The 230,686-nt window shown below is 62.3% G+C and carries 178 protein-coding genes, 4 pseudogenes and 2 riboswitches (2 of these 184 cut by a window edge); of the genes and pseudogenes, 84 read left to right on the top strand and 98 right to left on the bottom strand.

Going from position 1 to position 230,686, the window contains the following annotated elements; genetic code table 11:
* Both NIBR502773_RS28770 and NIBR502773_RS28765 read right to left on the bottom strand, forming a co-directional pair.
* Positions 1-511, bottom strand: the 5' portion of a protein-coding gene (locus tag NIBR502773_RS28770) for an SDR family oxidoreductase (RefSeq protein WP_141157573.1). It extends 236 nt beyond the left edge of the window; the window shows 511 of its 747 coding nt (coding positions 1-511); the start codon lies at positions 509-511; the stop codon falls past the left edge of the window.
* Positions 512-565: 54 nt separating this feature from the next.
* Positions 566-2,662: a bifunctional diguanylate cyclase/phosphodiesterase gene (locus tag NIBR502773_RS28765; protein WP_115486188.1), complete on the bottom strand. Its 2,097-nt coding sequence runs from the start codon at positions 2,660-2,662 to the stop codon at positions 566-568.
* A 252-nt stretch (positions 2,663-2,914) separates the two neighbouring features.
* On the opposite strand from NIBR502773_RS28765, the gene NIBR502773_RS28760 reads away from it, so the two are divergent.
* A complete protein-coding gene (locus tag NIBR502773_RS28760) occupies positions 2,915-3,838 on the top strand; it encodes an NAD synthetase (protein WP_141157572.1) in 924 nt (307 codons plus the stop codon).
* Positions 3,831-4,298: a hypothetical protein gene (locus tag NIBR502773_RS28755; RefSeq protein ID WP_115486190.1), complete on the top strand. Its 468-nt coding sequence runs from the start codon at positions 3,831-3,833 to the stop codon at positions 4,296-4,298. Before NIBR502773_RS28760 ends, NIBR502773_RS28755 begins: the two co-directional genes overlap by 8 nt.
* A gap of 7 nt (positions 4,299-4,305) precedes the next feature.
* Here the strand turns inward: NIBR502773_RS28755 and NIBR502773_RS28750 are convergent, their stop codons facing one another.
* From NIBR502773_RS28750 to tpx, 5 genes and pseudogenes are all read right to left on the bottom strand, one after another.
* Positions 4,306-5,775, bottom strand: coding sequence for an efflux transporter outer membrane subunit (locus tag NIBR502773_RS28750; RefSeq protein ID WP_141157571.1), 1,470 nt, complete (start codon positions 5,773-5,775; stop codon positions 4,306-4,308).
* Positions 5,772-8,878, bottom strand: a pseudogene (locus NIBR502773_RS28745) (efflux RND transporter permease subunit). The gene NIBR502773_RS28750 and the pseudogene NIBR502773_RS28745 overlap by 4 nt, the downstream one beginning before the upstream one ends.
* Positions 8,875-11,976, bottom strand: coding sequence for an MdtB/MuxB family multidrug efflux RND transporter permease subunit (locus NIBR502773_RS28740; protein WP_065927846.1), 3,102 nt, complete (start codon positions 11,974-11,976; stop codon positions 8,875-8,877). The pseudogene NIBR502773_RS28745 and the gene NIBR502773_RS28740 overlap by 4 nt, the downstream one beginning before the upstream one ends.
* Complete coding sequence (locus NIBR502773_RS28735) at positions 11,973-13,271, bottom strand: MdtA/MuxA family multidrug efflux RND transporter periplasmic adaptor subunit (protein WP_027606396.1); 1,299 nt, start codon at positions 13,269-13,271, stop codon at positions 11,973-11,975. Before NIBR502773_RS28735 ends, NIBR502773_RS28740 begins: the two co-directional genes overlap by 4 nt.
* Positions 13,272-13,503: 232 nt before the next feature.
* Complete coding sequence (gene tpx / locus NIBR502773_RS28730; RefSeq protein ID WP_065927848.1) at positions 13,504-14,004, bottom strand: thiol peroxidase; 501 nt, start codon at positions 14,002-14,004, stop codon at positions 13,504-13,506.
* A gap of 159 nt (positions 14,005-14,163) precedes the next feature.
* Here tpx and NIBR502773_RS28725 point away from each other — a divergent pair, with 159 nt between their 5' ends.
* From NIBR502773_RS28725 to NIBR502773_RS28680, 10 genes are all read left to right on the top strand, one after another.
* On the top strand, positions 14,164-15,453 hold the full coding sequence (locus NIBR502773_RS28725; RefSeq protein WP_141157570.1) for a glycosyltransferase: 1,290 nt from the start codon (positions 14,164-14,166) through the stop codon (positions 15,451-15,453).
* A gap of 72 nt (positions 15,454-15,525) precedes the next feature.
* Positions 15,526-16,431, top strand: a complete 906-nt coding sequence (locus tag NIBR502773_RS28720) for an AraC family transcriptional regulator (protein ID WP_065941271.1) — start codon at positions 15,526-15,528, stop codon at positions 16,429-16,431.
* A gap of 193 nt (positions 16,432-16,624) precedes the next feature.
* The gene (locus tag NIBR502773_RS28715; RefSeq protein ID WP_141157569.1) at positions 16,625-17,935 is read left to right on the top strand and encodes a sugar ABC transporter substrate-binding protein; all 1,311 of its coding nucleotides are present in this window, start codon (positions 16,625-16,627) and stop codon (positions 17,933-17,935) included.
* 134 nt (positions 17,936-18,069) lie between these two features.
* The gene (locus tag NIBR502773_RS28710) at positions 18,070-18,960 is read left to right on the top strand and encodes a carbohydrate ABC transporter permease (protein WP_051429369.1); all 891 of its coding nucleotides are present in this window, start codon (positions 18,070-18,072) and stop codon (positions 18,958-18,960) included.
* A gap of 10 nt (positions 18,961-18,970) precedes the next feature.
* Positions 18,971-19,801: a carbohydrate ABC transporter permease gene (locus NIBR502773_RS28705; RefSeq protein ID WP_115486197.1), complete on the top strand. Its 831-nt coding sequence runs from the start codon at positions 18,971-18,973 to the stop codon at positions 19,799-19,801.
* A 23-nt stretch (positions 19,802-19,824) separates the two neighbouring features.
* Entirely contained in the window at positions 19,825-20,928 is a 1,104-nt protein-coding gene (locus NIBR502773_RS28700) for an ABC transporter ATP-binding protein (RefSeq protein ID WP_141157568.1), read from the top strand.
* 15 nt (positions 20,929-20,943) lie between these two features.
* Positions 20,944-22,425: a mannitol dehydrogenase family protein gene (locus NIBR502773_RS28695; RefSeq protein WP_141157567.1), complete on the top strand. Its 1,482-nt coding sequence runs from the start codon at positions 20,944-20,946 to the stop codon at positions 22,423-22,425.
* 173 nt (positions 22,426-22,598) lie between these two features.
* Positions 22,599-24,080 carry a xylulokinase gene (gene xylB, locus NIBR502773_RS28690; protein WP_027606406.1) on the top strand — a complete coding sequence of 494 codons (1,482 nt, stop codon included), beginning with the start codon at positions 22,599-22,601 and terminating at the stop codon, positions 24,078-24,080.
* 12 nt (positions 24,081-24,092) lie between these two features.
* A complete protein-coding gene (locus NIBR502773_RS28685) occupies positions 24,093-25,031 on the top strand; it encodes a carbohydrate kinase (protein WP_141157566.1) in 939 nt (312 codons plus the stop codon).
* 84 nt (positions 25,032-25,115) lie between these two features.
* On the top strand, positions 25,116-25,385 hold the full coding sequence (locus NIBR502773_RS28680) for a DUF2790 domain-containing protein (protein WP_115486201.1): 270 nt from the start codon (positions 25,116-25,118) through the stop codon (positions 25,383-25,385).
* Positions 25,386-25,446: 61 nt separating this feature from the next.
* Here NIBR502773_RS28680 and NIBR502773_RS28675 read toward each other — a convergent pair whose 3' ends face one another.
* A complete protein-coding gene (locus tag NIBR502773_RS28675) occupies positions 25,447-25,716 on the bottom strand; it encodes a DUF1652 domain-containing protein (protein ID WP_141157565.1) in 270 nt (89 codons plus the stop codon).
* A gap of 233 nt (positions 25,717-25,949) precedes the next feature.
* Complete coding sequence (ilvA, locus tag NIBR502773_RS28670) at positions 25,950-26,972, bottom strand: threonine ammonia-lyase, biosynthetic (protein ID WP_141157564.1); 1,023 nt, start codon at positions 26,970-26,972, stop codon at positions 25,950-25,952.
* Positions 26,973-27,221: 249 nt separating this feature from the next.
* Here ilvA and NIBR502773_RS28665 point away from each other — a divergent pair, with 249 nt between their 5' ends.
* Both NIBR502773_RS28665 and map read left to right on the top strand, forming a co-directional pair.
* Entirely contained in the window at positions 27,222-27,425 is a 204-nt protein-coding gene (locus tag NIBR502773_RS28665) for a ParD-like family protein (protein ID WP_065941264.1), read from the top strand.
* A complete protein-coding gene (gene map, locus NIBR502773_RS28660) occupies positions 27,422-28,177 on the top strand; it encodes a type I methionyl aminopeptidase (protein WP_141157563.1) in 756 nt (251 codons plus the stop codon). Before NIBR502773_RS28665 ends, map begins: the two co-directional genes overlap by 4 nt.
* A 32-nt stretch (positions 28,178-28,209) precedes the next feature.
* Here the strand turns inward: map and NIBR502773_RS28655 are convergent, their stop codons facing one another.
* Complete coding sequence (locus NIBR502773_RS28655) at positions 28,210-29,796, bottom strand: RimK family protein (protein ID WP_141157562.1); 1,587 nt, start codon at positions 29,794-29,796, stop codon at positions 28,210-28,212.
* Between the two features lie 94 nt (positions 29,797-29,890).
* On the opposite strand from NIBR502773_RS28655, the pseudogene NIBR502773_RS28650 reads away from it, so the two are divergent.
* Positions 29,891-30,340, top strand: a pseudogene (locus NIBR502773_RS28650) (GNAT family N-acetyltransferase); the annotation flags it as partial.
* On the opposite strand, the gene sfnG reads toward NIBR502773_RS28650, so the two are convergent.
* Positions 30,336-31,421 (bottom strand): dimethylsulfone monooxygenase SfnG, encoded by a 1,086-nt coding sequence (sfnG, locus tag NIBR502773_RS28645; RefSeq protein ID WP_141157560.1) that lies wholly within the window; start codon positions 31,419-31,421, stop codon positions 30,336-30,338. The pseudogene NIBR502773_RS28650 and the gene sfnG overlap by 5 nt on opposite strands.
* A gap of 267 nt (positions 31,422-31,688) precedes the next feature.
* Here sfnG and NIBR502773_RS28640 point away from each other — a divergent pair, with 267 nt between their 5' ends.
* Positions 31,689-32,927: an acyl-CoA dehydrogenase family protein gene (locus tag NIBR502773_RS28640; RefSeq protein WP_141157559.1), complete on the top strand. Its 1,239-nt coding sequence runs from the start codon at positions 31,689-31,691 to the stop codon at positions 32,925-32,927.
* A gap of 307 nt (positions 32,928-33,234) precedes the next feature.
* Here the strand turns inward: NIBR502773_RS28640 and NIBR502773_RS28635 are convergent, their stop codons facing one another.
* The 4 genes from NIBR502773_RS28635 to NIBR502773_RS28620 form a co-directional block, all read right to left on the bottom strand.
* Positions 33,235-34,020 (bottom strand): sulfite exporter TauE/SafE family protein, encoded by a 786-nt coding sequence (locus NIBR502773_RS28635; RefSeq protein ID WP_027606416.1) that lies wholly within the window; start codon positions 34,018-34,020, stop codon positions 33,235-33,237.
* 91 nt (positions 34,021-34,111) lie between these two features.
* The gene (locus tag NIBR502773_RS28630; RefSeq protein ID WP_141157558.1) at positions 34,112-34,882 is read right to left on the bottom strand and encodes a class I SAM-dependent methyltransferase; all 771 of its coding nucleotides are present in this window, start codon (positions 34,880-34,882) and stop codon (positions 34,112-34,114) included.
* A 58-nt stretch (positions 34,883-34,940) separates the two neighbouring features.
* Complete coding sequence (locus NIBR502773_RS28625) at positions 34,941-36,245, bottom strand: ATP-binding protein (protein ID WP_141157557.1); 1,305 nt, start codon at positions 36,243-36,245, stop codon at positions 34,941-34,943.
* A gap of 3 nt (positions 36,246-36,248) precedes the next feature.
* A complete protein-coding gene (locus NIBR502773_RS28620) occupies positions 36,249-36,950 on the bottom strand; it encodes a response regulator transcription factor (RefSeq protein WP_065906561.1) in 702 nt (233 codons plus the stop codon).
* A 171-nt stretch (positions 36,951-37,121) separates the two neighbouring features.
* Between NIBR502773_RS28620 and NIBR502773_RS28615 the strand changes: the two genes are divergently transcribed.
* From NIBR502773_RS28615 to NIBR502773_RS28595, 5 genes are all read left to right on the top strand, one after another.
* On the top strand, positions 37,122-38,279 hold the full coding sequence (locus NIBR502773_RS28615) for an efflux RND transporter periplasmic adaptor subunit (RefSeq protein ID WP_141157556.1): 1,158 nt from the start codon (positions 37,122-37,124) through the stop codon (positions 38,277-38,279).
* A 12-nt stretch (positions 38,280-38,291) separates the two neighbouring features.
* Positions 38,292-41,381: an efflux RND transporter permease subunit gene (locus NIBR502773_RS28610; RefSeq protein WP_141157555.1), complete on the top strand. Its 3,090-nt coding sequence runs from the start codon at positions 38,292-38,294 to the stop codon at positions 41,379-41,381.
* Positions 41,382-41,472: 91 nt separating this feature from the next.
* Positions 41,473-42,114 carry a DUF1345 domain-containing protein gene (locus tag NIBR502773_RS28605; RefSeq protein ID WP_092488619.1) on the top strand — a complete coding sequence of 214 codons (642 nt, stop codon included), beginning with the start codon at positions 41,473-41,475 and terminating at the stop codon, positions 42,112-42,114.
* A gap of 71 nt (positions 42,115-42,185) precedes the next feature.
* Complete coding sequence (locus tag NIBR502773_RS28600; RefSeq protein ID WP_141157554.1) at positions 42,186-43,040, top strand: AraC family transcriptional regulator; 855 nt, start codon at positions 42,186-42,188, stop codon at positions 43,038-43,040.
* A gap of 39 nt (positions 43,041-43,079) precedes the next feature.
* On the top strand, positions 43,080-43,679 hold the full coding sequence (locus NIBR502773_RS28595; RefSeq protein ID WP_141157553.1) for a LysE family translocator: 600 nt from the start codon (positions 43,080-43,082) through the stop codon (positions 43,677-43,679).
* A gap of 53 nt (positions 43,680-43,732) precedes the next feature.
* Here the strand turns inward: NIBR502773_RS28595 and NIBR502773_RS28590 are convergent, their stop codons facing one another.
* From NIBR502773_RS28590 to NIBR502773_RS28575, 4 genes are all read right to left on the bottom strand, one after another.
* Positions 43,733-46,006, bottom strand: a complete 2,274-nt coding sequence (locus NIBR502773_RS28590) for an autotransporter outer membrane beta-barrel domain-containing protein (RefSeq protein ID WP_141157552.1) — start codon at positions 46,004-46,006, stop codon at positions 43,733-43,735.
* Positions 46,007-46,220: 214 nt separating this feature from the next.
* Complete coding sequence (locus NIBR502773_RS28585) at positions 46,221-47,123, bottom strand: hypothetical protein (protein WP_168209021.1); 903 nt, start codon at positions 47,121-47,123, stop codon at positions 46,221-46,223.
* A 5-nt stretch (positions 47,124-47,128) separates the two neighbouring features.
* Positions 47,129-48,223 carry a hypothetical protein gene (locus NIBR502773_RS28580; protein ID WP_141157550.1) on the bottom strand — a complete coding sequence of 365 codons (1,095 nt, stop codon included), beginning with the start codon at positions 48,221-48,223 and terminating at the stop codon, positions 47,129-47,131.
* Positions 48,224-48,432: 209 nt separating this feature from the next.
* Positions 48,433-50,412 (bottom strand): hypothetical protein, encoded by a 1,980-nt coding sequence (locus NIBR502773_RS28575; RefSeq protein WP_141157549.1) that lies wholly within the window; start codon positions 50,410-50,412, stop codon positions 48,433-48,435.
* Between the two features lie 235 nt (positions 50,413-50,647).
* Here NIBR502773_RS28575 and NIBR502773_RS28570 point away from each other — a divergent pair, with 235 nt between their 5' ends.
* The 5 genes from NIBR502773_RS28570 to NIBR502773_RS28550 are packed head-to-tail and all read left to right on the top strand — an operon-like array spanning position 50,648 to position 55,762.
* Positions 50,648-51,667 (top strand): LacI family DNA-binding transcriptional regulator, encoded by a 1,020-nt coding sequence (locus NIBR502773_RS28570; protein WP_141157548.1) that lies wholly within the window; start codon positions 50,648-50,650, stop codon positions 51,665-51,667.
* A 60-nt stretch (positions 51,668-51,727) separates the two neighbouring features.
* Positions 51,728-52,510, top strand: a complete 783-nt coding sequence (locus NIBR502773_RS28565) for a sugar phosphate isomerase/epimerase (RefSeq protein ID WP_065941251.1) — start codon at positions 51,728-51,730, stop codon at positions 52,508-52,510.
* Positions 52,503-53,444 (top strand): sugar kinase, encoded by a 942-nt coding sequence (locus tag NIBR502773_RS28560; RefSeq protein ID WP_141157547.1) that lies wholly within the window; start codon positions 52,503-52,505, stop codon positions 53,442-53,444. Before NIBR502773_RS28565 ends, NIBR502773_RS28560 begins: the two co-directional genes overlap by 8 nt.
* Before the next feature lie 45 nt (positions 53,445-53,489).
* Positions 53,490-54,788, top strand: a complete 1,299-nt coding sequence (locus NIBR502773_RS28555; RefSeq protein ID WP_141157546.1) for an MFS transporter — start codon at positions 53,490-53,492, stop codon at positions 54,786-54,788.
* Complete coding sequence (locus tag NIBR502773_RS28550) at positions 54,785-55,762, top strand: NAD(P)-dependent oxidoreductase (RefSeq protein WP_141157545.1); 978 nt, start codon at positions 54,785-54,787, stop codon at positions 55,760-55,762. The genes NIBR502773_RS28555 and NIBR502773_RS28550 overlap by 4 nt, the downstream gene beginning before the upstream one ends.
* 136 nt (positions 55,763-55,898) lie before the next feature.
* Here NIBR502773_RS28550 and NIBR502773_RS28545 read toward each other — a convergent pair whose 3' ends face one another.
* A complete protein-coding gene (locus tag NIBR502773_RS28545) occupies positions 55,899-57,524 on the bottom strand; it encodes a methyl-accepting chemotaxis protein (protein ID WP_141157544.1) in 1,626 nt (541 codons plus the stop codon).
* Positions 57,525-57,757: 233 nt separating this feature from the next.
* Here NIBR502773_RS28545 and NIBR502773_RS28540 point away from each other — a divergent pair, with 233 nt between their 5' ends.
* Genes NIBR502773_RS28540 through NIBR502773_RS28530 form a run of 3 tightly spaced genes read left to right on the top strand, consistent with a single transcriptional unit; the run spans position 57,758 to position 60,219 of the window.
* A complete protein-coding gene (locus NIBR502773_RS28540; RefSeq protein ID WP_027606435.1) occupies positions 57,758-59,185 on the top strand; it encodes a nucleobase:cation symporter-2 family protein in 1,428 nt (475 codons plus the stop codon).
* A gap of 13 nt (positions 59,186-59,198) precedes the next feature.
* Positions 59,199-59,660, top strand: coding sequence for an LEA type 2 family protein (locus NIBR502773_RS28535; RefSeq protein WP_065927877.1), 462 nt, complete (start codon positions 59,199-59,201; stop codon positions 59,658-59,660).
* 7 nt (positions 59,661-59,667) lie between these two features.
* A complete protein-coding gene (locus NIBR502773_RS28530; RefSeq protein ID WP_141157543.1) occupies positions 59,668-60,219 on the top strand; it encodes a GNAT family N-acetyltransferase in 552 nt (183 codons plus the stop codon).
* Positions 60,220-60,331: 112 nt separating this feature from the next.
* Here the strand turns inward: NIBR502773_RS28530 and NIBR502773_RS28525 are convergent, their stop codons facing one another.
* Positions 60,332-61,258 (bottom strand): carbon-nitrogen hydrolase family protein, encoded by a 927-nt coding sequence (locus tag NIBR502773_RS28525; protein ID WP_141157542.1) that lies wholly within the window; start codon positions 61,256-61,258, stop codon positions 60,332-60,334.
* Positions 61,259-61,349: 91 nt separating this feature from the next.
* Here NIBR502773_RS28525 and NIBR502773_RS28520 point away from each other — a divergent pair, with 91 nt between their 5' ends.
* Positions 61,350-62,270, top strand: a complete 921-nt coding sequence (locus NIBR502773_RS28520; protein ID WP_115486219.1) for a LysR family transcriptional regulator — start codon at positions 61,350-61,352, stop codon at positions 62,268-62,270.
* Here NIBR502773_RS28520 and NIBR502773_RS28515 read toward each other — a convergent pair.
* Complete coding sequence (locus NIBR502773_RS28515) at positions 62,242-62,496, bottom strand: hypothetical protein (RefSeq protein WP_003190904.1); 255 nt, start codon at positions 62,494-62,496, stop codon at positions 62,242-62,244. The two genes, NIBR502773_RS28520 and NIBR502773_RS28515, sit on opposite strands and share 29 nt — an antisense overlap.
* Before the next feature lie 165 nt (positions 62,497-62,661).
* Between NIBR502773_RS28515 and NIBR502773_RS28510 the strand changes: the two genes are divergently transcribed.
* A complete protein-coding gene (locus tag NIBR502773_RS28510; RefSeq protein ID WP_032887039.1) occupies positions 62,662-62,982 on the top strand; it encodes a YqjD family protein in 321 nt (106 codons plus the stop codon).
* Between the two features lie 40 nt (positions 62,983-63,022).
* On the opposite strand, the gene NIBR502773_RS28505 is transcribed toward NIBR502773_RS28510, so the two are convergent.
* Positions 63,023-64,057: an Ldh family oxidoreductase gene (locus NIBR502773_RS28505; RefSeq protein ID WP_065941243.1), complete on the bottom strand. Its 1,035-nt coding sequence runs from the start codon at positions 64,055-64,057 to the stop codon at positions 63,023-63,025.
* A gap of 180 nt (positions 64,058-64,237) precedes the next feature.
* On the opposite strand from NIBR502773_RS28505, the gene NIBR502773_RS28500 reads away from it, so the two are divergent.
* Positions 64,238-69,397 carry a dermonecrotic toxin domain-containing protein gene (locus NIBR502773_RS28500; RefSeq protein ID WP_141157541.1) on the top strand — a complete coding sequence of 1,720 codons (5,160 nt, stop codon included), beginning with the start codon at positions 64,238-64,240 and terminating at the stop codon, positions 69,395-69,397.
* Between the two features lie 20 nt (positions 69,398-69,417).
* Here the strand turns inward: NIBR502773_RS28500 and NIBR502773_RS28495 are convergent, their stop codons facing one another.
* Positions 69,418-69,687 (bottom strand): PepSY domain-containing protein, encoded by a 270-nt coding sequence (locus tag NIBR502773_RS28495; RefSeq protein WP_027606443.1) that lies wholly within the window; start codon positions 69,685-69,687, stop codon positions 69,418-69,420.
* A 142-nt stretch (positions 69,688-69,829) separates the two neighbouring features.
* Here NIBR502773_RS28495 and NIBR502773_RS28490 point away from each other — a divergent pair, with 142 nt between their 5' ends.
* From NIBR502773_RS28490 to NIBR502773_RS28460, 7 genes are all read left to right on the top strand, one after another.
* Positions 69,830-70,825: a FecR family protein gene (locus NIBR502773_RS28490; RefSeq protein WP_141157540.1), complete on the top strand. Its 996-nt coding sequence runs from the start codon at positions 69,830-69,832 to the stop codon at positions 70,823-70,825.
* A gap of 326 nt (positions 70,826-71,151) precedes the next feature.
* Positions 71,152-71,601 (top strand): hypothetical protein, encoded by a 450-nt coding sequence (locus NIBR502773_RS28485; RefSeq protein ID WP_065927885.1) that lies wholly within the window; start codon positions 71,152-71,154, stop codon positions 71,599-71,601.
* Positions 71,601-72,152, top strand: a complete 552-nt coding sequence (locus tag NIBR502773_RS28480) for an adhesin (RefSeq protein ID WP_092488639.1) — start codon at positions 71,601-71,603, stop codon at positions 72,150-72,152. Before NIBR502773_RS28485 ends, NIBR502773_RS28480 begins: the two co-directional genes overlap by 1 nt.
* A gap of 67 nt (positions 72,153-72,219) precedes the next feature.
* Positions 72,220-72,963 (top strand): hypothetical protein, encoded by a 744-nt coding sequence (locus tag NIBR502773_RS28475; RefSeq protein WP_141157539.1) that lies wholly within the window; start codon positions 72,220-72,222, stop codon positions 72,961-72,963.
* 61 nt (positions 72,964-73,024) lie between these two features.
* Positions 73,025-73,705 (top strand): C39 family peptidase, encoded by a 681-nt coding sequence (locus NIBR502773_RS28470; protein WP_065941237.1) that lies wholly within the window; start codon positions 73,025-73,027, stop codon positions 73,703-73,705.
* Positions 73,706-73,743: 38 nt separating this feature from the next.
* Positions 73,744-74,487: a hypothetical protein gene (locus NIBR502773_RS28465; RefSeq protein ID WP_141157538.1), complete on the top strand. Its 744-nt coding sequence runs from the start codon at positions 73,744-73,746 to the stop codon at positions 74,485-74,487.
* 49 nt (positions 74,488-74,536) lie between these two features.
* A complete protein-coding gene (locus NIBR502773_RS28460; protein ID WP_065941235.1) occupies positions 74,537-75,841 on the top strand; it encodes a hypothetical protein in 1,305 nt (434 codons plus the stop codon).
* Between the two features lie 81 nt (positions 75,842-75,922).
* On the opposite strand, the gene NIBR502773_RS28455 is transcribed toward NIBR502773_RS28460, so the two are convergent.
* A complete protein-coding gene (locus tag NIBR502773_RS28455; RefSeq protein ID WP_115486227.1) occupies positions 75,923-77,248 on the bottom strand; it encodes a sigma-54 dependent transcriptional regulator in 1,326 nt (441 codons plus the stop codon).
* A gap of 343 nt (positions 77,249-77,591) precedes the next feature.
* Here NIBR502773_RS28455 and NIBR502773_RS28450 point away from each other — a divergent pair, with 343 nt between their 5' ends.
* Positions 77,592-77,852, top strand: coding sequence for a hypothetical protein (locus tag NIBR502773_RS28450; RefSeq protein ID WP_032887053.1), 261 nt, complete (start codon positions 77,592-77,594; stop codon positions 77,850-77,852).
* A 65-nt stretch (positions 77,853-77,917) separates the two neighbouring features.
* On the opposite strand, the gene NIBR502773_RS28445 is transcribed toward NIBR502773_RS28450, so the two are convergent.
* The 3 genes from NIBR502773_RS28445 to gnd are packed head-to-tail and all read right to left on the bottom strand — an operon-like array spanning position 77,918 to position 81,242.
* A complete protein-coding gene (locus NIBR502773_RS28445) occupies positions 77,918-78,742 on the bottom strand; it encodes an HAD family hydrolase (protein WP_141157537.1) in 825 nt (274 codons plus the stop codon).
* A complete protein-coding gene (gene zwf, locus NIBR502773_RS28440) occupies positions 78,739-80,262 on the bottom strand; it encodes a glucose-6-phosphate dehydrogenase (RefSeq protein WP_141157536.1) in 1,524 nt (507 codons plus the stop codon). The genes NIBR502773_RS28445 and zwf overlap by 4 nt, the downstream gene beginning before the upstream one ends.
* Positions 80,259-81,242 carry a phosphogluconate dehydrogenase (NAD(+)-dependent, decarboxylating) gene (gnd, locus tag NIBR502773_RS28435; protein WP_027606455.1) on the bottom strand — a complete coding sequence of 328 codons (984 nt, stop codon included), beginning with the start codon at positions 81,240-81,242 and terminating at the stop codon, positions 80,259-80,261. Before gnd ends, zwf begins: the two co-directional genes overlap by 4 nt.
* A gap of 286 nt (positions 81,243-81,528) precedes the next feature.
* On the opposite strand from gnd, the gene NIBR502773_RS30685 reads away from it, so the two are divergent.
* The 4 genes from NIBR502773_RS30685 to NIBR502773_RS28420 all read left to right on the top strand — a co-directional run bounded on the left by NIBR502773_RS30685 (position 81,529) and on the right by NIBR502773_RS28420 (position 86,305).
* Entirely contained in the window at positions 81,529-81,693 is a 165-nt protein-coding gene (locus NIBR502773_RS30685; protein ID WP_162844261.1) for a DUF6026 family protein, read from the top strand.
* A gap of 160 nt (positions 81,694-81,853) precedes the next feature.
* Entirely contained in the window at positions 81,854-83,611 is a 1,758-nt protein-coding gene (locus tag NIBR502773_RS28430; protein ID WP_115486229.1) for a phosphoethanolamine transferase CptA, read from the top strand.
* A 114-nt stretch (positions 83,612-83,725) separates the two neighbouring features.
* Positions 83,726-85,951: a TonB-dependent siderophore receptor gene (locus tag NIBR502773_RS28425; protein WP_141157535.1), complete on the top strand. Its 2,226-nt coding sequence runs from the start codon at positions 83,726-83,728 to the stop codon at positions 85,949-85,951.
* Positions 85,952-86,095: 144 nt separating this feature from the next.
* Positions 86,096-86,305 carry a hypothetical protein gene (locus tag NIBR502773_RS28420; RefSeq protein WP_141157534.1) on the top strand — a complete coding sequence of 70 codons (210 nt, stop codon included), beginning with the start codon at positions 86,096-86,098 and terminating at the stop codon, positions 86,303-86,305.
* Positions 86,306-86,407: 102 nt separating this feature from the next.
* Here NIBR502773_RS28420 and NIBR502773_RS28415 read toward each other — a convergent pair whose 3' ends face one another.
* The 10 genes from NIBR502773_RS28415 to NIBR502773_RS28370 all read right to left on the bottom strand — a co-directional run bounded on the left by NIBR502773_RS28415 (position 86,408) and on the right by NIBR502773_RS28370 (position 95,943).
* Positions 86,408-86,899: a GNAT family N-acetyltransferase gene (locus NIBR502773_RS28415; RefSeq protein WP_027606459.1), complete on the bottom strand. Its 492-nt coding sequence runs from the start codon at positions 86,897-86,899 to the stop codon at positions 86,408-86,410.
* A gap of 173 nt (positions 86,900-87,072) precedes the next feature.
* Positions 87,073-88,176, bottom strand: a complete 1,104-nt coding sequence (gene zapE / locus NIBR502773_RS28410) for a cell division protein ZapE (protein WP_141157533.1) — start codon at positions 88,174-88,176, stop codon at positions 87,073-87,075.
* A gap of 15 nt (positions 88,177-88,191) precedes the next feature.
* Positions 88,192-88,527, bottom strand: coding sequence for a nuclear transport factor 2 family protein (locus NIBR502773_RS28405; protein WP_065927894.1), 336 nt, complete (start codon positions 88,525-88,527; stop codon positions 88,192-88,194).
* 51 nt (positions 88,528-88,578) lie between these two features.
* Positions 88,579-89,295 (bottom strand): YafY family protein, encoded by a 717-nt coding sequence (locus NIBR502773_RS28400; protein WP_098479700.1) that lies wholly within the window; start codon positions 89,293-89,295, stop codon positions 88,579-88,581.
* A 147-nt stretch (positions 89,296-89,442) separates the two neighbouring features.
* On the bottom strand, positions 89,443-92,100 hold the full coding sequence (pepN, locus tag NIBR502773_RS28395) for an aminopeptidase N (protein ID WP_141157532.1): 2,658 nt from the start codon (positions 92,098-92,100) through the stop codon (positions 89,443-89,445).
* Between the two features lie 13 nt (positions 92,101-92,113).
* Entirely contained in the window at positions 92,114-92,944 is an 831-nt protein-coding gene (locus NIBR502773_RS28390; RefSeq protein ID WP_141157531.1) for a DUF2797 domain-containing protein, read from the bottom strand.
* Positions 92,941-93,201: a YeaC family protein gene (locus NIBR502773_RS28385; protein ID WP_027606465.1), complete on the bottom strand. Its 261-nt coding sequence runs from the start codon at positions 93,199-93,201 to the stop codon at positions 92,941-92,943. The genes NIBR502773_RS28390 and NIBR502773_RS28385 overlap by 4 nt, the downstream gene beginning before the upstream one ends.
* A 14-nt stretch (positions 93,202-93,215) precedes the next feature.
* The gene (locus NIBR502773_RS28380; protein ID WP_141157530.1) at positions 93,216-94,085 is read right to left on the bottom strand and encodes a rhomboid family intramembrane serine protease; all 870 of its coding nucleotides are present in this window, start codon (positions 94,083-94,085) and stop codon (positions 93,216-93,218) included.
* A complete protein-coding gene (locus tag NIBR502773_RS28375; RefSeq protein ID WP_168166846.1) occupies positions 94,082-95,056 on the bottom strand; it encodes a metallophosphoesterase in 975 nt (324 codons plus the stop codon). Before NIBR502773_RS28375 ends, NIBR502773_RS28380 begins: the two co-directional genes overlap by 4 nt.
* Positions 95,053-95,943, bottom strand: a complete 891-nt coding sequence (locus NIBR502773_RS28370) for an NAD(+) kinase (RefSeq protein ID WP_003217892.1) — start codon at positions 95,941-95,943, stop codon at positions 95,053-95,055. The genes NIBR502773_RS28375 and NIBR502773_RS28370 overlap by 4 nt, the downstream gene beginning before the upstream one ends.
* 146 nt (positions 95,944-96,089) lie before the next feature.
* Here NIBR502773_RS28370 and NIBR502773_RS28365 point away from each other — a divergent pair, with 146 nt between their 5' ends.
* Positions 96,090-97,037 (top strand): DUF1853 family protein, encoded by a 948-nt coding sequence (locus tag NIBR502773_RS28365; protein WP_141157529.1) that lies wholly within the window; start codon positions 96,090-96,092, stop codon positions 97,035-97,037.
* 126 nt (positions 97,038-97,163) lie between these two features.
* Here NIBR502773_RS28365 and NIBR502773_RS28360 read toward each other — a convergent pair whose 3' ends face one another.
* The 4 genes from NIBR502773_RS28360 to cobW form a co-directional block, all read right to left on the bottom strand.
* Positions 97,164-97,766 (bottom strand): VWA domain-containing protein, encoded by a 603-nt coding sequence (locus NIBR502773_RS28360; RefSeq protein ID WP_065941749.1) that lies wholly within the window; start codon positions 97,764-97,766, stop codon positions 97,164-97,166.
* Between the two features lie 53 nt (positions 97,767-97,819).
* The gene (locus tag NIBR502773_RS28355; protein WP_141157528.1) at positions 97,820-98,818 is read right to left on the bottom strand and encodes an ATP-binding protein; all 999 of its coding nucleotides are present in this window, start codon (positions 98,816-98,818) and stop codon (positions 97,820-97,822) included.
* 166 nt (positions 98,819-98,984) lie between these two features.
* Positions 98,985-102,746, bottom strand: a complete 3,762-nt coding sequence (gene cobN / locus NIBR502773_RS28350; RefSeq protein WP_141157527.1) for a cobaltochelatase subunit CobN — start codon at positions 102,744-102,746, stop codon at positions 98,985-98,987.
* A 3-nt stretch (positions 102,747-102,749) separates the two neighbouring features.
* Complete coding sequence (gene cobW / locus NIBR502773_RS28345; protein ID WP_027606474.1) at positions 102,750-103,811, bottom strand: cobalamin biosynthesis protein CobW; 1,062 nt, start codon at positions 103,809-103,811, stop codon at positions 102,750-102,752.
* 92 nt (positions 103,812-103,903) lie between these two features.
* A riboswitch (cobalamin riboswitch) is annotated at positions 103,904-104,104 on the bottom strand.
* Between the two features lie 331 nt (positions 104,105-104,435).
* Between cobW and NIBR502773_RS28340 the strand changes: the two genes are divergently transcribed.
* The 5 genes from NIBR502773_RS28340 (at position 104,436) to cobM (ending at position 107,661) form a co-directional block, all read left to right on the top strand.
* Positions 104,436-105,170 (top strand): hypothetical protein, encoded by a 735-nt coding sequence (locus tag NIBR502773_RS28340; RefSeq protein WP_141157526.1) that lies wholly within the window; start codon positions 104,436-104,438, stop codon positions 105,168-105,170.
* Between the two features lie 78 nt (positions 105,171-105,248).
* A riboswitch (cobalamin riboswitch) is annotated at positions 105,249-105,454 on the top strand.
* A 96-nt stretch (positions 105,455-105,550) separates the two neighbouring features.
* Positions 105,551-105,739: a CbtB-domain containing protein gene (locus NIBR502773_RS28335; RefSeq protein WP_027606475.1), complete on the top strand. Its 189-nt coding sequence runs from the start codon at positions 105,551-105,553 to the stop codon at positions 105,737-105,739.
* Positions 105,740-105,750: 11 nt separating this feature from the next.
* Entirely contained in the window at positions 105,751-106,455 is a 705-nt protein-coding gene (locus NIBR502773_RS28330) for a CbtA family protein (protein ID WP_141157525.1), read from the top strand.
* Positions 106,452-106,844, top strand: coding sequence for a cobalamin biosynthesis protein (locus NIBR502773_RS28325; RefSeq protein WP_141157524.1), 393 nt, complete (start codon positions 106,452-106,454; stop codon positions 106,842-106,844). The genes NIBR502773_RS28330 and NIBR502773_RS28325 overlap by 4 nt, the downstream gene beginning before the upstream one ends.
* A 70-nt stretch (positions 106,845-106,914) precedes the next feature.
* Complete coding sequence (gene cobM, locus NIBR502773_RS28320; protein WP_065941215.1) at positions 106,915-107,661, top strand: precorrin-4 C(11)-methyltransferase; 747 nt, start codon at positions 106,915-106,917, stop codon at positions 107,659-107,661.
* Between the two features lie 247 nt (positions 107,662-107,908).
* Here cobM and nfuA read toward each other — a convergent pair whose 3' ends face one another.
* Positions 107,909-108,493, bottom strand: coding sequence for a Fe-S biogenesis protein NfuA (gene nfuA / locus NIBR502773_RS28315; protein ID WP_027606479.1), 585 nt, complete (start codon positions 108,491-108,493; stop codon positions 107,909-107,911).
* Positions 108,494-108,586: 93 nt separating this feature from the next.
* Complete coding sequence (locus NIBR502773_RS28310) at positions 108,587-110,878, bottom strand: fatty acid cis/trans isomerase (RefSeq protein ID WP_115486244.1); 2,292 nt, start codon at positions 110,876-110,878, stop codon at positions 108,587-108,589.
* Positions 110,879-111,043: 165 nt separating this feature from the next.
* On the opposite strand from NIBR502773_RS28310, the gene metH reads away from it, so the two are divergent.
* Complete coding sequence (gene metH / locus NIBR502773_RS28305; RefSeq protein ID WP_141157523.1) at positions 111,044-114,754, top strand: methionine synthase; 3,711 nt, start codon at positions 111,044-111,046, stop codon at positions 114,752-114,754.
* A gap of 52 nt (positions 114,755-114,806) precedes the next feature.
* A complete protein-coding gene (locus tag NIBR502773_RS28300; RefSeq protein WP_027606482.1) occupies positions 114,807-115,025 on the top strand; it encodes a DUF2970 domain-containing protein in 219 nt (72 codons plus the stop codon).
* On the opposite strand, the gene NIBR502773_RS28295 is transcribed toward NIBR502773_RS28300, so the two are convergent.
* Positions 115,022-116,089, bottom strand: coding sequence for an ABC transporter substrate-binding protein (locus NIBR502773_RS28295; RefSeq protein WP_141157522.1), 1,068 nt, complete (start codon positions 116,087-116,089; stop codon positions 115,022-115,024). The genes NIBR502773_RS28300 and NIBR502773_RS28295 overlap by 4 nt on opposite strands.
* 422 nt (positions 116,090-116,511) lie before the next feature.
* Between NIBR502773_RS28295 and NIBR502773_RS28290 the strand changes: the two genes are divergently transcribed.
* Together NIBR502773_RS28290 and NIBR502773_RS28285 are read left to right on the top strand one after the other, a co-directional pair.
* Positions 116,512-118,170 carry a nitrite/sulfite reductase gene (locus NIBR502773_RS28290; RefSeq protein ID WP_141157521.1) on the top strand — a complete coding sequence of 553 codons (1,659 nt, stop codon included), beginning with the start codon at positions 116,512-116,514 and terminating at the stop codon, positions 118,168-118,170.
* Positions 118,154-118,648, top strand: a complete 495-nt coding sequence (locus NIBR502773_RS28285; RefSeq protein ID WP_003235539.1) for a DUF934 domain-containing protein — start codon at positions 118,154-118,156, stop codon at positions 118,646-118,648. Before NIBR502773_RS28290 ends, NIBR502773_RS28285 begins: the two co-directional genes overlap by 17 nt.
* A 40-nt stretch (positions 118,649-118,688) precedes the next feature.
* Here the strand turns inward: NIBR502773_RS28285 and NIBR502773_RS28280 are convergent, their stop codons facing one another.
* Positions 118,689-119,093, bottom strand: a complete 405-nt coding sequence (locus NIBR502773_RS28280) for a MerR family transcriptional regulator (RefSeq protein WP_092488660.1) — start codon at positions 119,091-119,093, stop codon at positions 118,689-118,691.
* A 71-nt stretch (positions 119,094-119,164) separates the two neighbouring features.
* On the opposite strand from NIBR502773_RS28280, the gene NIBR502773_RS28275 reads away from it, so the two are divergent.
* Positions 119,165-120,397 (top strand): NADH:flavin oxidoreductase/NADH oxidase family protein, encoded by a 1,233-nt coding sequence (locus tag NIBR502773_RS28275; RefSeq protein WP_141157520.1) that lies wholly within the window; start codon positions 119,165-119,167, stop codon positions 120,395-120,397.
* A gap of 77 nt (positions 120,398-120,474) precedes the next feature.
* On the top strand, positions 120,475-122,199 hold the full coding sequence (gene poxB, locus NIBR502773_RS28270; RefSeq protein WP_141157519.1) for a ubiquinone-dependent pyruvate dehydrogenase: 1,725 nt from the start codon (positions 120,475-120,477) through the stop codon (positions 122,197-122,199).
* A gap of 292 nt (positions 122,200-122,491) precedes the next feature.
* Here the strand turns inward: poxB and NIBR502773_RS28265 are convergent, their stop codons facing one another.
* Positions 122,492-123,049 carry an NADPH-dependent FMN reductase gene (locus tag NIBR502773_RS28265; protein WP_092488663.1) on the bottom strand — a complete coding sequence of 186 codons (558 nt, stop codon included), beginning with the start codon at positions 123,047-123,049 and terminating at the stop codon, positions 122,492-122,494.
* Between the two features lie 226 nt (positions 123,050-123,275).
* Between NIBR502773_RS28265 and NIBR502773_RS28260 the strand changes: the two genes are divergently transcribed.
* On the top strand, positions 123,276-123,512 hold the full coding sequence (locus tag NIBR502773_RS28260; protein WP_065927911.1) for a hypothetical protein: 237 nt from the start codon (positions 123,276-123,278) through the stop codon (positions 123,510-123,512).
* A gap of 63 nt (positions 123,513-123,575) precedes the next feature.
* On the opposite strand, the gene NIBR502773_RS28255 is transcribed toward NIBR502773_RS28260, so the two are convergent.
* Positions 123,576-123,920: a hypothetical protein gene (locus tag NIBR502773_RS28255; RefSeq protein WP_141157518.1), complete on the bottom strand. Its 345-nt coding sequence runs from the start codon at positions 123,918-123,920 to the stop codon at positions 123,576-123,578.
* Positions 123,921-124,101: 181 nt separating this feature from the next.
* On the opposite strand from NIBR502773_RS28255, the gene NIBR502773_RS28250 reads away from it, so the two are divergent.
* Positions 124,102-124,995, top strand: coding sequence for a LysR substrate-binding domain-containing protein (locus tag NIBR502773_RS28250; protein ID WP_115486251.1), 894 nt, complete (start codon positions 124,102-124,104; stop codon positions 124,993-124,995).
* Here NIBR502773_RS28250 and NIBR502773_RS28245 read toward each other — a convergent pair.
* The 5 genes from NIBR502773_RS28245 to NIBR502773_RS28220 all read right to left on the bottom strand — a co-directional run bounded on the left by NIBR502773_RS28245 (position 124,992) and on the right by NIBR502773_RS28220 (position 130,673).
* Entirely contained in the window at positions 124,992-125,561 is a 570-nt protein-coding gene (locus tag NIBR502773_RS28245; RefSeq protein WP_027606492.1) for a GNAT family N-acetyltransferase, read from the bottom strand. The two genes, NIBR502773_RS28250 and NIBR502773_RS28245, sit on opposite strands and share 4 nt — an antisense overlap.
* Positions 125,562-125,581: 20 nt before the next feature.
* Positions 125,582-127,837, bottom strand: coding sequence for an Orn/Lys/Arg decarboxylase N-terminal domain-containing protein (locus tag NIBR502773_RS28240; protein WP_141157517.1), 2,256 nt, complete (start codon positions 127,835-127,837; stop codon positions 125,582-125,584).
* Positions 127,838-128,594: 757 nt separating this feature from the next.
* Positions 128,595-129,335 (bottom strand): DNA polymerase III subunit epsilon, encoded by a 741-nt coding sequence (gene dnaQ / locus NIBR502773_RS28230; protein ID WP_168209049.1) that lies wholly within the window; start codon positions 129,333-129,335, stop codon positions 128,595-128,597.
* 82 nt (positions 129,336-129,417) lie between these two features.
* Positions 129,418-129,870 (bottom strand): ribonuclease HI, encoded by a 453-nt coding sequence (gene rnhA, locus NIBR502773_RS28225; RefSeq protein ID WP_003173571.1) that lies wholly within the window; start codon positions 129,868-129,870, stop codon positions 129,418-129,420.
* Between the two features lie 44 nt (positions 129,871-129,914).
* The gene (locus tag NIBR502773_RS28220) at positions 129,915-130,673 is read right to left on the bottom strand and encodes a class I SAM-dependent methyltransferase (protein WP_053134936.1); all 759 of its coding nucleotides are present in this window, start codon (positions 130,671-130,673) and stop codon (positions 129,915-129,917) included.
* A 65-nt stretch (positions 130,674-130,738) separates the two neighbouring features.
* On the opposite strand from NIBR502773_RS28220, the gene gloB reads away from it, so the two are divergent.
* The gene (gloB, locus tag NIBR502773_RS28215) at positions 130,739-131,506 is read left to right on the top strand and encodes a hydroxyacylglutathione hydrolase (RefSeq protein ID WP_065941202.1); all 768 of its coding nucleotides are present in this window, start codon (positions 130,739-130,741) and stop codon (positions 131,504-131,506) included.
* 98 nt (positions 131,507-131,604) lie between these two features.
* Positions 131,605-133,020, top strand: a complete 1,416-nt coding sequence (locus tag NIBR502773_RS28210; protein ID WP_027606497.1) for a lytic transglycosylase domain-containing protein — start codon at positions 131,605-131,607, stop codon at positions 133,018-133,020.
* A gap of 143 nt (positions 133,021-133,163) precedes the next feature.
* Here the strand turns inward: NIBR502773_RS28210 and NIBR502773_RS28205 are convergent, their stop codons facing one another.
* On the bottom strand, positions 133,164-134,312 hold the full coding sequence (locus NIBR502773_RS28205) for an integrase core domain-containing protein (RefSeq protein ID WP_141156085.1): 1,149 nt from the start codon (positions 134,310-134,312) through the stop codon (positions 133,164-133,166).
* A gap of 199 nt (positions 134,313-134,511) precedes the next feature.
* Here NIBR502773_RS28205 and NIBR502773_RS28200 point away from each other — a divergent pair, with 199 nt between their 5' ends.
* The 7 genes and pseudogenes from NIBR502773_RS28200 to NIBR502773_RS28170 all read left to right on the top strand — a co-directional run bounded on the left by NIBR502773_RS28200 (position 134,512) and on the right by NIBR502773_RS28170 (position 146,479).
* On the top strand, positions 134,512-136,341 hold the full coding sequence (locus NIBR502773_RS28200) for an extracellular solute-binding protein (protein ID WP_115486255.1): 1,830 nt from the start codon (positions 134,512-134,514) through the stop codon (positions 136,339-136,341).
* On the top strand, positions 136,338-138,182 hold the full coding sequence (locus NIBR502773_RS28195; protein WP_141157515.1) for an extracellular solute-binding protein: 1,845 nt from the start codon (positions 136,338-136,340) through the stop codon (positions 138,180-138,182). Before NIBR502773_RS28200 ends, NIBR502773_RS28195 begins: the two co-directional genes overlap by 4 nt.
* The gene (locus NIBR502773_RS28190; protein WP_027606500.1) at positions 138,183-139,259 is read left to right on the top strand and encodes a microcin C ABC transporter permease YejB; all 1,077 of its coding nucleotides are present in this window, start codon (positions 138,183-138,185) and stop codon (positions 139,257-139,259) included.
* A 12-nt stretch (positions 139,260-139,271) separates the two neighbouring features.
* Positions 139,272-140,279 (top strand): annotated as a pseudogene (locus NIBR502773_RS28185) (ABC transporter permease); the annotation flags it as partial.
* Between the two features lies 1 nt (position 140,280).
* The gene (locus NIBR502773_RS28180; RefSeq protein WP_141157514.1) at positions 140,281-141,894 is read left to right on the top strand and encodes an ABC transporter ATP-binding protein; all 1,614 of its coding nucleotides are present in this window, start codon (positions 140,281-140,283) and stop codon (positions 141,892-141,894) included.
* Positions 141,895-142,071: 177 nt separating this feature from the next.
* Positions 142,072-145,518 (top strand): hypothetical protein, encoded by a 3,447-nt coding sequence (locus NIBR502773_RS28175; RefSeq protein WP_141157513.1) that lies wholly within the window; start codon positions 142,072-142,074, stop codon positions 145,516-145,518.
* Between the two features lie 73 nt (positions 145,519-145,591).
* Positions 145,592-146,479 carry an AraC family transcriptional regulator gene (locus NIBR502773_RS28170; protein ID WP_141157512.1) on the top strand — a complete coding sequence of 296 codons (888 nt, stop codon included), beginning with the start codon at positions 145,592-145,594 and terminating at the stop codon, positions 146,477-146,479.
* On the opposite strand, the gene NIBR502773_RS28165 is transcribed toward NIBR502773_RS28170, so the two are convergent.
* The 3 genes from NIBR502773_RS28165 to NIBR502773_RS28155 all read right to left on the bottom strand — a co-directional run bounded on the left by NIBR502773_RS28165 (position 146,421) and on the right by NIBR502773_RS28155 (position 148,823).
* The gene (locus NIBR502773_RS28165; protein WP_065941195.1) at positions 146,421-147,008 is read right to left on the bottom strand and encodes a LysE family translocator; all 588 of its coding nucleotides are present in this window, start codon (positions 147,006-147,008) and stop codon (positions 146,421-146,423) included. The two genes, NIBR502773_RS28170 and NIBR502773_RS28165, sit on opposite strands and share 59 nt — an antisense overlap.
* Before the next feature lie 185 nt (positions 147,009-147,193).
* Positions 147,194-147,823 (bottom strand): ribonuclease T2, encoded by a 630-nt coding sequence (locus NIBR502773_RS28160; RefSeq protein WP_065941194.1) that lies wholly within the window; start codon positions 147,821-147,823, stop codon positions 147,194-147,196.
* A gap of 19 nt (positions 147,824-147,842) precedes the next feature.
* Entirely contained in the window at positions 147,843-148,823 is a 981-nt protein-coding gene (locus NIBR502773_RS28155; protein ID WP_141157511.1) for a Gfo/Idh/MocA family protein, read from the bottom strand.
* A 127-nt stretch (positions 148,824-148,950) separates the two neighbouring features.
* Here NIBR502773_RS28155 and NIBR502773_RS28150 point away from each other — a divergent pair, with 127 nt between their 5' ends.
* On the top strand, positions 148,951-149,313 hold the full coding sequence (locus NIBR502773_RS28150) for an NUDIX hydrolase (protein WP_065941192.1): 363 nt from the start codon (positions 148,951-148,953) through the stop codon (positions 149,311-149,313).
* Between the two features lie 100 nt (positions 149,314-149,413).
* On the opposite strand, the gene NIBR502773_RS30680 is transcribed toward NIBR502773_RS28150, so the two are convergent.
* From NIBR502773_RS30680 to NIBR502773_RS28130, 5 genes are all read right to left on the bottom strand, one after another.
* Entirely contained in the window at positions 149,414-149,590 is a 177-nt protein-coding gene (locus NIBR502773_RS30680; protein ID WP_168166840.1) for a hypothetical protein, read from the bottom strand.
* Positions 149,591-149,706: 116 nt separating this feature from the next.
* Complete coding sequence (locus tag NIBR502773_RS28145; protein ID WP_141157510.1) at positions 149,707-150,198, bottom strand: periplasmic heavy metal sensor; 492 nt, start codon at positions 150,196-150,198, stop codon at positions 149,707-149,709.
* The gene (locus tag NIBR502773_RS28140) at positions 150,195-150,620 is read right to left on the bottom strand and encodes a hypothetical protein (protein ID WP_065941190.1); all 426 of its coding nucleotides are present in this window, start codon (positions 150,618-150,620) and stop codon (positions 150,195-150,197) included. The genes NIBR502773_RS28145 and NIBR502773_RS28140 overlap by 4 nt, the downstream gene beginning before the upstream one ends.
* The gene (locus NIBR502773_RS28135) at positions 150,617-151,195 is read right to left on the bottom strand and encodes an RNA polymerase sigma factor (RefSeq protein ID WP_141157509.1); all 579 of its coding nucleotides are present in this window, start codon (positions 151,193-151,195) and stop codon (positions 150,617-150,619) included. The genes NIBR502773_RS28140 and NIBR502773_RS28135 overlap by 4 nt, the downstream gene beginning before the upstream one ends.
* Before the next feature lie 31 nt (positions 151,196-151,226).
* Complete coding sequence (locus NIBR502773_RS28130) at positions 151,227-151,538, bottom strand: YXWGXW repeat-containing protein (RefSeq protein WP_141157508.1); 312 nt, start codon at positions 151,536-151,538, stop codon at positions 151,227-151,229.
* Between the two features lie 222 nt (positions 151,539-151,760).
* Between NIBR502773_RS28130 and NIBR502773_RS30675 the strand changes: the two genes are divergently transcribed.
* The gene (locus NIBR502773_RS30675) at positions 151,761-151,901 is read left to right on the top strand and encodes a hypothetical protein (protein WP_166655323.1); all 141 of its coding nucleotides are present in this window, start codon (positions 151,761-151,763) and stop codon (positions 151,899-151,901) included.
* 116 nt (positions 151,902-152,017) lie between these two features.
* Positions 152,018-152,962 (top strand): GGDEF domain-containing protein, encoded by a 945-nt coding sequence (locus NIBR502773_RS28125; protein WP_141157507.1) that lies wholly within the window; start codon positions 152,018-152,020, stop codon positions 152,960-152,962.
* A gap of 267 nt (positions 152,963-153,229) precedes the next feature.
* Here NIBR502773_RS28125 and NIBR502773_RS28120 read toward each other — a convergent pair whose 3' ends face one another.
* The 4 genes from NIBR502773_RS28120 to NIBR502773_RS28105 all read right to left on the bottom strand — a co-directional run bounded on the left by NIBR502773_RS28120 (position 153,230) and on the right by NIBR502773_RS28105 (position 157,145).
* Positions 153,230-153,490, bottom strand: coding sequence for a hypothetical protein (locus NIBR502773_RS28120; RefSeq protein WP_115486310.1), 261 nt, complete (start codon positions 153,488-153,490; stop codon positions 153,230-153,232).
* Positions 153,491-153,668: 178 nt separating this feature from the next.
* On the bottom strand, positions 153,669-153,998 hold the full coding sequence (locus NIBR502773_RS28115) for a hypothetical protein (protein WP_065941186.1): 330 nt from the start codon (positions 153,996-153,998) through the stop codon (positions 153,669-153,671).
* A gap of 91 nt (positions 153,999-154,089) precedes the next feature.
* The gene (locus NIBR502773_RS28110; RefSeq protein ID WP_141157506.1) at positions 154,090-156,591 is read right to left on the bottom strand and encodes a TonB-dependent siderophore receptor; all 2,502 of its coding nucleotides are present in this window, start codon (positions 156,589-156,591) and stop codon (positions 154,090-154,092) included.
* Positions 156,592-156,707: 116 nt separating this feature from the next.
* Positions 156,708-157,145, bottom strand: coding sequence for a DUF3995 domain-containing protein (locus NIBR502773_RS28105; protein ID WP_065927938.1), 438 nt, complete (start codon positions 157,143-157,145; stop codon positions 156,708-156,710).
* Positions 157,146-157,237: 92 nt separating this feature from the next.
* Here NIBR502773_RS28105 and NIBR502773_RS28100 point away from each other — a divergent pair, with 92 nt between their 5' ends.
* Entirely contained in the window at positions 157,238-157,627 is a 390-nt protein-coding gene (locus NIBR502773_RS28100; RefSeq protein WP_141157505.1) for a DUF2946 domain-containing protein, read from the top strand.
* 95 nt (positions 157,628-157,722) lie between these two features.
* Complete coding sequence (locus NIBR502773_RS28095) at positions 157,723-159,849, top strand: TonB-dependent siderophore receptor (protein ID WP_141157504.1); 2,127 nt, start codon at positions 157,723-157,725, stop codon at positions 159,847-159,849.
* Between the two features lie 83 nt (positions 159,850-159,932).
* Here NIBR502773_RS28095 and NIBR502773_RS28090 read toward each other — a convergent pair whose 3' ends face one another.
* A complete protein-coding gene (locus tag NIBR502773_RS28090; protein ID WP_141157503.1) occupies positions 159,933-160,949 on the bottom strand; it encodes an ABC transporter substrate-binding protein in 1,017 nt (338 codons plus the stop codon).
* 133 nt (positions 160,950-161,082) lie between these two features.
* Positions 161,083-161,532, bottom strand: coding sequence for a hypothetical protein (locus NIBR502773_RS28085; RefSeq protein WP_065941180.1), 450 nt, complete (start codon positions 161,530-161,532; stop codon positions 161,083-161,085).
* A gap of 416 nt (positions 161,533-161,948) precedes the next feature.
* On the opposite strand from NIBR502773_RS28085, the gene NIBR502773_RS28080 reads away from it, so the two are divergent.
* The 3 genes from NIBR502773_RS28080 (at position 161,949) to NIBR502773_RS28070 (ending at position 162,870) form a co-directional block, all read left to right on the top strand.
* Positions 161,949-162,215 carry a hypothetical protein gene (locus NIBR502773_RS28080; RefSeq protein WP_115486272.1) on the top strand — a complete coding sequence of 89 codons (267 nt, stop codon included), beginning with the start codon at positions 161,949-161,951 and terminating at the stop codon, positions 162,213-162,215.
* Between the two features lie 115 nt (positions 162,216-162,330).
* The gene (locus tag NIBR502773_RS28075; protein ID WP_065927941.1) at positions 162,331-162,561 is read left to right on the top strand and encodes a hypothetical protein; all 231 of its coding nucleotides are present in this window, start codon (positions 162,331-162,333) and stop codon (positions 162,559-162,561) included.
* 72 nt (positions 162,562-162,633) lie between these two features.
* A complete protein-coding gene (locus NIBR502773_RS28070) occupies positions 162,634-162,870 on the top strand; it encodes a DUF2789 domain-containing protein (RefSeq protein WP_027606523.1) in 237 nt (78 codons plus the stop codon).
* A gap of 81 nt (positions 162,871-162,951) precedes the next feature.
* On the opposite strand, the gene NIBR502773_RS28065 is transcribed toward NIBR502773_RS28070, so the two are convergent.
* The 13 genes from NIBR502773_RS28065 to iolC all read right to left on the bottom strand — a co-directional run bounded on the left by NIBR502773_RS28065 (position 162,952) and on the right by iolC (position 178,155).
* A complete protein-coding gene (locus tag NIBR502773_RS28065) occupies positions 162,952-164,184 on the bottom strand; it encodes a methyl-accepting chemotaxis protein (protein WP_373682401.1) in 1,233 nt (410 codons plus the stop codon).
* A 546-nt stretch (positions 164,185-164,730) separates the two neighbouring features.
* Positions 164,731-165,135: a TraR/DksA C4-type zinc finger protein gene (locus NIBR502773_RS28060; RefSeq protein WP_003191666.1), complete on the bottom strand. Its 405-nt coding sequence runs from the start codon at positions 165,133-165,135 to the stop codon at positions 164,731-164,733.
* Between the two features lie 325 nt (positions 165,136-165,460).
* The gene (locus NIBR502773_RS28055) at positions 165,461-166,483 is read right to left on the bottom strand and encodes an ABC transporter permease (protein ID WP_024076018.1); all 1,023 of its coding nucleotides are present in this window, start codon (positions 166,481-166,483) and stop codon (positions 165,461-165,463) included.
* 58 nt (positions 166,484-166,541) lie between these two features.
* Entirely contained in the window at positions 166,542-168,095 is a 1,554-nt protein-coding gene (locus tag NIBR502773_RS28050) for a sugar ABC transporter ATP-binding protein (protein WP_065941178.1), read from the bottom strand.
* Positions 168,096-168,160: 65 nt separating this feature from the next.
* Positions 168,161-169,096 carry a sugar ABC transporter substrate-binding protein gene (locus NIBR502773_RS28045; protein ID WP_027606526.1) on the bottom strand — a complete coding sequence of 312 codons (936 nt, stop codon included), beginning with the start codon at positions 169,094-169,096 and terminating at the stop codon, positions 168,161-168,163.
* Positions 169,097-169,144: 48 nt separating this feature from the next.
* Positions 169,145-169,321 carry a hypothetical protein gene (locus tag NIBR502773_RS30670; protein WP_162844258.1) on the bottom strand — a complete coding sequence of 59 codons (177 nt, stop codon included), beginning with the start codon at positions 169,319-169,321 and terminating at the stop codon, positions 169,145-169,147.
* Between the two features lie 127 nt (positions 169,322-169,448).
* On the bottom strand, positions 169,449-170,477 hold the full coding sequence (locus tag NIBR502773_RS28040) for a Gfo/Idh/MocA family oxidoreductase (protein WP_141157501.1): 1,029 nt from the start codon (positions 170,475-170,477) through the stop codon (positions 169,449-169,451).
* Positions 170,478-170,626: 149 nt separating this feature from the next.
* The gene (locus NIBR502773_RS28035; protein WP_027606528.1) at positions 170,627-171,637 is read right to left on the bottom strand and encodes a Gfo/Idh/MocA family protein; all 1,011 of its coding nucleotides are present in this window, start codon (positions 171,635-171,637) and stop codon (positions 170,627-170,629) included.
* 19 nt (positions 171,638-171,656) lie between these two features.
* On the bottom strand, positions 171,657-173,588 hold the full coding sequence (iolD, locus tag NIBR502773_RS28030) for a 3D-(3,5/4)-trihydroxycyclohexane-1,2-dione acylhydrolase (decyclizing) (RefSeq protein ID WP_141157500.1): 1,932 nt from the start codon (positions 173,586-173,588) through the stop codon (positions 171,657-171,659).
* 10 nt (positions 173,589-173,598) lie between these two features.
* Positions 173,599-174,414 (bottom strand): TIM barrel protein, encoded by an 816-nt coding sequence (locus tag NIBR502773_RS28025; protein WP_141157499.1) that lies wholly within the window; start codon positions 174,412-174,414, stop codon positions 173,599-173,601.
* 23 nt (positions 174,415-174,437) lie between these two features.
* Positions 174,438-175,226: a 5-deoxy-glucuronate isomerase gene (gene iolB / locus NIBR502773_RS28020; RefSeq protein ID WP_141157498.1), complete on the bottom strand. Its 789-nt coding sequence runs from the start codon at positions 175,224-175,226 to the stop codon at positions 174,438-174,440.
* Positions 175,223-176,116 carry a myo-inosose-2 dehydratase gene (iolE, locus tag NIBR502773_RS28015; RefSeq protein ID WP_141157497.1) on the bottom strand — a complete coding sequence of 298 codons (894 nt, stop codon included), beginning with the start codon at positions 176,114-176,116 and terminating at the stop codon, positions 175,223-175,225. Before iolE ends, iolB begins: the two co-directional genes overlap by 4 nt.
* A 101-nt stretch (positions 176,117-176,217) precedes the next feature.
* Positions 176,218-178,155 carry a 5-dehydro-2-deoxygluconokinase gene (iolC, locus tag NIBR502773_RS28010; RefSeq protein WP_141157496.1) on the bottom strand — a complete coding sequence of 646 codons (1,938 nt, stop codon included), beginning with the start codon at positions 178,153-178,155 and terminating at the stop codon, positions 176,218-176,220.
* Between the two features lie 284 nt (positions 178,156-178,439).
* Here iolC and NIBR502773_RS28005 point away from each other — a divergent pair, with 284 nt between their 5' ends.
* Complete coding sequence (locus NIBR502773_RS28005; protein ID WP_010211026.1) at positions 178,440-179,348, top strand: MurR/RpiR family transcriptional regulator; 909 nt, start codon at positions 178,440-178,442, stop codon at positions 179,346-179,348.
* Here NIBR502773_RS28005 and NIBR502773_RS28000 read toward each other — a convergent pair.
* Positions 179,278-180,762: a PLP-dependent aminotransferase family protein gene (locus NIBR502773_RS28000; RefSeq protein ID WP_141157495.1), complete on the bottom strand. Its 1,485-nt coding sequence runs from the start codon at positions 180,760-180,762 to the stop codon at positions 179,278-179,280. The genes NIBR502773_RS28005 and NIBR502773_RS28000 overlap by 71 nt on opposite strands.
* A 91-nt stretch (positions 180,763-180,853) precedes the next feature.
* Between NIBR502773_RS28000 and NIBR502773_RS27995 the strand changes: the two genes are divergently transcribed.
* Positions 180,854-182,077, top strand: coding sequence for a multidrug effflux MFS transporter (locus NIBR502773_RS27995; RefSeq protein WP_141157494.1), 1,224 nt, complete (start codon positions 180,854-180,856; stop codon positions 182,075-182,077).
* Positions 182,078-182,175: 98 nt separating this feature from the next.
* Here the strand turns inward: NIBR502773_RS27995 and NIBR502773_RS27990 are convergent.
* Positions 182,176-183,080 (bottom strand): annotated as a pseudogene (locus tag NIBR502773_RS27990) (hypothetical protein).
* A gap of 324 nt (positions 183,081-183,404) precedes the next feature.
* On the opposite strand from NIBR502773_RS27990, the gene NIBR502773_RS27985 reads away from it, so the two are divergent.
* Positions 183,405-184,088 (top strand): response regulator transcription factor, encoded by a 684-nt coding sequence (locus NIBR502773_RS27985; RefSeq protein WP_027606536.1) that lies wholly within the window; start codon positions 183,405-183,407, stop codon positions 184,086-184,088.
* The gene (locus NIBR502773_RS27980) at positions 184,066-185,460 is read left to right on the top strand and encodes a HAMP domain-containing sensor histidine kinase (protein ID WP_115486281.1); all 1,395 of its coding nucleotides are present in this window, start codon (positions 184,066-184,068) and stop codon (positions 185,458-185,460) included. Before NIBR502773_RS27985 ends, NIBR502773_RS27980 begins: the two co-directional genes overlap by 23 nt.
* A gap of 187 nt (positions 185,461-185,647) precedes the next feature.
* On the opposite strand, the gene NIBR502773_RS27975 is transcribed toward NIBR502773_RS27980, so the two are convergent.
* From NIBR502773_RS27975 to NIBR502773_RS27960, 4 genes are read right to left on the bottom strand one after another with little or no spacing between them, the layout of a single operon-like run.
* Entirely contained in the window at positions 185,648-186,064 is a 417-nt protein-coding gene (locus NIBR502773_RS27975) for an SRPBCC family protein (protein ID WP_115486282.1), read from the bottom strand.
* A 57-nt stretch (positions 186,065-186,121) separates the two neighbouring features.
* A complete protein-coding gene (locus tag NIBR502773_RS27970; protein WP_141157493.1) occupies positions 186,122-187,417 on the bottom strand; it encodes an FAD-binding oxidoreductase in 1,296 nt (431 codons plus the stop codon).
* Positions 187,414-188,502, bottom strand: coding sequence for a polyamine ABC transporter substrate-binding protein (locus NIBR502773_RS27965; protein WP_141157492.1), 1,089 nt, complete (start codon positions 188,500-188,502; stop codon positions 187,414-187,416). The genes NIBR502773_RS27970 and NIBR502773_RS27965 overlap by 4 nt, the downstream gene beginning before the upstream one ends.
* Positions 188,503-188,524: 22 nt before the next feature.
* On the bottom strand, positions 188,525-189,883 hold the full coding sequence (locus NIBR502773_RS27960; protein ID WP_141157491.1) for a glutamine synthetase family protein: 1,359 nt from the start codon (positions 189,881-189,883) through the stop codon (positions 188,525-188,527).
* A gap of 138 nt (positions 189,884-190,021) precedes the next feature.
* On the opposite strand from NIBR502773_RS27960, the gene NIBR502773_RS27955 reads away from it, so the two are divergent.
* Positions 190,022-190,909, top strand: coding sequence for a helix-turn-helix domain-containing protein (locus tag NIBR502773_RS27955; protein WP_141157490.1), 888 nt, complete (start codon positions 190,022-190,024; stop codon positions 190,907-190,909).
* Between the two features lie 115 nt (positions 190,910-191,024).
* Here NIBR502773_RS27955 and NIBR502773_RS27950 read toward each other — a convergent pair whose 3' ends face one another.
* From NIBR502773_RS27950 to NIBR502773_RS27940, 3 genes are read right to left on the bottom strand one after another with little or no spacing between them, the layout of a single operon-like run.
* A complete protein-coding gene (locus NIBR502773_RS27950; RefSeq protein ID WP_141157489.1) occupies positions 191,025-192,128 on the bottom strand; it encodes an acetoin dehydrogenase dihydrolipoyllysine-residue acetyltransferase subunit in 1,104 nt (367 codons plus the stop codon).
* Positions 192,125-193,144: an alpha-ketoacid dehydrogenase subunit beta gene (locus tag NIBR502773_RS27945; RefSeq protein WP_027606544.1), complete on the bottom strand. Its 1,020-nt coding sequence runs from the start codon at positions 193,142-193,144 to the stop codon at positions 192,125-192,127. The genes NIBR502773_RS27950 and NIBR502773_RS27945 overlap by 4 nt, the downstream gene beginning before the upstream one ends.
* Positions 193,145-193,170: 26 nt before the next feature.
* Positions 193,171-194,148 (bottom strand): thiamine pyrophosphate-dependent dehydrogenase E1 component subunit alpha, encoded by a 978-nt coding sequence (locus NIBR502773_RS27940; RefSeq protein WP_027606545.1) that lies wholly within the window; start codon positions 194,146-194,148, stop codon positions 193,171-193,173.
* 309 nt (positions 194,149-194,457) lie between these two features.
* Between NIBR502773_RS27940 and NIBR502773_RS27935 the strand changes: the two genes are divergently transcribed.
* Entirely contained in the window at positions 194,458-196,317 is a 1,860-nt protein-coding gene (locus NIBR502773_RS27935; RefSeq protein ID WP_141157488.1) for a sigma-54-dependent Fis family transcriptional regulator, read from the top strand.
* 68 nt (positions 196,318-196,385) lie between these two features.
* Here NIBR502773_RS27935 and NIBR502773_RS27930 read toward each other — a convergent pair whose 3' ends face one another.
* Positions 196,386-197,165, bottom strand: coding sequence for an acetoin reductase (locus NIBR502773_RS27930; protein ID WP_065941160.1), 780 nt, complete (start codon positions 197,163-197,165; stop codon positions 196,386-196,388).
* A gap of 170 nt (positions 197,166-197,335) precedes the next feature.
* Between NIBR502773_RS27930 and NIBR502773_RS27925 the strand changes: the two genes are divergently transcribed.
* Positions 197,336-199,483, top strand: coding sequence for a TonB-dependent siderophore receptor (locus tag NIBR502773_RS27925; RefSeq protein ID WP_141157487.1), 2,148 nt, complete (start codon positions 197,336-197,338; stop codon positions 199,481-199,483).
* Between the two features lie 180 nt (positions 199,484-199,663).
* On the opposite strand, the gene NIBR502773_RS27920 is transcribed toward NIBR502773_RS27925, so the two are convergent.
* Positions 199,664-200,101, bottom strand: coding sequence for a carboxymuconolactone decarboxylase family protein (locus NIBR502773_RS27920; RefSeq protein ID WP_065941158.1), 438 nt, complete (start codon positions 200,099-200,101; stop codon positions 199,664-199,666).
* 100 nt (positions 200,102-200,201) lie between these two features.
* Complete coding sequence (locus NIBR502773_RS27915) at positions 200,202-200,672, bottom strand: Lrp/AsnC family transcriptional regulator (protein ID WP_065947715.1); 471 nt, start codon at positions 200,670-200,672, stop codon at positions 200,202-200,204.
* A gap of 123 nt (positions 200,673-200,795) precedes the next feature.
* On the opposite strand from NIBR502773_RS27915, the gene NIBR502773_RS27910 reads away from it, so the two are divergent.
* Both NIBR502773_RS27910 and NIBR502773_RS27905 read left to right on the top strand, forming a co-directional pair.
* Positions 200,796-202,040, top strand: a complete 1,245-nt coding sequence (locus NIBR502773_RS27910) for a methionine gamma-lyase (RefSeq protein WP_141157486.1) — start codon at positions 200,796-200,798, stop codon at positions 202,038-202,040.
* A 155-nt stretch (positions 202,041-202,195) separates the two neighbouring features.
* Positions 202,196-202,864 carry a helix-turn-helix transcriptional regulator gene (locus tag NIBR502773_RS27905; protein ID WP_174557009.1) on the top strand — a complete coding sequence of 223 codons (669 nt, stop codon included), beginning with the start codon at positions 202,196-202,198 and terminating at the stop codon, positions 202,862-202,864.
* A gap of 48 nt (positions 202,865-202,912) precedes the next feature.
* On the opposite strand, the gene NIBR502773_RS27900 is transcribed toward NIBR502773_RS27905, so the two are convergent.
* The 5 genes from NIBR502773_RS27900 to NIBR502773_RS27880 all read right to left on the bottom strand — a co-directional run.
* Positions 202,913-204,871 carry a MacB family efflux pump subunit gene (locus NIBR502773_RS27900; RefSeq protein ID WP_065941155.1) on the bottom strand — a complete coding sequence of 653 codons (1,959 nt, stop codon included), beginning with the start codon at positions 204,869-204,871 and terminating at the stop codon, positions 202,913-202,915.
* Between the two features lie 3 nt (positions 204,872-204,874).
* Positions 204,875-206,026 (bottom strand): macrolide transporter subunit MacA, encoded by a 1,152-nt coding sequence (gene macA / locus NIBR502773_RS27895; RefSeq protein WP_141157485.1) that lies wholly within the window; start codon positions 206,024-206,026, stop codon positions 204,875-204,877.
* Positions 206,027-206,092: 66 nt separating this feature from the next.
* Positions 206,093-217,417: a non-ribosomal peptide synthetase gene (locus NIBR502773_RS27890; protein ID WP_141157484.1), complete on the bottom strand. Its 11,325-nt coding sequence runs from the start codon at positions 217,415-217,417 to the stop codon at positions 206,093-206,095.
* Positions 217,414-230,319, bottom strand: a complete 12,906-nt coding sequence (locus tag NIBR502773_RS27885) for a non-ribosomal peptide synthetase (RefSeq protein ID WP_141157483.1) — start codon at positions 230,317-230,319, stop codon at positions 217,414-217,416. Before NIBR502773_RS27885 ends, NIBR502773_RS27890 begins: the two co-directional genes overlap by 4 nt.
* Before the next feature lie 256 nt (positions 230,320-230,575).
* Positions 230,576-230,686, bottom strand: the 3' portion of a protein-coding gene (locus NIBR502773_RS27880) for a PvdJ/PvdD/PvdP-like protein (protein ID WP_141157482.1). 1,515 nt of this gene lie beyond the right edge of the window; 111 of the gene's 1,626 nt are visible here — the last part of the coding sequence; its start codon lies off the right edge, out of view — the gene reads right to left on this strand; its stop codon occupies positions 230,576-230,578.

The following is a 230,686-nucleotide window of genomic DNA, read 5'->3' as shown; positions in this document are numbered from 1 at the left end:
GGCCAAGGGTGAAGGTGTCGAGTGCGCCCTTGGATGCGGCGTAGTCGACGTATTCACCCGGCGAACCCAGGCGTGCGGCCACCGACGACACATTGACGATACTGCCGCCCTGCCCGCCATGCTTGGGCGACATCCGCAGCAGCGCGTGCTTGGCGCACAGGATCGGACCGAGCACATTGGTCTTGAGAATGTTCAGGATGCGGAACTCGGACATCTCATCCACCCGCGACTTGTGCCCCGCGGTGCCGGCATTGTTCACCAACGCGGTGACCCGGCCCAGTTCGGCGTCCACACGATGAAACAGCGCAATTACTTCATCTTCGATACTGACATCCGCGCGCACCGCAATCGCCTGGGCACCGAGGCCGCGAACCTGCTCGAGGACGCTGTGGGCGGCTTTTTCATCGGAGTGATAGTTGATGCAGAGGCGATAGCCCTCGCGGGCAGCCAGCAATGCCGTCTCGGCGCCGATACCACGGCTGCCCCCGGTGATGATGAGGACTTTGTCCATGCGTGCGGTCTCCTGATCCAACCTGGTGTTTAGGGTTGGATCCGATACTAACCGTCACGCACGGCTTTTGTCAGGCGCCGCTGCGTCTTCACCGCGCTGGATATGGTCCATGAAACCGTCCGCCGGCAACGGGTGGCCGAGCAGGTAGCCTTGCAGGGAGTTACACCCCAACCGTGTGAGAAAACTCTGCTGCACATCGGTTTCCACACCTTCAGCGACGATTCGCAGCCCCAGCGCCTGGCCCAAGGCAACAATGGCAGACACGATGGCGGCGTCGTCGCTGTCATGCTCCAGGTCACGCACAAAACCACGGTCGATCTTCAACTCGTTGGCCGGCAGGCGCTTGAGGTACATCAGGCTGGAGTAGCCGGTACCGAAATCGTCGATGGACAGGTCCACGCCCATGTCCGACAGCTGCTGCAACACCGTCATGCTCGCATCGGCATCGCTCATCGCGGTGGTCTCGGTGATTTCCAGGGTCAGGCTGTTGGCCGGCAACCGGTGCCGCGCCAGGGCGCCGGCCACGCTGTTGACCAGCCCGGCGTGGCAAAACTGCAACGCCGACAAGTTCACCGCGATGCGCCAGTGCTCATAACCCTGGGCGTACCACAGGCTCATTTGGCGACAGGCTTCATTGAGCACCCATTCGCCGATGGGAATGATCAGGCCGGTTTTTTCCGCCAGTTCGATAAAGGTCGCCGGCAACAACAAGCCTTGTTGCGGATGCTCCCAGCGCACCAGCGCTTCGGCGCCCACCGGGATCCCACTGATCGCATCAAACTTGGGCTGGTAATACAGCCGGAACTGCTCGTGCTCAAGGGCATTGCGCAGGTCTTGCAGCAGCTGCAATTGCTTGCGCGCATTGGTGTTCATCGACACATCAAAAAAGCTGTAGCCGTTCTTGCCCATGCCCTTGGCATGGTACATGGCGGCGTCGGCGTTCATCAGCAGTTCCTGGGGGGTATTGCCATTGCCCGGAAACATGGCGATGCCGACGCTGGCGGAAATCTTCAGCTCATGCTCGGCCACCTGGAACGCGCGGTTGATCAGCACCACCTGGCGTTCGGCAAGGCCGAGGGCATCGTCGGGCTGGGTCAACTGCACCAGCAATACAAACTCATCGCCGCCGATGCGCGCCAGGGTGTCGTGACTGCGCAGGTCTTCGCGCAGGCGCAGGCCGACTTCGCGCAACAACTGGTCGCCCATGTGATGGCCAAAGGCATCGTTGACCGGCTTGAAGCCATCCAGGTCGATGAACATCAGGGCGAAGCAACCGCCCTGCTCCTTTACCGCCTCGATGGCCTGTTGAATACGATCGGCCAGCAAGGTGCGATTGGGCAGGCCGGTGAGCATATCGTGCAGGGCCAGGTGGGTCAGTTCCTGGTTGGCTTGGGTCAGTGAGTCGGCAAGCACCGCAGTGCGGGCTTCCAGGCGCGCGTCGAGCAACGACGTCAGCAACGCGATGGCCAGTACCGCCAGGGTCGTCACCAACACCAGGTTATCCAGGCCCTTGCCGCTCAAGCCGTCCAGCACGGCGGCGCAGTAACTCTCGTCGGCAAAGCGTGCGGCCGCCATGCCGGTGTAATGCATGCCGACGATTGCAAAGCCCATCACCACCGCCGCACCACCACGGGCCAGGCGTACGTAGGGCGTGTTGCGGCGCAGGTTGAAGGCAATCAACAGCGCGGCGCCGGACGCCACCACCGCGATCAGCAACGACAGGCCAAATAGCGTGGGGTCATAGTCGATGCCCGGCGTCATGCGCATCGCGGCCATGCCGGTGTAGTGCATGCTGGCAATACCGCTGCCCATGACCAGCGCGCCAAACGCCAGTTGCCAGGCAGGCAAACGCGCTTGGCTGACCAGCCATAATGCAAAGCCGCAGGACAATACCGCGATCAACAACGACAGCGCGGTGATACCGATATCAAAGCCCAAGGCAAACGGCAGGCGCAACGCCAGCATGCCGATAAAGTGCATGGACCAGACGCCTACCCCCATCGCCATGGCCCCGCCGGCTATCCATAAATACACAGCGCGCCCCTTGGCGGTCGCGATGCGGCCGGTGAGGTCCAGGGCGGTGTAGGAAGCGAGGATCGCGACAAACAGCGAGATCGCGACCAGCGAAGGGGAATAGCTACCGATAAGCATGGGACTTCTCGTGGGCAACGGACCCGAAACGCCCGTGCCAAGTGGCAAAGCGGGCGATTGTAGCGAGAATAATTCTTGGACAGTTGATTAATTATCAGAGGGCCATTAGTGGCAATTTGACGTCAATTCGCCGACTCAAAAGCATCAGATAACTGGCAGGCATGATCCTACAAAACATAGCGAACAGCCTGACATAAAAACCGGGAACTATTCCCCAGGCTCTTTCACCTCTATCGACTCACCGGTGAAAGGATGCCAAGCGATTTCCTGCGTAGCGGTATGCCGGATGCACACTCCACCACCCGTCAACGACTCATGAGTCTGTTGGACCTGCCCGAACTCTATCGAACCATCGACGCCGACCCCGGCATCGTTGGTGCTGGAGTGGTGCATATCGGAAGCGACTATCAGGTAACAGTGTTACGCGAGTTTGTGCCGCTGTGCAGTATCAAGCCCAAACGGGTGATTTTGCGCGAGGCGGCCGGGCCTATTAAGACTGCCGACGAATATGCAGAACTGGCGGCAAGTTCCCCGCGTGAATCACAGCTATGGAAGGAGGCATCGGGGATGGCGATTTCCTGCGGCGGAGCTGTGATTAGCTACATCGTGGCGAAAACGGGTATTGCGGCAGCGCCATTTACCCTAGGTGCGAGCCTAGTATTGACCTACATCGCTTTTGTCGGGACAGCGGCCAGTGGGGCACAGTGGTTGAACAGTTTATGGAGGACCCGAAACGAGTTAATCAATCCCGCCCAGAATGATCACTACGACACGTTAAGGTGGTATCAGGCAACGACGCTTGCCTTAGACGGCATCTCACTTGTGGGAGCAGGCTCCAGCAGCTTCGCAGTGGTCAAATCAGTGTTGGCCATACGGCGTTCGACGGGGCGCCACATGACGGACATCCTGCGGGCCATGAGCCGTCAGGAACGGGCAGCGTTAACGGACGAAATCCTGCGGCTTAAAAATCCCCGCCACCCATTCGAAATCGTCCGGCTGAAACAGCTGGCCGGGGAGTTACCCAAACGGTATAGCAATCCACAATTACGCCAGGACATCCTCACTCAAATCAAAGATCAAATCGGAGCGACCCTATCGGTTACTGGCAGCGCGCTGTCAGGGAATATCAGCCACATGATTATTGCCCTGTATGAGGAGTTCGACAGCCATGACTGATGACACCGACCCTCTGCGCGAGTACCGGATATGGCGCCGTTACGCCTATCGATTCTTGCCGTCGTTCGGCGGTGCTCTTTTGCTTAGTCTCAACAATATCGCCGCCAACATGTCACTTAGCCTGGCGTACTACGCAGAAAGCCATCACTTGCCCAATGAATATGCGTTTGCGACCGGCATGACGCTTTGCCTAGTTTTTAACGCTGGGCAAATAATGCTATGCCAAGGGTTTCGTTATGCGCCCCGAGTACTCATGCTCGTGGCAATCGTGAATATTCTATTGGCGACCGGTTATCTCGCCAGTCACCCACCTACGCTGCTCAACCTATCCACGCTCATCTCGGCCTTGATCTATGTCCTGGTCCTCAACTCAAAAAACCACCGCCGCTACACCGGCCTGTTGCGGGTCAAGCGTCGGCGCAAGCTCAAGGTCCGCAGCCAGGTCAAGGCCCCCACTTGAAGCGTAATCAATCCTTCTCGGCAATCGGCGTCTGCCCATCCCAGCCACCGCCCAGCGCGGCGATCAGTTGCACGCTGGCCACCAGGCGGCTCTGCAACAGGGTCAACACGGTGCGCTCGTTACTCAGCGCCGTGGCCTGGACCGTCACCACATCCAAATAGGCAATCAGCCCGGCCTTGTACTGGTTCTGGGTCAAGCGCAGCGATTCTCGGGCGGCCTCGAGGGCTTCGTTGCTGACCACCGCCTCGTCTTCCAGCACCTTGAGCTGGACCATGTAGTTTTCCACTTCACGGAAGCCGTCGAGCACGGTCTGGCGGTACTTGGCCACGGTTTCGTCGTAGGACGCCACGGTGCGATCGACTTCCGCCGAGCGTTGGCCGCCGTCGAACAGGGTCATGGCCAGTTTCGGCCCTACCGACCAGAAGCGGTTCGGCAGGCTGATCCAGTCGGCATAGGTGCTGCTGGAATAGCCACCGGCCAGGCTCAGCGTCAGGTCCGGGTAATAGGCGGCCTTGGCTACGCCGATATTGGCGTTGGCGGCGATCACCGAGCGTTCGGCCGAGGCGATGTCCGGGCGCCGTTCAAGCAATTGCGACGGCAGGCTGACCGGAATCTGCGGCAGGGCCGGGATGTCCTTGCTCACCGCCAGGTTGAAGTTGGCCGGTGCCTCGCCGATCAACACGGCGATGGCGTTTTCCAGTTGAGCGCGTTGCCAGATCAGGTCGATCAGGCTGGCCTGGGTGGTCTTGAGCTGGGTTTGCGCCTGGGCCACCGCGTCCTTGCCGGATACACCGGCGCGGTACTGGTTTTCGGTCATTTGCAGGGAGCGCTGGTAGGTGTCCAGCGTGGCTTGCAGCAGGCGGGTCTGCTCGTCCATGACCCGCAGTTGCAGGTAGCTTTGCACCAGTTCCGACTGTTGGCTCAGGCGCATCGCGGCCAAATCCGCCGAGCTGGCTTCGGCACTGGCCTCGTTGGCCTCCAGGCCACGGCGCAACTTGCCCCAGATATCGGCTTCCCAGCTCACGCCGAGCTGCGCATTGAGGGTGTCACGGATCCCGCTGCTGGAACTGCTGAGGCTGGCGCTGCTGCTGCCGGTGCCCTGGCTGGCGCGGGTTTTGCCGGCGCTCAGGTCGACGGTGGGGTAAAACGCCCCGCGTGAGCTGCGCACCAGGGCCTGGGCCTGGCGAAAACGCGCTTCGGCCTGGGCCACGGTCTGGTTGGAATTATTCAGGCGCAGCACCAGGTCGTTGAGTTGGCGATCGCCGTACAGCTCCCACCAGGCGCCACGGGCCAGGGAATCACTCGGCGCGGCCTGGCGCCAGCCCTGGGCCTCCTTGAACTGCGCGGATTCAGTGACTTCCGGGCGATGGTAATCGGGGCCGACGGCGCAAGCGCTGAGCAGTGCGCCGCAAAGCACCAGGCTCGCAACACGGGAACCCCGGGTCATGGCCAATTTGGCAAAGGTTGAATCGGTCATAGCGCAGTGTCCAGGGCAGCATCGGTACGCACGCCGCGCCAGGCATTGAAGCGGTGGCGCGCGCGGTCGAGATAGAGGTAAACCACCGGGGTGGTGTAGAGGGTCAGGACCTGGCTGAAAATCAGGCCGCCAATGATGGTCAGGCCCAGGGGATGGCGCATTTCCGCGCCATCGCCGGTGCCCAGCAGCAGCGGCAAGGCGCCGAGGATGGCCGCCAGGGTGGTCATCAGGATCGGCCGCAGACGCAACAGGCAGGCGCTGCGAATCGATTCCAGCGGGCCCAGGCCGTCGTTGCGCTCCAGCTGCAACGCCAGGTCGATCATCAGGATCGCGTTCTTCTTCACCACCCCGATCAACAGGAACAGGCCGAGCAGGGAAATCAGGCTGAACTCCCCTCCCGTGAGGTAGATGGCAAGCATCGCGCCGACGCCGGCCGACGGCAGGGTCGAGAGGATCGTCAGCGGATGAATATAGCTCTCATACAGAATGCCCAGCACCAGGTACACCGCCACCAGCGCGCCGAGGATCATGAACGGCTGGCCCTTCTGCGTGGCCGCAAAGGCATCGGCGGTGCCGGCCATCTTGGCGATCACATCTTCCGGCAGGCCGACCTTGGCAATCGCCCGCTCGATGGCCGCCGTGCCCTGCTCCACCGTGACCCCGGGGGCCATGTCGAAGGCGATGTTCTCCGAGGCGAACTGGCCTTCATGGCTGACGCGGTCGTCCGCCAGGCTGTTCTCGTAATGGGCAATGGTCGACAACGGCACCCGCGCGCCGCTGGAGGTGATCACCTGCATCTGGTTGAGGGTGATCGGGTCCTGGGCATATTTGGGGTTGACCTCCATCACCACCTGGTACTGGTTGAGGCTGTCGTAGATGGTGGAAATCTGCCGCTGGCTGTAGGCGTTGTTGAGCACCGCGGTGACCATGTCCATGTCGATGCCCAGGCGCTTGGCCTGGTCACGGTCGACAATCAGCGTGACCTGGGCCGCGCCCCGGCCTTCGCGGGCGTCGATGGCGGTCAGCTCCGGCAGCTCACGCAGCGCCGCGACCACTTTCGGGTACCACAGGCGCAGCGCGGCCAGGTCGCCGCTTTGCAGGATGTAGGAATACTGCGCGCTGGTCTGGTCACGGCTGCCGCCGAACTGCAGGTCCTGGTCGGCCATCAGGAACAGACGCCCGCCCGGCACCAGCGGCACATCCTTGCGCAGGCGCTCGATCACCGCCTGGGCGGACACCTTGCGTTCGCTTATGGGCTTGAGGCGAACCAGCATCACCGCGTTGTTGGTACCGTTGTTGCCGCCGATAAAGCCGGCCACGCTGAGCACCGCCGGGTCGTTGAGCACCGCCTTGCGGAAGATCTCCATCTTCGGCTGCATGACACTGAACGACAGGCCGTCATCCCCGCGCACAAAGCCGATCAATTGGCCGGTGTCCTGTTGCGGCATAAAGGTCTTCGGGACCACCACGTAGAGCGCCACGTTCACGCCAATAGTCAGCAGCAGGCTGAGCAGGGTCAGGCGGCGATGGCGCAGCACCCAGTCCAGGCTGGTGGCGTAGCCGGCCACCATGCGGTCGTTGATCTTCTGGCTCCAGCGCTGCAGGCCGGTCATCTGCCCTTTCACGTGGGGCTTGAGCCAACGGGCGCAGAGCATCGGCGTCAACGTCAGCGACACGATCAGCGACACGATGATCGCCGCCGACAAGGTGATGGAAAACTCGCGGAACAGGTTGGTGACGATCCCGCCCATGAACAGGATCGAGAGGAACACCGCCACCAGCGATACGTTCATCGACAGCAAGGTAAAACCGACTTCCTCGGCGCCCAGGTAAGCGGCCTTCATCGGCGGCACGCCCGCGTCGATATGCCGGGAAATGTTCTCCAGCACCACAATGGCATCGTCCACCACCAGGCCGGTGGCCAGGATCAGCGCCATCAGCGAGAAGTTGTTCAGTGAGAACCCGTACAGGTACATGATCGCGAACGTGCCCACCAGCGACACCGGCACCGCCAGGGTTGGAATCAGCGAGGCGCGGAAGTTGCCGAGGAACAGGTACACCACCAGGATCACCAGGCCCACCGCAATCAGCAGGGTCATCTCGGCTTCATGCAGGGTCGCGGTGATCACCGGCGAGCGGTCCATGGCCAGGCTGAGCTTGACGCTGGACGGCAGCACCGCCTGCAACGCCGGCAGTTGCGCCTTGATCTGCCTGACGGTCTCGATGATGTTGGCGCCGGACTGGCGGTTGATCACCAGCAGCACCGCCGAATCGTTGTTGAAGAAGCCACTGTTGTAGCGGTCTTCGACGCCGTCGCTGATCTTCGCCACATCCTTGAGGCGCAGTGCGGCGCCGTCCTGGTAGCGAATCAGCAGCGGCTCGTAGTCCTTGGCCTTTTCCAACTGGTCGTTGGCCTGGATCTGCCAGTTGCGCTCACTGTCTTCCAGGGAGCCCTTGGGCCGGCGCTGGTTGGCATTGGCGATGGTGTTGCGCACGTCGTCCAGGGCCACGCCGTACTGGTCGAGGGCCTTGGGTTCCAGCTCGATACGCACCGCCGGCAGGGAGCTGCCGCCGATCTGCACTTCGCCCACCCCGGCACCTGGGACAGGCTTTGGGAGAGGATGGTCGAGGCCAGGTCGTACAGCTGGCCCTTCTGCAACACGTCCGAGGTCAGCGACAGCACCATGATCGGCGCCTGGGACGGGTTGATCTTCTTGTAGGTGGGCATGCTGCGCATGCCGCTGGGCAGCAGGTTGCGCGAGGCATTGATAGCCGCCTGCACTTCCCGCGCGGCGCCGTTGATATCACGGTCGGAGTCGAACGCCAGGATCACCCGGGTGGAACCCTGGCTCGACGAACTGCTCATGGTGGTGATGCCGGCAATCGCGCCGAAGGAACGCTCCAGCGGCGTGGCCACCGTGGAGGCCATCACCTCGGGGCTGGCGCCGGGCAGGCTGGCCGAGACCACGATCACCGGGAAATCGATCTGGGGCAGCGGCGACACCGGCAGCAGGTTGAAGCTGACCCCGCCCAGCAACATGATCGCCAGGCTCAGCAGCAGGGTCGCTACCGGCCGGCGAATGAAAGGTCCGGACAGGTTCATGACTCAACCGGCTCCAGGCTTTGCGGCTCTTTGCGCCAGCGGCGGCCGAGGCGATCGAAATACAGGTAGATCACCGGCGTGGTGAACAGCGTCAACACCTGGCTCACCAGCAGGCCGCCGACCATCACCAGGCCCAGGGGCTGGCGAAGTTCGGCACCGGAGCCGGTGGCCAGCATCAATGGCACTGCACCGAACAGGGCGGCCAGGGTGGTCATCAGGATCGGCCTGAAGCGCAGCAGCGCCGCCTGGTAGATCGCGGTCTGCGGGTCCAGGCCCTGGTTGCGTTCGGCATCGAGGGCGAAGTCGATCATCATGATCGCGTTCTTCTTGACGATACCGATCAGCAGGATGATGCCGATTATCGCGATCATGCCCAGGTCATTGCCACTGAGCAGCAAGGCCAGCAAGGCCCCCACCGCGGCCGAGGGCAAGGTCGAGAGAATGGTGATCGGGTGGATATAGCTCTCGTAGAGCACACCCAGCACGATGTACATGGTGACCACCGCCGCAAGGATCAGCAGCAAGGTGCTCGACAGCGACGCTTCGAACGCCTGGGCCGCGCCCTGGAACTGGGTCTGCACGCCCACCGGCATGCCGATGTCCTTCTGCGCCTGGTTGATCAGCTCCACACCTTTGCCCAGGGCAACGCCGGGGGCCAGGTTGAACGACATCATCACCGCCGGGAACTGGCCGATATGCGCAATCGCCAACTGCGCCTGGCGCTGTTCCACATGGGCCAGGCTGGACAGGCGCACCTGGCCGCCGTCGGTGGTCTTCACATGGATCTGGTTCAGCGCCGCCGGGCCCAGGGTTTCCCCCGACTGGGCCTGCAAGACCACGCGGTACTGGCTGGCCTGGGTGTAGATGGTGGAAATCTGCCGCTGGCCGAACGCGTCATACAGGGCATCGGTGATGGTCGACACACTGACGCCCAGGCGCGAGGCCGCATCGCGGTCGATCACCAGGTACACCTGCAGGCCCTTGTCCTGCAGGTCGCTGGCGACGTCGGTGAGTTCCGGCATCTGGCTCAGTGCGTGCACCAGCTTGCCGCTCCACAGGGCCAGCAGGTCGGCGTCCGGCGAGGACATGCTGAACTGGTACTGGGTGCGGCTGACACGGTCTTCGATGGTCAGGTCCTGCACCGGCTGCATGAACAGGCGGATGCCCACCAGCTTGTCGATCTGCGGTTGCAGGCGCGTGATCACCTGGGCCGCGCTCAAGTCGCGCTGGCCGTGGGGCTTGAGGTTGATCAGCAAGCGGCCGCTGTTGAGGGTGGCGTTATCGCCATCCACGCCGATATAGGACGACAGGCTTTCCACCGCCGGGTCGGTGAGGATGATCTGCGCCAGTTCCTGCTGGCGCTGGCTCATGGCGGCGAATGAAATCGACTGCGGCGCTTCGGAAATACCCTGGATCACCCCGGTGTCCTGCACCGGGAAAAAGCCCTTGGGCACCACCAGGTACAGCACCACCGTAAGGCCCAGGGTCGCAATGGCCACCAACAGGGTCAGCGGCTGGTGCCTGAGCACCCATTGCAACTTGCGCCCGTAGGCTTCGATCAGCCAATCGATCCAGGCGCCGCTGGCCTTGTAGAACCGGCTCTGTTCTTCTTCCTTGGGCTCGCGCTTGAGCAAACGCGCGCACATCATCGGCGTGAGCGTCAGGGACACCACCAGGGAAATCAGGATCGCCACCGCCAGGGTGATGGCAAATTCGCGGAACAGCCGTCCCACCACGTCAGCCATGAACAGCAGCGGGATCAATACGGCGATCAGTGACAGGGTCAGGGAAATCAGGGTGAAGCCGATCTGCCTGGCGCCCTTGAGCGCAGCGGCCAGCGGCGTCTCGCCTTCCTCGATGTAGCGGGAAATGTTCTCCAGCATCACGATGGCATCGTCCACCACGAAACCGGTGGCAATGGTCAGGGCCATCAGCGTCAGGTTATTGATGGAGAACCCGGCCAGGTACATCACCCCGAAGGTGCCCACCAGCGACAGCGGCACGGCAATCGACGGAATGATCGTGGCGCTGACCCGCCGCAGGAACAGGAACGTCACCATCACCACCAGGGCGATGGCGATCAGCAATTCGTGCTGCACATCGGTGACCGAGGCGCGGATGGTCTGGGTGCGATCGGTCAGCACCGTCACGTCGAGGCCGGCCGGCAGGTTGTCGGTGATGCTCGGCAGCAGCGCCTTGATGCGGTCGACCACCTCGATCACGTTGGCGCCCGGCTGGCGCTGGATATTGAGGAGTACGGCCTGGTTTTCATTGGCCCAGGCGGCAAGGCGTTCGTTTTCGGCGCCGTCGACGATCTGCGCCACATCCTTGAGGCGCAGAGGCGCGCCATTGTTGTAGGCCAGGATCAGCTCGGCGTATTGCTGGGGCGACACCAACTGGTCGTTGGCATCGAGCATCGACACCCGCGTGGGGCCGTCGAAGTTGCCCTTGGGCTGGTTGACGTTGGACGCGGCGATCAGGGTGCGCACATCGGAGAGGTTCAAGCCGTTGGCCGCCAGGGCTTCGGGGTTGACCTTGATACGCACGGCCTGGCGCTGGCCACCGGCGATGCTGACCATGCCGACGCCGCTGATCTGCGCGATCTTCTGCGCCATGCGCGTGTCGACCAGGTCATTGAGCTTGGGCAGCAGCATGGTCTTGGAGGTAATGGCCAGGGTCAGCACCGGGGTATCCGCTGGGTTGACCTTGTTGTACACCGGCGGCGCCGGCAAATCCTTGGGCAGCAGGTTGGTGGCGGCGTTGATCGCGGCCTGCACCTGTTGCTCGGCGACATCCATATTGATGTCGAGGTTGAAACGCAGGGTCAGCACCGAGGCGCCGCCGGAACTGGTGGACGCCATCTGGGTCAGGCCGGGCATCTGCCCGAACTGGCGCTCAAGGGGCGCGGTGACCGCGCTGGTCATCACATCGGGGCTGGCGCCGGGGTACAGGGTCATCACCCGGATCGTCGGGTAATCCACCTGGGGCAGCGCCGAGACCGGCAACAAGCGGTAGGAAATAATGCCGGCCAAAACAATCGCCAGCATGCTCAGCGTGGTGGCGACCGGGCGAAGAATAAACAGCCGCGACAGGTTCATGAACCGACCTTTTGCGCCTTGCCGGCGGTGGTGCCGGTCTCCCCTTTAGCCGCAGGCTTGCCTTGCAGGTGTTCGGTGGGCGTCGTCGGCACTTCGCTGCTGTCGTTGACCACTTCGATCTCGCTGCCGTCCTTGAGGCGGTCGGTGCCTTCCAGCACCACGCGGTCGCCGGCGACCAGGCCTTCCTTGATCACGGTGTTGTCGCCATCGGTGTCACCCACCACCAGCGGCTGGACCTTGACCTTCTTGTCGCCATCGAGCTTGTAGACAAAGGTGCCGGTGTTGCCGAACTGAATCGCGGCGGATGGCGCCAGCACCACGTTGTGCAAGGTATCGGCGAGCAGATGCACATTGACGAACTGGTTGGGGAACAGCGCCTGGTCCTTGTTATCGAAACGCGCCTTGAATTTCAGGGTGCCGGTGGTGACGTCGATCTGGTTGTCCAGGCTTTGCAGCACACCGGTGGCCTGCCGCTTGACGTCGCCACGGTCCCAGGCTTCCACGGGCAGCTTGTTACCGGCGTGATAACGGGCGAGCACGGTTTCCAGGGTGTTTTCCGGCAGGGTGAAGGCTACGCTGATCGGTTGGGTCTGGGTGATCACCGCGAGGAAGGTGGTGTCATTGGCGGCCACCAGGTTGCCCACGTCGACCTGGCGCAGGCCTACACGGCCACTGATCGGTGCGCGGATCTTGGTGAATTCGAGGTTGAGCTTGGCGTCGTCTACCGCGCCCTGGTTGGTCTTGACCGTGCCCTGGTATTGCAGGACCAGCGCTTCGGCGGTGTCCAGGGTCTGCTTGGCGATACTGTCCTGGGCGTACAGGTCGCGATAACGCTGCACGTCGACCTGGGCGTTTTTCAACTGGGCCTGGTTCTGCATCAGCGTGCCCTGGGCCTGGAGCAAGGCATTCTGGTAGCTGCGCGGGTCGATCTCGGCCAGCAGGTCGCCGGCCTTGACCATCTGCCCTTCTTCAAAGGCGATCTTGACCAGCTCGCCCCCCACCCGGCTGCGCACATTGATGGTATTGAGCGCGGTGACCGTGCCCAAGGCCTTGTAGTACACCGGGAACTCCCCCAGCACCGCCGGCGCTACACGCACCGGTACCGGGCCGGTGGACCCGCCGAACCCCGGGCGCGCCATGCCGGTTTTACCGGTATGCCCGGCCGGTGCGTCTTTGTGGGCGGCGCCGCCTGGCCAGAATTTCCAGCACAGGCCGGCGATAACCAGCAGCACGAGCAGGCCGAACAGCCAGCGGCGGGAGTTGCGGGGGGAGGATTGCATGGAGTGATCAACCATTGGGCGCGAGAGCTTCTTCTTCGGGAGGCTGAAAGATAAGCACTGGAGCGCGTTAAGAAAAGCGCCTTTACCGGCTATTTACCTTGGGCTTACAACTTTTAACTTCTGCGGCTTAGTCTGCAGGCTATTTCGCTAAACGTCTGAGCCACAAATGAAAACGGCCTGGACTAGGCCAGGCCGCAATCATGTCTTACGGGTGTTACTGCAAAACGACAGTAACGCGCCGCAACAGTTACTTCAAAACAGCCAGGGCCGCTTCGTAGTTCGGCTCCTGGCCGATTTCCGAAACCAGTTCGCTGTGCAGCACGGTGTTGTTTTCGTCCAGCACCACGACCGCACGGGCGGTCAGGCCCTTGAGCGGGCCATCGGTAATCGCTACGCCGTAATCGACGGCGAAACCAGGGTCACGGAAGTCCGACAGGTTCTTCACGTTTTCCAGGCCTTCGGCGCCGCAGAAACGCGCCTGGGCGAACGGCAGGTCGGTGGAGATGCACAGTACGACGGCGTTGTTCAGCTCGTTGGCCTGGGCGTTGAACTTGCGTACCGACGTGGCGCAGGTCGGGGTGTCGACGCTTGGGAAGATGTTCAGCACTTTGCGCTTGCCGGCAAAGGTAGCCAGGGTTGCATCCGACAGGTCGCCGGCGGTCAGGGTGAAGTCTGCTGCTTCAGAGCCGACTTTCGGCAATTCGCCTTCAACCTGGACAGGGTTACCGCGAAGAGTGACTTGAGCCATGAACAGAATCCTTATGCTGGGTTTTGGTTAAACGAATTCGAGAGGCGGAAGTTAACCACAAAGTACCGTGGCTACCTACCGCCAGACACAAATTGTCATGCCACACGGTTGTGGTTTAATTGCGCGCTTTGCGCCTGCCCTCCAAGGAAACCGTTGTCGATGAATCAGCCCGCCACCAAAGTCCTGGTCATTGGTTATGTCTGGCCGGAGCCCCGTTCCTCGGCCGCGGGCGGGCACATGATGCAGATTCTCGAAACTTTTCTTACGCAAGGTTGGGATATTACCTTCAGCAGCCCGGCTGCACTGGGCGAGCACAAGGCCGACCTGCTGGCGCTGGGCATCGCCGAATGCGCGATCGAGCTCAATAACAGCAGCTTTGACGATTTTGTCCGCGAGTTGGCCCCGGATATCGTGCTGTTCGACCGTTTCATGATGGAGGAACAGTTTGGCTGGCGCGTGGAGAAGTGTTGCCCCGACGCCCTGCGTGTGCTGGAAACCTCCGACCTGCAAAGCCTGCGCGACGCCCGTCAGCAGCGCCTCAAGGCGCACCTCAAGGCCCACCCGGGCAGCGACGACTTCAGCGCGCTGTTCGCCCCGGCCCTGGAGGAGGAATTCCAACTGATGGCCGACACCGACCTGGCCAAGCGCGAAATCGCCGCGATTTACCGCTGCGACATCAGCCTGATGATCTCCGACGTGGAAATCCGCCTGCTCACCGAACAGTTCAAGCTGCCCGCCGCCCTGCTCCACTGGTGCCCGCTGATGATGACGCCGCCAACCGAGGCCTTCGTACCGTTCGAAGAGCGTGCGCACTTCCTCAGCATCGGTAACTTCCGCCATGCGCCGAACTGGGACGCCGTACTGTGGATGAAGAACAGCGTCTGGCCATTGATTCGCCAGCAATTGCCCGGTGCCCAGCTGCATATCTACGGCGCCTACACCCCGCCCAAGGCCACCGCCCTGCACAACCCGGCGCAGGGCTTTCATGTGATGAACTGGGCCGAAGATGCCCTGCAAGTGATGAGCGCCGCGCGCATCTGCCTGGCGCCCCTGCGCTTTGGCGCGGGTATCAAGGGCAAGCTGGCCGATGCGATGCTCTGCGGCACCCCCAATATCACCACCCCCATCGGCGCCGAGGCCATGGGCGATGAGCGGCCATGGCCCGGCGCCATCGAGCAATGCGCCGAAGCCCTGGCAGCGGCGGCCGTGGCGCTTTATCAGGATCGCGAACGCTGGACCCAGGCCCAGCAGGATGGGCGCCAACTGATTGCCGGCCGATATGACCGCACTGTCCACGGGCCTGCACTGGTGGAGTGCCTGCAACACTGCCGCAACCACCTCGCCGCCCATCGCCGCAGCAACTTCACCGGCAGCATGCTGCGCCACCATGCGCATAAAAGTACGCAGTACATGTCCCAGTGGATCGAGGCGAAAAACCGTAGCCTGTAAACCGCGGCGCTGGCGAGGTCGTGCGTGAGGGGGCATTATCCCAAGCAGCAACCACAATAAAGCGACGGCAGCATGACCCGAGCAACGCGAATCACCGACCCTTCCTACGAACTGATGGACGATCACAACGGTCTGTCCATCATCTATCGCCAGCATGGTTTCCCCTGCCCGCTGGTGCGCTGGCATTTCCACAAGGAATACGAACTGCACCTGATCGTCGCCAGTTCCGGCAAGGTGTTTATTGGCGACTATATCGGCAACTTCTATCCGGAAAGCCTGTTCCTCACAGGGCCCAACCTGCCCCACAACTGGATCAGCCAGGTGGAGGAAGACGAAGTGGTGCCCAAGCGCGACATGCTGGTGAACTTCACCGATGAGCTGTTCGAGCAGGGCAGCCACATTTTTACCGAACTGAAAATGCTGGCACCGTTGCTGGAGCGCGCGCAGTCCGGCATCGAGTTCCGCTGCAAAAAAACCATCGCCCAGGCCATGACCCTGATGCAACGTATCGAAGACGCCCAGGGTATGGCGCGCCTGGGGCATTTCTTTATCCTGCTGGAAGTGTTGAGCAGCTGTGAGGACTACCAGCTGCTGTCCGGCGTCACCACGCCGCAATTGGCGGATGAACACAGCATCGACCGCACCAACCGCGCGGTGGACTACATTTTTGCCCACTACGCGCGCGAGTTGCCCCTGGAGGAAGTGGCGGAACACCTGGGGATGAAGCCGACGTACTTTTCCCGGGTGTTCAAGCAGGCGACCGGGCGCACGTTTATCGAATTCGTCAATCGGCTGCGCATCAGCAAATCCTGCGAATTGCTGGCTGACGGTGATAAAGCCGTGACGGACGTGTGTTTCGAGTCGGGCTTCAACAACATCTCCAACTTCAACCGGCGCTTTCAGCAACTCAAGGGTATGACCCCCTCTCACTACCGCCGCCTGGCGGTACAACGCTTGACCGAGCAGAACCTGGCCTAATGGAGATCGTTCCCAGGTAAGCATGGGCACGATCATCGAGTGCAAAAAAGTATCAGTCCAAGTGTTCCCAAGGATTTGTCACAACCCCATTTGAAGGCTGTAATCAACGCACACTCTTCCTGACTCCCTGTAGGAAGACACAACAACAATAACTGTCCTTCCGTAGCCCCTGGGCGCGGAAATGGAGTGCGCGATGAAGTTCACAGCAAAAGCTCTGCTTGCCTGTACCTGTATGACCCTCAGCGCCGTCAGCCTTGGCGCGCAAACCCTGACCATTGCCACCGTCAACAACAGCGACATGATCCGCATGCAGAAGCTCTCGAAAACCTTCGAGGCCGAGCATCCGGAGATCAAGCTGAACTGGGTGGTGCTGGAAGAAAACGTGCTGCGCCAACGCCTCACTACCGACATCGCCACCCAGGGCGGGCAGTTCGATGTGTTGACCATCGGCATGTACGAAGCCGCACTCTGGGGCGCCAAGGGTTGGCTGGAGCCGATGAAGGACCTGCCGGCGTCCTACGACCTCGACGACGTATTCCCTTCCGTGCGTGACGGTCTGTCCGTCAAGGGTTCGCTGTACGCCCTGCCGTTCTATGCGGAAAGCTCGATCACCTACTACCGCACCGACCTGTTCAAGGACGCCGGGCTGAGCATGCCCGAGCATCCGACCTGGAGCCAGATCGGCGAATTCGCGTCCAAACTCACCGACAAGAGCAAAGAGCAGTACGGCCTGTGCCTGCGCGGCAAAGCCGGTTGGGGCGAGAACATGGCGCTGATCACCACCCTGGCCAACGGCTACGGTGCGCGCTGGTTCGATGAAAAGTGGCAGCCTGAATTCAACGGCCCCGAGTGGAAGGACGCGCTGAACTTCTACGTCGACAACATGAAGAAATCCGGCCCGCCGGGTGCTTCCAGCAACGGTTTCAACGAAAACCTGGCGCTGTTCAACAGCGGCAAGTGCGCGATCTGGGTCGATGCCAGCGTCGCCGGCTCGTTCGTCACCGACAAGACCCAAAGCAAAGTGGCCGACCATGTGGGCTTCACCTTTGCCCCCCACGAAAAAACCGACAAGGGCACGTCGTGGCTGTACTCCTGGAGCCTGGCGATCCCGACCAGCTCCAAGGCCAAGGACGCCGCCAAGGTGTTCACCAGTTGGGCCACGTCCAAGGAATATGGCGCATTGGTCGCCAAGACCGACGGTGTTGCCAACGTGCCGCCAGGTACGCGCAAGTCGACCTACAGCGACGAGTACATGAAGGCCGCGCCGTTCGCCAAGGTGACCCTGGAATCGCTGAAAGTCGCCGACCCGACCAAGCCGACCCTCAAGCCGGTGCCGTATATCGGTATCCAGTTGGTGACCATTCCCGAGTTCCAGGCGATTGGCACCCAGGTCGGCAAGTTCTTCTCGGGTGCGCTGACCGGTCAGCAGACGGTCGATGCGGCATTGACTGCGGCGCAGACCACCACCGAGCGGGAAATGAAGCGGGCCGGTTACCCCAAGTAACCCCCGATCCTGTAGGAGCGAGCTTGCTCGCGAAAAAGGTACATCCGACGCCGCAATGCGCCTGAAATACCTTCGCGAGCAAGCTCGCTCCTACAGGGGTTTTGCGCACCTGTACCTGACTGGCCTTGATTATCATGAATACATCCGCCAAAAACCGCCTGGCCAACCCCGGCTGGTTCCTCGTCACGCCCTCGGTCGCCCTGCTGCTGCTGTGGATGATCGTGCCGCTGGGCATGACCCTGTACTTTTCACTGATCCGCTACAACCTGCTCTACCCCGGCGAGAACCAATTCGTGGGGCTGGAGAACTTCACCTACTTCATCACCGACTCGGGCTTCCTGCCCGGCGCCACCAATACATTGCTGCTGGTGGGCAGCGTGCTGCTGATCAGCGTGGTGTTCGGTGTGTTGATCAGTGCGCTGCTGGAGGCCAGTGAGTTTCTGGGGCGTGGCATCGTCCGGGTGCTGTTGATTTCGCCGTTCTTCATCATGCCCACCGTCGGTGCGCTGATCTGGAAGAACCTGATTTTCCACCCGGTGTCGGGGATTCTCGCCGCCGTGTGGAAGTTCTTCGGCGCCGAGCCGGTGGACTGGCTGGCGCACTATCCGCTGCTGTCGATCATCATCATTGTCTCGTGGCAATGGCTGCCGTTCGCCATCCTGCTGCTGATGACCGCCATGCAGTCCCTCGACCAGGAACAAAAGGAAGCTGCGCGCCTGGACGGTGCCGGCGCCATCGCGATTTTCTGGCACCTGACCCTGCCCCACCTGGCCCGCCCGATTGCCGTGGTGGTGATGATCGAAACGATCTTCCTGCTCTCGGTGTTCGCCGAAATCTTCACCACCACCAACGGTGGCCCCGGCTACGCCTCGACCAACCTCGCCTACCTGATCTACAACCAGGCATTGGTGCAGTTCGACGTGGGCATGGCCTCGGCCGGCGGCTTGATTGCCGTGGTCATCGCCAATATCGCGGCGATCATCCTGGTGCGGATGATCGGCAAAAACCTGACTGACAAGCCTTGAGGGCCGCGCCATGACGCTTCAACAATCCCGCCGCCTGCAAAGCCTGTTGCTCGGCACCCTGGCCTGGGCCATCGCGATCCTGATTTTCTTCCCGATCTTCTGGATGGTGCTGACCAGCTTCAAGACCGAAATCGACGCGTTCGCCACGCCGCCGCAGTTCATCTTCACGCCGACCCTGGAGAACTACCTGCACATCAACGAGCGCAGCAACTACTTCAGCTACGCGTGGAACTCGGTGCTGATTTCATTCAGCGCCACCGCCCTGTGCCTGCTGATTTCGGTGCCGGCCGCCTACTCCATGGCGTTCTACGAAACCAAACGCACCAAGAGCACGCTGCTGTGGATGCTCTCCACCAAGATGCTGCCGCCCGTGGGCGTGCTGATGCCGATCTACCTGCTGGCCAAGAGCTTTGGCCTGCTGGATACGCGCATCGCGCTGATCATCATCTACACCCTGATCAACCTGCCGATCGTGGTCTGGATGGTTTACACCTATTTCAAGGACATCCCCAAGGACATCCTCGAAGCCGCGCGCCTGGACGGCGCCACGCTGTGGCAGGAAATGGTCCGGGTGCTGCTGCCGATCGCCAAAGGCGGCCTCGCCTCCACGGTGCTGCTGTCGCTGATCCTGTGCTGGAACGAGGCCTTCTGGTCGCTGAACCTGACCTCGTCCACCGCAGCGCCCTTGACCGCGCTGATCGCCTCCTACTCCAGCCCCGAAGGCTTGTTCTGGGCCAAATTGTCTGCCGTCTCGACCCTGGCCTGTGCGCCGATCCTGATCTTTGGCTGGATCAGCCAGAAACAGCTGGTGCGCGGTTTGTCCTTCGGCGCAGTTAAATAATAATTTCTAGCGGAGGGCCCATCATGGCCAACCTCAAAATCAAGAATCTGCAAAAAGGCTTCGAAGGTTTCTCGATCATCAAAGGCATCGACCTGGAAGTGAACGACAAGGAATTCGTGGTGTTCGTCGGCCCGTCGGGCTGCGGTAAGTCCACCCTGCTGCGCCTGATCGCCGGCCTGGAAGAAGTCAGCGAAGGCACCATCGAACTCGATGGCCGCGACATCACCGAAGTCACCCCGGCCAAACGCGACCTGGCCATGGTGTTCCAGACCTACGCCCTGTACCCGCACATGAGCGTGCGCAAAAACATGTCGTTTGCCCTGGACCTGGCCGGCGTCGACAAGCAGCTGGTGGAGAGCAAGGTCAACGAAGCGGCGCGCATTCTTGAACTGGGCCCGCTGCTGGAGCGCAAGCCCAAGCAACTCTCCGGAGGCCAGCGCCAGCGCGTGGCGATCGGCCGCGCCATCGTGCGCAACCCGAAGATCTTCCTGTTCGACGAACCGCTGTCCAACCTCGACGCCGCCCTGCGCGTGCAGATGCGCCTGGAACTGGCGCGCCTGCACAAAGAGCTGCAAGCGACCATGATCTACGTGACCCATGACCAGGTCGAAGCCATGACCCTGGCCGACAAGGTGGTCGTGTTGAACAGCGGGCGTATCGAGCAGGTCGGCTCGCCGCTGGAGCTCTACCACCAACCGGCCAACCTGTTTGTGGCGGGTTTTCTCGGCACGCCGAAAATGGGCTTCCTCAAGGGCAAGGTCACCCGCGTCGACGGCCAGGGCTGTGAGGTGCAACTGGACGCCGGCACCCTGGTCAGCCTGCCGTTGAGCGGCGCCAGCTTGAGCGTGGGCAGCGCGGTGACCCTGGGCATTCGTCCGGAGCACCTGGAAATCGCGTCACCTGGGCAAACCACCCTGACCGTCACCGCCGACGTCGGCGAGCGCCTGGGCAGCGACACCTTCTGCCACGTCATCACCTCGAACGGCGAGCCGCTGACCATGCGGATTCGCGGCGATATGGCCAGCCAGTATGGCGAGACGCTGCACCTGCACCTGGACCCGGCGCACTGCCATCTGTTCGACACCGACGGCGTGGCTGTGGCCCGTCCACTGCGCGCTGCCGCCTGATTTGCGAGATTTGCGATGAAACTGAATAAACAGAACCTCACCCAACTGGCGCCGGAAATCAAACTGCCGGCCTACGCCATTGCGAGTACCTCCCAGGGTATCGCCCATATCGGCGTCGGCGGCTTCCACCGCGCGCACCAGGCCTATTACACCGACGCACTGATGAACACCGGCGAGGGCCTGGACTGGAGCATCTGCGGCATTGGCCTGCGCAGCGAGGACCGCAAGGCCCGCGACGACCTGGCCGGCCAGGACTACCTGTTCACCCTGTACGAACTGGGCGACACCGACGACACCGAAGTGCGCGTGATCGGCTCGATCAGCGACATGCTGCTGGCCGAAGACAGCGCCCGGGCATTGATCGATAAACTCGCCAGCCCCGAGATTCGCATCGTCTCGCTGACCATCACCGAAGGCGGCTACTGCATCGACGACAGCAACGGCGAATTCATGGCCCACCTGCCGCAGATCCAGCATGACCTGGCTCATCCGTCGTCGCCAAAAACCGTGTTCGGCTTTATCTGCGCGGCATTGACCCAGCGCCGCGCGGCCGGCATTCCGGCGTTTACCGTGATGTCCTGCGATAACCTGCCCCACAATGGCGCCGTCACGCGCAAGGCACTGCTGGCGTTCGCCGCCCTGCACGATGCCGAGCTGCATGACTGGATCAAGGCCCATGTGAGCTTCCCGAACGCCATGGTCGACCGCATCACGCCGATGACCAGCACCGCCCACCGCCTGCAACTGCACGATGAACACGGCATCGACGATGCCTGGCCGGTGGTCTGCGAACCCTTTGTACAGTGGGTGCTGGAGGACAGGTTCGTCAACGGCCGCCCGGCGTGGGAAAAGGTCGGCGTGCAGTTCACCGACGATGTGACGCCCTATGAAGAGATGAAGATCGGCCTGCTCAACGGCAGCCACCTGGCCCTGACCTACCTGGGGTTTCTCAAGGGTTATCGGTTTGTGCACGAGACCATGAACGACCCGCTGTTCGTGGCCTACATGCGCGCCTACATGGACCTCGACGTCACGCCGAACCTGGCGCCGGTACCGGGCATCGACCTGACCGACTACAAGCAGACCCTGGTGGACCGCTTCTCCAACCAGGCGATTGCCGACCAGTTGGAACGGGTGTGTTCGGACGGCTCGTCGAAGTTTCCCAAGTTCACCGTGCCGACCATCAACCGCCTGATTGCCGACGGGCGCGAGACCGAGCGTGCGGCACTGGTGGTCGCGGCCTGGGCCTTGTATTTGAAGGGCGTGGATGAGAATGGCGTGAGCTACACGATCCCAGATCCGCGCGCCGAGTTCTGCCAGGGGCTGGTGAGTGACGATGCACTGATCAGCCAGCGGTTGCTGGGGGTGGAAGAGATTTTTGGCACGGCTATTCCCAACTCGCCTGAGTTTGTGGCAGCGTTCGAGCGGTGCTATGGGAGCCTGCGTGATAACGGCGTCACCGAAACCCTACAGAACCTCCTGAAGAAACTGGCTTAAATGTGGGAGGGGGCTTGCTGTGGTGAGCGGGCTTGCCCCGCGCCAGGCTGCGAAGCAGCCCACAAATCTGTGGTGAACCCGTCGGGGGACAAGCCCCACTCACCACAGCAAGCCCCCTCCCACATGTTGAATGTATTACCAATCCGAAAAATAAGACTGCTGAGCACTCCATCATGACCCAGCAAAACCTGTTCCTCGGCATCGACTGCGGCACCCAAGGCACCAAAGCCATCGTCCTCGACGCGTCCAGCGGCAAGGTGCTGGGCCTGGGCGCCGCCGCGCACACCCTGATCAGCGGCGCCAATGGCCGTCGCGAGCAGCACACCCAGGAATGGCTGGACGCCTTTACCGAAGCCACCCACCGCGCCTTGCAACAGGCCGGCGTGGACGGCCAGGACATCCTCGGCATCGGCGTATCCGGCCAGCAGCACGGTCTGGTGTTGCTCGATGACAGCGGCCAGGTGCTGCGCCCGGCCAAGCTGTGGTGCGACACCGAAACCGCGCCGGAGAACGAGCGCCTGCTGGCCTACCTGGGCGGCGAAAGCGGCTCGCTGGAACGCCTGGGCGTGGCGATTGCGCCGGGCTACACCGTGTCGAAACTGCTGTGGACCCGCGAGCAGCACCCGGATGTGTTCGCGCGCATCGCCCATGTGCTGCTGCCCCACGACTACCTCAACTACTGGCTCACCGGCCGCGCGGTCGCGGAATACGGCGATGCCTCGGGCACCGGTTACTTCAACGTGCGCACCCGCACCTGGGATATGGCGCTGCTCAAGCACATCGACCCCAGCGGCCGTCTCGAAGCTGCGCTGCCGACATTGATCGAAGCCGATCAAAGCGTAGGCACGATCCTGCCGGCCATCGCCGAACGCCTGGGCATCAACCCCAATGCCAGGGTGTCCAGCGGCGGCGGCGACAACATGATGGGCGCCATCGGCACGGGCAATATCGCCCCCGGCGTGATCACCATGAGCCTGGGCTCATCCGGCACCGTGTATGCCTTCGCCGACCAGCCCAACGTGAGCCCGCAGGCGTCGGTCGCCACCTTCTGCTCGTCCAGCGGCGGTTGGCTGCCGTTGATCTGCACGATGAACCTGACCAACGCTACCGGGGTGATTCGCGAGTTGTTCGAGCTGGACCTCAACGCTTTCAACGCATTGGTCGAGCAAGCCCCGATTGGCGCCGATGGCGTCAGCATGCTGCCGTTCCTCAACGGCGAACGCGTACCCGCCCTGCCCCACGCCACCGGCAGCCTGCATGGGCTGACCATGACCAACCTGACCCGTGCCAACCTGTGCCGCGCGGTGGTCGAAGGCACCACGTTCGGCCTGCGCTACGGCCTCGATCTGCTACGCCACACCGGCCTGCAAAGCCAGAGCATCCGCCTGATCGGCGGTGGTTCGAAAAGCCCGGTGTGGCGGCAGATGGTCGCCGATATCATGAACACCGAAGTGATCTGCACCGAACAAAGCGAAGCCGCCGCCCTGGGCGCGGCGATCCAGGCGGCGTGGAGCCAGTCCGGCGAGTCCCTGGCCAGCCTGTGCGACAAATGCGTGAGCGTCGACCCGGCCAGCCGTACCCTGCCGGTGGCGGCCAATGTCAGCGCCTACCAACTGGCTTACGAACGCTATCAACAGCACGTGGCAACCCTTTAAGAGCGAACGACTATGTATCTGGTGTGTGGTGAAGCGCTGTTTGATTTTTTCAGCGAGGAAGATGCCAGCGGGCAGGCCTCCAAGGTCACTTACAAGGCGATTGCCGGTGGCTCACCGTTCAACGTCGCGGTGGGTTTGCGCCGCCTGGGCATCGAGGCCGGGTTGTTCGGCGGCCTGTCCAGCGACTTCCTCGGGCGTCGCCTGTTGCAGGTGCTCAAGGATGAAGGCGTCAGCGAGCAGTTCCTGCTGGAGTTTGCCGCGCCGACCACCTTGTCGATGGTCGCGGTGGGCGCCGATGGTTCACCGCAGTACAACTTCCGGGGTGAAGGCTGCGCCGACCGACTGCTGGAAGTCGCGCATTTGCCGGTCCTCGGCGATGAGGTGCGCGGCCTGCATGTCGGCTCGTTCTCCCTGGTGGTGCAACCGATCGGCGACACTCTGCTGAACCTGGTCCAGCGCGAAAGCGGCAAGCGCCTGATCAGCCTCGACCCCAACGTGCGTCTTAATCCGCAGCCGGATATCCAGCTGTGGCGCGACCGTGTCGCTGAGTTGGCCCAGCATGCCGACCTGATCAAGGTCAGCGACGAAGACCTGCACCTGCTCTACCCCGGCCAGTCGCCGGAAAGCGTGCTGCAGGGCTGGCTGCAACACCGTTGCCAGCTGGTGTTCCTCACCCGTGGCGGCGATGGCGCCAGTGTGTTCAGCCGTCAGCATGGCACCTGGTCGCAACCGGCACAGCGCGTGGTGATGGCGGATACCGTGGGTGCCGGGGATACCTTCCAGGCCGCGTTGATTGCCTGGCTGACCGAGCACGAGTTGGACTCGGTGCAAGGCCTGCAACAACTGACCCGCGCGCAGATCGACGCCATGCTCGGCTTCGCCATCCGCGCTGCGGCACTGACGTGCGGCAAGACCGGGCCGGACTTGCCGTATCGCCAGCAGCTTGGATGAAGGTTTTGTCAGCCAGGGCAAAATTAATCGATGGTTAATCCCGCAAGTCGAGAGTGAAATTCCACTCACTTGCGGAGCACCACCATGAAACTGCACACCTTAATGCTCGGCGGCGCCCTGGCGCTGGCGGCAGTATCGGGCCTGGCCCAGGCTGACGATCAAACCCAGGCGGTCAAACCCGTGCCTTATCATTACGGCATGCCGATGAACATTGCCAAGGTCCTGGCCATGAACGAAACCCCGACCAGCGACTGCAAAGTCATCAACGCGGATATCAAGTTCCTGGACAAGGCGGGCAAAGTGGAAGACGTGAGCTACCGGAAAATGTCCGAAGCCTGCGACTTCCAGAATTGATGGGCAAATATAAACAGCATTGGGCCTGGCATTTACCAGGCCCACCGTTCATGACCAACGATCAGTAGTAACTGCGCCCTCCAGCCCGCTGCTGGACAGGTGCATGGCTGTGCTTGAGGTCTTCACGCAACCCGGTGATCAGGTTGCAAATAGCTCGACTGCTGTCGAGTTTGTCGGCGTTTATACCTTTGACTTCCAAATCCACCCGGTCACGGTCGCGGTCGTCGTAGACCTTGATCGTCAGCGAAGCATCTTCGGCTTTGGTGCATTCGCACCGTTTAGGCAGGAAACTTCCTTCAATAATGCTGCGAAGTTCTAATTCCGAAAGCATGGCCAACCTCTCCTTTTTTGAGACTTGCCAATCGATTGTTATAAGTCTGCAGGCGCGTGCCTGCCACGTCTCGCCAGCCCTGGAAGACGCTTACCTTTACAAGCCTACTCGGCAAATTCCGTTTTTGTTGTAACTTTTCTTCATAAGCAATGTAGGAATTTATATAGCTTAGGTCACCTCAGTTAAATCATCGTCGAACCGCTTCGATTAATCGTTTAACCCCACGCTTCGAATTAAACTGCAGCTTGTGCCGCCACTCTTTCAGCAACATATCGCAAACTATCAAAGTTGATATTTGCACCTGAGTTAACCGCGACCAAGGTCTGTCCACTCACCCCACGACTGGCCACGTACTTGCGAACCCCCGCCACCGCCAGCGCACCGGAAGGTTCGGTGATGGAACGTGTATCGTCATAGATCAACTTCATCGCGCTGCACAGTTCGTCATTGCTGACGGTGATCACTTCGTCGACCCAATCGCGGCAGATCTCAAAGCCATAGGCGCCGATCTGCGCGACCGCGGTGCCATCGGCGAACCCGTCGACACTCGGCAACACCACCCGCTCCCCGGCCTGCAGTGCGGCGAGCAGGCAACTGGAGCCTTCGGGTTCGACCCCGATGATGCGCACCTCGGGCCGCAGGTATTTGACGTAGGCCGCAATGCCGGCGATCAGGCCACCGCCGCCCACGGGCACGAAGATCGCGTCCAACGGACCTTGTTGCTGGCGCAGGATTTCCATGGCCACCGTGCCCTGGCCGGCGATCACCTCCGGGTCATCGAAGGGCGAAACGAAGGTGCAGCCGGACATCTCGGCCAGTTGCAGCGCATGGGCCAGGGCAAACGGGAAGCTCTCGCCGTGCAGCACCGCTTCGGCGCCCCGGGAGCGCACGCCCAGCACCTTCAATTCCGGCGTGCTGCACGGCATCACGATCCGCGCCTGGAGCCCCAGCGTCTTCGCCGCCAGTGCCACGCCTTGCGCATGGTTACCCGCCGACGCCGTCACCACACCGCGCGCTTTCTGCGCGCCGGTAAGCTGCACCAGCTTGTTGTAGGCACCGCGAATCTTGAAGGAAAAGGTCGGTTGCAGGTCTTCACGCTTGAGCAGCACCTGGTTGCGGAGCATTGCCGAGAGTGCCGGTGCGGCTTGCAGGGGCGTGCGCACCGCGAGGTCATAGACCGGCGCGGCGAGGATCTTTTTCACATAGTGTTCAAGCAATGCCATATCAGCGGTAGACGGGGCGGGGCACGTGCTCATGGGGTGTCTCCTGGTTTTTAAAGGCCCTGGAGACGGAACAAACAAAACCCGCCTCTAAGGCGGGTTGGGGTGCAGCCGTGTGCTATCCCGCCAAATGAGGAATGGCGGTAATAATGCTTGGCTGGCTGCGGAAGGCTGGATAGGTCATGCCTGGAAATTAACCGGCCATCCGGATCAAGTCAACATCATGTTTACTGACAACATACGAAACATATACGATTCGTATATCCAGCCACTACAGTGAACCTCATGGGCATCGTCAAGATCAGCGACCAACTGCACGAACAACTCCGCTTGGCCAGTGCGGCCATGGACCGTTCCATCAACGCCCAGGCCGAATTCTGGATCAAGGTCGGCCTGCTCGCCGAGTTGAACCCCAGCCTGCCCTACCACGACTTGATCAACAAACTGCTGCTGGACAAGCCCGACCTGATCCGGGGGCGCAGCCAATGATCAAGACCACCGCCCAACTGGCTGTAATGCGTGAATCCGGACGCCTGCTGGCCCAGGTATTCGACATGCTCGACGGGTTTGTCGCCGCCGGCCGTTCCACCCTGGAACTGGACAGCGCCGTCGAAGCCTTTATCCGCAACGAATTGAAAGCCCGCCCCGCCAGCCTCGGGCAATACGACTACCCCTTCTCCATCAACACCTCGATCAACGAGGTGGTGTGCCATGGCATGCCCAGCGCCGAGGAAATCCTCAAGGACGGCGACATCATCAACATCGACATCACCCTGGAGAAAGGCGGTTTTATCGCCGACTCCAGCAAGATGTACATGATCGGCACCGTCGCGCCCAAGGCGCGGCGCCTGGTGGACATGACCTTCGAGGCGATGTGGGCCGGGATCCGCCAGGTCAAGCCCGGCGCGCGCCTGGGTGATATCGGCCATGCGATCCAGAGCCATGCACAGGCCAATGGCTACAGCGTGGTGCGTGAATACTGCGGTCACGGCATCGGCAAGCAGATGCATGAAGAACCGCAGATCCTGCACTTCGGCCGCCCTGGCACCGGGTTGGAACTGCGTGAAGGCATGGTGTTCACCATCGAACCGATGCTCAACCAGGGCGGCGCCAAGGTGCGCAGCCTGAAAGATGGCTGGACGGTGGTGACCAAGGACAACAGCCTGTCGGCGCAGTGGGAACATACCGTGGCGGTGACGGCGGATGGCTTTGAAGTGCTGACCTTGCAAACCCGCCCTTGATTCACCCACCGCCGTAGATACTGCCTTGAACCTCACCAGACCTGGCCCTGGCGTTTCAACTCCAGGCGTCGCACGAACTCTTCCAGCACCAGGCTGTACAGGTCGTCCTGCAAGTAGGCATCTTCGATGCCGGCATCGAGGTTGGGGTTGTCGTTGACCTCGATCACCACCACCTTGTCGCCGGACTGCTTGAGGTCCACACCGTAGAGGCCGTCGCCGATCAGGTTGGCGGTCTTCACCGCCAGTTCCACCACCGCCCGGGGCGCTTCATGCACGGCCAGGGTGCGGCATTCGCCGTTGATGGCATGGCCGATGGCCTTGTGGTTATAGATCTGCCAATGGCCCTTGGACATGAAGTACTGGCAGGCAAAGATCGGTTTGCGGTTGAGTACGCCGATGCGCCAGTCGTACTCGGTGTAGAAGAATTCCTGGGCCAGCAGCAGCACCGAATGCTCGAACAACTCGGCGGTGGCCTTGAGCAAGGCCTGCTGGCTTTCGACCTTGATCACGCCCCGGGAGAAACACCCGTCGGGAATCTTCAACACCAGCGGAAACCCAAGGCGCTCGCCGACCCGTTCGAAGTCCTGCGGTCGTTCCTTGTAGAGAATCTCGGTGGCAGGCATACCTAACTGATGGCTGTTGAGCAGGTCGGTAAGGTAGACCTTGTTGGTACAACGCAGGATCGACGCCGGGTCGTCCATCACCACCAGGCCTTCGCTTTCGGCTTTTTTGGCAAAGCGGTAGGTATGGTTGTCGACACTGGTGGTCTCGCGGATCAGCAAGGCGTCGTATTCGGCCAGGCGCGCGTAGTCCTTGCGCTCGATCAGTTCCACATCGATGCCCAGGCCCTTGCCGACGCGGATGAAGTTATCCAAAGCCTTGGCATTGGACGGCGGCAATTGCTCCTGGGGGTCATGGAGGATCGCCAGGTCATAACGGGCCAGACGCCGTGAACGGGGTTGGCGCCAGATCCTGCGGCTGAAGTTATCGAGGGCGTGGGCGAATTGATCTTCCTGGTCGTCGCGTAACTTGTGCAATACGCCGGACTTGACCCCTACGATATGCCAACCGTTATGTTTTCTGAACTCAACTAACAAGATCGGACATGGGAATTTTTCAAATAACTGGCGGGCTAATTCCTGCAGCGGTTCTATAGTGGTCCGGCCAAAATAAAGTGTCAGGGTAAACCCTTCGGTATTACTGTAGAGGTGATGACTCAAGGCTTTATCAAGGGTTTTATCCAAGTCGTCCAGCGCCAGGCCGTACAGCGACTTCCTGGTCAGCTCACTGATGGTGCGCACCGAAGGAATCACCTTGTGTCCGCGCGCTTCGGCCAGCAAAGAGCAGTAGTAGCCGTGCCCCAGGTACTTGTAGCTGCGGCACAGATTGATCACCTGCACCCGCTTGCCTGATTCGTTCTGCCGGGTTTGCTCCAGGTACTCCTGGGCGGTGACGATGTCTTCGCTGGGAAAGTAGGAGGCCCAATCTTCCTTACGTTCAACAATGATCACCACTTGACTGTTACTTCGAGGCGGCGCCGAAAAAAAGCCCTTCGATGTTATTGTCGCCGCGACGATTTGCTCGGATACTTCACGCCAATGACCTTGTACCGCCGACATAATATTTGATCCGCTTTAGAGAACTCGACCTTTTCTATTAAGCACGATCTTTTAGGGAAGTCCCGTTTCGTTACGCAACTTTTACGGCGGTTATATGGCTCTTTTCTCTCGCGTTGCATTACCCGGTGATATACCGGCATTAGTCGCATTGGAACACCAGTGTTTCAGCAGCGACCGGCTCTCATCGCGCAGTTTTCACTGGATGATCAGCCGCGCCCACGGCCAATTGCGGGTGGCGGAACAGGATGGGCAGTTGCTCGGTTATGCGCTGGTGCTGTTTCGTCGTGGCAGCGTGTTCGCGCGCCTGTATTCCATCGCCATTGCCGAGCACGCACGCGGCCTCGGGCTGGGCAAGCAGTTGCTCAGCCATGCCGAGGCCGGCGCGGTGACGCACGGTTGCACCCACCTGCGCATGGAGGTACGCACCGACAACCCCGGCGCCCTGGCGCTGTATGAACGCAACGGCTACCGGCGCTTCGCCGTGGTCAACGACTACTACGCAGACCACACCCCGGCCCTGCGCCTGGAGAAAACCCTGGTCAGGCCACCTGCTTGATCCCGGCCTTGGCTTCCAGCTCGCGCACCAGCGGCAATACACGTTTTCCGAAGTACTCCACTTCTTCCTGGAAGTGCAGGAAGCCCGCCAGCACCAGGTCCACCCCCACGGCCTTGAGCGCGACGATGCGCTCGGCAATCTGCTGCGGGGTACCGATCAGGTTGGTCTTGAAGCCATCGTTGTACTGCACCAGGTCTTCAAAGCTCGACTTGGCCCAGTTGCCCTCGCCTTCGGGTGATGCCTTGCCGGCCTGCCTGGCGGCGTCGCCAAAGGCATTCACGGCTTCCGGGTCGGCCTTGTCGATGATCTCCGCGAGCACGGCGCGGGCTTCTTCCTCGGTGTCGCGGGCGATGATGAACGCATTCACACCGACCTTGACCGAATGGTGGTTGGCGGCGGCCTTGGCGCGAATGTCATCGACCTGGGCCTTGATGCCTTCCGGGGTGTTGCCGTTGGTGAAATACCAGTCCGACACACGCGCGGCCATGTCTCGCGCGGCCCGCGAGCTGCCGCCCTGGAACACTTCCGGCTGGCCCAGGGGCTTGGGCTTGAGGGTGTAGTTGTTGAAACGGTAGAAGTCGCCCTTGAAGGTAAAGTCGTCCTGGGTCCAGATGCCTTTGAGGGCGCGGATAAACTCCTCGGAACGGCGATAGCGCTCGTCATGCTCCAGCCAGTGTTCGCCGATGGCCTGGAACTCGCCCTTGAACCAGCCACTGACGATGTTCACCGCAATGCGGCCATTGGTCAGCTGGTCGATGGTCGCCAGTTGCTTAGCCGCCAGCGCCGGTTGCCACGGGCCGGGCAGGATCGCGGCGATGACTTTGAGCGTGGTGGTCGCGGCCAGCAAGGCGTGGCTGAACGCCACGGACTCATGCTGGTTCTCGGCGCCATAGCCGGCGGTGAAGCGGATCTGGGTCAGGCCGTATTCGAAGCCGGCTTCCTCGGCCAATTGCGCCAGTTTGCGGTTGTAGTCGATGCCCCAGTGGGTGCGTTGTTCGATCTTGCTGACCACCAGCCCACCGCTGACGTTGGGCACCCAATAGGCAAATTTCACGGCTTGCTGACTCATCGAACGGTACCTCGCATAAAGGAATGTACCGTGGTGTGGAGCAGCAAGCGTGCCAGGCGGGGGCAAACGCCCGCGCCACAAGGGGTGCGGCGTGGATTCGGGGCTGGGAGGCTTGGAATGTCAATGTCAGGGATTGCAACGGTTTGTCGGTTTGCTGTTGCTGGAGCAACAGCAAACAGCGTGCATCCCCCATAAACATTGGCCCTGGGACCCGGCACGGACTGTGCAATCACTCCCGGCACCGATCACTGCCCCGGAGCCTTGCTCATGACCGAACACCACGTTATCAACCCGCTGTCTGTCGGCGTCGACTACCCCACGCTGGCGGCGCGCTTTCGTCCGATTTTCCAGCGCATCGCCGCTGGCGCGGTGGAACGCGAACAAACCCGCGCCCTGCCCCATGAGCCGATCCAGTGGCTCAAGGAGGCCGGCTTCGGCGCGGTGCGGGTGCCGGTAGAATATGGCGGTGGCGGTGCGTCGCTACCGCAACTGTTCGAACTGCTGATCGAACTGGCCGAGGCCGACTCCAACGTGCCCCAGGCCCTGCGCGGGCATTTCGCCTTTGCCGAAGACCGCCTGAATGCGCCGCCCAGTGCCGGCCGCGACCTGTGGTTCAAACGCTTTGTCGACGGCGACATCGTCGGCTGCGCCTGGACCGAAATCGGCACCGTGGCCATCGGCGAGGTTGTCACCAAGGTCAGCCCGGACGGCGATCGGTGGAAACTCAACGGTGAAAAGTTCTACAGCACCGGCAGTATTTTCTCCGACTGGATCGACGTGTACGCCCAGCGCAGCGACACCGGCGGTGATGTGATCGCCGCCACCCGCGCACGCCAACCCGGCGTGGAGCACAGCGATGACTGGGACGGCTTTGGCCAGCGCACCACCGGCAGCGGCACCTCGCGCTTTACCGATGCGGTGGTGGAGGCGGAAAACGTCATCGATTTCGCGACCCGCTTCAAATACCAGACCGCGTTCTACCAACTTGTCCTGCTGGCCAGCCTCGCCGGTATCGGCCGTGCCGCGTTGCGCGATGTGGCCCACCAGGTGCGCAGCCGCAAGCGCATCTACAGCCACGGCAATGCCCAGCACGTCAGCCAGGATGCCCAGATCCAGCAGGTGGTGGGCGAAGTCGCCGCGTGGGTCTACGCCGCCGAAGCCAGCGCGCTGAAAGCCGCCGTGCCGGCGCAGCGGGCGTACCTGGCGCGGTTCGGTGGGGATGAAGTCGCCGAGCGCGAAGCCAACGTCGCGGCCGAAATCGAGTCAGCCACCGCGCAAGTGGTGGTGTCGGAGCTGATCCAGCGCGCCACCAGTGAGTTGTTCAACGCCCTGGGGGCGTCGGATGTGCGCCAGGGCAAGTCCCTCGACCGCCATTGGCGCAATGCGCGGACCGTGTCGTCGCACAACCCGGTGATCTACAAGGCGCGGATCGTGGGGGACTGGGTGATCAATGGCACCGAGCCGCCGTTTGTGTGGCAGATCGGCAATGGCCCGGCGAAAGTCTGAGGCTGAGCGGGGTCAAAACTGTGGGAGGGGGCTATGCCGATCAGTTAAGAGATAGAACGGGCAAACAGTAACCTGTGGCGAGCGGGCTTGCCGAATCGTCGCACCGCCCGCGTTGGGCTGCGCAGCAGCCCCAAAACACAGCCCCGGACCTGCCTGGCACACAGCAGCGCTCTTATTGGGGCTGCTGCGCAGCCCAACGCGGGGCAAGCCCGCTCACCACAGTTACAGTGTTCCTCCTTAACTGACTGGCATTAGGGCTTGCCCCCTCCCACATTTGGCCCCTGTGTATTTGAATCCTGTGTACACCTCAAAAGGCCAATTTGTAGCCGATGGTCATCAACATGATCGCCAGGCACGGGCGCAGTACGCCGTCCGGGACCTTGCCGGTCATGTGGCTGCCGAAGTAAATGCCCGGCAGCGACCCCATCAGCAGAAAGCCCAGCAGGTGCCAGTCCATATTGCCCATGCCGGCATGGCCCAGGCCCGCCACCAGGGTCAGGGGCACGGCGTGGGCGATCTCGGTGCCGACCAGGCGGCGCGTGGCCAGGAACGGATAGAGGATAAACAGCGCGACCGTACCGAGGGCGCCGGCGCCGATGGAGGTGAGCGCAACCATGGTCCCCAGCACCGCCCCGGTCACCACGGTCAGGGCATTCAGGTTGCGCGGGTTCATATGGTAGTGATCGCCCGCATGGCGCTGGGCGAACGCCAGCAGGCGTTGCTTGAACAGGATCGCCAGGGCGGTGAGCAGCAGCACCACGCCGAGGGCCTGCTTGATCACTGCGTTCATGGCGCTGGGGTCGGTGTGCAGGCTGGCGAGGAACCACAGGGTCAGCAACACCGCAGGCACGCTGCCCAGGGTCAGCCAGCCGGTGATGGTCCAGTCGATGTTCTTGTTCTTGCTGTGGACCAGTACGCCACCGGATTTGGTGATGGCCGCGTACAGTAGGTCAGTGCCCACGGCCGTGGCTGGGTTGATGCCGAACCACAACAGGATCGGGGTCATCAAGGAGCCCCCGCCGACACCGGTCATGCCGACGATAAAACCAACGATCAGGCCCGCAATTACAAAACCAAAGTTACCCACTTCCATCAACGCTACCCGCGGCCTTATAAATTTCTGGCCGCAGGATAGCGATTTTTCTTATAACGACTTATATCAATATGATCTGACTTTATGCCTTTTATGGCAGTCGACGACAGACATACGCCTGGGTCTGATAAGGAAACGCCACCGTGTCGCGGCCCTTCAGGGCCGGATGGCTGGCGATCAAGCCACGCAACTGCTCGCTCACGAGGGCTTTTTCAGCCTCGGGCAACGCAGCAATAAAGCTCACGGAGAGGAAGCGATCCATGATCACTTCCTGGGGGCTGCCGACGTGGCTATAGGGGAAACAGGTCATTTCGGGGTCGGAGAAGTACTTGCCGTCGAAGGCTTCGCGCCAGCGTCCGGAGTGAAAACGCGGGGTGTCACCCTCGTAGGGCGTAATGATCGCAGTGATCGCCGCCACCCAGTCCACCGACTCATCGCGCACATTCCACACCAGCCCGAGGCGCCCTTCGGGCTTGAGCACGCGGTGGATTTCCGCCAGCGCGGCCTGGGTGGAGAACCAGTGAAAGGCTTGCGCGCAGACCACGGCGTCGGCGCTGGCGGTTTCCAGGGGGATGGCTTCGGCGGTGCCGTTGACCAGGCGCACATCCGGCAACAGCCGGGTCAACTGCGCACCCATGGCCTGCACCGGTTCGACGGCGATCAACGCGGGTGCCAGGGTGCTGAGCAGGCGCGTGAACTTGCCGGTGCCGGCGCCCAGGTCGATCACCCGTGAGTGCCCATCGACGCCGAGTACATCCGTGAGCCATCCCGTGAGTTGCCTGGGATAATTCGGCCGGCCCTGGGCGTAGGTGGCGGCCTGGGTAGAGAAACCTTGTTGAGCAGACGTGTGGACACCAGTCATTGCCAATCTCTCCTCGGGTAAAGCGGGGGCACAGTGTGCGCCTTCCCCGGGAGATTTTCTAATCGGCAGCCGTGGGCAACCACACCCGGAACCGTGCGCCGCCCAACGGCGAGGCCAGTGCGGTCAGGGCGCCACCTTGGGCCTCGAGGGCTCGCCGGCTGATGGCCAGGCCCAGGCCAAAGCCACCGGTGGCGCGGTCGCGGCTGCGGTCGAGGCGGTAAAAAGGCTCGAAGATACGCTCGCGCTGGTCCAGCGGAATGCCGATGCCATCGTCATCTACCCAGATTTCACAGCCTTTGGCGCAGACCTTGACGCCCACCTGAATGCGTTTGTCGCAGTAACGCGTGGCATTGCGCAGCAGGTTCTGCAGGGCACGGGCGGTGAGGCGCGGGTCGAGGCTGAAGCGTTCCACAGCGCAGTCGAGCGCCACATCGATGACAATCTCGGGGTTTTCCAGTTCGTCATCGACACTGCCCAGCACGCTGTCGATAAACTCATCGAGCACCACCTCCACACGCTCCGGCAATTGCGCCGGGTTTTGCAGGCGGCTGTAGGACAACAACTCCAGCACCAATTCATCCAGCTCGCGAATATGCGCAACCAGGCCATGCAAGCGCTCGCGACTGGCCTCCGGCAAGTCTTCCGACAGCGCCAGGGCCAGGCCGAAATCCAGGCGTGTGAGCGGTGTGCGCAGTTCATGGGAGACCGCGTTGAGCAGGTCGCGCTGTTGGTTGAGCAGGTGTTCGATGTCGTCGGCCATGGTGTCGAACACCGCCGCCAGGCTGCCGATATTGGAGCTGGGCGGAATGTGCGTGCGCTCGGCCAGGTTGCCCTTGCCCAGTTGCGTGGCGGTGCTTTTCAGGCGTTCGAGATCGCGCCAGTGCGGGCGCAGCCAGAACAGCAGGCAGGCCAGCAACGCGGCGCCGATCAGCACATTCATCGACCAGTACAACAGGTTCATGTCCAGCGGGTCCGGGGGAACGGTCAGCTTGACCACGAACTGCTCGTTGAGCGGCGAGCTGATGTCCTCCATCCAGCCCCACTCCCCCAGGTGAATCACGGGTTTACCCTGCTCCAGCAGTTTGGCTTCCTGTGCGGTGTAGCTGGCGTCCTGGCGCAACAGCAATTGCACTTTGAGGGGCGCGAAGTCACTGCCCAGTTGCTCGGTCACCTGGGACCAGCGCTCCACCGGCGCGCGCAGGTACTGCTTGACGATCAGCTTCTGCATGCCCCGGGACTGCTCGACGTTGTAGTCCAGGTAGCGGTGCTCGAACAGTTGGATCACCAACTTGGGAATCAGGAAGATCGCCGCGCTGTAGGTGATGATGGTGATCAGGTAGAGACGTAGCAGTACACGAAACATCGGTCAGCATTCCCACTCGGAACGGCTGAACAGGTAGCCTTTGCCCCATACGGTCTTGATCTTGCGCGCTTCACCGGCGTGGTCGTCGAACTTGCGCCGCAGCTTGGAAATGGCCACGTCCACCGAGCGGTCGGTGCCGTTGAACTCGATACCGCGCAGGCGTTGCAGGATCTGGTCGCGGCTGAGCACCTCGCCGGCATGCCGGGCCAGCACCACCAGCAGGTTGTATTCGCCGCTGGACAACTCCACCGCCTGCTCGCGCCAGGTCACCGTGCGTTCCGACAGGTCGATGCACAGGTTGCCCATCAGGATCTGGTCATTGGCCACCTGGGGCTCGGACAGACTGCTGCGCCGCAGCAAGGTGCGCACCCGCGCCAGCAGCACACGCGGCTCGCAGGGTTTGGTGACATAGTCGTCGGCGCCCATTTCCAGGCCCAGCACCTGGTCGTGGCTGTCGTCGCGGGCGGTGAGCATCAGGATCGGCAGGCCCGCCGAATCGGCGCGCAGCAGGCGGCACACTTGCAGGCCGTCGAGGCCGGGCAGCATCAGGTCGAGGATCACCAGGTCCGGCGGGTTGAGGCGCGCGCGCTCGCGGACGTGGTCGCCACGACTGAGCACACTGACGTGGTAGCCGTTGCGTTCCAGGTAGCTGGCAATCAGCTCGGAGAGTGCGGCGTCGTCTTCCACCAGGAGGATGTTGGGCATGGTGTTTCCAAATAATGCGGTTTGTTGGTGTGTTGCAGGATTGTGCAAGGATATACGCCCTCGGCTCCCCGCGCGCCGCACCTTACATTTCTTCACAGACGACCTACACAGCTTCACAGCACCACGGCGCAGGTGCCCTTAGGATGCGCCAGTCAATATTGGGATAAGAGCATGTCGAAGAATCTGTTTGCGCCATTTTGCCTGTTGGCCCTGACGCTGGCCCTGAGTGCCTGTGACCAATCGGCCGACGAGGCGCCGCAAATGCCCCTGGCCAAAGTGCGCATCGAAACCCTTGAGGCCAGGCCCCTCTCCATCACCAGCGAATTGAGCGGACGCATCGCCGCGCCACGCATCGCCGAAGTGCGCGCACGGGTGGCCGGGGTGGTGATGCAACGGGTGTTCAAGGAAGGCCATGACGTCAAACAGGGCGACGTGTTGTTTCGCATCGATCCGGCACCGTTCAAGGCTGACCTGGACAGCGCCCAGGCCAACCTGAGCAAGGCCGAGGCCAATGCGTTCCAGGCGCGCCTGCAGGAGCAGCGCTACAGCCAACTGGTGGAAGGCAATGCCATCAGCGGCCAGGACTACGACAACGCCCGCGCCAACCTGCGCCAGACCAACGCCGAAGTCGCCGCCAACAAGGCCGCCGTCGAGCGCGCCAGGTTGAACCTGGGCTACGCCACCGTGACCGCGCCGATTTCCGGGCGCATCGGCCGCGCCCTGGTGACCGAAGGGGCACTGGTGGGCCAGAACGAAGCCACGCCCCTGGCGATCATCCAGCAACTGGACCCGATCCACGCCGACCTCACCCAGTCCACCCGCGAGCTCAACGACCTGCGCCGCGCCTTCCGCGCCGGCAGCTTGAAGCAGGTCGGCCAGGACCAGGCCAAGGCCACGTTGATCCAGGACGATGGCAGCCTCTACCCGCTGCCGGGCAAGTTGTTGTTCGCCGAGATCAGCGTCGACCCGGGCACCGGGCAGATCATCCTGCGCAGCGAGTTCCCCAACCCGGACCTCGACCTGTTGCCCGGCAGCTTCGTGCGGGTACGCCTGGAGCAGGCTGTCGACAAACAAGGCATCAGCGTGCCGCAACGCGCCATCACCCGCGACAGCGCCGGCATCCCCATGGTGCTGCTGCTCGACGCCGAGCAGACCGTCAGCCAGCAGCCGGTGGAACTGGGTGCGGTGATCGCTGACCGCTGGGTGGTCAGCCATGGCCTCAAGCCCGGCGACCGTATCGTCGTCGAAGGCCTGCAGCACGCGCGCCCCGGTGAAAAAGTCGAGGTCGATGACAGCCCCACACCCGTTGCCCAGGCTTCCGGCCAATAAGGATCTTTGACAATGCCGCAGTTCTTTATTGACCGCCCGATCTTCGCCTGGGTGGTCGCCCTGTTTATCCTGCTGGCCGGCTTGCTGGCCATCCCGCAGTTGCCGGTGGCCCAGTACCCCAACGTCGCGCCGCCGAAGGTGGAAATCTACGCGGTGTACCCGGGCGCCTCGGCCCAGACCCTGGATGAAAGCGTGGTCAGCCTGATCGAGCAGGAGCTCAACGGCGCCGATCACCTGCTGTATTTCGAATCCCAGAGCAGCCTCGGCTCGGCAACGATTACCGCCACGTTCCAGCCCGGCACCAACCCGGAAATGGCCCAGGTCGATGTGCAAAACCGCCTCAAGGCGGTGGAGCCGCGCCTGCCCCAGGCCGTCACCCAGCAAGGTTTGCAGGTGGAGAAAGTCTCCGCCGGGTTCCTGCTGCTGGTGACCCTCACCTCCAACGACGGCAAGCTCGACGATGTGGCGCTCAGCGATTACCTGGCGCGCAACGTGATGAACGAGCTCAAGCGCCTGGACGGGGTCGGCAAGGCCCAGCTGTACGGTGCCGAACGCGCCATGCGCATCTGGATCGACCCGCAGAAACTGATCGGCTTCAACCTCACGCCGGCCGACGTGAATGCCGCGATCAGCGCACAGAACGCCCAGGTCTCGGCCGGCAGCATCGGTGACTTGCCGGGTACCAGGACCCAGGAAATCACCGCCGCGATCCTGGTCAAGGGCCAGCTGTCCACGCCGGCGGAATTCGCCGATATCGTGCTCAAGGCCAACCCGGACGGCTCCACCGTGCGCATCGGCGATGTGGCGCGGGTAGAAGTGGGCAGTCAGGAATACCAGTTTTCCACGCGCCTGAACGGCAAGCCGTCCACCGCCGTCAGCGTGCAACTGGCGCCGGGGGCCAATGCGCTGAACACCGCGACCCTGGTGCGGGCGAAGATGGACGAGCTGTCGCGCTATTTCCCGGCCAACGTGGAATACAAGATCCCGTACGACACCTCGCCGTTCGTCAAGGTCTCGATCACCAAGGTGGTCTATACCCTGCTCGAAGCCATGGCCCTGGTGTTCGCGGTGATGTTCCTGTTCCTGCAGAACGTGCGCTACACCCTGATCCCGACGCTGGTGGTGCCGATCGCGCTGATGGGCACCTTCGCCACCATGCTGTTGCTGGGCTTCTCGATCAACGTGCTGACCATGTTCGGCATGGTGCTGGCCATCGGCATCCTGGTGGATGACGCCATCGTGGTGGTGGAGAACGTCGAGCGGATCATGGCCACCGAGGGCCTGTCGCCCAAGGACGCGACGAAGAAAGCCATGGGCCAGATCACCGGCGCCATCGTCGGCATTACCCTGGTGCTGGTGGCGGTGTTCCTGCCGATGGCCTTCATGGCCGGCTCGGTGGGGGTGATCTACCAGCAGTTCTCGCTGTCGATGGCCACCTCGATCCTGTTCTCGGCCTTCCTCGCCCTGACCCTGACCCCAGCCCTGTGCGCCACGTTGCTCAAACCGATTGCCAAGGGCGAGCACCATGCCAAGGGTGGGTTCTTCGGCTGGTTCAACAAGCGCTTCGAGCAGCTCACCGACCGCTACGAAGGTTGGGTCGCCTATGCCCTCAAGCGCAGCGGCCGTTACCTGCTGATCTACCTGGTACTGCTGGTGGGCCTGGGGCTGATGTTCAGCCGCCTGCCCTCCTCGTTTCTGCCGGTGGAAGACCAGGGCTATACCATCACCGATATCCAGCTGCCGCCGGGTGCGAGCAAGAACCGCACGGTGCAGGTGGCCGAACAGATCGAGGCGCACAACGCCGGCGAGCCTGGGGTGGGCGATACCACCATGATCATGGGCTTCAGCTTCTCCGGCTCCGGGCAAAACGCGGCGTTGGCGTTTACCACGCTCAAGGATTGGTCGCAACGCAGCAGCGATGACTCCGCCGCCTCGATTGCCGACCGCGCCAACATGGCCTTCAGCGAACTCAAGGACGCGATTGCCTATGCGATCCTGCCGCCCCCGGTGGACGGCCTGGGCACCTCCAGCGGTTTCGAGTTCCGCTTGCAGGACCGCGGCGGTGTAGGCCATGCAGCCTTGATGGCGGCGCGTACCGAATTGCTCGACGCCGCCGGAAAAAGCCCGATCCTGGCCAACGTGCGTGAAAGCGCCCTGGCCGAGGCGCCGCAAGTGCAGCTGGAAGTCGATCGCAAGCAGGCCAACGCGCTGGGCGTCTCGTTTGCGGATGTGGGCAATGTGCTGTCTTCGGCCATCGGTTCGGCCTACGTCAACGACTTCCCCAACCAGGGCCGCATGCAGCGCGTGGTGGTACAGGCCGAAGGCGACCAGCGCAGCCAGGTGGCGGATTTGATGAAGATCCACGTGCGCAACAAGGCGGGCGCGATGGTGCCGCTGTCGGCATTTGTCGTCGCCAAATGGACCCAGGGCCCGGCGCAACTGACGCGCTACAACGGCTACCCGGCTATTGCCATTTCCGGCGAGGCCGCACCTGGCCACAGCACCGGCGAGGCGATGGAGGAAATCCAGCGCCTGGTCAGCCAATTGCCGGCAGGCCTGGGCCAGGAGTGGACCGGGTTGTCGTTGCAGGAACGTTTGTCCGGCTCACAGGCGCCCATACTGTTGGGCCTGTCGCTGCTGATCGTGTTCCTGTGCCTGGCGGCGCTGTATGAAAGCTGGTCGATCCCGACGTCGGTGTTGCTGGTGGTGCCGTTGGGCGTGCTCGGCGCGGTGCTGGCGGTGACCTTGCGGGGCATGCCCAACGATGTGTTTTTCAAGGTCGGCCTGATCACCATCATCGGCTTGTCGGCGAAGAACGCGATCCTGATCATCGAGTTCGCCAAGGACCTGTATGACCAGGGCGAAGACCTCATCGACGCCACCCTGAAAGCCGCACGGCTCCGGTTGCGCCCGATCATCATGACGTCGCTGGCGTTTATCCTCGGCGTGGTGCCCTTGGCGATTGCCACCGGTGCCAGTTCGGCGAGCCAGCAGGCGATTGGTACCGGGGTCATCGGCGGGATGATCACCGCGACCCTGGCGGTGGTGTTTGTGCCGGTGTTCTTTGTGGTGGTCATGAAGCTGGTGCGCAAAAAGCGCTAAGGCTTTTTGGGGAACACTGTAACGGTGGCAAGCCCGCTTGCCACAACAAAAATGCGCTAAGGTGCTCACAGGTAACCATCTGTGAGCTGCCATGCCTTTTCTAGCCCGTACCCACCCTCGCCTCTCCGCCGCCGCCGTGCTCGGCCTTGCCGTCGGCATCCTGGCGCCGGCCGACACCCTCGCCAGCAAAATCCTCATCGGCTGGAACGCCGGGGTCTGGACCTACCTGGTGCTGATGCTGTGGCTGACCAGCCGTGCCAAGGCCGACGATGTAAAGCGCATCGCCGAAATCGAGGACGAAAACGCCGGGCTGGTGCTGTTCACCGTGTGCATTGCCGCCATCGCGAGCCTGGCCACCATCACCTTCGAACTGGTGGGCAGTAAAGACCTGGCCACTTCCGAGCGCCTGTTGCACTACGGGTTTACCGGGCTGACGGTGATCGGTTCATGGCTGTTGATCGGGGTGATTTTCAGCGTGCATTACGCCCGCCTGTATTACACCTGGAATGGCAAGGAACCGGCGTTGCGGTTTGCTGAGGGGCTGTTGACGCCGAACTACTGGGACTTCCTGTATTTCTCCTTCACCATCGGCGTGGCGGTGCAAACCTCTGACGTCGGCGTCGCCACCCGCGGCATGCGCAAGGTGGTGCTGGGGCAATCGCTGATCGGCTTTCTGTTCAATACGGCAATCCTGGGGTTCTCGATCAACATCGCCGCCGGGCTGTTCGGCTAGGCTGCACAAACCTTCTAGACGCCCTGGTGCCGGTGGGCGCTAATACCCTTACACATGCATGCTGGTGTTTTATGGCCGCGCACAATTGGATCGACTTGTCCCAGGACGCCGACACCGGCATCGAGACCCTGCGCGCGCATTTCGAGGGTCACGCCTATGACCCGCACTGGCATGACAGCTACCTGGTCGGCGTCACCGAACAAGGGGTGCAGCAATTCAACTGCCGGCGCACCCGGCACAACAGCGTGCCCGGCCAGGTGTTCCTGATGGAGCCCGGTGAATTGCATGACGGCGACGCCCCCACCGCTGACGGCTTTACCTACCACATGCTGTACCTCGACCCGCAGTGGCTGGCGCGGGAAGTGAGTGCGGTGTTCGAAGAGGCGCCCCTCAACAGTCAACTGGGGTTTACCAGCACCTTGACCAGCGACCCGCGCCTGGCGCTGGCCACCAGCCGTGCGTTCCAGACCCTGCACAGCGGCGAACTGCGCATCGTGCGCCAGCGCGCCATGGACCAATTGCTGGAGTGCCTTACCGCCCAACTCCAATGGCGCACCCGCTACCGTGAAGACCCGCGCTTGCCGCGGGTGGCCTATAGGGCGCGGGACTATCTGCATGCCCACCTGCAGCAAGACGTGGGCATGGACGAACTGGCCTTGACGTGCGGCGTCGACCGCTTTCGCCTGACCCGCGCCTTCAAGAGCGCCTTCGGCCTGCCGCCCCACGCCTACCTGGTGCAACTGCGCCTGGCCCGCGCCCGGTATTTGCTGGCCAAGGGCGAACAACCGGCAGACGTGGCGATTGCCCTGGGCTTCGCCGACCAGAGCCACCTGGGCCGCTGGTTCATCCGCGCCTACGGCCTCACGCCCGCCGCGTACCGCAAGCGCTGCTCAAACCTTCCAGACACGCAAGGCACCGGCTTGTAAAGATCGACTCCATCAATTGGTTTACCGGAGTCCCCCGCCATGCTGTCCACCTTGCTGCCATTCATGCTGTTCGCCTTCGTCGCCTCCATCACACCCGGCCCGACTAACATCCTGGTGCTGAGCAACAGCGCCCGCTACGGTCTCAAGGCCGCCATGCCGATCATTCTAGGCGCCTGCGCCGGGGCGGCGGGACTCGTGCTGCTGGTGGGGTCAGGCGTTGGACAATCCTTGGTGCAATGGCCCGGCGTGCAAACGGCGATGCGGTGGGTTGGGGTCGCCTGGTTGAGCTGCCTGGCGTGGCAGATTTACAGCGCACCGGCACAGGCGGTCGATGCGCAATCGACGCAAAAACGCCTGGGCTTGACCGGTGCCGCCAGCCTGCAACTGATCAACCCGAAAACCTGGATGATGGCCGTGGCAGTGGTCAGCGTGTTTGCCGGCAATGGCACCGAACGCCAGAGCCAGGTCCTCACGCTGTCCCTGGTATTTTTCCTGATATCGCTGCCTTGTCTCGGCGCCTGGGCCGTGCTGGGCGCGGGATCCAGCCGGGTCTTGCGCTCGGCGCAGGCCATGCAACGCTTCAACCGGTGCATGGCCTTGCTCTTGCTGGGGTCGACCTGGCTGGGCGCACTGATCTGAAGGCGAAAAAAAAGGGGAAGCCGAAGCTTCCCCTGTTCAAGTGAGTGCGTGCCTTAGAAGTCGTAACGCAGGCCGAAGTTGACACCCCACGGCTGATCGATCTTCTTGCCTTTGCTGGTTTCAACGTCGGCATGCAGCTTGACGTTTTTCGATACAGACATCGCCACGCCAGCCGCCAGCTCGATCCGCGAGCCCGACAGATCATTGTTGAAGCTCTGATCGTTGACGAACACCTTGTTGCTTTGGTCGAACTCATGGGCGAGCGCGGTGCGCAGGTACGGCTGCAACACACTGCCGCTTTCCAGCTGAATGTTCTTGCCAGCCGTCACGCCCACCTTACCGACCACGGAGCTGGAGCGATCACCTTTGGCCTGCAGGCCGTTGGACAACTCGTAGCTCTGTGCCTGGGTGATGGTTGCCGACAACTGGCCGTAAGGCTCGACGAAGAAATCCTCATCCAGCTGGATATGGCGACCGAACTCCGCCGACACGCCCACCGCGTTTTGCGTGTAGCTGCCCTTGGCTTTCTTGCCGTCGCTCATGGTCACATTGACGTCGTTGTGCAAACGGTTGAGCTTGGCGACACCATCGAAATACAGACCGCTTTCATCATCCAGCCACGTGGCATAGGCGCCCAGGTAGTAGCTCTTGACCTCGCCTTTACTGCCGCGGTTCAGACTCAGGTCCGAGGTGCTGTGGCCGGCCATCACACCCGCCAGCCACTGGCCATCGCCGCTGGACAACGGCGCATCGGCGCCAATAGTGAAGCCCTTCTGGGTTTGCGCATACCCGGCACCGTTCTTGTTGGCGGCGACCTCATATTTGTTGCCGTAGCTGCGCATCCACAGGCCATTGTCCTTGCCATCGCTGAAACGCAATTCCCCCATCCGCGTACGCAGGAGGGACGACTCACCGTACAGAACGGTCGGCGCACTGTTGAACAAGGCCAGAACCGAATGGGCGCTGGTGCTGGTGCCGCGACGCGTCGGGTCGAGCAGCCAGTCGGTGCCGTCCTTCTGCAGGCCATAGGCGTAGGCACCGATGTCCACGGTGTCGCCCACCAGGGAGAAGTGGGCATCGCCGCCTCCGGTGTGCACCACCTTGATCGGCTGGCCGCTGGCCAGTTCCGAACCGGTGGCGTCCAGCAACAGGCTATGGTTACCCTCAGCCTTGCCTTCCACGTTCAGGAAGTCGGTCTGGTGGGTGGAGAAGTCGGTGTGCATGACAAAGGTGCCATTGCCTTCCAGGCTCTTCACGTCCAACTGGTAGAACTCATCCGGCCCACCAAAGTGTACGGTGCCGCCGCCCATCTTCAAGGCGTCGACATTGCTGTCGCCCACCAGCATCCAGTTGGACGCGGTGTTCACGCTCAACTCGGCCACGTTCTTCAACTGGCCGGTCAGCCAGGAGCCATTGTTGAGCTGCACCTTCGCGCTGCTGCCGTCTTCGACCACGATGTCACCCACCAGGAGGCTGCGGTCAACGTTCATGTTGGCGGAGGAACCGCCGGTGACTTCCAGGATATTGCCGTTGCCACCGCTCAAGGTCGAACCGTTGAGGACATGGATGTCCGCGTCGGTCGCACCGTATGCATCGCCCTCCACCAACAGTGCCGCGCCATTGCGGCCCTCGACATGAGAGCCGTTCAATACCAGGCTGCTGTTGTTCAAGTCCGCACTTTCATAACTCAGGCGTACACCATTCTCGCCACCGGTAATGAAGCTGCCGACAGCGTTCGCAGCCCCGCCCAGCAATAACACGCCGATGCCATTTTCATCAGTAGCAATGACATCCGAGTCAAAGAAGTTGAGTTGGCTGAACGCAGTGGCCCGCGCACCTTCTGTGGAGCCGATGATCGTGCTGTCGAACACAGTGGCTGTCGACCCCTCATCCGTGAGGAAGTTACGTGCAGCCACAAGGCCGACACCATTGTTATTGATGACCTGGCTGCCCCTGATGTGGGCGCTGCTGCCTTGCAGGTTGATGGCAAAGGCGGCAGAGCTGCGGGCCTCTACCGTGGCACCATCGAGGTTGATTTGCGCACCCTGGGTCGCGTAAATGTCCTGCGCCTTGGTACCGGCATTGAGGGTCAGCGTACCGGCAGACACTCGGGATTGACGCAGTTCGGCACCGTTGGATGTCAGGTGCGCATTCTCGCTGATGACCCAGTCATCAACACGCGCACCCGCCTCAATGGTGCGGTCCATGCCCGGATGTAATGTCGTGGTGGCATGGGTGAATGTGGCACCCAGCAACAGGAAGCCGACAGCAGGCGCCTGGAGCGCCAGCGCCAAAGGATGTTTTTTGAACTGTGCATCGATAGTCATTGCATGTATACCCGTGAAGAACCTTCCCGAAAGGGAACGAATTGACCGGCACCAAGCGAGATAGGCCCAGGTCATGACGGGGCGCAGATTAGTGAGGAGGAGGGAACGGGTATGTAGGATTTTTCTTTGATTGCCAGGTGAGTTGCCCGACGTTTCGGTAGCCAATAAAAAAGAGGAGCCAGGCTCCTCTTTTCCAGTACCACCACGCCAGCGCTCAGCTGGAACCTGGCCAAGGTGAACCATCACAGTAGACCGGACCTGGCCGAACGCCCCTCATCAACAGGATGGCTTCGGCGGAAACGACGGGGGACGGGACACCGATGACGGGTACGCTGTAGGTGATATGGACCGACCCCATATCCAACGCCGCCGCATTGATGGGTTTCACGTAGGTCGCATAGGGCCTGACGGGGACCGTGAAGCCCACTCGAGTCTGCTCGAAGTTCAGCGGAAGGGACGGAAACTGCCCGGTCGCACCCGGAATGGGAACCGCGCCATCATTGTCACTGCAGCCCGTCCAATTCACTGTGACAATCATCCCGACCGCCAACAGTTCATGAGGGGGCACAAATACATGCACCTCACGGTCCGGCCCTTGCAACGTATTGCACACGATTTCTGCCGGCGCAACATCTGGGATCTCGGGCAAAGCCCCTGTGACCCTGGGTGCAGGGAACGCAATCACGTTGGCATTGACGTTGATGTCCCGGTGCGGTGATGAAACCCGGTTGTGGGTAGTCGCGATCGCGATTTCATAGCGCAATGGGATTAGGTTATTGGAATGTTTAAGGATGTATGGCCACGGTACGACCATATGGATCTCATCACCTGGCATGGCCGTCGACGGGTCCACCGGCCTGCGATCGACCTGTTCGTTCTGGTAGTACAGCACGATATCGAACGCTTGTGCCGAAGGCAGCGGAGCAGCACTCCACAGGCGAACCACGACGTCGGCATCCATCTGTGAGTCGCGCTCATCCAATTCGTTGGTCAGTCCGGAACCGCGCCCCGTCAGGATCGGCAGTGGCAGGTTGGGGTTGATCAACTCCGGCTCCCAAGGGTTGATCGGGCCGCCCACCTCCAGTTCGAGCTCGATATTGGTAGGCGTGGGTACCATATAAGTCACCCCCCTCGCACCACCGCATATTCCACTCTCAAGTTGATGCTACCGGTACTCGTACCGTACAAGGCGACCAGCGTCGGAAAGTCCACGTGGAAGTTGTAAGGCAGTGGGGATCCACCCAGCGCGTAGGGCCCCACGTCCCGAGTGCCATGGGTGGTGGTGAGACGCACCAGAAGCTGGTCCAGCGTACGGTCAGCGTCGTAACTCGGAATAATCACAAACATACCGGCAGAGGTTGCGGTATCGCGACGATCAATCAGGCGGTCACCCACGCCCGTCAAGGAGACGGCATCCCTCACACCTGCCGGCTCGAGTACTGGCGCAGGCCGCAACGCCACAGTGATAGGCAGCTCGAACGAAGGATCGCTGATATTGTCGGCGACATCGAGCAAGCGGTACACCAACTTACGCGGGCCATCCGCCGCATCGGCCAGAGCCTGGGTGAAGCGCACCACCCTGTCAGGGAATACCGGCCCCTCAGCGATCACCTCCATTGAGTCGCCGTAGTACAGGCGCCATCTGTCACCTGGATCAGCCCCTTCTGCGGCATACGCCGGAATGCCGAAGGGCACGCCCGTGGGGTTTGCATCCAGAAGCGCCTGTGTGACGCTGCCTGTCCAGCCAGGCGGCAGGGTCAAACGGCGAGGCCCGTCGGAAATGCTGTCGTAGGGAGCGGTTCGATCAATGCGCAGTGGCGCTTCAAAGGAGCCTGAGTCATTCATGGAGGCCTGGATTACCCTGTAGCTGAGAGTATGGACGCCCTCAGTGAGGAATCGCCGCGGAATATTGACTGTATAAGTCAGCGGAATGGGCGCCGTGAAAAATATCGGTTCACTGCTGATGCGCCCACTCTGGAAATCACCGATATCGTCCATATGAACATCCAGGGTATCGGGCCTGGCGGGGTTGGTCGAAGCGGGAGACCACACTCGAATATTTACTCTGAGAAATTCTCTATCGGCGACCTCTCTGAACACCAGACCCGGGTACTCGTCCGGGTCAACAAGCCCGTCAATCATCGGTGCAGGAAGCACAATGGGAACCGCAGCCGGCCCCACACCTGTTTCTTTCGACTTGGGAACTATTTTTTTCATGCGAGCTACTCTCTTTTGTATAAAAGATTACTCTGCGGAGCGTCCGACGACGCTCATAGAGCCACACAACACGTGCAACTTTTTATTCTTTACTCCACCCCTCACTTACTAAAAAAAGTTCAAGTAATGCCACAACCGAAGAGTGCCGACGACTGGGTAATGGATACAGGTTCACTCAAATAACACCGTTGATTTCACCTTCCCGGCAATCATCCATGACTGTCCGGATACTCGTCGTCCAGTGAATCACAAAAGCCGACGTCGCCCGGCTGGCAAATCCTTCCACTGCCGGAGATCCCGCGATCAATGCGTACGAGCCCCGGGGCAGACTGGCCGATCAGCGCCCCGCGTCGAATCACAAAGAACTCGGCGGTTGCCGATGCATAGATACGCATCGGTTCAATCTTCGTCTCCCACGGCCACACCCTGACCGCTTGACCGTTCGCGACATAATTGACAGTCACGCTGAAGTCAGTGTCGGGAATGGGGTTTTCCCAGTTATTACTTGAATAGCCCTGCCAAAAAAACCGGATTTCATCCCCCGGTTGAAATCGGCTGTCATCGCGTATAAACCAATACACGCCGTGACAAATAGCAGGTCGAGACTCACAAGTAAGATAGTTACCACCGCCATGCAGGGTATGTTGTATCAATGGCGCATCGAACTTAATTAACGGTGCGGCATGAACATTGATGGGTGTAGCGTCTGACTGTTGTTCGTTCACTCCGTTACTGGTGGTGTAATACACCGGCAAGTCCGGGAAGTTACTACCTTCGACAATCACCCTGCCGGGCACATCCGTGAACTGCACCGGCTGATCGAACACATCCCCTGGCTGCACATCATAGTGAGCCACTGGCCCCGTACCGTTCCAATACAGCTCCAGCCGCTCTCCAGCCACCGGGGTCTGATAGAGACGAACCCACACCTCAGCGCCCGCAGTCGCATCACGAAAATCGAGTTCATTGTGTAATCCGGAGCCTTTGCCGAACACATCCACCAGTGCCAGCGTGGTATTGAGCAGCGCCGGCGCGTTAGGGTGGTCCTGTCCGGCAATAGTTAGGTCGACCCAGAAAAAACTCGACGGCGATGGCATTGGCGGGCGCCCCGCACGATGAATCTCATACCGGACTTGCACCTCGGTGCGTGCCAGAGGGTCGGGGCCGCGCAGGATAGTCCAGGGTATCTCGACCGCAAATGGGAACCCGGTGATGGGTATTGCCGGCAGAACAGGGCGACCGTCCCAGACCATCACGACACTGTCGCCCGCTGCAAAATCATCGTATTCACGGGGAATCCGCGCTGCGACAATCGCACGCGCATCATCACGCTTGATCAGAAAATCAAGATAGGCCGGCGGACGAATATCAGGCGCAGGCAAGTTGCTCGGATCAGCAATGAGGTTGACCGTAAAATCCAACGGCGCACTGAACGTCAACGTAAAGTTTCCGGCGCGATCATATAAGCGGTAGTGCAAATAGCCGATTCCGTTACTGAGGCCGCGAAAGTGTTCGGCGGGAACCCTGAGAATCAGTGGGTCGGTGATCAGGGGGAATTCCGGCCTGCCGTTCTGGATAGGCGGAAACGGTGGGGTGGTGTTGCTCAGGTAATACCCGATGCTGTCACGACCTGCACGGCCGATGTAGGGCGGCACCTCGACTTCGATGAATGGGTTGGCGGCCAGCACAGCTTCAGTGATTCCGGATGCCTCTATGGCAGGGTCAACAAAACGTGCCTTGTCGTCCGGATCCTGAAACCTCGGCGGGTTGTTATCCACCGTCAACGTCAACGGGAACGATGGCGTCGCGGTACCGCCCTCATCTGTCACCGTGTAAAAAGCTTCCACCACCGCATCGATTTCCCGCATGAAATCGACAGGGACATACAACGAGTACGGGAAAAGCGCCGGATCCAGCGGCCCGGTGAACGGCTGCGAGTCAGCTTCGACTTCCACACCGCGCACACGCCACCATAGCGTGAGGGTATGGGTCCTACCGACTGAAGGACCTGGCACCCACTGGGGAATACGGCACTCCAGGGGTTGCAATGAAACCGGCAGAGGAATCAGCCCTTCCGGGTCGGCGGGATCGACCCCCACCACCTCGTCGAAAGGCGGTAATACCCTGGCCTGCCCCCCCGGGGTAGACAGTACACCGGGTTGGGCGGCGGCTTTGAGTGATCTGGGCATTTTCTCTTCCCTCCCAAGAATCCTGGAGAGAATTAAGCGCTCAAACACCCGCAGCGGATACTGTCAAAAGTAACAGGTACCCCTTGCCACTCGTCGGATTCGATCACGACGAAGGGCAAGACAATTGCCACGTGCTCTTGACGGGACAGCCTTGGATGGTGTCTGCTGAAACCGGTTTCAGGACCTGTCTCACGGTCGCTGGATCCCTTGACTCCAATAAAAAGGTCCAACCGTCGTGACTCCATTTTCCGCCGCCCAGCGCAGCCGCGTCACCATGCTCGACGTCGCCCAACACGCCGGCGTCTCCAAGGCCAGTGTGTCGCGCTTTATCGGCGACGACCGCGCCCTGCTCTCCGACGCCATCGCCCTGCGCATCGAACAGGCCATCGAACAGCTCGGCTACCGCCCCAACCAGATGGCCCGCGGGCTGAAACGTGGCCGCACGCGCCTGATCGGCATGCTGGTGGCCGATATCCGCAACCCCTACTCCATTGCCGTGATGCACGGCGTCGAAACCGCCTGCCGCCGACACGGCTACAGCCTGGTGGTGTGCAACACCGACCGCGATGACGAGCAGGAACTCCAGCATTTGGCGGCGCTGCGCTCGTACAACATCGAAGGGCTGATCGTGAACACCCTCGGCCATCACCTCGACCAATTGCTGGAACTGCAACGGGAAATGCCCCTGGTGCTGGTGGACCGCAAGGTCGAGCCGCTGCACAGCGACCTGGTGGGGCTGGATAACCCGACGGCGGTGCGCATGGCGGTGGAACACCTGGAACAGCAGGGTTACCGTGAGGTGTTGCTGGTGAGCGAAGCCTGCGATGGCACCAGTTCACGGCAGGAACGCCTGGACAGCTTCAAGCACGAAATTGCCCGGCACCCGGCGCTGACCGGCGCGGTGCTGGCGCTCGATGACGGGCTGGAACAACGCCTGCAAACCTTTCTCGCCAAACCCGGCCCCAAGGCGGTGTTCTGTGCCAACGGCGTCGCCACACTGGCCTGCACCCGTGCGCTCAAGGCGCTGGACTGCAAGCTGTTCGACGACGTGGGGCTGATCGCCCTGGATGACCTGGACTGGTACCCGCTGGTGGGCAACGGCATCACCGCCCTCGCCCAACCCACCGAAGCGATTGGCGCCAGTGCGTTCGACTGCCTGCTCAAGCGCTTGCGCGGTGACACCGAACCGACCCGCACCCTGGACTTTTTGCCCCAGTTGATCATTCGAGGTTCGACCCAGCGTCCTTACACGTAGCAGAGTCGATTCAACCTTCACAACGTGAAAAAATGAAACCGGTTTCAGAGGTAAACAACAATGCACAAATACCCCGTTTCCATCAGCCTTTCCAGCTACGGCGCCGACCTGGTCCGCCAGCAAGGCCAATTGAGTTTTGTCGAATTGCTGGCCGCCGCCGGTGCCCGGCGCATCGAGTGGCGCGAAGAACTGCTGACCAGCGAGCAACCTGCACAACTGGCCCAGGCTGCCGCCGAGCAAGGCCTGGAGTGTGTGTTCTCATCGCCCCTGGAATTGTGGGTGGCCGGCCGCGCCCAGCCGAATGCCGACCTCAACGCAACCCTGGACCGTGCCCAGGCCTTTGGTGCGCGCTGGCTGAAAGTCTCCCTCGGTTATTTCACCGACACCAACGACCTGGAGAGCCTGCACGCCCTGCTCGCCCGCCATCCGGTCAAGCTCTTGGTGGAAAACGACCAGACCCTGCATGGCGGGCGCATCGAGCCGATGCAGCGCTTCTTCACCGAGGTTGAACGCCTGGGGCTGCCGGTAAAGATGACCTTCGATATCGGCAACTGGCAATGGCAGGACCAATCCGCCCTGACCGCCGCCCGCCTGCTCGGCCGGCACGTCGACTACCTGCACTGCAAGGCCGTGGCCCGTCGCGCGGACGGCAAGCTGGTGGCGCTGCCGCCCGGCGCCACCGACCTGCATCTGTGGGAACAACTGCTCACGCACATGACTCAAGGCATTACACGGGCGGTGGAATTCCCGTTGCAGGGCGATGACCTGGTCGACGTCACCGCGCAACAGGTGGCTGCCCTCGCCCTCCTTGGCCAACCCCGTGGGGAGAATGCCCATGTCTGAGATCGATATCCTCTCGTTCGGCGAAACCATGGCGATGTTTGTCGCCGAGCAGACCGGCGACCTGGCCCAGGTGGCACAGTTTCACAAACGCATTGCCGGCGCCGACAGCAATGTCGCCATCGGCCTGTCGCGCCTGGGCTTCAACGTCGCCTGGCTGAGCCGGGTAGGCAATGATTCCCTCGGGCGTTTTGTGGTCGACACGCTGAAAAAAGAAGGCCTGGATTGCCGGCATGTGGCGGTCGACCCGTTGCACCCCACCGGCTTTCAACTCAAGTCCCGCGAAGAAGCCGGCGATGACCCGCAGGTGGAGTACTTCCGCAAGGGTTCGGCCGCCAGCCATTTGTCCACTGCGGCCATCAGCCCGGCGCTGTTGCAGGCCCGCCATCTGCATGCCACCGGCATTCCGCCAGCCTTGTCCGAGGCCACCCGCGAGCTGTCCCGCGAGTTGATGACCCAGATGCGCAACGCCGGGCGCAGCGTGTCGTTCGACCCGAACCTGCGTCCCTCGCTATGGGCCAGCCAGGAGCAGATGATCCGCGAAATCAACGCCCTCGCCGGCCTCGCCGACTGGGTCCTGCCGGGCCTGGGCGAAGGCCGTTTGCTCACCGGTTTCGACGACCCGGCGGATATTGCCGCCTTCTACCTCGACCAGGGCTCCGAAGCCGTGGCGATCAAGCTCGGCCCGGACGGCGCCTACTTCCGCACCCAGCTGGACCAGGGCTTTGTCGCCGCCGTGCGCGTGGACAAGGTGGTGGACACCGTCGGCGCCGGCGATGGCTTTGCCGTGGGCATGATCAGCGCCCTGCTGGAAAACCTCAGCTTCCCCGAGGCGGTACAACGCGGCAACTGGATCGGCAGCCGCGCCGTGCAAAGCCGCGGCGATATGGAAGGCTTGCCCACCCGCTCTGAATTACCCACCCGATCCGTCGCTTGACCCACACCCTGTTGCCACAACTACAACAAGCTCAGGAGCAACCTTATGGAAACCGTGAAACTTGCCACCCGCCGTTGGTGGTACATCATGCCCATCGTCTTTATCACCTACAGCCTGGCGTATCTGGACCGCGCCAACTACGGCTTTGCCGCCGCCTCCGGGATGGCCGAGGATCTGATGATCACCCCCGGCATGTCGTCATTGCTGGGTGCACTGTTTTTCCTTGGCTACTTCTTCTTCCAGGTGCCGGGTGCGATCTACGCGCAAAAGCGCAGCGTCAAGAAGCTGATTTTCGTCAGCCTGATCCTCTGGGGCGGGTTGGCCACCCTGACCGGCGTGGTGTCCAACGCCTACATGCTGATCGTCATTCGCTTCATGCTCGGCGTGGTCGAGGCCGCTGTGATGCCGGCCATGCTGGTGTACCTGTGCCACTGGTTCACCCGTGCCGAGCGCTCGCGGGCCAATACCTTCCTGATCCTCGGCAACCCGGTGACCATGCTGTGGATGTCGGTGGTGTCCGGCTACCTGGTGCAGCATTTCAGCTGGCGCTGGATGTTTATCATCGAAGGCCTGCCGGCGGTGCTGTGGGCATTTATCTGGTGGAAGCTGGCGGATGAAAAACCCGCAGACGCCAAGTGGCTGAGCGAGCAGCACAAAAAAGACCTGGAAAGCGCGCTGGCCGCCGAACAGGTCGGCATCAAGGCGGTGAAAAATTACGCCGAAGCGTTCCGCTCGCCCAAGGTGATCATCCTGGCGCTGCAGTTTTTCTGCTGGAGCATCGGCGTGTACGGCTTCGTCTTGTGGCTGCCGTCGATCCTCAAGAAAGGCCTGCAGATGGACATGGTCGAAGCCGGCTGGCTCTCGGCCCTGCCCTATCTCGCCGCCGTGATCGCCATGCTGGCGGTGTCGTGGGGCTCGGACAAACTGCAAAAGCGCAAGCGCTTCGTGTGGCCGCCGCTGCTGGTTGCCTCCATCGCGTTCTACGCCTCCTACGCCCTGGGCGCCGAACATTTCTGGTGGTCCTACACCCTGCTGGTCATTGCCGGAGCCTGCATGTATGCGCCGTACGGGCCGTTTTTTGCCATTGTCCCGGAAATCCTCCCCGCCAACGTCGCCGGTGGCGCCATGGCGCTGATCAACAGCATGGGCGCCCTCGGCTCGTTCGGCGGTTCCTACCTGGTGGGTTACCTCAATAGCAGCACCGGCTCGCCCGGCGCCTCGTACCTGCTGATGAGCGGCGCGCTGATGCTGTCGGTGGTGCTGACGATTTTCCTCAAGCCCGGCGCCAGTGACCGTGAACGCGCGCCCATCTCGACCCTCGAATTGAAGGTGAAAACCCCATGAAAAAGTCTGTGGTTCTGTACAAGAAGCTCTCCGCACCGTTGATGGCGCGCCTGCATGAACAGTGCGACGTCACCCTGATCGACGCACTGGACGAGACCGGCCTGGCCAAGCTGCGCGATGCACTGCCTACCGCCCACGGCCTGCTGGGTGCCAGCCTGCGCCTGGATGCCGGGTTGCTCGACCTCGCACCGCGACTGGAGGCCGTGGCCAGCGTGTCCGTGGGGGTCGACAACTACGCTATCGACTACCTGACCCGGCGCGGCATCCTGCTCAGCAACACCCCGGACGTGCTCACCGAAACCACCGCCGACACCGGCTTCGCGCTGATCCTGGCCACCGCCCGGCGTGTGGTGGAGCTGGCCGACATGGTGCGCGCCGGCCAGTGGAACAAGAATATCGGCCCGTCACACTTCGGCAGCGACGTGCATGGCAAGACCCTGGGCATCATCGGCATGGGCCGCATTGGCGAAGCCTTGGCCCAGCGCGGGCATTTCGGTTTTGGCATGCCGGTGATCTACCACAGCCATTCGCCCAAGCCGGCGGTGGAACAGCGCTTTGGCGCGCAGTACCGCAGCCTTAACGATTTGCTGCAACAGGCCGATTTTGTCTGCCTGACCCTGCCGCTCACGGCTGAAACCGAGAAGCTGATCGGCGCCGAGCAGTTTGCGCTGATGGGCCCGGAGACGATCTTTATCAATATCTCGCGGGGCAAGGTGGTGGACGAGGCGGCGTTGGTCGAGGCCTTGCAGCAACGTACGATTCGGGCGGCGGGGTTGGACGTGTTCGAAAAGGAACCGCTTGATCACGGCTCACCGTTGCTGCGTCTGAACAACGTGGTGGCGACGCCGCATATCGGCTCGGCGACCCATGAGACGCGGGAGGCGATGGCCAAGTGTGCGGTGGACAATCTGTTGCAGGCGTTGGCGGGTGAAAAACCCAAGAATCTGGTGAACCCAGGGGCCTGGAAGCAATAGCTTCTGACACCACACAGAACACATGTGGGAGGGGGCTTGCCCCCGATAGCGGTGGGTCAGTTATAGATAAGTTGACTGTCACTCTGCCATCGGGGGCAAGCCCCCTCCCACATTTGATTGCATTGCAAAAAGTGGGTCAGATAACGAACCTCGCCACCATCCCATTCAAATCCACCGCCAGACGCGACAGCTCGTGGCTGGCCGCGCTGGTCTGGTTGGCCCCCGCCGCCGACTGGGTCGCCAGGTCGCGGATGTTGACCAGGTTGCGGTCCACTTCGCGGGAGACCTGGGCCTGTTCTTCCGACGCGCTGGCGATCACCAGATTGCGTTCGTTGATCAGGCTGATGGACTGGGTGATCTGCTCCAGGGCCACGCCGGCGGCGCGGGCCATTTCCAGGGTGTCCTGGGTGCGCTGGTTGCTCTGTTGCATCGACTGCACCGCTTCACCGGTACCGTTCTGGATGCCGGCGACCATCTTCTCGATTTCCTGGGTCGACTGCGCCGTGCGATGGGCCAGGGCCCGCACCTCATCGGCTACCACCGCAAAGCCGCGGCCGGCTTCACCGGCGCGGGCCGCTTCGATGGCGGCGTTGAGCGCCAGCAGGTTGGTCTGTTCGGCAATCGCGCGGATCACGTCCAGCACCTTGCCGATGTCACGGCCCTGGGTGGCCAGGCCTTCGATCATCGCGGCAGTGTTTTGGACGTCCTGGGTCATGGTCTGGATCGCGCCGACGGTTTCCATCACCCGGTCGCGACCGGACCGCGCGGCCTGGTTGGACTGGTTGGAGGCCTCGGAGGTGGACACCGCATTGCGCGCCACTTCTTCCACCGCCGCGGTCATTTCGTTGACCGCCGTGGCGGCCTGGTCGATTTCATTGTTCTGTTGCTGCAGGCCCCGGGACGCTTCCTCGGTCACGGCGCTCAACTCTGTCGCCGCCGAGGCCAATTGCGTGGCCGAACCGGCAATGTGCTGGATGGTCTGGCGCAGGTTGGTTTGCATGGTCGACAAGGCGTTGATCAGGCGCGCGGGTTCATCGTTGCCATTATCTTCAACGACGCTGGTCAGGTTGCCACCGGCGATGGTTTCAGCCACCTGAACGGCTTTGCGCAACGGCGTGACAATGCTGCGGGTCAGCAGCCAGGCCAGCAGCACCGTGAGCAGGGCAGCGCTGACCGAGACCACGATAATCCCGGTGATGGCGCTGGTGTAACTGTGCCCTGCCGCGTCGCTGGCTTGCTTGGCGTTGGCGGCATTGATCGCAATCAGCTTGTTCAGCTGCTCGCCCATCTGATCGGTGCCTTCCTTGATCCGGGTATTGATCAGGGTGCGCATCTGCTCGACGTCGCCTTGCTTGGACAGCGCCAGCATGTCCGCCTGGGCCTTGAAGTAGTTATCCAGGGTGCTGACAAACGTCTTGTACAACGCCGCTTCCTCAGTACCGGCGGGTAATGCCGCGTAGCCGGCCTGGGCCGTCTTGACCTTGTCGACCAGCACGCCGATGCGGGTTTCGGCTTCCTGCAGGCCGGCCGGCTCGCGGTTGACCAGCACCCGAAATGACAGGATACGCATGCGCAGGACGTTCTCCGTCATCTGGCCCAGGTACGTCACGCTGGGCAGCTGGTTGCTGCTCATGTCCACCGAAGCCTGGCGGATCAACGTCATGCGGTTGGCCGCAAACCCGCCCAACACCACCACTAACAGGGCGATGAAGGCGAAACCGAGGGAAGCGCGAGGGGCGATATTCAGGTGACGGAGCGACATAAGGGCGATCTCGAAATAGAGTGGCGGCGCGCGTCCATGCCACGAAACGATCAGCCAGCGTCAACGCACTGCCTGACACCGGCCATCACTGTTGTTTTTGATAGATGGGCCTATAAGCAGTATCGGCAGGAATCGGGGTTTTATGCAGGGTCTTTATAAATATTTTTTTACACTTCTGACGCCGGGCCGTTTCTGGCATCCTGCGCCTCCATTTTCTGACCCGAGCCCTCATTTTGTCTGACGCTCAAGCCCCGCGCCCCCGCTATAAATCCGACCTGATCTACGGCCTGGAGGATCGCCCGCATTTCAGTGCGGCGATATTTGCCGCGCTGCAGCATGTGCTGGCCAGTTTTGTCGGCATCATCACCCCCACCCTGATCGTCGGGGGTGTGCTCGGGCTGGAAAGCGAAGTGCCCTACCTGGTGAGCATGGCTCTGTTTGTCTCGGGGCTCGGCACCTTTGTCCAGGCGCGCACATTCGGCCCTATCGGCTCAGGGCTGCTGTGCCTGCAAGGCACCAGTTTCTCGTTTATCAGCGTGATTCTCAGCGCGGGGTTCATGGTCAAGGCCCGGGGCGGCGGCACCGATGAGATCCTCTCGACGATCTTTGGCATCTGCTTTTTCGCGGCGTTTATCGAAGTGGTGCTCAGCCAGTTCATCGGCAAGCTGCGCAAACTGATCACCCCGGTGGTGACCGGCACCATCATTACCCTGATGGGCCTGTCGCTGATCAAGGTGGCCGTTACCGACATGGCCGGCGGCTTTGGCGCCAGCGACCTGGGCGCGGCGAGCAACATGGGCCTGGCGGCCCTGGTGCTGCTGACCATCGTGGTGCTCAACCGCTTCAATAACCCGTTCCTGCGCCTGGGTTCGATCGTGATCGGCCTGGCCCTGGGCTTTGTGGTGGCCTGGTACCTGGGCCGCGTCGATATGGCGGCATTGCCCCAGGTGCCGCTGATCAGCGTGCCGGTGCCGTTCAAATATGGTTTCTCGTTCGACTGGGTGGCGTTTATCCCGGTGGCGGTGATCTTCCTGATTTCGCCCCTGGAAGCAGCCGGTGACCTGACGGCCAACTCGATGATTTCCCAACAGCCGGTCAAGGGCCCGCTGTACATCAAGCGCATCAAGTCGGGCCTGCTGGCAGACGGCCTCAACTCGGCGATGGCGGCAACTTTCAACAGCCTGCCGATGGTGACGTTCGCCCAGAACAACGGCGTGATCCAGTTGACCGGCGTGGCCAGCCGCTACGTGGCGTACTTCATTGCCGGCCTGCTGGTGCTGTTGGGGCTGTTCCCGATGATCGGCGCGGTGCTGCAACTGATGCCCAAGCCGGTGCTGGGCGGCGCGACCCTGATCATGTTCGGCACCGTCGCCGTGGCCGGCATCAAGATCCTCGCCGAAGCCGGGCTGCACCGCCGCAATGTGCTGATCGTGGCGATCTCCCTGGGCATGGGCCTGGGCGTGGCCGCCGTGCCGGAAGTGTTGCGCGACCTGCCCAAGGCGCTGCACAACATCTTCGAATCGCCGATCACCGTGGGCGCGTTCTGTGCAATCCTGCTGAACATTTTCCTGCCGGAAGCGTTCATAGAGCTGGAAGAAGATGAATTTGATCCGGAGTCCTCTACCCTCAAAGTGATGCAGGACCCGGACGTCACGAAATAGGAGCACCCTTTGCATGCGCAAGCTCATGGTTCTATCGCTGCTACTGCTGAGCTTGAGCGCCTGCGCGCTGTTCCCCAACCGCGACCCGGTGAATATCAATGTGGTGGGCATCGAGCCGCTGCAAAGCCAGGACCTGGAAGTGCGCTTCGCCGTGAAACTGCGGGTGCAGAACCCCAATGAAACGGCGATCGACTACAACGGCGTGGCCCTCGACCTGGAGGTCAACGGTCGGCCGCTGGCGTCGGGGGTGAGTGACCAGCGCGGCAGCATCCCGCGTTTTTCCGAGACGGTGCTGATGGTGCCGGTGAGTGTTTCGGCGTTTTCCGTGCTGCGCCAGACCTTGGGCCTGAGCCAGACCCAGAGCTTGAACAACCTGCCCTACGTGCTGCGGGGCAAACTGGCGGGCGGGCTGTTCGGCACGATGCGCTTTGTGGACCGTGGCACGCTGGACTTGCCGAATACCGCGACCTGGTAATGACACCATGCAACCGACACTCTTTACCGAACGCCTGATCCTGCGCCCGCTGACCCTGGACGATGCCGAAGGGATCCAGCAGCAATTCGCGCATTGGGACGTGGTGCGTTACCTCAACGCCCTGGTGCCGTGGCCCTACCCGGCCGATGGCGCGCGCATCTACCTGGAGCACATCGCCCTGCCCGCCATGGCCCGTGGCGAGGAATGGCACTGGTCGCTGCGCCTGAAAAGCGCGCCTGGACAGTTGATTGGTAACGTCAGCTTGATGGATGAGCAGGATAACAACCGCGGGTTCTGGCTGGGGCCGCAATGGCAGGGGCAAGGGTTGATGGCCGAAGCCAGCGCGGCGGTGACCGACTACTGGTTCGGCGTACTCAAGCGCCCTGTGCTGCGAGCGCCCAAGGCCGCACCCAACCTGGGCTCGCGGCGTATTTCCGAGCGCACGGGCATGCGTTTGATCAGGACGGATGAAGGTGAGTTTGTGGCAGGCACTTTCCCACGGGATATCTGGGAAATGACCCGCGAGGAATGGCTGGAAAACCAACCCCTCAAACGCTGAGCCCCAAAGGTGGGAGGTCCCACTACGTCTTCGACGTAGCGCTGGCGCGCAGCAAACCGGGACCTCTGTGGCGAGGGAGCTTGCTCCCTCGCCACAGGAATGCAGCCGCCTATCAGTCAGTGATATAGCGCACGCCTGGCTTGGCGCGCTCATCCACCACCAGCTCGAACACATCCGGGCGGGCGTAATGCCCCACCACGTCATAGTCGTACCGCGCTCGCACCAGGTCATCGGTGTTGATCTGCACGGTCAACAACCCTGCCTCACCCAGCAACGGCCCGGCGAGGATGTCGCCCATGGGGCCGACAATCACGCTGCCGCCGGCGATCAACGGGCGCTCTGCAGGCCAGTTGGCGACCTCGATGCCCAATGCCTGGGGCGAGGCCTGCACCTGGCAGGCACTGACCACAAAGCAGCGCCCTTCATGCGCCACATGGCGCATGCTCACCTGCCACATCTCGCGCTCATCCACCGTCGGCGCGCACCATACCTCGACGCCCTTGGCGTACATCGCGGTGCGCAGCAGCGGCATCATGTTTTCCCAGCACACCGCACCGCCGATGCGTCCTACCGCCGCGTCGATCACCGGCAAGGTCGAGCCGTCGCCCTTGCCCCAGATCAGCCGCTCGGTGCCGGTGGGCATCAGTTTGCGGTGCTTGGCCACCAGGCCGCCGGTGGGTTCGACATACAAAACCGTGCAATACAGGCTGCTGCCACTGCGCTCGATCACACCCAGCACCAGGCTGGCGCCGGTACGTGCCGACAGGCCGGCCAGGGCCTCGGTCTCGGCGCCCGGCACATCGATGGCGTTGGCAAAATAGCGGGCAAAGGCTTCGCGGCCTTCGGGCAGGCGATAGCCCAATTGGGTGCCGAATCCTTCACCCTTGGGATAGCCGCCGAGCAGCGCTTCGGGCATCACCACCAATTGCGCGCCGCTGCGCAGGATCTCGTCTTCATAGGCGAGGATTTGCGCCAGGGTGTCGGCCTTGCCGCCAGGCAGGGAACCGATTTGCAGGGCCGCCACAGTAGAAACGGGCATCACGATCACTCCAGATAAGGGGGGTTGCCCATTCTCTCGCCAGGCTCGATCATGAATAAAGCCCACCTCAGTGCTGAATGATATGAGCCAAATGAATATCGCCCAGGTCGACCTGAACCTGCTGAAAACCTTCGAAGCTCTCCACGATGAGTCCAGCGCCAGCCGCGCGGCGTTGCGCCTGGGTGTCACGCAGTCGGCCATCAGTGCAGGCCTGCGACGTCTGCGCGACGTCTATGGCGACCAACTGTTTGTGCGTACCGGCCGTGGCCTGGCGCCGACGCTGCGGGCCAACCAATTGAAACCGGTGATCAGCGAGGCGCTGGAACGTTGTCGGCAAAGCCTGGCGATGGTCAATCCGGACAACCCGAACTATCAAGGCCGCTCGGTGGTGGTGGGCCTGTCCGACGACTTCGAGATTGCCTATGGCCGCCGGTTGATGGACGCCATCGCACAGCGCTTGCCGAAGCTGCGGGTGATCTTTCGCCAGACCCACAGCCAGATCGTTGCCGGCGCCCTGCTCGATCGCACCCTGGACCTGGCGATTACCGCAGGCGGCTTTGCGCAAAGCCGGTTGAGTCGGCAGGTACTGGGAGAGGGGGATTATCGTTGCGTCGTGGACCCACGCAGCCTGGCGCCGGGCCAGGAAAGCTTCAGCCTGGATGAATTTGTCACCCGCGAGCATGTGCTGGTGTCGTCAGGCGGGTTCATCGGCATCACCGACGAAGGGCTGGCGGCGCAGGGCCTGAGCCGCCAGGTGTGCGCCTCGACCAGTCATTTTGCCGCACTGCCGTTCCTGCTCAAGGGCAGCCAGGCGGTGGCGACCATTCCAGGGCATGCGGCGCAGGCCATCGCCGAGATGACCGGCCTGCGGGTCCTGCCCTGCCCGCTGGCGCTGCCGCGCTACCCGGTGGAACTGGGTTGGCGCACCCAGGCCCAGCTTGATCCGATGTTGCTTAAAGTACGCGAAGCGATTGCCGCCGGCTTTACTTCGCCGCCGCCATCAGTTTGTTGACTTCACTGCGCACCATGTTGGAAAACTCCGGCGGCGACATGCCGTCCAGTTCGGCGCGGACCCATTCGGCCCACTTGCCCTTGCGCTTGGCGCGCTCACCGAACAACCGCGCGGCTTCGCCCTTGGCCTTGCCCAGGTTGGTTTGCCACAGGTCGTAGAGGCGGGACTTTTCATCTTCCAGCTCGGCGCGCTCGGCGAGGGTCTTGTTGGCGAGATTGAAGCTCATGTTGAAATTCCTGCTGTACAAATAGACGACATCTTACACTGTAGGCCGAATTTTCCGGATTCGGATTTCGCTCGCCCGTGCTGACCCGGCAAAAAAACTGCAACTTTTGCCACCGCCCGGCACTCCATTGTTCACTGTCACATTCACCTGCAAGGAGTCACACCCATGGCCCGCAAAACTGCCGCCCAAGCTGTTGAAGATCAAATCAAGGATCAAGCATTCAGTGAACTGACGGCCCTGATCGAAGAATCGGACAAGCTGCTCAAAAGCAGCGCTGCCCTGGTGGGCGAAGAAGGCGAAACCCTGCGCGAACAGGTCGCCATCAAACTCAAGCAGGCACTGGACTCGGTATCCAACGTGCGCGAGCGCAGCAAGCCAGTGGTCGATGCCACCGAAACCTATATCGGTGGCCATCCATGGCAGACCGTGGCCATCTCCGCGGGCTTTGGCCTGGTGGTTGGCCTGCTGCTGGGTCGCCGTAACTGACAGACACATGCCCGTAGCAGCTGACGAGCCTCGTCAACTGCTACGTAGCCCAGTCCCGCAGTTGGTTCAACGCTTCCAGATCCACCACCACGCCCTCCTCCAGCGACTTCGCCCGTGTGCGATGACGTCGATCCCCCGGCAAGCGCCGCAACCCCGCCGCATGCATCTGCCGCACCAGTTCCTGACTGCGCTCGGCGAAGCTTTGCCCGGCGGTTTTGCTCGGATCGATCACAATCAGCAATTGCCCGGTCCAGGGCGTACGTGCGCCGGGGTGATCGGCCCAGTTGAACTCGAAGGAAAAGTTACCCCCCGTCAGGGCCGCCGCCAGCAATTCGACCATCATCGACAACGCCGAGCCCTTGTGCCCGCCAAAGGGCAGCAACGCGCCGCCTTCCAGCACAGCCTTGGGGTCGGTGGTGGGCTGGCCGAGGCTGTCGACCCCCATGCCCGGCGGCAAGCGCTCGCCCTTGCGCGCGGCAATCTGCACATCGCCGTGGGCGATGGCGCTGGTGGCCAGGTCGAACACTATCGGCAAGCCGTCGGCACGCGGCGCGGCAAAGGCAATAGGGTTGGTGCCGAACAGCGGCCGGTCGGCGCCATGGGGCACCACGCAAGTCATGCTATTGACCACGCTCAGCGCCACCAATCCTTGCTCGGCGAAGGGTTCGACATCCGGCCACAAGGCCGCGAAGTGATGGGAATTGTGGATCGCCAGCAGTGCGATACCGGCACTGCGGGCCTTATCCACCAGCAGCGCGCGCGCCGCTTCAAGGGCCGGCTGGGCAAATCCGTTGCCGGCGTCCACCCGCACGAAACCGGACGCCACATCCGTCACCACCGGCACCGCCTTGCCATTGACCCAGCCACTGGCCAACGTGCTGAGGTAACCGGGGATGCGGAAAATGCCGTGGCTATGGGCACCGTCGCGCTCGGCACTGGCGCAATTGCGCGCCAGGATTTCGGCCACTTCCGGCGCGGTGCCGTGCTTCACGAATACCGCACTCAGCAACCTCACCAGGTCGTTGAAACCGATGAGGGCTGTGGCGTTGTCGACTATCGGGGACTGGGCAGGCATCTGTAGCTCCGATTTTATAATTGGAAGAGACAACAAGAATCCAGGCCGATGATTAAACAACGCCTGCCGTGCCTGCTGTCAACGGGCGCTTGCGATCTGCACCAGTTATCTACCGCCCTCCACGTGATGCCTGCACCTACTTTGGAGCCTCCTACGCGCCATACCGATGGAGAGTGCAGCATGGCAAACGTCACCCCACCCTATTTCTTCGAAGAACTGTTGCGCCCGGACCGACGCAAGGAACCGACGGAACGGGAGCGTGCGCTCGGGTTCACCGTCAAGGACCTTGATTGGCTGAACACGCTGTATTACGCCACTGACGCGATACGCATGGCGCCGACGGAAAACGGCTATCCCATGCGGGTGGAAAGGCTGCTGGTGGGCCTCGCCGGCCAACCTGCCATCCCATTGGCCGGTGCCTTCATGATGAGCCCGACACCTGACGAGGCCAAGGCCGTGCTCTATACGCCCTATGGCGGCCTGGAGCTGTTCGCGAGCCACGCCGGCCTGCTCGATGCACTCGGCGACCGGCTGGCGCAACCGCAGCACCGCGCCGATCTGCTGGGGTTCCTGTCGATCGGCGAACGTGATGCGCTACTGGCACACACCCGACTGACAGTCACCACCGCCGTGATCCAGGGCGCAGTGATGGAGGACCAGGAACGCGTGATCCTCGCGGCCCAGCAGAAAAATGTGCTGGCGATGTTCGCCGAGCTGCGCAAACTCCCCAGCCTGCGCGAGATGCTCGACACCTTGCTCGGCATCATGGCCCACACCTATTTTCCAGGGGTGAACCAGAGCAACACCCGGGTGAACTTCTTCCGCCGTGCGGCCACGGCCGAGGATATGCACTGGGTCGCCTCCGAGCCGTTGCGGGATGCGCTGTTGCGCTTCTATGTGCAGCAGGCCTGGCCCACGGACCAGACCCACACGTATTTCAACATCGGGCATGACACCCGTGCCTTCAGCGCCGAGCAACTGGCCCAGGAGCAACAGCGCTGGGACAGCGTGGTCGAACAAACCGCCAGCATTCTTTCGAAGTTATTGAACAGCCTGCTGCAAACCTACTGGAACGAAGACTTCAAGGATGGCCAGTCGCGCGTGCGCTTCTTCAGCCGGGTCATGGCTGACAAGTTTCGCGCCGACCTGTTGTTCAAGCACCAGGCAACGATCCTCAGCAGCGCTGAAAGCCTGCGGCTGCGCACGGTATTCCTTCCGGACCAGGCCGCGCGCAAAGCCGTTGACAGCCAGCTGAACATCGAAAAAGTGCGGGTGCATGCGCCTTTTCAGCATTACGTCGAGCTGGCCAGCACCCTGATGATCAGCACTACCCACGCGTACCTCTACACCCAATCCCGTGGCTTGCAGGTACTCGCCGACCTCAAGGACCTCAACGACACCCTGCTGGCCATGCTCAAGACCGCGGGGCACGAAGACGAGCTGCTCAATTTCCTGTCCGTGGATGAGCGCAGCGTGTTCGTCGGCATGGATCAAATCCAGGTGACCGGAACACCTGTCGCCGGCGATGTGTTCCAGGAAACGGTCGAGGACATCGTCGCCAAACAGCTCGGCAACCTTGAGCATGCGCTCGGGCTTTATCGGCGCAGCGCAGGCAACGTCGACCTGGCCGCCCTGCTCGACAGCGTCCTGGACGTACGCAACATGCTCGACAGTCGGTTGCAGGAGCAGGAAAGCGACGGGCGCTGGTCCGTCCATCCGATTAGCAGCGGCAGTGGCCGCCCCTCCACCGTCCAGGCGGAAAAAGCCAGGCTGCACCTGCAACGCCTGCAGGCGGTCGAGGCGGCAATGGCACGGGAGCGCAGCCAACTTCCAACTCTGCGCACCCTGGCCGCCCATGCCCTGCAGGTGGAGTTGAGCAGACGAAACCTGGACCTGCAGCCCGAAGACGTCTACATCAATACCTACCCCACCCAGGCCCAGGAGCGCGAAGAGCGCTTGCCCCAGGCGTCTTCGAGCATGGTCGAGCACTTTATCGCCCGCCTGGCCAGGCAAGCCGATGCCCTGCGCGCGTCCTACCTCACCTGGTTCTACGGCAAGCGCAGCGCCGGAGCCGCCTACAAACTGAACAACCTGACCCTCGCGACCTTCAACGCGATCATCGACCAGGTAGTGAGCTCGTTTGCCCACAATGACCTGCGCACCTTGCCGAATGTGCTACTGGAGAATAACCAGGCGCACCTGAGCCAGGGCATGCTGCAAGGCCTGAACGGCGAAGCGCAACTGCGGGCGCTGAACAAGAGCCTGTCGCCCGCCGGCCTGGCGTTGCTGGACAGCACGCTCCAGGCCGACAGCATGACCCGCCTCACCCGCCATGGCTTGAACGGCTTTATCCCGGATGCGTTCGGCCTGACTGTCCGCATCGGCTCGGATGCCACGCCCCATGCCCTGGCCAATTGTTTTGTATTGACCGAACGTGGCGGCCTGGACAACGTGCATTCAGGCATGGCGCTGTTGTGGACGCCCCATAGCGGCTATGAAGCCTTTGCATCGATCAAGGCCCTGCGCGATGACCTGGAGCAACGCCTGCAGGATCCCCGGCGGCGACTGCCCCTGATGGAAAACCTGCGCGTCTCCAAGCGCGTGCCCCATCAGGCCTGTCAGCTCGGCCCACTGCAACGTATCGACGATCACCTGCTGCATGACCGGCAAAAGACCTACAGCGACTTCACCCGTGACGAGATCAATCATCTGTTCTCGATGGGACTGAAGGCCGCGCGTTTGCAGACCGGCATGGACAACCTGATCCGCCGCCCGCCACCGAGCAACCTGCCCAGGGCCATCGCCATCGCGCATGCGCTGGTCCGCCAGCAAGCGCTGCCGGTAGGGCTGGGCATGGCGCCACCCCATGAGCAAATCCTCCACGCCGAACTGCTGGAGCAATACCGCATCAGCGCACCGGACGCACGTGACTACCTGCACAGCATCACGCCGATGCGCAATGAAGCCCGGCGTGTGCTTGCAGAACTGCTCAACGCGCGTTTTCCGGGGCAGGTGGTCAATCCGGATAACGTATTGATACCCGGCCGTATCGACTTGAAAGGCAACACCCAGACCCTCACGGACTTTGCCTTGCGGCACTTGCCCGAACTCAGTGGCGACGCCATACGGCCACGTTCGCGTACCGCCACGCCGCTGCCGGCGGCATTGGACGGCAATGCCATCGTGCAACTGGTGCGCCAGCTGGACTTGAAACGCCTCTACCAGACCCGGCTCAGCCCCCTTCTCAAGGGCCAGACCGAAGAGGCCCGCGAACGGCGTCGATTGTTCTGCCGGCAATTGCCCTGGCAATTGCTGCAATACGCCCATGGGCAAACCCTCGATGAGCGGCTGTCCGCCTCGGCCTGGGGCTTTATCCAGCAAGCCTTCGACATGCCCGATGCAGTGGCGCGGGCCGCCGTGGGTGGCGCGACCGCGATCGTTCGTCCGCTTGAGTTGATCGCCACCGAGGGCGCGGCGCGGGTCAAGGCGCTGGGCTGCTACCTGATCGGGCCGGCCGCCGGCGCCCGCGGCCCACTGGTCCTGTACGCGCCCTACAGTCCCAGGCATCTATTGCGCGAATACGCGGATGAAGCCGCGCTGCTCCATGAGTTCACCACCCCGGGCGCACTGCAGGATTGGATAGTCGGGCAGCTGGACGCGCCCCATCAAGCGACTTACCGCAACTTGCTGGGCGAGCGTTGGAGCCAGGGATTGTCCGAGATTCGTCTTGGCGTATCGCCCATCGGCGGCAACCTGCTGAACCAGTTGTTCGATGACAATAGCGAGATGCTGCTGCGGATGCTGGCCCGCCAGTTCGAGCGATTGGGCAGCACCCAATGGGACGCGGTCACCAGCCTGTTCAGCGAGGAAATCCCCAAGGGCCTGCAATTGCTCACCGGCAAGCTCGCCTATCCGCTGGTGGTGTGGCGCAGCTATGAATTGTTCAAGGCCTCCGCTGAAGACCTGCAGCAACATCGCTGGCAACACGCGCTCAAGACCTTTGCCGCCGGGGTGGCCGAGCTGGCCTCCTTGCGCAGGGACATGGACAAGGCCTTTACGCCGCCCTCACCCGCCAGGCCGGCCGACCTGGAGCAATGGCTGCAGGCTGCACCGCCTGCCCCAGGCACCTTGGCCGACCTGGACCTGACCGCTCCCGGGCGTACTTATTTGCAAGCGTTTGAAAACCATGGGGTGGCCTTGGCTGATTTGAAGCAAGTTTCACCCAACAGCCCCTATCGAGATGAGACCGGCACCCGCGATTTTGTCGCGGTGGCAGGCAAGGTCTACCCGGTAAAAAAAGCCGGGCAACGCTGGCGCCTGAGCAACGGCGAATTGCACGGCCCTTATGTACAACACCATGCCCAGGGCGGCTGGACACTGGACCTGGATCGACATCATCCACGCTACGGAAAAACCTTGAGTCGCTACACAGGCAGGGTGCAAACACGGGCGGCCGAGCGCGATGCCATCAATATCGAAGCGGCGGGCATGCGGGAAATTGCGGCGTTGTCGAGTTGGAAAGCCCAGTGCATCGATGAAGCGCTCAATGTCGCGACGTACTATGCGGTCAACTGCAAGCGCAACCTCCTGCACTTTGCCACGCATTTGGACCCCAACAGCCGCGCGGGGCGGTTTTTCAGCGAGTTGTTTGGCGTGGTCACGCTGACCTCCGATCAAGTGCAAAGAGTGGAGCGACGCGTCGACGAACTGCTCGATGAGTTGACGAATCACACCCTGATCGGTCCCGACTCACAGCGTTTTGTCGTCGGTACCCATCGCTATAGCCCACACGACACGTTTGCCTTCGTGCTGCCCAATGACACGGAGCAGAAAATCTATTTGCTCGATCGCTTCTTCGACCCGCACATGGATATCTACCAAAACCGTCTGAACACGCCCTTCAACCTCTCTGCCCATGCACGGGCAACGGTGCTGATTCACGAAATCACCCACATCAAATCCTTGACCGAAGACCTGGCCTACCTGGACAGCATGCGGCCGTTCCACGACCTGATCAATGTCAGCATCCGCGGCGCGAGGCCGATGCAGACCGACCTGGCCGACTTGCGCGAGACCGCCTTGTCCACCCTCACGCCCGCCGCCCTGCTGTTCAAGACCTGGGACGATTTTTCCCAGGCATGGGAAGACTTCGGCAGCAATCGCGGGACCACACCGGCCAAGGACAAGGTGCTGAGCACCACCGGCACTCGCACCCTCAGTGATGCCCGTGCCATCTTCATGAGCGACGCCGATAAACGTATCGATACCATTCTGGCGAATGCCGACTCGGTGACCTACATGATCAGCCAACTCGGCCGGGAACTGGATGCGGGAGCCTGAACAGGCTCCCGGCGGGTCTATCAGTCTTTCTGGTCACGCAGGATATTGCCCGAAGCGCCATCGATGCGCGCTTCATACACGGTGCCGTCTGACTTGCGGCCCTTGACTTCCCAATAGCCGTTGTCATCGGCTTCGGCCGCATAGACTTCGATGTAGCCGGCCTTCGTCTTGGCCACTTCAATCGCCTTTTCGATGGTGATCCAGCCCGCACCGGGCTTATCGGCCATAGCGGCGCCGGCACTGAGCAGCGCGGTGGTTGCACACAGGGCGGCTAAGGTTTTCTTCAGCATATTCGTACTCCATTGTGGGAATGTCCTGAATTTTTTAGGTCCTGGCAAATAAGAATAAGTTCCAATTGATGTGCAATCGCCATGACGCCTGTTCTCGCGGTCCACCTCGGGAGGTTAGAATGTGCGAAATCAGGATGAGTTAATGAGCGAAAAGTCCGTATCAGAAGCCGAATATGACGCCATCACCGACGCCGCCGCGCATTGGTGCATGCGCCTGCACGCCAGTGATTGCACCGCGGATGAACGTCAGGCTTTTGCGCAATGGCATGACTCCCATCCACTGCACGCCTTTGAATACGCGGCCATGCTGGAAATCTGGGACGTCGCCGACCACCTGCCGCGCCACGAGATCCCGTCGGTGGTGGTGCCGTTCAAGCCGCGCAGCCGGCTGCGCACCTACGCGGTAGCGGCGGCGATCTGCCTGGTCGCCTTGCCTCTGGCCGCCTTCACTGGCTGGGAAGCCGGCTGGCTGCCGAGTTCCTATGAGCGCTTCCAGGCCACCAATGGCTTACGCCAAGTCACCCTGGGCGACGGCAGCGAGGTGGAACTCAACCTGGGCACCGAGCTGGTCTACAGCAACTACAAGGATCAGCGCCGCGTCACGTTGAACAAGGGCGAGGCGTTCTTCAAGGTCAGCCACGACAGCGCGCATCCGTTTATCGTGCGCGCAGGCGAAGGCCAGGTGCGCGTCACGGGCACCCAGTTCAACGTCTGGAAGTATGAAGACCAGGTGCGGGTGATGTTGCTCGAAGGCTCGGTGCAGATTACCAGCGACCGGATTCACGGCAGCGTGCCCCTGACGCCGGGCATGCAGGCCAGCTACCAACAGGGCGATGCAACGCCGCGCGTACAGGCAATCACCGCCAATGACCGTGCCCTGGCCTGGCGCCAGGGCAAGCTGGTGCTCGACAACCTGGCGCTGGTGGATGCGTTGCCGTTGATCAACCGCTACCTGAACAAACCGGTGATGCTGGCAGACGCCAACACCGGGACAATTCGCATCGGCGGCATCTACAACATCACCGAGGTCAATAACCTCATCCCCTCCTTGCCCAAGGTTTTGCCGGTCTACCTGACCCAGAACCAGGATGGCAACCCCGTACTCAATTCCATCCCGCGTAAATCCCCCAAAGGCTGAGCTTGCCCCCCGGCTCGGGCGTCGTTGCGCCTGAAGTGTCCATTTTTGAAACACTCGACGCCTCTGGACCGCCCGTGCCGTGCGGATTCATCGTTTTGTCATACGCGGTGTTACAGCGCTGATACAGCGGGGTGAATCGTTTGTGGTACGGCGCTGTGTGTGTACCTGGGCAGCAGGTGTCTCAGCGCTGAAACAGCACTGACATCACTTTGCCCACAAATAACTCCAACCTATTGAATAACAACAATAAATAAAAAGCGGCACGGCTTCTGCTCTATCCCTTACAGCGCTGTTTAGGGTCAGCGCGACGAATAAGGAATGCCGCCGTGGCCACACTCACTCAAGGTTCGATGAACGTGCTGCTGATCAGCTGTGTACTCAGCGTCGGCATCAGTGTTCCCAGCTTTGCAGAGGATGGTGTGATTGTGACAGGGCGCAACGTGCAGGCTCATATGTACGGCCGCGCCGCCTTCGGTAAAGACCCCTACCCCACCACCGCCAACGCCAACCCCAGCCGGGACATCATCGGTGCCACCGGCGAGCTCAGTGATATGGATATCGGCGGCATCAGCAGCGGCTCAAGCATTGTCCGCGCGGTTCAGACCAACGGCACCTTGACCGGCCTGCACGCCACACAAAACAGCATGTCCACCCTGGGAGCCGGCTCCGCCGCGGGCCACGGTGCGGGCAGCAGCATGGGCGGGCAGATCAGCGACTCGGTCCAGCGCGGCATGGCGCCGCTGAACAACATCGGCAGCATGCTGGGGGGCAAGTGATGAATCGTTCCCTGCTCGTTCTCGCCCTGCTGGCCAGCGCCCCGGCATTCGCCGACGACACGGCGGTGATCCACAACAGCGGCCAACAATACCAAGGTGTCGTGTCGATCAACCAGGCAGCCGGCAACCAGCAGCAAATGTCCAACAGCCGCGCCATCGCGCTCGGTGGCCAGGCCACCAACGTCAACATCCAGCGTCTAGACGGCAGTGTCGACCCGTCCCTGAACGCCAAGGCGGCGATCCAGGGCAGCTCATTTACCAACGGCAACGGTGTACTGGGCATCAACCAGTCCGCCGGGGCCAATAACCAATCCATCAATGCCGTGCGGATCAGCATCAACCCTGGCCCGCAAAGCATCGATGACAGCGTCCTGTTGCAACAGAACACCACGACGCTGGCAACCGACTCAGGGCTCACCCCCACCACTGGCAGCCGCCTTGTCGTTACAAGCGACCAGGCCTTCACAGGCAGCCGAGGAGTGATTCAGGTGAACCAGAGTGCCGGGGTGGGGAACCGAGTGGCTAACACCCTGGGCATCACTATCAAGTAAACGCTTGGTAGTACTCGTTAGACCGTACCAACACTTAACCAACTAATTAGAAGCAAGGAGAAACACCATGAAACCTCAAATGGCTCTGAAACCACTGGTTTTCGCTCTGGCTGCACTCATGGCTGCTGCTGCTCAAGCAGGTGGTGGCTGGCACCCTGCACCTCAACCCACCGGTGTGGTTGCCTCTGTGGTGACCGATGTGCAAAACAGCGTGGGCAACAAGTTCGATGACACCAAGACCGAAAACAATGCCTCTGCCGATAACTCGGTCAATGGCAACAGCGGTAACACTGGGGTCAACGTTCAGTCGGGCAGTGGTAACCAGGCCGACAACTCCGGCGCCATCTCCAGTGCTAAAGGTGACTTCGCAACGGTATTCGCGGTTGTCGATGTCAATCAGAACAGCGCGCTGAACAACTTCGTCAACAAAGGCACCCAGAACAACGCCTCTGCGGATAACTCCCTTAACGGTAACTCCGGCAACCTGGGTTACAACGGCCAGGCCGGTCAAGGCAACCAGGGTAAAAACAACCTGGCAATCACCACCGCTGATGGCAAAAACATTGCAGCGGCCGCCAACACCGAGCAAAACTCGCTCGCCAACAACTACCTCAATGCCGCGGCTACCGGGTATGGCCACCATGGCGGCAAACCACAATACGTGTCGAACAACTCCAGCCTCGACAACTCGGTTAACCGCAACTCCGGCAACGTGGGTGTGAACCTGCAATCCGGCTCGGGCAACCAAGGCAGCAACAGCCTGTCGATCGGTCAAGGTTGCAGCGTCTGCGCCAGCGGCGTGCGCTTCTGATCCAACGGGGCCTTGGCAACAAGGCCCTTTTTTATTCCAGTGTCCAGCAGGTCACATGATCATGCGCCTCGCGACCCTCACCCTCCTGATGCTGCTCACCGGCCCGACCTGGGCAGGCACCATGGCGATCTCCGCCCTGCCTGGCGGTGCAGTGATCTACAAGAAGGTCGAGAGTATTCGTGAACGCCGATTCGCCAACCTGGTGGAACAGAAAACCGACTTCAGCTGCGGTGCTGCGGCACTCGCTACCATTCTGCGCCAGGGTTATTGGCTGGATGTAGACGAAGATCACGTCATCAAAGGCATGCTGGTCAATGCCGACCAGGACCTGGTGCGTACCCAGGGCTTTTCCATGCTGGACATGAAGCGCTACCTCGAAAGCATCGGCATGCGTGCCCGGGGCTACAAAATCGCGCCAGAAACACTGGTCACCGTAAAGATCCCCGTGGTGGTGCTGCTGGAAATTCGTGGCTACAAGCACTTCGTGGTGATGCAGCGGGCCGACAAGGACTGGGTCTATATCGGCGACCCGGTACTGGGCCATAAGCGCTATTCCCATGATGACTTCGTCAAGGGCTGGAACGGCATCGTGTTCGCCGTGCTGGGTGAAGGTTATGACAAGGCCAATGCCCTGCTCGACCCGCCCACACCGCTGACCGCCAAGAGCCAGATGAATGAGTTCAGGCCCGTAGGCGATGCCGAGCTGATGGATTTCGGTTTTATCCAGAGCGACTTCTTCTAAGAAGCGCAATAAGGGGCAGGACGCTCCAGGAGCAAAAGATGAACACTTCCCGTTGGCTGACGGTCTTGTGTCTGGCAGCCTCAATGCCCGCTTATGCTTCGTCGGGGTTCAAGCCCATCGAGCTCAAGGATTCGGAAATGGCCGACCTGCGCGGTCGTTACGTGATGCCGGGGCGGATCATCAGCTTCGGCATTGTCATGAGCAGCACCTGGACCAACGCCGTGGGTGACAGCATCACCGGCAAGGCCAGCATGCAGATCGATTCGTCGACCATCACCCCGCAATTCTATGTACAAACCACCGGCTCGACCGGCAACGGCACGAACCCGAATACCGGCACCGGCACGGTTACCGGCGGGGCAGGCCTGGGCAGCGGCCAGGGTGTGACACAAAGTGTGCGCACCGCCGGCGATGGCAACACCGCCTACAACAATGTAGGCATCACCGTCGAGAACGGCTTTGCGCCCTCCAACATCGTGCAATCAGGGCAAGTACTGGTCGCCGGCGGCACCGTTACCGGTGACAGCGCGGCAGGCCGCGTGAGCGTGTCGGCCAACAACGGCGGCTTGCAGATGGCGATCCAGGCCAATCACAACCAGGGCAACAGCCTGCAGCAGATCGGCGGCGGGAATGTGCTGCAAGGCACGGTGCTGACCGGCAACACTAACTTCGTCAACAACATGACCCAACTTAACGTCGTGATGAACAACAACGGTTTGAACAACGGTGCATTGAACTGCAATCTGGATCAACTCAAAGCCCTACGCACGCTCGGTTATTGAACTACGCTGACCGTCGACACTTACGCATTAGAAAAGGACGGCTTATTTCATGCATCGATCGTTATCGCTCCGTGCTGTGATCTGTTTAAGTACGCTCTTGCCCGCATCCGTTCTGTATGCAGCGCCAGATAGCGACATCGAAACCCTCAAACAGGAACTTCTGGAACTCAAGCAGCGGTACGAAGTGCAGCAAAAAGCGCTGGCCGTGCTGGAGCAGCGCGTGCGTCAGGTCGAAGACCAACCGGCTACCCCGGCCCCCAAACGCTTGGCCAAGTCGCCGGCAGACTTTCAGAAAGCCAACGGCACCACCGTCGCGGGCACGGGGGCCGCGGCGGCTTCCGGTGGTGCGGGGGGCGGCGGCAGTTCCTACGGCCAGTCTCTCAAGGATGATTCGGCCCCGGCGCAAAGCGTCAGTAACCTCTATAACGAAGCCAGCGGCTTTTTCGGCAACGGCAAGTTCAGCTTCGAAACCGGCGTTACCTATGCCCGTTACGACGCCCGTCAGTTGACCCTCAACGGGTTCCTGGCGCTGGACTCGATTTTCCTCGGCAATATCAACCTGGACCGGATCAAGTCCGATAACTGGACCCTGGACCTGACCGGGCGCTACAACGTCGATAACCGTTGGCAGTTCGACGTGAACGTGCCGGTGGTGTACCGCGAGTCGACTTACCAGTCTGCCGGTGCCGGCAACAACGGCACCGCCACATCGGAACAGTCGGTCACCCGCGACCCGACCATCGGCGACGTCAACTTCGGCGTGGCCTACAAGTTCCTCGACGAAACCCCCACCCTGCCGGACGCCGTGGTGTCGGTGCGGGTCAAGGCGCCCACCGGCAAAGAACCGTTTGGTATCAAGCTGATCAATACACCCGGCAACGACAACCTGTTCGTGCCGGAAAGCCTGCCTACGGGCAATGGCGTGTGGTCGATCACACCGGGCATTTCCCTGGTCAAGACCTTCGATCCTGCGGTGTTATTCGGCTCGCTGTCCTACACCCATAACTTCGAAGAATCCTTCGATGACATCAGCAGTGACGTCAACCAGAAGGTGGGCGGCAAGGTCAGCCTGGGCGACAGCTTCCAGTTCGGGGTCGGCGTGGCCTTTGCCCTCAACGAGAAGATGAGTATGTCGTTCTCGGTGTCCGACCTGGTGCAGCGCAAGAGCAGGCTCAAGCCCAACGGCGGCGACTGGCAATCGGTGGTTTCCAGCGATGCCAACGCCGGTTATTTCAACGTGGGGATGACCATTGCCGCGTCGGATAACCTGACCATCGTGCCGAACCTGGCAATCGGCATGACGGACGATGCGCCGGACTTTACGTTCAGCCTGAAATTCCCGTATTACTTCTAACCCGACCGCTACAGAGTCCGGTGCACAAGGAAAAGCCCCGCAACGATAAGGGTCGTTGCGGGGCTTTTCGGTTTACCCGCCCTAGCGGATCTGGTGTTTGTGCAGCAACCGGTAGAACGTCGGCCGGGAAATCCCCAGCACACGGGCCGCGACACTCAGGTTGTCGCTATGCCGGTTGAGCACATCGCACAGCGCCTGGCGTTCAGCACGGTGCTTATAGTCTTCCAGTGTAGCCATGGGTGGCGAAATTGCCTGCTCGCCCAGCAATCCCAGATCGGCGGCCTCGATCTGGCGCCCTTCGGCGAGTACCAGGCCGCGGCGCACGCGGTTGGCCAGTTCGCGCACATTGCCCGGCCACGGGTGTTGCCCCATGGCCACCAGGGCGTCATCGCTGAAGCTGCGGGGGCGGCGGCCGGTTTCCTGACTGTAGAAGCGTGAAAAGTGGTTGGCCAGCATCGCCACATCACCATGGCGCTCGCGCAAGGGCGCGGTGACCACCTGCAGCACATTGAGCCGGTAGTACAAGTCTTCGCGGAAAGCGCCCTTGGCGACCGCCGCTTCAAGGTCGACGTGGGTGGCCGCCAACACCCGCACGTCCACCGGAATCGGCTGGCTGCCACCGACCCGCTCGACCTGCTTTTCCTGGAGAAAGCGCAGCAGGTTGGCTTGCAGTTCCATGGGCAAATCGCCGATTTCGTCAAGGAACAGGGTGCCGCCATGGGCCGCTTCGATGCGCCCGACCTTGCGTTGATGGGCACCGGTAAACGCGCCCTTCTCATGGCCAAACAGTTCGGATTGGATCAGGTGTTCGGGAATGGCGCCGCAGTTGATCGCGACAAAGGGCCTGGCATGGCGCTGGGATTGGCGGTGCAGGGTCTTGGCCACCAGCTCCTTGCCGGTGCCGCTGTCGCCACGGATCAGCACCGGGGACTCCGTGGGCGCCAGCTTGGACAACAACTTGCGCAATTCGCGAATCGGGCGGCTGTCACCGAGCAGCTCATGCTCGGGCTCATCGACCGGAGTGTGCCCCTTGCCGCGCAGGCGCGCCATGCCGAACGCCCGGCCCAAGGTGACCTGGACCCGAGACACGTCGAAAGGCAAGGTATGAAAATCGAAAAACCACTCGCAGACAAAATCACCGACATTTTGCAAGCGCAATACATCCTGGCTGAGCACAGCAATCCATTCGGTGCCGCTGCGGCCAATCAGTTCCTTGACCGCTTCCGGACGCTCCAGATGGTAAGGCTGCAGCCGCAGCAAACCGACATCACAGGATCGGTCACCTACCGCCTCCAGGGCACAGCTGTCGACCTCCCAGCCTGCCGTGCGCAAACCGGGTAATAAGCCATGGCAGTCGTCACAAGGGTCAACCACGAGTAAGCGGCGCTGCACGGGTGTAACAACCATGACTATTCCTTGGCGTCAAAATTGTTAAAGTTATTTAGAAACAATGTGTTGTGACGACCAGCGCTAACACTAGCAAGATCTTGACGCAGGCCTTGTACCATTTCGCTATAACAGCGGGTAAAAAGCCATCAAACAATGCATTGAGCTAAAAAGTTGCGCCGCGCTAAAACTTTCATTCAGCTTTCAAAACAGCCGCTTACATGACATCAATCAGGAAAAGTTGAAATTTGTTGCTCTAACATGTGACCCGCCCCCCGTCATCGCGCATCAGTACAAGTAACCCGCCGCACGGTCAGCCCAACCGCCGGTACTCACTTGAATGGGCATTTAGAGAGAGACCCACATGAACGCCCCGCTCCGCATCAACGAAGCTCTTTTGATCGCAGACCGTGCTTTCCAGCCCTTTCAATGCGTGGCCTGGCACGACGGCAACGGCGCCCTGAGCCTGAGTGTGATCGACCGCACCAATACCCGTATCGGCAGCAAACAATTGTCGTCGAACACCTATAGCGACCCGGCGCAATTGGAAGACTTGCTGTTGCAAGCCCGCGCCGAGCTCGACAAAGATGGCTACCAGTTGCAGTCCTGGGCCATGCCGAAGTAAATCGCGGCTAACTTGCGATCACTGCAAAACAGTGGTCGCAAGTTGCGCAATACAACGTTAGAGATTTATCGCGCCGTGAGAATAAACCGCTCGATTGCTTCGGCAGCGCCATCCTCGACATTACTGCCGGTGACCACGCTGGCCTGACGCTTGACGGCTTCTTCCGCCTGCCCCATGGCAATCGACAACCCCGCCACCTGAAACATCGCCGGGTCATTGCCCCCATCCCCGATGGCCGCCGTCTGCTCCAGAGGCACCCCAAGGTGCGCCGCCAGCGTCTTCAACGCCTCGCCCTTGTTGGCCAGCATGGCCGTCACATCCAAATAAATCGGCTGCGAACGCGACACCTGGGCCAAGCCCTGGACCTTGGGCTGCAATTGCGCTTCCAACGTCACCAGCAATGGGGTGTTGTTGCTCGCGGCGACGATCTTGTCGATACGCTCCAAGTAGGGCTCGAAACTCTCCACCACTACCGGCCCGTACCCCAGGCCATGGGCTTCGCGTGGTTCCACCGGCCCTGGCGGACCACGGCGCAGCCAGTCACCGTCGGCAAACACCCACACTTCCACATCCGGCTCGGCCGAGAACAGCGCCAAGGTCACCAGCGCCGCCTCTGCCGGCAGATGGTGGGCAACCAGGATGCTGCCATCCGGGTTGATCAAGGTGCCACCGTTGAAGCCTGCGACCGGCACATCGATCCCGAATGTCTCGATCAGGTGCAGCATGGCCTTGGGTGGTCGTCCACTGGCCAGGCTGAAAAACACCCCGGCCGCGCGCAGGGCGCTCACCGCATCGGCGGTGCGCTGGCTCAGGCTGTGATCCGGATGCAGCAAGGTGCCGTCCACGTCGCTGAGGATAAAACGGATGGGATGAATCGCTGCATCACTCATCCGAGCGAGTGCCAGGTGCGGCCATCGCGCGCCAGCAATTCGTCAGCCGCTGCAGGCCCGTCTTCACCGGCCCTGTAGGTCTGGATCCCGTCGTCCTCCTTCCACGCATCGAGGAACGGTTGCACTGCACGCCAGCCGTTTTCGATGTTGTCGGCGCGCTGGAACAAGGTCTGGTCGCCGGTCATGCAGTCGTAGATCAGGGTTTCGTACCCGGTCGACGGTTGCATTTCGAAGAAGTCCTTGTAGGCAAAGCCCAGCTGGATGTTGGCCATGTCGAGGGTCGGCCCGGGCTTTTTCGCCAGCAGGTCGAACCACATGCCTTCGTTGGGCTGGATCTGGATCTTCAAGTAGGTGGGCTTGACCTCGTCCACCTCGGTGTCACGGAATTGCGCATAGGGCGCCGGCTTGAAGCAGATCACGATCTCGGTGTCGCGCACGCTCATGCGCTTGCCTGTACGCAGGTAGAACGGCACGCCGACCCAGCGCCAGTTATCGATCATCACCTTGAGGGCAACGAAGGTCTCGGTGCTGCTGTCGGGAGCGACGTTGGCTTCTTCGCGGTAACCGGGCAATGGCTTGCCGGCGATTTCGCCCGCGGTGTATTGACCGCGCACCGAGTTGGCCCGCGCGTCTTCCAGGGACCACGGGCGTACCGCACCGATGACCTTGGCCTTTTCACCGCGCACCGCATCGGCACCAAAGGCGGCCGGGGGCTCCATGGCCACCATCGCCAGCAGCTGGAACAGGTGGTTGGGCACCATATCGCGCAGGGTGCCGGTTTTTTCGAAGAAATTGCCTCGCGTCTCCACGCCGACGGTTTCGGCGGCGGTGATCTGCACGTGGTCGATGTAATGGTTGTTCCAGAACGCTTCGAACAGCACGTTGGAGAAACGGCTGATGAGGATGTTCTGGACCGTTTCCTTACCCAGGTAATGGTCGATGCGATAGATCTGCTTCTCGCTCATCACCTTGAGCAGGCTGGCGTTCAACGCTTCGGCGGTGGCCAGGTCGGAGCCGAAGGGCTTCTCGATCACCACGCGCCGGAAACTGTCATCGGTTTCCGTCAACAGGCCGGCACTGCCCAGGCGCTGCACCACGTCACTGAAGAAGCGTGGTGCGGTGGCCAGGTAGAACACCGCGTTGCCGGTGCCGCTGCCGGCGATCTTCTTGCCGATGTCGGCGTAGGTGCTGTCATCGAGGAAATCGCCCTCGACGTAGCTGATGCCTTTGGCCAGTTGCGCCCACAATGCCGGATCGAGGGCGTTATCCCCATTGCCCTTGACCTTGCTTGCGGCCTCGGTGCGGATAAAGTCCTCGAGTTTCTTGGCGAAGTCGGCATCACTGATGGCGTTGTGATCAACGCCAACGATACGAAGGCCATCGCCCAGCAAGCCATCACGACTGAGGTTGTACAGCGCCGGCATGAGCAGGCGCTTGACCAGGTCGCCATGGGCGCCAAACAGGAACAGGGTGGTGGGTGGAGCAGGTTCGGCCTTGAGTTTCTTGCCGTTGGCGGTCATTTTTTGGAAGTCTCCACGTGGCCGCCAAAGCCAAAGCGCATGGCAGACAGCATCTTGTCACCGTAGGTGCTCTGCTGGCGCGAGCGGAACCGCGCGAACAACGACGTGGACAATACCGGCACCGGCACGGCTTGTTCCATGGCGGCTTCGATGGTCCAGCGGCCTTCGCCACTGTCGGCCACGGAACCGGAGTAACCGTCCAGTTTGGGGTCGGTGGCCAGGGCGTCGGCGGTCAGGTCCAGCAACCAGGACGAGACCACGCTGCCACGGCGCCAGACTTCGGCGATATCGGCAACGTTGAGGTCGAAGCGCTGGTCTTCTGGCAGGTTTTCCGAGTTCTTGGTCTTGAGGATGTCAAAACCTTCGGCAAACGCCTGCATCATCCCGTACTCGATGCCGTTGTGGATCATCTTGACGAAATGCCCGGAGCCCGCCGGGCCGGCGTGGATGTAGCCCTGCTCGGCACGCTTGTCAGCCGACGCGGAACGGTCCTTGGTGCGCGGGATGTTGCCCAGGCCCGGTGCCAGGCTGGCGAAGATCGGGTCGAGGCGCTGCACCGTCTCGGTGTCGCCGCCGATCATCATGCAGTAGCCACGCTCCAGGCCCCAGACGCCGCCGGAGGTACCGACATCGACATAGTGCAGGCCCTTTTGAGCCAGGGCCTTGCCGCGACGTACGTCATCCTTATAGTTGGTGTTGCCGCCGTCGATGATCACGTCACCGTCTTCCAGCAGCTCACTGAGTTCATTGATGGTGTTTTCGGTGGGGTCGCCTGCCGGCAACATCACCCAGACGGCACGCGGTTTCTGCAGCCCGGCCACCAGGGCCTTCAAGTCGGCAACGCCGGTGGCGCCCTCTTCGCTCAAACCTTTGACAAATGCTTCGTTACGGTCGTAAACAACGGTGGTATGCCCATTGAGCATCAGGCGCCGTGCAATATTCCCGCCCATGCGGCCTAGTCCGATAATCCCCAGTTGCATGTGCTGATGCTCCCAACTACTGAATAAATGTGTGACATAGTTTATAGCGCAATGAGGCTAATGAGGGTTAGTCCAGGGCAGATCCGTGTAGTTTCATGGGAAAAAGTTGCCATCGTTTCACCATCACGCCCCCGAAAGTCACACGACCACCAAAAATAAAAAAGTTCCATTGAGGTGAAAAAGAATTCAGAATTGCTTCCGACTGTTGCCGAGAACCTCGACTCAAGCGTTCTGGCACACCGCGACACACCGGCTATTTGCGAGGCAAGCAATGAGCACAGCACAGATGACCCGTCCTCCACAGACCCTCTACGTCACACTCCGTCGCGATGAATTGCGCCAGTTGAAAGACGAACGCGATCAGTTGCAGCTTGAGGTCATGCGCCTGCGTGCTCATATCATTCAAGCCCAATTGGACCAGCCTTCCGGTGCGCAGCCCGCGCTCTGCTGAGCCCGTCATCACTTTGTAAGATAACGGCTACATAAATCTCACAAAGTTTTCACATGCCCTTCCCGATACTCCCGCCCCCAAGGGCCATCCCATGCAAGGGTGGCCTCTGTTGCGTGCAGCCCTGCGCGTCGACTGAAAAATTACCGGGTTGGAGCGCTGGATGGCGATGTTCGAACGCAGCAGCAAGTCTGCGAAAGGCTTTGATTGGGCCGGTCTTGCCTGGCTATTCGTGTTTTTCTGGTACTTCTCCGGCATTACCCAACTGCTGATCCAACTCAGCGGCACTTCTGGCTTCAGTGGTTTTCGCCAGGCCTTCTTCATGAGTGCGATATGGCTCGCACCCCTGCTGGTATTCCCCCGCCGGACGCGCTTGCTTGCTGCCCTGATCGGCGTGGTGCTGTGGGCCTGTTCCATGGCCAGCCTGGGTTATTTCTTCATCTACCAGCAGGAATTTTCCCAAAGCGTCATCTTCATCATGTTCGAATCGAACATCTCCGAAGCCGGCGAGTACGCCACCCAATACTTCGCCTGGTGGATCGTGCTGGCGTTCATTGCCCACACCGCCGTGGCTATTTTCCTGTGGACCCGGGTACGCCCGGTGTATTTGCCGCGCGGCCAGGCCCTGGTGGCGGCCACGGCGATCCTGGTGGCGATCATCGGTTACCCGCTGGTCAAGCAGATTGCCCGCAGCGACACCCTGGACGACGCCATCGACCGCTTCGAATCGCGCATCGAACCGGCCGTGCCCTGGCAGATGATCGTTGCCTACCGCCGCTACACCGAACAGCTGGACAACATGCAAGGCATGCTCGACAGCGCCAGCCAGATCGCGCCCTTGACCAACCTCAAGGACACCATGGCCGGCCAGCCGTCGACCCTGGTGCTGGTGATCGGCGAGTCCACCAACCGTCAACGCATGAGTCTCTACGGTTATCCGCGCAACACCACGCCGGAGCTGGACAAGCTGCGCGATCAACTGGCGGTGTTCGACAACGTCATCACCCCGCGCCCCTATACCATCGAAGCCCTGCAACAGGTACTGACGTTCGCCGACGAGGAGAACCCCGACCTTTACCTCAAGACACCGTCGATCGTCAGCGTGATGAAACAGGCCGGGTACAAGACCTACTGGATCACCAACCAGCAGACCATGACCAAGCGCAACACCATGCTCACGACCTTTTCCGAACAGGCCGACGAGCAGGTGTATCTGAACAACAACCGCAACCAGAACGCCCGCCAATACGACGGCGATGTATTGGAGCCATTCTCCAAGGCCCTGGCCGACCCGGCCGAGCGCAAGTTCATCGTGGTGCACCTGCTCGGCACCCACATGAGCTACCAGTACCGCTATCCGCCGACCTTCGACAAATTCACCGACCGCCAGGGTGTACCTGCCGGGATCAGTGACGATCAACTGCCCACCTACAACAGCTACGACAATGCGGTGCTGTACAACGATTTCGTGGTGTCGAGCCTGATCAAGGACTACGCCAAGACCGATCCCAACGGCTTTTTGCTGTACCTGTCGGACCATGGCGAAGACGTGTTCGATTCCGCCGGCCACGCCACCCTGGGGCGTAACGAAGGCAAGCCGACGGCACCGATGTACACCATTCCGTTCATGGCCTACGCCTCACCGAAATGGCGTGAAACCCACGACTGGAGCTTCGCCGGCGACCTGCAACGCCCCTACACCAGCTCGCAGTTGATCCACACCTGGGCCGACTTGGCCGGGCTCAGTTTCAACGAGCTCGACCGCAGCAAAAGCCTGGTGAGCGACAGCTTCAAACCCCGCCCGCAACTGATCGGCAACCCCTATATGCGCCAGCAGAAGGCGTTGATCGACTTCAGCCTGATCAAGCCGAAAAAGGCCAATCCGACCGATGTGGTCCTGCAGGAACCGCCGGCCTTGTAACAGAAAGATAACAATCATTCTCGTTTAGCCCTAAAGTTCCCCCGCTCCTTTCGTCTTTGAGCCAAGGCCTTCCCTTTCCGGGGTGGCCGCAAAGACGACAAGGAGTCTTCCGCGATGTTCGCGCCTTTTACCCGCTCCATGACCCTCACGCTCGGCCTGTGCGGCGCCGCCCTGAGCCCGGACCTGCTGGCTGAAACCGACCCCGAACACACCCCGCTCGAACTCGGCGCGACCAACATCTCCGCCGAAGGCCTGGGCGCCACCACCGAACACACCGGTGCCTACACCACCGGCTCGATGAGCACCGCCACCCGCCTGAACCTGTCGGTCAAGGAAACCCCACAATCGATCTCGGTGATCACTCGCCAGCAGATGGATGATTTCAATCTCAACACGCTGACCGACGTGCTGCGCCAGACCACCGGGATCAACGTCCAGCACAACGACTCCGACCGCGTGTCCTATTCCTCCCGCGGCTACGGCATCACCAACTTCCAGATTGACGGGATGCTCAATACCTTCGGCTACATGAAGTCCGACGCCGATACCATCATCTATGACCACATCGAGGTGGTACGCGGTGCCACGGGCTTGACCACCGGCGCCGGCGACCCCTCGGCCACCATCAATATGGTGCGCAAGCGCCCGACGGCCCAATGGCAGGCGAAAACAGGCGTCAGCGCCGGCAGCCATGACAACTATTACAGCTACGTGGACGTGGGCGGCCCGCTGGCGTTCGACGGCAAGCTGCGCGGGCGCACGGTGCTGGCCTACCGTGACAGCCAATCGTTCCGCGACAACTATGGCCTGCAGCGGGCGGTCGGCTACGGCATCCTGGAAGGCGATCTTTCCGACGATACCGTGCTGGCCGTAGGTTTCGATTACCAGAACAAGCAGGTCCAGGGCACCTCCTGGGGCACCGTGCCGTACTGGAACAGCGAGGGCGGCAAGGCCGGACTGTCGCGTTCCACCAATATGGCGGCGCACTGGAGTTCCTGGCCGCTGACGGACAAGACCACCTTCGCAACCCTCGACCATCGGCTGGGCGGCGACTGGCACGTGAAGGCCGCCTACACCCATCGCCAGAGCGACACGGACGGCAAGGTGTACTACGGCGGTGCGGGGTTCCCCAACGATGACCGCAGCGGCATGACCGCCTGGGCCAGCCACATGCGCGGCACATCGAGAATGGAGGCCATCGACCTCAACCTCGCCGGCAGCTATGCACTGCTGGGCCGCGAACATGCACTGATGATGGGCTATGGCGAGGCCACGCAGCGGGACGTCTCCCCCGTGATGCGCAGCAACCTACCCGCCAGCTACTACACCATCGAAGACTGGAAATACATGGGTGGGATCGCCAAGTTCGGCGACACCGTCACCGACCTCAAGGGCGAACACAGCAGCAAGCAACAGAAGGCTGGCTACCTGGCCACGAGACTGAGCCTCACCGACCGCTTGCATGCAGTGCTGGGCAGCCGCTATGGCAGTTGGGAACTGAAAAGCGCGGCCCCCGAATACAACGCCAACGACCAACTGACGGCCACCAACAAGACCTCCCAGACCCACAATGATATGTGGACGCCCTACGCCGGCCTGCTCTACGACCTGACGCCGGAGTACACCGTCTACGCGAGCTATACCGACATTTTCAAACCCCAGAGCCTGCGGGATGCCAACAAGAAGTACCTGGAGCCCGTGGTCGGTAGCAACTACGAGGTGGGCCTCAAGGGCAGCGTGTTGGAGGAGCGCCTGAACCTGGCGGCGGCGTATTTCTGGAGCACTCAGGACAACGTCGCCGAGCGGGACGATTCGGTGCCACCAAATCCCATCACCGGGGAGGAGTACTACAAGTCCGGCGGCAAAGGTAACAAGGTCAACGGCTTCGAATTGGAAGCTGCCGGAGAAATCATGCCCGATTGGAACCTGACGGCCGGTTATACCTACACCCATTCGGTCAACGGCTCGGGCAAACGCAACAACACCGGGCAGCCGCTGAACCTGCTGAAAGTCTCCAGCGCCTACCGTTTGCCGGGGGCATGGCGCAACCTCACGGTCGGCGGTGCGGTGAACTGGCAGAGCGACATTTACGATTGGAGCAACCGACCTACAGGGGTACGCGTCGGCAACACACCGGTGACCGAACGGGCGAAGATCACACAACAGGCCTACACGGTGGTCAACCTGATGTCCCGCTATCAATTCGACGAGCACGTCTCAGCGTCGCTTAACGTCAACAACCTGTTCGATAAAAAGTATTACGAACGCGTCGGCTTTTATAACGGCGTGTATTGGGGCGACCCACGCGCCATTACGCTGGCCTTGGACTGGAAGCTTTAAAGCCGGCCATCCGAAGTTAACGATATTGTTAACTTCGGATGTTTCTCGCGTTAATTCCCACTTAATAAGATCGCACCAGAATCGCCCCACGATTCTGATCAAGGACAGAGCAGATAACCGATCACACTTAATGAGTAAACACAGATGAAACTCTCGACCTTGATGCTTGCCAGCCTGATGACCCTGTGCTCCGCCGCCGCGTTTGCCGAAGGCGGCTCGGAGCGCTCGAAGGAGTTCTACAACAACTTCACCTTCACGCAGCAGACGCTTCACGGCACGACTGAACAAACGGCGTCCGCCGACGGCAAGACACCGAACACCAATACGACCGAACAGGAACAACCCAAGAGTTAAGTTAATCGTTAGTTAATCCGCAACACCCTGGGCCATTCCGCTCCGTTGGCAAAGGTTTATTGGGCGCCCTCTACTGGCGCCCTTTTTTTCGCCGGTTATTTATTAAAGCGGCTTGTTCCAGAACAACATGCGCCCATGGGCCGGATCAAACTTCGCATCATCAAAACCAAACTTGCGATACGCCGACTGGGCGACGGCATTACCTTCCAGCACCTCCAGGGTAATCTTGCAGCAACCACGCTGGCGGGCGATGTCCTCGACCTTCAGCAGCATTTTCTGGCTCAGTCCCAAGCCGCGAAACTCATTCATCACCACCACGTCGTGAACGTTGACCAAGGGGCGGCAGGCAAAGGTGGAAAACCCTTCAAAGCAATTCACCAGACCCGCCGGCTCACCGCCGACAAACGCCAGCACACTGAACGCATGGGGGCGCTTGGCCAACTCGGCCGGCAGTTGCTCCAGCAGGTCGGCTGGCAGGCTATGGCCGCCGCCCATGGGGTCTTCGGCGTAATGGTTAAGCACCTTGGCAATGGCTTCGGCATGTACAGGATTGGTGTAGCTGGCTTGCAGCACCAGGATATCTGGGGTGTCCATTTCCGTCCTCGATCACGACTACAAGGGAATCTGTTCCCTTTGAGGGGCACGATTGTAAGCGTGGAGTCAGCACCAGATGAAGGAGATTAACTACAAATGTGCGCCCGAAAGCGCGAAGGCTTTGGCACTAAAAAAACCCAAAGTGCCCATCCAGGGCTTTTTTCGTACAGGCCTCAGCCGAAGCGCTGCAGCTGCATTTCTTGCAACCGGCTCAGGGTGCGACGGAAAGGAAACGCCAGGTAACCGTCGGTATACAGGCGCTCCAGCGGCACCTGGGCGTCGATGAACAATGGCACCTTACGGTCGTAGCACTCGTCCACCAAGGCGATGAAGCGACGCACACTGTCGTCGTGCACCGACAACTGCGGCAACTCACGATCACCGGCCACCACGCGCTCGACCCCATCCTCGGTGCCGCGGGCAATTCGGCCTGGGCGCTGTTGCGCACTCAGGTTGGGCACCTCCCCCAGCAGGATCGCCTTGAAGCGGTCGCACAGCAGGATGAAATCCATCGCCGCCAGGGGTTGTTCGCAGAGGTCGGCATAGCGGCACCACAGCACGCTGTCACTGGCCTGCACGCACACGATGGAACGATGGCCGACGGTGACCGGACCACGACTCACCGCCTGGCCTTCGGCCAATTGTGCGAACACGTTCGCCAGCGCATCGGGCTGGTTCACCCAGTAGCGCTGCCGGCCCACGCCTGGGTGCAAGCGATGATCCTCGCCACCGTCGACCGCCACCACGTGCATATGCCGCCCGATCGCCGCAATGCCCGGCAGGAAGCGCTCCCGATTGAAGCCATCGGCATACAGCTGGGCCGGTGGTTGATTGGAGGTGCAGACCATCACCACACCTTCCTCGAACATGACCTGGAACAACCGGCCAAGGATGATCGCGTCACCGATGTCATTGACGAACAGCTCGTCAAAACACAACACCCGCACCTCCCTGCTCAGCTCCCGCGCCAGGGCCTGCAACGGGTCATGGGTGCCGGTGAGCTGGAACAGACGCTGATGCACCCAGCCCATGAAGTGGTGAAAATGCTGACGCCGCGCGGGCACCCGCAGGCTTTGGTAGAACTGATCCATCAACCAGGTCTTGCCGCGCCCCACCGGCCCCCATAGGTAAACGCCAGTCACGGGCGAACGGCCTTGATGCAAGGCCGCATGACAGGCTTGCAGGGCATCCACCGCCCGGCGCTGGGCGTCGTCGGCAACGAAACCCTGTTGGGTAATGGCGTGTTGGTAAGCAGCGAGGGGCGAGTCGAAAGTCATGCCCGCGATTATGACCTACAGGGAGATGTCCAGCCGTGAAATCTTGCCCTGCGCGTCCAGGCGAAAGGTGTAGCGCAACTCCAGCGGACTGCCGGGAAAATTGCCGGAGACCACATTGCTGACCAGCACCTTGCCGGTACGGTGCTGCACCTTGAGCACCTCGACACGCGGCTGGTAGCGGCGCCCGGTGTCTTCCATCCAGCGTGCAATGGCGGCAGTGCCCACCTGATGCTGGCCTTCATCGAACACATTGGCATCGTCGGCAAAACACTGGGCAATGACCGAGGTGTCGCGGGTATTGGTCGCCGCGATATAGGCGGCGATGGCGGGGGCCAATTCAGGCTGGGACATGGCAAAGCTCCTTTTCAGGTGGTTGTAGCAGCATGCTAAGCCAGGGGTGTGTCAGTTTTTGTCAGGAGTGAACGGCCCGGATTCATTCTGCTCCATCAGCTTGCGCCAGGCCCGCAGCCAGTCGCTGCGCCGCCCCGGATAACGCTCGCCGACGACCTCGGCACTCGCCACACGGTCGGTGCGAAAGGTGCGATACGCGCCGCGCAGCTCACACCAGGCCACGATCACCCGCACCTCATTGAGAAATCCCAGGGCCAGGGGCCAGATCAGGCGTTGACTCTGGGTCTGGCTGGCATCCGCGTAGTCGATATGCAGCTTGTCCTGATGCCGAATCGCTTCGCGAAATACATCCAGCGGCACGCGGTTTTCCGGGTAGCCAAACCCTGGCGGGCCGGGCAGCAACGTCGGGTTGCGCAAGGCTTCCTGCGCCGCCGGGTCGAGCACATCGGCGATTTTCGCCAAGGCGTTGGCGGCGGCACGGCTGAGCACGTCATCGCCGCGCTGATCCACATAACGCAAGCCCAGCACGATCGCTTCGGTTTCTTCGGCGTTGAGCATCAAGGGCGGCAGAAACAGGCCGCTGCGCAGCACATACCCTACCCCGGCCTCGCCGAAAATCGGCGCGCCCAGGGCGGTCAACTCGGCAATGTCGCGGTACAGCGTACGCTCGGACACCTCCAATTGCGCCGCCAGCATGGCGGCGGTCACCGGGCGTTTCTTGCCCCGCAGGGCCTGCAACAACGTCAGTAAACGAGTGGTACGTGACACGTTGATCCCACCGAATAAGGAAAAGTGCCGAAGCTTAGCAGAGCGTTCTGCCAGGAAACGTCAGCAGCAAAAAAGCGCTCCTTGAACGAAGCTCCGAGGCAAAAAAAACGGCCTGAACAGGCCGTTTTTTTTACCGAAGCGGTTTATTTAAGCAAGACTCTTGCTCACGACCTCGAACACATCGCTGGACAACTCACCCGACCCACGAATGCGCTCCAGCTCCGCCTTCATCAACGCCTGGCGCGCGCTGTCGTATTTACGCCAGCGGGTCAGCGGCGCCAACTGGCGCGAAGCGATCTGCGGGTTGAACGCATTCAACTGGATCACCAGGTCCGCCAGGAAGCGGTAGCCCGAACCGTCGGCGGCGTGGAAGTTGATCAGGTTCTGCCCGGCAAACGCGCCGATCAGTGCACGCACCTTGTTCGGGTTCTTGAGCGTGAACGCCGGGTGCTCCATCAACGCCTTGACCCGCTCCAGCCCGCCCGGCAACGGGCTGCCGGCCTGCACGCTGAACCACTGGTCCATGACCAGCGGGTTGTCCTTGAAGTTCTCGGCAAATACCGCCAGCGCCTGGGCCTTCTCCGCTTCGAACGGCGAGTTCACCAGCACCGCCAGCGCGGTCAGGCGCTCGGTCATGTTGTCGCTGGTGTCGAACTGCTCAAGGGTCGCCGCCAGCACTTCGGGCTTGCCGCTGAGCATCAGGTACGACAGCGCGATGTTCTGCAAGGCCCGCCGGGCGAAGTGCTCGGCCGCCGCCACGTAAGGCGTCTGCTTGGACAACTCGCGGTTGGCCTGGTAACGCAACCACAGCGGTTCATGCAGGTTGTCAGCCAGTTGCCTGCGCGCAAATTCACGCGCGGCGTGGATGGCATCCACGTCCGCGACGTCGCTGATTTCCGTCAGGTAGGCTTCGCCCGGCAACGACAGCATTTCCGCAACCATGGCCTGGTCCAGGCTTTCGTCGCTCAACACACTGCGCAAGGCCGTGATCAGGCGCTGGTCCATCTGCAACGCCTGGCCCTGCTGATGCTGGCCGATCAGTTCCTGCAACACCTGCACCGACAGCTGCTGGCCCGCATCCCAGCGGTTGAAGCCGTCGCTGTCGTGCTGCATCAGGAACATCAGTTGGTCACGGTTGTACGGGAAGCTCAGTTTCACCGGCGCCGAGAAGCCACGCAGCAGCGACGGCAACGGCTGTTCGGCGATGTCGACGAAGGTGAAGGTCTGCTCCGCTTCGGTCACCGAGATCACACGGGACGTGGCGCCGGCCGTGGCTTCACCGGCCAGGCGCAAGGCGATGCCCGCGCCCTGCCCGTCCAGCAGGCCCAGCTCGACCGGGATCACGAACGGCAGTTTCTCGACCCGGTCCGGGGTTTCCGGGCAGCTCTGGCGGAAGATCAGGCTGTAGGTCTTGGCCGCAGCGTCGTAGGACTCGCTCACCGCCAGGCGTGGCGTGCCGGCCTGGCTGTACCAGCGCTTGAACTGGCTGAGGTCGGCACCGTTGGCGTCTTCCATGGCCTTGATAAAGTCGTCGCAGGTCACGGCCTGGCCGTCATGGCGCTCGAAGTACAGGTCGCTGCCTTTACGGAAGCCTTCGGCGCCAAGCAAGGTATGGATCATGCCGACCACTTCCGAGCCTTTTTCGTACACGGTCAAGGTGTAGAAGTTGGAGATCTCGATAAAGCTGTCCGGGCGCACCGCATGGGCCATGGGGCCGGCGTCTTCGGCGAACTGGTGGGTACGCAGGTAGGCCACGTCCTGGATACGCTTGACCGTGGCGGAGTTCATGTCGGCGGAGAAGCCCGAATCACGGAACACGGTAAAGCCTTCCTTCAGCGACAGCTGGAACCAGTCGCGGCAGGTCACGCGGTTGCCCGACCAGTTGTGGAAGTATTCGTGGGCAACAATCGCCTCGACCCGCTGGTGCGCGGCGTCGGTGGCGGTTTCGGCGCGGGCCAGCACGGCGCTGGAGTTGAAGATATTGAGGCCCTTGTTCTCCATGGCGCCCATGTTGAAATCGTTGACCGCCACGATCATGAAGATGTCGAGGTCATACTCGCGGCCGTAGGTTTCTTCGTCCCAGCGCATGGATTTTTTCAGGCTGGTCATGGCGTGCTGGCACTTGTCGATATTTTCCGGCTCGACATAGATGCGCAGTGCCACTTCACGCTGGGTCATGGTGGTAAAGCTGTCTTCGACACACCACAGGTCACCGGCCACCAGCGCGAACAGGTAGGCGGGTTTCTTGAACGGGTCTTCCCAGGTTGCCCAGTGGCGGCCGCCTTCACCAGGACCGCTGGCAATCGGGTTGCCGTTGGAGAGCAGCACCGGGTAGCGGTGTTGCTCGGCGATCACCGTGGTGGTGAAGGTGCTCATCACGTCGGGGCGGTCGAGGTAGTAAGTGATCTTGCGGAAGCCCTCGGCCTCGCACTGGGTGCAGAACATGCTGCCGGACTTGTACAGGCCTTCCAGGGCGGTGTTGGTTTCCGGATGGATGCGCACGCTGGTGTCGACCGTGAAGGTCTCGCGGGTCGGATGCAGGGTCAGGTGGCTGTCCGTCAGCTGGTAGTCAGCCTCGCTCAGTTCCTGGTCGCCGAGGTTGACGGTCAGCAACTCCAGTTGCTGGCCGTCGAGTACCAGCGGCGGCAGGCCGGCGCCACGCTCGGGGTTACGGCGCATTACCAGCTGCGCGTGGACCAGGCTGTGGTCCTCGAACAACTCAAAGGTCAGGTGCGTCTCTTCGATCAGGTAGTCCGGCGCCTGATAGTCCTTCAGGTAAATCATCTTCGGTTGTTCGGTGCGCATGGGTGGCATCCTTCTACTGATGCACGGCGAGCTGGTAGGCCGTGTACTTACGAATATTGATAACGCCAGTGTCGAAGATCAGGTATTGGCCCTTGATCCCCAGCAGCGTGCCTTCGGCAATCGGGTTCTTGTCCAGGTTGAAGCTGACGATCTTGGCTGGATACTGCTCCACCGGGTAGCGGATTTCCAACGGTTCGAGGTCGGTTACCGGTTGGATGGCCTGCAGGCCGAAGCGTTCCTGCAATTGCAGCAGGCCATCGGCACAGGAGGCGAACAACTCGTCGCGCACCTGCTTGAGGTCCACCGCCGCCGCGTCGCCCTTGAGCAACGCACGCCAGTTGGTCTTGTCCGCCACCTGGCTGCGCAATACATCCTCGACAAATCCGGATTGCTGGCGTGTCGACACGCGCATGATCGGCAGCGCCTGGCTGGCGCCCTGGTCCAGCCAACGCGTCGGCAATTGGGTGGCACGGGTGATGCCGACCTTGATGCCCGACGAATTGGCCAGGTACACCACGTGATCGGTCATGCAGAATGTCTCGCCCCAGCCCGGATCGCGGCAGGTGCCAGCGTCGTAATGGCAACGCTCGGGGCTCATGATGCACAGGTCACACTGGGCCAGCTTGGTCATGCACGGGTAGCAATAGCCCTGGCTGAAGCTGGTCTTGGTCTTGCGGCCGCAATGGCTGCAATGGATGGCACCGAGGTATTCCAGGCGTACATGGGTGCCGATCAGGGGGTTGACCGGCACCTCGGTATCGCCCAGGCGAAACGCGTATTGAACGGTCGGCTCACCGAGTTGCGCCGACATTTTGCTGACTGCACCGCGACCAATTTCAATCAATGGATCGCATCCGACTTGAACAGGATGTTCGGCACGGTGGTCGATTTCGACTGGCATTCCTGCGGGCCCATGTAGCCGGTGCGCTGGTCTTCCGGCAGGTTCTGGATCTCCCAGGCGATCATGGCCTGCAGGGACAGCTCGCGCTGCTCGGCACTGAGCTTGCGGCCATCGGACCACTTGCCGATTTCCACGGCGAGCTTGAGGCTCGCGTAGATGTCCGGGGTGATGTTTTCGATCATTTCAGCAAAAGAGGACATAAGGCTCTTCCTTATCAAAGAGAGGATTTGCGACGGTTATACAAACCGCCGAGCAAACCGGTAAGGCAACCGATAACCAGGCCGCCGACATGGGCAGCGTTGGCGATTTCGCCGAAGCCGATCATCGACACCAGCCCCGACAGGCACAACACCAGCCACACCAGCATCATCACCAGCACCCCACGGGGCAAGCGATAGGCCGGGTTGGGCGAGAGCAGTTGAAAGATCCAGCAATGCCCGAGCAGGCCATACAGCACCCCGGACAAGCCACCGAACAGGCCGGGGCCACCGTAGGCATATTGCGCGTAGTTGGAGACCAGGCTGAACAACAGGGTCAGGCCCAGCAGGTTGATGCTGCCCTGGCGCACTTCGATACGCCGGCCCAGCTCCCAGTACCACATGCCGTTCATGGCCAGGTGCAGGATGCCGAAGTGGATCAGCATCGGCGTGAACAGCCGCCACCATTGGCCGGAAGCCAACATGTCGGCGAACGGCGTGAACTGGATGTACTCGCCCATCACCCGGAACGGCAGGAAGGTCAGCCAGCTCATGGCCTGCAGGTTTTCCCCGAGCAAGGTCACGGCGCCGACGATGATGCTCGCCAGCAGCACCAGCGCCGTGACCGGGCTATGGCGCACCTGCTGGGCAAAGCCGGGACGCGTGACCGGCGCCTGTTCGGGAATATCCAGTTGCCGGTCCGGATCACCGGCCGGAAAGCGCTGGTACAGCACGCGCACGTCATCGCTGAGGGGCTCGGGCACCCACAACACCTGCTCGCCGGCTTCCTCGCTGACGCGATGGGGCACTTGCATGCGTTGCAGCAGTTTCACGAAACCGCCCAGGTCGACGCTCAACGGCAAGCGCAATACGGGCACGGCACTCATACAATCACCTCGGGCCGCTCAACGTCGACCCATACGAATTTACGCGGATCCAGGCGGGTTTCCTGGTCCAGGCGGTACGCCACCAGCTTGCCGTACAGCACTGCGCTGTAGTCCAGGCACGCCAGGTTCGGGCGGATCGGCGCCGGTTTGCCGCTGCGCCAGTAATGGCCGACGAACAGCAAGGGTTCGTCGGCGCCGTAGCGCAGCAGGGAGTTTTTTTCATGGGGCGACAATGGCGTGCGCGCCACCGGCTCAGGCAGTGCGTCGGGCTGGAACACGATGTCGCCGTAGGTCTTAGGGTCGTCCTCCCAGAACTTGGTGCGGAAGAACGAGCGCGTCAGGCCATCGCCACCGGTCAGCGTCAGGCCATCCGGCAGGCGCATATCGGTGCCGCGCAACAGGCGGTCGAAGGCGTTGCAGGCAAAGCTGCCGGGCACGGCGGCGGCCTGCAGGAAGTGCTGGTCGATGCAGCCATCCGGGAACGTCGCGCGCAGCGGCTGGATAAAGCCGTCATCCCAGCACGCATGCACCACGCGGAAGCGCCCGGCATCGACAAACAGCGGCATGTCGTAGAACCAGGCGAGGAAGTCGTGCCAGTCGGCCGGGTGCTGCTCGAACTGGGTCAGGGTCTCATGGATCAGCCGCTCATGCCGTGGGGTGTGCTCGCGCACGAACTGCCTGCCACTGCCCGGCGGCGCCGGTGTGGCCCAACCCAGGGCATTGAACTCGTGGTTGCCCATGATGCACAGCGCCTGGCCGGCCTCGGCCATGTCGTGGACGATATGCAGCGCCTCGCGAATGCGTGGGCCTCGGTCGATGATATCGCCGAGGAACACCGCCATGCGCGAAGGATGGCGCCAGGTGCCGCCCTGCTTGTGGTAACCCATCTGGTCGAGCAAGTGCTCAAGGGTATGAGCGCAACCGTGCACGTCACCAATCAGGTCGTAGCTACGCGCGGGATCGAGCATCAGTCGCCTCCACCCCCCAAGCGGCTGCCCCAGCCCAACTTGGTGCGGCACACTTCGTAGTAGTTGTGATCCAGCGGGTGGATCAAGCGCAACTTCTGCGCCTTCTTGCTCACGGTGATGGTGTCACCGGGGGCGCAGGTGAAATGGTTCTGCCCGTCGCAGGAGACTTGCGGGTAGATCTGCATGTCTTTGGACACCACGATTTTCAGCTCACTGTTGCCATCGACCACAATCGGTCGGCTGGACAACATATGGGGGTACATCGGCACGATCACAATGGCATCGAGCTTGGGATGCATGATCGGGCCACCGGCCGACAGCGCGTAGGCGGTGGAGCCGGTGGGTGTGGCGACGATCAGGCCGTCGGCCTTCTGGCTGCACACGAACTGGCCGTCGATATACAGCTCGAATTCGATCATCCGCGTGGATTTGCCGGGGTGCAGCACCACGTCATTGAGCGCATCGCCCTGGCCGATGGCTTCGCCGTGGCGGCGCACTTCGGCCTGCAGCAGGAAGCGATTTTCCACCAGGTAATGGCCATCGAGCACCTTGGCCACTTCGACTTCCAGCTCATCGGGGCGGATATCGGTGAGAAACCCCAGGCTGCCACGGTTGATCCCCAGCACCGGCACGTTATGCCGCGCCAGGGCCCGGGCCGCGCCGAGCAGGCTGCCGTCGCCGCCGACCACGATGACCATGTCGCAGACTTCGCCGAGCATCTTGCGCGAGGAGGTTTGCAGGCCGTGGCCGGGGAGGATTTCGGCGATGGTGTCTTCGAGGATCACATGCAGGTGGCGTTCCAGCAGGAATTTTTTCAGCCGGCGGACGGTGTCCAACACCTGGGTACTGCCCAGGCGACCGATAATGCCGATATTGCGAAATTGCTCCATGGGGCTCCTGCGGGATTGGGGGTGGGGCAAAAAAGAAACGATTATGGGCGAAAGGCTGGCTCAGGCAAAATCCTTTGTCGCCGTGAAGCCTTGATGACAACGGTTCTCAGCCCCCTGCGCAACGGTTAAAAGGCTATGCTCGGACCATGACTGTGTTCCCGGATTTGCACAACCTGCCCCGCCAGCTGCGCCACCCCGAGGTGCGCGACCTGGCGTGGGTGATGCTCGCCCCGCCGATGCTCGCGCAGACGCCGTGGCCACAGCGCCACCCGCTGGCGGGCAGCGACTGGGTGCAGGCGCCCGACCGTCTTGAACACTGGCTACGAGCACTCGACCAGGACAGCCGTGCCTTGCAGCACTGGTTGAGCCTGTCACGCACCCGGCGCCTGGGCCTGTACTACGAACGCCTGTGGCAGTTCGCCGTGCAGCATGCGCCGGGGGTGGAGTTGCTCGCCGCCAACCTGCCGATCCGCCGCGCCGGGCACACCCTGGGCGAGCTGGACATGCTGCTGCGCGACCGCGATGGCGTGCACCACCTGGAACTGGCGATCAAACTCTACCTGGGCCCGCAGGACGGCAACGGCCAAGACACCGCGCAGTGGCTGGGCCCAGGCTGCCATGATCGGCTGGACCGCAAGCTGGCGCACCTGGCCCAGCATCAACTGCCGATCTCGGCGCGGGCAGAAAGCCGCGAGGTGTTGGCGGCCCTGGATATTCAGCAGTTTGATGCGCACCTGTGGCTCGGCGGGTATTTGCTCTATCCCTGGCCTGGGCTGGCCGAACCGCCCCACGGCGCCCATCCGCAGCATTTGCGCGGGCGCTGGTTGCATCAGCGGGACTGGCGGGATTTTGTCAGCGCCAGTGCGCCAGGCCGCTGGCAACCGTTGCCCCGGCATGCGTGGCTGGCGCCAGCGCATTACCCGGCGGATGAGGTGTGGAGCGAAGAACAGATGCAGGCCTGGTTGGCAGACCTTGATCCGATGGCGCCTGCGCAGTTGCTGGTGCGCATGGTGCAGAACGGCGAGGATTGGGAGGAGGCCGAGCGCTTGTTCCTGGTGGCGAATCTTTGGCCGAATGTGCCGGGGGCCGGCTGATGGAGGGTGTGGTGTATGTGAGGGCCTCATCGGGGGCAAGCCCCCTCCCACACTGACCGCATTCCAAATGGGTGTACTCGATCAAATGTGGGAGGGGGCTTGCCCCCGATGGCGGTGGTACCGCCACTACAACTCATCGATATGCCGATAATCCAACTGCAACCCCACCGCCAGCTCCTGGGCCCGCCCCAGCCTGATCGGCCCGCGCTCGATATCCACCAGCAACCCCGCACACGCCAATAACGGCAACCCGCCGATGTCCTTGAGGCGCCCATCCGTGATCACCAGTACACGCTGCTGCTCGGCCGGATAACGCTTGCGGCGCGCCACCAGCCAATGCGCGGCCTCGGTCAGCGCCGCCAGCAACGGCGTGCCACCGCCGGCGCCCAGCTGATCCAGCCAGCCAGCCAGGCCTTTCGCAGCTTTCAACCCCTGTACCTGCCACTTCGGTGCCTGGCCGCTGGCGGTCAACAACGCCATGCGCGCCCTTTGCCGGTAGGCGTCGTCAAACAGCTGGGCGAGCAAGCCCTTCGCATCGGTTAATGCACGATGCCGCCGGGTGGACGCCGACGCATCCACGATCACCAGCCACAACTCATGGGCCGAGCGGCTGCGCAGGTGGTAGCGCAGGTCTCCACGGGAGTGCGGCCGGCCGCCGAGCAAGGTGCCCGGCCAGTTGATCGAACCCTGCTGTGCGCTGCGTGCCTTGCCCTGCCTGCCGTTGTCCAGTCGCCCCGCCTTGGGCCGGGCATCCGCCCCCGCGTCAGGTCGGGGGCGAATGCCTAGGGCTTTTTTGGCCAGGCGGGCACGTCTCGGCGCGTACCCGTGGGCAGGGCCGGTGCGGGCATATCGCCCCATTGGCCTTGGCCGGGCGAGGTGTCCGAGGGTGTCGGCGACGGCCCTTGATTGGGTGGGCTGGCCGGTGGGGATTGCTCTTGGCGACGGTGGCGCAAGGCAAATTCCGCCACCGCTTCGATGTCTTCTTCGGCAATGGTATCCGCGCCACGCCACGCCGCGTGGGCCCGGGCGCCCCGCAGCCAGACCAGGTCGGCGCGCAAGCCGTCGACACCGGCAGCAAAGCAACGCTCGGTGATCTGCGCCAGGGCCTGATCATCCAGCTCGATACTGTCCAGCCGCGCCCGCGCCTGGGTGCAGCGCTCGCGCAGCGCCGCCTGCTGTTCGGCCCACTGGGTGCAGAACGCGGCGGGGTCGCTGTCGAAATCCAGGCGCCGCCGGATGATCTTCCCGCGCTCGGCCGGCAGCGTCTGCCCGCTCAGCGCCACGTTGAAACCGAAGCGGTCCAGCAGCTGCGGGCGCAACTCGCCCTCCTCCGGGTTCATGGTGCCGATCAGCACAAAGCGCGCCGAATGGCGATGGGAAATGCCGTCGCGTTCGATCAGGTTGGTGCCGCTGGCGGCGACGTCGAGCAACAGGTCCACCAGGTGATCGGGCAGCAGGTTGACTTCATCCACATACAACACGCCGCCGTCGGCCTTGGCCAGTACCCCAGGGGAAAACTGCGCGCGGCCTTCCCCCAGCGCGGCATCCAGGTCCAGGGTACCCACCAGGCGCTCTTCGGTGGCGCCCAACGGCAAGGTGACGAATTGGCCGCTGGCCAGCAGATCCGCCAAACCACGGGCCAAGGTGGATTTGGCCATGCCACGCGGGCCTTCGATCAGCACACCGCCGATCTTCGGGTCGATGGCGGTCAGGCACAGCGCCAGTTTCAGGTCGTCGGCAGCGACCACGGCGGACAACGGGAAATGAGGAATATCGGTCATCCGGTCTCTCTTTAAATTCTGCTGTACAAGTAATCACCCGGTCATGAGCAAGCTACTTGTGGCGAGCAGGCTTGCCCCGCGTTTTGGGGCCGCTTTGCAGCCCAGCGCGGGGCAAGCCCGCTCACCACAACAAGCCCGCCAGCCACAACAAGCCGCATCTCGCGTTCTAGCTGTCTTCTTCTATATCCAGCAACAGGTTTTCCAACGCCTCGCGGTACGCCCCCGGCTCCTGCCACAGGCCACGCTGCTGGGCTTCGAGCATGCGCTCGGTCATATCACGCAGCGCCGCGGGGTTGTGCTGCTGCACAAAGGCCCGGGTGTCAGGGTCCAGCAGGTAGGCGTCGGCGAGCAATGCATATTGATGATCGTCGATCAGCGCCGTGGTGGCGTCGAAGGCGAACAGATTGTCCACGGTCGCGGCCATTTCAAACGCACCTTTATAGCCATGGCGCTTCACGCCGTCGATCCACTTGGGGTTGGCGGCGCGGGAACGGATCACCCGGTTCAGCTCTTCCTTCAAGGTGCGAATCCTCGGCAGGTCCGGCTGGCTATGGTCGCCGTGATAGCTGGCGGCCTTGTCGCCGCTCAGGGTTTCCACGGCGGCGAGCATGCCGCCTTGGAACTGGTAGTAGTCGTTGGAGTCGAGCAGGTCGTGCTCGCGGTTATCCTGGTTCTGCAACACCGCCTGCACCTGGCTCAGGCGCTGGGCAAACTGCGTACGGGCGGCGGTGCCTTCGTCGGAGCCGCCATAGGCGTAGCCGCCCCAGTTCAGGTAGACCTCGGCCAGGTCCTCGCGGCTTTGCCACAGGCGCCCGTCAATGGCGCCCTGCACGCCCGCGCCATAGGCACCGGGCTTGGCCCCGAAGATACGCCAGCCGGCCTGTTTCGCCGCGACCTCCGCATCCAGGCCGGAGGCCAGCAGCGCTGCGCGCTCACTGCGCACCTTGGCGGCCAGCGGGTTCATGTCGTCCGGCTCATCCAGGGCCGCCACGGCTTGTACCGCCGCGTCGAACAGGCGGATCAGGTTGGCGAAGGCATCGCGGAAAAATCCGGACACGCGCAAGGTGACGTCCACGCGCGGGCGGTCCAACAGGCTGATCGGCAGGATTTCAAAATCATCCACCCGTTGACTGCCGGTGGCCCACACCGGCCGCACGCCCATCAGCGCCATGGCCTGGGCGATGTCGTCGCCACCGGTGCGCATGGTGGCCGTGCCCCACACCGACAGGCCGAGCTGGCGCAGGTGATCGCCGTGGTCCTGCAGGTGCCGTTCAAGTATCAGGTTGGCGGACTGGAAGCCGATGCGCCACGCGGTGGTGGTGGGCAGGTTGCGCACGTCAACGGTGAAGAAATTGCGCCCGGTCGGCAGCACATCCAGGCGCCCACGGCTTGGCGCACCGCTCGGGCCGGCCGGGACAAAGCGCCCGCCGAGGGCCTCCAGCAAGCCGCGCATTTCCGCCGGGCCGCAGGCGTCCAGGCGTGGCGCCACGACGATGCGCAGGCTTTCGATCACCGCCTTCACCTCTTCCCAGCCGGGCTCTTCCAGCTGTTCCAGCGGCCCTTCCAACGCCTGCTCGATCAGTCGCGCAGCGTACAGTTCCAGGCGCTCGCGGGTGTCCCCGGCGGTGCGCCACTGCTGCCCATCGATCTTCCGCAACACCGCCGGGCGTCGCCCGGTCCAGGGCTCGGCCAGGGCGCAGTCCAGGGGGTCAAAACCCAGCGCGAACGCCTTGGCCAACACGCGCAGCAGGCTCGATTGCGGGCCACGGCCGTCGCCACGCGGGATGCGCAGCAAGGCCAGCAAGGTGTCGATGCGCAAGCGGCCCACGGGGGATTCGCCAAAGATGTGCAGGCCGTCGCGGATCTGCGACTCCTTCAAGTCGCACAGGTAGGTGTCGAGGCGCGGCAGCCAGATAGCAGCATCGGCGTCGCCATCCAGCTCAAGCTCCTGGTCGATGCGAGTTTCGCGCACCAGCTTGAGGATGTCTTTTTGCAGCTCGCGGGCCCGGCGCGGGTCGAGCAGTTGGGCTTCGTAGTATTCGTCCGCCAACAGCTCAAGGTCCCGCAGCGGCCCGTAGGTTTCGGCGCGGGTCAGTGGCGGCATCAGGTGGTCGATGATCACCGCCTGGGTACGCCGCTTGGCCTGGGCGCCCTCGCCCGGGTCGTTGACGATAAACGGGTAGATGTTCGGCAGCGGCCCCAGCAGCGCATCCGGCCAGCAGTTTTCCGAGAGCCCCACGCCCTTGCCCGGCAGCCATTCGAGGTTGCCGTGCTTGCCCACATGGATCACGCCATGGGCGCCGTAGGTGTGGCGCAACCAGAAGTAGAACGCCAGGTAGCCATGGGGCGGCACCAGGTCCGGGTCATGGTACACCGCGCTGGCATCCACCTGGTAACCCCGGGCCGGCTGGATGCCGACGAAGGTCTGGCCCAGGCGCAGGCCGGCGATCATCAGGCGGCCGTCACGGAACATTGGATCGTTGTGCGGCGCGCCCCATCGCTCCAGCACCGCCTGGCGGTTGGATTCAGGCAAGCGATTGAACATCGCCTCGTAGTCGTCCAGGCCCAGGCTTTGATGACAGGGGCGCAGGTCGAGGCTGTCGAGGTCGTTGGTGACGCCGCCGAGCAGCTCATGGATCAGCGCGGTACCGCTTTCGGGTAGTTGCTCCGGCACCGGATAGCCTTCGGCTTGCAGGGCACGCAGGATATTCAGTGCGGCAGCCGGGGTGTCCAGGCCCACGCCATTACCGATACGACCATCGCGGGTCGGGTAGTTGGCAAGGATCAGGGCGATGCGTTTATCCCCATTCGGCACCCGTGCCAGCTCGACCCAACGGCGCGCCAGCTCGGCGACGAAATCCATGCGTTCGGGCGCTGCGCGGTAGCACACCACGTCCGACTGGCTGCGCTCGCTGCGCCAGGCCAGATCCTTGAAGCTGATCGGCCGGCTGATAATCCGCCCGTCCAACTCGGGCAAGGCAATGTGCATCGCCAGGTCGCGCGGGCCCAGGCCTTGCTCGCTGGCCTGCCAGCCCGGCTGGTTATCCTGGGCGCAGATCGCCTGGATCACCGGGATATTGCGGCGAAACGGCCGCAGATGCGGGGCTTCGGGGCTGGATTGGGCAAAACCGGTGGTGTTCAGGATCACCGCCGCGCCGACCTCATCCAGCAGGTCCTCGACCACCGTCAGGCAGCCGGGCTCTTTCAAACTGGCCACCGCCATCGGCAACGGGTTGAGGCCTGCCGCCTGCAAACGCTGGCAGAACACATCGATAAAACCGGTATTGGCCGCCTGCAAGTGGGAGCGGTAGAACAGCACCGCCGCCACGGGCCAATCCGCGTGCCAATCGGTCTGCCAGTCATTGAGGCGAGGGTTGGCTTTGTGCGGGTGATAGATCGCGGTGCGCGGCAAGGTCTGCGGCTCGGCCCACGGGTAATCGCGGTCCAGGTAGCCGCTGGCCAGGCAGCGGAAGAAATCCAGCGCGTTAGCGAGCCCGCCCTGGCGCAGGAAGTGCCACAGGCGGTCGCGTTGTTCGGCACTCACCGTGCTCAGGCCGCTGAGTTCCGGGTCCGGGCGGTCATCCCCCGGCACCAGGATCAGCGTAACGCCGCGCTCGGCCAGCTCCACCAGGCGCTCGATGCCGTAGCGCCAATAACCGATGCCGCCGTGCAGGGAAATCAGGATGACCTTGGCGTGGCGCAGCACTTCGTCCACGTACAGGTCGACCGATGCGTGGTTCTGCACCTGCATCGGGTTGGCGAGGCGCAGGCTGGGGTAATCCTCGGGCAACTGCTGGGCCGCTTCGGCCAGCAGCGCCAGGCTGGAATCGCCGCTGCACAGGATCACCAGTTCGGCGGGGGTTTGGCCAAGGTCGGCAATATTGTCGTCCGCGACGAAACCACCGGGCTGAGTCCTGAGCAGGTGCATGGGTTAAACGCTGAGGGCGGCGCGCAGTTGCGCTTCGAGGCCCGCCGCGTCCAGCTCTTGGCCGATCAGCACCAGCCGCGTGATGCGCGCTTCGTCGGCGCCCCAGGCACGGTCGAAGTGCTTGTCGAAACGCGTCCCCACACCCTGGATCAGCAGGCGCATCGGCTTGTTCGGGATGGCGGCGAAACCCTTGACCCGCAGGATGCCGTGCTGAACCACCAATTGGTTCAGGGCGTCGAGCAGCAGCGCTTCGTCGGCTTGGGGCAGGTCGATGGAGATGGAATCGAAGGCGTCGTGATCATGCTCGTCTTCACCTTCGTGGTGATGATCGTGGTGGCTATGGCGAGCGTCGATATGTTCTTCGGACCCCGCGCCCAGGCCGATCAACACGTCCAACGGCAGGCGACCGCTGCTGGCTTCGATGATCTTCACCGCCGGCGGCAGCTCTTCGGCGACTTCCAGGCGCACACGGGCCAGGTCTTCGGCGCTGATCAGGTCGGATTTATTGAGGATCACCAGGTCGGCGCTGGCCAACTGGTCGGCAAACAGCTCGTGCAGCGGCGATTCATGGTCCAGGTTCGGGTCGAGCTTGCGCTGGGCGTCGACCTGATCCGGGAACGCGGCAAAGGTGCCGGCGGCCACGGCCGGGCTGTCGACCACGGTGATGACCGCATCAACCGTGCAGGCGCTGCGGATTTCCGGCCACTGGAAGGCCTGTACCAAGGGTTTCGGCAGGGCCAGGCCCGAGGTTTCGATAAGGATATGGTCGAGGTCGCCGCGACGGGCGACGAGTTCGCGCATCACCGGGAAGAACTCCTCCTGCACCGTGCAGCACAGGCAGCCGTTGGCCAGCTCGTACACGCGGCCGTTGGCCTCTTCTTCGGTGCAACCGATGGAGCACTGCTTGAGGATCTCACCGTCGATGCCCAGTTCGCCGAATTCGTTGACGATCACCGCAATGCGACGACCCTGGGCGTTGTCGAGCATATGGCGCAGCAAGGTGGTCTTGCCCGAGCCGAGGAAGCCGGTAACGATGGTGACGGGGAGTTTGGCCAGTGTTTTCATCGGATGCCCTTTGGGGCGGGCATACGGGACGATAGGCACTGCGGCGGCGCGCAGAAGCGGATTTCGTCACCGGATCACCCCGCCCGGTTGAATTGGAAAATCGGTGGCGAGGCAGGTCTCCTGGCTTGGGGCTTGCGGGTCTTGCGACCGGCGCCGACTGCGCCTTCCCGCCGCAGTGGCAGTGGCGTGGCAGTCAGATAAACCCTTCACAGTTGCGGGGGCAGCCGCGGCTTTGACCGCGTTCCCTTCTTAGCTTCGACCTGGGCCGAAGAACCTCGAGGGTGCAAGGCTACGCAGTGAGTACGAGCGGGTCAATGTCGAAACGGCCAGACCGCCCGCTTGAACACTATACAGGGGTTGAAAACGGACGCCCATCATTAGGCGTTTGGTTCAGAATCTTTGATATCAGTGCAGACGGCAATAGTGAGCAACTTACGTAAAAGCTCGCCTTGAAGTCAGACTAATTATTTAGTCCATACGAATTAAATAAGCGCTGTAACTTAACGTAATCAGTTCCCAAATGAGTACAGGGAACAGAAATATCGAAAAACACCACACATCCTCGGAGCAGCTTTGCCAATAGACGAAGTTTAACGCTGCATAGCCAACTCGGATAAAAACACTATGGAATTTTCAATACGCACTCAACCTACTGCGCCCCTCCCTCCGGCATCGATCGAAGTGACTGGCAACGTTCCCCCCAAAACCGACTCTCTGCCCCTCGCAGCGGCACAAAAAAAATCATCAGACATCACGTTTTTAGAGAACCACAGCAACCCGATGCTGGCCAAAGAACTGTTGCACCATTTCCGCGACCTGGAAGGCCCGGACGGTAAGGCACGCAACAGCTTTCGCTTGACCGACCTCAAAAAGATGGCGGCAGGCAAACTACACGACGGACGAGATGCCAAACAAGAGCAAATAGAGCTTGCGAAGGAGGTCATCAGCCGCCCAGACCTAATGACGTCACTCTTTCCACAAACACCTGGAGTGCACTACGGCGAGGCGACCTGGAACAATGTCGCTATTATCGCTGAAGACTTCAAAAGTCTTAGCGATGGGTCTTTGCTGGGGCAAGTTAGAGTTTATTTTCGCGAGTTCGCCGAAGGTGCTAACGATGAATATGTAAACTTTAACGAACTGCGAGAGGCTGCACGCGAAATACGGAGCACTAGAGATTTCTCCTACAATGCAACAGCCGTTGCCAAAGAACTTCTTAATCGACCTTACCTGCTTCGTCAGTTGGATATAATACCCGGCGCGTTCTTGCATACAACCAAACCAGACGACAGGTTTAGTTTGTCCAATATTACGTACGCACGCATGGCGGCCTCTTACTCGCCCCGTCGCCCTGCCTGATCAACATCCACTGGAACGCCTGCCGTAAACTGCGGGGCGCCAGTCGTCTATTTGACGCCCGCCCACTGCCCATGCTCTCCTACACATCTTGTTTCGGGTGCCCTTCACAGGGTGAAACGGGAAACCGGTGAGTCATAGCCTTATGACGAGTCCGGTGCTGCCCCCGCAACGGTAAGCGAGTGAAGCGTCAGATCCACTGTGCCTGTACGGCATGGGAAGGCGACGTTTTGTAGACCCAGTGTCCCTCGCAAGCCCGGAGACCGGCCCGAATAACATCGAATAACAAACCCGCGGTGGGCGGGCGCTGTTAAAACCCTGCGTGCCTGGCTCGCGGGGTTTGCATGCGCTCGTGTCACCCTGACACCTGAAAGGGACGCGCCATGTCGATCATCAGCAGCACCTCGCACACCGCCAGCAGCTCCGCCACCCTCAGCCAACGCCTGACCGCCGCCATCGGCGCGTCGATCCTTGGCGCGTGCCTGGTGTATTTCGCCGGTTTCTCGCACATCGAGGCGGTGCACAACGCTGCCCACGATACCCGCCACAGCGCCGCGTTCCCGTGCCACTGAGGCCTGCCGACATGATCAAGCGTATTGCGCAAACCGCAGGGTTCACCGGCCTGCTCGCCGCCCTGCTGCTGACCCTGCTGCAAAGCTTCTGGGTCGCTCCGCTGATTCTGCAGGCGGAAACCTTTGAAAAAGCCCCGGCCGCGACTGAAGTGGCCCATGAACATGCTGCTGGCGCCGCCGCACACACCCACGACGCCGAAGCCTGGGAGCCGGAAGACGGCTGGCAGCGTGTGCTGTCGACCACCGGCGGCAACCTGGTGGTGGCCGTCGGCTTCGCCCTGATGCTGGCCGGCCTCTATACCCTGCGCGCACCGACCCGCACGGCCCAAGGCTTGCTGTGGGGCCTGGCCGGCTACGCGACCTTTGTGCTGGCGCCCACCCTGGGCCTGCCACCGGAGCTGCCGGGCACTGCCGCCGCCGACCTGGCACAACGGCAGATCTGGTGGATCGGCACCGCTGCCTCGACGGCTGTGGGTATTGCCCTGATCGTGTTTGGTCGCAACTGGCTGCTGAAAGTCCTGGGCGTGGCGATCCTGGTGGTGCCGCATGTGATCGGTGCACCGCAGCCGGAAACCCATTCGATGCTGGCGCCGGAAGCCCTCGAAGCGCAGTTCAAGATCGCTTCGCAGTTGACCAACGTGGCGTTCTGGCTGGCCCTTGGCCTGATCAGTGCCTGGTTGTTCCGCCGCAACCGCGACGATCAATACTCGGCATGACCCTGGTGGTCGGCCTGGGTTGCCAGCGGGGTTGTGATGTCGACACCCTGCTGGGCCTGTTGGACAGCGCCCTGGCCGAGGGCGGGATCGAGCGCCAGCGTGTCACGGCACTGGCCAGCATCGACCGTAAACAGGACGAGCCAGGGTTACTCGCCCTGGCCCGACTGCTCGACCTGCCCTTGCAATGCTTCAACGCCGGGCAACTGGCCGTTTACGAAGACCGGCTGAGCCACAAATCGGCGGTCGCGTTTGCCCATACCGGCTGTTACGGCGTCGCCGAAAGTGCCGCCCTGGCCCTGGCCGAACAGCTCTGCGGCGGCCCTGCCCGCTTGTTGATCACCCGCCAGAAAACCGCCCAGGCCACCTTTGCATTGGCCTGCGCCGGCTAAAATCCCGATAATCGTCAGTCCCGATCATGAGCAATCTTCATGCTCGCCCGTTTTTCCACAGGAATTCTCCATGACCGTCTACTTCATCGGCGCCGGCCCCGGCGATCCGGAATTGATCACTGTCAAAGGCCAGCGCCTGATCCGCAGTTGCCCGGTGATCATCTATGCCGGCTCGCTGGTGCCGGCGGCGGTGCTGGAGGGTCATCAGGCGCAACAGGTGGTCAACAGCGCCGAACTGCACCTGGAACAGATCATCGAACTGTTCAAGGCTGCCCACGCCAACGGCCAGGATGTGGCCCGCGTGCACTCCGGCGACCCAAGCCTGTATGGCGCGATTGGCGAGCAGATCCGTTACCTGCGCGAGTTGGGCATCCCCTTCCAGATCATTCCCGGCGTCACCGCAGTGGCCGCCTGCGCAGCGTTGCTGGAGACCGAACTGACCTTGCCGGACATCGCCCAAAGCGTGATCCTGACCCGCTACGCCGATAAAACCCGCATGCCGGCCGGCGAAGACTTCGACAGCCTGGCCCGCCATGGCACGACCATGGCGATTCATCTGGGGGTCAACCATTTGGAGAAGATTGTCGCCGAACTGCTGCCGCACTATGGCGCAGACTGCCCGATTGCCGTGGTACACCGGGCGACATGGCCGGATCAGGATTGGGCCGTCGGCACACTCAGCGATATTGCCGACAAAGTCGCCGCCAAGGGCTTTCGGCGTACGGCGTTGATTGTGGTGGGGCGAGTACTGGCGAGTGACAGCTTCAGTGAGTCGTCGTTGTATCGGGCCGGGCATGCGCACCTTTATCGGCCTTGATTATTTACTTCACTAACAACCAATAACATGTTGATTCAACTGAATAAATACAATAAAAAAGTGGGAGGGGCTTGCTCCCGATGGCGGTGTGTCAGCTTCCTCATGAGACGACTGAGGCACCGTTATCGGGAGCAAGCCCCTCCCACACTTAATCCTCCTTGTCAGATAGATTGCATAACCGCTTGAATTTTAACAATAAAAAACGGCGCTCACGGGCGCCGTTTTTTGTTCGCAGTGAACGCCTTACTCAGTAGTAGGCGTTTTCTTTCTGCGTGTGGTCCGTCACATCACGGACGCCCTTGAGCTCCGGAATACGCTCGAGCAAGGTCCGCTCGATGCCCTCGCGCAGGGTCACGTCTGCCTGACCGCAGCCCTGGCACCCGCCGCCGAACTTCAATACGGCAATGCCGTCATCGACGACGTCGATCAGGCTGACCTGACCGCCGTGGCTCGCGAGCCCCGGGTTGATCTCGGTTTGCAGGTAGTAGTTGATACGCTCGTTGACCGGGCTGTCGGCATTGACATTAGGCACCTTGGCGTTGGGCGCCTTGATGGTCAATTGGCCGCCCATGCGGTCGGTGGCGTAGTCGACCACGGCATCGTCCAGGAAGGCTTCGCTGAAGTTGTCGATATACGCGGTGAAGCTTTTCAGCCCCAGGGCGGTGTCTTCAGGTTTCTCTTCACCGGGCTTGCAGTAGGCGATGCACGTCTCGGCGTACTGGGTGCCAGGCTGGGTGATAAAGACGCGGATGCCGATTCCCGGGGTGTTCTGCTTGGACAGCAGGTCAGCCAGGTAATCGTGGGCGGCGTCGGTAATGGTTATGGCAGTCATGGAAACTCCTCACAGGCTTGCCGGCAGTTTACGCCAAAATATTACGCAGGTACAAAGTCCGAGTAATTTTGTCGGAAAAGACGCTGGCCTCTGTCAGAGGTTTTCATAACGGTTCATATCCAGCACCCCCTCTTCCACCGGCGTCGTCTCGCGGATGTACTGGGACAAATCGTGGAAATACTGCCAGAACAACGGGTGGCTGCGGCGCACGCCCCAGCGGTCGACAATTTTCTCAAAGCGATTGGCGTCCTTGGCCCGCTCCATTTCGGCGACGAATTCAGGCACTTCCTGGGCAGGGATGTTGAACATGAAGTTCGGGTAACTGCTGAGCACTCCAGGGTAAAGGGTCAGCGTGTCCAGGCCCGGCTGATAGCGGTAAGCTTCACCCAGCAGAAATGCCACGTTACTGTGAGCGCGGTTGCGCAGCAGGCTGTAGACCACACGCTTGCCGCTGGCGGTTTCGACGCGCAGCATTGTCGCTTCGGGTAACTGGTCAATCACCTTGAGCCCCGCCGCCGGGCGTGAAGTCAGGCGGCTGAGCGCCTGTTCGGCGTCCTGCAGCGCCGGGTCGATACCGTCGCGCGAACAAAACGCGCCCCCGCAACGGTTGATCGGATCCGGGCTGGCATTCAGGTCACCGTAGCGGGCAAGCAACTGGTTGGCGAAGTCGCGCTTGGGGTCCTTTTTATCCAGGTGCAAGGCGGTAGGCGTGTCGTCGTCGATGGCTTCGTAATCCAGCCACAGCTTGATCTTGCCGCTGTTCTGGTACCAATCATCCATAAAGGCATCGCGGCTATCGGCAGGCATCAGGCGCAGGAAGTTCTGCTCGGCACCGTTGCGGATCAGGTCGAAGTACAGCCGGGTCTGGGCCTGGTGCGATACGTTGCCGAACACATCGAAATTGACCACCAGTTGGTAATAGGTGCGTTCGAGCAACGGATAGTCGAACAACCACAGTGTCTGCGGGACTTCACCGATCAGGCCCTTATTCACCGAGGCGCTGTCGAAATGACGGAAGATGCTTAACAGGGCGTTGTCATTGCCGGCCCACAGGGTCGACCAACTGGGCGCCGGCAACTCGGCATAGCTGTCTCGCCGCAGGGCTTCGTACTGGTTGCGCTTATCGCGGTATTCGAGCCACAGGCTGAGCACACTGCCCACGTCATCATTCTGCCCTGGCATCGCCAGCAACGGCGTGGCCTGGCCGCGATAGCGGGCATCGGTGATGTACAGGTCGTGGTCGGGCGCCTGGAACAACGCCCAGAAATTGTCGCGGATCACGTCCGTGGCAATTTGCCCGCGGCACACCGGCCCGCGAATAAACGTGCGCACAAAGTATTCGGCGTTATCCAGCATGAACTGGTAACGCGCCTGGGCCGGAATCGCCTCGAACGTCTCGAAAGGGTTGGCCCGCCGGCCGGGACCGTAGCCGGGCAAGGCGCTGACCTGCCAGTCGCCGCTGTAGAACAGGGCTTTGACCCGCGCCATTTTCTCCGCGCTCAGGGGGTATGTGATGTGGGTCTTGTGGACGATCACCCCTTCCACCGGCCACAGGCGGTAGTACACGCGGGTGCCGGGATCGTCATTGGGGCGGCGGGTATTGATCAAGTCAATCGGCTGCCCGCTGGGGGTACGCGAGCGCACCCACTGGAAGAAATGCCCAGGCTCACCGTCTTCGAAATACAGATGCGCAATGAACAGATGTTCGAACAACCAGCGAGCCACCAGGCTTTCCCGCGCGCCGGGGGCGTTGAGCAGGTTTTCCCATTGCAGCACTTGCGCGGCTTCCCGGGCGCTGGGGGCCACGCCTTGCTGGTCAATCGGTGCACCGGAGGCCAGCCAGCGTTGCAGGGTCTGGTACTGCTGGTCGCTCAGGCCGGTGACCGCCAACGGCATGCCCTCCTTGGGATGAGCACCGGCATAAGCGTTGAACTCGCCCGGCGTGGCGCACATGTTTTCGCGGCTCAGGCCCAATACGATCTCTTCGGGCAACCTGGCATTGGGCTTCAGCGCTGCGGTATGCCCCAGCTCCAGCATCCGAGCCATCAACGCGGCCTGGCTGCCCTGGGCGTCGAGCACCGAATAAAAACCCTTCTGCTGCCAGGCCTGCTTTCCGAAGGCGTCATAGAACAAGCGCGTGGTGGGTGTGGCCTGGCTGCGCTCGCCGTCGTAGACCGGCACTTTGGTCGCACCGCGCGCCGCACCCTCGGCACTTCCCAGGTTGAGCTGGCACGCGGAGTCATAGCACGCATGGCAGGCCACGCATTTCTCGGTGAAGATCGGCTGGATGTCGCGGGTATACGAGATCGCCGGAGCGGGACCTTCTGCCAGAGCGCTGCTGGCTATCAATGCCAGGACGGCGCTGACGATAAGACGAAGTGACATGTATCCGGTCCCGATTCAATGCGTGCGGTTTAAAGTGGCGGTGATTCTACCGGGCCATGCCCCCGCTCAACATGAGCGATATTCATGCAAAACCCGGACATGCCGCAAATCCGCACAGGTTTGTTATGATCCACGCCCTCCGTAATGCCTGACCAGAGTAGTCCCATGTCCGATCGTAGCGCTCGTCTGCAAGCCCTTCACCACGCCCTCAAGGAACGCATCCTGATCCTCGACGGCGGCATGGGCACGATGATCCAGAGCTATAAACTGGAAGAACACGACTACCGCGGCAAACGCTTCGCCGACTGGCCGAGCGACGTCAAGGGCAACAACGACCTGCTGGTGCTCACCCGCCCGGACGTGATCGGCGGGATCGAGAAGGCCTACCTGGATGCCGGTGCGGACATCCTCGAAACCAACACCTTCAACGCCACCCGCATCTCCATGGCCGACTACGGCATGGAAGAACTGGCCTATGAACTGAACGTCGAAGGCGCACGCCTGGCGCGCAGGATCGCCGATGCCAAGACCGCCGAGAACCCGGCCAAGCCGCGTTTCGTCGCCGGCGTCCTCGGCCCGACCAGCCGCACCTGCTCGCTGTCGCCCGATGTGAACAACCCCGGCTACCGCAACGTTACCTTCGATGAACTGGTGGAGAACTACACCGAGGCCACCCAAGGCCTGATCGAGGGCGGTGCCGACCTGATCCTGATCGAGACCATCTTCGACACCCTCAACGCCAAGGCCGCGATCTTCGCCGTGCAGGGTGTGTTCGAAACGCTCGGTATCGAATTGCCGATCATGATCTCCGGCACCATCACCGACGCCTCCGGCCGCACCCTGTCGGGCCAGACCACCGAAGCCTTCTGGAACTCGGTGGCCCACGCCAAGCCGATTTCCGTGGGCCTGAACTGCGCCCTCGGCGCCAGCGAGCTGCGCCCGTACCTGGAAGAGCTGTCCAACAAAGCCAACACCCATGTGTCCGCGCACCCCAACGCCGGCCTGCCCAATGAATTCGGCGAGTACGACGAATTGCCGTCGGAAACCGCCAAGGTCATCGAAGAGTTCGCCCAGAGCGGCTTCCTCAATATCGTCGGCGGCTGCTGCGGCACCACCCCGGGCCATATCGAAGCCATCGCCAAGGCCGTGGCCGGCTACGCGCCGCGCACCATCCCGGATATCCCCAAGGCCTGTCGCCTGTCGGGCCTGGAGCCGTTCACCATTGATCGCAGCTCGTTGTTCGTCAACGTCGGCGAGCGCACCAACATCACCGGTTCTGCGCGTTTCGCCCGCCTGATCCGCGAGGACAACTACACCGAAGCCCTGGAAGTCGCCCTGCAACAGGTGGAAGCCGGCGCCCAGGTGATCGACATCAACATGGACGAGGGCATGCTCGATTCGAAGAAGGCCATGGTGACCTTCCTCAATCTGATTGCCGGCGAGCCGGACATCTCCCGCGTACCGATCATGATCGACTCCTCCAAGTGGGAAGTGATCGAAGCCGGCCTCAAGTGCATCCAGGGCAAGGGCATCGTCAACTCCATCAGCATGAAGGAAGGCGTCGAGCAGTTCATTCACCACGCCAAGCTGTGCAAACGCTACGGCGCCGCCGTGGTGGTGATGGCCTTCGACGAGGCCGGCCAGGCCGACACCGAAGCGCGCAAGAAGGAAATCTGCAAGCGCTCCTACGACATTCTGGTGGATGAAGTCGGCTTCCCACCCGAAGACATCATCTTCGACCCGAACATCTTCGCGGTCGCCACCGGCATCGAAGAGCACAACAACTACGCCGTCGATTTCATCAACGCCTGTGCCTATATCCGCGACGAGCTGCCGTATGCGCTGACCTCCGGTGGCGTGTCCAACGTGTCGTTCTCGTTCCGCGGCAACAACCCGGTGCGTGAGGCGATCCACTCGGTGTTCCTGCTGTATGCGATCCGCAATGGCCTGACCATGGGCATCGTCAACGCCGGCCAGCTGGAGATCTATGACCAGATCCCGGCCGAGCTGCGCGATGCCGTGGAAGACGTGGTGCTCAACCGCACCCCGGAAGGCACCGACGCCCTCCTCGCCATCGCCGACAAGTACAAGGGCGACGGCAGCGTAAAAGAAGCCGAGACCGAAGAGTGGCGCGGCTGGCCGGTCAACAAGCGCCTGGAACACGCGCTGGTCAAGGGCATCACCACCCATATCGTCGAAGACACCGAAGAATCGCGGCTGTCGTTCGCCCGCCCTATCGAGGTGATCGAAGGCCCGCTGATGTCCGGCATGAACATCGTTGGCGACCTGTTCGGCGCCGGCAAGATGTTCCTGCCCCAGGTGGTGAAATCCGCCCGCGTGATGAAGCAGGCCGTGGCCCACTTGATCCCGTTCATCGAGCTGGAAAAAGGCGACAAGCCGGAAGCCAAGGGCAAGATCCTGATGGCCACGGTGAAGGGCGACGTGCATGACATCGGCAAGAACATCGTCGGCGTGGTACTCGGCTGCAACGGCTATGACATCGTCGACCTCGGCGTGATGGTGCCGGCCGAGAAGATCCTGCAGGTGGCCAAGGAGCAGAAGTGCGACATTATCGGGCTGTCCGGCCTGATCACGCCGTCCCTGGACGAGATGGTGCATGTGGCCCGCGAGATGCAGCGCCAGGACTTCCACCTGCCGCTGATGATCGGCGGCGCGACCACCTCCAAGGCGCACACGGCGGTGAAGATCGAGCCCAAGTACAGCAACGACGCGGTGATCTACGTCACCGACGCCTCCCGTGCGGTGGGCGTGGCCACGCAGCTGCTGTCCAAGGAATTGAAGGCCGGCTTCGTCGAGAAGACCCGCCTGGAATACATCGACGTGCGTGAGCGCACCTCCAACCGCAGCGCGCGCACCGAGCGCCTGAGCTACCCGGCGGCCATCGCCAAGAAGCCGCAGTTCGACTGGAGCACCTACACGCCGGTCAAGCCAACCTTCACCGGCTCAAGGGTGTTGGACAATATCGACCTCAACGTCCTGGCCGAGTACATCGACTGGACCCCGTTCTTTATCTCCTGGGACCTGGCCGGCAAGTTCCCACGCATCCTGACCGATGAAGTGGTGGGTGAAGCCGCCACCGCGCTGTACGCCGACGCCCAGGAAATGCTCAGGAAACTGATCGACGAAAAACTCATCAGCGCCCGCGCGGTGTTCGGTTTCTGGCCGACCAACCAGGTGCAGGACGATGACCTCGAAGTCTACGGTGAAGACGGCCAGCCGATTGCCAGGCTGCACCACCTGCGCCAGCAGATCATCAAGACCGACGGCAAGCCGAACTTCTCCCTGGCCGACTTCGTCGCGCCCAAGGACAGCGGCGTGACCGACTACATCGGTGGCTTCATCACCACCGCCGGCATCGGCGCCGAGGAAGTGGCCAAGGCCTACCAGGACGCGGGCGACGACTACAACTCGATCATGGTCAAGGCCCTGGCCGACCGCCTGGCCGAGGCCTGTGCCGAGTGGCTGCACCAGCAGGTGCGCAAGGAACACTGGGGCTACGCCAAGGACGAGCAACTGGACAACGAGGCGCTGATCAAGGAGCAGTACAGCGGCATCCGCCCTGCCCCAGGCTACCCGGCGTGCCCGGACCACACCGAGAAAGCCCAGTTGTTCCAACTGCTCGACCCCGAGGCCCGCGAAATGCACGCTGGGCGCAGCGGCGTGTTCCTCACCGAGCACTACGCGATGTTCCCGGCGGCGGCAGTCAGCGGCTGGTACTTCGCCCACCCGCAGGCGCAGTACTTTGCCGTCGGTAAGGTCGACAAGGACCAGGTGACCAGCTACACCGCGCGCAAGGGCCAGGACCTGGCCGTGACCGAGCGCTGGCTGGCGCCGAACCTGGGCTACGACAACTAAGCCGGCCTGGATTGTCTATGCTGTCCCTCACACACCTTGTGTCGAGGGATGTATGGACGATCCAGTCAACAACAAGCCGCCGACCTTCTGGCAGATGCTCCACAGCGTCATGGCCGCTGCGTTTGGCGTGCAGAGCGGCAAGAATCGCGCCCGCGACTTCACCCACGGCAAGCCCAGCCACTTCGTGATCCTGGGCATTCTGTTCACAGCAGTATTCGCCTTGACGCTGTTCGGCATCGTCAAGCTGGTGCTGCACCTGGCCGGCGTCTAGCGCAGCAGCAGGTGCAGGCTGAACGGGTAACGATAGGACACGGGCTTGTCCTGGGCGGACAACGCGCGGAAATTCATCGAGGGTGTCGGCCCCAACAAGCGCTGCGCCTGGCTGGCATCGATCAATTGGAACAACGCCAACTGCCGGTCGCGCCCGCCATAGACGCCAATGTCCAGGCCTTTGGCATCGTCATGGACCAACACCATGGCCCAGCCGCCCACGGTGAAATGCCCGGCGACCAGGGACGACAAACGTCCATCCAGGCGTGCCTGCAGGATCTCCGGCGAGCTGTTGACCGCGCTGAACAGCACGTCCCTGCCCGGTAACCGCCCACTGCCCTGTAGCGCCTGCATGGCGCCCAGCGCCATCTGATCGTTGGCCGACCACACCAGCGCCGTCTGCGGGTAGCGTTTGAACAGTTGCGTCGCTTGTTCGAAGGCGCGTTCGCGGTTCCATTCGCCGTAGACCAACTGACGCAGGCGCACCTCGGGATGTTCGGCCAGCGCCCGACGCATGCCGCGCTCACGCAATTGCGCCCCTGGGGTGGACTTGGTGCCGGAAAACGCCAACAGGTCGAGGGGCTCGCCCGGCGCAACCGGACCGTGCTGGCGCAACAGGTCACGGAGCATCAGGTAACCAGCCTGTTCATCGTCAGCCACCAGGCTGCCGATCAAACGGATGCCACGGCGGGTTCCCAGCAATTGCGCCTGATCGGAGGTCAGCGCGCTGTTCACCACCAGCAGCTTGACGCCACTGCCCTCGGCCATGCGCAGGATCTGCGGTGCAACGTACTGCTCATTCACCAGCACCAGGTAATCAGGCCGCTGACTGCCTTGCAGCACCTCACGCGCCTGGGCCAGCGTGTTGTCGGCATCACGCTCGCCATAACGCACGCGCAAGTCCAGGCCGAGGTCCTTGGCGGCGGCCTGCATGAATTGCGCGTAGCTGACCCAGAAGGTTTCCGTCGACATGCCCGGATTGAGAAACACCACCGACGTTGCATGAGCCATCGCCCCACACGTCGATCCCAGCAACCAGACACATGTAATCAACACCTTCAACATGGATGCTTGAGCCTCGAAAATAGGCCGCCATGATAGTGGCAATGCCTGAACCAATCGAGTCTCAATCAACGTCCTTTATTGGTGGCTGACCCAGAATACGGCCGTTCCCACCACCAGAATGATCAGGAACAGAATGGCCCAGGCATCAACGGTACTGTCAGGTTTACGGGCTTTGGTCGGATTGCTCATTGCATCTCCTCTTGTCGGTTTTATAGGTGATTGCACTCAAACACGCTCACAGTAAAGTTCACGATTGCCCGCATGACAAATGTGGGTATCACGATAACCCTTCTCATTAGTCATTTTGGTTATGTGCATATACTCAAACATCACTTTTGCGCATAAACGCAAACTGGTATCGTGCGCCGGCTCCGTTGGGAGTGCGCGGCCGTGCGCGCAGATTTGCCGAGAACAGGACCTATATGTACGTATACGACGAATACGATCAGCGCATCATCGAGGACCGCGTCAAGCAGTTCCGTGATCAGACCCGACGCTACCTAGCAGGTGAACTGAGCGAAGAAGAGTTCCGCCCTCTGCGCCTGCAAAATGGCCTTTATGTTCAGCGCTTTGCGCCGATGCTGCGGGTGGCCGTGCCTTATGGCCAACTGACTTCGCGCCAGACCCGCATGATGGCCAGGATTGCCCGCGACTTCGACAAGGGCTATGCCCACATCAGTACCCGCCAGAACGTGCAGTTCAACTGGCCGGCGCTGGAAGATGTGCCGGACATCCTGGCTGAGCTGGCCACCGTGCAGATGCACGCCATTCAGACCAGCGGTAACTGCCTGCGTAACGTGACCACCGACCAATTCGCCGGGGTTGCCGCCGACGAGCTGATCGACCCACGCCCGTGGTGTGAAATCGTCCGCCAGTGGACCACCTTCCACCCCGAATTCGCCTACCTGCCGCGCAAGTTCAAGATCGCCATCAATGGCTCGACCTCGGACCGCGCCGCCATCGAAGTGCACGATATCGGCCTGGAGCCGGTGTACAACGCGGCCGGCGAGCTGGGTTTCCGTGTCCTGGTGGGTGGCGGCCTGGGCCGTACCCCGGTGGTCGGTGCGTTCATCAACGAGTTCCTGCCGTGGCAGGACCTGTTGAGCTACCTCGACGCCATCCTGCGGGTCTACAACCGCTACGGCCGTCGTGACAACAAATACAAGGCGCGGATCAAGATCCTCGTCAAGGCGCTGACCCCTGAGGTGTTCGCCCAGAAAGTCGACGCCGAGATGGAGCACCTGCGCGGCAGCCAGACCACCCTGACCGAAGCCGAAGTGCACCGTGTGGCCAAGCACTTCGTCGATCCCGAGTACAAGGCCCTGAGCAATCAGGATGCCGAGCTCGCCGCGCTCGACCAGCAGCACCCGGGCTTTGCGCGCTGGCGCACCCGCAACACCCTGGCGCACAAAAAGCCGGGCTATGTGGCCGTGACCCTGTCGCTGAAACCGACCGGTGTTGCTCCGGGCGACATCACCGACAAGCAGCTGGACGCCGTCGCCGACCTGGCCGAGCGCTACAGCTTCGGCCAGCTGCGCACCTCCCACGAGCAGAACATCATCCTCGCGGACGTTGAGCAGAGCCAACTGTTCACCCTGTGGGGCGAACTGCGCGAAGGCGGTTTCGCCACGCCGAACATCGGCCTGCTGACCGACATCATCTGCTGCCCAGGGGGCGATTTCTGCTCCCTGGCCAACGCCAAGTCGATCCCGATCGCCGAATCGATCCAGCGCCGTTTCGACGACCTGGACTACCTGTTCGACATCGGCGAGCTGGACCTGAACATCTCCGGTTGCATGAACGCCTGTGGTCACCACCACGTCGGCCACATCGGCATCCTGGGCGTGGACAAGAAAGGCGAAGAATTCTACCAAGTGTCCCTGGGTGGCAGCGCCAGCCGCGATGCGAGCCTGGGCAAGATCCTCGGCCCGTCCTTCGCCCAGGAAGCCATGCCCGAGGTGATCGGCAAGCTGATCGACGTGTACATCGAACAGCGCACCGAAGATGAGCGTTTCATCGACACCTACCAGCGCATCGGCATTGACCTGTTCAAGGAGCGCGTCTATGCAGCGAATCATTAAGAACAACGAAGTACTCGATGAAACCTGGCACCTGCTGCCCAAGGACGCGAGCTTCGACGGCATCTCCAACTGCGACGACCTGATCGTGCCGCTGGCGTTGTGGCGCGAACATGGCCACGCCCTCAAGGCGCGCGACGGCGGCCTGGGTGTGTGGCTGGACGCCGATGAAGAAGCCGAAGAGATCGGCGCAGACGTGGAACACTTCCAGGTCATCGCCCTGAACTTCCCGGCCTTCACCGACGGTCGCAACTATTCCAACGCACGCCTGCTGCGTGACCGCTACGGTTACAAAGGCGAGCTGCGGGCCATTGGCGACGTGCTGCGCGACCAGCTGTTCTACCTGCGCCGTTGCGGGTTCGATGCCTTCGCCTTGCGCGCCGACAAAGACCCGTACGAAGCGCTGGAAAGCCTCAAGGACTTCTCGGTGACGTACCAGGCTGCAACGGATGAACCGCTGCCGCTGTTCCGTCGTCGCTGAGTCTGTACAAATGAAAAAGCCCTGGCATGCCAGGGCTTTTTTATGAGTTGAGTTTGATCGACGCCAGCACCTGCTTCTGCCCCATCGAACACGGCACACCTTCCGGTTGCGCGCGTACCGCGTCGATCACCCCGACTAACTGCGCCTTGCTGTGCGCCAGTTGCGCCTGCATCGCTTCAATCTGCTCGACCTTGCGCTCGAGCGCCTCGATCAGCTCGTCGCGCTTGTGCTCGCCGGGGGCCGGCATCAGCGCCTTGAGTTCCTGCAAGGTGAAACCGGCCTGCTGCGCGCTCTGAATCAAGCGCAGCGTCTGCAAGGCCTCCGGTGCATAGCGGCGATAGCCATTGGCCTGGCGCCCCACCTGGCTGATCAGCCCTTCGGCTTCATAGAAGCGGATACGCGACGCCGCCAGCCCGCTCTGTTTTGCCAGCTCTCCAATATTCATCAAAACGCCTGCTTGACATTAAAGTTAACTTTAAGCTTAGCCTGAGGCCTCCCCTGCTCAGGAGTCAACCCATGTCACCCTTTGAACCCTTGCAACTGCCCAATGGCCAAGTCCTCGGCAACCGTATCGCCAAGGCGGCGATGGAAGAAAACATGGCGGATGCGCAACAGGCGCCCTCCCGCGAATTGAAGCAGTTGTACAAGACCTGGGCGGACGGCGAGCCCGGCCTGCTGCTGACCGGCAATGTGATGATCGACCGCCGCGCCATGACCGGTCCCGGCGGCGTTGCCCTCGAAGACGAACAGCACCTGGACAGCTTTCGCGAGTGGGCCGCCGTGGCCCGCGACAAGGGCGTGCACTTTTGGGTACAGCTCAGCCATCCGGGGCGCCAGACCATGGCCAACCTCGGCCAGCAGGCCCTGGCGCCCTCTGCGATTGCACTGGACCTCGGCAGCTTTTCGAAGATGTTCGCCAAACCCAGGGCCATGACCGAAGACGACATTCAAGACGTGATCAAACGCTTCGCCACCAGCGCACGCCTGGCCGAGAAAGCCGGGTTCACCGGGGTGCAGATCCACGGTGCGCACGGCTACCTGCTCAGCCAGTTTCTCTCCCCACTCAGCAACCAACGCACTGACCGCTGGGGCGGCCCCCTGGAAAACCGCGCACGCTTGCTGCTGGAAGTGATCCACGCCGTGCGTGCCAGCGTCAGTCCGTCATTCTGTGTGGCGGTCAAACTCAATTCGGCCGACTTCCAGCGCGGCGGCTTCGACGCCAACGACGCGCGCGCCGTGGTCGAGATGCTCAACCCGCTGCCCATCGACCTGCTGGAATTATCCGGCGGCAGCTACGAAGCCCCGGCCATGCAAGGCGAAGCGCGGGACGGCCGAACCCTGGCCCGCGAAGCGTATTTCCTGGAGTTTGCCAAGGAACTGGCGACCATCGCCAAGATGCCGCTGATGGTCACCGGCGGCATTCGTCGCCTGCCCATCGTGCAACAAGTGCTGGACAGCGGCATCGCCATGGCCGGCATCGCTACCGCCCTGACCCTGGAACCGCAACTGATCAAGCACTGGCACGAGGGTCGCGACCTCAACCCGCAACTCAAGCCGATCAGTTGGAAACGCAAACCCTTGGCCGCCCTCGCCACCCTGGCCGTGGTGCGGGACCAGATGCGCCGCCTGAGTCGTGGCCGCCTGCCTAAACCCAATGTCGTGCCATGGCTGGCGCTGGCGTGTGACCAATGGTTTATCGCCCGGCGCACCCGGCAATACCGCGCGGCCATGACGCAATCTTCACATTAAAAGCGGAGCATTCGCCGTGATCGAACTGTCCCCTATTGATCAGCAGCTTTTAACCTCACTGACGATTGGAGTTCTTCATGGCGAAAATCAACCTGGCCCAGCAATTGGCGACCACCCTTGAACAGGCGGGGATCAAGCGCATCTGGGGCCTGACCGGCGACAGCCTCAACGGCCTCACCGACGCCCTGCGCACCATGGACAGCATCGAGTGGATGCACGTGCGCCACGAAGAAGTCGCCGCCTTCGCCGCCGGTGCCGAAGCGGCGGCCACGGGTGAACTGACGGTGTGCGCCGGCAGCTGCGGGCCGGGCAACCTGCACTTGATCAATGGCCTGTTCGATTGCCATCGCAACCATGTGCCGGTGCTGGCGATTGCCGCACAAATCCCCTCCTCCGAGATCGGCCTGAATTACTTCCAGGAGACTCATCCCCAGGAACTGTTCAAGGAGTGCAGCCACTTTATCGAGCTGGTCACCAACCCCGAACAGATGCCGCACGTGCTGCACCGCGCCATGCGTTCGGCGATCCTCAACCGCGGCGTGGCGGTGGTGGTGATTCCGGGAGACGTATCGTTGCTGGAAGTCGAAGACAAGCTCAAGCCCTGGCCGGCCCTGTACGCACCGCGCACCCTGCCGGCGGAACAGGACCTGCAGCGCCTGACCGAGATCCTTGAAAGCAGCGAAAAAGTCACCCTGCTGTGCGGCAGTGGCTGCGCCGGTGCCCACGATCAAGTGGTGGCCCTGGCCGACACGCTGGGGGCACCGGTGGTGCACGCCCTGCGCGGCAAGGAGCATGTGGAATGGGACAACCCATTCGACGTGGGCATGACCGGCCTGATCGGCTTCAGCTCCGGCTACCACGCCATGCTCGACTGCGACACGCTGATCATGCTCGGCACTGACTTTCCGTACCGCCAGTTCTACCCCACCGCTGCCAAAATCATCCAGGTCGACCGCAACCCGCAGGCCCTGGGCCGTCGCGCCACGCTGGACCTGGGCATCGCTGCCGATGTGAGCGAGACTCTCGACGCCCTGCTGCCGCGTCTGACCCGCAAGACCGACCGCAGCTTCCTCGAGACCTCGCTGAAGCACTACGAAAAAGCCCGCCAAGGCCTGGACGACCTGGCGCAACCGTCAAAGGCCAACCGGCCGATCCACCCGCAATACGTGGCGCGCCTGCTCAGCGAACTGGCGGACGACGATGCAATCTTCACCGCCGACGTGGGCTCGCCGACGGTGTGGGCCGCGCGCTACCTGAAGATGAACGGCAAGCGCCGCCTGATCGGTTCGTTCAACCACGGTTCCATGGCCAATGCCATGCCCCAGGCGATCGGTGCGCAGGCGGCCTTCCCTGGGCGCCAGGTGATCTCAATGTCCGGCGACGGCGGGTTTGCCATGTTGATGGGGGATTTCATTTCACTGGCGCAGTTGAAACTGCCCGTCAAAGTCATCGTGTTCGATAACTCGTCCCTGGGCTTTGTCGCCATGGAAATGAAGGCCGCGGGCTACCTGGATGCCGGCACCGAGCTGAAAAACCCGGACTTCGCCGCCATGTCCAACGCCATGGGCATCCTCGGCATTCGCGTGGAGCAATCCGAAGACCTGGAACCAGCCCTGCGCCGCGCCCTGGCCCACGATGGCCCGGTACTGGTGGATGTGGTGACGGCCACCCAGGAACTGGTGATGCCACCGAGCATCAAGCTGGAACAGGCCAAGGGCTTCAGCCTGTACATGCTCAAGGCGGTGATGAGTGGGCGTGGAGATGAGGTGATCGAGTTGGCGCGGACTAACTGGTTGCGCTGATCCAACACTGAGGGAGGGGGCTTGCCCTAACGCCGATCAGCTAAGAGATAGAACCGGCAAACAGTAACCTGTAGTGAGCGGGCTTGCCCCGCGCTGGGCTGCGCAGCAGCCCCAATAAGAGCGCTGCAGTGTGCCAGGCAGGTCCGGGACTGTGTTTTAGGGCTGCTACGCAGCCCAGCGCGGGGCAAGCCCGCTCACCACATTACAGTGTTCATCCTTGACTGACCGGCGTCAGGCTTAACTGACTGGCGTCAGGGCTTGCCCTCTCCCACAGTGGACAATGGGCGCCGATTCAAGCTGTCTGTTTTTCTACCCATTTGCCGTAGGCATCAATAAATGCCTGCAGGAACGGCCTGGTCTTTTCCGACACCTTGCCGGCGTCATCGAACACGCTGCCCGCTCCGCCCAGGTAGGCTTCCGGCTGCTGCATGCATGGCACATCGAGGAACACCAGGGACTGGCGCAGATGGTGGTTGGCGCCAAAACCGCCAACGGCGCCCGGCGATACGCTGATGATCGCCCCCGGCTTGCCGCTCCAGGCGCTTTGGCCATACGGACGAGAGCCGACGTCAATCGCATTCTTCAACGGCGCGGGGACGGAGCGGTTGTACTCCGGTGTCACAAACAACACCGCGTCGGATGAACGTACCTGCTGACGGAAAGTACTGTAGGCTGCGGGCGGTGATGCCCCGTCGATGTCCTCGTTGTAGAGCGGCAAATCGCCAATTTCCACAATGTTCAACTTCAGGTTGGCGGGGGCCAGCTCGGCCAGTGCCAGGGCGACCTTGCGGTTGATCGAGTCTTTTCTCAGGCTGCCAACCAGGACGGCAATCGTGTAGACCTTGCTCATTGGGTTTCTCGACGTCTGACTAAGGGAGCTTGTAGTTATAAAGGCTTCGCAGTGCGTTCACCAGAAGGTTTTGATAATCCTCCAGACGTTTGGCCTGCGATTTGATGCGTAGGAACCGTCTGAAAATGTCAGCGAATAGTATTTTTTTTCAATAGGTAAACTCCCCCTCTTTATGACGGTCTACAGCACCGCGAATTGAGTGTTTATCTCCAGAGGTTCTAAACAGATGGCAGCAGTACTAGTCGGACAGTTTCATGCCAGAGACGCAGAAGGACGCGTGTATTCGGTGCATGAGTTCCAGGAATCCAACCCGGCGCAAGGCGACCTGGCTGGCTCGGCACCCACCACCACCTACAAGCTGGCCATTGGCGACCGGGTAGAAAAACTCGAAGGCGATGAGTTCAAGCTGATTCAGTCGGGGACCATTATCGTCCGCGAATCGCAGACCGTCCTCGCCTCATAAGCTTGATCGCCCAGGCGTACCTGCTCAGTCCCGGCCGTTGACGGCATCGACTGGGCCGGGCGGTCACGGGCTGCGAATTTCCGTCACTTCAAGCCCCGACTCACCGTCCACTTGCTTGAGCGTCACCATCAACCGGCCCCGCTCGCCTTCCACCGCGTACATCACCCGCCTGTAACCCGGCGAGTTGTACCCCGGATACGCCACCACCTGCTTGACCTGCGTCATGCCCAGCACCGTGCCGACCTGCGCGGCGACTTGTTCCTGGGTACGGATGAAGGCCTCAAGCGCAAGGTTTTCCGGGATTGATTCATCGTGATTGCTGAAGAGATAAGCAGCCAAACACCCTATGGTCACCAGGACCAGCAGTTGTTTGACCGTTACCCCGAGAAATGTCGAGGGCAGAGGCATAGGAGACCAGACCTGTTTTTGTTGTATGTACCGGTAACCGGCATTGGTCGTTGATGATCAGACGCGCCATTTTAGTGGGGTCCTGGCTGAACGCCAGCGACATACGCGACCCACACCGTCTTTTTTGCGCACGACGGCATGCACCATTGAATCCCCACCGCGCTGCACATAGACTCCGGCCATGCGTTTACGTCATATCGAAGTGATTCAAGCCATCCTGCAGACCGGACACCTCGGCACCGCCGCCGAATGGTTGCAACTTCCCGTGGGCGATGTCGACGCGGCCCTCAAGGAGGCCGAGCGGCAATTGGGCTTCATGCTGTTTGCCAGTGTGCGCGGGCGTTTGCAGGCGACACGGGAAACCCTGGAGTTGCAGGCAGAAATGGCCCATGTGTACGAAGCCCTGGAACCGGTTCAACGCTTGGCCAGCCGCTTGAAACACCATCACGCCCCCACGTTGCGCGCCTTGTGCACGCCGCCCCTGGCCAATCAACTGCTGCCCCAGAGCATTGCGCTGCTGCGCCGACGCTTCCAGGACACGCCGTGCAACCTGTCGAGCCAGCCAACCCGGGAAATCGTGCGCAGCCTGCTGCTGCACGAGGCCGAGGTGGGCCTGAGCCTGCATGACCCGGAACACCCGCAAATCCACAGCACGGTGCTGGCCCAAGGCAAATTGCAATTGCTGGCGCCCCACGGCTGGCTCAAGCCCAAGCAGAAGTACATTGCGCTGCAGGACCTGGCCGGGCAAGCGATGATCGGGCTCGAAGGACACGACCCGCTCAGCCGCCTGCTGGACGCCAAGCTGCAAGCCTTGCGCCCGCTGCCGGTGGTGCAGACGCGGGTGCAGACCTACCAGATGATGCGCAGCATGGTGGAAGCCGGCGAAGGCCTGGCGATTGTCGACCCGTTCACCGCCTTTGGCGCACGCGAGGCGGGCCTGGATACATGCCCGGTGTCGCCGCCGATCCTGGTCAGCCTGTATGCGCTGACACTCAAGGATGGCGTGACCTCGCCTGCGCTGAATGCGTTACTGGAGATCGTCACGCAAAAGGCCCAGGGCCTGCTGGAAAGTTAACGCCGCTCGGCGTCGGTCTTGAACAACCGATACCAGAAAATCGCCACTTCACGGGTTTGCGGGTCGATGCCGCGATAGCGCAGGTGGTCGATCCCGCCCATCACGTAGCCGCAACGCTCATACAGGCGGCAGGCACCCAGGTTGTTGTTCTGGGTTTCCAGCATCATGCCCGGCAGGTTTTTCTTGCGGCTCCAGAACTGCGCCACATCCAGCAACGCCTTGGCCACCCCGTGCCGACGGGCAGGCAAGGCCACCGCCAGCTCGTCAACGTGGGCAAAGCCGTTCCAATTGGTGCTGACCACGATATGCCCGACCGCACGATCATCCAGGTAGGCCATGAAGATCGCACTGTCCGGCGCATCGCGAAAACTGGCGAATTCTTCCGGGTCGATGCCATAGCACTTGCGGTACGGCACGATGCGCTCCACCGGCCATTGATCGACCCGCCTGCCCATCTCCGGCACGCCATAGGCACTGACCTCAAAGCTGAAATCATTGCCCCATACGTAGGCATCGAAGCCCTCGTCTGCGACCCGCACACTGAGCCCTGGATACTTCGGGTTCATTACAGCTTGCATAAACATCCTTAACCCTTGATGCAATCGACGGTGTAACAACGACCACTGCCGTCGTCTTCGTGTTGTAACCCGTGAACATCGGCAACAAAACCGGGGAAACTGCTATCGAACGTCCGGGCAAACGCCAGGTAGTCGATGATCGACCGGGTCGACTCGGTAAAGCGTTCGCCCGGCATGATCAACGGAATCCCCGGCGGATAAGGCACCAGCATCACGGCTGCAATGCGTCCTGGCAAGGCATCAATGGAGACGGCCTCTACCTCGCCCCTTACCAATTGGTCGTAGGCATCGGCGGGTTTCATCGCGATTTCCGGCAACACCGTGTACATGCGCTTGAGGTGCCTGGCGGTGGCGTTGCTGCGGTAACAGCCGTGCAATTGATCGCACAGGTCGCGCAAACCCAGGCCTTGATAACGCGCCGGACCCTGGGCAAACACCGATGGCAAACAACTGGCGAGGCTGACATTCCCGTCGTAACTGCGCTTGAACTCCAGCAACTCGGTGAGCAAGGTACTCCATTTGCCCTTGGTGATGCCCATGGAAAACAACACGAGGAACGAATACAGCCCGGTCTTTTCCACCACCAGCCCACGCTCCCAGAGGAATTTGCTGACCACCGCAGCGGGAATCCCGCGCTCGCTCAAGGCACCACCGGCGGTGAGGCCGGGCATCACCAGGGTCACTTTGATCGGGTCCAGCAGCACGTAGTCTTCGACCACGTCACCAAAGCCGTGCCAGTCATCCTGCGGCTGCAACAGCCAATCCGCGGTGGCCACGCGGTCGATGCCCGCCACCGACGGCGGCTGCCAGATGGAGAACCACCAATCTTCGGCGGCAATGTGTTGGCGCAGGTTAGCCAGGGCGCGGCGAAAACTCAGGGCCTCGTCGAACATTTCCTGCAGCAGCGAGCGCCCGGCCGGGCCCTCCATCATCGCCGAGGCGACGTCCAGGGAGGCGATGATGCTGTACTGCGGCGACGTGGAGATGTGCATCATGAAGGCTTCATTGAAACGGTCGCGGTCCAGTTGGCGCGCGCCGCCGTCCTGCACATGGATCATCGAGGCCTGGCTGAACGCCGCCAGCAGCTTGTGGGTGGAGTGGGTGGTGAACACCAGCGGGCTGTCCGGGGTACGCGAGGTGCCCATGCCGTAACGGCCGGCAAAGAACTCGTGGAACGCCGCGTAGGCATACCAGGCTTCGTCGAAGTGCAGCACCTCGACACTGTTGCCCAATTGCTGCTTGATCAGCTCGGCGTTGTAACACAGGCCGTCGTAGGTGGAGTTGGTGACCACGGCCAGCTTCACCTTGGGGGGCCGGCCGCGGGTCAAGGGGCTGGCGTCGATCTTGGCGCGGATCGATTCCGGGCTGAACTCGCTCAGGGGAATCGGACCGATGATGCCCAGTTCGTTGCGCTCCGGGCACAGGTACAGCGGGATGGCACCGGTCATGATGATCGAATGCAACACCGACTTGTGGCAGTTGCGGTCCACCAGCACCAGGTCATCGCGCCCGACCATGGAGTGCCAGACGATCTTGTTGGCGGTGGACGTGCCGTTGATCACGAAAAAGGTATGGTCGGCGCCGAAGTTGCGCGCGGCACGGGCTTCGGCTTCGGCCAGGGGGCCGGTGTGATCCAGCAGCGAGCCCAGTTCGGGCACCGAGACCGACAAGTCCGAGCGCAGGGTGTTTTCCCCGAAGAACTGATGAAACGCCTGCCCCACCGGACTTTTGCGATAGGCCACGCCACCGCCATGGCCGGGGGTGTGCCAGGAATAGTTGGAGTCGGCGGTGTGTTGCACCAGCGCCTTGAAGAATGGCGGCAGCAGGCCATCCAGGTAAGTGCGGGCAGCACGGGCCACCTGACGGGCGAGAAACGGTACGGTGTCTTCGAACAGGTAGAGAATGCCGCGCAGCTGGTTGAGTTCGCTCATGGCATCGGCCGGGGCGTTTTCCAGGGTGACCTGCTCGCCCAGGGCAAAGATCGGCAGGTTCGGCGCTCGCAGGCGCGCCAGGCGGATCAGCTCGACCATGTTTTGCAGCAGGTGGGTATTCTCACCGGCGCCTTCGGCCGCGATCAGCATGCACGCCAGGCCGTGATGGGTCGACGCCACCAGCCGGCCTTCGGCGTAGTCCACGGCGGAAAAGATACTGAAGCCCTCTTGTTCCAACTCCCGGGCGATGCCCCGAACCCGGTCGCCGGCAACGGTGTCGGCCTTGATGTCGCGGTGCACGATAAGCACGGGGAACTTCAGGTCTTTGTACATGAGGGCGTGTAGTCCTGAGGGCTATGCACTCAAGGGTAGAAGCTCGGGGACGATGACGCGAATGAAGATTCTGAAAGCAATGGAGGTCAACCCTGGGAGGGGGCTTGCTCCCGATGACGGTATGCCAGCTCATATTTGATTGGCTGATACACCGCTATCGGGGCATGGGTATCTACACAACTTTGGTGTGGCCTGAGCCTGTGGCGAGGGAGCTTGCTCCCGTGACGGCTCGGGAGCCGAGGACTATCTAACTGATGCACCGCGACATAAATGTGGGAGGGGCGGTGCGACGATTCGACTTGCCCCCGATGGCGGCCTCTGGGCCGACTATTTTTTTGGATTGGACCGGGTACATATCCGTTGCTGCGGTAACGGCGGCTATGGGTTCCGCCCTTACGGCGGCTCACTTTTGAACAGCGCAAAAGTAAGCAAAACGCTTCGCCCCACCACTCGGCACCTCGCCCAGGCTCGGTGTGCCCGTAATCCGACAGTGATTTGGGGGGCCGCCGCCACGCGCCATCCATGGCGCGGGGCGGCTAAACCGGCATCCCTGCCGGTTTACCCCCCAAATCACTATCGAATTCCGGCCAGCGTGGTTTAACGGGGCGCCTGAGATCAAGATCAAAAGCAAGATCAAGATCAAGATCAAGGGCGGCTCGCTTCGCATCGTGGTTACCGTTGGCGGCTACAACGTTGTGTAGATACCCATGGCTATCGGGGGCAAGCCCCCCCACATTTTGATCATACCTACGCAGGGCTATTGTTGTGTTAACTGGGTCCACAACGCCGGGGCACCCGCGGACTTGGCAATGGCTTCCAGTCGCGCCGCATGCTCGGCCAGATCCTGCTCGCTGGCGCGAATGATGGTGGTGGGCTTGCGATCGGCCGGCAGGCGGCGGATTTCCGAAGGGCGGTTGCCCGAGCCTTCCGCCGAGCCACTGCCGTCGGAGGCGTTGCCGGCCAGGGACAGGCTGGTCTGCCCGCCGGTCATGGTCAGGTAAACGTCGGCGAGAATCTCGGAGTCGAGCAAGGCGCCGTGGAGTTCACGGCCGGAGTTGTCGACGCCATAACGCTTGCACAAGGCATCGAGGCTGTTGCGCTGGCCCGGGTGACGCTCACGGGCCATCATCAGGGTGTCGAGGATCGAGCAGTGCTTGGAAATATCCGCACGATCAGTCTGCCCCATCAGGGCAAATTCGTTATTGATGAAGCCGACGTCGAACGCCGCGTTATGGATGATCAACTGGGCGCCGTTGATGAACTCGAAGAACTCATCGGCCACTTCGGCGAAACGCGGCTTGCCCTTGAGGAACTCGTCGGTGATGCCGTGGACGCCGATGGCGCCTTCGTCACTGTCGCGGTCCGGTTGCAGGTAGACGTGGAAGTGACGACCGGTGAGGCGCCGACCCATGAGTTCGACACAGCCGATTTCAATGATCCGGTGGCCGTCGGTCACCGGCATGCCGGTGGTTTCGGTATCGAGTACAACAGATCGGATCGCCATCAGGGTTCAGCTCTCAACGGTGTGGTGTGCAGTGTGGTGTGAGTCAAGGAGCGCGATGTTAACACGTCAGCCAACATCAGCTCTGCTTGTAGCCCCGCACTTCGTCCACACCTCTATTGGCAAGCTGGTCGGCGCGCTCGTTACCCGGATGGCCGATGTGCCCGCGCACCCATTTCCAGGTGATGTCATGGCGGTTGCATTGCTCATCGAGCAATTGCCACAGGTCGGCATTCTTGACCGGCTCCTTGGCCGCGGTCTTCCAGCCGCGCTTCTTCCAGTTGACCATCCACTCGTTGATGCCTTTCATCACGTATTGCGAGTCGGTGACGAGCAGCACGTTGCAGCGGCGCTTGAGTTCTTCCAGGCCGCGAATGGCGCCCATCAGTTCCATGCGGTTGTTGGTGGTGTTGGCTTCGCCGCCCCACAACTCCTTCTCTACGCCCTTGCACACCAGCAAGGCGCCCCAGCCGCCGGGGCCGGGGTTGCCCTTGCAGGCGCCATCGGTGAAGAGTTCTACGCTATCGGTCATCGGTTACATCCATCAAGACGGGCAGGTCTGAAATCAAAAAAGTTCTACGGTTCGCTTTGCTTGCGGTTGACCTTGGCCATCGGCATCGGCACCAGTTTGCCCATGGGCTGGCGCAACACCTGGCGCACTGGCCGCAGCCCGACCACGATCTTGCGCGCCACCAATAAATAGAAGCCGCCACCCGACAGTTGCCAGGCCCCTGCGCGGCGTTCCCAACCGGCCAGGCGACCTTGCCACTTGGCCGAGGCAAGCGGCGGACGATAGCACCCGAAGCGGCGTTTCTCCAGCGCGAAGCCCAGCAGGTTGAGCCAGTCCCCGACCCGTGATGGCGAGATGCAGCGCGCCTGGCGCAGGCCATCATGGGCGAACACATGGCGCAGGCCCCAACTGCTCCAAGGGTTGATGCCGATAATCAGCAAATGGCCACCAGGGCGCACGCTGCTGGCCGCTTCACGCAGCAGACCGTGGGGCGACAGGCAGAAATCCAGGCCATGTTGCAACACCACCACATCGGCGGCGTGCTCGCTCAATGGCCAGGCCTGTTCTTCGCAGACAATCTCCACCCCCGGCAACGGCGCGCCCAGGCGCACATTGCGTTGCACCTGGGGCGCCGCGGGCGGGGTCTGGGCCGACGGACCGTAATGCACCAGGTAGCCGCCAAAGAAACGACCCAACTCGTCTTCGAGCATGCGCCGCTCTTCATCCAGCAGAAATTGCCCGATGGGCCCGGACAGCCATTCACGGGCTGCGCCGATCAGGGCCAGCCACTCAGGATCGGCCTGGGCGAACGCTTTATCAGTCATTGCATTCTCCAACTCGCCTAGACGTTCTAAGATGCACCAATGTGTTCAGCTTGGCGAATCGAAGAATGATACAGATCAGTGCCCTGCCCGCCTTCACCGATAACTACATCTGGTTGCTGCAGGACCCGCAGACCCAACGTTGTGCCGTGGTCGATCCCGGCGATGCCGCGCCGGTACTGGCCTGGCTCGAGCAAAACCCGACGTGGACCCTCAGCGACATCCTGATTACCCACCATCACCACGATCATGTCGGCGGTGTCGAGCAACTCAAGCGGGTGACCGACGCCAAGGTGTATGGTCCGGCCAACGAGACGATCCCGGCGCGGGACATCGCGCTGCAGGATAACGACCGCATCAACGTGCTGGGCTGGGACTTCGACGTCTATGCCGTGCCCGGCCATACCCTGGGCCATATCGCCTTCTACCACCAGGGCGTGCTGTTCTGTGGCGACACCCTGTTCGCCGCCGGTTGTGGCCGCCTGTTCGAAGGCACGCCGGAACAGATGCACACCTCCCTCGAGCGCCTGGCCGCCCTGCCCGCCGATACCCTGGTGTACTGCACCCACGAATACACACAAAGTAACCTCAAGTTTGCCCAGGCGGTGGAACCGCAGAATGCCGACATCTCCGAACGGGTGGAAAACGTCCGGCAGCTGCGGGCCCGCGGCGAGATGACGCTGCCTTCCAACCTGGCCCTGGAAAAGCGTACCAACCCCTTCCTGCGTACCTCTGAAACATCCGTTAAACAAAAAGCGGACGAACGGAATGGCCGTGACAACCGCTCTGGGGCCGAGGTATTTGCTAGCTTGAGGGCGTGGAAAGATAAGTTCTAAAGGGACGCAATCTGATACGTAATTTCTGAATGGTTGACCGGAACCAAAGTGCTTTCTAGAATCGCCCGACATTTTTGCCCGGAACTTACTTCCAGCCAATGTCGTCATCTATTCGTAAAGCCAACCATTCAGACGCATTGACCCGCCTGGCTCAAGCTGTGGCGGTGGCTGTGTCCGCCACGCTGGCGGGCTGCCAATCGACAAATTTCGCCGCACAATCCACCGTGCAACCCAAGCCCAACCTTGCCGCCAAGATCAAACAGAAACCCGTCATCTGGCTTTCAGAGAAACCTGCTCCAGAAGTGCCTCAGGACGTGTGGGAACGCATGCGCCGGGGCTTTCAATTGCAGGACAACGTGGGCGTCAACCCGCGCATCGAGCAACAGCGCCTGTGGTTCGCCAGCAACCCGTCCTTCCTGGAGAACGCCGGTGAACGCGGCAGCCTCTACATTCATTACATCGTCGAACGCCTTGAAGAACGCAACATGCCCCTGGAGCTGGCGCTGCTGCCGGTGATCGAAAGTGCCTACAACCCGATGGCGTATTCGCGCAGCGATGCCGTCGGCCTGTGGCAGTTCATCCCCTCCACCGGGCGCTACTTCAACCTGCGCCAGACCCGCGCCTACGACGGCCGCCGCGACATCACCGCCTCCACCACCGCCGCCCTGGACTACCTGACCCGTCTGCACGACATGTTCAACGGCGACTGGCTGCTGGCCCTGGCCGCCTATAACGCCGGCGAAGGCACGGTGAGCCGTGCCATCGAGCGCAACGAGAAGCTCGGCCTGCCCACCGACTACTGGAACCTGCCCCTGCCCCAGGAAACCAAGGACTATGTGCCCAAGTTCCTGGCGCTGTCCCAGGTGGTGCTGGCCCCCGAGGCCTATGGCGTCAACCTGAACCCGATTGCCAACACGCCGTACTTCGAAGTGGTCGAGGTCAAGCAAAGCATGGACCTGTCGCGGGTTGCCGCGCTGGCCGAGATCGACGAAGACGAACTGTTCCAGCTCAACCCGGCGCTCAAGCAACGCACCACCCTGGATGGCCCGCAGCACCTGCTGGTGCCGAGCTCCAAGGCACAATTGCTCACCAGCACCCTTTCGACGATGAAGCCGGAAGAATTGCTGGCGATGCGCCCGAAAAAACAGGTGTTCGACGAAGTCGAGACCGCCCGGGTGGCCGGCCGCACCCGCAGCTACAAGGTGCGCAGTGGCGACAACCTCACGCTGATCGCCAAGGCGAACAAGGTCGATGTGCATGACCTGCAGCGCTGGAACAAACTCAACGGCCAGGCCCTCAAGGTCGGCCAGACCCTGGTGATGCAGGACACCCGCAAGCTGGTGGCGAAGGCCGACAGCAAGAAGCCGGTGCAGTACAAGGTCAAGAAAGGCGACTCGCTGTACATCGTCGCCAAGCGCTTCAACGTCGAGATGCAACATCTCAAGCGTTGGAACCCCCGTACTGGCCAGGCGCTTAAGCCGGGGCAGATGCTTGTAGTGTCTGGGCCGCGCTAAGGTTTTAAGAACACTGTAGAACCAATGTGGGAGGGGGCTTGCCCCCGATAGCAGTTTGTCAGCCACCAGATTCATTGGCTGATCCACCGATATCGGGGTGTAGAACCGTAGACATCGTTTACATCTGAAACCGGGAACATCGTTTACACATTTGAGGCCTGGACGCGGGTCATACCTCGTCCAAGCCTCCCCAAGGGATAATCACACAGGTACAAATCCCAAGCATCATCTTCAGCTTCTTTGAGCCCTATCCTTTCCCCGGACAGCGCCTCGCTGATAAATACCAACTTGCCGTTCCACTTGATCGATCCGTCCTGCCTGACGCTTCGAACTTTCATTTCTGCCGGATATTCCACATCGGGCAAGCATCCTGGATAAATTCGGGTGGACGGCACATACAAGTCTCCCGGACTTTTCATGCCGAGCGCTTCGTGAGGGCGTACGTAATTAAACTCATGCCTGAAATGCTCCAGCAAAAGCTGCTGCTCGACTAAGTTTTTCCCTAAGGGCAACTCAAGTTTCAAGCTACGGTGCATTCGTTCATGGCGACCATTCTGGGCAGGTCTTCCCGGCATGGTTCGCTCGGGATAAATACCCAGCCGAATCCACCAAACTGCCAGTGTGGATATTCTTGCCAGGCCAGGAGAGGCGAACGGTACCCCGTTGTCTGAACGGATAACTTCCGGCATGCCGTACTCCTGAAAAAGCCTCTCAAAGGCCTGTTTTACGGGCTGGGTCATGATCTTGGGATGGGCCCTACACGCTAAAATCAGCCGCGACGCATGGTCTGTGACGGTCAAAGGGAAGCACATCTGAGCATTAAGCATCTTGAACTGCCCTTTGTAGTCAGCACACCACGTCTTGTTAGGTTCGTCGGCCTTTCGCATTTGTGCGTGGGAAATGCTGTGTCGGCGTTTGAAGCGCCGCTTTTTGACGAGCCCAAGTCGGTCAAGCCATTGACCGGCCGTACTTGGAGAGGGCCAGGTGACGCAGGGATCTTCCAGCCGTAATAGTTCGAGAAGCTTTTTCGGCCCCCATTTATCGTGAGCCTCCTTCATCGCGACTACACGGGCCAAAATCTCGTCGTCGGTTTTATTTGGGCTGTTGTGAGGTCGCCGGGACAGTTCGGATAAAGACCTCAAATCGCCGTCGTGCCGGGCAATCCACTTATCGACGGTAGGTCGGCTAACGTCAAAGCGGCGTGCCAACTGGCTTTTGGTGAAGTTGCCAGAAAGCCAATCAGCTACCAGCTTGATTCTTTGATTCATGGGGGACTCTTGGTTCCAGGGCATGATCAGTTACCTCCTGATCATGCGTATTAGCCTGTAAACCATGTCCCCGGTTAGAAATGTAAACGATGTCCCCGGTTTGTACCGGGGCAAGCCCCCTCCCACACTGAATCTCCAGTGTTCCCAACCGGCTTTTTCCAACCGGAACAAGCTGTTACTGTACCGATCATAAAGCCCAAGCCGCCTGGATCGGATCCCTGACTTGAAGCGTCCCCTCCTTCTACTAATAAGTCTGGCCTTGAGCTTTGGTGCGAACGCGACAATAACCGAGAGCCACGGTTACACGCAGTTCGGCACGCTCAAGTACCCGGCCAAATTCACCCACTTCGATTGGGTAAACCCTGCAGCGCCGAAAGGCGGGACCTTGCGGGTCATGGCATTTGGCACCTTCGATACCCTCAACCCCTACACGTTCAAGGGTTCAAGCCCGGTTTCCACCCCCAACTTCCTGCAATACGGCGTCAATGAGCTGAACGAGCCGTTGATGGTCGGCACCGGTCAGTACGCGCCGTCCGGCGACGAGCCCACCTCCAGCTACGGGCTGATTGCCCAGTCGGTGGAATACAGCGAGGACCGCAGCTGGGTCGTATTCAACCTGCGTCCGCAGGCGCGCTTCCACGATGGCAAGCCGATCACGGCCTATGACGTGGCATTTTCCTATCGCACCCTGCTGACCGAAGGCCACCCCCAGTACCGCACCAACCTGCAGGAAGTGGCGCGGGTGGACATCCTCAACCCTCACCGCATCCGCTTTGTGTTCAAGCGTGCCGGCAACCCGTTGCTGATCCTGCGCCTGGGCGAATTGCCGGTACTGCCTCAGCACTATTGGAAAAACCGCGACTTCAAGGCGACCACCTTCGAACCGCCCCTGGGCAGCGGGCCGTACCGTATCAGCAAGGTCACCCCTGGACGCCAGCTGGTGTTCGAACGGGTCAAGGATTACTGGGGCAAGGACTTGCCAGTCAACCAGGGTTTCTATAACTACGACAAGGTCGAGGTGGAGTTCTACCGCGACAGCGATGTGGCCTTCGAAGCGTTCAAGGCCGGCGAGTTCGACATTTACATCGAGCACCAGGCCAAGAACTGGGCCAATGGCTACAACTTCCCGGCGGTGAACCGTGGCGAAGTGATCAAGGCGCAGATCGCCCACCAGATCCCGACCCAAAGCCAGGGCCTGTTCATGAACACCCGGCGCCCGACCTTCAGCCAGACCAAGGTGCGCGAAGCCCTGGGGTTGATGTTCGACTTCGAGTGGACCAACCGCACCCTGTTCAGCAGCGCCTACAAACGCACGCTCAGCTATTACCCCAACAGCGAATTCGCTGCTACCGGGGTGCCAACCGGCCATGAATGGCTGATGCTCTCCCCCTACCGCGACCAGCTGCCGCCCAACCTGTTTACCCAAGCCTTCAGCCTGCCCCAGACCGACGGGCGCGGCATCCCCCGCGAAACCCTGCGCCACGCCCTGGCGCTGCTGGGCGAAGCCGGCTGGAAGCTGTCGGGCCAACGCCTGCTCAACAAGGACGGGCAACCGCTGCGCTTCGAGATCCTGCTGGTCAACCCGAACCTGGAGCGCATCCTGCAGCCCTATGTCGAGAACCTGATCAGCATCGGCATTGACGCACGCCTGCGCACCGTCGACCGCGCTCAGTACAAGCAACGCCTGGATCAATTCGATTTCGACATGATCCTGATCACCCTCAACCAGACCTTGAGCCCCGGCCTCGAACAGTGGCAGTACTTCCACTCCAGCCAGGCCGCGATCAAGGGCAGCAAGAACTATGCGGGCATCGCCAACCCCGTTGTCGACCACCTGCTGGAACAACTGCTGGCGGCGCAGACCCGCGAAGAACAACTGGCCGCCGGCCGCGCCCTGGACCGGGTGCTGCTGTGGCAGCACTACAGCATTCCCAACTGGTACCTCAACTATCATCGCCTGGCGTACCGCAACCGGTTCGCCTTTGTCACCACGCCGCCCTACAGCCTGGGCCTGAGCGCGTGGTGGCTGAAAGCTTCGGAGAAAGCCCAATGATGTATTTGCGCAACGTACTGCTCGGCAGCCTGTTGCTGTGCACCACGGCCCACGCCGCGCCGCAACACGCACTGACGCTGTACAACGAGCCGCCGAAATACCCCGCCGACTTCAAGCACTTCGACTACGTCAACCCGGATGCTCCCAAGGGCGGCACCTTCCGCGAGTCGAGCATGGGCGGCTTCGACAGCCTCAACCCGTTTATCAGCAAGGGCGTGCCGGCCGACAACATCAGCCTGATCTACGACACCCTGGCCATGCAGAGCCTGGACGAACCCATCACCGAATACGGCCTGATCGCCGGCAAGATCGAAAAAGCCCCGGACAACAGCTGGGTGCGCTTCTACCTGCGTCCCGAAGCGCGCTTCCACGACGGCCACCCGATCCGTGCCGAAGACGTGGTGTTCACCTTTCAGGAACTGATGAAGGAAGGCTCGCCGATCTACCGCACCTACTACGCCGATGTGGATGAAGTGGTCGCCGAAGACCCGCTGCGGGTGCTGTTCAAGTTCAAGCGCACCAACAACCGCGAATTGCCGCTGATCCTCGGGCAACTGCCGGTACTGCCCAAACATTGGTGGGCCACGCGGGACTTTGCCAAGGGCAACCTCGAGGTGCCCCTGGGCAGCGGGCCGTACAAGGTGGCCGAGGTCAAGGCCGGGCGCATGATCCGCTACGAGCGGGTCAAGGACTACTGGGCCAAGGACCTGCCGATCACCAAGGGTTTCTACAATTTCGACAACCGCATCACCGACTACTACCGCGACAGCACCGTGTCCCTGGAGGCATTGAAGGCCGGGCAGTTCGACTACTGGCTGGAATTCAGCGCCAAGAACTGGGCCAATGCCTACAACATTCCGGCCGTGACCGAGGGCCGGCTGATCAAGGAAGAAATCCCCAACGGCAATCCCACCGGCATGCAGGGTTTTGTGTTCAATACGCGCAAGCCGATGTTCCAGGATGTGCGTGTGCGCAAGGCCATCAGCCTGTTGCTGGACTTCGAGTGGAGCAACAAACAGCTGTTCAACGGCGCCTACACTCGCACCCGCAGCTACTTCGAAAACTCCGAAATGGCCGCCACCGGCCTGCCCGGCCCGGATGAGCTGAAAATCCTCGAACCCCTGCGCGACAAGATCCCCGCCGAAGTCTTCACCCAGGCCTTCGAGCCGGCCAAAACCGACGGCAGCGGCATGATCCGCACCCAGCAACGCGAGGCCTACCAACTGCTGCAGGAGGCCGGCTGGCGCATCGTCGACGACAAGATGGTCGACACCACGGGCAACCCGGTCACCATCGAGTTCCTGCTGGCCCAGACCGAGTTCGAGCGCATCCTGCTGCCGTTCAAACGCAACCTGGCGGACCTGGGCATCGACCTGGTGATCCGCCGGGTGGACGTTTCGCAGTTCGTCAACCGTGTGCGTTCCCGGGACTTCGACATGATGGTGGGCAGCTTCCCGCAATCCACCTCGCCGGGTAACGAACAACGGGAATTCTGGAAGTCCTCCAGTGCCGACAAACCCGGCAGCCGCAACTACATGGGCCTCAAGGATCCGGCGGTCGACCAGTTGGTGGAAGAACTGATCGACGCCGACTCGCGCAACAGCCTGATCGCCCATGCCAAGGCCCTGGACCGTGTGCTGCAGTTCGGTTACTACGTGATCCCCAATTGGCACATCAAGACCTTCCGCGTGGCGTACTGGGACCACCTCGGCCATCCGAAAATCCCGCCACGCTATGATGTGGGCACCGCCACCTGGTGGGCAAAGCCCAACGTAAAACCTGCCGTCACCCTGGAAACGGCTACCGACACGAGCGCCGATGCGGCGAGCGGAGGCGATTAAATGCTGGCCTATATTGTTCGCCGCCTGTTGCTGATCATCCCGACGTTGTTCGGGATCCTGCTGATCAACTTCATCATTATCCAGGCCGCCCCCGGGGGCCCGGTGGAACAGATGATCGCCAAGCTCGAAGGCTTTGAAGGCGCCACCAGCCGCATTGCCGGCGGCGGTGCCGAGGTCTCGGTGGCCGGTTCCAGCAGCTACCGTGGCGCCCAGGGCCTGGACCCGGCGCTGATCAAGGAAATCGAAAAGATGTACGGCTTCGACAAGTCGGCGCCGGAACGCTTGTGGATCATGGTCAAGAACTACGCCCGGCTGGATTTCGGCGACAGCTTCTTCCGTGACGCCAAGGTCATCGACCTGATCAAGGAAAAGATGCCGGTATCGATCTCCCTGGGGTTATGGAGCACGCTGATCATGTACCTGGTGTCGATCCCGCTGGGGATCGCCAAGGCCACGCGACATGGCAGCCACTTCGATGTGTGGACCAGCTCGGCAATCATCGTCGGCTATGCGATCCCGGCGTTCCTGTTTGCGATCCTGCTGATCGTGGTGTTTGCCGGCGGCAGTTATTTCGACTGGTTCCCCTTGCGTGGGCTCACGTCCAACAACTTCGATGAGTTGAGCTGGGGCGGCAAGGTGCTCGACTACTTCTGGCACCTGGCGCTGCCCATCACCGCGCTGGTGATCGGCAACTTCGCGACCATGACCCTGCTGACCAAGAACAGCTTTCTCGACGAGATCAACAAGCAATACGTGATCACCGCCAAGGCCAAGGGCCTGACCAACCACCGGGTGCTCTACGGCCATGTGTTCCGTAACGCGATGCTGCTGGTGATCGCCGGCTTCCCGTCGGCGTTCATCGGGATTTTCTTCACCGGCTCGTTGCTGGTGGAAGTGATCTTCTCCCTCGACGGCCTGGGCCTGATGAGCTTTGAAGCGGCGATCAACCGCGACTACCCGGTGGTGTTCGGCACGCTGTTTATCTTCACCCTGCTGGGGCTGGTGGTGAAACTGATCGGCGACCTCACCTACACCCTGGTCGATCCGCGTATCGACTTCGCCAGCCGGGAGCATTGAGATGAACCTGTCCCCCTCAATCGCCGCCGGTTCGAGCGGTTCAAGGCCAACAAGCGTGGCTGGTGGTCGCTGTGGCTGTTCCTGATCCTGTTCGGGCTGAGCCTGGGCGCGGAGCTGATCGCCAACGACAAGCCACTGGCGGTGCACTACGACGGCGACTGGTATTTCCCGGCGCTCAAGCGCTACCCGGAAACCACCTTCGGCGGCGAATTCCCCCTGGAAGCCAACTATAAGAGCCCGTATATCCAGGAACTGCTCAAGGCCAAGGACGCCTGGACCCTGTGGGCGCCGATCCCGTTCAGCTACCAGAGCATCAACTACGACCTGAAGGTACCTGCCCCGGCGCCGCCTTCGCGCGTCAACCTGCTGGGTACCGATGACCAGGGCCGCGACGTGCTCGCGCGGGTGATCTATGGCTTCCGTGTGTCGGTGCTGTTTGCCCTGACGTTGACGGTGCTCAGTTCGATCATCGGCGTGATCGCCGGCGCCTTGCAGGGTTTCTATGGCGGCTGGGTCGACCTGGCCGGGCAGCGCTTCCTGGAAATCTGGTCCGGTTTGCCGGTGCTGTACCTGCTGATCATCCTCGCCAGCTTCGTGCAGCCGAACTTCTGGTGGCTGCTGGGGATCATGCTGCTGTTTTCCTGGATGAGCCTGGTGGACGTGGTGCGCGCCGAGTTCCTGCGCGGGCGTAACCTCGAATACGTGCGCGCGGCGCGGGCACTGGGGATGCAGAACGGCGCGATCATGTTCCGCCATATCCTGCCCAATGCCATGGTCTCGACCATGACCTTCATGCCGTTCATCCTCACCGGCGCCATCGGCACCCTGACCGCCCTGGACTTCCTCGGCTTTGGCCTGCCGGCCGGTTCGCCGTCCCTGGGCGAACTGGTGGCCCAGGGCAAATCCAACCTGCAGGCACCGTGGCTGGGCATGAGCGCGTTTGCCGTGCTGGCGATCATGTTGAGTTTGCTGGTGTTTATCGGCGAGTCCGCTCGCGATGCCTTCGACCCGAGGAAATGAGATGAATCAGGACAATCTGATCGAAATCCGCGACCTCTCCGTCGAGTTCGTCACGGGCGAGCATCACCACCGTGTGGTCAACAACGTCAGCTTCGATATCAAGCGCGGCGAAACCCTGGCCCTGGTTGGCGAAAGCGGCTCAGGCAAATCGGTGACCGCCCACTCGATCCTGCGCCTGCTGCCCTACCCGCTGGCCCGGCATCCTTCCGGCACCATCACCTATTCCGGCCAGGACCTGCTGACCCTGAAGGAAAAGACCCTGCGGCATATTCGCGGCAACCGCATCGCGATGATCTTCCAGGAGCCGATGACGTCGTTGAATCCGCTGCACTGCATCGAGAAGCAGATCAACGAAGTACTCGGCCTGCACAAGGGCCTGACCGGCAAGGTCGCGACCCGGCGCACCCTGGAGTTGCTGGAACTGGTGGGCATCCCCGAGCCGCACAAACGGCTCAAGGCCCTGCCCCATGAATTGTCGGGCGGCCAGCGCCAGCGGGTGATGATCGCCATGGCCCTGGCCAATGAGCCGGAGTTGCTGATCGCGGATGAGCCGACCACGGCCCTTGATGTCACCGTGCAGTTGAAGATCCTGGAGTTGCTCAAGGAATTGCAGGCGCGTTTGGGCATGGCCTTGCTGTTGATCAGCCACGACTTGAACCTGGTGCGGCGCATTGCTCACCGCGTGTGCGTGATGCAGCAAGGCTGCATCGTCGAGCAGGCCGAGTGCGAGACGCTGTTCCAGTCGCCCCAACACTCTTACACCCAGGAATTGCTGGCGGCGGAACCCAGCGGTGGTCCGGCCAGCAACCAAGTCGGCCCGCCGTTGCTGGAAGTCGATGACCTGAAAGTCTGGTTCCCGATCAAGAAGGGCTTCTTGCGCAACACCGTCGATTACGTCAAGGCGGTGGACGGGATCAACTTCAGCCTGCCCCAGGGCCAGACCCTGGGCATCGTCGGCGAAAGCGGCTCGGGCAAATCCACCCTGGGCCTGGCGATTTTGCGCTTGATTGCCAGCAAGGGCGGGATTCGTTTCGAAGGCCAGCAACTGGACACGCTGACCCAGCAACAGGTGCGCCCGTTGCGCCGGGAAATGCAGGTGGTGTTCCAGGACCCGTTCGGCAGCCTGAGCCCACGCATGTGCGTCAGCGAGATCGTCGGCGAAGGCCTGCGCATCCACAGGATGGGCACGCCCGCCGAGCAGGAAGCGGCGATTATCGCGGCGCTCAAGGAGGTGGGCCTGGACCCTGAGTCCCGTCATCGCTACCCCCATGAGTTCTCCGGCGGCCAACGCCAACGCATCGCCATCGCCCGCGCACTGGTGCTCAAGCCGCGCCTGATTCTGCTGGACGAACCGACCTCGGCGCTGGATCGCACCGTGCAACGGCAAGTGGTGGAATTGCTGCGCAGCCTGCAGGCCAAGTACAACCTGACCTACCTGTTTATCAGCCATGACCTGGCGGTGGTGAAGGCGCTGAGTCACCAGTTGATGGTGGTCAAGCAGGGGCAGGTGGTGGAGCAAGGCGATGCGCGAGCGATTTTCGCTGATCCGCAGCATGGGTATACGCGTCAACTGCTGGAAGCGGCCTTTCTGGTGCCCTGCCCGGAGCGCCTCTGAGCGATGAGCACGCCCACCTCCTGCGTGGGCGTGCCTCGCCATTGGATCACCGTGGCTGCCTACTCGACCTACAGCAACTCCGGATGGCGCAGGCTATCAAGCGCAGGTAAAAACCCTCGACCATGAAGCTCCGCTCAAGAGCGTTTTCTTGGGCAACCTTGAAACGGAACTTCATTCATGTACGAATTTGCCCCGCTGATTGCCGCTGCGGCGACCGAGCCACTGCCTGCCAGCCCCGTCTTGTTTGCCACCCAGGATGATCTGAAGCTGATCAACAGCCTGGTAGCACTGCTGTCCCCCGCCTTACCGCACAATTGGACTCTGCTGGGGCCTCCCGCGTTGATCGCGGTCGACCGCAATTCCAGGCTTGGCCAATGGATGGTGCTGTTCGGCAAGGCTATCAACCAGAGCGTGTTCCTGGCATGGGCCGACGCGCAGCACCTGGAGTATCGAAGCATCAAGGTCATGGGAAGCTCCCTGCACGCCAATGTCATTCACGAGGACCAACTGACTTCCAGGGCCTTTCATCTTCATGACGACCCAGGCTGGCTGGAAGTGTCCGCGCCGATCCTGGGTATCTCCGAGATCATTGACCCCAACCAACTGGGCGTGCCCTATATCGACTTGCCAAACGGCCACAGTACGTTTGAATTGCCACTCGAATTGACGCTGGCGTTCTACGGCTACACGTTGCCCAAAAACCAGATCCAGGCACGGATGATTGTCGATGAGCTGCAGGCCTACCATGCCTTTCCAACGATGGGTGACAATGGCCGCGCGCAGTCGGCGACACGTCATGAAATGCACGCCCAGCACCTGGATTTGCTGCAACTGGCCGATAACCTCGAGCAATGCATGGCCAGCGCGGCAGCCGCAGATGAACCCCATGACAGCTACCTCGCTTACCGCCACCGCCTCACGCTGAGGTCTGACTCTTTCGTAGCCCACACCTTGAAAGAGGCCGCGCAATTACTGCAGAGCGTGATCAACTCGATCGAGTTCACGCAAACGTTCCCGACTGCGTTGGGCCCCGATGAATACTTTATTTATTCCGGCGAGGATCATTCCCTGCGTGCCTCATCCGCAGAGCTCCAGGGGATCAGCATCAGCCTGCGTACACACCTGGGTGGTGCGCCAGTGGCGGGTCGGCTGATTCGACTGGCGCAATATGCATCGTTGCTGGGAGAACAGGTGGCCTCCAATAACAGCCTGAGCCTGGCAGAGCTCATGCACTTCTACGCCATCGAGGTCCCCCTCCAGGCAAGCGATGTGCACGCCCTGATCACGCGCCTGCGCCAGTCATCCGTGCCTGGGCAGCCGTACTGCAGTGAAGCGGCCCAGGATGCGCAATGGCTCAAGCGCAAACAAAACAGCCTGAGCGCCCTGAATAACTTTAATCGCCTGCAGACAGAGTTGGAGCGCGTCAGCGCTGGCAAACAACCCGATGAAACGGTTGAGCTCGACGATACGGTCGAGCTGGACACTGACTCGATGTTCTACCAGTTGCTGGAGGAGAGCGCCGAAAAACTGCTGATGATGATCAAGCACAGATCATTTGTCGCCATTTGCGTGAAACGCGGTATCGACGACGAAAAGGCGCTGGTACTGCTGACTGAAGAGGGGTATGTAGGCGCGGACGACAGGGACGGCATGCGCAGAAGCCTCACGGACGATATCGTCTCCAGTCCAGCGCTCAAGCTCTATCTCACGCCCTTGCAGGAGCTGGCCAAACAACTGGGTGGCGAGCTGCGCAGTGATATGAAGGCCACCCTCAAGCAGTTGATGAAGTTCCTGCGCATGACCGAAGTGAAGACAGCGGACCAGGCCCAACAGGCAGCGCACTACCTGAGGGCCGTCAGGGCTGCGACACCACGGCTGGGCAACTACTGGCAGGGCCTGGGCCAGCCGCAGCCGTCATTGCTGACCTTATCCAGCGCACAACGCCGACAGGTATACGAAGCGCAACAGGCGTTTGCACAGGCGCAGGGAGCGCCCCTGTTCAAGTGGCTCGGCGAACCTTGTTGGGCGAGCAAGAGCGCCCCCAGGATCCGCGCCGAAGCGGACATGCTGCTGAACCAGATGGTGCAGAGCCCGCGCAGCCAGCTATTGGTCGAGCGCCTGAACACCCTCGTCATCTGGTCCGATGCCGCACTGCACGGTACAACGCCGCAACAGCGCCGGCAGACACTGCTGCTCAGCGCACTGATTCTGAGCCTGGACGAACAGGCCGGCACACAACGCAACCTGGTCGGCGGGCTGGCCATCGACACCGATTACTACTGGGGTGACAACTGCGCACTGGTGCGCAGCAATCTGGAAGCCCTCCTGCGCCAGACCCTTCTGGAGGGTGCACCATTGGCCGCGCATTTGCTGCTCAGTGGCAGCGCGCCACAATTGCTGGTGCGCAACATCCCCGAAAACCTGCCTTACCTGTGCAACCAGAACTGGGTCGTGTTCAAGCAGTTCGTTGATTTCATCGAGTTGAAAACCCCTGGCGCCAGCCGGTACATGACACTTGAGAACATCATGACCCTGGTCCATAACCCTGCCACGACGCTCAACCGGGAATTCTGGGCGCTGCCTCCTACGGTCGATCCCGTCCTCGACTGGGCGCGTGCCAATGGCGTAGTGGATATGACGGACACGGACCTGCCCTTTAAAGGCGAGCTCGCCGTGCGCACCTATGAGAAACAGAAGCGCACCCTCAACGATGCCTTCGGCTCGCTGCACACTCCCTATCCGGATCAGAAGGAGGCGGCATTGAGGTACCTGCGTGAGGTCTATCCGGATAACGCTCACCTGGACAAAACCGTGTTCATGCCGGCGCCCTTCCTTCCGCCCGGTATTCGCTATCCGCAAGTCAGCACCCAGGATATTTCCTTTTCCCTGGCCGAACTGTATCTGGCCGGTGAGTTAAAGCACATGGAACGCTGGAGGGCGATTCAGCCACAGGTACTGGTCAACAGGTTTTCGCCCCCCTTGAGAACGCTCAAGGACCACAACGCCGATGAAAACTTCCACGCCGCGCTCGAATCCCTACGTGAGAGCTATATCGTGTACATTGCCTACCTGCTGTCCTGCCTGCCGCTGCCCAAGCGCGTCAGCCTGGAGCAGGGAAACATCGAACTGTACCTGCTGCGCAAACCATCTCCCTCTGTCCGGGACACGATGATCACCGCACATTTTGGATGCCTGTTGCGTGTTCGCTACCAGCGGGATCGCTACCTGCTGCAAGTGCTTCCCAGGCAGATGCTGATCACGCAGCTGGCCAACCCGCCATCCGGCCTGCTGAATGACACGGTCGCTCCAGGCCCTGTTCAGTTGCAGATCGATTGGAGTGCTTATCTCACCGGTTCCGAACCCGTGGCGGGCGCCAGTTCGCAGGTCCTGCTCCATCCCCTGGACGCCACCCTCATAACGGATACCCAGGGTGACCCCGCCCCCATACCGAAGTCCTGGCAATCGGCACGACTCGAAGCGATTGCCAGGATGGTCGTTGACCAATGCCTGCTCAGTAACCACCGGGATCTGAGCGAGTCCACGCAGAACCTCAACAATGTGGAAAAGGTCCTGATGATCAACAAACGCCGAAACGAGCGTTTGCACAATCTGAAACCCTATTAAGTCATCGGCTACCCAAACGCCAGGGTCTGTGCAACGATCCGTTTCTGATCTTGACTGCCCTGGAGTCGCGCCCATGACACCGCCCACCCCTTTCCCCGCCGCACCGCGCTTCTGGCGCGACGAGCGCCTGCCGTTCATCGAAGCGCGGACCATTGCCGACGGGCGCAAGGTCACTTACACCCGTCACGCCCATGAGCATTTCTCCATCGGCGCGATCACCACCGGGCGCAGCTATTACCATTACGGCACCGATACATTCCAAATCAGCGCCGGCACCGTGGTGTTGATGAACCCCGGCGATGTGCATGCCTGCAACCCTATCCACGACCAGCCCTGGTCCTATCATATGCTGTACCTCGACACGCCCTGGCTGACAGAGCTGCAGTACCAATTGGGCTTCAGTACCGACCAGGGTTATCGCCCGTTCAATACGCCGCATACCCGTGACCCGCTGCTGTACAGCGGCTTGCTGGCGTTGTACCGGATGCTGGTGAACGAGCAGGCCGAATTGCTGCAAAAACAGAGTGCGCTGGTGAGCTACTTCAGCGAAGTCCAGCAGCGCCTGAACCCTTCACCCACACCGATGCGCGAGGTCAACCACAAGTTGGAGCGGGCCGCCGAGTACATCCGTGCGCACTGCACCGAGGCGTTGAAACTCGAAGATATCTGCCTGGCGGCCGAACTGTCGCCGTCGTACCTGATCCGCGCCTTCAAGCAGTACTACGGGCTGACGCCCCACGCGTTCCTGGTCAACCAGCGCATCCAGTTTGCCCGCACCCAGCTGCGCAAGGGCGAGTTGATCGCCGACGTGGCGCTCGCCGCGGGCTTTGCCGACCAGGCGCACTTCCAGCGCACCTTCAAACAGCATTTCGCCGCCACCCCGGGGCAATACCGCGAGGTGCTCAAGCCATCAGCAAATAACCCACACTGGCCACCAGCAACGCGGCCATCGAGCGGTTGAACAGGCGCACGCCTTGGGGATTGTCCAGGTAACGGCGTAGAAAGGTCCCGGCATAGGCCCAGCACGCCACCGACAGGTAGCAGATCACCAGGTAGAGACTGGCAAACAGCCAGACTTGCCGCCCATCGCCGTCGGCCACAAACAAGCCCATGCCCGCCACACAGGCCAGCCAGGCCTTGGGGTTGAGCCACTGCATGATGGCGCCGTAGAGCATGGATGGCGCCGTCGCGCTGCCATCCGCGTCGAGCTGGCCGTCATCCACCGCCAGTTTCCAGGCCATGTACAGCAGGAACGCCACCCCGCCCCATTGGATCAACTGGGTCAGGATGGGCCAGCGCACCAGCACCTCGTGCAGCCCCAGGCCGATCAGCACCAACAGCAAGGTAAAGCCAACGGCAGCGCCGAACACATGCTTCTGGCTGGCGACAAAACCGAAGCGCGCGCCGGAACTCAGGGCGACCACGTTGACCGGTCCCGGCGTGATGGACGTGGCCAGGGCGAAGGCGGCCATGGAAATGATCAAGCTCATTGCGGTTCCCTTTTTATGATGAGGCGTAAACAGGGTTCCACGGTATAAGGCCGGGTCAAATCGGTATTGAACAAAATCACCCTGGGGTGTGGATCACACAGTCTTCGACGCCACACACCCGCCATCCTCAGCCAGGATCTCGACCTAGTGCAGTGGCTTGGGCAAAGGTGTGTGGATGCCGGCGTTCAACGCTGCGTGGGGATGCGAATTTCGCCATCACGGCATTGGGTTTTCACACTGCGCGGGCAACCGGCGAAGGCCAGGTCCTTGGTCAGGCACACACGCACCTCCGACAGCACCTTGCCTTTGCAGATCACCGCCAGCCCATGGTTGCCCATGCGCGGGTTGCTTTCGCGAAACAGCGCTTCGATCTCGCGGGCCGGCAACGACGGTGGCGTGTTGAACGGTTGCAGTTGCGCAGGGATGGCAACCACGCCCAGCGCCGCATCGGTTTTCTCCAGGTACGCCAAGGGGTCCAGCCCGCTGCAGGTGCCGTGCTTGGCCCATTCGTGGGTGAGCAGCGAGCGCGTCGGGAACAGCGCCGCGCCTTTGTCCATCTCTTCGCGGCTCAAGCGCGATTGCGGCGCGCAGGTCGCCGGCCACCCTCCCCGCGCGTATTGCGGCCACAAGCCGTGCAGCACAAAGCCGTAGCCTTTGCCCGAACACTGCTCGTTGTCCGGGTGCGTCAGGCAGAAGGTCGGCGACCATGACAGCGACAACACATAAAAATCAAATTCCCCAGGCGTCCCTTGGCTACGCGGGGCCGCCATCGCCGTGGTGGCAAGTGCCAGCCACAGGACCATCCAGTATTTCATTCCGCTATTCCTGGGAAAATCATCCCGGCAGATTGGGGTTACGTTGCAGGACCTTGTCCAGGATCCGATCGGTCTTCAACGCCTCGATGGCCAGCGAAGGATGCTCGGCTTCGCCGCGAATATGCGCGTTCATGGCCACTACGTGGTGCCATTGGATATGCGGGTGGCATGGCACTTCCAGCACCTCGTTGGTCTCGCCCTCCAGGTGGAGCGGCTGGTCTTCGAAGACCGAGAACTGGATGCGCCCACGGCTGCCGATCAACTCGACCCGGTCCTCACGGCGGTCGGCGACGAAGTTCCAGCAGCCCATGCCCAGCGCGCCCGAACTGAAGGTCCAGCAGGCCGTCACGGCATCCTCGGCGGCATAGCTTCCGGCCTGTCGTGCAGTAAAGCCCGCGACCTCGACAATATCCCCGGCCAGGTACTGGAACAGGTCGAAACCGTGGCTGGCCAGGTCGGCAAAGTAGCCACCACCGGCAATGGCCGGGTCGGTGCGCCAGTTGGCGGCGCTGGCGTCCTCGGCGGCCGGCGGTTTGCACAGGGTCCAGGTCAGCTGGCGTAACGTGCCGATGCGCCCGTCCTGTAGCCACGCGCGCACTTGCTGGAAGCGTGGCAGCGAGCGCCGGTAGTAGGAAACAAACAGGTGCAGCCCGGCACGCTCGAAAGTGCGCTGCATCAGCGCGCTCTGTTCGGCGTTCAGCGCCATCGGCTTCTCGACGCAGCAATGCTTGCCGGCCGCCGCCACCATCAGGCTGTATTCCAGGTGGCTGTCGGGCGGCGTGGCGATGTACACGGCGTCCACTTCGGGGTCGTTGATCAGTGCCTGGGCGTCGGTGTAGTAACGGGCAATCCCATGGCGCGATGCATAATCGCGCACGGCTTCCTCGCGCCGCCCCATCACGGCCACCAGCGCCGAACCTGGCGCTTTGTAGAAAGCGGGTCCACTCTTCAATTCAGTGACACTGCCACACCCGATCATGCCCCAACGTACGCTGCTCATCTGTATTCCTCGTCCGTTTTCATCAATCGGGCAGTATCCACATCCCCACCGCGGCGCGCCATAACCACTTAGCATGACAATTGCATTACACTTTTATGACACTCATCCCGCTGCGGGGGCACAGACGATGAAAATACGCGCAACGGTCATTTGCGAACACGAGGGGCATATCCTCTTCGTGCGCAAGGCCAGGTCAAAATGGGCCTTGCCGGGCGGCAAGGTGGAACGGGACGAGCGCCCGGTCGGTGCGGCCGAACGGGAGCTGGAAGAAGAAACCGGATTGAACGTGGACGGGCTGCTGTACTTGCAGGAGCTTAAAGCCCGCGACACCGTGCACCATGTATTTGAAGCCTCGGTGGTGAATATCGCGGATGCACGGCCGCTGAACGAAATCGTCGACTGCCAGTGGCACGCCTATAGCGCCGTGGACGAACTGGACACCACCGACGCCACGCGGCACATCGTCAAATCCTTTCTGCGTCGCCTGTAATTCAGCACGCTGCCCGCGATGGCGCAATTCTAGCTTGACCCCGCCATTCGCTTAGGATTTGACGAACGTGGCAGCTTCGTCACGCCGCTGAAAGCAAAACTCAGTAAGAGATCTGAGACGGAGCGTTTGCCGCTGCGGATTCTGCTTCCGGGCGTTTCACTCGTATGTGCTCAGCCATGCCGTCCGTTTGCGCGCCTCCGAAATCTGCAATCGCGTCTAAAGAATTGGACTGTGCAACAGGTGACTGCGAGCCAGCTAATTTAGAGATATCGGTCATCGTTCCTACCTTCTTACTCTACCCAACGGAATGTGGGGTTTCTTTGAGCGCTATCTCTGTGGCTTGTCAGAATATCCAGTTCCATGAAAGGGCTCTTGCTTACGCTCTCGATTGATTTAATCCCTCGCAATGGCGGCTTGCTTCCTTCCGGTTCGCGGTGTGTTTGCCTGCCCCCGCAAGTACAACGCTTCCACCAGCCTTTGCCGCTCGTCCCACGTCAAGGTTTCGGCAAACTGCGCCAATGTGCCGTCCACCAAGGCCCTGAGCGCCGCGTCGGCCTCACGCGCCTTGGCTAATTGCGCCTCCAACACATCACGCTTCAACGTCGGCGCTTCCAATTGCTTGATCACCCCCAGCCGCGCCTCACGCCCGGCCATGATCAGCGGCTGGCTGTCGTCGCGATTGCGGCGCAGCAGTTGGCGCAGTTCCCTGCGCCGCTCCGGCGGCAACTTGACCATCGCCTGGCGCAGGCCGTGCTGGTTAACCACCACTTCGGCAGGCCGGGCGTTGGCCATCCAGTGGTAGAGACCGCCGCCCACCCCACCGATCAAAAATACGTTGAGCAGGATCGAGACAAACAACCACGGTTTCAGGGATCTGGCGGTCATTGTTCGGTTTCCTCGGCGTTGACGCTGAAGACGACTTCCGCGTCGCCCTGATCAAAGACACTGGGCAGCACGTCGGAGGACAACATCGGCAGCGGCACGCTCATGGACGCCACCAGCATCCCGGTGACGATGCCGGCAATGCCCGCACCGACAAGGCCGGCGGGCGATAACCAGTTGGCATAGCGTGACCAGAATGAGCGTGGGGCGGATTGGCGGATCTGCCGGACCAACGCCGGGTCGGGGAACGCCAGTTGATGGCTGTCCAACTGGCTGTCGAGCCAACGCGCCTGCTGCAAGGCTACACGGGCATGGACGTTGCCGTTGTCGAGCAGCGCCTGGGCCGTTGCCCGTTCTGCCGCGGGCCAGCGACGCAGGTCCGCCCCATAGACGTCGGCCAGGTACACAAAGCGTTCGGGTGTCATGATGTTCCCCTTCCTGGGCGGGCGAGCCCGGGTGTATCGGCAAGTTGGCTGCGCAACTGGCGTCGGCCCCGCGACAGCAGGCTCTCCAGTGCCTCGACGCTGATATTCATCAGGGCCGCGGCGTCAATGTTCGACAGCTCCTGGTAGTACTGCAACACGATGGCTTCGCGCTGGCGTTCGGGCAGGGCCGCCAACGCGGCGGCGATGCGTGTACTGCGGTCCTGGGTCTCCAGCTGCTCTTCAGGCGATGGCGAGCTGTCTGCCACCTCCACCGCCGCCTCTTCGCTCAGCGGGCGCTCCTTGCGTCGCCGCAAGCGGTCGTGGCACAGGTTCAGCGCGACCCGATGCAACCAGGTGTCGAAGCGCGCCTCGCCACTGCGCCAGTGGGCGGCCTGGCGCCAGATGCGCAGGAAACTTTCCTGGGCCACGTCCTTGGCCTCGTCGGCGTCCCCCAGGATCCGACTGGCGAGCGCCAGCAAACGCGGGAGCTTGCGCGTCACCATTTCGTTGACGGCGGCAGGTTCGTTATTGCCGATACGCGCCAGCAGCTCAACGTCCGGATCAGTGTCTTTCAATCGGGCAGTTCTCAGGGCCAAGGGTCAGGGGTCAGCGGATCCAATGCCCTTCGCGCCAGTACCAGTTCGGGCCATGGGCTTCCCAATGGCCAGGCTCCCAGCGCGCATGGCGCATTACCGGCTGCCAGTGGCCCGGCACCCAGCCGTAACCGCGCCCTTCCCAACGCCAGTGGCCCCGGTCCCAGGCATAGCCGGGGCGCTCGGCCGGGATCATTTCCACACGTGGAGGCGGCGGCGCCTGCTGAATGATGATGTCGGTCTGGGCAAACGTCGGGGTGCTGACAAACGCGGCGAAGGCCAGCGGAACAAGCACGGTTAAACGCAATGTGGCCAGGGCTCTCATGGCAACTCCTCCATGCAACCCGCGAAAGTGCAGGTTGCTGATGGGTTGAACGGCGCGTGCGCAAAAATCCGTCGCGGGCTGCGCAGATTTTTTCAGCAGGGGGCGAGACCAGTATTGCTCAGGGGTTGGCGGGGCTTGATGAAATGTCTGAAAGGATTGCGACGGATTTTCGCCGGTCGCCGCGTTGAAGGATTAACCCCGGCCAACCCAAGAGGAAACACCATGTACCGTCGACTTACCCTGCTGGTTGCCGCTGTGCTGATCGTCAGCCTCAGCGGCTGCGTGATCGTGCCGGAACACCGTCATTGCTGCTGGCGTTACTACGGCGCAGTGGATGCGCCCAGCCATGCTGTTATTGGCTAGCTGGCCGCCGCCATGCCCGTCACACGACCTCTCGTCTGCTGCCTCGGCAAGCGCTTGACTCCCAGCGTCGATCACACGACGCTCTGGGCACTTAGCCATCATTCGAGCCGTCCACCATGAGCATTGCCCCTCCGAGCCAGCCCGACAGCGACGTATACCGCACGCTGCTGGAGTCGACCAAGGCCATCCCGTGGCGTATCGACTGGCAGAGCATGACCTTCAGCTATATCGGCCCGCAGATCGAAACGCTGTTGGGCTGGACCCCGCAAAGCTGGGTCAGCGTCGACGACTGGGTCTCGCGCATGCACCCCGATGACCGCGAATACGTGGTGAGTTTCTGCGTGTCGCAATCCCGTGCCGGGGTGGACCATGAAGCGGATTACCGGGCCCTGACGGTGAACGGCGACTACGTATGGATCCGCGACGTGGTGCATGTGGTGCGCAAGGACGGTGAAGTCGAGGCGCTGATCGGCTTTATGTTCGATATCAGCGAACGCAAGAAGACCGAAGAACACCTGGTGCGCCTGCAAAAGCAACTCGAGGAATATTCCTACCAGGATGGCCTGACCGGCATCGCCAACCGACGCATGTTCGACACTGTGCTCGAGCGCGAATGGGCCAGCGCCCAGCGCAGCCAGTTGCCACTGTCATTGATCATCCTGGATATCGATTTTTTCAAGCAGTACAACGATCACTATGGCCACATCAAGGGCGACGAATGCCTGCGCCAGGTCGCGCATACCCTGTCACTGGCCGCCAACCGGCCGCGGGACTTCATCGCTCGCATCGGCGGTGAGGAGTTTGTGTGGTTGTTGCCGGAAACCGACGCGGCGTCGGCCAAACAGGTCGCCGGACGTTGCCTGCACCTGATCCGCCAACAACAGATCGATCATGGCTTTTCAGCGGTGTCGAACCTGCTGACCCTGAGCCTGGGCGTAGGTACGCGCATCGTCAAACCCGACAGCCCGATGCTGGGTTTTGTCGAAGATGTCGACAAGTTGCTCTACCGGGCCAAACGCAACGGGCGGATGCGTGCGGAGTTTGCAGAAGGTGAAGTTTGACGCCGGGGGTTAAATTCCAGGCAAAAAAAATCCCAAGTAGCTGATGGAAACTTGGGATTTAAAAATGCATAAACCGTGGGAGGTGAACGCCCGGCTATAGTAACCAGTGTAAAAAGCTGTAACAAGAAAATTTTATATCCTTTCGTCGGATTAAAAGCATTGTAAGTCCTTAAATAACCACATGTTTTTTAAGGTGGCGACGCATATAAGTGCCACTTTTTGGTGCAACTACCGCCAATATTTCCACTTATAAAAAAGGGTTATTAGTTAAGGCGGCGTGACACTCTTCGACCCGCTCTCCCCCAATTGCTTGCAGGTATCGCGAAGTTCCAGACCCGCGGAGGTGGCCACACTGGCGACCCGCTCAACCTGCCGGCAAAGTGCCAAACGCTCGGCCGCTTCTTCGCGCTGGCGATCCGCCTTGGCGTTGAGCTGCATGAAATAGCCCCCGAGCAACATCGCGACACACAGCACGCCAAGCGCAAAATAGCGCAGGCTGTTGGATGAAGGGGGGGTTGCCGGGGTCACGGGCTTACCCTGCCCGGCTCTGTTTTGACAGCAAACCTGGAGCGCCTCGGGCAGCACCCTCCCGGGACCGGCGTCGCGGCGCGAATAAGCGTGTGCATACCTGCCTCCTCTACCAAGGGAGCAATTGTATGCAAATAGAAACATCGGTTTGTCGTGGTTTTGTAAAGCCTGCACTCGATTACTTGCGTGCCACTTTGTAACGCACGCAATCCTGATAGAAACTCTGGCGAATCGCTTCGGGCTTGAGCCGTGAACGACTGTCATAGGTCTGTTCGGTGATGCCCATGGCCATCATGCGCATCCAGGATTTACTGAACTTGATGGTCTGGATCTTCTGCCGCGCCGCGTACAGCGACACCCCCGACAGCTTGAGTTCCTGGGCCCTGGCGGCCGTGCCGGCGCCCCAACTGCACATGTACTTGTCACCCTCGCGCAGCTCCCGTGCCTGCACGGCAGCCGCGCCGCCGGCCAGGGAGCAGGCGATCAGCATGATTCCAACAGTGCGCATTTGCTTCCTCACCTAACCACCTGAAAATAAAAGCGATTCTGGCGAGAATTTTGTTACAAAGGGGCCATTAAATTGCCTTATCGTCGTGCCATCACCATTGGTAGGTCGCACTTGCCTGCACGGTGCGCTGCGAGCCGTACCAGCACCACGAGTAGGAATAGCACGACGCGACGTACTCTTTGTTCGCCAGGTTGGTGGCGTTCAGGGCCAGGCGCAGGTTGTCCTTGAGGTTGGCGATGTTCGGGATGTCGTAGTGCACCGCTGCATCGAACAGGGTGTATCCCGGCACCTTCAGGGTGTTGGCGGTATCGCCCCAGGACGAACCGACATACCGCGCACCCGCGCCTGCACCGAAGCCCTTGAGGTTGCCATCATGGAAGGTGTAGTCAGCCCACGCCGACGCCGTGTGGCGCGGTACCGCATAGGTGGTGGTGCCCTCGGCGTTGATGGCCGGGCCTACGCCGATATCGCTGATGGGAGCGTAACGCACGGTGTTATTGGACTTGCTGATGCGGTTATCCAGGTAGGCATAGGCCGCCGTGATGTCCAGGTTGTCATTGAGGCTGGCCTTGCCTTCCAGTTCAAAACCACGGGATTGCACTTCGCCGTCCTGGCTCTGGCAGCGACCGCTGCCGCACAGGTGGGTGGGGTCCGGGTCGGTGGTGAGGACGTTGGTCTGGCGCAGGTCGAAGATCGCCGCGGTGATAAAGCTGTTGCTGCCCGGCGGCTGGTACTTGATGCCGATTTCATACTGCTTGCCTTCGGTCGGCTTGAACACCGAACCGCCGTAACCGGTGCCCGACTGCGGGTTGAACGACTCCGCATAGCTGGCGTACGGCGCCAGGCCGTTATCGAAGAGATAGACCAGGCCAATACGCCCGGTAAAGGCCTTGCTGTCCAGGGAGGACTGGCTCTTGGCCCCGGTGCGCAGGGTCTTGGTGGTGCTGTCGGTGCTGGCCCAGTCATAACGACCGCCGAGCAACAGCACCCATTTGTCCCACTTCATCTGCTCTTGCAGATAGACCCCGGTCTGTTCGCTGCGCGACGTACCGTCGGTGGTGTACGCCGGTACCGGCACGGCCGCGCCATAGACCGGGTTGAAAATATCCAGGGTCGGCCCGGCGGTATACGTCCCTGAGCCCAACAGGGTGTCGGTGCTGGTGTTCTGGTAGTCGAGCCCCATCAGCAGGGTGTGTTGCAGTGGGCCCGTGTCGAATCTGGCCTGCACCTGGTTATCGAGGGTGTAGGCATCCATGTCGACGTCACTGGCAATGGTGGAACGTCGAATGGTGCGGTAATCCGCCATCAGGTAGTTGCTGTAGAGGCTGCGATACCGTCCTTCGCTGCGCAGGTAACGCGCGTTCTGGCGCACCGTCCACACATCGTTGACGTGATGCTCGAAGGCCCAGCCGATGGAGTAGTACTCGCGATCGCTTTTCTCGAAGTTCTTTTCGCCGTCGTAGAAGTCCACGTCGATGCTGCGCCCGGTCGGGCTGTGCAATACCGAGCCCCAGGCCGGCACCGAACCGTAGGACGCGCCCTTGGGGTCCTTCTGGAAATGCCCGAGCAAGGTCAGCGAGGTGTCTTCGTCCGGCCGCCAGGTGAACGCGCTGGACAACGACTGGCGACGGGTTTCGGTGTGTTCGACCTGGCCATCGGCATCGTCGAACAGCCCCGCCACGCGGTAGGAATACACGCCTTGATCGTCAATCGGCCCGCTCAAATCGAAGGTGGTGCGCTTTTTATTGAAAGTGCCGTATTCGACGCCCACTTCATGGAACGGCGTATCCAGCGGGCGCTTGCTGACCATATTGATCACTCCGCTCGGCGTGCCCTGCCCGTACAGCACCGACGCCGGGCCGCGCAGCACTTCGACGCGCTCCAGGTCAAAGGCATCCTTTTGCGGCAAGGCATCACGGCTCGACGGCATCCGCAGGCCGTCGAGGTAAGTGGCTGGGGCAAACCCGCGGATGGTCAATTGGTCGAGACGCGACGCCGTGGCACCGCGGGTTTCCGGGATGACCGCGGCGCTGTAGCGCAGGATCTGGTTGAGGCTCTCGGCGTTCTGCGCACGCATCTGGTCTTTGGTGACGATGGAGATCGACTGCGGAGTCTCGATCAGCGCGGTATCGGTCTTGGTGCCCGACAAACTGCGCGTAGCCACATAACCGGACACCGGCCCGGTAGGGCTTTCGGCCTGGTACGCGCCGCTGATGGTGGTGGCCTGCAACTGCATGGCACCGCCGTTATCCGGGATGGCTTCCAGGCGGTAGCGGTCGGCCGAGAGCTTCAGCGCCTGCAGGCCGCTGCCGGCGAGCAACTGGGTCAGCGCCACGTCGGTGGCGTACTGCCCGCTCAAGCCGTTGCTGCGTTTGCCGCGTGCCAGGCTCGCATCAAACGCCAATACCAGGCCCGCCTGCTCGGCCAGGCTGTTGAGCGCCTGGCTCAAGTCACCGGCCGGAATCTGGAAGCCGCGTACAGCACTGCGGCTTTCTTCGGCGAAGGCGGATTGGACGTTCAGCAACGGCACGGCGGCAAAAGCCAACGCCACTGACAGGGCCAGTGGGTGCAAGGGGCGAGCAAGGCGCGACATGGGAAATCCTGGGTAATAGAGGTTCTATTAACCATGACGGCCAGTTCGGCAAATCGGGCAAGGATGAGAGCAGTTTTTATTTGAGCGGCGTAGATCGGTGTGTTGTGTTTCCCTCATTAACCCCACGCCACCACCAACAACCCCACCCCCAACGCCAGGCACAACGGCGAATAGAACCACGTATCCCACCGCGCAAACCGTGACCCGCCGACCTTCTTGAAAAACCCCACCAACTCCGAATCCCCAATCGCCCTGGCAAACATCAGCAGGGCGATCGCGCTGATTCCCCATTGCAGCGCCGCATGGGAGACCGCCGAAAAGTACAGCCCGGCCCGCAGGCACACCAGCAGCGCAATGCCGACCAAGCCCATCGCCACCAGAAAGGTCCCCAGCGCCGAGGGCTTGAATGCAGGGCGAGGCCCGCTGGCGAATTCGCCGGGCAGTTGGGGGATGGCGGCGAGGCTGCCGAGTTTGCCGCCGGCAGCCCAGTACAGGTGCACCATGCTGATGCAGGTAAAAACGCCGACGATCCATCGTGCGATGACAAAGCTCATGGCGGGTTCTCCCTGAAAGGTGCGAGACAGGATAGTCGCCCTGGGATTTTTTGCAGGCATTTCGTCGGCGGCTGATGGTAAAGTGCCGCCCCATGAAACTCGCCCGCGCCGACCGCTCGCTCATTGCCTGGATGCTCTATTGCTGCGTCCTGTTCAATGTGTTCGCCTGCAGTATCGGTCACGGGCAGATGGTGGGGATGCAGCTCAATGGCATCGGCGGGCAGTTCTGTACCGTCGACCCGCGTACCCAGGCGCCCACGCCGTCCAACTCCAGCGATGAGAACCTGCCGACGCTGGCCAAGGCGTTCGGTTGCCCGCTGTGCTCCACCGGCGGCATGGGCCCGGCGCTCAGTTCCAGCCTGAATGTGGCGGTGTTGCCACAACCCCATGCGCCACCGCCGGCCGTGGTACTGGCCGCTGACATCCCTGCCCGCTTCACCTGGCCCACGGCTAACCCGCGCGCGCCACCCGCCTTCGCCTGATCCCTTTGCTTTCCCATCTGCACTGACCGCCGGTTCCACACGGAATGACGGACGGCCGTGCGTTGTTTTCAAGCCAAGTTTTTCAGGATTCAACCATGAAACATCTACCCCTGTTGGCGGGCCTGTTCGGCTGCCTGCCTGTCTGCGCCTGGGCCCTCGAATTGGCCCCGACCACCATTGATGGCGAATCAACTGCCGAACCCGGTCTTACCCTGGATCAATCCAGCGGCGTGGCGTCGCGGCTGGGACTGAGCGTGCGGGAAACCCCAGCGTCGGTTGCCATTGCCAACCGCAATGACATCGAACGCCATGGCGCCAAGACGTTTCGCGATGCCGCCAACACCCTGCCCGGCGTCAACGCCAGCGCGCCGCCGGGTTTTGGCGGGTTTGTCTCTTACCGTGGGTTTACCAGCAGCCAGATCACCCAGATGTTCAACGGTATCAATGTCGCCACCGGCCTGGCCCGGCCAGTGGACGCCTGGATCTATGACCGCGTGGAACTGGTGGGCGGCCCCTCCTCCCTGATCAACGGTGCCGGCTCCGTCGGCGGCTCGCTCAACTACGTGACCAAGCTAGCCACCCGTGAGGAGCAGGCCGCCGAAGGTCAGCTCACCTATGGCAGCTACGACACCACCGGCATGGCATTCGGCGTCAATCACGCGCTGACCGAGCCCGGCGCCGACGTGCAGCATTACGCGCGCCTGGACGTGAGCCGCAACACCAACCACAGCTACATCGACCGCGACCAGCGTGAGGCCTGGAGCCTGGCGTTTTCCCTGCTCAGCGACCTCACTCCCGACCTGTCCCATACCCTGGCCCTGGAATACCAGGATGAACAGGAAGACAGCCCTTACTGGGGCACGCCGGTACTCAACCCCAAGGCCGGCGAGCTGAAGATCGACAAACACAACCGTTTCAATAACTACAACGTCGCCGACGGCCGTTACGAGCAGCGCACGATCTGGGCGCGCTCGATCATCGACTACCGGATCAACGACAGCACGACGCTGAAAAATACGCTCTACCACCTCGACAGCCAGCGCGATTACCGCAACCTGGAAACCTACCAATACAACGCCGGCAACAGTGCGGTAAACCGCTCGACCGCCTACCAAGTGCGCCACCAGGGCGAACAGCACGGCAACCAGTTCGAGCTGCGCCATGACGACCGTCTGTTCGGCCTGTCGACCACCTGGTCCGGTGGTTTTGAGTACAAGGTCAACAGCACCACCAACACGCCGTTGAATGTGCCGGGCAACAGCACCGTGGACCCGAACGGCTTCAACCCCGGGCACTTCTACGACATCCCGCGTACCCGGGAGAACTTTGGCAAGGACAAGACCAGTGAGCTCACCACCAAGGCGCTGTTCGTGGAAAACCGCCTGGGCCTTACCGATAAACTTTCGCTGCTGAGCGGCCTGCGTTACGACGCCATCGACCTCGATGTGACCAACCACCGTGCGATCACGGCCACCAACCCACGGCACTTCAAGCGCCGGTGGGAACCGGTGACCGGTCGCGTCGGCCTGACTTACCAGTTCATCCCATCGGCCAATGTCTACGTGCAATACAGCACCGCCGCCGAGCAACCGAGTACGACCACCCAGGTGTTCGATGTGTCGACCGGCAAACAATGGGAGGTGGGCAGCAAGTTCGACTACCTCGACGGCCGTGGCTCGGCCACCGTTGCTGTCTATAAGATCGAACGCAAGGACTTTGCCGTAACCGACCCGCAGGACCCGACCACGAGCATCCCGGTCGGCGCGCAGTCATCGAAGGGCATCGAGCTGGCCAGTTCATTGCGCATCACGCCCAGGCTGCTGGCGGAAGGCAACGTCGCCTGGGTGGATGCCGAATACGATGAGTTCAACGAGAAAATCGCCAGTGGCGCGGTGGTTTCGCGCAAGGGCAATACACCGACCAACGTGCCCAGGCGCGTCGGCAACTTGTGGTTGACCTATGACTTTGCCGAGGATTGGCAAGGCGGCGTGGATGCGCGCTACGTCGCCGAGGTGTATGCGGACAATGCCAACACCCAGACGGTGCCGGCCTACACGCTGTTCGGGACGTTCCTGCGCTATCAGGTGGATTCACACACCTCGGTGACCGGCCGGGTGCGCAACCTGACCAATGAGGTGTATGCCGAGTTTGCCCATGTGTCCCCGGCGTATTACCTGGGAGCGCCACGGACATTCGAGCTGGCGGTGCAAACCAGATTCTGAAGCGACACTGCAAACAACATGTGGGAGGGGGCAAGCCCTCTCCCACATTATTTTTGATCTCCGCTCGGCAATAAGCGCCGTGCTTACTTCAAGCTGGCTTCGACCTTCTGCGCCACATCCTCGGTCAACCAGGCCTTCCACACCTCAGGATGCTCCTTGAGAAACGCCTGGGCCACCTCCCGGGGCGCGGTGTGGTTCTCGCTCATGGTCGCCAGGGCTTGGTTCAGCGGCCCAATCGGCAACTCGACCTTCTCGAAAAACCCGGCAATCTGCGGATGTTCCTTCTGGAACGGCGTGGACACGCCAATACTCAGCTTGGATGCCAACGACCGAGTGGGCTTCGGATCGGGGTTATCCGCATCCGTCAGGGTCTTCCAGGCCTCGGCATCGAACGGTGGCTCTTCCAGCTGGATCAACTTGTAGCGCCCCATCAACGGCGTCGGCGACCAGTAGTAGAACAACACCGGTTTGCCGCGACGGATGGACGAGGCAATTTCGGCATCCAGTGCAGCTCCCGAACCGCTGCGGAAGTTCACGTAGCTGTCATCCAGGCCATAGGCCTTGAGCTTCTGCTTGTTGACCACTTCCGAGGTCCAGCCGATGGGGCTGTTGAGGAAGCGCCCCTTGCCGGGAGATTCCGGGTCCTTGAACACGTCCTTGTAGCGCGCGAGGTCCTTCACGCTCTTGAGGTCCGGTGCCAGGGGCTTGATGCCTTTGGCCGGGTCGCCCTTGACCACATACTCCGGCACCCACCACCCCTCAGTGGCCCCCTTGACCGTATCCCCCAGGCCCACCACCTTGCCTTCAGCCTCGGCCTTGACCCACACCGGGCTGCGGCCGGCCCACTCTTCACCGATGACCTGGATGTCGTTCTTGGCCAGGGCGGTTTCCAGGGTGATGGTGGTACCGGGCAAGGTGTCGGTGGGCAAGTCGTAGCCCTTCTCGACGATGACCCGCAGTATTTCGGTGATCAGGCTGCCGCTTTCCCAGTTCAGGTCGGCAAAGTGCACCGGCGCTGGCGCGGCCGAAACGGGCAGCGAAGCCACTGCTAGACCCAGGGTCGTCAGCGATGCAGCCAACAGCGTTCTCAATCCTTTCATGCCCTTGCACCTCGCGATGTCGCAGCAAACAACGAACGGCTTTGCTGTCTATGCGCGAAGCCTCTGAATAGTTAAGTCAACTCAACTGTAGTAGAGGTTCCGGGAGATAGGAGATGTTCGCAGTATTTACCGATTATTCACTGGCCTTGAACGTCACCAGCTCACCCTTGCGCCATTTGGCGGCCTTGCCGGTCACGGCCTTGAGGGTCTTGGTCAGGCCTTCCTGCAGTTGTTCATTGGCGGCAAACACCAGCATCACACTGTGGCCTTCCTTGAAGACGATGCCCTGGCCCTCGGGCGAGGACACAAAGGCATAGTCGCCCAAGCCATACACCGTCAACTTGATGTCGCGGAACTTGAGTTCGAACTTGCCACCTTCGCGACTGGGCAATACCGCAGCACGGAAGTGGTCGCCCACCTTGAGCTCCAGACGGGGTTTGTCATCCACAACCATTGCCGCTTCGGTATCGATTTCGGCGATATAGATACCTTCCGGCGTCTGCTCGGTGATGTAAACAAAACGGGATTGAAACTGCTTGACCAACTTTGCGCGCAAATCACCCAGCACGAACAACGCGTGCATATCCAGATTACTGACTGCCAAGGAAACGCCCCCACATCGAAATAAAGCACTGACCGCCAGAGCGGGCAGCACAAAGAAACGGCCATCTCGGCACGATCACACAACACATTCATTGAAAAACTGAAGAAGACCCCGTTGCTGCGCCCAAAGCCCCGGACAGGCATGCACGATGGGCCTTGTGCAGGGACATCAGGCATCGCAGGAAATCACAGGTTCAATAACCGGAGAATACCGGTCGACCCGCTTCAGAGAATAACACTATTAAAAACGCAGTTTCCGACAGCTCATATAAACAAAAACATCTCGGCGTGGAACCAGACGCCGACTGCCGACAACAATACTAAAACAGCGACACGGGTCAAAACCACCTGTAACGCTGCTGGTGGGTCAACAAGATCGATCGACAGGAGCTGACCATGCAACGACGCCAATACGACGCTACGTCTTCCCGCACTCGCTCATCATGTCAGGACGAACAGCAATACTACTGCTTACGCAGTCCCAACGGGTACCCCAATTCGGTTCTTTACCAAGTTGTACCCGCCGGAAGAAACTTCTTCCATATCCGCGAAGTCACCAGTGGCAGGATCAAAGGCTTTCGCAGCGACCACATCGAGGCCTGCGAACTGGCCAAGCGGCTGGAGGCCTCACTGCACGGCGGAATCGTTTCGTCACCCGGATGACTTTACTGCGCCGCCGCCCTTCAACAACTGCCATACTGGCCTGTCCATTGGAATTTGCCCCCGCACGGGCCAGGTTTCATCAGTGCTGTTGGTTACCTCGAAGGGAAGGCGATACGTGACGGAATTTGATATTGGCGAATTTTTCATCCATGGCGACGCAAGGGAAGTAGACGGTGAGTTTCAAGCAGTGATCGTGATGCGCGCCAAGCCGCCGTTGACCACCGTCACCACGCACCAGGTCGAAAAAGACCGTTGGTTCAAGACCCTCGATACTGCCGCCAGCGCCGGAAAAGAATCCGCCCAGGCACTCAAGGCTGCAGTGGATTCAGGGGCACTGACCTCCTGACAATCCGATCGAACTCTACCGCGCCACAAGCCTCCCATGCATAACGATCCCGAAACCCGCACGGAGACTGACATGGACGCGCCAATACCAACACTCGAAACCTTATTCGAACAACTGGGCCTGGACTCAACCCCCGAAGCCATCGACGCCTTCATTGTCGCGCACCCGCTGAGTGACGACGTCAAGTTGATCGACGCGCCGTTCTGGACGCCGCAACAGGCACAGTTCCTCAAGGAAGAACTGCGTGAAGACGCCGATTGGGCCATGGCGGTGGATGAGCTGAACCAGCGCCTGCATCAACCGCAGTAATCCACACAATGCCGGCTGCCTGGGCGCAATAGCGCTTGCCAGGCAGTTGGTATTTCCCCGCCTCACAGACAACAACACGCCCTAACCCGCAGCCTTCGCCCCCTCCGGCTTATACCCCAGGCGCAGGCCACCCCAATGCCGCCCCCGGACCATGATCGGCACCGACAAGTCGTGCATCAACTCGCCGGTATCGCGGGTGTAGGTCTGCAATAGCACCGCTTGCTGGTGGCTGCCGCAGCGGATCCCGGTGCGGTCTTCGAACTTGCGCTTGGTGCGGTTCTGCACCGCGTCGACCTGGGCATCGCCGGTCAGCGCCTGGGAAAACGCCTTGTTGTGCGTCGGCACATAGCCCTGGGGCGTACAGGCAATGGCAAACACCAAACCTTCATGGCGTGGCAACAGCGCTTCCTGGATGGCCGGCAGCACTTGGTCGGTGTAGCCATCGAACCGGCTGTGGTACTTGCTCGGGCTGGTGTTGGGGATCAAGGTGTAGCTGCGGTCGAACAAGTCATCCAGGCTGATGCGGTTCTGCTGTACATCGGCTTCGAATTGCGCGGCAATCCGGCTCGCGCCTTCGCGCGCCAGGTCGTAGATGCGCTGGTGATAGTCATCCAGCCCGACTTCCGCCAGGCGCTCACTGATCGTTTCGGCCTGCCCTTCCATCTGCACAGCGGCCTCGGCCAACTGGCGGGTCTGCTGGTCGCTCACGATAAGATCGCTGCGCATTTGCTCCACGGCGTGGAACAGGCTGTCGAGTTGGGCGCGGTTGGTGTCGGTGCCCTGGGCGATTTCATTGACCTGGCCTTCCACGCCCGCCGCCAGGCCGGCAATGTTCTCCAGGTGCTCGCCGGCGTGCTCCACCTGCTCGACACCGGTGTGCAAGTCTGCCGAGAGCTGGCGAATCTGCTCAACCACCTGGGCAGTGCGTTGCTGGATATCCGCCACCATCACCCCGACTTCATCGGTGGCCGTGGCCGTGCGGCCCGCCAGCCCACGTACTTCATCCGCCACCACGGCGAACCCGCGACCGTGCTCACCGGCCCGCGCCGCTTCAATCGCGGCGTTGAGCGCCAACAGGTTGGTCTGGCTGGCGATGGACTGAATCACCAGGGTCACCCGCTGGATTTCTTCACTGCGTTGGCTCAGGGCTTCAATCAACTCCCGACTGGCATTGGCGCGCTGGCTGAGCTGGTGCATACGAATGATCGACTGGGCCAGCACTTCACGGCCTTCAGTGCTGCGCTGATGGGCCTGGCTGGCCGCCTGCAGGGCCTCGCGACTGAGTTGGGAGGTGACCTTTTCGGTGCTGATCATCACCTCGGCACTGCTGACGATCTGCTTGGCCGCGCCCAATTGCGATTGCACACGAGCCGCCAGTTGCTTGACCGAATAGGCGACGCCGGCAGCGGACAGTGCGTTGTGGCTGGTGGTATAGGACAGATCGCGGGTCAGCTCGCCAATGGCATCGGCAGTGGCAGGTGGTGCCGTGCGGGAGGTGCGGTTCATAAGGCCTGGCAGCCAGATCACCAGCAAGGCAATGGGCAGGCAGAGGTAGATCGGCAGGCTGGCAAACGCCAAGCCCAGCAGTACCAACACCAGGGCGGCGCTCTGCAGGAGCGGCATCAACCAGCCGGGCAAACCGCGCACCACCGGTTGCGGTGGCACTGCTGCGCCCATCAGAGATCCATCTCCAGCCATCGTCGTTACCCCACTGTTTGTCATTTTTGTCCCTGCATTAAACGCCACTATCCAGCCATTATCCATGGGCCTTTAGTGGGGTAGCTTGCAGCAAATCAATAGACGGGGCGTAACGGGTCTTTCTCCGGGGAACCGCCCAGGCGATCCCCCAGCTTCAGCGCATCAGGCTTGGCGCTGGTGCTTGTCGATCTGCTCGTGGCGCTCTTGCGCTTCGATGCAGTACTTGGTGGTCGGGCTGATCAGCAGGCGCTTGAGGCCGATAGGCTCGCCGCTGTCATCGCACCAGCCGAAGGAATCTTCCTTGATGCGTTCCAGTGCACGCTCGAGCTGCGGCAGCATGCGCTGGTCGCGGTCGATGGCGTTGACCAGCCAGGTGCGCTCTTCTTCAACGGACGCGGCGTCGGCCGGGTCGGCCGGGGTGTCCAGGCTTTCAATGGCGATGCGGTTCTGCTCAATGCGCTCGTGGTGTTCCACCTTCATGTCCTGCAGCAACTTCTCGAAAAAAGCGTGCTGTTCGGCATTCATGTAGTCATCCGCCGGCATGGCCAGCAACTTTTCCTTTGTCATTGATTTCTCTATAAAAAATACGTGCATTAAGGCGAATAAGGGAGCGTTCCGGTCGACCTCTGCAGGTCTCGGAAAGGCGCCATCCATTCCAAGCGCCACCCGGCACTCAATTTACGAGGGGCGGCAGTCTAAGGCCGACTTGAGGGCACAGCAACTGAAATGACAGGCATTTTTTCCGATATAACCCCCAAAGGCACCAGGACGGGCTTGGCGAATGGTTATCGGAGTGCGTTTATAGCAGGAAAGTTCGTACAGCAGCTATAAGCCGCAGGCTGCAAGCGACAAGCTGTAGAGCTCATCGGACTTGCAGCTTGAAGCTTGCAGCTCAGCGCTTGAGCTTGCGCTTGTTGCGGTACTGGTCGATCACCACCGCCACCACAATGATCAGGCCCTTGATGATGTCCTGGATATACGCATCCACCCCGACAAAGGTAAACCCGCTGGCCATCACCCCGAGGATCAGTGCGCCGATCACGGTACCGGTGATACGCCCTACCCCGCCCGCCAGGCTGGTGCCGCCGATCACCGCGGCGGCAATCGCATCCAGCTCATAGGACATACCCATGCCCGCCTGGCCGGTGGCGGCGCGTGCCGAGGCCACCACACCCGCCAGGCCTGCCAGGAGACCGGCGATGCTGTAGACGATGATCAGGTGCCGCTTGACGTTGATCCCCGACGTCCGCGCCGCCTGCATATTGCCGCCGATGGCGTAGGTGTACTTGCCGTACTTGGTGTAGCGCAGGGCGATATGGAAAATAACCGCCACCACCAGGAAGATGATCACCGGCATCGCGCCATGGCCGATGGCCGTGTACGAATCCGAGAGCATGCTCACCGGCTGGCCTTCGGTGTAGTAGCGCGCCAGGCCACGGGCCGAGACCATCATGCCCAGGGTCGCGATAAACGGCGGGATACCGGTGACGGCGATGATGCTGCCGTTGATCGCCCCCGCCAGCAGCCCCACACCCAACCCCATCGCCACCGGAATCCACACCGGCAAGTCCGTCAGCGAAGGGAACACCGCCCGGGAAAAGTCGGAGGTTTGCGCCAAACTGGCGGCGATCATCGCCGACAGCGCCAGCACCGAGCCCGACGACAAGTCGATCCCCGTGGTGATGATCACCTGGGTCACCCCGATGGCCAGCAGGCCGATGATGGACACCTGCAGGATCATCAGCACCAGGCGCTGGGAGTTCATCAGGAAGCTCTGGTCCCGCACGATCCAGCCAAACAGCTCAAACACCAGGCCGATGCCGATCAGCACCAGGAAGATGCTCAGCTCGGTGGGCAAGCGCCGACGGTGCTTGACCGGGGCCGTGGCAGGCTTGTTGTCCGTTATTGCGTTCATAGCCAATCACCTTCTTATTCTATGGCGCGGGCCAACCGCAGGCCCGCGCGGCTGTTCGTCAGTGGACCGCGGTCATACCGGAGGCCAGCTGCATGACTTTTTCCTGGGTCGCATCGGCGCGGTCCAGGGTGCCCATCAGTTCGCCTTCGTGCATCACCATCACCCGGTCGCTCATGCCCAGCACTTCAGGCAGCTCGGAGGAAATCATGATCACCGCCATGCCTTCGCTGGCGAGGAAGGCGATCAAGCGATAGATCTCGGCCTTGGCCCCTACGTCGATGCCCCGGGTCGGTTCATCGAGGATCAGCAAGCGTGGGTTGGTCATCAACCAGCGCGCCAGCAAGGCTTTCTGCTGGTTGCCGCCGGACAGGGTGTCGATGCACTGCTCCAGGGACGGCGTCTTCACCCGCAGTTTCTTGCACATGTCCTCGCACAGGGCGCGCAGGGCTTTCTGCTGGATAAACCCGTTGCCCGAATAGTGCGGCAGCACGGCCATTTCCATGTTTTCCAGCACCGACAGGCAGGGGAACAGGCCACTGAGCTTGCGGTCCTCGGTCAACAGCGCAAAGCCTTTTTCGATGGCCATGTGCGGGTCGCTGATGCGCACCGCCTCGCCATCCAGGGTGATCTGCCCACCGCTGCTGGGGGTGATGCCGAAAATGGTTTCCGCCACATTGGTGCGCCCCGAGCCCATCAGCCCGGCGATGCCGAGGATCTCACCGGCATGCAGGTCGAACGACACGCCCTGGAACACCCCGTCCAGGCGCAGGTCGCGCACCGACAGCAGCAGTTCGCCGATGGGCGTCTCGCGCACCGGGAACAACTGGCTCAGCTCGCGGCCCACCATCATCGAGATCAGGCTGTCGCTGTTCATGCTGTCGGCGCGTTGCAGGCCGATGTACTGGCCATCGCGGAACACCGCCACTTCATCGGCAATGGCGAACACTTCGTTCATTTTGTGCGTGATGTAGACGATGCCTTTGCCCTGGGCCTTCAGGTCGGCAATGATCGAAAACAGGTGGGCCACTTCCTTCTCGGTAATGGCCGATGTCGGTTCATCCATGATCAGGATGTCGGAGTCGTAGGACACAGCCTTGGCAATCTCGACCATCTGCCGCTCGGCGATGCTCAGGTTGCCCACGTGTTCCTCGGGGTCCAGGTTGATGCGCAGGCGCGCCAGCAACTCGGCGGTGCAGCGATGCATTTCGCGGTGGTTGACCATGTGCAGGCTGTTGAGCTGCTCGCGGCCGATCCAGATATTCTCGGCGATGCTCATGTGCGGCATCAGGTTGAGCTCCTGGTGGATCATCGCGATCCCGGCTTTCTGCGCCGCCAGCGGCGTGTCAAACACGATGGGCTTGCCGCGCAGGCGGATTTCACCGGCGTCGGGCTGGTAGATGCCGGCGATGATTTTCATCAAGGTCGACTTGCCCGCACCGTTCTCGCCCATCAGCGCCAGCACCGTACCGGGGCGAACACGCAGTTGTACGTCGGCCAGGGCCACGACGCCGGGAAAGCCTTTGCTGATGTTGACGATTTCCAACAGGTAGGGTTCGTCCAGCGGCAACGGCTGGATCCCGGGAGGCTGCGAGACAGTGGCTTGAGCGAGCATAAGACGGTACTCCATCAGCAGGGCGGGCACGACCGCCCTGCCGGTTCATTGTTGTTATGTCAGGGCTACTTGAACGTGGCGACGTTTTCCGGGGTGATCAGCTGGAACGGGATGATCACGTTCTGCTCGACCGGTTCCTTCCTGGCCATTTTGCGCGCCGCTTCCACCGAACCCACTGCCTGGCCCTTGGCGTCCTGGAACGCGGAGGCGGCCATGTCACCCTTGGTGATCGCATTCAAGCCATCCGGCGTACCGTCGACCCCCGCGATCAGCACACTGCCCTTTTCCTTGCCGGCCGATTTCAGCGCCATGGACGCGCCGATGGCCATCTCATCGTTGTTGGCCAGTACCGCATTGAACTCGCGGCCCTGGGTCAGCCAATCGTTGACCAGGGTCATGCCCTTGTCCCGCAGCCAGATACCGGTCTGTTCCTGTTCGATCTTGATGTCCGGGTACTTGGCCAGCACTTCCTTCACACCCTTGGTGCGGTTGGTGGTGGAGTTGTTCGCCAGGTCGCCCAGCAGGATCACGATCTTGCCCTTGCCGCCGAGCTTCTCAGCGATGTATTGCATTTGCAGCTTGCCAGCCTCGACGTCATCGGAGGTCACAGCCACCACGTCCTTGGGCAAGTCCTTCTGGTCGGGACGGCGGTTGACGAACACCAGCGGGATGCCGGCCTTGGTCGCGGCATTGATGATGTTCTTGGTAGAGGCCGTGTCGACCGGGTTGACGATAATGGCGTCGACTTTCTGGCTGATGAAGTTCTCCACCTGGCTCAGCTGCTTGACCACATCGGCACGGGCGTCTTCGAACTGCAGCTGCACGCCGTCACCCTTGGGATAGGACTTGGCCTGCTTGTCCATGTCTTCGCGCAGGTAAGTGAGGAAGGTGTCATCGAAGGCGGACATGCTCACGCCGACCTTGATGTCGGCGGCACTGGCAACACCGCTGGCCAGCAGCATGGATAAAGCCAGCGCGGTAAAACGGATCGGGGTCTTCATGAACGGTCTGTCTCCACTTTCTTGTTGGTTTTTTGGACGTTGCGTTTATCAGAGCTCGGCAGGCACGCGTACGACCGGTGCGCCTGGAATGCAGCAGACCAGGGCGCCCTGATTTTCGACGCACAGCACATTAAGGAAGGAGAAGTAGAACGGCCGGGCGCGGGGCAGGCCGCGGGGCGTGTGAGCAGGGCGTAAAACTCGCAGTACAGCGTTGAAGATTTTCATCTGACGGTACCTGGTTGTTTTTGATCTTGTTTTTGTTGAGTCGTGCGAATCGAGTTCGAACGTACTTTATGCAACCTGGAAAAGACTTTATTGGAAAATAATTTCCATATCAACCTGTTTTAGAATTTTATTCTATTTTTGTTGAAACCACCTGCTGGCGCTCGGCGCTGAGGCGTGCGGCGTCCAATATACGCGTGGTTTCCAGCGCGTCATAAGTATCCACGGGCAACGGGCCCTGCCCGTTTACCGCCGCTTGCAACTGGCGATAGAACTGGGTCCAGCAGCCCTTCTCCGACGGCACTCGCTCACGTTCCGGCCCCTGTTCGAACCAGCCCCAGCGGCGATGTTCTTCTGCGCCCCAGTGCTCGCCCTCGGTTTTCGGCGACTTGCCGGCCATCAGCGCCTCTTCCTGGCCATCCAGCCCGTCCACGGTGTAGCAACCCGAGGTGCCACTGACGCGAAAACGCGGGGCCTGGCTGTTCTGCAGGGCATTGCCCCACAAATGGGAAACCACCCCGTTGGCGTGGGTCAGGGAGACGAAGAAGCCGTGGTCGACAGTGGGATATTCAGGGGTGAACTGTAACTGCGCAAAGACCCGCTCCACCGGACCGAACAGTTGCAGCGCCTGGTCCACCAGGTGGCTGCCCAGGTCGCGCAGCCAGCCGCCGCCGCTGGCATTGCCCACGGCCTGCGGGCTGTAGCGCTCGACGCGGGATTCAAAGCGGGTGATCTCGCCCAGGGCACCGGCGTCGATCAATTTGCGCAGGGTCAGGTAGTCCGAGTCCCAGCGCCGGTTCTGGTAGACGCTGAGCAACACCTCATGGCGCTCGGCGGCCGTGATCAGCGCCTGGGCCTGTTCGGCGTTGGCGGCAAAGGGTTTGTCACTGACCACCGCCACGCCGTGCTCGATGGCTTCCAGCACCAACGCCGGACGGCCCTTGAGGGTGGTGGAAATCACCAGGGCATCGACCCCGGCTTCGACGATCTGGCCGATGCTGTCAAAGGCCTGGACGCCGGGGTGGTCGGTTGCCAGTTGCTGGCGACGTTCGGGTGAGCGGGTGACGACACCAACAAACGTCGCCCCCGGCAAAGTTGCAATAAGCGGCGCATGAAAGAAGCGCCCTCCGTGGCCATAGCCGACAAGTCCGATTCTCATGATCAACTCCTGAATTGAATTGGAAACCAATCAACTGTGGGAGGGGGCTTGCCCCCGATAGCGGTGGGTCAGATAACAACTGGTTGACTGACACACTGCCATCGGGGGCAAGCCCCCTCCCACATTTTTAACAGAGTTCCTTCAGTAATTTAGCCGTAGAAGTGCGGACGATCCGGCAAGCTGACCTTCACAATCTGCTCACTGCCCTGGGCCTCGATACACGCATCCGCCGCTACCGCCGCCGCAAAGCCATCCCACGCCGACGGCCCGCCGACCTGACCGGCGCGTACGCTGTCAATAAAGGCCTGCAACTCCACGTCATAGGCCCCGATAAAACGGTCCTTCCAATCCATCAGGATCGCGTTCGACAGCTTGGCACCGCTGCGCAGTTGCACCTGGGACGGCTCCGGCAATTTGGCGATGCCGGTCTCCCCCACCACTTCGCACTGGATGTCGTAGCCGTACTGGCAGTTCACAAACACTTCCACGTCGATACGGGTGCCCTTGGCGGTTTCCAGCAGCACGATCTGCGGGTCGCGCAGATGGGCCAGGGCCTTGCTGGTCTTGCGCGGGAACACCACCTGCACCGACACGTAGTCGTCGTTGAGCAGCCAGCGCAGGACATCCAGCTCGTGAATCAGGGTGTCGGTAATCGCCATGTCGGTCTTGTAGTTCTCGCCCACCGTCGGGTTGCGGTGCGCGCAGTGCAGCATCAACGGCTCGCCGATCTGGCCGCTGTCGATCACCGCCTTGAGGGCGCGATAACCTTCGTCATAGGGGCGCATAAAGCCCACTTGCACCAGGCGCTTGCCGTAGGCCACTTCGGCGTCGACGATCCTGCGGCAGCCTTCAGCCGTCACCGCCAGGGGCTTCTCACAGAACACCGGTTTGCCGGCGGCGATGGCGGCGAGCACGAACTCCTCGTGGCTCGGGCCCCAGGACGTGACCAGGATCGCCTCGACCTGCGGCGAGTTGATCAGCCCATGGCCATCCGCGTACACCTCGGCGTCCAGCTTCAACTCCGCGACCACCTTGGCGGCCTGCTCAAGGTTGATGTCGGTCACCGCCACCACCTGGCTGTTGAGCAGGGTCTGGCTGCAACGACGAATATGATCGCGGCCGATGGCGCCGGTACCGATTACACCAAGCTTCAAAGACATACAAACGCTCCTCTTGTTATTAGTACTGCCGGGCATTGGCCAGGTGTTCATTGAGTTTTTTTGCCGCCGCGTTGGTGCGTTCGCTGGTGGACACCTGCGCCACCCCCACCCGCCACCACGACAGGTAGCCGTGGACCATGGTCTTGGGCAGCACCTTGATGTCGATCAGGGTCGAGACGCTTTGCTTGCGCGCATCGGCCAGGGCCGCTTCCAACTGCTCCACCGTGCTGACCTTGTAGGTCTTGCAGCCATAGGCCGCTGCGCTCATGGCGAAATCCACCGGCACCAGGCCGCCGTCGAGCTTGCCGCTCTCGGGGTTGCGGTAGCGGAACTCGGTGCCGAAGCTGTCCATGCCGTTGCCGATCTGCAGGTTGTTGATGCAACCGAAGGCCATGTTGTCGAGCAGCACCACGTTGATCTTGCGGCGCTCCTGGATCGAGGTGGCCAGCTCCGAGTGCAGCATCATGTAGGAGCCATCGCCGACCAGGGCATAGACCTCCTTGGTCGGCTCGGCGAGCTTCACGCCGAGGGCGGCGTTGATCTCATAGCCCATGCACGAATAACCGTACTCGACGTGGTAGGTGTTGACGCCCTTGCTGCGCCAGGCACGCTGCAGGTCGCCGGGCAGGCTGCCGGCTGCGGCGACGATGATCGCGTCGTCGGCCAGGGTCTGGTTGAGGACGCCGAGCACCCGGCTCTGGGTCAGGCACGAGCCGGTCAGTTCGATAAATTCACGCAGCACGGCGCGGTCCAGGTGGTCGTCGACTTCCGGCACGAAATCATCGCCGTGGTACTCGACCTGATGCACACGGTCCACTTCGGCGTCCAGCTGCGCCTTGGCGTCGGCGATCTGCTCGCCCCAGCCGGAACGGTAATCACCAAGGGCATCGGCCAGCGCTTCGAGGGCGACCTTGGCGTCGGCCAGCACCTGCACGCCGTCGAGTTTCAAGGCGTCGCAGGGGCTGATATTGAGGTTGAGGAACTTCACCTCTGCATGCTTGAACAGCGATTTCGACGAGGTGGTGAAGTCGGTATAACGGGTACCGATGCCGATGATCAGGTCGGCTTCGGGCGCCAGCAGGTTGGCGGCCAGGCAGCCGGTTTCGCCGATACCGCCCACGTTCAGTGGATGGCTGGAGACCACCGCGCTCTTGCCCGCCTGGGTTTCGGCGAAAGGAATATCAAAGCGCTCGGCAAAGGCTTGCAAGGCAGCATTCGCACCAGAGTACTTCACGCCGCCACCGCAGATGATCAGCGGCTTGCGCTTGCCCCGGAAAGCCGCCACCCCATCGCCGATCATTGCGGCGGTGGCCGGGCGGCGGTCGATACGGTGCACCCGTTTTTGCAGGAAGTAATCGGGATAGTCCCAGGCCTCGGCCTGCACGTCCTGCGGCAGCGCCAGGGTCACCGCGCCGGTTTCGGCGGGGTCGGTGAGCACGCGCATGGCATGAATCGCCGCCGTCATCAGTTGCTCGGGGCGGTTGATGCGGTCCCAGTACTTGCTCACGGAACGGAAGGCATCGTTGGTGCTGATGCTCAGGTCGTGGAACTGCTCGATCTGTTGCAGCACCGGGTCGGGCTGGCGGCTGGCGTAGACATCGCCGGGCAGCAACAGCAACGGGATACGGTTGGCGGTGGCGGTCGCCGCAGCGGTGAGCATATTCGCCGCACCTGGGCCGACGGAGGCGGTGCAGGCGTAGATATTGCGGCGCAGGTGCTGCTTGGCAAAACCGATGGCGGCATGGGCCATGCCCTGCTCGTTACGACCCTGATGCACCACCAGGTCGCCGCTGTCCTGTTCCAGGGCCTGACCCAGGCCCAGCACGTTGCCGTGGCCGAAAATAGTGAACACGCCGGCGACGAACTTGCTCTGTACGCCATCGACTTCGATGTACTGGTTGTCCAAAAACTTTACCAGGGCCTGGGCCATGGTCAGTCGGGTGGTGGTCATATCGCGCCCCTTATCGTTTCTGCAGGTGGGCGATGCTTGCCCCCAAGGCCTGCTGGATATCCGCCAGCTCGTGCACGCTTGTCGCAAACGGTTCGAACGACAGGTAGCCGCTGTAACCGCTGCTGAGCAAGGTGTCGATCTGCGCGGTATTGCCGAGGATATCGCCCTCGCCCACCAGCACGCGGTGGCCGTCGCGGATCGAATTGAGCGGCGCCTGGGCGTCTTCCACGCCGGAGATATGCACCAGCCCGGTCAGTTCCGGGAAGAACTCATGCTCGCTGGCCAGGTGGTGGTGGAAGGTGTCGTGCACCAGGCGGAATACATCCAGGCCGCCGATGGACTGGATCGCATCCACCGCCGCGCGCTTGCGGCGCATGGCACATTCTTCAAAACCCAGGGGCTCGATAAACCCGAGAATCCCGTACTCGCGCAGGATCGGCGCCAGCTGGCTCAACGCGGTGCGCAAACCGGCGGCGCGCTGGGCTTCGTTGCGGGTGTCGCCGGGTTCGTTGAACGGGCACATCACCAAGCCTTGCGCACCACATTCGCGGGCATAGGTGGCGAGCGCTATCGCCTGGGCGCGGCGCTCGTCATTCCACACATCAAAGGGGTACAGCGCGTTGATCGACAGCACCGTGATGCCCTGGGCCGCGCACAATTCGCGCACGCGGCCGGCCGGGGTGCCGTATTCGATCTGGCGATCCTTGAGGTCGTTGCGAATCTCGATGGCATCGCATTTCAAGGCCACGGCCAGCTGGATGAAATCCGGCAGGGACAGGTTGGGCGCGACCATACGGTTGAGGGCAAAGCGTAGAGGCGACTTCATTGTTGTTCTCCGTCCAACACCGTTTAAAGGTCCAGCAGCCAGCTGTGCTGCGGGTCGTTGTGGAAATGCCAGGCGCGCTTGGGGCCGGCCATCACGTTCAGGTAGTAAGACTCGTAGCCATACGGCACGCTGACCGGGTGATAGCCCTTGGGCACCACCACCAGGTCGCTGTTTTCCACGGCCATGGCCTGGTCGATGCTGCGGTCGTCGGTGTACACCCGCTGGAACACGAAGCCCTGGGGCGGGTTGATCTGGTGGTAGTAGGTCTCTTCGAGAAAGCTCTGGTGCGGCAGGTCGTCGGTGTCGTGCTTGTGCGGCGGGTAGCTCGACGAATGCCCGGACGGCGTGCGCACTTCCACCACCAGCAGCGAATGGGCCGGGTCGGTATCCGGCAGGATGTCGCACACGTAGCGGGTGTTGGCGCCTTTGCCGCGGACGCTGCGCTTGCACTGTTCGGGGCGGATCAGGCGTGGCTCGAAACCCGGCGCACCCGGTGCGGCGCACACGGCAATCTGCACGTCGCTCAACGCGGTGACCTGGGCATCGGTACCCGGCGGCAGATAGGCGGCGAACGGCGATTTGTCCTCGAACACCGACTGGCGATCACCGAGGTTCTGCCAGTTGAAGCCCTCGCCTTTGATATTGACCCGACCGCTGAGCAGCACCAGGCACAACTCCTGATCACCGGCGGTGACCGGCAGGGTTTCACCCAGGCTCAGGCGGTAGGCGGCAAAGCCTACGTACTCCAGGCGGCCCTCTTCCAGGGCAACCATGGTTTGTCCGCGTTTGCTGCTCTTTACCAGCAAGCTCATGGTTTGGTCCTCTCGTTGAGAAGCGTACGCAACGTGTCATAACCCTTTTTTGCATAGACATAGCTGGGCGCCACGGCCGGGTCCTGCTCGGCTTCCACCACCAACCAGCCCGCGTATTTCGCCGCCAGCAGCACATCGAGCAGCTCGGCAAAGTCGATATCCCCGTCACCGGGCACGGTGAAGGTGCCGTTGACGATGCAATCGGGGAAGCTCCACATCTGGTTGCGCGCCAGTTGCACCACGGCTTTGCGCACGTCCTTGAAATGCACGTGGCAGACGCGGTCGATATGCTTGCGCAACACCTCGATGGGTTCGCCGCCGCCCATGTAGCAGTGGCCCGAATCGAACAGCAGGCCGACTTCCGGCCCGGTACGGCCCATCAACTGATCGATGTCTTCAGGCGATTCGACGTACGCGCCCATATGGTGGTGGTAGGCCAGGCGCACGCCCTGGGACAGGGTAAAACGCGCCAGCTCGGTAAGTTTGTCGGCGTAGTCCTGCCAGGCCTGTTCACTGTGGAACCGAGGACGTTCGATCAGGCGAATGCGCGAGCCCTGGATCGAATCGGCCACCTCGCCGTACACCAGCACCTTGGCGCCGTTTTGTTTCAGCAGTTCAACGTGGCCGGCGATGGCCTCGATTTCTTCGGCCACCGAACGACGGGCCAGGCGACTGGAGTACCAGCCGGAGACCAGCGCCAGGTCATAGGGGCGCAGGACGTCGCCGACGCCCTTGGCGTCCTTGGGGAATTTGCCGTTGAGCTCGAAACCTTCGTAGCCGATTTCCTTGCCTTCGCTCAGGGCGGTGCTCAGCGGGGTTTCACCACCGAGGGCCGGAAGGTCGTCGTTGCTCCAGGAGATCGGGTTGATGCCAATTCGGATTGCGGGCATGGCTGCACCTTTATTATTTTCTGGTACCACTGAGATCTGCTTTCTGTGGGAGGGGGCAAGCCCCTCCCACATTGGATTGCATTTCAAATTAAGAACTGGGTTCAGCCTCGGGCACTGCGCCAGGCGTTGATCAACTGCTCAAAGGTCGCCTGGACCTGCTGGATCAACGTCTCGTCATCGATCTCCCCCGCCATCCACAAACGGCTCGGTTCCTGGAAGATCGTGCGGCCCACGGCAAACCCACGGCAGGTGCTGCTCTGGCTGGCTTGCTGGAAGCCGGCGGCCAGGCATTCGGCCGAGGCATTCAGGCCCAGCAACACCACGCCACGGCAGTACGGGTCGCGTTCCTGGATCAGTTCGTCGAGCTTTTTCCAATCCTCGGCCGACTGGGCCTCGATCTTCCACCACGCCGGGTAGATACCCAGGTTGTACAGCCGCTTGAGGCTGCGGTAGAGCACGTCCGGGTAAGTGGACGGATGATCCTTGGGCGGGATGACCTCCAGCAGTAGCTCATGGCCGCTGGTCACCGACGCCTCGTACACCGCCTTGAGCTGCGCTTCCTGTTCCAGGCGCAACATGGGCTCGTCGTCGGGGTGGTATTGCACCAGGCACTTGATGATCTGTTCCTGGGGCCAGGCAATCAGGTTGCTGCCGATCGAGCGGCCATGTTCGAACGCCAGGGGCCGCGAGTTCTGCACCTCCACCGGGCGCGCGATCCACCAGCCGCGACCGCTGGCGGCATTGAGCGCGTCCTGGCCGAAGCGCTGGTCGGCCAACAGGCCCACATCGGCCTCGACGCCCTGCTCGGCGAGCTTTTTCTCCACGCGTTCGATGGCCTGGATAAACAGCTGCTTGATCTCGCTGATCTGGGTCAGGTCCTGGCCGCCGCGTTGCGCCAGGTCCACCAGTTGCCAGCGGTGGTCGAAGGCAAAGATGAACAGTTGCTTCCAGGCCTTGCGCGGCACGGTGACGCGGTGCAGGCGTTGCAGGGTCGCGTCCTGGTCAGGCCGGGTGACCGGCACCGGGCTGTTGAACAGGTAATCCAGTTCGGCCGGGGTCGGCATGGCCGGCGCACAGGCGTGGCGCGAGACGACGAGACCGCCGCAGGCATTGGCCAACTGGCTGCAACGCTCATCGCTGGCGTCATTGATCCAGCCGCTGAGAAAACCCGACATAAAGGCATCGCCGGCGCCCAGCACGTTAAGCACTTCAACCCGCACGCCAGGATAGATGGCGCCCTCTTCCAGGCGCGCCGGAATTGCACCGTGGATCACCGTGCAGCCTTGCGGGCCGAGCTTGACCACCAGGGTCGCCGGGGTCAGGTCACGCACGGTGCGCAGGGCGGTGAGCAGATCTTCGCTGCCGCCGGCGATCAGGAATTCTTCTTCGGTGCCGACGATCAGGTCGAAACGCGGCAGGATTTTCTGCACATGCTGGCTGACATTCTGGTCGGCGACAAACCGGGTTTCACCGTCAGCCTTACCCGCCAGGCCCCACAACACGGGGCGGTAGTCGATATCCAGCACGCGCTTGACGTTGTGCTTGGCCGCATAGTCCAGGGCCTGGAGGCTGGCCTTGTACACGCCGTCGGTGGAGAAATGCGTGCCGGTGATCAGCAAGGCTTTGCTCGAGGCAATAAAGGCTTCGTTGACGTCTTCGGCGCGCAGGGCCATGTCGGCGCAGTTTTCACGGTAAAACACCAGCGGGAAGGTTTCGCGGTCCTTGAGGCCCAGCAACACCATGGCGGTGAGGCGCTCCGGGTCGACCTTGATGCCGCTGACATCGCAGCCTTCGCGGGCCAGGGACTCCACCAGGAAACGGCCCATATGGTCGTCCCCCACCCGGCTCAACATCGCCGACTTGAGCCCCAGCCTGGCAGTGCCGAACGCGATATTGGCGGAGGAACCGCCGAGGTATTTGGCGAAGCTGGACACGTCCTCAAGCCGCGCACCTACTTGCTGTGCGTAGAGGTCGACGCCCAGGCGCCCGAGGCAAATCAGATCCAATTGACGCCCACTGGCAAAACGAGTCTGGCCCATGCTGGCTCCTGTTATTTTTATCAGCCTGCGTTGTGCCGCCGTGGCGACGGCAAACGCTCTTGGTGGGAGCAGACTAGAACGTCCGGCGGCAGCAATCAATATTTATTCCAGAATTATTTTTAGTGGAATATTTTTTCCAATACGTCAGCATAGGGGCACGCCAGCCGCCGTGCATCGTTTCAGCAGGCCACGCGGGCCGTGATGCCGGGGTATTTTTTTGCGCCTACCCTGTAGACTTGCGCCACCCATCAGCGCATCAGAAGAACACGCCAGAAGGATTGCCCATGTCCCGCACCGATCCCGAGACCACCCTGGAAGACACCATCGCCAGCCCTCCGATCAACGCCGAACGCCTGTTGCAGCTGATCACCGACGAATACGAAAGCCTGCCGCGCCAGCTCAAGCGCATCGCCAGCTACATGAGCCAGCAGAGCGACCGGATCATGGTCGACCGCATCAGCGACATCGCCCGCGAATGCGAAGTGCACCCCTCGGCGATCGTGCGGTTTTCCCAGCGTTTCGGCTTCAGTGGGTTCAGTGAGATGCAGGCGCTGTTTCGCGAGGCTTACACCCACAAGACCACACCGGTGCAGAACTACCAGCAGCGCATCCGCAGCATGATCGCCAACAAGTCGCAGAAAGCCAGCGGCGGCGACCTGGCCCGCGAGTGCGTCAACGCGACCCTGTCGGGTATCGAGCGCCTGGGGCTGGAGCTCGATGACGTGGCCTTCGACAAGGCCGTCGACCTGGTGGTCAACGCCGACAATATCTACGTGGTCGGTGTGCGCCGTTCGTTCGCGGTGGCCGATTACCTGGTCTACAACCTGCAGCACACCAACAAGCGCATTCACCTGATTTCCGGTTTGGGCGGCAGCTATCGCGAGCAGATGCGCAGCGTGCGAGCCAATGACCTGGTAATCGCCATCAGCTTCACGCCCTACGGCAAAGAGACCCAGCACTGCCTGCGGATCGCCCAGCACCATCAGGCCAAGACCCTGATCATCACCGACAGCAACCTGTCGCCCCTGGCCAAGCGGGCCAACGCGGTGCTGCTGGTGAATGAAGGCTCGTCGTTTGCCTTCCGTTCATTGAGCGCCACCTTGTGCCTGTGCCAGGCGTTGTTTATTGCCGTGGCGTACCGGCTGGAGTTGAAGGTGGATGAGATTCACGAGCAGGTCGGGTTTGATGACTGACCGGCAGTAATTGGGCTAACGCACGCCCGTGAAAGCGGATCTGCGCCAGGGTCAACGCGGTGTAGCCGATGATGACCGCCGGCGGCAGGATCGCCTCGACGCAGAACGTGCCCAGAGGCTGTAACGTCAGCCCGGCTTGCGCGGCACGCGCACAGAATTCGCCTTCCTCGACACCGCTCGGCAACCACAAGACAAAGTGCAGACCGGCCTGTTGCCCACTGATCGTACAGTGCGCTCCAAGGCAGTCGAGCAACACATCGCGCCGCGCCTGATAGGCCTGGCGCGAAGCCCGCAAGTGGCGCACGAAAGCGCCGCTGCCGAGAAACTCCAGCAACCCCGACTGATCACTGGCGCCCACCGACTGCCCGGTGAGTTGCAGGGTGCGCAGCAAGGCCGGGCGCAGTGCCTTGGGCACCACCATGAAGCCGACGCGCAAACCGGGGAACAGGTTTTTGTTGAAGCTGCCGCAGTAGATCACGCGGTCGTGGGCGTCCAGGGATTTGAGCGCCGCCAGCGGTGCGCTGTGGTAGTTGTATTCGCTGTCGTAGTCGTCTTCCATCACCCAGGCCTCGGCACGGGCAGCCCAGTCCAGCAGCGCCAGGCGGCGCGACACCGAGAGGGTCATGCCCAGCGGTGCCTGGTGGGCCGGGGTGACGTAGGCCAGGCGCGCGGTGTCGGGGAGTTGCGCGGTATCCAGCCCTTCGGCCGTAACCGCAATCGCCTGGACCTGCGCCCCCGCCAGCCCGAACAGGCGGCGCGCGGGTGGATAGCCGGGGTCTTCGACGCAGGCCGTGTCACCGGGCTTGAGCAGCGTACGCGCGATCAGGTCAAGGGCGTGGCGAATGCCGCTGGTGACGATCACTTCATCCGCCTCGCAGTGCATGCCGCGATAGCTGCGCAGGTAGTCGGCGATCTGTGCGCGCAGTTCCGGCAGCCCGGCGGGATGGCCCGCTTCGAGCGCCCCCGGCCCTGCCGATAGCAGTCCCCGGGAAACACAGCGGGCCCAGGCCTTCAGATCAAACAGGCTGGCGTCCGGGCGCCGCGCGACAAAAGGCACATGGCTCTGCACGCCGGCGTCCGGGCGATCGACGGCCACTTCGCGACGCGGCGTGGCGCGGGGCGCGGGTGCCGCAATGAATTGCTCGGGGATCACCGCACACACCCGCGTACCGGAGCCGGCCACGCGCTGCACATAGCCCTCGCTGTGCAGGCGGTCGAATGCCGCCTCCAGGGTGCCACGGGATAACTCCCAGCGTTCGGCAAGGCTACGGGTGGACGGCAAGCGACTGCCCGCCGGCAGCTGTCGGTTCAGGATCGCTGCACGCAGGGCCTCGTAGGCCCCTTGCTGCTTTCCCATGTCCAAGCTGTCGGGGCGCGGCAGGTCCAGGGCGGAAGGGGTTTTTCCTCGGCTCATAGTGGTCCAATCATTTTTGCCACAAGCGGCCCTGAGGATTAAACCACAAAGCCGCTAGAGTCCGGCTCTACTCCTTGCACAGAAGCCTCCCATGACGCAACGCGCCCTCTCCCCGTGGTTCTGGCTGATACTGCTGACCGTGCTGATCGGCCTGCCACGTATCACCCTGGACATGCACCTGCCTGCCCTGCCCGCTATGGCCGACTACTTCCAGACCAGCGACAGCCAGTTGCAACTGACCCTCACGCTGTACACCTTCGGTTCGGCGATCTCCCTGCTGATCAGCGGCCCGTTGACCGACCGTTTCGGCCGCCGTCCCGTATTGCTGGCGGGACTGTTTCTGTACGTGCTGGCTACTGTGGCCTGCGCCCTCGCCGACAGCATCGCCGTGCTGATCATCGCGCGCCTGTTCCAGGCCCTCGGCGGGTGCTGCACCACGGTGATCGGTCGGGTGATCGTGCGCGACTATTTCGACCGCGATGAACAGGCACGCTTGCTCGGCCTGATTTCCATGGCCATGGCCGTGTCACCGATGGCCGCGCCGGTGCTGGGCAGCCTGATGTTGCCCTTCATCGACTGGCGCGGCCTGTTTGTACTGCTCGGCGTGATCGGTGCAGTGCTCTACCTGGTGGTGTACCGCCGCCTGCCCGAAACCCGCCCGGCCGATGTCGCCGCCGCGCCGCCGGGCAACCTGCTGCGCCTCTATGGCCAGTTACTGCGCGACCGCTATTTCCTGCGCTATTCCCTGGCGATCGGCTGCGTGTACAGCACCTATTTTCCGTTTATCAGTGAGTCGTCGGCGCTGCTGCAGCGGGGCTTTCACCTATCGGCCACGGCCTATGCACTGGTGTTCGCGGCCACCATCAGCGGCTACATGCTCGGCGCAAACCTGTTCCGCAGGCTGGTGCGGCGCTTAGAGCCGGACCGTTTGATCCATGCCGCTATCGGCTTGAACGTGCTGGGCAGTGTGATACTTGCGGCGGCCACCACCGCCATGCCGGGGCAATGGCTGGCGATCGTGCTGCCGATGGTGGTAATCATGGTGTCGGTGGGGATGGTGATTCCGGCGTGCCAACTGTCGGTGTTGCAGCCGTACGGTGCGATTGCGGGAACCGCATCGGGATTGTTCTTCTTTACCCAGATGTTCCTCACTGCCGTGAGCAGTTGGGCCACCGGGCTGCTGTCCGACGGTACGTCGCAGCCGCTGGTGATCATGACCGCCGTTGCCAGCGCGCTGTTGGTAACAACCTGGCTGACACTCCACAAACCCAAATGTGGGAGGGAACTTGTCCCCTCCCACATCAGGCCGAGCTGAGCTCGGGATCAGTGCATGAAAATTGCGATCAGGATGATCACCGGGATCGGCACGCCGAGGAACCACAGAAGTAATGAGCGCATGGTGTTCTCCTTGAATTAACGAACGTAGGTTTCGGTTTCGACGTACACCACGGCATCGCGGCGACGGCCACCAAAGGTTGCAGCGAAACTGGCAAAGAAAGCGCCGATCAACAGGGCGACAAAGGTCCACAGCGAGGTATAGGCGGCGACTTTGGCGGCCGTTTCAGCGGCTTGCTTGGCCTTGAGCTTGGCGTCTTCCACCGCTTTACGCGCGTCGCCGTAGACTTTGTCGATACGCGCTTCGGCATCAGCCTGGCTGAGGTTGGTGCGCTGGCTGATCAACTGGGCCAGGTAGGCACGGTCTTCAGGGGCGAGTTGGCCGTCATTGCTCAGGGTGCGGGTGAAAATGCGCGCAACCACGCCATGGGCAGCGTCATCACTGACGGCAACCGGGCGATCGTCACGAAACAGGCTGTCGACGTAGTAGTCAAAATCGCCACCGTTGACGCCTTTGGCTGCGCTGCCTGCGGCCTGGGTGATACCGCTGGCCGCACCGGCTGCCACGCTGGCACCGGCTTTCACGCCGCCGGTGACCACACTGCTGACCGAACCGACCACCAGCACGGCAGTAATCAGCGTGGCGACGGCCCAGGCCAGGAAACCATGGGCGGTGTCGCGAAAGTACACCTCATCGCCATGCATATTGGCCCACTTCACCCGCAACCGGCCGGCGATATAACCGCCCAGGCCCGAGGCAACGATCTGGGTAAAGGCCAGCCAGACAATCGTGGAAATGCCAAGCCCCTTGGCGCTGATGCCGCTGTCGGCCCACGGCGACACCGCCGAGAAACCCAGGCCGAAGCCCAGCAATACCAGAATCAGGGATAACGCAGCCGCCGCAGCGGCCCCGGCAAAGATAGCCCCCAGGAAACCCCGGAGCGCGCGCTCGACTCTTGCAGCGTGGATGACGATGTGATCATTGTTATGGTGCTCCCGGCAGGAAAAATAGTGTTACAAGTCTCAAAAGGGACAGTGCAGGCAGCATGCCAGTCGCGCTGAAAATTAAATCCGTTGTATTTCAACAGGTTAAGTAAATTGAACTTGCCTGAACCATGCAACTTGCAAGAAATGGCTGTTGCAGGCGGGCGTAATGCATTCCCTGCGGAAGGAGATTGCTCCCCGGCCGGTACCCGCCATGAAAGTTGTGTCAGTTTTGCCAACATGAAGTTTTATTTAGGAAGCGTTCAGCCATTTCTTGGCAAAATGCCCCCACTTCTAGTGTGAATCGCTCACCAGGTAATCCTATGACCCGCATTTTGACCATCGAGGATGACGCCGTAACGGCCCGCGAGATCGTCGCCGAGCTGAGTAGCCATGGACTGGACGTAGATTGGGTGGACAACGGCCGCGAAGGCCTGGTCCGCGCCGTGAGTGGTGATTACGATCTGATCACCCTCGACCGCATGCTGCCGGAACTCGATGGCCTGGCCATCGTCACCACCCTGCGCACCATCGGCGTATCGACGCCGATCCTGATGATCAGCGCCCTCTCCGACGTCGACGAGCGCGTGCGTGGCCTGCGTGCCGGCGGTGATGACTACCTGACCAAGCCTTTCGCCTCCGACGAAATGGCCGCCCGCGTCGAAGTGCTGCTGCGCCGCAAAAGCACGGTCAAGGAATTCGAAACCGCCCTGCGCGTGGCCGACTTGGAACTGAACCTGATCAGCCGCGAAGCCAGCCGCGCCGACCAGCCCCTGAGCCTGCTGCCCACCGAATACAAACTGCTGGAATTCCTGATGCGCAACACCGGCCAGATCCTGTCGCGGATGATGATCTTCGAGGAAGTCTGGGGTTATCACTTCGACCCGGGCACCAACCTGATCGACGTGCACATCGGCCGCCTGCGCAAGAAAATCGATCCACCGGGCCTCCCGCCGCTGATCCGCACGGTACGAGGTTCCGGTTATGTCATTGCTGAACCCCTCTAAGGGCTGGCGTTCATCCAGCAGCCGCTTGCTGGCGCTGTACAGTTCGTTGTTCGTGGCCTGGAGCTGCATCCTCATGGGGGTGCTGTATTACGAGGTCTCGGGTTACCTGAGTGACCTGTCGCGCCATTCGCTGATGCAACGCCAGCACCTGTTCCAGCGCTTCGACGGCGAAGAACTGGTGGAAGCGTTGACCACCAGCATGACCTTCGACATGAAGGGCGTGGACGCCTACGGCCTGTTCGATGAGCAGTTCCGCCCCTTGAGTGGGCCGATCCGCGCGATTCCCTCCGACCTGCCGCTGGACGGCAAGATCCACACCCTGGCCAATTGCGTCGACTCCGACGACCCCAAACTGCCCAAGGACAGCTGCGACGCCGTCGCCACCCATACCGACGACGGCCGCTGGCTGGTGCTGGTGCGCGCCAATGGCTCGCTGTTCGGTGTGACACGGATCATCTGGCATGCCCTGCTGTGGGCGCTGTCCCTGACCATTATCCCCGGCGCCGCCGGCTGGCATCTGTTGCGCCGCCGCCCGCTGCGCCGGATCCGCGGGATCCAGGCCAGCGCCGAAGCCATCGTCGCCGGCGACCTCACCCACCGCTTGCCGCTGTCCAACCGGCGTGACGAACTGGACATGCTCGCGGCCATCGTCAACGCCATGCTCGACCGCATCGAGAAACTGATGAACGAGGTCAAGGGCGTGTGCGACAACATCGCCCACGACCTGCGCACCCCACTGACCCGCCTGCGCGCGCAGCTCTACCGCATCCGCCAGGAGGCCGAGCAGGACTCCGGCTACGCGGTGAAACTGGACGATGCCATCGCCGAGACCGACACCCTGATGGCGCGCTTTCGCGGGCTGCTGCGTATCTCCGAGCTGGAAGACCACCAGCGCCGCTCCGGTTTCCTGGTCATGGACCCACTGCCGCTGCTGCGCGAGTTGCATGACTTCTACCTGCCCCTGGCCGAGGAAGGCGAATTGCAGTTGCGACTCGAAGTCCCCGAGTCCCTGCCCTGGATCACCGGCGACCGCGCCCTGTTGTTCGAAGCCCTGGCCAACCTGCTGAGCAACTCCATCAAGTTCTCTCCAGCGGGCGGCGCAGTGATCCTGCGGGGGCTCAACGATGCCGGCAGCACGCGCATCGAAGTGCACGACTCCGGGCCCGGCATACCGGCGGCAGAACGCGATGCGGTGTTCCAGCGGTTTTATCGGGTGGATGAAGGCGACCAGCAAGGCGGGTTTGGGTTGGGCCTGTCGATCGTGGCGGCGATCATCAACCTGCATGGGTTCAAGCTGGAAGTGGGCACCAGCGAGCAAGGCGGCGCGCGCCTAGTGCTGGAGTGTCGCCAGCAACTGATGCCCGAAGCCTGATCCATAAGCCAGTGAGGTCAAACTGTGGGAGGGGGCTTGCCCCAATGCGAGTCAGTTAAGGAGGAACACTGTAACTGTGGTGAGCGGGCTCACCCCGCTCACCACAGGGGAACTCGCCAGTCTCTGAAAGTTGTGAAGATAGCTATCGCCCCTCCCACATTAGTCTTGCATTGCCTGGTAGAACGAATCAGGCCGGAAAGTTGGCGCGCAACGCCTCGACCCCGCCTTTGTACACCCCGGCAAACAGCTCTTCCACCGCCGCCTCCGTGGTACCCGCCGCCGGGGTAAACACACCGGACCACGTCACCTTCGCCGACGACTCCGTCAGCGCCTCAACCTGCAACGTCGCCAGGTAAGCACTCACCGGAAACGGCGACTCTTCAATGGTGTAGCTGTAAGTACGCCCGACGTTATCGAAGGTCTGTAAACGCTCGATGATCACACCGCCGTCGGCGGTCGTCAGATGGCGCACGCGGCCACCTTCACCGGGCTCGCTCTTGGCGATAAACGGAAGCCAGTCCGGCAGGCTGTTGAAGCCACCCACCAAGTGCCAGACCGTCTCGGCCGATACCGGGATTTCAATCACTGCAGATGCTGTTGGCACGCTAAATCTCCAAAAGTCGTAGTAAAACGTCGTGCACAGCCTGCCACGCCCCGGGCTTCAATGCATCAATTCCCGCAAGCGATGCCACGCCATTCCCAACGCCAGCAGCGGCGAGCGCAACGCCTTGCCGCCGGGAAAGGTCATGTGCGGCACCTGGCTGAACACATCCAGGCCATGGCTGTGGCCCGCGTGTATGCCTTTGGCCAACAGCCGCGCGCACCAGTGGGTCACGTTGAGCCCATGCCCGGAATAGCCCTGGGCGTAGAACACGTTCGGGTATTGCTTGAGCCGCCCGACCTGGGGGAAACGGTTGGCGGTGATGCCGATCCTGCCGCCCCACTGGAACGCGATGGCGGTGTCGGCCAATTGCGGGAACACCTTGAGCATCTTGGGCTGCATATAGGCCGCGATGTCTTTGGGATCGCGCCCCGAGTAATGGCAGGCGCCGCCGAACAACAGGCGACGGTCGGCGGACAACCGGTAGTAATCCAGGCCGACTTTCTGGTCGCACAGCGCCAGGTTCTGCGGGATCAACTGATTGGCCTGTGCAACCGACAGCGGCTCGGTGGCGATGATGTAGCTGCCCGCCGGCAGCACCTTGCCGCTCAGGCGCGGTTCCAGTTCCTCCAGGTGCGCATTGCAGGCCAGTACCAGGCTGGCGGCCCGCACCGTGCCGCCAGCGCAACGCACCTGCACCGTGTCGCCGTGGATCAGTTCAAGCACTTGGGTATGCTCAAAGATCCGCACCCCAAGGGACTCGGCCACCTGCGCCTCGCCGAGCACCAGGTTCAGCGGGTGCAGGTGCCCGGAGCCCATGTCCACCAAGGCGCCGGCATACTGCGTCGAATCCACCACGTCGCGGATGTCCTGCGGGCCCACCAGGCGGGTTTCATGCACATAATCCAGGCGCGCCAGGCTGTCCTGCTCGCCCTTGAACGCAGCGAACTGCGCCGGGGTGTTGGCCAGCTCGGCAAATCCCCAGCGCAAGTCGCAGTCGATCCCGTGCTCGCGAATGCGCTCGCCCACCAGGGCCACCGACTCGATCCCGGCCCGTTCCAGGTAACGCACGCCCTCCTCGCCCACGTACTTGGCGAACCCCGACACATCGTGGCCGATCCCGCGAATCAACTGCCCGCCGTTGCGCCCGCTGGCGCCCCAGCCGATACGCCGGGCCTCCAGCAGGATCACCGAGAGCCCGCGTTGGGCCAGTTCGATAGCGGTGTTGACCCCGGTAAAACCAGCGCCGATCACACACACATCGGCGCTCAGGTCGGCGCCCAGTGCCGGGCGCTCCGGCATGGCATTCGCCGACGCAAGGTAGTAGGAACGGGCGTGGTCGCTGGATAGGGTCATTTGTTGGTCTTCACTTTGCTCCAGGCGCGCGTCATCAGGCGCATGGTCGCGGGGGTCGGCGTGGTGGAAATATAGAGTTTGTCGAGCACGGCCTGGGACGGGTACACCTCGGGGTTGTTCACCAGTTCAGGGGCCATGAACGCCTTCGCCGCCGGGTTGGCATTGGCGTAACCGACCGAGGCGCTGACCTTGGCGATCACTTCAGGGTCGAGCAGGTAGTTAATGAAGGCATGGGCTTCTTTTGGGTGACTCGCATCGGCCGGAATCGCCAGCAGGTCGAACCACAGGTTGGAGCCTTCCTTGGGAATCGAGTAGGCGATATTCACGCCGTTCTTGGCTTCCTTGGCGCGGTTGGCCGCCTGGAATACATCGCCGGAATAGCCGAACGCCACGCAGATATCGCCGTTGGCCAGGTCCGAAATGTACTTGGAGGAATGGAAGTAGGTGATGTACGGCCGCAGCGTCAACAGCTTGGCCTCGGCCTGCTGGTAGTCCTCGGGGTTCTCACTGCGCGGGTCCTTGCCCATGTAGTTGAGGATCGCCGGGAACAGCTCATCCGCCGAGTCGAGGAAGGCCACGCCGCACTGGTTGAGCTTCTTGAGATTCTCCGGTTCGAACAGCACCGCCCATGAATCGATATGGTCGATACCCAACACCTGCTTGACCTTGTCGACGTTGTAGCCGATGCCGTTAGTGCCCCACAGGTACGGCACCGAGTGCGCATTGCCCGGGTCGTTTTTCTCCAGCAGCTTGAGCAGCTTGGGGTCGAGGTTCTTGAAGTTGGGTAACTGCGAACGGTCGAGCTTGAGGAACGCGCCGGCCTTTACCTGGCGCGCCAGGAAGTGGTTCGACGGCACCACCACGTCATAGCCGGTGCGACCGGCGAGCAACTTGCCCTCCAGGGTTTCGTTGGAATCGAACACGTCGTAGATCACCTTGATCCCGGTTTTGGCCTGGAAATCCGCCAGGGTGGTCTCGCCGATGTAGTCGGTCCAGTTGTAGACGCTCACCGTCGGCGCGGCTTGGCCGGCACCGCTGAACGCGGCCACCAGGGCCAGCGGGAGAAGCTTGTTCACAAGACGCATATCGACACCCCTTTTGTGTTTTTTAGACGCTCAACAGCAGGAACTCACGCTCCCAGGAACTGATCACCCGCTTGAAATTCTCGTGCTCGGCGCGCTTGACCGCGACGTAGCCGCGCACGAACTTGTCGCCCAGGTACTGCTTGACCGTGTCGCAGTCCTCCATCCGCGCCAGGGCGTCTTCGAGGGTGAACGGCAGGCGCAGGTTACGGCGCTCATAGGCGCGGCCTTCTACCGGGGCGCTGGGTTCGATCTGCTCGATCATCCCCAGGTAGCCACACAGCAGGCTGGCGGCAATGGCCAGGTAGGGATTGGCATCGGCGCCCGGCAGGCGGTTTTCCACGCGCATCGCATCCGGGCTCGAGGTGGGCACGCGCAGGCCGACGGTACGGTTTTCTTCGCCCCACTCCACATTGACCGGCGCCGAGGTGTCCGGCAGGAAGCGGCGGAACGAATTCACGTTGGGCGCGAACATCGGCAACAGCTTGGGGATGTACTTCTGCAGGCCGCCGATATGGTGCAAGAACAGCGGGCTCATGTTGCCGTCGGCGTCGACGAACACCGGCTTGCCTGTGGCGATATCCACCACGCTCTGGTGCAGGTGCATGGCGCTGCCCGGCTCGTCGGCCACCGGCTTGGCCATGAAGGTGGCGGCCACATTGTGCTTGAGCGCGGCTTCGCGCAGGGTGCGCTTGAACACGGTGATCTGGTCGGCCAGGTCGAGGGCATCGCCGTGGCGGAAGTTGATTTCCATCTGCGCCGGGCCGTCTTCATGGATCAGCGTATCGAGGTCCAGGCCCTGGGCTTCGCACCAGTCGTAGACGTCTTCGAACAGCGGGTCGAACTCGTTGGCCGCATCGATGGAGAACGACTGGCGCCCGGTTTCCGCACGGCCGGAACGGCCGATAGGGGTTTTCAGCGGCAGGTCCGGGTCTTCGCAGCGCTGGGTCAGGTAGAACTCCATTTCCGGCGCGACAATCGGCTGCCAGCCCCGGTCGGTGTAAAGCTGCAGGACTTTTTTCAGCACGTTGCGCGGCGACAGTTCGATGGGGTTGCCGTGCTTGTCGAAGGTGTCGTGGATCACAATCGCGGTGGGCTCGATGGCCCACGGCACCACGTAGGTCGCGTTGGATACCGGGCGGCAAATCATGTCGATGTCGGCCGGGTCCAGCAGGTCGTAGTAGATCTCGTCGTCGACAAAGTCCCCGGTTACCGTTTGCAGCAACACACTTTCCGGCAGGCGCATGCCTCGCTCATGCAGGAACTTGTTGGTGGGCGCAATCTTGCCGCGTGCGATGCCAGTCAAATCACTGATCACGCATTCGACTTCGGTAATCTTGTGTTCTTTCAGCCAGGTGTACAGCTGATCGAAGGGGGCGTTCATAAGGACCTCGTCATGGGGTGGGTGCTGCGCCGCCTTGTACTCGCGGCGCATTGAGGTCTATCTTGGGCCAGCCTTCACAGGCCATCTATCCACTTTGCACGCCCCACAGCGCACCAATAGAGTGCGCACGGATCCCCCATGACCCAGGCAACCGCTTTGCGCGTACAGGCCTTCACCACCGCTGATGTGGCCACCCAATGCCGTGCGACACCCGGCTGGGTGCAGCAATACCAGCAGATGTCCCCGGGGCATTTCGCCGGGCGCGTCCGCTACCTCGACCTGCAAGGTGTCGAAGTCTACGAAGAGAGCATGAACACCCGTGTGGAGCAGCACTTCAACGCACCGCCGGGCGCGCTGGCGTTCTGTTTCGATGGCAGCGACAACGCGCTGTATCTGCTCAATGGCGAAAGCCGCAACACCTGGATCACCCCGGAAAACTACCGCGAAGTGGCGGTGGTGTTCGGCCCGCAGTTCGTGCAGCACCATGGCCTGGACTTGGCCACACTGGAAGGCCTGTTCATGGCGCCGCTGGCCTGCCAGCAGAACGCGCTGTTCAGCCGTTGGCTCAGTGGCACCCTGACGCGCTTGTCCACGGACATCGACCCGGTGTCCCTCACCCGACAGTTGCTCGACGACTGCCTGTTCATCCTCGACAACGCCTGCGTGTGCCTGGATCGCAGCTCATTGCAAAAGCGCAGTGAAGAGCGCCGGTTGATGGCGCGCATAGGCGAGTGGGCGGCGGATGCACCGGACGAAACCGTCAACCTGTTGGAACTGGCGCGGATTGCCGGCGTACCGCTGCGCCAGTTGCAGCAAGGGTTCAAGACCTACACCGGGATGAGCCCGGCGCAGTGGTTGCGCCTGCGCCGGTTGAACGGGGCACGACGGGAATTGTTGAGCGGTGCCGGAACGACCGTGGCCGAGGTGGCGATGAACTGGGCGTTCTGGCATTTGGGGCGGTTCTCTAACAGCTATCGAGCGTTGTTCAAGGAACTGCCCAGCGAAACCCTGAAGCGCTCAATCTGAAATGCATCTGAAAATGTGGGAGGGGGCTTGCCCCCGATGGCGATGGCTCAGTCAACATCTCTGTATCTGAACTACCGCAATCGGGGGCAAGCCCCCTCCCACATTGAATTGCATTTCAAGGTTGGGATTTCAGGAAGGTTGAGATTAGTTGGTTAACCCGTTCCGCCGCCTCCAACTGCACCATATGCCCCTGCCCCGGCAGAATCTCCACCTGGGCCTCCAGCCCCTGGGCATGGCCGGCCGGGATGATTGCATCGTCACTGCCCCAGATCACCAGGCTCGGTTGCCGCCCCACCACGTTGCGCAAATCCAGGCGCTGGCGCCCACCCTCGAACAGTTGGGCATTGAGTTGCCTCAACGCCTGATCCACCCCTTCCAACCGCTTGAACTTGAGCATGTCCTCCAGCATCTGCCGCGTCACCAGCGCCGGGTCGCTGAACAGTTGCACCAGTTGCGGCTTGAGCGCGTTGCGGTTATTGGCTTCGGTGAAACCTTGCAGGTAATCGCCGTTGATGTCCGCCCCCAGCCCGGCGCTGGCGATCAGGGTCAGCGAGGCAACGCGCGCCGGCGCCTGGCCGGCAAGCATCAGGCTGACCAAGCCGCCCATGGAGTGCCCGGCCAGGTGCACGCGTTCGAGCTTGAGGTGATCGAGCAAGGCCAGCACGGCCTGGCTCAGCTCCTCGGCGTCACCCGCTTGCAGATGCTTGCCCGACTCGCCATGCCCCGGCAAATCCACGGCGATCACCCGGCGCTCGGCGGCCAGGGCCGGTTGGTTGAACAGCCAGTTGTTCAAGTCGCCGCCAAAGCCATGCACCAGCACCAGCGGCGTGCCGCCCTCGCCCAGGTCGAGATAGCGCAGCAAGCGCCCGCCCACCTCGACCTTCTGCGCACTCGGCCCGGTGGCTTCGGCTTCGGCGCTGCTTGAGACGAACCCGGCGTTGAAGCTTTCGATCACCGCATCGATCTCCGCCTCGCTGGCCTCACCGTCCACCACCACCCCCAGCAGCGCGCCCACCGGCAAGGTCTCGTCGCTCAGCGCCAGTACGCGGCGCAACACACCGCTGAACGGCGCCTCGACGCTGCTGGAGATCTTGTCGGTCTCGACGTCCAGCACTTCTTCGCCCTTCTCCACCCGGTCGCCGGGCTGCTTGAGCCAGACGTCGATGCGGCCTTCGGTCATCGACAGCCCCCACTTGGGCATGGTCAAGGTATGGATCATGCGGCATTCCTCTTGTCGGCGATCTTCAGCACCGCGGCCTCGATCTTCGCGGCGTTGGGGATATACAGGTCTTCCAGCGCATCGGAAAACGGCACCGGCGTGTGCGGCGCGGTGACCATCTCGATCGGCGCACGCAGGAACGAGAAGCCCTGCTGGGCCACCAACGCACTGATGTCGGTAGCGATGGAACAACGCGGGTTGGACTCGTCGATCACCACCAGGCGCCCGGTTTTCTCCACGCTCTCGAGGATGCTGTCTTCGTCCAGCGGGCTGGTGGTGCGCAGGTCCAGCACTTCGCAGTCGATACCCTGGCGTGCCAGGTTGGCGGCGGCTTCCAGGGCGATATGCACCATACGGCCGTAGGTCACCAGGGTCACGTCGCGGCCTTCGCGCACAAAGTTGGCTTCACCGAACGGCACGGTGTACAGCTCTTCCGGCACCTCACCTTGGAGGCTGTAGAGCATCTTGTGTTCGAGGAAGATCACCGGGTCGTTGTCGCGGATCGCCTGGATCAGCATGCCCTTGGCGTCATAGGGCGTGGCCGGGCATACCACCTTGAGCCCGGGAATGTGCGTCCACATCGAGGTGAGCATCTGCGAATGCTGGGCGGCGGCACGCAGGCCGGCACCGTACATGGCGCGCACCACCAGCGGCGTGGTGGTCTTGCCGCCGAACATGTAGCGAAACTTGGCGGCCTGGTTGAGCAACTGGTCGAGGCAGCAGCCGATAAAGTCGACGAACATCAACTCGCACACCGGGCGCATGCCACGGGTGGCGGCGCCGACAGCCATGCCGACGTAGCCGACTTCGGACAACGGCGCATCGAGTACCCGGTCCGGAAACTCCGGGTACAGGCCCTTGGTCACGCCGAGCACACCGCCCCAGGCGTCCTGCTCGCCGGGGGAGCCGGTGCCGCCGGAGACATCCTGGCCGATAATGAACACGCTTTGGTCGCGGCGCATTTCCTGGGCCAGGGCTTCGTTGATTGCCTGCTGATAGCTGATTTTGCGAGCCATGAAATTCTCTCCGAGTCTTGTAGTTATTAGCGGTAGGCGACGTAGACATCACTGAGCAGGTCGGCGGCCTGGGGCTTGGGATCGGACTTGGCCAGGCGCACGGCGTCGTCGATCAACTGCGCGACCTCGCCGTCGATACGTTCGAATTGGGCCGCGTCAAGCCAGCCTTCGGCATTGCAGCGCTGGCGGAACAGTGCGAGGCAGTCGTGGGATTCGCGCAGGTTCTTCACTTCGTCCGGGCCACGATAGGTTTGTGCATCGCCTTCGAAGTGGCCGTAGAAGCGACTCAGTTTGACTTCCACCAAGGTCGGCCCGTCGCCCTGGCGCGCGCGCTCCACCGCCACGCCCAACGCCGCGTGCACGGCAAAGAAGTCATTGCCATCGACAATCACCCCCGGCATGCCGAAGCCCACCGCCCGCTCGGCAATGTCCTTGCACGCCACCGACCAGCCGGAACCGGTGGCCTCGGCATAGCCGTTGTTCTCGGCCACGAACAGGCACGGCAGTTTCATGATCGACGCCAGGTTCATCGCCTCGAACACCGCGCCCTCGTTGGAGCCGCCGTCGCCGAAAAATGCGACCGCCACACCCTGGCTGCCCTTGAGCTTGGAGGCCAGCGCGGCACCTGCCGCCAACGGCGCACCGGCCCCGACAATGCCGTTGGCGCCGAGCATGCCCTTCTCCTGGTCGGCGATGTGCATGGAACCGCCCTTGCCGCCGCACACCCCGGTTTTCTTGCCGTAGATCTCGGCCATCATGCCGAACACATCCACGCCCTTGGCGATGCAATGGCCATGACCACGGTGGTTGGAGGCGATGCAATCTTCATCGTTGAGGTGGGCCATGACCCCGGCTGCGCTGGCTTCCTGGCCGGCATACAGGTGCACGAAACCGGGGATCTCGCCGGTAGCGAATTCCACATGCAGGCGTTCTTCGAAATCACGGATGGTGCGCATCACGGTGTAGGCATGCAGCAATTGATCGGTGGACAGGTGGGTGGACATCTTGTTGTTCTCCAGGTTGTCTCGACACACAAAAGGCTGGCTGCGGCCAGCTGCAAGTGGTTCAGCACAGCCTGTGCCAAGGTGCGATAAAACCTGGCAAAGCCTTGATCCAGAGCAGTGCCGTGCGGTTGTGCCGGGACGGTATGCCTGTGCAGAATGAGACGGCGCATTGCACTGTGCAGGCGGCGTCTCGGCCGAAATGAGACGCCGCGTCTCACGCGGGGCTGTTGGTCAGGTCGCCCTTGTCCCCTCGCGCCCACGGGCGCTTAATGGCGGGCATAACAACAAAGATCGAGAACCGGAGGCCTTATGCTCGCCGCGAACTCCAGGGAACACGTCGACTGCGTCAGTCGCGTGGTCCGCAATGCCGATCGCCTGCCCCAGGCGCCGGTGCCGTCGCTGATTTTCGATTCCTGGCGGCGCTCCATGGAACAACACCACCTCGACCCCGGCTCGCTGCAGGGGCCCCGCATCCTTACCGAACCCTTGCTCAAGGAATGCCGCGAACGCGCCGAGCTGTTCATGCGCATCGCCGGCGAGGAAGTCGGGCAACTGCACCACCGGGTGCGCCACGCCGACTACTGCGTGATGCTCACCGACGCCCAGGGCCAGACCATCGATCACCGCGTCGACACAACCATTCGCAGCGACTGCCGCAAAGCCGGCCTGTACCTCGGCACCTGCTGGTCGGAAGCCGAGGAAGGCACCTGCGGCGTGGCCACGGTGCTGACCAGCAAGGCCGCAGTGACCGTGCACAAGCGCGACCACTTCCGCGCCGCGTTTATCAGCCTGACCTGCTCCGCCGCGCCGATCTTCGACCCCCAGGGCAACCTGCTGGGGGTGATGGATGCCTCGGCGCTCAAATCCCCGGATGACCGGCGCAGCCAGCACCTGGTGCGGCAGATGGTGGCCCAGAGTGCCCAGGCCATCGAAAACGCCTTCTTCATGCACAGCGCCCGCGAGCATTGGGTGCTCCAGGCCCACAGCACACCGGGCTACGTGGACAGCCAGCCCGACCTGTTGCTGGCCTGGGACCAGGACGGGCGCCTGCACGCCCTGAACAGCAAGGCGCGCCAGGCACTGCGCCGGCGTTTCGGCCAGGTGCCGGCGCATATCGGCGAGGTGTTCGACCTGGACGCGTTGCGCTCGGCCACCGACCAATCGACCCAACACCTGCAATGGCTGGGCGAGCCTGGCGTGCTGCACGTGCGGGTCAACGGGCCGCGCCGCAAACCGGCACGGCCCGTTGCGCACACCCAGGTCGACCCACGGGTGGAAGAACACCTGCGCCTGGCCGTGCGCGTCAAGGACCGCAACCTGCCGGTGCTGGTGCAGGGGGAAACCGGCGCCGGCAAGGAAGTTTTCGCCCGTCAGCTGCACGAACGCAGCGTCCGGCGAACAGGGCCCTTTGTGGCGGTGAACTGCGCGGCGATCCCCGAGAACCTGATTGAAAGCGAGCTGTTCGGCTACGTGGCCGGGGCCTTTACCGGGGCCTCCAGCAAAGGCATGCCGGGGCTGTTGGTGCAGGCCGATGGCGGCACCCTGTTCCTCGATGAAATCGGCGATATGCCGCTGGCGTTGCAGACGCGCCTGCTGAGGGTGATGGCCGAGGGTGAAGTCGCGCCCCTGGGCGGGGCCAAGACCCGCACGGTAGACATTCAGGTGATCTGCGCCAGCCACCGCGACCTGGCCGTGCTGGTCAGCGACGGGCGCTTTCGCGAAGACCTGTACTTCCGCCTCGGCTGTGCACGCTTCTGTCTGCCGCCGCTGCGCGAGCGCAGTGACAAACTGGCATTGATCAACCGGCTGGTGGAGCAGCAAGCGCGCGGCAGCGGCATCTCGGTAGGCATCGGCCAGGCCGCGCTGGAACGCCTGCTGGGCTATGCCTGGCCGGGCAATGTGCGCCAGCTGCACCATGTGCTGGCGTATGCCTGTGCAGTGTGTGAAGGCGGCACGATTCAGCTGGCGGACTTGCCGGTGGAAGTGCGTGGGGAGCAGGTCGAGACGCTGGCCGAACACAGCGTCAGCCCGGAACGCCAAGTGGTACTGGATGCCTTGATCCGGCATCGCTGGAAGCCGTTGCCGACGGCGCAGGCGCTGGGGATTTCCCGGGCCACCCTGTACCGCCGAGTCAACCGGTTGGGCATCGACATGCCCGGCAAGCACTGACACAACAGGGTCACCCATGTGGGAGGGGCTTGCCCCCTCCCACATTTAACACCGTCGGCCTTGGGAGATCAGCGATAAACCAGCCCACCGTCGATCAAGGGCGCCTGTCCGGTCATGTAATCCGCATCCGGCCCGGCCAGGTAGGCCACCAACCCCGCCACATCCTCCGGCGTTTCCGCACGGCCCAGGGCAATCCCATCCACATACTGCTTGTAGGTCGCACCCACTTCGGCGCCGGTAATCTCGGCCATGCGCTTGTCGATCTCCACCCACATGTCGGTGCCCACTACGCCCGGGCAATAAGCGTTGACCGTGATCCCGGCGCTCGCCAGTTCCTTGGCCGCCGCCTGGGTCAAGGCGCGCACGGCGAACTTGGTGGCCGAGTACACGCCCAGCAGCGCGAAGCCTTCGTGGCCGGCGATGGAACAGGCATTGATGATCTTGCCCTTCTGCTTGAGCGCCTTGAATTTCCTGCCTGCAGCCTGGATACCCCACAACACGCCCTGCACGTTGATGCCCAGGGTGCGTTCGACCTGTTCCGGGCTGACATCCAGCAGCGCGTCGATCTGCGCGACCCCGGCGTTGTTGACGATAATGTCGAAGCCGCCGAGGGTCTGGTGTGCGTGTTCGACCGCCGCCACCACCTGGTCGCGCTTGGACACGTCGGCGATAAACACCGAGGCCTTGCGCCCCAGGGCCACGACTTCGGCGGCCACGGCTTCGAGCTTGGCGCCATTGATGTCGACCAGGGCGATGTCGGCACCGTCCTGTGCCAGGCGCAGGGCGATGGCCCGACCAATGCCCTGCCCGGCGCCGGTCACCAGTGCAACTTTTCCAGCGATACCCATGATGATCTCCTGCAAGGGTTAGAGATGTCCTGTCTATCGCAGGTGGGCACGCAGGCTGTCGAGAGGCACGTCATTCAGTGGGCGGGCTGAGACGGGACGTCTCACTTGTAAAACCGAGCAGTTATGCCTAGCTTATGCGCCCCCCGCCCTGCGCTTTAAGGCCCTCCCCCATGGTTTTGCGTTTTCGTCCTGTCGTCAGTACACGTTTCGCCCTCGGCCTGCTGCTCAGCGGCGGGATCGGCAACAGTTGGGCGGCACAACTCGAGCTGCCGGCGGTGCAGGTCCAGGGCGAGGACGCGTCCGGCTATCGCGCAGACACCGCCTCGGTCGGCGGCTTCAATGAGGCGCCGCTGCTGGACACTCCGGCCTCGATCACGGTGATCAATGCCGCGCTGATCAAGGACCAGCAAGCGCGCCTGCTCAGTGAAGTGCTGCGCAACGACGCTTCGGTGGGCGATAGCTACGCCCCCATCGGTTACTACGAAAATTTCGTGGTGCGTGGCTTCTCGCTGAATGCGGCGAGCAGCTACAAGATCAACGGACGCACCATCACCGGCGAGCAGAACGTCGCCCTGGAAAACAAACAGCAGGTGGAAGTGCTCAAGGGCCTGGCCGGTTTGCAGAGCGGAATGTCCGAACCCAGCGGCGTGATCAACTACGTGACCAAGCGTCCGGAAGACGTGCGCTCGGTGACGGTGTCCACCGATGACCGCGGCAGTGGCTATATCGCCACCGACGTGGGTGGCTGGTTTGGCAGCGAGCAGCAATTCGGCCTGCGCGCCAACGTCGCCCATGAAGACCTCAATGCCTATGTGGAGCACGCCAACGGCCAGCGCGACTTTGTGTCCCTGGCCTTCGACTGGAACATCAGCCCCGACGCGGTGCTGCAACTGGACGCGGAATACCAGAACAAGCAACAGCGCTCGGTACCGGGCTACCAGTTGCTGGGCGGCACCGAGGTGCCCCACGACGCCTCGCCGAAAAAACTGCTGGGCCACCAGAGCGGTTCCAGGCAGGTCGGCATCGATTCGCTGAACCTCAACGGCACGTTCGAATACCGCTTCAGCGACCAGTGGAAAGGCAGCGTCAGCGCCGCGCGCAGCAAGGTGGTGATCGATGACTACAGTTCGTTTGCCTGGGGCGGCGACACCAACGGTATCGGCAACCACTTCACGCCCGAAGGCAACTACGACGTCTACGACTACCGCAGCCCCGACGATACCCGCCGTGACGATGAAGTCCAGGCGGCGATGACCGGCCTGTTCGACACCGCAGGCATCGGCCATGAACTGACCTTCGGCACAAGCGCGTTTCGCCGGGTGATCGACAAGCGCAAGTCCGTCAACGAGTACATCGGCACGGCCAATATCGACGCTGACGCGCCGACGTTCACGCCCACCGACAAGCCGTTGAACGACAGCCATCGCACCCTCGACAGCCGCCAGTATGGCCTGTTCGTCACCGACCGCATCCGCCTCAACGAGCAATGGCAAACCCTCCTCGGTGGCCGCGAAGTGCGCCTGGATGAAAAAGCGTTCGACGGCGTCACTGGCAACCAGGCCCGCCATACCCAGCAATACGTGTTCCTGCCCCAGGCATCGTTGATCTACAAACCGGTGGAAAACATCTCGCTGTACACCAGCTACAGCAAAGGCCTGTCCCTGGGCGGCACCGCGCCGTGGTTTGCCAACAACGCCGATGAAACCCTGGCCCCGACCACCTCGCGGCAAATCGAGGCCGGGGTGAAATACGACTGGCGCCGCATCAGCTTCGCCGCCGCTGTGTTCCAGACACGCCAGGCCTATCAGTACGCCAAGCCGGATGGCGCCGGCCAGTTCACCTACGTGCAACAGGGCGAACAGAAAAACACCGGCGTGGAACTGTCGGCCAACGGCTGGGCCACCGAGCGCCTGCAGATTTCCACCAGCGTGGCGGCGATTCGTGCACGGGTCAGCGGCAGCGGCACACCGGCATACGAAGACCACCAGGCGATCAACGTGCCCAAGCTGCGCGCCAGTGTGTACGCCGATTATGCGTTGCCGTGGGTCAATGGCCTGGCGGTGCTCGGCGGCGTGCAATACAGCGCCAATAAGTACGCCAATCGCAGCGGCAATGTGGAGGTGGGGGATTACGCGGTGGTCAACGTCGGCAGCCGCTACACCACCAAGATCGACGGCTACGAGACGGTGTTGCGCCTGAGCGTCGACAACCTGTTCGACAAGCGCTACTGGCGCGACGCGGGCGAGTACATGGGCGATGACTATCTGTTCCAGGGCGCGCCGCTGACGGCGCGCCTGAGTGCTTCGGTGAACTTCTGACACTTACTGCTGTGGCGAGCGGGCTTGGCGAATCGTCGCACCGCCCGCGCTGGGGGGCGAAGCGCCCCTGATGAAGACGAATGGGGTATATCAGGCACTCCTCTGCGCCTTGTTTTGGGGCTGCTGCGCAGCCCAGCGCGGGACAAGCCCGCTCACCACAAAAGAGCCGTCTTCAACCGCCTATTCAGGCATCTTGCGGAAACCTACCGCGAGGCGGTTCCAGCTGTTGATCGTGGCGATGGCCACGCTCAGGTCGACTTGCTCCCGGGGGCTGAACTCGGCGGCGAGCGCGGTGAAGTCTGCGTCCGGGGCGTGGGTCTGGCTCAGCAGCGTCAGGCTCTCGGCCCAGGCCAATGCCGCGCGTTCACGCGGGGTGAAGAACGGCGTTTCGCGCCAGGCCGACAAGGTGTAGAGGCGACGCTCGGTCTCGCCACCCTTGCGGGCATCGGCGGTGTGCATGTCCAGGCAAAAGGCACAGCCGTTGATCTGAGAGACCCGCAGGCGGATCAGCTCCAGCAATGGCAGTTCGATGGAGAGTTTGCCGACGGCGGCTTCCAGGGCAAGCATGGCTTTCATGGCGTCTGGGGAAGCGGTGTAGAAATCGGTACGGGCTTGCATGCGGAACTCCGGAACGGTGGGAAGTGGTGGCTAGGTTAGCCACCGGGCCGTACGGGAGAAATAGCCAATTGCGGGGAAGAACAGGTGACCAATGGTGCGATCAACCTGGTAATGGAATCACCCGCAACGGTCGCACCGATTTATAGGAAAAACTCGAATAGATTTCCTTGACGCACGGCAGCGTCTGCAACACCTCCCGCGCAAACTCGCCGAACGACTCCAGGTCCCTGGCCACCACCTCGAGCAAAAAGTCATAGCGTCCCGACACGTTATGACAGGCCACGATTTCCGGAATATCCAACAGGCGCTGCTCGAACGCCCGGGCGATTTCCTGGGTGTGGCTCTCCATCATGATGCTGACAAACGCCGTCACCCCATACCCCAGCGCCTTGGGCGAGAGGATCGCCTGGTAGCCGCTGATCACCCCGCTCTCCTCCAGGTTCCTGACCCGTCGCCAGCACGGTGACGTGGTCAGGGACACGCGCTCGGCCAGTTCGGCCACGGTTAAACGGGCGTTGCCTTGCAGGGCGTTTAATAACGCTTTGTCGGTGCGATCCAGCGTGATGGGCATGATGTGCCTCTGTTTATTGTTTTTAGCGAGTTTTCATCCCAGGACACGGGTTTTGTCGGCAAAGTTTGGAAAATCCAGCCGTGGTTATAAGCATAGCATTGTAGGAAATAAGGAGCGCCCGACATGAACACTAAACACAATGCATTCGGCTTTTCCACCCGTGCCATCCACCACGGCTACGACCCCAAGGACCACCACGGCGCACTCGTGCCGCCGATCTACCTGTCGGCCACGTTTGCCTTCCCCACCGCCGAATACGGCGCCGCCTGTTTCGCCGGAGAGGCCGGTGGCCATTTCTACACGCGCATTTCCAACCCGACCCTGGCGCTGCTGGAGTCCCGCATGGCCACCCTGGAAAACGGCGAGGCGGCGGTGGCGTTCAGTTCCGGCATGGGCGCGATTGCCGCGACGTTCTGGACCCTGCTGCGCCCGGGCGATGAGGTGATCGTCAGCCAGACACTCTACGGCTGCACCTTCGCCCTGCTGCATCACGGTATCGGCGAATTCGGCATCAAGGTGCGTCATGTGGACCTCACCGACCTTGCGGCCCTGCAAGCGGCGCTGAGCCCCGCCACGCGCATGGTCTACTGCGAAACCCCGGCCAATCCCACCCTGCAACTGGTGGACATCGCCGCCGTGGCCGCCCTCGCCCATCAACAGCCGAACGTGACCGTGGTGGTGGATAACACCTACTGCACGCCGTATCTGCAACGGCCGCTGGAACTGGGCGCCGATGTGGTGGTGCACTCGGCCACCAAGTACCTCAGCGGCCATGGCGACATCACCGCCGGCATCGCCGTGAGCAACCAGGCCCTGGCCCAGCGCATTCGCCTGCAAGGCCTCAAGGACTTGACCGGCGCGGTGATGTCGCCCCAGGACGCGTCGCTGTTAATGCGCGGCCTCAAAACGCTGGCCCTGCGCATGGACCGCCATTGCAGCAACGCCCAGGCCGTGGCCGAAGCCTTGCAGGCGCATCCCGCCGTGGAGTGGGTGACGTATCCGGGGCTGCGCGGCTTCGCGCAACACGCATTGGCGGCGCGGCAGATGAGCCAGGCCGGCGGCATGATCGCCTTCGAACTCAAGGGCGGGATCGACAGCGGACGACGCTTCATGAACGCCCTCACATTGTTCACCCGCGCGGTGAGCCTGGGCGACGCCGAGTCACTGGCCCAGCACCCGGCGAGCATGACCCATAGCACCTACACCCCTGAAGAACGCGCGCATCACGGTATCAGCGAAGGCCTGGTGCGTTTATCGGTGGGGCTTGAGGATGTCGCCGACCTGTTGGCGGACGTGCAGCAGGCGCTGGCCAAGTGCACCCGCGCCGTACCGCGCGAAACGCCGATGGCGGTACAGTCGGCGCGATAAGCCCCAGGCCCTCGGTTGTGCTTTCCCACGACGGTGGCCGGACGGATCCGACCACCGTTGGCCGGGCTTAATGCGGTTTTTTGCCGATTGGATCCCCCTGCCGCCGCCAGGCTGTACTAGCATACGTCCTGCATTCGACACTCATGGACGAACTGATGAATTCACACCTGTTCCCACATATAGGCAAGGTCATCGCCAGCACCGGCAGTCGCGATTTCCCACGCATGCTGCATGACCTGATCCTCACCCAACTGGCAGTGGACGCCACCCATATCACCCAATTGCGCGTGAGCCCCGAAGGTCACACCCGCCGCAAGATCAGCCCGGTCTACACCGATTCGGTGGCGGCCCTGGGCGATGCGCAACCGGCCGCACAATTGCACCTCACACGCCACAAGGATGATGTGCGCTACGTGCTGTCGGTGTACCGCTCCCACCAGTCAGAAAGCTTTTCGCCCCAGGAACGCAGCATGTTGCAGGACTTCTCCACGCTGCTGTTGCCTTTGGTGGAAAAACACATCACCGCGATTCAGCCATGCCGCGGTGACAGCGACCCGCACCTATCGCAGAACCAGGGCATCGACACCCTGCGTCGACGCATTCAGGAACGCCTGGTGCAATCGGGGCTGAGCCTTTCCAACCGCGAGCTGGAGGTGTGCGTGGGCCTGCTGGCCGGGCGCACGGCGCCGGAGTTGGCGGAGCAACTGGCACTGAAGGTCAACACCATTGAAAGCTACCTAAAGCGGGCGGCGATCAAGCTGGGGATCAGCGGACGGCATTCGTTGTTGCGGTGGATGTACTCCACCGACGATACCGCGCTCTAAGCCCTCTCCCCGCAGCTGCCTCGCCGAGGTTCGGCAGCTGCCGGGAGGTCAATCCCGTGCCAACGCTTCAATCGGGTCCAGCCGTGCCGCGTTCCTCGCCGGCACGAAGCCGAACACAATGCCGATCAGTGTCGAGCAGCCAAACGCCATGATGATCGACCCCAGGGAAAACACCATCTCCCACTCTTTCACAAACAGCGAAAACAGATAGCCGATGGCGAAGGACAGCGCGATGCCAATCATCCCGCCGATCAAGCACACCATCACCGCTTCCACCAAAAACTGCTGGCGAATATCCGACTGTCGCGCGCCCACCGCCATGCGAATACCGATCTCGCGGGTGCGCTCAGTGACCGACACCAGCATGATATTCATCACGCCAATGCCCCCCACCAGCAAGGAGATCACCGCGATCAACGACAACAGCAGCGCCAGGGAACGGCTGGTTTTCTGCACCGTCTGCATGATGCTGTCGAGGTTATTGGTGAAGAAATCCTTGGTGCCGTGGCGTTGCAGCATGAGCGCATTGACGTTGTCTTCCACCACCTTGCTCGGCTGGCCGTCCTTGATGCGCACGGTGATGCTGTCCAGATGGCGCTGGCCTAAGAGACGCCCTGCCGCTGTCTCATACGGCACCCACACGTTGAGTGCCTTGCTCGCGGCGAACATGTTCTTATTGTCCGCCGTCACGCCGATCACCGTGCACGGCAGGTTGCCCACCAGGATCACCTGGCCCAGCGGATCCACATTCGGCCCGAACAGGCGTTGCCGGGTATTGTGGTCGATCACCACCACCTGGGCCTGGCGCCGTGCATCGCTTTCGCTGAAGGCGATGCCGGCTTCGAGTTTCAGCCCCTTCACCTTGAAGTAGCGGTCGCTCACGCCATTGACCTGGGCGTCCAGGTCGATATTGCCGAAACGCAGCAAGAGGTTGCGGCCCACCACCGGGGTGGCGCTGTCGACGTAGTAGAGCCGGTTCAGGGCCTCCACATCCGAGGGCATCAGCGTCTCGATGGCCGAGGCGCGGCTGTCGCCGAAACTGGTGCCGGAGAAAATATCGATGGTGTTGCTGCCTATCGCCTGGATGTCCTTGAGCACATAGCGTTTTGCGCCTTCGCCGATGGCCGAGATCGACACCACCGAGGTGATGCCGATGACGATACCCAGCATGGTCAGCAAGGTGCGCATGCGATGGGAGACCAGCGCGACCCAGGCCATGTTGAACGCCTCCTTGAACAGCCCAAGGCTTGCCACCAATCGGCGTGCGCCGCCGCGCCTGGCCTCGAGCGGCGCCTCGGCAGGCAGGTCCAGGCCACTGCTGGCATTGGCCTTGTCACTGATGATCTCGCCGTCGCTGACCTCGACGATGCGTTGGGCATTGGCCGCCACTTTCGGGTCATGGGTGACAATAATCACCGTGTGCCCGGCCGCGTGCAGTTCGGCCAGGATGCGCATCACCTCCTTGCCGCTGTGGGTGTCGAGGGCGCCGGTGGGTTCGTCGGCGAGGATCACTTCACCGCCGTTCATCAAGGCCCGGGCAATACTCACCCGTTGCTGCTGGCCGCCCGACAGCTGGCTGGGCCGATGGCTGGTGTGGCTGGCCAGGCCCAGTCGTTCCAGCAGCTCACGTGCGCGGCTGTGGCGCTGGGTCTGCGGGGTGCCCGCGTAGATCGCCGGCATTTCCACGTTATGCAACGCGCTGAGGTGCGCCAGCAAGTGGTAGCGCTGGAAGATAAACCCGAAGTAATCGCGGCGCAGCTCCGCCAGTTGGTCATTGCCCAGCGAGCGGGTTTCGATGCCGTTGATCCTGTAGCTGCCGGCGGTGGCGTAGTCCAGGCCGCCGAGGATATTCATCAGGGTCGATTTGCCGGAACCCGAGGCGCCAATAATCGCCAGCATTTCCCCGGCATGGATGGTCAGGTCGATGCCCTTGAGCGCAATGAATTCACGCTCGCCGGCCATGAAACTGCGGGTGATGCCCTTGAGTTCCAACAGTGGCTGGGTCATCCGTCAGTTCCCCGCCACGGTGGGCGACGCGTCACCGATCACCACCTTCTCACCCTCGGCCAGGCCCTCCAGGACCTGCACCTTGACGTTGTTATTGATACCGGTCTTCACCTCCCGCGCCACCGCCTTGCCCTTGGCGTCCAGCACCCGCAGCGAGTAGCGGCCATCGTTGTTGCGCGGGCCGAGCGCGGCCACCGGCACCATCAACGCCGCCTGGGCGGTGTCGAGCACGATGCGCACCTGGGCAGTCATGGCGATGCGCAGGCGATGGTCGGGGTTGGGCACGTCGAACAGTGCGTTATAGAACACCGCCGTGTTCTGCTTGGGGGTGCCGGCAGTCTGGGTTTCGAGGAAGTTCTGCGGCGCCGGTTCCGTACCGCGCAGCTTGGCGTAGTAGCGCTTGTCGGCTTCGCCGAGGATGGTGAAGTACACCTGCTGGCCGGGGCTGATATGAATCACATCGGCCTCCGACACCTGGGCCTTGACCGTCATGGTATCCAGGTCCGCCAGCTTCAACAGCACCGGTGCCAGCTGGCTGGCGATCACGGTCTGGCCTTCCTGGGTGACGATGCCCACCACGTCGCCATCGATGGGCGCAACGATGCGGGTGTAAGCCAGGTTGACCTTGGCGGTGTCGATCTGGATATGCGCACTCTTGATCTGCGCATCCAGGGACAGCAGGTTGGCCTGCTGCACCTGGAACGTCGACTCGGCGTCTTCGAAGTCCTGGCGCGACACCGACTCGTCATCCTGCAAGCCCTTGTAGCGTTCATACACCGACCTGGCCTGCTTGAGCTGCGCCGCCGTGGCCCGGCGCTGGGCCTGGAGGTTTTCCTCATCCACCTGGGCCTTGCGCAGGGTATTTTGCAGGACCAACGGGTCGATTTCGGCGAGCCACTGGCCCTGCTTCACCTTATCGCCGACCTTGACCTTGAGCGACTTCAACTGCCCGGAAACCTGGGCACCGACATCCACTTGCTTGATGCCTTCGAGCACGCCGGTGGCCAGCACGGCGTTTTCGATATCGCCGCGTTCGACGCTGGCCGTAAGGTATTGCGGGGCGTCGGCGGGCGCCTGGACCGTGTAGACGATGAGGCCGATGGCGACAGCCAGGACTGCAAGCAGGCCGGTTTTGCGGAGCTTAGAAGTTTGCATAAATGACCATGAAAAGTGGTTGGGCTTTTTTGATGGAGTCCATAGGCGGGAGGGGGTAGACCCTCTTCACGAAACCACCTCCCCAATCACCACGCCGTCCAACCACCAGCGCGCCAGCCTGTGAACATTCGGCACCTTGAGCAAGGTGAAGTGGTTCCCCGCCCCATACCAGACCTCCAAAGCGCTGCCCTGCTTGCGCCACCCCTCGATCATCCTCCCCTGCTCCCGCTGATTCCCCGCCGCGTCCAGCGCCGGGTCCTCGGCCAGCACCAGGCGCACTGCACCTTCATAGCGCCGCAAAGGCCGATACACCGTGCGCAACGCCACGCCATAGGTACGCGCCGGCCCCGTCATCGCGTCCACACTGGCACGGGCCGGCAACAACCCCACGTCGACCATGCCCCCATGCAACGCCTGCCGCTGCGCGCGCTCATCGCGCCCGGCAAAGTCCACGAGATCAATGCCAAACGCCTTGCCCGCGGCCAACTGCATGGCCTCGATCAATCGCACCAACGCCGCCGTGGTGGTGTAGGGCCGCCCCGCGCCAGCCGGTGCCTCACTGTCGATTACCGTCAACGATGCCACTTCGCGCCCGGCCGCCTGCAAGCGCAGGGCCATTTCCAATGCGATCCAGCCACCAAAGGAATGCCCGACCAGATGCACCGGCCCACGCGGGCACTCGTGCTCCAGCGCCGTCAGGTAACAGCGCGCGGCCGCCTCGACCTGGCTGTGGGGTACCGCCTCGCCATCCAGGCCCCGATGCTGCAGACCGAACAGCGGCCAGTCACGCCCCAGCGCTTCGCTCAAGCCGACAAACCCGGTCACGCTGTCCCCCGCGCCCGGCACGCAGAACAGTGGCGCATACCCGGCGCGGCCGCTTTGAATTCGCAACAGCGGCTGGTGCGGCGCCTGGCTCACCGGCGTACTTGCCAGCAACGCCGCGCTCATGGCGCGACCCAAGCCTTGGATATGGGGCGCCTGCATCATGCTCTGGTGATCCCCAGGCACCTCCACTCGCAGCAGTTGCCCGGGGGCCAGGGCGTCGTTCCAACCCAGGGACTCGCTGCGCCGCGCCAACTCGGTAGGGCGCTCCTGGGCGCTGAACAGATGCACCGCCATCGGCAACGGAAACAGGCTGTAGTGCGCCAGCGCATGCCCATGCCCCACTTCCCGCTCGATAAAGCTCAAGAGGTCCGCGTCCGCCGCTGCCGCCATTTGCGCGTACAACAGACCTTGATCGCGACAGCGTTGCAGCAGACCCGCAAAGTCCAACTGTCCAAACTGTGCCTCAAGTTGCTCAATCCTCGCCAGTTCATCCACACCTCCCTGTGCGTTCCAATAGGCCGTGCATTGCAACAGCAAATGCCGCTTGAGGGCATCCGGACCGCTCCAGCGCGCCTTGCCCTGGTCGGTCATGCGCGGTACGTAACTGTCGATCAGGCCGAGGAACGCCACCGGCTCATCCTGCCCGAGCAATTGCATCGCCACTTCGTAGGCCAGCACTCCGCCAAACGACCAGCCGGCGACCCGGTAAGGCCCGTGGGGCTGGATGCCGCGAATCAGGCCGACCATGCGCGCCGCCAAGCCTTCCATGGTGTTGAGGTGCGCCTCACCGAGTGCCACGCCCGGCAGGCCGTAGATCGGATAGTCACCGGGCAGGTGCTGGCCCAGCGCCGGGAAATACACGTCCATGCCACTGAACTCATGAACCAGGAACAACGGCGCCTGCGAGCCGCTGCTGCGTACCGTGATCACTGCAGTATCACGCTCCGGCGCCTGGGTGCGCTGGCGCAGCATGGCGGCCACCGAGGCGACGCTGGCGTGCTGAAACAGCTCGGCCAGGGACACCTGCAACCCCGCCTCCTCCATCAGGTTGACCAGGCGAATCGCCAACAATGAATGCCCACCCAATTCGAAGAAGCTGTCATCCCGGCCCACCTGCGCCAGCTTCAACACCTCGGCCCACAGCTGGGCCAGGGTCTGCTCCAGTGCATCGGCCGGCGCTTCGAATTCGCGGCAGGACAACGCGTCCAGGGCCGGGGCCGGCAAGGCTTTGCGGTCGACCTTGCCATTGGCCGTCAACGGCAAGCGCTCCAGCGGCACATAGGCCGACGGCAGCATGTAGTCCGGCAGCTGCCCCTGCAGATGGGCGCGTACGCTGTCGATCGCGACGGGCTCGGCCACCCAAGTGAAATAGGCCACCAGGCGCTTGTCGCCCGGGGCGTCCTCACGGGCCAGTACTACCACGTCCTGAATGCTTCCGTGGGTCGCCAGGCGCGCTTCAATTTCACCCAGCTCGATACGGAAGCCACGGACCTTGACCTGGTCGTCATTACGGCCGATGCACTCCAGCAGACCCTCAGCGTTCCAGCGGCCGAGGTCGCCGGTGCGGTACATCAAGGCGCCCTCATTGAAGGGGTCCTGCACAAATTTTTCCGCGCTCAGGTCCGGGCGATTCAGGTACCCGGTGGCCACGCCGTCGCCGCCGATGCAGATTTCACCGGTCACGCCCAGCGGCACCTCCTGCAAGTGCGCATCCAGCACATGCACCTGGGTGTTGGAGATGGGCCGGCCCACCGGCACGCTGTCCGCGTCGTCGGCAACCGCGCGCACTTCATAGGTGGTGGCGTAGGTGGTGGTTTCCGTCGGCCCATAGCAATGCACCAGGCGCAGTGCGGGCGCCCGGGCCAACAGGCTGCGGAAGGCCGCCGGGTCGGCACGCTCGCCGCCGCACAACAGGATGCGCAGGCCGGCCAGGGCGTCAGGGATCAGTTGCACGTATTGGTTGAACAGCGCCGTGGTCACAAACAGCACCGTCACGCCTTGCAGCGCCCGGCCAAAGGCGACCGGATCGAGCAACGTGGTGTGCTCGATCACCTGCACCTGGCCGCCATTGAGCAGCGCGCCCCAGACATCCATGGTGCTGGCGTCGAACGCCGGGTTGGAAGCGAAGGCCACACGGTCGCCGGCCTGGAAGTCGGCATAGCCGTTATTGATCACCAGCCGGGTGATGCCGCGATGGGGCACCCGCACCCCCTTCGGCGTACCGGTGGAGCCGGAGGTGTACATGATGTACGCCACGCTGTCGCTCGATTGCGACAGCGCCGGGTTGTGGCTCGGTTGCGAATCGAGGGCCAGGGTGTCGAGGTCCAGGCGCTGTGCGGGGTAATCGGCAGCCATTTCACTGCGGCTCAGCAGCCACGCCGCGCCGCTGTCCTGCAGCATAAAGCCCTGGCGTTCGGCCGGCGCGTTGCTGTCCAGCGGCACATAGGCGGCGGCGCACTTGAGCACCGCCAGTTGGCCCACCAACAGGTCCAGGGAGCGTGGCAGCAGGATCGCAACGTTATCGGCGGGGCGCACCCCAAGCCCCAGCAGGTGATGGGCCAGGCGGTTGGCACGCTGGTTCAGTTCACCGTAACTCCAGGCCTGCTCGCCCTGCACCGCCGCCAGTGCGTCGGGCGTTGCCTGGGCCTGGGCTTCGAACAGACGTTGCACCGTGTGCTCGCGCGGGAATGGGCGCCGGGTCGCATTGAATTCCAGCAGCTGGCGACGTTCGGCGTCGGGCAGGATCGGCAAGCGGCCGATAGCGAGGTCACTGTTGTGTTCCAACGCCTGCACCAGCTGCTCCAGTGCGATATGCAGGTACTCGCATAGACGCCGGGCACCCGGTCCCCTGGCCTTGAGGCTGAAACCGGCGCCCAGGTCATCCACGCTCATCGACAGGCCAAAGGTGCTGTGCTCGTGAGTCTTGAGCAATTGAATGCCCTGCCACGCGTCGGCCACACCACCGGCGTGCGGCGCACTGTGGCGATAGTTGAACAACACGCTGAACAACGGCGTCGCCACCGGCACTGCGCTGCAACGCTGAGCCAGGGCCAATGGCGCGTGTTCATGACTGAGCAGCTGGGTAAGTAGGGCATGGGTAGCGCGCAGCGCACTGCGTACCGCACGTTCGCCCAGGTCGACCCGCAGCGGCAAGGTATTGATAAACACCCCCATGGCCCGCTCGGCCCCCTCGCCACCTTGCAGGCGACCCAGCATGACCGTACCGAACACCACCTGCTCGCGGCCGGACACCTTGCCCAGTACATGGCCCCAGGCCAGGTGCATCAGGCTTGCGGCACTGACACCCGCCTGGCGCGCCTGGGTCCGCAGGCGCTGGCTCAGTGCGGGATCCACGCTCAACTGGGCCGGCTCATCGGCGCCCAGGCCGGGGACTGCCGTGGGCTCGTCGATGTCACCGAGCATCTCGCGGAAGAACCCTTCGTGTGCATCGACACCGCTGCGGGTCTGGGCCACATAGTTGCGATACGGGACCGCTGCGCCTAACGAATCCTGCTCGCCCAGCAGGAAGGCCTGCATGTCGCGCTGCAGGATATCCAGGGCCAAGTGGTCCATGACCAGGTGATGGAACAGCAGCGTGGCCACCACGCGCTGGGGCTCCTCGGTGTAGACCAGGCGCATCAAAGGCGCCTGGGCCAGGTCCAGGCGCTGGGGCAACGGGCCGCTTTCGACGCGCAGCGACGCCTTGCGCCACACCACTTGCAGCGGTTCTTCCAGGCCGTCCCAGTGAAACGACGAGCGCAGAATGTCGTGGCGCTGGATCACCGCCTGCAACGCCCGGGCGAACGCATCCAGGCGCTGGCGGGAATCAAAGGCGAACTGCGCCTGCAGCACGTAGGCATCGTCGCCCTGCACCGCGCGATGGTGATAGAGCATGCCGGCCTGCAGCGGCGCCAGCGGGTAGATATCCTGCACATTCGCCGCACCACCGGGGATGCCGGCGACAATACGATCGATGTCGGCCTGATCCAGTTGAATCAGGGGCAACTGGTCCGGCGTGATCGCCGTGGCCCCCTCGGCAATGCCATTGACCGGCACCGCCACGCCACGCCCGCCACCCAGCGCTGCCGCCAGAGCACACAGGGTCGGCTGGCCGAACAGCACCTTCACATCCGCCGACAACCCGAGGCGACGCATACGCCCTATCAGGCTGACGGCCAACAGTGAGTGGCCACCCAACTCGAAGAAGTTGTCGTGACGTCCCACGCGCTCCACATTGAGCAACTCGGCCCACAGGCTGGCCAGGGTGACTTCCGTATCACCCTGGGGCGCCTCGTACTCGCGCACCCTCACCGAATCCGCACCCGGTGCAGGCAGGGCCTTGCGGTCGAGCTTGCCGTTAGGGCTCAGGGGCAACGCCTCGAGGTGGACGAAAATCGCCGGCACCATGAACTCCGGCAGGTGCTGCAGCAGATGGCCGCGCAGGGCTTCGATCTCGCTGCGCACACCGGTGTAGTACGCCACCAGGTGATCGTCGCGGGCGACCACGGCAGCTTCGTTGATAGCGGCATACTCGGTGAGGCGCGCCTGGATTTCCCCCAGTTCGATACGCAGGCCGCGAACCTTCACCTGATCATCGTTGCGACCCAGGTATTCGATAGTGCCATCGGGCAAATAACGTCCGACGTCGCCGGTGCGGTACATCCGTCCGGCGCTGAACGGGTCCTTGAGGAAACGTTCGGCGGTCAGTTCCGGGCGGTTCAGGTAACCGCGAGCCACTTGCACGCCGCCGATAAACAATTCGCCGACCACGCCCAGCGGCACCGGCTGCAACTGCCCATCCAGCAGGTACATGCGCGTATTGGCAATCGGCTTGCCGATGGGGGTGTTATCCGGTGTCACCGCGCCTGCGCAGTTCCACGCGGTCACATCCACGGCGGCTTCGGTGGGGCCGTACAGGTTATGCAGTTCGCTGCCGGGCAACTGCTGCTTGAAGCGCCGTACCAGGCTGCCGGGCAAGGCCTCGCCGCTGCATATCACCCGCGCCAGCCCGGCGGCCTGGCTCACATCGCCATGGGCCAGGAACACATCGAGCATCGAGGGCACGAAGTGCACGGTGCTGATCCGTTCAGCCTCGATCACGTCGCACAGGTACGCCGGGTCTTTATGCCCACCGGGACGCGCCATCACCAGGCACGCGCCGGTGAACAGCGGCCAGAAGAACTCCCACACCGACACGTCGAAGCTGAACGGGGTTTTCTGCAAGACGCGGTCTTGAGCGGTCAACCCATATTCGTCCTGCATCCACAACAGGCGGTTGACCACCCCGGCGTGGTCGTTGATCACGCCCTTGGGTTGGCCGGTGGAACCGGAGGTATAGATCACATAGGCAGCCAGGCCCGCAAATTGGGGGTTGTCGATGCAATGATGTTGCCAGCACGGCTGGTCCAGATCGACTACCGGTACCGCGCCCAGCAGATCGCGGGTCGAACCCTGGGCCAGCACGGCAACGGGGGCGCTGTCTTCAAGCATGTAGGCCAGGCGCTCGCGTGGATACGCCGGGTCCAACGGCACATAGGCAGCGCCGGCCTTGAGGATCGCGTACAGGCCGACCACCATCGCCAGGCTGCGCTCCACACAGATTGCCACCCGCGAGTCCGGCTGCACGCCCAGCGCGTGCAGGTGATGGGCCAGTTGGTTGGCCTGTGCGTTCAGTTCGGCATAGGTCAGTTGCTGCTCGCCGGCCTTGACCGCAATCGCCTCCGGCGTACGTATCACTTGGGCTTCGAACATCCCGTGCACGGTCTGGTCAAGGTTGTAGTCCGCCTGGGTGGCGTTGAAGTCGAACAGCAAACGCTCGCGCTCGCGCGCGTCCACCAGCGGCACATGCTCCAGCACCGCCTGATCGTTATCGACCATGGCCTGCAATAACCGTGTGAAGTAGCCGACGTAACGCTGCACGGTCGACTCATCGAACAGCGCCACCGCGTACTCCAGCGCGCCGAGGATCGTGCCCTGCACTTCCCCCAGGTTCAGCGACAGGTCGAACTTGGCGAAGTGGCTGTTCTCGACGATGCCTTCCAGGGCGAGGTCGCCCAGGGCCAGGGTCGGCGCGCTGCTGTCCTGCCAGCTCAGCAGGGTCTGGAACAACGGGCTATGGGCCAGGCTGCGCGTCGGGCGGATGATTTCCACCACTTGCTCGAAGGGCAGGTCCTGGTGGGCCTGGGCCGCCAATGTCAGCGCCTTGACCCGCGCCAGCAACGCCTCGGTGCTCAGCCCGCCCGAGGTGTCGATGCGCACCGCCAGGGTGTTGACGAACAGGCCGATCAGCCCTTCCACCTCGCTGCGCGTACGGTTGGCCACCGGTGAGCCGATCACCACATCCTGCTGCCCGGACAGCCGCGCCAGCAATGCGGCCCAGGCCGTCATCAAGGTCATGTACACCGTGCAGCCATGGCGCTGGCTCAAGGCCTTGAGCCCGGCGGTGAGACGTTCGTCCAGGTGCACCTCGACGCTGCTGCCGGCGTAGTCCTGGCGGGCCGGGCGCGGGCGGTCGGTGGGCAAGGAGAGCAACGCCGGCGCACCGGCCAGGGCCTGTTGCCAATAGTGGCTCTGGCGTTGCAGCACTTCTCCGCTGAGCCATAGGCGCTGCCACACGGCAAAGTCACCGTACTGGATCGCCAGCGGCGGCAGCGGGTCGGGCTGGCCATGGCTGAACGCGCGGTACAGCGCCATCAGCTCACGGGTAAGCACGCCCATGGACCAACCGTCGGAAACGATATGGTGCAGGGTCAGCAGCAGCACATGGTGCTCGTCAGCCATCACCACCAGACGCCCGCGCAGCAGCGGGCCACGCTCCAGGTCAAAGGGTGCCGAGGCTTCGCCATGGATAAGCGCATCCAGGGCCTGTTGCGGCTGCGGGTGGCGACGCAAGTCCTGCACTTGCAGCGGCAACACGTCTTCGGCGGCGACGATCAGCACCTGGGCTTCGTCGCCGTGCTGGGCGAAACGGCTGCGCAGGGTGGCATGGCGCGCGACGATGCGCGCCAGCGCCCGTTGCAACGCTTGCACATGCAGCTGCCCACGCAGGCGCAGGCCGATGGGAATGTTGTAGGCGGTGTTGGCGCCTTCCATCAACGCCAGGAACCACAGGCGCTGCTGGGCGAACGACAGCGGCACGGGCTCATCGCGGTTGGCCGGCAGGATATCCGGCAAGGTGCTGCGACCCGCCTGGGCCAGCACCTGGGCGACAGCCGTCAGTTCGGCATTGGCAAACAGCTCGCTGAGCAACAGTTCCACGCCCAGGCGCTGGCGAATCTGCGACACCATGCGCATCGCCAGCAACGAATGCCCGCCCAATTCGAAGAAGTGGTCATGGCGCCCGACCCGTTCTACCTGCAGCACATCGGCCCAGATCTGCGCCAGCAGGCTTTCGATCTCGCCTTGAGGGGCTGCGTATTCACGGCTGAACACTGCCGTCATGTCCGGCGCCGGCAGGGCGTTGCGGTCGATCTTGCCATTGGCGGTCAAGGGCAGCGCATCCAGCTTCACGAAGGCCACCGGGACCATAGAGTCCGGCAAGTGCGCCAGCAGATGGGCGCGGATATCGCCGACGACCAGCGGGTCGAACTGCGCACTTTCCGTGTAATAGGCCACCAGCCGGTCTTCACGCACCAGCACGACGGCTTCCTGGAGGCTGGGCAACAGGTTGAGCTGGGTTTCGATTTCACCCAGTTCGATGCGCACGCCGCGGATTTTCACCTGGTCGTCGTTGCGCCCCAGGTACTCGAGGTTGCCGTCCGGCAGCCAGCGCGCCAGGTCGCCGGTGCGGTACATGCGGCCGGGATTGAAGGGATCGTGCAGGAAGCGTTCGGCGCTCAATTCAGGCCGGTTCAGATAGCCGCGTGCCACACCCTTGCCGCCCACGTACACCTCACCCGCCACACCCAATGGCACCGGACGCTGCTGTGCGTCCAGCAGGTAGACCGTGGCATTGGCGATGGGCTTGCCGATATGCAACGCCTGTCCCGCCTCGACCTTGCCGGACGTGGCGACCACCGTGGCTTCGGTAGGGCCGTAGTTGTTGACCAGCTCAAACCGCTGCGCGCGCCCGAACTGACGCAGGCGGTCGCCGCCAATCAGCAACGTGCGCAGGGTGGGATGTTCGATGTTCTGGCTGAAGGCGTACTCGGCCACCGGTGTCGGCAGGAAAGCCACATCCAGCGGCTGCGCGCACCACCAGGCCAGCAGTGCATCAATGTCTTCGGGGCCGTCGTGGGCCGGTGGCAAGTGCAGCGTCGCCCCGACACACAGCGCCGGCCACACTTCCCAGGCCATGGCATCGAAGCCGAACCCGGCAACGCTGGCGGTATGCCGCCCGGCGCAGAGGTCGAAGGCGTTGCAATGCCAGTCCACCAGGTTGGCCACGGTGTGGTGCTCCACCATCACGCCTTTGGGCAGGCCGGTGGAACCGGAGGTGTAGATCACATAGGCAAGATGGCCCGGTGTGACGGCGACCACGGGATTGCTCGCCGAATGATGGTGCCAGGTGTAGCGATCGAGGTTGATCACCGGCACGTCCAGCGGAGGCAGGCGTTCAAGCAAGGCGTGTTGGGCCAGCACCGCCACAGGGGCGCTGTCGCTGAGCAGGTAGGCCAGGCGTTCGGCCGGGTGGGAGGGGTCCACCGGTACGTAGCAGGCACCGGATTTAAGGATCGCCAGCAACCCGGCCAGGGTATCGAGGCCCCGGCGCGCGACGATGGCCACGCGGTCATCGGGCTTGACCCCCAACGCCAACAGATGATGGGCCAACAAGTTGGCTTGCTGGTTCAGCTCGGCGTAGGTCAGTGTGCGCTCGAGGTGCACGGCGGCGATGGCATCGGGCGTCAGCGCGGCCTGGGCTTCGATACGCCCATGCAGGGTGGTGCCTTGGGGAAAACTCACCGAGGTCGCGTTGAACTGCTCAAGCACCAGGCGTTGCTCCGCAACGGGGACGACCGTCACCTGGTTCAACGCGGTGGTCGGCGCCTGTTCCAGCGCAGTCACCAGGTGTTCCAGGGCGGTTTGCAGGTAGGCGCACACACGCTGCGGGTCCACCTGGGCACTGGCCAGCAGGCTCAAGCCAAAGTCCTCGCCGAGGTCATCGACGCTCAAGGTCAGCGGGTAGTTGGTGCGTTCCTCGGCACTCAGGGCGACGATGCCCTGCCATGCCGACACGGCCTCGGCGCTGGCGGCGGGTGCGCTGTGACGATAGTTGAGCAGCGCGCTGAACAAGGGCGTGGGGGCAATCACGGCGCTGCAACGCTGGGCCAGGGCCAGCGGCGCATGCTCATGGCGCAGCAATGTGGTGAGCCGCGCATGGGTGGCCTTAACCCCGGTGCCTACATCCTGGGCGTCCACATCCACGCGCAACGGCAGGGTGTTGATGAAAATCCCCAGGGCCCGTTCCGTGTCATGACTGCCCTGCAGGCGGCCCATCAATACCGTGCCGAAGACCACCTGTTGCTTGCCGGACAATGCGCTCAACACCTGCGCCCAGCCCAGGTGAAACAGGCTCGCCGCGCTGACGCCCAGCTGCCGTGCCTGAGTGCGCAGGCGTCGGCTCAACGGCGCCGCCAAGGGCAGGCTGAGTTCGCGGATGCCCCGTGCATCGCCCTGCACGTCCTGCAAACCGAAGGGCAAGGTCGGCTCACTGATATCGCCCAGCATCTGGCGGAAGAACTGCTCGTGTTCCTGCTCGCTGATGCCCAACCGTGCCTGCGCCACATAGTTGCGAAACGGCACCGCCTGGCCCAGCGTCGCGCCCTGCCCCTGCAGGCACGCTTGCATTTCATGGCACACCACCTCCAGGGCACTGTGGTCCAGGGCCATATGGTGGAACAGCAAGGTGGCGACAATGCGCTGGTTGGCCGGATCATCGGCGCGCACCAGGCGCAGGAGCGGCGCCCGGGTGACGTCGAGCCGATAGTGACGGGCATCGAACAACGCATGCAGTTGTGCGCCGATGTCGCCGTCGGCAGGGTCCAGCTCAAGGGCCTGCACCGGCAGGCACGCCCGGCGCCACACCACTTGCGACGGCTGTTGCAGGCCATCCCAGACCACGCCGGTGCGCAGGATGTCATGGCGATCCATGACGGTTTGCAGGGCCTGGGCGAACGCGTCGAACCGCGCCAGGCTGTCGAACGCGAACTGCGACTGCATCACATACGGGTCGCCCTGTCCGGCGCTGGCATGGTGAAACAGAATGCCTTCCTGCAGCGGCGCGAGCGGGTAGATGTCCTGGATATTCTCCACGCCGCCATCGACGGTGGAGACGATGCGGTCGATCTCGTCCTGGTCAAGGCATGACAACGTCAGCATGTCCGGCGTGATGCGTTCGGTACCCGGCGCAATGCCATTGGCCGGCACCGCGACTTCACCGGCCTTGGTCGGTGCGTATTCGCCGGCCTTGATCAGCTCGATCAGCCCCGGTTTGTGCTCACGCAACGCGGCCAGGATCGCCGGGTCGCTCAAGGCCTGCTTGTTGCCTTGCACCGACAACTGTTCGCCCTTGAGCGCCAGTTGGATGTCCTTGGTTTTCAGGGTTGCCAGCAGCTCAAAGAGGCTCACAGGACGATCTCCATTCGTTCGGTCATTGCGGCGTAGCCGGCCAGCGTCGGCTGTTCGAACAGCGCCCGCACATCGGCTTCCATGCCTTCCTGGCGCAGGCGCCCGATCAAGCTCACGGCGAGCAGCGAGTGCCCGCCCAGTTCAAAGAAATTATCCAGGCGCCCTACCCGCTCCACGTTCAGCAGCTCGGCCCACAGCCGCGCCAGCAGGATCTCGGTATCACCTTCCGGCGCCTGGTACTCACGCCCCTGCAGCGCCTGCATGCCAGGCGCCGGCAGCGCCTTGCGGTCGAGCTTGCCGTTGGGGCTCAGGGGCAGCGCGTCGAGGTGCACGAACAGCGCGGGTACCATAAAGTCCGGCAGGTGCTGCAACAGGTGGGCACGCAGTTGCTCGATATCGGCAGGGGTACCGGTGTAGTACGCGACGAGCCGGTCTTCACGGGCGACCACCGCCGCTTCGTTGACCTGAGGATGCTCAAGCAGGCGCGCCTGGATTTCCCCGAGTTCGATGCGCAGGCCACGGATCTTGACCTGATCATCATTGCGGCCCAGGTATTCGATATTGCCGTCCGGCAGGTAGCGCCCCAGATCACCGGTGCGGTACAGACGACCGGGGGTGAAGGGGTCCTTGAGGAAACGTTCGGCCGTCAACTCGGGACGGTTCAGGTAACCCCGCGCCACCTGCACGCCGCCGATAAACAGCTCGCCGACCACGCCCAGCGGCACCGGTTGCAACTGCCCATCCAGCACATACAGGCGCGTGTTGGCGATGGGTTTGCCGATCGGGGTGTTGTCCGCTGCATCGGGGCGCGCGCAGTTCCAGGCGGTCACGTCCACCGCGGCTTCGGTGGGGCCGTACAGATTGTAGAGGCCGATCCCCGGCAACTGCTGCTTGAAGCGGCGCACCAGGCTGCCCGGCAGGGCTTCGCCGCTGCACATCACCCGTTGCAATCCCGCCGCCTGGCTGACATCGCCGTGGGCCAGGAACACATCGAGCATCGACGGCACGAAGTGCAGCGTGGTGATCCGCTCAGCTTCGATCACTGCGCACAGGTAAGCCGGATCTTTATGCCCGCCGGGGCGCGCCATCACCAGGCGTGCGCCGGTGAACAACGGCCAGAAGAACTCCCATACCGACACGTCAAAGCTGAACGGGGTTTTCTGCAGCACTGCGTCATGGGCCTTGAGGCCGTAGGCGTCCTGCATCCACAACAAGCGGTTGACCACCCCGGCGTGCTCATTGATCACGCCTTTGGGCTGGCCGGTGGAGCCGGAGGTATAGATCACGTAGGCCTGGTTACGGGCGGTGAGGCCCGGCACCTCGGGGTTGCTCGCACTCTGGTGCTGCCAGGTGGGCTGGTCGAGGTCGATCACCGGCACCTCGCCGAGCACACCACGAGTCGCACGTTGCGCCAGCACCACCACCGGCGCGCTGTCGTGCAGCATGTAGGCGATACGCTCCAGCGGGTACGCCGGGTCGAGCGGCACATAACCGCCACCGGCCTTGAGGATGGCGAACAGGCCAATGAGCATGTCCAGGCCGCGCTCCAGGCAAATCCCCACCCGCGATTCCGGCTGGACACCCAATTCACGCAGATGATGGGCCAGGCGGTTGGCGCGTTCGTTGAGTTGCCGGTAGGTGAGCTGTTGCTCGTGCGCTTTCACGGCAACGGCATCCGGCGTGCGCATGACCTGGGCCTCGAACAGCCCGTGCAGGGTCTGGTCGAGGGGGTAGTTCACCTCCGTGGCGTTGAATTCAACCAACAGTTTTTGCCGTTCCTCGGCCCCCAGGATCGGCAGCCGATGGAGCGCCTGGTGCGGCGCCTGCTCCAGGGCCTCGACCAGCCCGGCCAAGGCCACTTGCATATAACCGCAGATCCGTTGCGCATCGACGTGGGCCAATGCCGTCACGTCGTAGCCATCGCCCAAGTCGTCCACATTCAAGGTCAGCGGGTAGTTGGTGCGCCCGTCGTTGACCAGGGTCTGCATGCCCTCCCAGGCGTGTTGCGCGTCCTGGGAACGGGTGGCGGCGCCGCGATGGCGATAGTTGAGCATCGAACTGAACAACGGCGTCGGTGCCGCCACACCGCTGCAACGCTGAGCCAGGGCCAGGGAGGCATGCTCGTGGCCGAGCAACGCGCTGAGCCGTGCGTGGGTAGTGCGCACGGCTGCACGCACACCTTGGGCGTCGATATCCAGGCGCAGGGGCAAGGTGTTGATAAAGACGCCGAGGGCACGGTCGGCGCCCTCGCCGCCTTGCAGGCGCCCCACCAGCACCGTGCCGAAGACCACGCTGTGCCGCCCGGAGGTGGCCGCCAGGACCTGGCCCCAGGCCAGGTGGAACAGGCTCGCCGTACTCACGCCGAGCAAACGGGCCTGGGCCCGCAGGCGGCGGTTAAGGTCGCTGTCCAATTGCAGGCTGTGCGCTTCGATAGCGCTGCCGTCGCCGCGGACATCCTGCAGGCCGAAGGGTAAGGTGGGTTCATCGACATCGCCAAGCATGTCGCGGAAGAACGCCTCGTGTTCCTGCTCGCTGACACCCAGGCGTGCCTGGGCCACGTAGTTGCGGTACGGCATCGGCGCGGCGGTGGGCGCCGGGTGGCCGAGCAGGTAGCCCTGCATTTCCCGCAGCACCACGTCGAAGGCGGTGTGGTCGAGGGCGATATGGTGATAGAGCAACACCGCCACCACGCGCTGGTTGGCCGGGTCTTCGGCATAGGCCAGCCGGATCAGCGGCGCCTGGCTGATGTCCAGGCGGTAGCGCCGGGCATCGAAGCGCTCATGCAGGCCGGCCAGTACATCGCCTTGCAGGTGCAAGTGTTCAAGTGGCAATCGGGCCTTGCGCCACACCACTTGCAGCGGTTGCACCAGGCCCTCCCAGACCACCCCGGTGCGCAGGATATCGTGGCGATCGATCACCTGCTGCAGCGCCTGGGCGAAGGCGTGCAGACGCTCGATACGGTCAAACGCCAGGTGCGACTGCAGCAGGTAGGGGTCGCCCTGCCCGGCCGTGAGGTGGTGGTACAGAATGCCTTCCTGCAAGGGTGCCAGGGGGTAGATGTCCTGCACATTCGCGGCGCCGCCGGGCACGCAACTGACGATCTGGTCCAGGCTCGATTGATCGAGTGTCACCAGGGACAGCAGGTCCGGGGTGATGCGCTGGCAATCAGCCGGGATGCGGTTGGCCGGCACCTGGACTTCGCGACCACTGCCCACCGCCGCGGCCAGGGCGGCCAGGGTCGGCTGGCTGAACAGCACGCGCACGTCGGCGCTCAGGCCAACCTGGCGCATGCGCTCGATCAGGCTGACCGCCAGCAACGAATGGCCCCCTAGTTCAAAGAAGTGATCGTGGCGCCCCACCTGCTCGACCTGCAGCACTTCGGCCCAGAGCCTTGCCAGGGTGATTTCCACGGCGCCTTGCGCAGCTTCGTACTCACGGCTCAGCACGGCGGCCTGGTCCGGTGCCGGCAAGGCCTGGCGGTCGAGCTTGCCGTTGGCGGTCAAGGGCAGTACGTCGAGCCGCACGTAGGCCACCGGCACCAAGGCCTGCGGCAAGTGCGCCTGCAGTTGCTCACGCAGGCTTTCGATGGACAGCGGGTGGTGTTCGGTGAACCAGGCCACCATGCGCCCCTCGCGCACCAGCACCACCGCTTCGCCAACCCCTGGCAACGCCGCCAGGCAGCTTTCGATTTCGCCCAGCTCGACGCGCACGCCACGGATTTTCACCTGCTCGTCGTTGCGTCCCAGGTACTCAAGATTGCCGTCGGGCAACCAGCGCACCTGATCGCCGGTGCGGTACATGCGACCGGCGTTGAACGGGTCCTGCAGGAAGCGTTCGGCCGTCATCTGCGCACGGTTCAGATACCCGCGAGCCACGCCGCTGCCGCCCACATACAGTTCACCGGCGACACCCACCGGCACCGGCCGCAAGTGCTCATCCAGCACGTAGACGCAGGCATTGGCGATGGGCCGGCCGATATGCAGCGCCTGCCCGGCACGCACGCGGCCGGAGGTGGCGACCACCGTGGCCTCGGTAGGCCCGTAGTTGTTGATCACGGCAAAGCGCCGCTCCTGGCTGAACTGGCGCAAGCGGTCGCCGCCGATCAGCAGCAGGCGCAAGGTGGGGTGGTGCAGGTCCTGGCTGAACGCATATTCGGCCACCGGCGTGGGCAGGAAGCTGACGTCCAGGGGCTGCGCCAGCCACCAGGCAAGCAGGTCATCAATCTGTTCATTGCCCAGCTCGGAAGGCGGCAGGTGCAGGGTGGCGCCCACGCACAATGCCGGCCACACCTCCCAGGCCATTGCGTCAAAGCCAAAACCGGCAACGCTGCTGGTGTGACTGATGGCGCTCAGGCCAAAGGCTTCGCAGTGCCAATGCACCAGGTTTTCCACGCTGCGGTGCTCCACCATCACGCCCTTGGGCTGGCCGGTGGAGCCGGAGGTGTAGATCACGTAGGCCAGGTGCGCCGGGGTCAGGTCGGCGATCTGCGGATTGCTCACGTTGGGATGATGGTGCTCATGCAGGTCGATGCTGGCGACATTACCCAGCAGCTCGCGGGTGCTCGCTTCCGCCAGCACCGCCACAGGAGCGCTGTCCTGCAACAAGTAAGCAATGCGTGCAGCGGGATAGGCCGGGTCAATCGGCACATAACCTGCGCCCGCCTTGAGAATACCCAGCAATCCCACCAGCATCTGCGGCCCACGCCGGCAGCACAGGGCGACGCGGTCATCCGGTTGCACCCCCTGCGCCAGCAGGTGATGGGCCAACTGGTTGGCGCGCTGGTTGAGCTGGCGATAGGTCAGGGATGTGCCGTCCTGCACCACGGCAATGGCATGGGGCTGGCGCTCGGCCTGGATTTCAAAGGCGCCATGCACGGTGTGCCCGGTGGGGAAATCCGCCACCGTGGCATTGAACTCGCGCAGCAGGGTTTCGCGTTCGCTGGCCGGAAGGATATCCAGCTGATCCAGCGCGGTGTGCGGGGTATTTTCCAGAGTGTCGACCAGTTGCTCGATGGCATTGGCCATGTAAGCACACACGCGCCCCGCGCCGATGCGCGGCAGCGCCAACACGCTCAGGCCGAAGCCCTCACCCAGGTCGTCGACACTGAGGGTCAACGGGTAGTTGCTGCGCTCTTCACCGCCCAACAGCTGCACACCTTCCCAAATACCATGGCCGTCGCGGGCCATTTCGCCGGGGTGGCTGTGACGGTAGTTGAGCAAGGCGCTGAACAGCGGCGTGGAAGCCGCCACGCCACTGCAGCGCTGGGCCAGGGCCAGGGAGGCGTGTTCGTGACCGAGCAAGGCGCTCAAGCGCCCATGGGTGGCCTTGAGCGCGGCCACCGCGTCGGCGGCCACGTCCACCTTCAGCGGCAAGGTGTTGATGAACATCCCCAAGGCACGGTCGGCGCCGTCGCCCGCCTGCATGCGGCCCATCAGGACGGTGCCGAATACCACCTCGTCACGCCCACAGACACGCCCCAGCACCAGCGCCCACGCCAGGTGCATCAGGCTCGCCGCACTGACGCCGCGCAATCGCGCCTGTTCCCGCAGCCGCTGGGCCAACGCGGCGTCCACGGCCTGCTCGGCCTCTTCGATAGCGCGCCCGTCACCCTGCACGTCCTGCACGCCGAACGGCAAGGTGGGCTCATCGACGTCGGCGAGCATCGCGCGGAAGAACTGCTCGTGTTCGTCCACACTCACGCCAAGACGCGCCTGGGCCACATAATTACGGAACGGCGCGGCCAGCGGCAAGTCCTGTGCCTGGTTGAACAGGAACGCGTCCATCTCCCGACCCACCACCGCCATCGCCGTGTGATCCAGCGCCAGGTGGTGGAACAGCAGGATCGCCGCCACCCGCCGGTTGGCCGGGTCCGGGGCGTAGACCATACGCAGCAACGGCGCCTGGGTAATGTCCAGGCGATAGTGGCGCGCATCGAAACGCCCATGCAGTTGTTCGAGGATATCGCCGTGCGCCGGGTCCAGGTCAATCGCCTGAACCACCAGCGGCGCCTCACGCCAGACCACCTGGACCGGGCTGTCGAGGCCTTCCCAGACCACGCTGGTGCGCAGGATGTCGTGACGGGCCGCCACCTGTTGCAGCGCGCCCATGAACCGTTGCAACCGCTCAAGGCTGTCGAAGGCCATGCGCGATTGCAGCAGGTACGGATCGCCCTGCTCGGCGCTGATATGGTGGTACAGAATGCCTTCCTGCAGCGGCGCCAGCGGGTAGATATCCTGCACATTCGCCGCACCGCCAGGGACGCTGGCGACGACCCGGTCAATGGCCGCTTGATCAAGGCTCACCAGGGTCAGCATCGACGGCACTATCCGGGTACAGCCCGCAGGAATGCCATTGGCCGGCACCGCAATCTCACGGCCGCTGCCGACTGCCGCCGCGAGCGCCGCCAGGCTCGGCTGATTGAACAGCACACGCACATCGGTGCTCAGACCGGCCTGGCGCATGCGCTCGATCAGGCTGACCGCCAGCAACGAGTGCCCGCCCAGCTCAAAGAAATGGTCATGACGGCCGACGCGATCAAGCTTGAGCACATCCTGCCAGATCTGCGCCAACAGGGTTTCCACCTCGCCTTCCGGCGCCTCATACCCACGGCTGAGCAGCGCGCCTGCATCCGGTACCGGCAGGCCCTTGCGGTCCAGTTTGCCATTGGCAGTGAGGGGCAACAGTGCCAGCCAGACATAGGCCGACGGCACCATGTAGTCCGGCAGCCGGCCCTGCAGATGGGCACGCAGCGCTTCGATCGGCAGCGGCGCGTCAGCGGTGTAGTAAGCCACCAGGCGCTTGTCGCCAGGCTCGTCTTCACGGACCAGCACCACGGCGTGGTCCACCTGAGGGAAGGCGGCCAGGCAGGCTTCGATTTCGCCGGGTTCGATGCGGAAACCACGGATCTTCACTTGCAGGTCATTGCGCCCCCGGTACAGCAAGGTGCCGTCGGCCTGCCAGCACACCAGATCGCCGGTGCGGTACAGCATGCCCGCGCCGAACGGGTTCGGGATAAACGTTTCGGTGGTCAGTTGCGGCTGGTTCAGGTACCCCTTGGCCACGCCCGCGCCGCCGATATACAGCTCGCCGACCACGCCCAACGGCAGCAGTTGACGGTGCGCATCCAGGACGTAGGCCTGGGCATTGGCAATCGGCCGGCCAATCGGAATACCGCCCTCGCCCACCTGGGTAATTTCATGGGTGGTGGCAAAGGTGGTGGCTTCGGTCGGCCCGTAGCCGTTGAGCAGGTGCCGGGGCTTGCCGTGCTTGAGCACGCGGTCGATCACCAGCGGGTCGAGCACATCGCCGCCGACGATCAGGTAACGCAACTGCGCCAATACCGGCATCAGTGCATCGGCGTATTGGTGGAACAGCCCGGCGGTCATCCACAACACACTGATGGCCTGCTCCTGCAGCAACGACGCCAGCGCCGCCTGGGACAACAGCACCGCCTGTTCGACCACCACCACACAGCCGCCGTTGAGCAGCGGTGCCCACACCTCAAGGGTACTGGCATCGAACGCGGGGTTGGAGGCAAAGGCCACGCGGTCGCGCGGGTTGAACTCGGCATAGCCGTTGTTGAGCACCAGGCGCGAGATGGCGCGGTGGGGCACTTGCACGCCTTTCGGTGCGCCTGTGGAGCCGGAGGTGTACAGGATGTACGCCACGCTTTCCGATGACTGCAACACTTGCGGGTTGTGCGGCGACTGCGCCTCCAGATTCAGGTCGGCCAAGGTATTGAGCACCCGCTGCGCACCACTGTCCTGCACGATAAGCGCCTGGCGCTCGAGCGGCGCATTGATGTCCAACGGCACATACACGGCGCCGCACTTGAGGATCGCCAGTTGGCAGATCAGCAAGTCGAGGCTGCGCGGCAACGCAATCGCCACGCTTGCCCCTGGCTGCACGCCCTGGCTGATCAGGTGATGGGCCAGGCGGTTGGCACGGCGGTTAAGGTCGCGGTAGCTCAGGGACAACGGCCCCTGCACTGCCGCCACCGCTTCGGGGCGCGCCAGGACCTGGGCTTCGAACAGTTGCGGCACGGTGAGCTGCGACGGGTAGTCCCGGGCGGTGGCATTGAAGTCCACCAGCAGTTGGTTACGTTCGGCCGGCGGCACGATCGACACGGCCAGCATCGGCGTGGTGGGCGCCTGTTGCAGCGCGGTCACCAGGTGACGCAAGGCGGTGAGCATATAGTCGCCGACACGCCGCGCGTCCAGGCTGGCCACGCCTTGCACCGTGAGGGCGAAGCCGCTGCCGAGATCATCGACGTTAAGCACCAGCGGGTAATTGCTGCGCTCTTCGGAACTGAGGATCCGGATGCCTGAAGCGGCAAACGGACTGTCTCCCGGCGCGTCCGCCGGCGCGCTGTGACGGTAGTTGAGCAGCGTGCTGAACAACGGCAACGAACCCGGTACGCCACTGCACCGCTGGGCCAGGGACAGCGGCGCGTGCTCATGCACGAGCAAGTCTGCCAGGCGCGCGTGGGTGGCGCGCACCGCGGCCTGCACGCCGACGGTGCCGACGCTGACCCGCAGCGGCAAGGTGTTGATAAACATCCCCAGGGCGCGGTCGGCACCTTCGCCACCCTGCATGCGCCCAAGCAGCACGGTGCCGAACACCACCTCCTGCTGCCCGGAGACTTGCCCCAGCACGTGCGCCCAGGCCAGGTGCACCAGGCTCGCCGTGCTCACGCCCAATTGCCGCGCCTGCTCGCGCAGGCCCAGGCTCAATGCCGGCTCCAGCGGCAAGTGCGCCTCGACAATGCCGCTGCCGTCGCCATTCACGTCCTGCAAGCCAAAGGCCAGGGTCGGCGCGTCGATATCGCCCAACATCTCGCTGAAGAACGCTTCGTGCCGGGCCTGGCTGACCCCAAGCCGCGCCTGGGCCACATAGTTGCGGTACTGCACCGCATCCGGCAGTTGCGCGCTGCACCCGGCCAGGCTGGCACTCATTTCCTGCACCAGCACTTGCAGGGCGGTGTGGTCGAGCAGGATATGGTGCAGCAGCAGAATGCCGACGAAACGCCCCTGGTCCTCGGCGTAGGCCAGGCGCATCAGTGAAGCGCGGGACAGGTCGAGGCGATAGTGGCGTGGGTCAAAGCGCTGTTGCAGGTGCGCCAGGGCATCGACGCCCGGGGCTTCAATGCGCTCCACGGCCAGCGGCGCCTGGCGGCAGACCACCTGTGCCGGCCCGTCCAGGCCTTCCCAGAGGATCGCGGTGCGCAGGATGTCATTGCGCTCGATCACGCTCTGCAGCGCCAGGATAAAGGCGTCTACCGCAGCCTGATTGTCAAAGCCCAACTGCACCTGCAACACATAGGGGTCACCGTCGGTGGTCGCCAGGTGGTGATAGAGAATGCCTGCCTGCAAGGGCGCCAGGGCGTAGATGTCCTGCACATTGCCGATACCGCCGGGCACGCTGTGGAGGATGTGATCGATGGCGGCCTGGTCGAGATCGATCAGCGGCAACATGTCCGGGGTGATGACCTGACTGTGGGCATGGATCGGGTTGGCCGGCACCTGCACTTCCGCTTGCCCGCCCACCGCCGCCGCGAGTGCTGCCAGGGTGGGTTGGCCAAACAACACGCGCACGTCGGCGCCGAGGTTCACCTGGCGCATGCGTTCGATCAGCTTGACCGCCAGCAGGGAGTGGCCACCCAGTTCGAAGAAATGGTCATCGCGGCCAATGCGATCGAGCTTGAGCAGGTCTTGCCAGATGCCGGCGATGGCGGTTTCCACGTGGCCCCGGGGGGCCTGGTAGCTGCGCCGGGCCACGGCATCGGCGTCGGGTGCAGGCAAGGCCTTGCGGTCGAGCTTGCCGTTGGTGGTCAGCGGGAAACGCTCCAGCAGCACGAAGGCACTGGGCACCATGTGTTCGGCCAGGCTCAGCAGCAGGTGATCACGCAGCGCCGCGACGCGGGTGTCGCCCTCGGCAATCACGTAGGCCACCAGGCGTTTGTCCCCCGGTTGATCTTCACGGGCGATCACCACCGCGTCGCGCACCCCTTGGGCGCTGGCCAGGCGCGCCTGGATTTCGCCCAGTTCGATCCGGAAGCCGCGGATCTTCACCTGATCGTCATTGCGCCCCAGGTACTCCACGCTGCCGTCGGCCAACCGGCGTCCAAGGTCGCCGGTCCTGTACATCCGCAGTCCGGTGGCCGGATCGCTGAGGAAGCGCTCGGCGGTCAACCCATCCCGGTTGAGGTACCCCCGCGCCACACCGGCACCGCCGACGTACAACTCGCCGACCACGCCAACCGGCAGCGGCTCGTGGTGGGCGTCCAGCACATACAGTTGCAGGTCGGGAATAGGCCCGCCAATCGGGCTGACGCCGACCAACTGCGCGTCCGCCGCTTCCAGGGCGCGGTACGTCACGTGCACGGTGGTTTCGGTGATGCCGTACATGTTCACCAGCTGCGTACCGGCGTTGATCGCCCGTGCGTACCACGGCTTGAGCATCCCCGGCTCCAGGGCCTCGCCGCCGAAAATCACCTGGCGCAGGGAATGGGCCTGGGGGCTGTCGCCCTGGGCCGCGAGCAGTTGGCGGAAGGCGCTGGGGGTCTGGTTGAGGATGCTGACGCCCGCTTCGCAGAGCAGCGTGTAGCACTCGTCCGGCGAACGGCTGAGCAGTTGCGGCACGATCAGTAACTGGCCGCCGTGCAGCAGCGCACCCCAGATTTCCCACACCGAAAAATCGAACGCGAAGGAATGAAACAGCGCCCACACGTCGTTGCGGTTGAAGCCGAACCAGTGCTCGGTAGCGCTGAACAGCCGCGCCACCTGGCGATGCTCGACCATCACGCCCTTGGGCTGGCCGGTTGAGCCGGAGGTGTAGATCACATAGGCCAGGTTGTGCGGGTCGAGCATCACATGCGGATTGACGATGGACTCGCCGCGCAGGCCGTTGAGGTCGATCGGCGCCAGCTCGCCCACCAGGTGACGGGTGTTGGCTTGCACCAGCACGGCCAGGGGTTGGCTGTCGCGCAGGGTGTAAGCAATGCGTTCCAGCGGGTAGGCCGGGTCGATGGGGACATAGCCGGCGCCGGCCTTGAGGATGCCCAGCAGGCCGATGATCATCTCCGGGCCACGTTCGACGCAGATGGCCACGCGGTCGTCGGGGCGGATGCCTTGCGCCAGCAGGCGATGGGCGACCTGGTTGGCGCGCTCGTTGAGCTGGCGATAGCTCAGACGCTGCTGGTCGAACCGCAGGGCAATGGCCTCCGGCTGGGCGGCGGCTTGGAGTTCGACCTGCTGGTGGATCAAGGCGCTGTCGGCGTAGGTGCGAGGGCTAGGGTTGAGGCTGTGCAGCAGGTGGTGGCGCTCTTCGTCGGGCAGGATCGCCAGGCGGTCGAGGGGCGTGTCCGGATGGTGTTCCAGGGCCTGGGCCAGGCTCTCCAGCGCCGTGTGCAGGTAGCCGGCGACACGCTGCGCGCCGATGTGCCCATCGACCATCACCGTCAGCGCAAAGTCTTCGCCCAGGTCATCCACATTGACCGTCAGCGGGTAATTGGTACGTTCTTCGGCGCCCAGTACCTGGATGCCCTCAGCGACCTCAATCACCGCGGCCATGTCGCCCGCGGCGCTGTGCCGGTAGTTGAGCATCGCACTGAACAGCGGCGTCGGCGCGGCCACACCACTGCAACGCTGGGCCAGTGCCAGGGAGGCATGTTCATGCTCGAGCAACGCGGTGAGCCGCGCATGGGTTGCCTGCACCCCGGCGCGCACGCCATGCGCGCCCACATCCACCCGCAACGGCAAGGTGTTGATGAACATGCCCAAGGCCCGCTCACCGCCCTCACCCGCCCCCATGCGCCCGAGCATCACCGTACCGAACACCACCGCATCACGACCGGAAACCACGCCCAGGACACGGGCCATGGCCAGATGCAGCAGGCTGGCCACGCTTACCCCCAGCGGCCGCGCCAGGCTGCGCAGGCGGCGACTCAGATCGCTGTCGACGGAAATACGCGCCTCGTCGATGCCCAGCCCATCGCCCTGTACGTCCTGCAAGCCGAACGGCAAGGTCGGCTCGTCGATGTCCGCCAGCATCTCGCGGAAAAACGCCTCATGGGCCTGCTCGCTGACCCCGTGGCGCACCTGGGCGATATAACGGCGAAACGCTACAGGCTCAGGGGCCTGGTCTTGCTGGCCGGCCAAGTACAGCTGGATTTCATGGCGTACCACATCCAGGGCGGTGTGATCGAGGATGGTGTGGTGGAACAACAGCATGGCAACCACACGCTGGTTTGCCGGGTCATCGGCAAATACCAGGCGCAGCAGCGGTGCCTGGCCCAGGTCCATGCGGTAAGTGCGCGCGTCGTAGCGCGTCAACAGGCGGTCGAGGGCATCGCCACCGCTGAGGTGTGCCTCTTCACAGGCCAGGGTTGCCTTGCGCCACACCACTTGCAGTGGTTCATCGAGGCATTCCCAGGCCATGGAGGTGCGCAGGATATCGTGGCGATCGATCACCCATTGCAAGGCTTCGGCAAAGGCCGCCAAACGTGCACGGCTGTCGAACACAAACTGCGCGTGCAACACATAAGGATCGCCCTGCACAGCCGAAAGATGGTGATAGAGCATGCCTTCCTGCAACGGCGCCAGCGGGTAGATATCCTGCACATTCGCCGCCCCACCGGGGATCGCCGCGACGATACGGTCAATCGCCAACTGATCGAGATTGACCAGCGGCACCATGTCCGGCGTGATGCGATAGGCCGGGCTCAACCAGTCCCCGCCATGCTCGGTCACCAGCGTAAGCAAGCGAGGTTTGTGGGCGATCAGTTGATCCCACAACGCATCGTCCAATGCCTCATCGTCACCCAGGACAATCAGGTCGTCTTCTTCCCTTTGCAGACGGATCGCGTGGGTGGAAATCGCTGCCAATAATTCGCTGAACTGCATGGGGGTAACCTGCCTGATAAGTCACGGTGGAGAAGAAAGTCCGTTTTCAGCTGCGGTTTGGAATCGGGTGTGCTGGAGCGCCGGTGAAAAAAATGCAGGCGCAGCCGCAGGCCTGGAGGGGCTTCCGGCAGGGTTGGAAAATTAAGGGATTTGGGCGCTGGGGGGTGACATGGGAAGCGGGGACAAGAGGGAGGCAGCGAGGGTTCAACGTTTTTTCAGGGCAGGTAATCGCTCCCGAACGGGAGCGAGAACGTCGCTAGACGGTCTTCACCTTCAAATGCCGCGCATACCAGGGCCGCTTCGGCACGCGCTTGAACAGGCCCTGCAACAGGTGCTCGTCCTCACCAAAGGTAATGCGCAAGGCGAG

Source organism: Pseudomonas sp. NIBRBAC000502773 (assembly GCF_006517195.1).
Lineage (GTDB): Bacteria > Pseudomonadota > Gammaproteobacteria > Pseudomonadales > Pseudomonadaceae > Aquipseudomonas > Aquipseudomonas marginalis.
This window is presented reverse-complemented; position numbering and strand designations above follow the sequence as displayed.

What these genes read in the sequence shown, in the direction of transcription:
- NIBR502773_RS28765 (WP_115486188.1), bottom strand. Translation starts at nt 2,662, where the DNA reads ATGCTTATCGGTAGCTATTCCCCTTCGCTGGTCGCGATCTCGCTGTTT.
- NIBR502773_RS28760 (WP_141157572.1), top strand. Translation starts at nt 2,915, where the DNA reads ATGCCAAGCGATTTCCTGCGTAGCGGTATGCCGGATGCACACTCCACC.
- NIBR502773_RS28755 (WP_115486190.1), top strand. Translation starts at nt 3,831, where the DNA reads ATGACTGATGACACCGACCCTCTGCGCGAGTACCGGATATGGCGCCGT.
- NIBR502773_RS28750 (WP_141157571.1), bottom strand. Translation starts at nt 5,775, where the DNA reads ATGACCGATTCAACCTTTGCCAAATTGGCCATGACCCGGGGTTCCCGT.
- NIBR502773_RS28740 (WP_065927846.1), bottom strand. Translation starts at nt 11,976, where the DNA reads ATGAACCTGTCGCGGCTGTTTATTCTTCGCCCGGTCGCCACCACGCTG.
- NIBR502773_RS28735 (WP_027606396.1), bottom strand. Translation starts at nt 13,271, where the DNA reads ATGGTTGATCACTCCATGCAATCCTCCCCCCGCAACTCCCGCCGCTGG.
- tpx (WP_065927848.1), bottom strand. Translation starts at nt 14,004, where the DNA reads ATGGCTCAAGTCACTCTTCGCGGTAACCCTGTCCAGGTTGAAGGCGAA.
- NIBR502773_RS28725 (WP_141157570.1), top strand. Translation starts at nt 14,164, where the DNA reads ATGAATCAGCCCGCCACCAAAGTCCTGGTCATTGGTTATGTCTGGCCG.
- NIBR502773_RS28720 (WP_065941271.1), top strand. Translation starts at nt 15,526, where the DNA reads ATGACCCGAGCAACGCGAATCACCGACCCTTCCTACGAACTGATGGAC.
- NIBR502773_RS28715 (WP_141157569.1), top strand. Translation starts at nt 16,625, where the DNA reads ATGAAGTTCACAGCAAAAGCTCTGCTTGCCTGTACCTGTATGACCCTC.
- NIBR502773_RS28710 (WP_051429369.1), top strand. Translation starts at nt 18,070, where the DNA reads ATGAATACATCCGCCAAAAACCGCCTGGCCAACCCCGGCTGGTTCCTC.
- NIBR502773_RS28705 (WP_115486197.1), top strand. Translation starts at nt 18,971, where the DNA reads ATGACGCTTCAACAATCCCGCCGCCTGCAAAGCCTGTTGCTCGGCACC.
- NIBR502773_RS28700 (WP_141157568.1), top strand. Translation starts at nt 19,825, where the DNA reads ATGGCCAACCTCAAAATCAAGAATCTGCAAAAAGGCTTCGAAGGTTTC.
- NIBR502773_RS28695 (WP_141157567.1), top strand. Translation starts at nt 20,944, where the DNA reads ATGAAACTGAATAAACAGAACCTCACCCAACTGGCGCCGGAAATCAAA.
- xylB (WP_027606406.1), top strand. Translation starts at nt 22,599, where the DNA reads ATGACCCAGCAAAACCTGTTCCTCGGCATCGACTGCGGCACCCAAGGC.
- NIBR502773_RS28685 (WP_141157566.1), top strand. Translation starts at nt 24,093, where the DNA reads ATGTATCTGGTGTGTGGTGAAGCGCTGTTTGATTTTTTCAGCGAGGAA.
- NIBR502773_RS28680 (WP_115486201.1), top strand. Translation starts at nt 25,116, where the DNA reads ATGAAACTGCACACCTTAATGCTCGGCGGCGCCCTGGCGCTGGCGGCA.
- NIBR502773_RS28675 (WP_141157565.1), bottom strand. Translation starts at nt 25,716, where the DNA reads ATGCTTTCGGAATTAGAACTTCGCAGCATTATTGAAGGAAGTTTCCTG.
- ilvA (WP_141157564.1), bottom strand. Translation starts at nt 26,972, where the DNA reads ATGAGCACGTGCCCCGCCCCGTCTACCGCTGATATGGCATTGCTTGAA.
- NIBR502773_RS28665 (WP_065941264.1), top strand. Translation starts at nt 27,222, where the DNA reads ATGGGCATCGTCAAGATCAGCGACCAACTGCACGAACAACTCCGCTTG.
- map (WP_141157563.1), top strand. Translation starts at nt 27,422, where the DNA reads ATGATCAAGACCACCGCCCAACTGGCTGTAATGCGTGAATCCGGACGC.
- NIBR502773_RS28655 (WP_141157562.1), bottom strand. Translation starts at nt 29,796, where the DNA reads ATGTCGGCGGTACAAGGTCATTGGCGTGAAGTATCCGAGCAAATCGTC.
- sfnG (WP_141157560.1), bottom strand. Translation starts at nt 31,421, where the DNA reads ATGAGTCAGCAAGCCGTGAAATTTGCCTATTGGGTGCCCAACGTCAGC.
- NIBR502773_RS28640 (WP_141157559.1), top strand. Translation starts at nt 31,689, where the DNA reads ATGACCGAACACCACGTTATCAACCCGCTGTCTGTCGGCGTCGACTAC.
- NIBR502773_RS28635 (WP_027606416.1), bottom strand. Translation starts at nt 34,020, where the DNA reads ATGGAAGTGGGTAACTTTGGTTTTGTAATTGCGGGCCTGATCGTTGGT.
- NIBR502773_RS28630 (WP_141157558.1), bottom strand. Translation starts at nt 34,882, where the DNA reads ATGACTGGTGTCCACACGTCTGCTCAACAAGGTTTCTCTACCCAGGCC.
- NIBR502773_RS28625 (WP_141157557.1), bottom strand. Translation starts at nt 36,245, where the DNA reads ATGTTTCGTGTACTGCTACGTCTCTACCTGATCACCATCATCACCTAC.
- NIBR502773_RS28620 (WP_065906561.1), bottom strand. Translation starts at nt 36,950, where the DNA reads ATGCCCAACATCCTCCTGGTGGAAGACGACGCCGCACTCTCCGAGCTG.
- NIBR502773_RS28615 (WP_141157556.1), top strand. Translation starts at nt 37,122, where the DNA reads ATGTCGAAGAATCTGTTTGCGCCATTTTGCCTGTTGGCCCTGACGCTG.
- NIBR502773_RS28610 (WP_141157555.1), top strand. Translation starts at nt 38,292, where the DNA reads ATGCCGCAGTTCTTTATTGACCGCCCGATCTTCGCCTGGGTGGTCGCC.
- NIBR502773_RS28605 (WP_092488619.1), top strand. Translation starts at nt 41,473, where the DNA reads ATGCCTTTTCTAGCCCGTACCCACCCTCGCCTCTCCGCCGCCGCCGTG.
- NIBR502773_RS28600 (WP_141157554.1), top strand. Translation starts at nt 42,186, where the DNA reads ATGGCCGCGCACAATTGGATCGACTTGTCCCAGGACGCCGACACCGGC.
- NIBR502773_RS28595 (WP_141157553.1), top strand. Translation starts at nt 43,080, where the DNA reads ATGCTGTCCACCTTGCTGCCATTCATGCTGTTCGCCTTCGTCGCCTCC.
- NIBR502773_RS28590 (WP_141157552.1), bottom strand. Translation starts at nt 46,006, where the DNA reads ATGACTATCGATGCACAGTTCAAAAAACATCCTTTGGCGCTGGCGCTC.
- NIBR502773_RS28585 (WP_168209021.1), bottom strand. Translation starts at nt 47,123, where the DNA reads ATGGTACCCACGCCTACCAATATCGAGCTCGAACTGGAGGTGGGCGGC.
- NIBR502773_RS28580 (WP_141157550.1), bottom strand. Translation starts at nt 48,223, where the DNA reads ATGAAAAAAATAGTTCCCAAGTCGAAAGAAACAGGTGTGGGGCCGGCT.
- NIBR502773_RS28575 (WP_141157549.1), bottom strand. Translation starts at nt 50,412, where the DNA reads ATGCCCAGATCACTCAAAGCCGCCGCCCAACCCGGTGTACTGTCTACC.
- NIBR502773_RS28565 (WP_065941251.1), top strand. Translation starts at nt 51,728, where the DNA reads ATGCACAAATACCCCGTTTCCATCAGCCTTTCCAGCTACGGCGCCGAC.
- NIBR502773_RS28560 (WP_141157547.1), top strand. Translation starts at nt 52,503, where the DNA reads ATGTCTGAGATCGATATCCTCTCGTTCGGCGAAACCATGGCGATGTTT.
- NIBR502773_RS28555 (WP_141157546.1), top strand. Translation starts at nt 53,490, where the DNA reads ATGGAAACCGTGAAACTTGCCACCCGCCGTTGGTGGTACATCATGCCC.
- NIBR502773_RS28550 (WP_141157545.1), top strand. Translation starts at nt 54,785, where the DNA reads ATGAAAAAGTCTGTGGTTCTGTACAAGAAGCTCTCCGCACCGTTGATG.
- NIBR502773_RS28545 (WP_141157544.1), bottom strand. Translation starts at nt 57,524, where the DNA reads ATGTCGCTCCGTCACCTGAATATCGCCCCTCGCGCTTCCCTCGGTTTC.
- NIBR502773_RS28535 (WP_065927877.1), top strand. Translation starts at nt 59,199, where the DNA reads ATGCGCAAGCTCATGGTTCTATCGCTGCTACTGCTGAGCTTGAGCGCC.
- NIBR502773_RS28530 (WP_141157543.1), top strand. Translation starts at nt 59,668, where the DNA reads ATGCAACCGACACTCTTTACCGAACGCCTGATCCTGCGCCCGCTGACC.
- NIBR502773_RS28525 (WP_141157542.1), bottom strand. Translation starts at nt 61,258, where the DNA reads ATGCCCGTTTCTACTGTGGCGGCCCTGCAAATCGGTTCCCTGCCTGGC.
- NIBR502773_RS28520 (WP_115486219.1), top strand. Translation starts at nt 61,350, where the DNA reads ATGAATATCGCCCAGGTCGACCTGAACCTGCTGAAAACCTTCGAAGCT.
- NIBR502773_RS28515 (WP_003190904.1), bottom strand. Translation starts at nt 62,496, where the DNA reads ATGAGCTTCAATCTCGCCAACAAGACCCTCGCCGAGCGCGCCGAGCTG.
- NIBR502773_RS28510 (WP_032887039.1), top strand. Translation starts at nt 62,662, where the DNA reads ATGGCCCGCAAAACTGCCGCCCAAGCTGTTGAAGATCAAATCAAGGAT.
- NIBR502773_RS28505 (WP_065941243.1), bottom strand. Translation starts at nt 64,057, where the DNA reads ATGCCTGCCCAGTCCCCGATAGTCGACAACGCCACAGCCCTCATCGGT.
- NIBR502773_RS28500 (WP_141157541.1), top strand. Translation starts at nt 64,238, where the DNA reads ATGGCAAACGTCACCCCACCCTATTTCTTCGAAGAACTGTTGCGCCCG.
- NIBR502773_RS28495 (WP_027606443.1), bottom strand. Translation starts at nt 69,687, where the DNA reads ATGCTGAAGAAAACCTTAGCCGCCCTGTGTGCAACCACCGCGCTGCTC.
- NIBR502773_RS28490 (WP_141157540.1), top strand. Translation starts at nt 69,830, where the DNA reads ATGAGCGAAAAGTCCGTATCAGAAGCCGAATATGACGCCATCACCGAC.
- NIBR502773_RS28480 (WP_092488639.1), top strand. Translation starts at nt 71,601, where the DNA reads ATGAATCGTTCCCTGCTCGTTCTCGCCCTGCTGGCCAGCGCCCCGGCA.
- NIBR502773_RS28475 (WP_141157539.1), top strand. Translation starts at nt 72,220, where the DNA reads ATGAAACCTCAAATGGCTCTGAAACCACTGGTTTTCGCTCTGGCTGCA.
- NIBR502773_RS28470 (WP_065941237.1), top strand. Translation starts at nt 73,025, where the DNA reads ATGCGCCTCGCGACCCTCACCCTCCTGATGCTGCTCACCGGCCCGACC.
- NIBR502773_RS28465 (WP_141157538.1), top strand. Translation starts at nt 73,744, where the DNA reads ATGAACACTTCCCGTTGGCTGACGGTCTTGTGTCTGGCAGCCTCAATG.
- NIBR502773_RS28460 (WP_065941235.1), top strand. Translation starts at nt 74,537, where the DNA reads ATGCATCGATCGTTATCGCTCCGTGCTGTGATCTGTTTAAGTACGCTC.
- NIBR502773_RS28455 (WP_115486227.1), bottom strand. Translation starts at nt 77,248, where the DNA reads ATGGTTGTTACACCCGTGCAGCGCCGCTTACTCGTGGTTGACCCTTGT.
- NIBR502773_RS28450 (WP_032887053.1), top strand. Translation starts at nt 77,592, where the DNA reads ATGAACGCCCCGCTCCGCATCAACGAAGCTCTTTTGATCGCAGACCGT.
- NIBR502773_RS28445 (WP_141157537.1), bottom strand. Translation starts at nt 78,742, where the DNA reads ATGAGTGATGCAGCGATTCATCCCATCCGTTTTATCCTCAGCGACGTG.
- zwf (WP_141157536.1), bottom strand. Translation starts at nt 80,262, where the DNA reads ATGACCGCCAACGGCAAGAAACTCAAGGCCGAACCTGCTCCACCCACC.
- gnd (WP_027606455.1), bottom strand. Translation starts at nt 81,242, where the DNA reads ATGCAACTGGGGATTATCGGACTAGGCCGCATGGGCGGGAATATTGCA.
- NIBR502773_RS30685 (WP_162844261.1), top strand. Translation starts at nt 81,529, where the DNA reads ATGACCCGTCCTCCACAGACCCTCTACGTCACACTCCGTCGCGATGAA.
- NIBR502773_RS28430 (WP_115486229.1), top strand. Translation starts at nt 81,854, where the DNA reads ATGGCGATGTTCGAACGCAGCAGCAAGTCTGCGAAAGGCTTTGATTGG.
- NIBR502773_RS28425 (WP_141157535.1), top strand. Translation starts at nt 83,726, where the DNA reads ATGTTCGCGCCTTTTACCCGCTCCATGACCCTCACGCTCGGCCTGTGC.
- NIBR502773_RS28420 (WP_141157534.1), top strand. Translation starts at nt 86,096, where the DNA reads ATGAAACTCTCGACCTTGATGCTTGCCAGCCTGATGACCCTGTGCTCC.
- NIBR502773_RS28415 (WP_027606459.1), bottom strand. Translation starts at nt 86,899, where the DNA reads ATGGACACCCCAGATATCCTGGTGCTGCAAGCCAGCTACACCAATCCT.
- zapE (WP_141157533.1), bottom strand. Translation starts at nt 88,176, where the DNA reads ATGACTTTCGACTCGCCCCTCGCTGCTTACCAACACGCCATTACCCAA.
- NIBR502773_RS28405 (WP_065927894.1), bottom strand. Translation starts at nt 88,527, where the DNA reads ATGTCCCAGCCTGAATTGGCCCCCGCCATCGCCGCCTATATCGCGGCG.
- pepN (WP_141157532.1), bottom strand. Translation starts at nt 92,100, where the DNA reads ATGCGCACCGAACAACCGAAGATGATTTACCTGAAGGACTATCAGGCG.
- NIBR502773_RS28385 (WP_027606465.1), bottom strand. Translation starts at nt 93,201, where the DNA reads ATGTCCTCTTTTGCTGAAATGATCGAAAACATCACCCCGGACATCTAC.
- NIBR502773_RS28380 (WP_141157530.1), bottom strand. Translation starts at nt 94,085, where the DNA reads ATGAGTGCCGTGCCCGTATTGCGCTTGCCGTTGAGCGTCGACCTGGGC.
- NIBR502773_RS28370 (WP_003217892.1), bottom strand. Translation starts at nt 95,943, where the DNA reads ATGGAGCAATTTCGCAATATCGGCATTATCGGTCGCCTGGGCAGTACC.
- NIBR502773_RS28365 (WP_141157529.1), top strand. Translation starts at nt 96,090, where the DNA reads ATGACTGTGTTCCCGGATTTGCACAACCTGCCCCGCCAGCTGCGCCAC.
- NIBR502773_RS28355 (WP_141157528.1), bottom strand. Translation starts at nt 98,818, where the DNA reads ATGACCGATATTCCTCATTTCCCGTTGTCCGCCGTGGTCGCTGCCGAC.
- cobN (WP_141157527.1), bottom strand. Translation starts at nt 102,746, where the DNA reads ATGCACCTGCTCAGGACTCAGCCCGGTGGTTTCGTCGCGGACGACAAT.
- cobW (WP_027606474.1), bottom strand. Translation starts at nt 103,811, where the DNA reads ATGAAAACACTGGCCAAACTCCCCGTCACCATCGTTACCGGCTTCCTC.
- NIBR502773_RS28340 (WP_141157526.1), top strand. Translation starts at nt 104,436, where the DNA reads ATGGAATTTTCAATACGCACTCAACCTACTGCGCCCCTCCCTCCGGCA.
- NIBR502773_RS28335 (WP_027606475.1), top strand. Translation starts at nt 105,551, where the DNA reads ATGTCGATCATCAGCAGCACCTCGCACACCGCCAGCAGCTCCGCCACC.
- NIBR502773_RS28330 (WP_141157525.1), top strand. Translation starts at nt 105,751, where the DNA reads ATGATCAAGCGTATTGCGCAAACCGCAGGGTTCACCGGCCTGCTCGCC.
- NIBR502773_RS28325 (WP_141157524.1), top strand. Translation starts at nt 106,452, where the DNA reads ATGACCCTGGTGGTCGGCCTGGGTTGCCAGCGGGGTTGTGATGTCGAC.
- cobM (WP_065941215.1), top strand. Translation starts at nt 106,915, where the DNA reads ATGACCGTCTACTTCATCGGCGCCGGCCCCGGCGATCCGGAATTGATC.
- nfuA (WP_027606479.1), bottom strand. Translation starts at nt 108,493, where the DNA reads ATGACTGCCATAACCATTACCGACGCCGCCCACGATTACCTGGCTGAC.
- NIBR502773_RS28310 (WP_115486244.1), bottom strand. Translation starts at nt 110,878, where the DNA reads ATGTCACTTCGTCTTATCGTCAGCGCCGTCCTGGCATTGATAGCCAGC.
- metH (WP_141157523.1), top strand. Translation starts at nt 111,044, where the DNA reads ATGTCCGATCGTAGCGCTCGTCTGCAAGCCCTTCACCACGCCCTCAAG.
- NIBR502773_RS28300 (WP_027606482.1), top strand. Translation starts at nt 114,807, where the DNA reads ATGGACGATCCAGTCAACAACAAGCCGCCGACCTTCTGGCAGATGCTC.
- NIBR502773_RS28295 (WP_141157522.1), bottom strand. Translation starts at nt 116,089, where the DNA reads ATGTTGAAGGTGTTGATTACATGTGTCTGGTTGCTGGGATCGACGTGT.
- NIBR502773_RS28290 (WP_141157521.1), top strand. Translation starts at nt 116,512, where the DNA reads ATGTACGTATACGACGAATACGATCAGCGCATCATCGAGGACCGCGTC.
- NIBR502773_RS28285 (WP_003235539.1), top strand. Translation starts at nt 118,154, where the DNA reads ATGCAGCGAATCATTAAGAACAACGAAGTACTCGATGAAACCTGGCAC.
- NIBR502773_RS28280 (WP_092488660.1), bottom strand. Translation starts at nt 119,093, where the DNA reads ATGAATATTGGAGAGCTGGCAAAACAGAGCGGGCTGGCGGCGTCGCGT.
- NIBR502773_RS28275 (WP_141157520.1), top strand. Translation starts at nt 119,165, where the DNA reads ATGTCACCCTTTGAACCCTTGCAACTGCCCAATGGCCAAGTCCTCGGC.
- poxB (WP_141157519.1), top strand. Translation starts at nt 120,475, where the DNA reads ATGGCGAAAATCAACCTGGCCCAGCAATTGGCGACCACCCTTGAACAG.
- NIBR502773_RS28265 (WP_092488663.1), bottom strand. Translation starts at nt 123,049, where the DNA reads ATGAGCAAGGTCTACACGATTGCCGTCCTGGTTGGCAGCCTGAGAAAA.
- NIBR502773_RS28260 (WP_065927911.1), top strand. Translation starts at nt 123,276, where the DNA reads ATGGCAGCAGTACTAGTCGGACAGTTTCATGCCAGAGACGCAGAAGGA.
- NIBR502773_RS28255 (WP_141157518.1), bottom strand. Translation starts at nt 123,920, where the DNA reads ATGCCTCTGCCCTCGACATTTCTCGGGGTAACGGTCAAACAACTGCTG.
- NIBR502773_RS28250 (WP_115486251.1), top strand. Translation starts at nt 124,102, where the DNA reads ATGCGTTTACGTCATATCGAAGTGATTCAAGCCATCCTGCAGACCGGA.
- NIBR502773_RS28245 (WP_027606492.1), bottom strand. Translation starts at nt 125,561, where the DNA reads ATGAACCCGAAGTATCCAGGGCTCAGTGTGCGGGTCGCAGACGAGGGC.
- NIBR502773_RS28240 (WP_141157517.1), bottom strand. Translation starts at nt 127,837, where the DNA reads ATGTACAAAGACCTGAAGTTCCCCGTGCTTATCGTGCACCGCGACATC.
- rnhA (WP_003173571.1), bottom strand. Translation starts at nt 129,870, where the DNA reads ATGACCGATAGCGTAGAACTCTTCACCGATGGCGCCTGCAAGGGCAAC.
- NIBR502773_RS28220 (WP_053134936.1), bottom strand. Translation starts at nt 130,673, where the DNA reads ATGACTGATAAAGCGTTCGCCCAGGCCGATCCTGAGTGGCTGGCCCTG.
- gloB (WP_065941202.1), top strand. Translation starts at nt 130,739, where the DNA reads ATGATACAGATCAGTGCCCTGCCCGCCTTCACCGATAACTACATCTGG.
- NIBR502773_RS28210 (WP_027606497.1), top strand. Translation starts at nt 131,605, where the DNA reads ATGTCGTCATCTATTCGTAAAGCCAACCATTCAGACGCATTGACCCGC.
- NIBR502773_RS28205 (WP_141156085.1), bottom strand. Translation starts at nt 134,312, where the DNA reads ATGCCCTGGAACCAAGAGTCCCCCATGAATCAAAGAATCAAGCTGGTA.
- NIBR502773_RS28195 (WP_141157515.1), top strand. Translation starts at nt 136,338, where the DNA reads ATGATGTATTTGCGCAACGTACTGCTCGGCAGCCTGTTGCTGTGCACC.
- NIBR502773_RS28190 (WP_027606500.1), top strand. Translation starts at nt 138,183, where the DNA reads ATGCTGGCCTATATTGTTCGCCGCCTGTTGCTGATCATCCCGACGTTG.
- NIBR502773_RS28180 (WP_141157514.1), top strand. Translation starts at nt 140,281, where the DNA reads ATGAATCAGGACAATCTGATCGAAATCCGCGACCTCTCCGTCGAGTTC.
- NIBR502773_RS28175 (WP_141157513.1), top strand. Translation starts at nt 142,072, where the DNA reads ATGTACGAATTTGCCCCGCTGATTGCCGCTGCGGCGACCGAGCCACTG.
- NIBR502773_RS28170 (WP_141157512.1), top strand. Translation starts at nt 145,592, where the DNA reads ATGACACCGCCCACCCCTTTCCCCGCCGCACCGCGCTTCTGGCGCGAC.
- NIBR502773_RS28165 (WP_065941195.1), bottom strand. Translation starts at nt 147,008, where the DNA reads ATGAGCTTGATCATTTCCATGGCCGCCTTCGCCCTGGCCACGTCCATC.
- NIBR502773_RS28160 (WP_065941194.1), bottom strand. Translation starts at nt 147,823, where the DNA reads ATGAAATACTGGATGGTCCTGTGGCTGGCACTTGCCACCACGGCGATG.
- NIBR502773_RS28155 (WP_141157511.1), bottom strand. Translation starts at nt 148,823, where the DNA reads ATGAGCAGCGTACGTTGGGGCATGATCGGGTGTGGCAGTGTCACTGAA.
- NIBR502773_RS28150 (WP_065941192.1), top strand. Translation starts at nt 148,951, where the DNA reads ATGAAAATACGCGCAACGGTCATTTGCGAACACGAGGGGCATATCCTC.
- NIBR502773_RS30680 (WP_168166840.1), bottom strand. Translation starts at nt 149,590, where the DNA reads ATGACCGATATCTCTAAATTAGCTGGCTCGCAGTCACCTGTTGCACAG.
- NIBR502773_RS28145 (WP_141157510.1), bottom strand. Translation starts at nt 150,198, where the DNA reads ATGACCGCCAGATCCCTGAAACCGTGGTTGTTTGTCTCGATCCTGCTC.
- NIBR502773_RS28140 (WP_065941190.1), bottom strand. Translation starts at nt 150,620, where the DNA reads ATGACACCCGAACGCTTTGTGTACCTGGCCGACGTCTATGGGGCGGAC.
- NIBR502773_RS28130 (WP_141157508.1), bottom strand. Translation starts at nt 151,538, where the DNA reads ATGAGAGCCCTGGCCACATTGCGTTTAACCGTGCTTGTTCCGCTGGCC.
- NIBR502773_RS30675 (WP_166655323.1), top strand. Translation starts at nt 151,761, where the DNA reads ATGTACCGTCGACTTACCCTGCTGGTTGCCGCTGTGCTGATCGTCAGC.
- NIBR502773_RS28125 (WP_141157507.1), top strand. Translation starts at nt 152,018, where the DNA reads ATGAGCATTGCCCCTCCGAGCCAGCCCGACAGCGACGTATACCGCACG.
- NIBR502773_RS28115 (WP_065941186.1), bottom strand. Translation starts at nt 153,998, where the DNA reads ATGCGCACTGTTGGAATCATGCTGATCGCCTGCTCCCTGGCCGGCGGC.
- NIBR502773_RS28110 (WP_141157506.1), bottom strand. Translation starts at nt 156,591, where the DNA reads ATGTCGCGCCTTGCTCGCCCCTTGCACCCACTGGCCCTGTCAGTGGCG.
- NIBR502773_RS28105 (WP_065927938.1), bottom strand. Translation starts at nt 157,145, where the DNA reads ATGAGCTTTGTCATCGCACGATGGATCGTCGGCGTTTTTACCTGCATC.
- NIBR502773_RS28100 (WP_141157505.1), top strand. Translation starts at nt 157,238, where the DNA reads ATGAAACTCGCCCGCGCCGACCGCTCGCTCATTGCCTGGATGCTCTAT.
- NIBR502773_RS28095 (WP_141157504.1), top strand. Translation starts at nt 157,723, where the DNA reads ATGAAACATCTACCCCTGTTGGCGGGCCTGTTCGGCTGCCTGCCTGTC.
- NIBR502773_RS28090 (WP_141157503.1), bottom strand. Translation starts at nt 160,949, where the DNA reads ATGAAAGGATTGAGAACGCTGTTGGCTGCATCGCTGACGACCCTGGGT.
- NIBR502773_RS28085 (WP_065941180.1), bottom strand. Translation starts at nt 161,532, where the DNA reads ATGCACGCGTTGTTCGTGCTGGGTGATTTGCGCGCAAAGTTGGTCAAG.
- NIBR502773_RS28080 (WP_115486272.1), top strand. Translation starts at nt 161,949, where the DNA reads ATGCAACGACGCCAATACGACGCTACGTCTTCCCGCACTCGCTCATCA.
- NIBR502773_RS28070 (WP_027606523.1), top strand. Translation starts at nt 162,634, where the DNA reads ATGGACGCGCCAATACCAACACTCGAAACCTTATTCGAACAACTGGGC.
- NIBR502773_RS28065 (WP_373682401.1), bottom strand. Translation starts at nt 164,184, where the DNA reads ATGATCAGCACCGAAAAGGTCACCTCCCAACTCAGTCGCGAGGCCCTG.
- NIBR502773_RS28060 (WP_003191666.1), bottom strand. Translation starts at nt 165,135, where the DNA reads ATGACAAAGGAAAAGTTGCTGGCCATGCCGGCGGATGACTACATGAAT.
- NIBR502773_RS28055 (WP_024076018.1), bottom strand. Translation starts at nt 166,483, where the DNA reads ATGAACGCAATAACGGACAACAAGCCTGCCACGGCCCCGGTCAAGCAC.
- NIBR502773_RS28050 (WP_065941178.1), bottom strand. Translation starts at nt 168,095, where the DNA reads ATGCTCGCTCAAGCCACTGTCTCGCAGCCTCCCGGGATCCAGCCGTTG.
- NIBR502773_RS28045 (WP_027606526.1), bottom strand. Translation starts at nt 169,096, where the DNA reads ATGAAGACCCCGATCCGTTTTACCGCGCTGGCTTTATCCATGCTGCTG.
- NIBR502773_RS30670 (WP_162844258.1), bottom strand. Translation starts at nt 169,321, where the DNA reads ATGAAAATCTTCAACGCTGTACTGCGAGTTTTACGCCCTGCTCACACG.
- NIBR502773_RS28040 (WP_141157501.1), bottom strand. Translation starts at nt 170,477, where the DNA reads ATGAGAATCGGACTTGTCGGCTATGGCCACGGAGGGCGCTTCTTTCAT.
- NIBR502773_RS28035 (WP_027606528.1), bottom strand. Translation starts at nt 171,637, where the DNA reads ATGTCTTTGAAGCTTGGTGTAATCGGTACCGGCGCCATCGGCCGCGAT.
- iolD (WP_141157500.1), bottom strand. Translation starts at nt 173,588, where the DNA reads ATGACCACCACCCGACTGACCATGGCCCAGGCCCTGGTAAAGTTTTTG.
- NIBR502773_RS28025 (WP_141157499.1), bottom strand. Translation starts at nt 174,414, where the DNA reads ATGAAGTCGCCTCTACGCTTTGCCCTCAACCGTATGGTCGCGCCCAAC.
- iolB (WP_141157498.1), bottom strand. Translation starts at nt 175,226, where the DNA reads ATGAGCTTGCTGGTAAAGAGCAGCAAACGCGGACAAACCATGGTTGCC.
- iolE (WP_141157497.1), bottom strand. Translation starts at nt 176,116, where the DNA reads ATGCCCGCAATCCGAATTGGCATCAACCCGATCTCCTGGAGCAACGAC.
- iolC (WP_141157496.1), bottom strand. Translation starts at nt 178,155, where the DNA reads ATGGGCCAGACTCGTTTTGCCAGTGGGCGTCAATTGGATCTGATTTGC.
- NIBR502773_RS28005 (WP_010211026.1), top strand. Translation starts at nt 178,440, where the DNA reads ATGTCCCGCACCGATCCCGAGACCACCCTGGAAGACACCATCGCCAGC.
- NIBR502773_RS28000 (WP_141157495.1), bottom strand. Translation starts at nt 180,762, where the DNA reads ATGAGCCGAGGAAAAACCCCTTCCGCCCTGGACCTGCCGCGCCCCGAC.
- NIBR502773_RS27995 (WP_141157494.1), top strand. Translation starts at nt 180,854, where the DNA reads ATGACGCAACGCGCCCTCTCCCCGTGGTTCTGGCTGATACTGCTGACC.
- NIBR502773_RS27985 (WP_027606536.1), top strand. Translation starts at nt 183,405, where the DNA reads ATGACCCGCATTTTGACCATCGAGGATGACGCCGTAACGGCCCGCGAG.
- NIBR502773_RS27980 (WP_115486281.1), top strand. Translation starts at nt 184,066, where the DNA reads ATGTCATTGCTGAACCCCTCTAAGGGCTGGCGTTCATCCAGCAGCCGC.
- NIBR502773_RS27970 (WP_141157493.1), bottom strand. Translation starts at nt 187,417, where the DNA reads ATGACCCTATCCAGCGACCACGCCCGTTCCTACTACCTTGCGTCGGCG.
- NIBR502773_RS27965 (WP_141157492.1), bottom strand. Translation starts at nt 188,502, where the DNA reads ATGCGTCTTGTGAACAAGCTTCTCCCGCTGGCCCTGGTGGCCGCGTTC.
- NIBR502773_RS27960 (WP_141157491.1), bottom strand. Translation starts at nt 189,883, where the DNA reads ATGAACGCCCCCTTCGATCAGCTGTACACCTGGCTGAAAGAACACAAG.
- NIBR502773_RS27955 (WP_141157490.1), top strand. Translation starts at nt 190,022, where the DNA reads ATGACCCAGGCAACCGCTTTGCGCGTACAGGCCTTCACCACCGCTGAT.
- NIBR502773_RS27950 (WP_141157489.1), bottom strand. Translation starts at nt 192,128, where the DNA reads ATGATCCATACCTTGACCATGCCCAAGTGGGGGCTGTCGATGACCGAA.
- NIBR502773_RS27945 (WP_027606544.1), bottom strand. Translation starts at nt 193,144, where the DNA reads ATGGCTCGCAAAATCAGCTATCAGCAGGCAATCAACGAAGCCCTGGCC.
- NIBR502773_RS27940 (WP_027606545.1), bottom strand. Translation starts at nt 194,148, where the DNA reads ATGTCCACCCACCTGTCCACCGATCAATTGCTGCATGCCTACACCGTG.
- NIBR502773_RS27935 (WP_141157488.1), top strand. Translation starts at nt 194,458, where the DNA reads ATGCTCGCCGCGAACTCCAGGGAACACGTCGACTGCGTCAGTCGCGTG.
- NIBR502773_RS27930 (WP_065941160.1), bottom strand. Translation starts at nt 197,165, where the DNA reads ATGGGTATCGCTGGAAAAGTTGCACTGGTGACCGGCGCCGGGCAGGGC.
- NIBR502773_RS27925 (WP_141157487.1), top strand. Translation starts at nt 197,336, where the DNA reads ATGGTTTTGCGTTTTCGTCCTGTCGTCAGTACACGTTTCGCCCTCGGC.
- NIBR502773_RS27920 (WP_065941158.1), bottom strand. Translation starts at nt 200,101, where the DNA reads ATGCAAGCCCGTACCGATTTCTACACCGCTTCCCCAGACGCCATGAAA.
- NIBR502773_RS27915 (WP_065947715.1), bottom strand. Translation starts at nt 200,672, where the DNA reads ATGCCCATCACGCTGGATCGCACCGACAAAGCGTTATTAAACGCCCTG.
- NIBR502773_RS27910 (WP_141157486.1), top strand. Translation starts at nt 200,796, where the DNA reads ATGAACACTAAACACAATGCATTCGGCTTTTCCACCCGTGCCATCCAC.
- NIBR502773_RS27905 (WP_174557009.1), top strand. Translation starts at nt 202,196, where the DNA reads ATGAATTCACACCTGTTCCCACATATAGGCAAGGTCATCGCCAGCACC.
- NIBR502773_RS27900 (WP_065941155.1), bottom strand. Translation starts at nt 204,871, where the DNA reads ATGACCCAGCCACTGTTGGAACTCAAGGGCATCACCCGCAGTTTCATG.
- macA (WP_141157485.1), bottom strand. Translation starts at nt 206,026, where the DNA reads ATGCAAACTTCTAAGCTCCGCAAAACCGGCCTGCTTGCAGTCCTGGCT.
- NIBR502773_RS27885 (WP_141157483.1), bottom strand. Translation starts at nt 230,319, where the DNA reads ATGCAGTTCAGCGAATTATTGGCAGCGATTTCCACCCACGCGATCCGT.